209 protein-coding genes, 1 tRNA gene, 1 pseudogene, 1 riboswitch and 2 other annotated features (2 of these 214 cut by a window edge) are annotated in these 230,686 nt (G+C 37.3%); of the genes and pseudogenes, 43 read left to right on the plus strand and 168 right to left on the minus strand.

All coding sequences use genetic code 11. The features are described 5' to 3' along the window. The 21 genes from IGK03_RS10040 to IGK03_RS10140 all read right to left on the minus strand — a co-directional run. Positions 1-941 carry the 5' portion of an ATP-binding cassette domain-containing protein gene (locus IGK03_RS10040; RefSeq protein ID WP_025192006.1) on the minus strand. 445 nt of this gene lie to the left of the window's left edge, so 941 of the gene's 1,386 nt are visible here — the first part of the coding sequence; its start codon is at positions 939-941; its stop codon lies off the left edge, out of view. After that, on the minus strand, positions 925-2,064 hold the full coding sequence (gene glf, locus IGK03_RS10045; RefSeq protein WP_002359687.1) for a UDP-galactopyranose mutase: 1,140 nt from the start codon (positions 2,062-2,064) through the stop codon (positions 925-927). Before glf ends, IGK03_RS10040 begins: the two co-directional genes overlap by 17 nt. A gap of 58 nt (positions 2,065-2,122) precedes the next feature. Then, the gene (gene cpsH / locus IGK03_RS10050) at positions 2,123-2,521 is read right to left on the minus strand and encodes a lipoprotein CpsH (RefSeq protein WP_010776017.1); all 399 of its coding nucleotides are present in this window, start codon (positions 2,519-2,521) and stop codon (positions 2,123-2,125) included. Between the two features lie 17 nt (positions 2,522-2,538). Beyond that, positions 2,539-4,992 carry a UDP-N-acetylmuramate dehydrogenase gene (gene murB, locus IGK03_RS10055; RefSeq protein ID WP_002378569.1) on the minus strand — a complete coding sequence of 818 codons (2,454 nt, stop codon included), beginning with the start codon at positions 4,990-4,992 and terminating at the stop codon, positions 2,539-2,541. 26 nt (positions 4,993-5,018) lie between these two features. Beyond that, positions 5,019-5,870 carry a casular polysaccharide biosynthesis protein CpsF gene (gene cpsF / locus IGK03_RS10060; protein ID WP_010713189.1) on the minus strand — a complete coding sequence of 284 codons (852 nt, stop codon included), beginning with the start codon at positions 5,868-5,870 and terminating at the stop codon, positions 5,019-5,021. Positions 5,871-5,893: 23 nt separating this feature from the next. Then, on the minus strand, positions 5,894-8,404 hold the full coding sequence (locus tag IGK03_RS10065) for a glycosyltransferase family 2 protein (RefSeq protein WP_010713188.1): 2,511 nt from the start codon (positions 8,402-8,404) through the stop codon (positions 5,894-5,896). A gap of 69 nt (positions 8,405-8,473) precedes the next feature. Beyond that, positions 8,474-9,940, minus strand: coding sequence for a glycosyltransferase family A protein (locus tag IGK03_RS10070; protein WP_033625093.1), 1,467 nt, complete (start codon positions 9,938-9,940; stop codon positions 8,474-8,476). An 18-nt stretch (positions 9,941-9,958) separates the two neighbouring features. After that, complete coding sequence (locus tag IGK03_RS10075) at positions 9,959-11,128, minus strand: CDP-glycerol glycerophosphotransferase family protein (protein WP_033625094.1); 1,170 nt, start codon at positions 11,126-11,128, stop codon at positions 9,959-9,961. 472 nt (positions 11,129-11,600) lie between these two features. Next, positions 11,601-12,401: a phosphatidate cytidylyltransferase gene (locus IGK03_RS10080; RefSeq protein ID WP_002397120.1), complete on the minus strand. Its 801-nt coding sequence runs from the start codon at positions 12,399-12,401 to the stop codon at positions 11,601-11,603. Next, a complete protein-coding gene (locus IGK03_RS10085) occupies positions 12,398-13,213 on the minus strand; it encodes an isoprenyl transferase (protein ID WP_002356646.1) in 816 nt (271 codons plus the stop codon). Before IGK03_RS10085 ends, IGK03_RS10080 begins: the two co-directional genes overlap by 4 nt. A gap of 347 nt (positions 13,214-13,560) precedes the next feature. Further along, on the minus strand, positions 13,561-14,379 hold the full coding sequence (locus IGK03_RS10090; protein ID WP_016616121.1) for a MetQ/NlpA family ABC transporter substrate-binding protein: 819 nt from the start codon (positions 14,377-14,379) through the stop codon (positions 13,561-13,563). A 14-nt stretch (positions 14,380-14,393) separates the two neighbouring features. Continuing rightward, on the minus strand, positions 14,394-15,080 hold the full coding sequence (locus IGK03_RS10095; RefSeq protein WP_430602283.1) for a methionine ABC transporter permease: 687 nt from the start codon (positions 15,078-15,080) through the stop codon (positions 14,394-14,396). Next, the gene (locus tag IGK03_RS10100) at positions 15,073-16,110 is read right to left on the minus strand and encodes a methionine ABC transporter ATP-binding protein (protein WP_002356639.1); all 1,038 of its coding nucleotides are present in this window, start codon (positions 16,108-16,110) and stop codon (positions 15,073-15,075) included. The genes IGK03_RS10095 and IGK03_RS10100 overlap by 8 nt, the downstream gene beginning before the upstream one ends. A gap of 113 nt (positions 16,111-16,223) precedes the next feature. Then, positions 16,224-16,471 (minus strand) — a binding site (T-box leader). A gap of 53 nt (positions 16,472-16,524) precedes the next feature. Further along, positions 16,525-16,839, minus strand: a complete 315-nt coding sequence (locus IGK03_RS10105) for a glycine cleavage system protein H (RefSeq protein WP_080270567.1) — start codon at positions 16,837-16,839, stop codon at positions 16,525-16,527. A 5-nt stretch (positions 16,840-16,844) separates the two neighbouring features. Beyond that, on the minus strand, positions 16,845-17,204 hold the full coding sequence (locus IGK03_RS10110) for an arsenate reductase family protein (protein ID WP_002376650.1): 360 nt from the start codon (positions 17,202-17,204) through the stop codon (positions 16,845-16,847). A gap of 24 nt (positions 17,205-17,228) precedes the next feature. After that, a complete protein-coding gene (locus IGK03_RS10115) occupies positions 17,229-18,416 on the minus strand; it encodes an FtsW/RodA/SpoVE family cell cycle protein (RefSeq protein WP_002367107.1) in 1,188 nt (395 codons plus the stop codon). 243 nt (positions 18,417-18,659) lie between these two features. Next, entirely contained in the window at positions 18,660-20,096 is a 1,437-nt protein-coding gene (locus IGK03_RS10120; RefSeq protein ID WP_002356635.1) for a helix-turn-helix domain-containing protein, read from the minus strand. Continuing rightward, positions 20,097-20,798 carry a bacterial Ig-like domain-containing protein gene (locus IGK03_RS10125; protein ID WP_002356634.1) on the minus strand — a complete coding sequence of 234 codons (702 nt, stop codon included), beginning with the start codon at positions 20,796-20,798 and terminating at the stop codon, positions 20,097-20,099. Positions 20,799-20,996: 198 nt separating this feature from the next. Beyond that, on the minus strand, positions 20,997-25,733 hold the full coding sequence (locus tag IGK03_RS10130) for a bacterial Ig-like domain-containing protein (RefSeq protein WP_173962311.1): 4,737 nt from the start codon (positions 25,731-25,733) through the stop codon (positions 20,997-20,999). A 175-nt stretch (positions 25,734-25,908) separates the two neighbouring features. After that, the gene (locus IGK03_RS10135; protein ID WP_010713183.1) at positions 25,909-27,240 is read right to left on the minus strand and encodes a hypothetical protein; all 1,332 of its coding nucleotides are present in this window, start codon (positions 27,238-27,240) and stop codon (positions 25,909-25,911) included. A gap of 112 nt (positions 27,241-27,352) precedes the next feature. Continuing rightward, positions 27,353-27,904 carry a helix-turn-helix domain-containing protein gene (locus tag IGK03_RS10140; protein ID WP_002362234.1) on the minus strand — a complete coding sequence of 184 codons (552 nt, stop codon included), beginning with the start codon at positions 27,902-27,904 and terminating at the stop codon, positions 27,353-27,355. A gap of 213 nt (positions 27,905-28,117) precedes the next feature. Here IGK03_RS10140 and IGK03_RS10145 point away from each other — a divergent pair, with 213 nt between their 5' ends. Beyond that, positions 28,118-28,825, plus strand: a complete 708-nt coding sequence (locus IGK03_RS10145) for an AzlC family ABC transporter permease (RefSeq protein WP_002379698.1) — start codon at positions 28,118-28,120, stop codon at positions 28,823-28,825. Further along, the gene (locus IGK03_RS10150) at positions 28,812-29,138 is read left to right on the plus strand and encodes an AzlD domain-containing protein (RefSeq protein WP_002362235.1); all 327 of its coding nucleotides are present in this window, start codon (positions 28,812-28,814) and stop codon (positions 29,136-29,138) included. Before IGK03_RS10145 ends, IGK03_RS10150 begins: the two co-directional genes overlap by 14 nt. A gap of 49 nt (positions 29,139-29,187) precedes the next feature. Here the strand turns inward: IGK03_RS10150 and IGK03_RS10155 are convergent. Beyond that, a tRNA-Thr gene (locus IGK03_RS10155) sits at positions 29,188-29,260 on the minus strand. Between the two features lie 158 nt (positions 29,261-29,418). On the opposite strand from IGK03_RS10155, the gene IGK03_RS10160 reads away from it, so the two are divergent. Beyond that, on the plus strand, positions 29,419-29,655 hold the full coding sequence (locus IGK03_RS10160; protein WP_002381528.1) for a hypothetical protein: 237 nt from the start codon (positions 29,419-29,421) through the stop codon (positions 29,653-29,655). Positions 29,656-29,728: 73 nt separating this feature from the next. On the opposite strand, the gene IGK03_RS10165 is transcribed toward IGK03_RS10160, so the two are convergent. The 8 genes from IGK03_RS10165 to IGK03_RS10200 form a co-directional block, all read right to left on the minus strand. After that, positions 29,729-30,001, minus strand: coding sequence for a membrane protein (locus IGK03_RS10165; protein WP_002356625.1), 273 nt, complete (start codon positions 29,999-30,001; stop codon positions 29,729-29,731). 105 nt (positions 30,002-30,106) lie between these two features. After that, on the minus strand, positions 30,107-30,736 hold the full coding sequence (upp, locus tag IGK03_RS10170) for a uracil phosphoribosyltransferase (RefSeq protein ID WP_002356624.1): 630 nt from the start codon (positions 30,734-30,736) through the stop codon (positions 30,107-30,109). Positions 30,737-30,867: 131 nt separating this feature from the next. Next, entirely contained in the window at positions 30,868-32,106 is a 1,239-nt protein-coding gene (glyA, locus tag IGK03_RS10175) for a serine hydroxymethyltransferase (protein WP_002356623.1), read from the minus strand. 75 nt (positions 32,107-32,181) lie between these two features. Beyond that, positions 32,182-33,204 carry an L-threonylcarbamoyladenylate synthase gene (locus IGK03_RS10180; protein ID WP_016616765.1) on the minus strand — a complete coding sequence of 341 codons (1,023 nt, stop codon included), beginning with the start codon at positions 33,202-33,204 and terminating at the stop codon, positions 32,182-32,184. A gap of 43 nt (positions 33,205-33,247) precedes the next feature. Beyond that, positions 33,248-34,081: a peptide chain release factor N(5)-glutamine methyltransferase gene (gene prmC, locus IGK03_RS10185; protein ID WP_016616766.1), complete on the minus strand. Its 834-nt coding sequence runs from the start codon at positions 34,079-34,081 to the stop codon at positions 33,248-33,250. Beyond that, on the minus strand, positions 34,074-35,147 hold the full coding sequence (gene prfA / locus IGK03_RS10190) for a peptide chain release factor 1 (RefSeq protein ID WP_002356619.1): 1,074 nt from the start codon (positions 35,145-35,147) through the stop codon (positions 34,074-34,076). Before prfA ends, prmC begins: the two co-directional genes overlap by 8 nt. Positions 35,148-35,158: 11 nt before the next feature. Beyond that, positions 35,159-35,743: a thymidine kinase gene (locus IGK03_RS10195; RefSeq protein ID WP_002356618.1), complete on the minus strand. Its 585-nt coding sequence runs from the start codon at positions 35,741-35,743 to the stop codon at positions 35,159-35,161. 226 nt (positions 35,744-35,969) lie between these two features. After that, complete coding sequence (locus IGK03_RS10200; protein WP_002356617.1) at positions 35,970-37,487, minus strand: flavocytochrome c; 1,518 nt, start codon at positions 37,485-37,487, stop codon at positions 35,970-35,972. Positions 37,488-37,856: 369 nt separating this feature from the next. On the opposite strand from IGK03_RS10200, the gene IGK03_RS10205 reads away from it, so the two are divergent. Next, complete coding sequence (locus IGK03_RS10205) at positions 37,857-39,272, plus strand: Ktr system potassium uptake protein D (protein WP_002385738.1); 1,416 nt, start codon at positions 37,857-37,859, stop codon at positions 39,270-39,272. Positions 39,273-39,308: 36 nt separating this feature from the next. On the opposite strand, the gene nifJ is transcribed toward IGK03_RS10205, so the two are convergent. The 23 genes from nifJ to ssnA form a co-directional block, all read right to left on the minus strand. Further along, positions 39,309-42,842 (minus strand): pyruvate:ferredoxin (flavodoxin) oxidoreductase, encoded by a 3,534-nt coding sequence (gene nifJ, locus IGK03_RS10210; protein WP_202334887.1) that lies wholly within the window; start codon positions 42,840-42,842, stop codon positions 39,309-39,311. A gap of 20 nt (positions 42,843-42,862) precedes the next feature. Next, positions 42,863-44,281 (minus strand): NADPH-dependent glutamate synthase, encoded by a 1,419-nt coding sequence (gene gltA / locus IGK03_RS10215; RefSeq protein WP_010776028.1) that lies wholly within the window; start codon positions 44,279-44,281, stop codon positions 42,863-42,865. After that, positions 44,274-45,131: a sulfide/dihydroorotate dehydrogenase-like FAD/NAD-binding protein gene (locus IGK03_RS10220; protein WP_002365019.1), complete on the minus strand. Its 858-nt coding sequence runs from the start codon at positions 45,129-45,131 to the stop codon at positions 44,274-44,276. The genes gltA and IGK03_RS10220 overlap by 8 nt, the downstream gene beginning before the upstream one ends. A 37-nt stretch (positions 45,132-45,168) precedes the next feature. Next, positions 45,169-45,633: a flavodoxin gene (locus tag IGK03_RS10225; RefSeq protein WP_002382673.1), complete on the minus strand. Its 465-nt coding sequence runs from the start codon at positions 45,631-45,633 to the stop codon at positions 45,169-45,171. A gap of 236 nt (positions 45,634-45,869) precedes the next feature. After that, a complete protein-coding gene (yqeB, locus tag IGK03_RS10230) occupies positions 45,870-46,700 on the minus strand; it encodes a selenium-dependent molybdenum cofactor biosynthesis protein YqeB (protein ID WP_010707250.1) in 831 nt (276 codons plus the stop codon). Then, a complete protein-coding gene (yqeC, locus tag IGK03_RS10235; protein WP_002362599.1) occupies positions 46,664-47,419 on the minus strand; it encodes a selenium cofactor biosynthesis protein YqeC in 756 nt (251 codons plus the stop codon). The genes yqeB and yqeC overlap by 37 nt, the downstream gene beginning before the upstream one ends. Next, entirely contained in the window at positions 47,407-47,664 is a 258-nt protein-coding gene (locus IGK03_RS10240) for a DUF3343 domain-containing protein (protein WP_010707248.1), read from the minus strand. Before IGK03_RS10240 ends, yqeC begins: the two co-directional genes overlap by 13 nt. Positions 47,665-47,684: 20 nt before the next feature. Then, positions 47,685-48,272 carry a sulfurtransferase-like selenium metabolism protein YedF gene (gene yedF, locus IGK03_RS10245; RefSeq protein ID WP_002367122.1) on the minus strand — a complete coding sequence of 196 codons (588 nt, stop codon included), beginning with the start codon at positions 48,270-48,272 and terminating at the stop codon, positions 47,685-47,687. 15 nt (positions 48,273-48,287) lie between these two features. Continuing rightward, positions 48,288-49,310, minus strand: a complete 1,023-nt coding sequence (selD, locus tag IGK03_RS10250; RefSeq protein ID WP_104845277.1) for a selenide, water dikinase SelD — start codon at positions 49,308-49,310, stop codon at positions 48,288-48,290. A gap of 15 nt (positions 49,311-49,325) precedes the next feature. Further along, positions 49,326-50,474: a selenocysteine lyase SclA gene (gene sclA, locus IGK03_RS10255; protein ID WP_104845278.1), complete on the minus strand. Its 1,149-nt coding sequence runs from the start codon at positions 50,472-50,474 to the stop codon at positions 49,326-49,328. Positions 50,475-50,487: 13 nt separating this feature from the next. Continuing rightward, entirely contained in the window at positions 50,488-51,069 is a 582-nt protein-coding gene (gene mocA / locus IGK03_RS10260) for a molybdenum cofactor cytidylyltransferase (protein ID WP_002359652.1), read from the minus strand. Positions 51,070-51,082: 13 nt separating this feature from the next. Then, a complete protein-coding gene (gene xdh / locus IGK03_RS10265) occupies positions 51,083-53,656 on the minus strand; it encodes a selenium-dependent xanthine dehydrogenase (RefSeq protein ID WP_010707245.1) in 2,574 nt (857 codons plus the stop codon). A 120-nt stretch (positions 53,657-53,776) separates the two neighbouring features. Then, positions 53,777-54,784: an XdhC family protein gene (locus IGK03_RS10270; RefSeq protein ID WP_010713177.1), complete on the minus strand. Its 1,008-nt coding sequence runs from the start codon at positions 54,782-54,784 to the stop codon at positions 53,777-53,779. Continuing rightward, the gene (locus IGK03_RS10275) at positions 54,781-55,140 is read right to left on the minus strand and encodes a winged helix-turn-helix domain-containing protein (RefSeq protein WP_002356595.1); all 360 of its coding nucleotides are present in this window, start codon (positions 55,138-55,140) and stop codon (positions 54,781-54,783) included. The genes IGK03_RS10270 and IGK03_RS10275 overlap by 4 nt, the downstream gene beginning before the upstream one ends. 93 nt (positions 55,141-55,233) lie before the next feature. Beyond that, positions 55,234-56,553, minus strand: coding sequence for a nucleobase:cation symporter-2 family protein (locus IGK03_RS10280; protein WP_002381511.1), 1,320 nt, complete (start codon positions 56,551-56,553; stop codon positions 55,234-55,236). Between the two features lie 93 nt (positions 56,554-56,646). Beyond that, positions 56,647-57,027 carry a RidA family protein gene (locus tag IGK03_RS10285; RefSeq protein WP_002362244.1) on the minus strand — a complete coding sequence of 127 codons (381 nt, stop codon included), beginning with the start codon at positions 57,025-57,027 and terminating at the stop codon, positions 56,647-56,649. A 14-nt stretch (positions 57,028-57,041) separates the two neighbouring features. Beyond that, positions 57,042-57,986: a carbamate kinase gene (gene arcC / locus IGK03_RS10290; RefSeq protein WP_002362589.1), complete on the minus strand. Its 945-nt coding sequence runs from the start codon at positions 57,984-57,986 to the stop codon at positions 57,042-57,044. Between the two features lie 240 nt (positions 57,987-58,226). Further along, the gene (gene ygeW, locus IGK03_RS10295) at positions 58,227-59,420 is read right to left on the minus strand and encodes a knotted carbamoyltransferase YgeW (protein ID WP_002359643.1); all 1,194 of its coding nucleotides are present in this window, start codon (positions 59,418-59,420) and stop codon (positions 58,227-58,229) included. Positions 59,421-59,458: 38 nt separating this feature from the next. Then, positions 59,459-60,784, minus strand: coding sequence for a YgeY family selenium metabolism-linked hydrolase (locus IGK03_RS10300; protein WP_002362247.1), 1,326 nt, complete (start codon positions 60,782-60,784; stop codon positions 59,459-59,461). After that, positions 60,775-61,968, minus strand: coding sequence for a diaminopropionate ammonia-lyase (gene dpaL, locus IGK03_RS10305; protein ID WP_002356589.1), 1,194 nt, complete (start codon positions 61,966-61,968; stop codon positions 60,775-60,777). The genes IGK03_RS10300 and dpaL overlap by 10 nt, the downstream gene beginning before the upstream one ends. A 23-nt stretch (positions 61,969-61,991) precedes the next feature. Next, positions 61,992-63,365: a dihydropyrimidinase gene (gene hydA / locus IGK03_RS10310; RefSeq protein ID WP_016616770.1), complete on the minus strand. Its 1,374-nt coding sequence runs from the start codon at positions 63,363-63,365 to the stop codon at positions 61,992-61,994. A 29-nt stretch (positions 63,366-63,394) separates the two neighbouring features. Further along, positions 63,395-66,400 carry a putative selenate reductase subunit YgfK gene (gene ygfK, locus IGK03_RS10315; RefSeq protein WP_202334888.1) on the minus strand — a complete coding sequence of 1,002 codons (3,006 nt, stop codon included), beginning with the start codon at positions 66,398-66,400 and terminating at the stop codon, positions 63,395-63,397. Between the two features lie 30 nt (positions 66,401-66,430). Next, the gene (gene ssnA / locus IGK03_RS10320; RefSeq protein WP_430602290.1) at positions 66,431-67,765 is read right to left on the minus strand and encodes a putative aminohydrolase SsnA; all 1,335 of its coding nucleotides are present in this window, start codon (positions 67,763-67,765) and stop codon (positions 66,431-66,433) included. A 403-nt stretch (positions 67,766-68,168) separates the two neighbouring features. Here ssnA and IGK03_RS10325 point away from each other — a divergent pair, with 403 nt between their 5' ends. From IGK03_RS10325 to IGK03_RS10345, 5 genes are all read left to right on the plus strand, one after another. After that, the gene (locus IGK03_RS10325) at positions 68,169-68,807 is read left to right on the plus strand and encodes a helix-turn-helix transcriptional regulator (RefSeq protein ID WP_002381503.1); all 639 of its coding nucleotides are present in this window, start codon (positions 68,169-68,171) and stop codon (positions 68,805-68,807) included. 205 nt (positions 68,808-69,012) lie between these two features. Further along, the gene (locus IGK03_RS10330) at positions 69,013-70,365 is read left to right on the plus strand and encodes a Mur ligase family protein (RefSeq protein ID WP_002400918.1); all 1,353 of its coding nucleotides are present in this window, start codon (positions 69,013-69,015) and stop codon (positions 70,363-70,365) included. Beyond that, on the plus strand, positions 70,355-71,047 hold the full coding sequence (locus IGK03_RS10335; protein WP_002356583.1) for a type 1 glutamine amidotransferase: 693 nt from the start codon (positions 70,355-70,357) through the stop codon (positions 71,045-71,047). The genes IGK03_RS10330 and IGK03_RS10335 overlap by 11 nt, the downstream gene beginning before the upstream one ends. 114 nt (positions 71,048-71,161) lie before the next feature. Then, positions 71,162-71,206, plus strand: a riboswitch (PreQ1 riboswitch). Between the two features lie 77 nt (positions 71,207-71,283). After that, entirely contained in the window at positions 71,284-72,258 is a 975-nt protein-coding gene (locus IGK03_RS10340; RefSeq protein ID WP_049095655.1) for a nucleoside hydrolase, read from the plus strand. Positions 72,259-72,260: 2 nt separating this feature from the next. Further along, on the plus strand, positions 72,261-72,806 hold the full coding sequence (locus IGK03_RS10345) for an ECF transporter S component (protein WP_049095653.1): 546 nt from the start codon (positions 72,261-72,263) through the stop codon (positions 72,804-72,806). A gap of 54 nt (positions 72,807-72,860) precedes the next feature. On the opposite strand, the gene manA is transcribed toward IGK03_RS10345, so the two are convergent. From manA to licT, 10 genes are all read right to left on the minus strand, one after another. Beyond that, positions 72,861-73,832: a mannose-6-phosphate isomerase, class I gene (manA, locus tag IGK03_RS10350; protein WP_002356580.1), complete on the minus strand. Its 972-nt coding sequence runs from the start codon at positions 73,830-73,832 to the stop codon at positions 72,861-72,863. A gap of 41 nt (positions 73,833-73,873) precedes the next feature. Beyond that, a complete protein-coding gene (locus IGK03_RS10355) occupies positions 73,874-74,917 on the minus strand; it encodes a serine hydrolase domain-containing protein (RefSeq protein WP_010776036.1) in 1,044 nt (347 codons plus the stop codon). A 129-nt stretch (positions 74,918-75,046) separates the two neighbouring features. Beyond that, positions 75,047-75,916 (minus strand): VOC family protein, encoded by an 870-nt coding sequence (locus IGK03_RS10360; protein WP_002359617.1) that lies wholly within the window; start codon positions 75,914-75,916, stop codon positions 75,047-75,049. A 161-nt stretch (positions 75,917-76,077) separates the two neighbouring features. Then, entirely contained in the window at positions 76,078-77,946 is a 1,869-nt protein-coding gene (locus tag IGK03_RS10365) for an ABC transporter ATP-binding protein (protein WP_002356577.1), read from the minus strand. Continuing rightward, a complete protein-coding gene (locus tag IGK03_RS10370; RefSeq protein ID WP_002374237.1) occupies positions 77,943-79,670 on the minus strand; it encodes an ABC transporter ATP-binding protein in 1,728 nt (575 codons plus the stop codon). The genes IGK03_RS10365 and IGK03_RS10370 overlap by 4 nt, the downstream gene beginning before the upstream one ends. A gap of 20 nt (positions 79,671-79,690) precedes the next feature. Then, positions 79,691-80,368, minus strand: coding sequence for a TetR/AcrR family transcriptional regulator (locus IGK03_RS10375; protein WP_002367146.1), 678 nt, complete (start codon positions 80,366-80,368; stop codon positions 79,691-79,693). Positions 80,369-80,515: 147 nt separating this feature from the next. After that, positions 80,516-81,085 carry a guanylate kinase gene (locus IGK03_RS10380; RefSeq protein WP_002367148.1) on the minus strand — a complete coding sequence of 190 codons (570 nt, stop codon included), beginning with the start codon at positions 81,083-81,085 and terminating at the stop codon, positions 80,516-80,518. A gap of 181 nt (positions 81,086-81,266) precedes the next feature. Continuing rightward, complete coding sequence (locus tag IGK03_RS10385) at positions 81,267-82,712, minus strand: glycoside hydrolase family 1 protein (RefSeq protein WP_016618409.1); 1,446 nt, start codon at positions 82,710-82,712, stop codon at positions 81,267-81,269. 24 nt (positions 82,713-82,736) lie between these two features. Beyond that, a complete protein-coding gene (locus tag IGK03_RS10390; protein ID WP_202334889.1) occupies positions 82,737-84,617 on the minus strand; it encodes a beta-glucoside-specific PTS transporter subunit IIABC in 1,881 nt (626 codons plus the stop codon). A 161-nt stretch (positions 84,618-84,778) separates the two neighbouring features. Then, on the minus strand, positions 84,779-85,621 hold the full coding sequence (licT, locus tag IGK03_RS10395) for a BglG family transcription antiterminator LicT (protein ID WP_002359608.1): 843 nt from the start codon (positions 85,619-85,621) through the stop codon (positions 84,779-84,781). Positions 85,622-85,922: 301 nt separating this feature from the next. On the opposite strand from licT, the gene IGK03_RS10400 reads away from it, so the two are divergent. After that, positions 85,923-86,549: an FMN-dependent NADH-azoreductase gene (locus tag IGK03_RS10400; protein WP_002367152.1), complete on the plus strand. Its 627-nt coding sequence runs from the start codon at positions 85,923-85,925 to the stop codon at positions 86,547-86,549. A gap of 61 nt (positions 86,550-86,610) precedes the next feature. On the opposite strand, the gene IGK03_RS10405 is transcribed toward IGK03_RS10400, so the two are convergent. From IGK03_RS10405 to groES, 28 genes are all read right to left on the minus strand, one after another. Continuing rightward, positions 86,611-87,780, minus strand: coding sequence for an AI-2E family transporter (locus tag IGK03_RS10405; RefSeq protein ID WP_002381494.1), 1,170 nt, complete (start codon positions 87,778-87,780; stop codon positions 86,611-86,613). Between the two features lie 4 nt (positions 87,781-87,784). Then, positions 87,785-88,153 (minus strand): PTS glucitol/sorbitol transporter subunit IIA, encoded by a 369-nt coding sequence (locus IGK03_RS10410; RefSeq protein ID WP_002356567.1) that lies wholly within the window; start codon positions 88,151-88,153, stop codon positions 87,785-87,787. Positions 88,154-88,280: 127 nt separating this feature from the next. Further along, positions 88,281-88,457, minus strand: a complete 177-nt coding sequence (locus tag IGK03_RS10415; RefSeq protein ID WP_002356564.1) for a DNA-directed RNA polymerase subunit beta — start codon at positions 88,455-88,457, stop codon at positions 88,281-88,283. A gap of 13 nt (positions 88,458-88,470) precedes the next feature. Then, complete coding sequence (gene murA / locus IGK03_RS10420; protein WP_002356562.1) at positions 88,471-89,772, minus strand: UDP-N-acetylglucosamine 1-carboxyvinyltransferase; 1,302 nt, start codon at positions 89,770-89,772, stop codon at positions 88,471-88,473. A 102-nt stretch (positions 89,773-89,874) separates the two neighbouring features. Next, positions 89,875-90,111 carry a DUF1146 family protein gene (locus IGK03_RS10425; RefSeq protein ID WP_002356560.1) on the minus strand — a complete coding sequence of 79 codons (237 nt, stop codon included), beginning with the start codon at positions 90,109-90,111 and terminating at the stop codon, positions 89,875-89,877. 188 nt (positions 90,112-90,299) lie between these two features. Then, positions 90,300-90,719 (minus strand): F0F1 ATP synthase subunit epsilon, encoded by a 420-nt coding sequence (locus IGK03_RS10430; RefSeq protein ID WP_002356559.1) that lies wholly within the window; start codon positions 90,717-90,719, stop codon positions 90,300-90,302. 16 nt (positions 90,720-90,735) lie between these two features. After that, entirely contained in the window at positions 90,736-92,142 is a 1,407-nt protein-coding gene (gene atpD / locus IGK03_RS10435; RefSeq protein WP_002356558.1) for a F0F1 ATP synthase subunit beta, read from the minus strand. 73 nt (positions 92,143-92,215) lie between these two features. Then, the gene (locus IGK03_RS10440) at positions 92,216-93,124 is read right to left on the minus strand and encodes a F0F1 ATP synthase subunit gamma (RefSeq protein WP_002359606.1); all 909 of its coding nucleotides are present in this window, start codon (positions 93,122-93,124) and stop codon (positions 92,216-92,218) included. A gap of 15 nt (positions 93,125-93,139) precedes the next feature. Further along, positions 93,140-94,696: a F0F1 ATP synthase subunit alpha gene (gene atpA / locus IGK03_RS10445; RefSeq protein ID WP_002356555.1), complete on the minus strand. Its 1,557-nt coding sequence runs from the start codon at positions 94,694-94,696 to the stop codon at positions 93,140-93,142. Between the two features lie 28 nt (positions 94,697-94,724). After that, positions 94,725-95,267 (minus strand): ATP synthase F1 subunit delta, encoded by a 543-nt coding sequence (gene atpH / locus IGK03_RS10450; protein ID WP_002356554.1) that lies wholly within the window; start codon positions 95,265-95,267, stop codon positions 94,725-94,727. Then, positions 95,254-95,784, minus strand: a complete 531-nt coding sequence (gene atpF / locus IGK03_RS10455; protein ID WP_002365031.1) for a F0F1 ATP synthase subunit B — start codon at positions 95,782-95,784, stop codon at positions 95,254-95,256. The genes atpH and atpF overlap by 14 nt, the downstream gene beginning before the upstream one ends. Before the next feature lie 137 nt (positions 95,785-95,921). Then, on the minus strand, positions 95,922-96,143 hold the full coding sequence (atpE, locus tag IGK03_RS10460; protein ID WP_002356552.1) for an ATP synthase F0 subunit C: 222 nt from the start codon (positions 96,141-96,143) through the stop codon (positions 95,922-95,924). 48 nt (positions 96,144-96,191) lie between these two features. Then, entirely contained in the window at positions 96,192-96,911 is a 720-nt protein-coding gene (gene atpB / locus IGK03_RS10465; RefSeq protein ID WP_002356551.1) for a F0F1 ATP synthase subunit A, read from the minus strand. Positions 96,912-97,213: 302 nt separating this feature from the next. Further along, positions 97,214-97,678 carry an SsrA-binding protein SmpB gene (gene smpB / locus IGK03_RS10470; RefSeq protein WP_002356550.1) on the minus strand — a complete coding sequence of 155 codons (465 nt, stop codon included), beginning with the start codon at positions 97,676-97,678 and terminating at the stop codon, positions 97,214-97,216. 12 nt (positions 97,679-97,690) lie between these two features. Continuing rightward, positions 97,691-100,060: a ribonuclease R gene (gene rnr, locus IGK03_RS10475; protein ID WP_002356549.1), complete on the minus strand. Its 2,370-nt coding sequence runs from the start codon at positions 100,058-100,060 to the stop codon at positions 97,691-97,693. After that, positions 100,060-100,833: an alpha/beta hydrolase gene (locus IGK03_RS10480; protein ID WP_002384145.1), complete on the minus strand. Its 774-nt coding sequence runs from the start codon at positions 100,831-100,833 to the stop codon at positions 100,060-100,062. The genes rnr and IGK03_RS10480 overlap by 1 nt, the downstream gene beginning before the upstream one ends. Positions 100,834-100,978: 145 nt before the next feature. Next, entirely contained in the window at positions 100,979-101,215 is a 237-nt protein-coding gene (secG, locus tag IGK03_RS10485) for a preprotein translocase subunit SecG (RefSeq protein WP_002356546.1), read from the minus strand. A gap of 167 nt (positions 101,216-101,382) precedes the next feature. Then, on the minus strand, positions 101,383-101,658 hold the full coding sequence (locus IGK03_RS10490; RefSeq protein ID WP_002356545.1) for a GNAT family N-acetyltransferase: 276 nt from the start codon (positions 101,656-101,658) through the stop codon (positions 101,383-101,385). Continuing rightward, positions 101,648-101,932, minus strand: a complete 285-nt coding sequence (locus IGK03_RS10495; RefSeq protein ID WP_002356543.1) for a (4Fe-4S)-binding protein — start codon at positions 101,930-101,932, stop codon at positions 101,648-101,650. Before IGK03_RS10495 ends, IGK03_RS10490 begins: the two co-directional genes overlap by 11 nt. Before the next feature lie 91 nt (positions 101,933-102,023). After that, a complete protein-coding gene (locus tag IGK03_RS10500) occupies positions 102,024-103,853 on the minus strand; it encodes a heavy metal translocating P-type ATPase (RefSeq protein WP_025191376.1) in 1,830 nt (609 codons plus the stop codon). Positions 103,854-104,021: 168 nt separating this feature from the next. Continuing rightward, complete coding sequence (gene nadE, locus IGK03_RS10505) at positions 104,022-104,849, minus strand: ammonia-dependent NAD(+) synthetase (RefSeq protein ID WP_002356540.1); 828 nt, start codon at positions 104,847-104,849, stop codon at positions 104,022-104,024. A gap of 2 nt (positions 104,850-104,851) precedes the next feature. Further along, positions 104,852-106,336: a nicotinate phosphoribosyltransferase gene (locus IGK03_RS10510; protein ID WP_002374220.1), complete on the minus strand. Its 1,485-nt coding sequence runs from the start codon at positions 106,334-106,336 to the stop codon at positions 104,852-104,854. Positions 106,337-106,413: 77 nt separating this feature from the next. Next, positions 106,414-106,824 carry a GtrA family protein gene (locus IGK03_RS10515; protein WP_002367164.1) on the minus strand — a complete coding sequence of 137 codons (411 nt, stop codon included), beginning with the start codon at positions 106,822-106,824 and terminating at the stop codon, positions 106,414-106,416. A 218-nt stretch (positions 106,825-107,042) separates the two neighbouring features. After that, the gene (locus IGK03_RS10520; RefSeq protein WP_002374218.1) at positions 107,043-108,590 is read right to left on the minus strand and encodes a glucosaminidase domain-containing protein; all 1,548 of its coding nucleotides are present in this window, start codon (positions 108,588-108,590) and stop codon (positions 107,043-107,045) included. Positions 108,591-108,606: 16 nt separating this feature from the next. Continuing rightward, the gene (locus IGK03_RS10525; RefSeq protein ID WP_010776039.1) at positions 108,607-109,317 is read right to left on the minus strand and encodes a hypothetical protein; all 711 of its coding nucleotides are present in this window, start codon (positions 109,315-109,317) and stop codon (positions 108,607-108,609) included. 23 nt (positions 109,318-109,340) lie between these two features. Next, the gene (locus IGK03_RS10530) at positions 109,341-110,060 is read right to left on the minus strand and encodes a response regulator transcription factor (RefSeq protein WP_430602294.1); all 720 of its coding nucleotides are present in this window, start codon (positions 110,058-110,060) and stop codon (positions 109,341-109,343) included. A gap of 302 nt (positions 110,061-110,362) precedes the next feature. Beyond that, entirely contained in the window at positions 110,363-111,988 is a 1,626-nt protein-coding gene (gene groL, locus IGK03_RS10535) for a chaperonin GroEL (RefSeq protein ID WP_002362559.1), read from the minus strand. A gap of 57 nt (positions 111,989-112,045) precedes the next feature. Further along, the gene (gene groES / locus IGK03_RS10540; RefSeq protein WP_002356531.1) at positions 112,046-112,330 is read right to left on the minus strand and encodes a co-chaperone GroES; all 285 of its coding nucleotides are present in this window, start codon (positions 112,328-112,330) and stop codon (positions 112,046-112,048) included. Between the two features lie 232 nt (positions 112,331-112,562). Here groES and IGK03_RS10545 point away from each other — a divergent pair, with 232 nt between their 5' ends. After that, positions 112,563-112,739 (plus strand): hypothetical protein, encoded by a 177-nt coding sequence (locus IGK03_RS10545; protein ID WP_002356530.1) that lies wholly within the window; start codon positions 112,563-112,565, stop codon positions 112,737-112,739. Positions 112,740-112,757: 18 nt separating this feature from the next. Then, positions 112,758-113,411: a CPBP family intramembrane glutamic endopeptidase gene (locus IGK03_RS10550; protein WP_002356529.1), complete on the plus strand. Its 654-nt coding sequence runs from the start codon at positions 112,758-112,760 to the stop codon at positions 113,409-113,411. A gap of 42 nt (positions 113,412-113,453) precedes the next feature. Here IGK03_RS10550 and IGK03_RS10555 read toward each other — a convergent pair whose 3' ends face one another. Further along, positions 113,454-114,104, minus strand: a complete 651-nt coding sequence (locus tag IGK03_RS10555) for a redox-sensing transcriptional repressor Rex (protein ID WP_002356528.1) — start codon at positions 114,102-114,104, stop codon at positions 113,454-113,456. A 213-nt stretch (positions 114,105-114,317) separates the two neighbouring features. Between IGK03_RS10555 and IGK03_RS10560 the strand changes: the two genes are divergently transcribed. From IGK03_RS10560 to IGK03_RS10575, 4 genes are all read left to right on the plus strand, one after another. Next, on the plus strand, positions 114,318-116,264 hold the full coding sequence (locus IGK03_RS10560) for an ABC-F family ATP-binding cassette domain-containing protein (RefSeq protein WP_430602296.1): 1,947 nt from the start codon (positions 114,318-114,320) through the stop codon (positions 116,262-116,264). A gap of 14 nt (positions 116,265-116,278) precedes the next feature. Continuing rightward, a complete protein-coding gene (locus tag IGK03_RS10565; RefSeq protein ID WP_002356525.1) occupies positions 116,279-116,911 on the plus strand; it encodes a GntR family transcriptional regulator in 633 nt (210 codons plus the stop codon). A 200-nt stretch (positions 116,912-117,111) separates the two neighbouring features. Next, positions 117,112-118,302 (plus strand): quaternary amine ABC transporter ATP-binding protein, encoded by a 1,191-nt coding sequence (locus tag IGK03_RS10570; protein WP_002388977.1) that lies wholly within the window; start codon positions 117,112-117,114, stop codon positions 118,300-118,302. Next, positions 118,295-120,004, plus strand: coding sequence for an ABC transporter permease/substrate binding protein (locus tag IGK03_RS10575; RefSeq protein ID WP_010776044.1), 1,710 nt, complete (start codon positions 118,295-118,297; stop codon positions 120,002-120,004). Before IGK03_RS10570 ends, IGK03_RS10575 begins: the two co-directional genes overlap by 8 nt. A gap of 283 nt (positions 120,005-120,287) precedes the next feature. Here the strand turns inward: IGK03_RS10575 and IGK03_RS10580 are convergent, their stop codons facing one another. From IGK03_RS10580 to IGK03_RS10630, 11 genes are all read right to left on the minus strand, one after another. Beyond that, on the minus strand, positions 120,288-121,022 hold the full coding sequence (locus IGK03_RS10580) for a YcjF family protein (protein WP_002384134.1): 735 nt from the start codon (positions 121,020-121,022) through the stop codon (positions 120,288-120,290). Between the two features lie 119 nt (positions 121,023-121,141). Next, positions 121,142-122,044, minus strand: coding sequence for a diacylglycerol/lipid kinase family protein (locus IGK03_RS10585; protein ID WP_010713166.1), 903 nt, complete (start codon positions 122,042-122,044; stop codon positions 121,142-121,144). A 122-nt stretch (positions 122,045-122,166) separates the two neighbouring features. Beyond that, complete coding sequence (locus IGK03_RS10590; protein ID WP_002356518.1) at positions 122,167-123,180, minus strand: CdaR family transcriptional regulator; 1,014 nt, start codon at positions 123,178-123,180, stop codon at positions 122,167-122,169. Positions 123,181-123,321: 141 nt separating this feature from the next. Then, the gene (locus tag IGK03_RS10595; RefSeq protein WP_202334890.1) at positions 123,322-124,470 is read right to left on the minus strand and encodes a glycerate kinase; all 1,149 of its coding nucleotides are present in this window, start codon (positions 124,468-124,470) and stop codon (positions 123,322-123,324) included. Positions 124,471-124,491: 21 nt separating this feature from the next. After that, complete coding sequence (locus IGK03_RS10600; RefSeq protein WP_002359581.1) at positions 124,492-125,784, minus strand: GntP family permease; 1,293 nt, start codon at positions 125,782-125,784, stop codon at positions 124,492-124,494. A 108-nt stretch (positions 125,785-125,892) separates the two neighbouring features. Then, a complete protein-coding gene (locus IGK03_RS10605; protein ID WP_010713163.1) occupies positions 125,893-126,576 on the minus strand; it encodes a TVP38/TMEM64 family protein in 684 nt (227 codons plus the stop codon). 149 nt (positions 126,577-126,725) lie between these two features. Further along, positions 126,726-127,799 (minus strand): ABC transporter substrate-binding protein, encoded by a 1,074-nt coding sequence (locus tag IGK03_RS10610; RefSeq protein ID WP_010823906.1) that lies wholly within the window; start codon positions 127,797-127,799, stop codon positions 126,726-126,728. After that, the gene (locus tag IGK03_RS10615) at positions 127,796-128,632 is read right to left on the minus strand and encodes an ABC transporter permease (protein ID WP_002356512.1); all 837 of its coding nucleotides are present in this window, start codon (positions 128,630-128,632) and stop codon (positions 127,796-127,798) included. Before IGK03_RS10615 ends, IGK03_RS10610 begins: the two co-directional genes overlap by 4 nt. Next, positions 128,632-129,438, minus strand: coding sequence for an ABC transporter permease (locus tag IGK03_RS10620; RefSeq protein ID WP_002356510.1), 807 nt, complete (start codon positions 129,436-129,438; stop codon positions 128,632-128,634). Before IGK03_RS10620 ends, IGK03_RS10615 begins: the two co-directional genes overlap by 1 nt. An 18-nt stretch (positions 129,439-129,456) precedes the next feature. Then, a complete protein-coding gene (locus IGK03_RS10625) occupies positions 129,457-130,542 on the minus strand; it encodes an ABC transporter ATP-binding protein (protein ID WP_002356508.1) in 1,086 nt (361 codons plus the stop codon). Positions 130,543-130,570: 28 nt separating this feature from the next. Continuing rightward, the gene (locus tag IGK03_RS10630) at positions 130,571-131,113 is read right to left on the minus strand and encodes a helix-turn-helix domain-containing protein (protein ID WP_002356507.1); all 543 of its coding nucleotides are present in this window, start codon (positions 131,111-131,113) and stop codon (positions 130,571-130,573) included. Between the two features lie 263 nt (positions 131,114-131,376). Here IGK03_RS10630 and IGK03_RS10635 point away from each other — a divergent pair, with 263 nt between their 5' ends. The 4 genes from IGK03_RS10635 to IGK03_RS10650 are packed head-to-tail and all read left to right on the plus strand — an operon-like array spanning position 131,377 to position 134,348. Then, positions 131,377-132,369 carry a YhdH/YhfP family quinone oxidoreductase gene (locus IGK03_RS10635; protein WP_010707222.1) on the plus strand — a complete coding sequence of 331 codons (993 nt, stop codon included), beginning with the start codon at positions 131,377-131,379 and terminating at the stop codon, positions 132,367-132,369. A 15-nt stretch (positions 132,370-132,384) separates the two neighbouring features. Further along, positions 132,385-133,158, plus strand: coding sequence for a phosphopantothenate--cysteine ligase (coaB, locus tag IGK03_RS10640; RefSeq protein WP_002359575.1), 774 nt, complete (start codon positions 132,385-132,387; stop codon positions 133,156-133,158). Next, positions 133,155-133,709: a phosphopantothenoylcysteine decarboxylase gene (gene coaC / locus IGK03_RS10645; RefSeq protein WP_002359573.1), complete on the plus strand. Its 555-nt coding sequence runs from the start codon at positions 133,155-133,157 to the stop codon at positions 133,707-133,709. The genes coaB and coaC overlap by 4 nt, the downstream gene beginning before the upstream one ends. 3 nt (positions 133,710-133,712) lie before the next feature. After that, a complete protein-coding gene (locus IGK03_RS10650; protein WP_002356501.1) occupies positions 133,713-134,348 on the plus strand; it encodes an ECF transporter S component in 636 nt (211 codons plus the stop codon). Positions 134,349-134,403: 55 nt separating this feature from the next. Here the strand turns inward: IGK03_RS10650 and IGK03_RS10655 are convergent, their stop codons facing one another. After that, positions 134,404-135,609 (minus strand): aminoacyltransferase, encoded by a 1,206-nt coding sequence (locus IGK03_RS10655; RefSeq protein WP_010713161.1) that lies wholly within the window; start codon positions 135,607-135,609, stop codon positions 134,404-134,406. A 237-nt stretch (positions 135,610-135,846) separates the two neighbouring features. Continuing rightward, on the minus strand, positions 135,847-136,353 hold the full coding sequence (locus tag IGK03_RS10660) for a QueT transporter family protein (RefSeq protein WP_002356499.1): 507 nt from the start codon (positions 136,351-136,353) through the stop codon (positions 135,847-135,849). 262 nt (positions 136,354-136,615) lie between these two features. On the opposite strand from IGK03_RS10660, the gene IGK03_RS10665 reads away from it, so the two are divergent. Further along, on the plus strand, positions 136,616-137,575 hold the full coding sequence (locus tag IGK03_RS10665) for a diacylglycerol/lipid kinase family protein (protein WP_002356498.1): 960 nt from the start codon (positions 136,616-136,618) through the stop codon (positions 137,573-137,575). A 203-nt stretch (positions 137,576-137,778) separates the two neighbouring features. Here IGK03_RS10665 and recD2 read toward each other — a convergent pair whose 3' ends face one another. The 4 genes from recD2 to IGK03_RS10685 form a co-directional block, all read right to left on the minus strand. Next, positions 137,779-140,388, minus strand: coding sequence for an SF1B family DNA helicase RecD2 (gene recD2, locus IGK03_RS10670; RefSeq protein WP_016618425.1), 2,610 nt, complete (start codon positions 140,386-140,388; stop codon positions 137,779-137,781). A gap of 26 nt (positions 140,389-140,414) precedes the next feature. Beyond that, on the minus strand, positions 140,415-141,059 hold the full coding sequence (locus IGK03_RS10675; protein WP_002362550.1) for a histidine phosphatase family protein: 645 nt from the start codon (positions 141,057-141,059) through the stop codon (positions 140,415-140,417). A gap of 217 nt (positions 141,060-141,276) precedes the next feature. Beyond that, positions 141,277-141,783 carry a tRNA (uridine(34)/cytosine(34)/5-carboxymethylaminomethyluridine(34)-2'-O)-methyltransferase TrmL gene (gene trmL, locus IGK03_RS10680; RefSeq protein ID WP_002356493.1) on the minus strand — a complete coding sequence of 169 codons (507 nt, stop codon included), beginning with the start codon at positions 141,781-141,783 and terminating at the stop codon, positions 141,277-141,279. Positions 141,784-142,096: 313 nt separating this feature from the next. Continuing rightward, complete coding sequence (locus IGK03_RS10685) at positions 142,097-142,942, minus strand: methyltransferase domain-containing protein (protein WP_010707217.1); 846 nt, start codon at positions 142,940-142,942, stop codon at positions 142,097-142,099. Between the two features lie 129 nt (positions 142,943-143,071). Here IGK03_RS10685 and cutC point away from each other — a divergent pair, with 129 nt between their 5' ends. Further along, positions 143,072-143,701: a copper homeostasis protein CutC gene (gene cutC / locus IGK03_RS10690; RefSeq protein WP_002359565.1), complete on the plus strand. Its 630-nt coding sequence runs from the start codon at positions 143,072-143,074 to the stop codon at positions 143,699-143,701. 117 nt (positions 143,702-143,818) lie between these two features. Here the strand turns inward: cutC and mgtE are convergent, their stop codons facing one another. The 4 genes from mgtE to IGK03_RS10710 are packed head-to-tail and all read right to left on the minus strand — an operon-like array spanning position 143,819 to position 147,596. After that, positions 143,819-145,180, minus strand: coding sequence for a magnesium transporter (gene mgtE, locus IGK03_RS10695; RefSeq protein WP_002362548.1), 1,362 nt, complete (start codon positions 145,178-145,180; stop codon positions 143,819-143,821). A gap of 30 nt (positions 145,181-145,210) precedes the next feature. Next, entirely contained in the window at positions 145,211-146,104 is an 894-nt protein-coding gene (locus tag IGK03_RS10700; RefSeq protein ID WP_010713158.1) for an RluA family pseudouridine synthase, read from the minus strand. A 7-nt stretch (positions 146,105-146,111) separates the two neighbouring features. After that, positions 146,112-146,909, minus strand: coding sequence for an NAD kinase (locus IGK03_RS10705; protein WP_002356486.1), 798 nt, complete (start codon positions 146,907-146,909; stop codon positions 146,112-146,114). Between the two features lie 12 nt (positions 146,910-146,921). Further along, entirely contained in the window at positions 146,922-147,596 is a 675-nt protein-coding gene (locus IGK03_RS10710) for a GTP pyrophosphokinase (protein ID WP_002356484.1), read from the minus strand. A gap of 196 nt (positions 147,597-147,792) precedes the next feature. Here IGK03_RS10710 and IGK03_RS10715 point away from each other — a divergent pair, with 196 nt between their 5' ends. Both IGK03_RS10715 and IGK03_RS10720 read left to right on the plus strand, forming a co-directional pair. After that, complete coding sequence (locus tag IGK03_RS10715) at positions 147,793-148,371, plus strand: CYTH domain-containing protein (RefSeq protein ID WP_430602301.1); 579 nt, start codon at positions 147,793-147,795, stop codon at positions 148,369-148,371. A 63-nt stretch (positions 148,372-148,434) separates the two neighbouring features. Next, positions 148,435-149,094 (plus strand): ClpXP adapter SpxH family protein, encoded by a 660-nt coding sequence (locus IGK03_RS10720; RefSeq protein WP_002356482.1) that lies wholly within the window; start codon positions 148,435-148,437, stop codon positions 149,092-149,094. A 282-nt stretch (positions 149,095-149,376) separates the two neighbouring features. On the opposite strand, the gene IGK03_RS10725 is transcribed toward IGK03_RS10720, so the two are convergent. From IGK03_RS10725 to spxA, 5 genes and pseudogenes are all read right to left on the minus strand, one after another. Next, positions 149,377-150,096, minus strand: coding sequence for a helix-turn-helix transcriptional regulator (locus IGK03_RS10725; protein ID WP_010713157.1), 720 nt, complete (start codon positions 150,094-150,096; stop codon positions 149,377-149,379). A 190-nt stretch (positions 150,097-150,286) separates the two neighbouring features. Next, the gene (pepF, locus tag IGK03_RS10730) at positions 150,287-152,098 is read right to left on the minus strand and encodes an oligoendopeptidase F (protein ID WP_010707213.1); all 1,812 of its coding nucleotides are present in this window, start codon (positions 152,096-152,098) and stop codon (positions 150,287-150,289) included. 47 nt (positions 152,099-152,145) lie between these two features. Then, positions 152,146-153,324, minus strand: a pseudogene (locus IGK03_RS10735) (competence protein CoiA). Positions 153,325-153,414: 90 nt separating this feature from the next. After that, positions 153,415-154,077 carry an adaptor protein MecA gene (locus IGK03_RS10740; protein WP_002356478.1) on the minus strand — a complete coding sequence of 221 codons (663 nt, stop codon included), beginning with the start codon at positions 154,075-154,077 and terminating at the stop codon, positions 153,415-153,417. 342 nt (positions 154,078-154,419) lie between these two features. Next, positions 154,420-154,818 carry a transcriptional regulator SpxA gene (gene spxA / locus IGK03_RS10745; RefSeq protein ID WP_002356477.1) on the minus strand — a complete coding sequence of 133 codons (399 nt, stop codon included), beginning with the start codon at positions 154,816-154,818 and terminating at the stop codon, positions 154,420-154,422. Between the two features lie 359 nt (positions 154,819-155,177). On the opposite strand from spxA, the gene trpS reads away from it, so the two are divergent. After that, the gene (gene trpS / locus IGK03_RS10750) at positions 155,178-156,188 is read left to right on the plus strand and encodes a tryptophan--tRNA ligase (protein ID WP_080350074.1); all 1,011 of its coding nucleotides are present in this window, start codon (positions 155,178-155,180) and stop codon (positions 156,186-156,188) included. A gap of 42 nt (positions 156,189-156,230) precedes the next feature. Here the strand turns inward: trpS and IGK03_RS10755 are convergent, their stop codons facing one another. Next, positions 156,231-157,946 carry an ABC transporter ATP-binding protein gene (locus IGK03_RS10755; RefSeq protein WP_010776051.1) on the minus strand — a complete coding sequence of 572 codons (1,716 nt, stop codon included), beginning with the start codon at positions 157,944-157,946 and terminating at the stop codon, positions 156,231-156,233. Between the two features lie 327 nt (positions 157,947-158,273). Between IGK03_RS10755 and IGK03_RS10760 the strand changes: the two genes are divergently transcribed. Continuing rightward, positions 158,274-158,987: an HAD family hydrolase gene (locus IGK03_RS10760; RefSeq protein WP_002356474.1), complete on the plus strand. Its 714-nt coding sequence runs from the start codon at positions 158,274-158,276 to the stop codon at positions 158,985-158,987. A 37-nt stretch (positions 158,988-159,024) separates the two neighbouring features. Here IGK03_RS10760 and elrE read toward each other — a convergent pair whose 3' ends face one another. The 10 genes from elrE to IGK03_RS10810 form a co-directional block, all read right to left on the minus strand. Beyond that, positions 159,025-160,050, minus strand: a complete 1,026-nt coding sequence (gene elrE / locus IGK03_RS10765) for a transmembrane protein ElrE (RefSeq protein WP_002376547.1) — start codon at positions 160,048-160,050, stop codon at positions 159,025-159,027. A gap of 74 nt (positions 160,051-160,124) precedes the next feature. Next, positions 160,125-160,901 (minus strand): WxL domain-containing protein ElrD, encoded by a 777-nt coding sequence (elrD, locus tag IGK03_RS10770; protein WP_202334891.1) that lies wholly within the window; start codon positions 160,899-160,901, stop codon positions 160,125-160,127. A 39-nt stretch (positions 160,902-160,940) separates the two neighbouring features. Next, a complete protein-coding gene (gene elrC, locus IGK03_RS10775) occupies positions 160,941-161,723 on the minus strand; it encodes a WxL domain-containing protein ElrC (protein WP_202334892.1) in 783 nt (260 codons plus the stop codon). A gap of 1 nt (position 161,724) precedes the next feature. Beyond that, positions 161,725-162,093: an LPXTG anchor domain-containing protein ElrB gene (gene elrB, locus IGK03_RS10780; RefSeq protein ID WP_061101064.1), complete on the minus strand. Its 369-nt coding sequence runs from the start codon at positions 162,091-162,093 to the stop codon at positions 161,725-161,727. Positions 162,094-162,096: 3 nt separating this feature from the next. Further along, positions 162,097-164,268, minus strand: coding sequence for an enterococcal leucine-rich protein ElrA (elrA, locus tag IGK03_RS10785; RefSeq protein WP_202334893.1), 2,172 nt, complete (start codon positions 164,266-164,268; stop codon positions 162,097-162,099). 189 nt (positions 164,269-164,457) lie between these two features. Then, entirely contained in the window at positions 164,458-165,363 is a 906-nt protein-coding gene (gene elrR / locus IGK03_RS10790) for an Rgg family transcriptional regulator ElrR (protein ID WP_016618104.1), read from the minus strand. A gap of 67 nt (positions 165,364-165,430) precedes the next feature. Continuing rightward, a complete protein-coding gene (locus IGK03_RS10795; RefSeq protein ID WP_002356465.1) occupies positions 165,431-168,628 on the minus strand; it encodes a DEAD/DEAH box helicase in 3,198 nt (1,065 codons plus the stop codon). Positions 168,629-168,647: 19 nt separating this feature from the next. Beyond that, positions 168,648-171,785 (minus strand): SbcC/MukB-like Walker B domain-containing protein, encoded by a 3,138-nt coding sequence (locus IGK03_RS10800; RefSeq protein ID WP_430602305.1) that lies wholly within the window; start codon positions 171,783-171,785, stop codon positions 168,648-168,650. Between the two features lie 4 nt (positions 171,786-171,789). Next, positions 171,790-173,058 carry an exonuclease SbcCD subunit D gene (locus tag IGK03_RS10805; protein WP_181039203.1) on the minus strand — a complete coding sequence of 423 codons (1,269 nt, stop codon included), beginning with the start codon at positions 173,056-173,058 and terminating at the stop codon, positions 171,790-171,792. Between the two features lie 51 nt (positions 173,059-173,109). Then, positions 173,110-173,736 (minus strand): lysophospholipid acyltransferase family protein, encoded by a 627-nt coding sequence (locus IGK03_RS10810; protein WP_002356461.1) that lies wholly within the window; start codon positions 173,734-173,736, stop codon positions 173,110-173,112. A gap of 188 nt (positions 173,737-173,924) precedes the next feature. On the opposite strand from IGK03_RS10810, the gene IGK03_RS10815 reads away from it, so the two are divergent. Together IGK03_RS10815 and IGK03_RS10820 are read left to right on the plus strand one after the other, a co-directional pair. Beyond that, the gene (locus IGK03_RS10815) at positions 173,925-174,659 is read left to right on the plus strand and encodes a tRNA1(Val) (adenine(37)-N6)-methyltransferase (protein WP_010821789.1); all 735 of its coding nucleotides are present in this window, start codon (positions 173,925-173,927) and stop codon (positions 174,657-174,659) included. Further along, a complete protein-coding gene (locus IGK03_RS10820) occupies positions 174,649-174,915 on the plus strand; it encodes a GIY-YIG nuclease family protein (protein ID WP_002356455.1) in 267 nt (88 codons plus the stop codon). Before IGK03_RS10815 ends, IGK03_RS10820 begins: the two co-directional genes overlap by 11 nt. Before the next feature lie 66 nt (positions 174,916-174,981). Here IGK03_RS10820 and IGK03_RS10825 read toward each other — a convergent pair whose 3' ends face one another. From IGK03_RS10825 to IGK03_RS10835, 3 genes are read right to left on the minus strand one after another with little or no spacing between them, the layout of a single operon-like run. Next, on the minus strand, positions 174,982-175,677 hold the full coding sequence (locus IGK03_RS10825) for a 5'-methylthioadenosine/adenosylhomocysteine nucleosidase (RefSeq protein WP_010817572.1): 696 nt from the start codon (positions 175,675-175,677) through the stop codon (positions 174,982-174,984). A 15-nt stretch (positions 175,678-175,692) separates the two neighbouring features. Further along, positions 175,693-175,989, minus strand: coding sequence for a cell wall synthase accessory phosphoprotein MacP (gene macP / locus IGK03_RS10830; RefSeq protein WP_002356451.1), 297 nt, complete (start codon positions 175,987-175,989; stop codon positions 175,693-175,695). Beyond that, complete coding sequence (locus IGK03_RS10835) at positions 175,986-176,570, minus strand: NUDIX hydrolase (RefSeq protein ID WP_002356449.1); 585 nt, start codon at positions 176,568-176,570, stop codon at positions 175,986-175,988. The genes macP and IGK03_RS10835 overlap by 4 nt, the downstream gene beginning before the upstream one ends. A 402-nt stretch (positions 176,571-176,972) precedes the next feature. On the opposite strand from IGK03_RS10835, the gene IGK03_RS10840 reads away from it, so the two are divergent. The 4 genes from IGK03_RS10840 (at position 176,973) to IGK03_RS10855 (ending at position 180,385) form a co-directional block, all read left to right on the plus strand. Further along, on the plus strand, positions 176,973-177,653 hold the full coding sequence (locus tag IGK03_RS10840; protein ID WP_016634573.1) for a 5-bromo-4-chloroindolyl phosphate hydrolysis family protein: 681 nt from the start codon (positions 176,973-176,975) through the stop codon (positions 177,651-177,653). A 19-nt stretch (positions 177,654-177,672) separates the two neighbouring features. Beyond that, positions 177,673-178,860: a toxic anion resistance protein gene (locus IGK03_RS10845; protein WP_202334895.1), complete on the plus strand. Its 1,188-nt coding sequence runs from the start codon at positions 177,673-177,675 to the stop codon at positions 178,858-178,860. 162 nt (positions 178,861-179,022) lie between these two features. Continuing rightward, the gene (locus tag IGK03_RS10850) at positions 179,023-179,844 is read left to right on the plus strand and encodes an NUDIX domain-containing protein (RefSeq protein ID WP_002372290.1); all 822 of its coding nucleotides are present in this window, start codon (positions 179,023-179,025) and stop codon (positions 179,842-179,844) included. Between the two features lie 16 nt (positions 179,845-179,860). Next, entirely contained in the window at positions 179,861-180,385 is a 525-nt protein-coding gene (locus IGK03_RS10855; RefSeq protein ID WP_002356445.1) for a GNAT family N-acetyltransferase, read from the plus strand. Between the two features lie 44 nt (positions 180,386-180,429). Here the strand turns inward: IGK03_RS10855 and IGK03_RS10860 are convergent, their stop codons facing one another. The 4 genes from IGK03_RS10860 to recX all read right to left on the minus strand — a co-directional run bounded on the left by IGK03_RS10860 (position 180,430) and on the right by recX (position 184,332). Next, on the minus strand, positions 180,430-180,915 hold the full coding sequence (locus IGK03_RS10860) for a hypothetical protein (RefSeq protein WP_002356444.1): 486 nt from the start codon (positions 180,913-180,915) through the stop codon (positions 180,430-180,432). Between the two features lie 137 nt (positions 180,916-181,052). Next, positions 181,053-182,177 carry an LCP family protein gene (locus IGK03_RS10865; protein ID WP_033625435.1) on the minus strand — a complete coding sequence of 375 codons (1,125 nt, stop codon included), beginning with the start codon at positions 182,175-182,177 and terminating at the stop codon, positions 181,053-181,055. A 180-nt stretch (positions 182,178-182,357) separates the two neighbouring features. Further along, on the minus strand, positions 182,358-183,542 hold the full coding sequence (gene mutY / locus IGK03_RS10870; protein ID WP_016618101.1) for an A/G-specific adenine glycosylase: 1,185 nt from the start codon (positions 183,540-183,542) through the stop codon (positions 182,358-182,360). Continuing rightward, positions 183,532-184,332 carry a recombination regulator RecX gene (recX, locus tag IGK03_RS10875; RefSeq protein WP_010713146.1) on the minus strand — a complete coding sequence of 267 codons (801 nt, stop codon included), beginning with the start codon at positions 184,330-184,332 and terminating at the stop codon, positions 183,532-183,534. The genes mutY and recX overlap by 11 nt, the downstream gene beginning before the upstream one ends. A 131-nt stretch (positions 184,333-184,463) precedes the next feature. On the opposite strand from recX, the gene rlmD reads away from it, so the two are divergent. Beyond that, on the plus strand, positions 184,464-185,834 hold the full coding sequence (gene rlmD, locus IGK03_RS10880; RefSeq protein ID WP_002359466.1) for a 23S rRNA (uracil(1939)-C(5))-methyltransferase RlmD: 1,371 nt from the start codon (positions 184,464-184,466) through the stop codon (positions 185,832-185,834). A 421-nt stretch (positions 185,835-186,255) separates the two neighbouring features. Here rlmD and IGK03_RS10885 read toward each other — a convergent pair whose 3' ends face one another. From IGK03_RS10885 to IGK03_RS10895, 3 genes are all read right to left on the minus strand, one after another. Beyond that, positions 186,256-186,504 (minus strand): GlsB/YeaQ/YmgE family stress response membrane protein, encoded by a 249-nt coding sequence (locus tag IGK03_RS10885; protein WP_002356434.1) that lies wholly within the window; start codon positions 186,502-186,504, stop codon positions 186,256-186,258. Positions 186,505-186,684: 180 nt separating this feature from the next. After that, positions 186,685-189,807 carry a beta-galactosidase subunit alpha gene (gene ebgA, locus IGK03_RS10890; RefSeq protein WP_162782959.1) on the minus strand — a complete coding sequence of 1,041 codons (3,123 nt, stop codon included), beginning with the start codon at positions 189,805-189,807 and terminating at the stop codon, positions 186,685-186,687. Continuing rightward, on the minus strand, positions 189,740-191,239 hold the full coding sequence (locus IGK03_RS10895) for an amino acid permease (RefSeq protein WP_010713143.1): 1,500 nt from the start codon (positions 191,237-191,239) through the stop codon (positions 189,740-189,742). Before IGK03_RS10895 ends, ebgA begins: the two co-directional genes overlap by 68 nt. A gap of 148 nt (positions 191,240-191,387) precedes the next feature. On the opposite strand from IGK03_RS10895, the gene IGK03_RS10900 reads away from it, so the two are divergent. After that, the gene (locus IGK03_RS10900) at positions 191,388-192,218 is read left to right on the plus strand and encodes an AraC family transcriptional regulator (protein ID WP_002356429.1); all 831 of its coding nucleotides are present in this window, start codon (positions 191,388-191,390) and stop codon (positions 192,216-192,218) included. Between the two features lie 318 nt (positions 192,219-192,536). Further along, positions 192,537-193,409, plus strand: a complete 873-nt coding sequence (locus IGK03_RS10905) for an LPXTG cell wall anchor domain-containing protein (protein WP_179143011.1) — start codon at positions 192,537-192,539, stop codon at positions 193,407-193,409. A gap of 249 nt (positions 193,410-193,658) precedes the next feature. Here the strand turns inward: IGK03_RS10905 and rplL are convergent, their stop codons facing one another. The 5 genes from rplL to lsa(A) all read right to left on the minus strand — a co-directional run bounded on the left by rplL (position 193,659) and on the right by lsa(A) (position 197,755). Next, positions 193,659-194,027 (minus strand): 50S ribosomal protein L7/L12, encoded by a 369-nt coding sequence (gene rplL / locus IGK03_RS10910; RefSeq protein WP_002356427.1) that lies wholly within the window; start codon positions 194,025-194,027, stop codon positions 193,659-193,661. Between the two features lie 62 nt (positions 194,028-194,089). Continuing rightward, complete coding sequence (rplJ, locus tag IGK03_RS10915) at positions 194,090-194,590, minus strand: 50S ribosomal protein L10 (RefSeq protein ID WP_002356426.1); 501 nt, start codon at positions 194,588-194,590, stop codon at positions 194,090-194,092. Between the two features lie 130 nt (positions 194,591-194,720). Continuing rightward, positions 194,721-194,850, minus strand: a sequence feature (ribosomal protein L10 leader region). 62 nt (positions 194,851-194,912) lie between these two features. After that, entirely contained in the window at positions 194,913-195,602 is a 690-nt protein-coding gene (gene rplA, locus IGK03_RS10920; protein WP_002356425.1) for a 50S ribosomal protein L1, read from the minus strand. 111 nt (positions 195,603-195,713) lie between these two features. Further along, positions 195,714-196,136, minus strand: coding sequence for a 50S ribosomal protein L11 (rplK, locus tag IGK03_RS10925; RefSeq protein ID WP_002356424.1), 423 nt, complete (start codon positions 196,134-196,136; stop codon positions 195,714-195,716). 122 nt (positions 196,137-196,258) lie between these two features. After that, on the minus strand, positions 196,259-197,755 hold the full coding sequence (lsa(A), locus tag IGK03_RS10930) for an ABC-F type ribosomal protection protein Lsa(A) (protein WP_010713140.1): 1,497 nt from the start codon (positions 197,753-197,755) through the stop codon (positions 196,259-196,261). 375 nt (positions 197,756-198,130) lie between these two features. On the opposite strand from lsa(A), the gene sdaAB reads away from it, so the two are divergent. Together sdaAB and sdaAA are read left to right on the plus strand one after the other, a co-directional pair. Then, positions 198,131-198,799, plus strand: coding sequence for an L-serine ammonia-lyase, iron-sulfur-dependent subunit beta (gene sdaAB, locus IGK03_RS10935; protein WP_002414070.1), 669 nt, complete (start codon positions 198,131-198,133; stop codon positions 198,797-198,799). Between the two features lie 22 nt (positions 198,800-198,821). Beyond that, positions 198,822-199,694, plus strand: a complete 873-nt coding sequence (gene sdaAA, locus IGK03_RS10940; protein WP_002367199.1) for an L-serine ammonia-lyase, iron-sulfur-dependent, subunit alpha — start codon at positions 198,822-198,824, stop codon at positions 199,692-199,694. A 63-nt stretch (positions 199,695-199,757) separates the two neighbouring features. On the opposite strand, the gene IGK03_RS10945 is transcribed toward sdaAA, so the two are convergent. From IGK03_RS10945 to IGK03_RS10955, 3 genes are read right to left on the minus strand one after another with little or no spacing between them, the layout of a single operon-like run. Beyond that, positions 199,758-200,603 (minus strand): M55 family metallopeptidase, encoded by an 846-nt coding sequence (locus IGK03_RS10945; protein WP_016616642.1) that lies wholly within the window; start codon positions 200,601-200,603, stop codon positions 199,758-199,760. Next, positions 200,600-201,703, minus strand: a complete 1,104-nt coding sequence (locus IGK03_RS10950; protein ID WP_202334897.1) for a M42 family metallopeptidase — start codon at positions 201,701-201,703, stop codon at positions 200,600-200,602. Before IGK03_RS10950 ends, IGK03_RS10945 begins: the two co-directional genes overlap by 4 nt. Positions 201,704-201,716: 13 nt before the next feature. Continuing rightward, the gene (locus IGK03_RS10955; protein ID WP_070415714.1) at positions 201,717-203,345 is read right to left on the minus strand and encodes a peptide ABC transporter substrate-binding protein; all 1,629 of its coding nucleotides are present in this window, start codon (positions 203,343-203,345) and stop codon (positions 201,717-201,719) included. 76 nt (positions 203,346-203,421) lie between these two features. Here IGK03_RS10955 and IGK03_RS10960 point away from each other — a divergent pair, with 76 nt between their 5' ends. Next, a complete protein-coding gene (locus IGK03_RS10960) occupies positions 203,422-204,144 on the plus strand; it encodes a MurR/RpiR family transcriptional regulator (RefSeq protein WP_010823921.1) in 723 nt (240 codons plus the stop codon). A 92-nt stretch (positions 204,145-204,236) separates the two neighbouring features. On the opposite strand, the gene IGK03_RS10965 is transcribed toward IGK03_RS10960, so the two are convergent. The 4 genes from IGK03_RS10965 to rpmG form a co-directional block, all read right to left on the minus strand. Then, positions 204,237-205,124, minus strand: a complete 888-nt coding sequence (locus tag IGK03_RS10965) for an alpha/beta fold hydrolase (protein ID WP_202334899.1) — start codon at positions 205,122-205,124, stop codon at positions 204,237-204,239. A gap of 110 nt (positions 205,125-205,234) precedes the next feature. Then, complete coding sequence (gene nusG / locus IGK03_RS10970; RefSeq protein ID WP_002384070.1) at positions 205,235-205,780, minus strand: transcription termination/antitermination protein NusG; 546 nt, start codon at positions 205,778-205,780, stop codon at positions 205,235-205,237. Between the two features lie 124 nt (positions 205,781-205,904). Further along, entirely contained in the window at positions 205,905-206,075 is a 171-nt protein-coding gene (secE, locus tag IGK03_RS10975) for a preprotein translocase subunit SecE (protein ID WP_002356409.1), read from the minus strand. 20 nt (positions 206,076-206,095) lie between these two features. Continuing rightward, positions 206,096-206,248, minus strand: coding sequence for a 50S ribosomal protein L33 (rpmG, locus tag IGK03_RS10980; RefSeq protein ID WP_002356408.1), 153 nt, complete (start codon positions 206,246-206,248; stop codon positions 206,096-206,098). Positions 206,249-206,533: 285 nt separating this feature from the next. Here rpmG and cbpA point away from each other — a divergent pair, with 285 nt between their 5' ends. Continuing rightward, positions 206,534-207,172: a cyclic di-AMP binding protein CbpA gene (cbpA, locus tag IGK03_RS10985; protein WP_002365057.1), complete on the plus strand. Its 639-nt coding sequence runs from the start codon at positions 206,534-206,536 to the stop codon at positions 207,170-207,172. Between the two features lie 455 nt (positions 207,173-207,627). Here the strand turns inward: cbpA and IGK03_RS10990 are convergent, their stop codons facing one another. From IGK03_RS10990 to IGK03_RS11000, 3 genes are all read right to left on the minus strand, one after another. Next, positions 207,628-208,371 carry a hypothetical protein gene (locus IGK03_RS10990; RefSeq protein WP_010707187.1) on the minus strand — a complete coding sequence of 248 codons (744 nt, stop codon included), beginning with the start codon at positions 208,369-208,371 and terminating at the stop codon, positions 207,628-207,630. A 772-nt stretch (positions 208,372-209,143) separates the two neighbouring features. After that, positions 209,144-210,031, minus strand: coding sequence for a UDP-N-acetylmuramate dehydrogenase (murB, locus tag IGK03_RS10995; protein ID WP_002387193.1), 888 nt, complete (start codon positions 210,029-210,031; stop codon positions 209,144-209,146). An 86-nt stretch (positions 210,032-210,117) separates the two neighbouring features. Beyond that, on the minus strand, positions 210,118-211,032 hold the full coding sequence (locus IGK03_RS11000) for a Gfo/Idh/MocA family protein (protein ID WP_137685798.1): 915 nt from the start codon (positions 211,030-211,032) through the stop codon (positions 210,118-210,120). A 206-nt stretch (positions 211,033-211,238) separates the two neighbouring features. Between IGK03_RS11000 and IGK03_RS11005 the strand changes: the two genes are divergently transcribed. The 3 genes from IGK03_RS11005 (at position 211,239) to IGK03_RS11015 (ending at position 213,273) form a co-directional block, all read left to right on the plus strand. Next, positions 211,239-211,994, plus strand: coding sequence for an exodeoxyribonuclease III (locus IGK03_RS11005; RefSeq protein WP_010776059.1), 756 nt, complete (start codon positions 211,239-211,241; stop codon positions 211,992-211,994). 34 nt (positions 211,995-212,028) lie between these two features. After that, the gene (locus tag IGK03_RS11010) at positions 212,029-212,562 is read left to right on the plus strand and encodes a 3'-5' exonuclease (RefSeq protein WP_002356400.1); all 534 of its coding nucleotides are present in this window, start codon (positions 212,029-212,031) and stop codon (positions 212,560-212,562) included. A 120-nt stretch (positions 212,563-212,682) separates the two neighbouring features. Further along, positions 212,683-213,273 carry a hypothetical protein gene (locus IGK03_RS11015; protein WP_010707185.1) on the plus strand — a complete coding sequence of 197 codons (591 nt, stop codon included), beginning with the start codon at positions 212,683-212,685 and terminating at the stop codon, positions 213,271-213,273. A 100-nt stretch (positions 213,274-213,373) separates the two neighbouring features. Here IGK03_RS11015 and IGK03_RS11020 read toward each other — a convergent pair whose 3' ends face one another. The 14 genes from IGK03_RS11020 to IGK03_RS11085 all read right to left on the minus strand — a co-directional run bounded on the left by IGK03_RS11020 (position 213,374) and on the right by IGK03_RS11085 (position 228,776). Beyond that, complete coding sequence (locus IGK03_RS11020; protein WP_010713132.1) at positions 213,374-215,056, minus strand: FAD-dependent oxidoreductase; 1,683 nt, start codon at positions 215,054-215,056, stop codon at positions 213,374-213,376. A 96-nt stretch (positions 215,057-215,152) separates the two neighbouring features. Further along, positions 215,153-215,716: an alkyl hydroperoxide reductase subunit C gene (ahpC, locus tag IGK03_RS11025; RefSeq protein ID WP_002367212.1), complete on the minus strand. Its 564-nt coding sequence runs from the start codon at positions 215,714-215,716 to the stop codon at positions 215,153-215,155. Between the two features lie 240 nt (positions 215,717-215,956). Further along, positions 215,957-216,646, minus strand: coding sequence for an O-methyltransferase (locus tag IGK03_RS11030; RefSeq protein WP_002381418.1), 690 nt, complete (start codon positions 216,644-216,646; stop codon positions 215,957-215,959). Between the two features lie 613 nt (positions 216,647-217,259). Next, positions 217,260-218,264: a lipoate--protein ligase gene (locus IGK03_RS11035; RefSeq protein WP_002356394.1), complete on the minus strand. Its 1,005-nt coding sequence runs from the start codon at positions 218,262-218,264 to the stop codon at positions 217,260-217,262. Between the two features lie 32 nt (positions 218,265-218,296). Next, positions 218,297-219,037 (minus strand): MBL fold metallo-hydrolase, encoded by a 741-nt coding sequence (locus IGK03_RS11040; RefSeq protein WP_002356393.1) that lies wholly within the window; start codon positions 219,035-219,037, stop codon positions 218,297-218,299. Between the two features lie 145 nt (positions 219,038-219,182). After that, a complete protein-coding gene (locus tag IGK03_RS11045; protein WP_002362504.1) occupies positions 219,183-219,974 on the minus strand; it encodes a DUF975 family protein in 792 nt (263 codons plus the stop codon). Between the two features lie 20 nt (positions 219,975-219,994). Further along, a complete protein-coding gene (locus IGK03_RS11050) occupies positions 219,995-221,077 on the minus strand; it encodes a M42 family metallopeptidase (protein WP_002372326.1) in 1,083 nt (360 codons plus the stop codon). Between the two features lie 212 nt (positions 221,078-221,289). Further along, the gene (dltD, locus tag IGK03_RS11055; protein ID WP_002356390.1) at positions 221,290-222,564 is read right to left on the minus strand and encodes a D-alanyl-lipoteichoic acid biosynthesis protein DltD; all 1,275 of its coding nucleotides are present in this window, start codon (positions 222,562-222,564) and stop codon (positions 221,290-221,292) included. After that, positions 222,564-222,800 (minus strand): D-alanine--poly(phosphoribitol) ligase subunit DltC, encoded by a 237-nt coding sequence (gene dltC, locus IGK03_RS11060; RefSeq protein WP_002356389.1) that lies wholly within the window; start codon positions 222,798-222,800, stop codon positions 222,564-222,566. The genes dltD and dltC overlap by 1 nt, the downstream gene beginning before the upstream one ends. Positions 222,801-222,832: 32 nt before the next feature. Further along, entirely contained in the window at positions 222,833-224,038 is a 1,206-nt protein-coding gene (gene dltB / locus IGK03_RS11065) for a D-alanyl-lipoteichoic acid biosynthesis protein DltB (protein ID WP_002382500.1), read from the minus strand. Next, positions 224,035-225,555 (minus strand): D-alanine--poly(phosphoribitol) ligase subunit DltA, encoded by a 1,521-nt coding sequence (gene dltA, locus IGK03_RS11070; RefSeq protein ID WP_010713131.1) that lies wholly within the window; start codon positions 225,553-225,555, stop codon positions 224,035-224,037. Before dltA ends, dltB begins: the two co-directional genes overlap by 4 nt. A gap of 14 nt (positions 225,556-225,569) precedes the next feature. Next, positions 225,570-225,719, minus strand: a complete 150-nt coding sequence (locus tag IGK03_RS11075) for a teichoic acid D-Ala incorporation-associated protein DltX (protein ID WP_002356384.1) — start codon at positions 225,717-225,719, stop codon at positions 225,570-225,572. A 203-nt stretch (positions 225,720-225,922) separates the two neighbouring features. After that, on the minus strand, positions 225,923-228,019 hold the full coding sequence (locus tag IGK03_RS11080) for an ABC transporter permease (RefSeq protein ID WP_002384061.1): 2,097 nt from the start codon (positions 228,017-228,019) through the stop codon (positions 225,923-225,925). Beyond that, a complete protein-coding gene (locus tag IGK03_RS11085) occupies positions 228,009-228,776 on the minus strand; it encodes an ABC transporter ATP-binding protein (RefSeq protein ID WP_002356382.1) in 768 nt (255 codons plus the stop codon). The genes IGK03_RS11080 and IGK03_RS11085 overlap by 11 nt, the downstream gene beginning before the upstream one ends. A 406-nt stretch (positions 228,777-229,182) precedes the next feature. Between IGK03_RS11085 and nrdD the strand changes: the two genes are divergently transcribed. Next, positions 229,183-230,686 carry the 5' portion of an anaerobic ribonucleoside-triphosphate reductase gene (gene nrdD, locus IGK03_RS11090; RefSeq protein ID WP_002382497.1) on the plus strand. It continues 680 nt past the right edge of the window, so only the first 1,504 of its 2,184 coding nucleotides appear in the window; the start codon lies at positions 229,183-229,185; the stop codon falls past the right edge of the window.

Consider the following 230,686-nt stretch of genomic DNA (forward strand, 5'->3'; position numbering starts at 1 on the left):
TTATTTTTAGTAGTAAATTTTATGACTTCTTTAGTCGTCCGGCGACTGCCTACTTGTTGATTGGCTTTTTCAAGAATTGTTTCTTGAAGTTGTTCCAAAGAAAAATTTCTCTGTTTGGCCTTGCCATCTCTCTGATACGATTCTTTTTGCGGTTCAGTGAAATGATTATAACGGTGCAAGAAAGCACGATATTCCTTTAAAATATGCTTAGTTTCACCAAATGCACGTAGGTCACCATAATGCATCCAAGCGACACGATCACAAATTTGCTCTACTTGTTGAATAGAATGAGAGACGAAAAAGATAGTTTTGCCTTGCTCTTTAAATGCAAGCATTTTTTTTAAGCCTTTATTATAGAAGGTTTGATCTCCTACAGATAACGCTTCATCGATTACTAAAATATCTGGATTTTGATGAACCGCAATTGAAAAACCAAGCTTAGCACGCATACCGCTAGAATAAGTTTTAACAGGCTGGTCGATAAAAACGCCTAATTCTGAGAATTCAATAATATCATCGATTTTGGCATCAATTTCTTTATTCTTTTCCCCCAACATTAAACATTTCATTCGAATGTTTTCTCGTCCTGTTAAATTATTATTTAGTCCTGCACCAATCGAAATAATTGAAACTTCACCATTTATTTCAAGTTCTCCTGACGTTTGAGGAGTGATGCCTGAAATAATGTTTGATAAAGTGGATTTGCCTGAACCATTTAAACCAATAATACCAATTGTTTCTCCAGAATATACGTCGAGGCTAACACCTTTTAACGCCCAAAATGTGGGAACTTTGTTTTGAAAAATACTAAAAAGTGTCTTCAATTTGTCAATACGTGTTTGCGCTAAACTGTATTCTTTGGTAAGTAATTTTGTTCTAACTTTCAGTTCTTTTTCCATTTGTTCCTCCGAGTCTAACCGTTCACTAGTTGGCCATTTCACCAAATTCTTTAGCGACTGCTTTCAAAGCTGCTCCGAAAACTTGGTCCATATCATAGTATTGATAATTGGCTAAACGTCCACCAAAAATAACTTTTTCTTGAGCGTTTGCTTTTTCTTTGTATTTTCTAAACAAAAGTGAATTTTTCTCATCATTAACAGGATAATAGGCTTCTTTTGAACGATCCCAATCTTGTGGGTATTCTTTCGTCAAAATCGTTTTGTTTTCATCGGCCTGTTGATCAAAATGTCGCCATTCCATTATCCGTGTATAGGGGGTTTCCGCATCTGTGTAATTAATTACGGCATTGCCTTGTGCATTGTTTGAATCTACTGTTTCATTTTCAAAACGTACTGAACGATATTCTAATTCGCCATAAGAATAATCAAAGAATGCATCAATCATCCCTGTATAAACAATTTTTGGAAACTCTGATAAGTAAGTTTCTTTCTCTGCCAAAAAGTCTTTATTCAATTGAATATCAATTAATTCACTCTCTAACAATTTATCAAACATAGCTGTGTAACCGTCGACAGGTACGCCTTGATAGCGATGGTTAAAGTAATTATTATCAAAAGTAAAACGAGTTGGCAAACGGCGAATAATAAAACTTGGTAATTCCGTAGCCTTACGTCCCCACTGTTTTTCTGTATAGCCTTTAATTAATTTTTCATAGATGTCTGTTCCTATCAAACGAATCGCTTGTTCTTCTAAATTTTTTGGAGCTCCTTTAATTCCAGCTGCCTCCCGCTGTTCTGAAATTTTTGCTTGTGCTTCAGCTGGTGTTTTTACCCCCCACATTTGGTAGAACGTATTCATATTGAATGGTAGGTTGTAGAGCTCCCCTTTGTAATTAGCAACTACTTGATTGATGTAGCCATTGAATTCCGTCAATTGATTGACATAAGACCATACTTCTTTATTGTCAGTATGAAAAATATGGGCACCATAGTCATGGACATTAATCCCATTTTCTTTATGTGTATACATATTGCCACCAATATGAGCACGTTTCTCAATAACTAATACTTTTTTCCCTCGTTTAGCTGCTTCACAAGCAAACGTTGCCCCAAAAGGTCCCGAACCAACAATTAAATAGTCATAATTTTTCGTATTGTATTTCATTTACTAACTTCTCCTAACAAAGTTACTTTCAATTTATTTCAAACACCAAATGCATTATTTATTTCTTCACTAGAGTAGCCAATACTTTTTTTCCAACGCCTTCTTTTGTGTAAGAATATAAGTTGATTTTTTCGTTATCTTTTTCTATTTTATAAACTACAAGTGATTTCAAATTTTTTCCCTTTAAAATCACAATATTATCATTTGTAGTCGAAACATCATAAATACGTTTGCCATCCAATGTCCACACATTATCTTTAACAACTAATGTTTTCCAATCCCAATTAGCTGTTACTTGATACTCTCCATTTACAATCAAAGGTTGTTCTGAGTTAGTACTTTTGGAAATAGTTGTCTCTTGGTTTTCCGAATATTTTTTACCGATGTAATATCCTGACCAAAAACCACAACCGATACCAATTGCTAAAGACACAATTATCGTGATTATTTTCTTCATGTCACACACTCCTCTGTTTATTTAAAAGTTAAACTTGCTTCCCACATATTTGCACCTAAAATTCTCACTTCTGGTTTTAATAAAAATCCAGAAAATTCATAAACTTTTGCAATAATTAAATAAATTAATGCTTCATAGTCTTGAGCAGAGGCTTGTTCAACATTGATAAAGAAACCTGGATGTTTTTCAGATACTTTTACTCCGCCAATTCTAGTACCAACTAAGCCAGCTTGTTGAATTAATCGAGGCGCCCGTCCCCAAGTAAAAGTTGATCCATGATTTGGATGTGTTAGTGGGTGCATCCTTTCTCTAATTTCGACAGTTCCTACCATGTCATTTACCATGTTTTCTAAATTACCTTCTGAAATCTGTAATTTAGTTTCTAGAATAATCCACTCAGGATGATCCATAAATGAACTATAGCGATGACTAAATTGAACATCTTCTTTATTTAAAACTTTAATTTCTCCATTTTCATCTACAATCGTAGCTTCAAGAAACATACTATTAATATCCTTAACTGTCCCAGCATTCATATAAACTGCGCCACCAATGGTTCCTGGAATATTATCTGCCCATTCTAAACCGCATTTCAAGTGTTCTAGTAGATAATAAGATGTTTCAATTAAACTTGCACCTGCCGAAACTGTTAAAACATTCCCCGTAATTTTACGATAATTCAAGGCAGTCATATTTAAAGTAATCCCACGGATACCACCATCACGGACTAAAATATTTGAACCTTTACCGATAACAGTTAAAGGAATCTGATTATTTTTAGCATATTTTACAATTAAAGCAACTTCTTCTATCGTTTTTGGAAAAATTAAAAGGTCTGCTGGACCACCAACAAAATTCGAAGCATATTCTTTTAATTCACGACCTACAAATAACTCTAAATCTGGTAATTCTTCTAAAAGATCCTGTTTCCACGAACGAATTCTCTCATTTTGCACAATTTTCATAATTAATTGTTTTCTTGTTAAAAGATTCTCTGGAATTGCTAATGCTTTTTTTTCTGTGCCTTGTTTCGGTTTAGGCTTAGGTTTTTGTATCGGATGCAAATACATGACATGTTCGATTTTTTCATCTTTCACATATTTACCGACGATTCTAAAAGGACTGAACGTTTCCTTTCCCTTAAACTTTTCACGATTAAATCTTGTAGTGACTTCACGATGATTATTCATAAAAATTAGTTCTTTATCTGTTAGCTTCCAAAAGCTTTCATTAGGGTTAGAATTTTTTATCGTACCATTTGGCGATAAAACAATTGCTGCGGAAATCGGAACAGTTGTTTTAGCTCGATAAAAATCCAAAGGTTTATTGATAATATATCGTCTAAATTCATCATATACTTCGTCTTCATCTGGGCTAAATTTACTTGTCAACGCATCGGTTAACCACTTATCTGAAATCTCTTTTTCCCTGGCAATCTTTCCAGCGGTCTTTTGATAGTCAAGTGCTAAACTAATGTTTTTATTTTCTTCAATTTCTTGTTTTGTATTTTGCTCATAGACACGTCTAGTTTCGCCAAGCTCAAATAGGTTCATCAAGCTGTTAAAGCGATCAATTCCACGTTGTTCATTATAAAAAATTGAAAACGGTTTTTGGAAAATAGTCGCAAAAACAGTGCCATGAAACGAATCAGTAATAATATATTTTGCTTCTCGATAAACAGCTAAGAAATTTTCTGGTGTATCTTCAGAAACATATTCTACTGTATTAGGGAATGTTTTTTTCGCTAGTTCACGTCCTTTTAAAGGATTAGGCAAGACCACTAATTTCAGTCCCAATTTTTCTGCGATCGCTAGTGCTACACGAACTTTTTCCTTGTTAATATCCAAGAAAAAGACAGCCATATAATCTCCTGATTCTTGTCGTTTAAACGTAGCTTGATCAGCTAAAGAATCATATTCACTTCTTTCAACAAGATAGGTTGGATCCAAAGCCTGAATAACTTCTTCTTGAAAAATATCCTTCATAATTTGTACAGAAAAATCTTCTCTCATAGAAACATGATTAAACTGTGTAATATCTTTTTTGCGGTTTGCAACCCATTTGGGATCATATTTACTTGTATCTGCTTTTCCTAATGAAACAGAATAAGCAATTGTTTTATTACGAGGATAAACAAAATCTAAGAAATCATCATCGTCTACCCAACCATTCCACGGATTCCACATCTGATCAGAACCTAAAATAAAGGTATCTAGATTTTCTAAATCATTCAATGTCGGTAACGTTTCTTTTGTTAATTGCTCGGTATAGGGCATATTATTTTTCTTAAAAAAATTATACGCTAAAGGCATCCATGCTCGAAAGTTACTTCTGTTTTTATAACCTAGTGGTCCATCAATCATAACCGTCTCGTACCCTTTATTCTGTACATATTTGTTTAGAGCATAGTATGTTAAGATTGATCCATAATTTTGGTTATACCACCAGCCCATAATTGCTGCTTTTTTCATTTTTCCGCTCCTACTTTCTCTGTTACTTAATCAAATAAATAATTATTTATTAACGCTAATTGTAAATGAATACTTTCCATTATCGTAAGGCCGTGTATACCAATTGTATTTTCAGAATCAATCATTAATTCTAATTTTTTCAAGGTAAAACCATTAGATAAGGGGTAAATTTTCTCATACATTTTTTTATTTGCTTCAGAAGCAATCACCGTAATGTTTTCTAATTCATAGTTTGACTGTTCCATCTTATCTTTTATTCGGTTTGAAAAATCCATTTCTACGAAATCAAACATTAACTGACGATCTATTCTACCATCCGCGCTGTTTACCCAAGGCTCTCGATCAATTACTGGATCTACACTAACTGTTTTGTAATTACCTGTAATACCTAATAATAACGCTCCCGTTCCGCCTCTAGAATTTCCATAGAAGATTATATCTTGATGCTTCAGTCCAAATTCTGTTTTCTTTGCTTCAATTAAATCCAAAATTTCTTGCTCAAATAATGTGTAATAGGATCCTGACACAAAGCCAACATCAGCTATTCTAAGAATGATGGTATTTTTTCGAACAGATTGAGACAGGGTATTCCATTGTCTCAATCCAAAATATCTTTCTTTGGCGCCAGAGTGTCCCACTCCATCCGCAGGAACAAAAAGTACTACCATCTTCTTACTTAGTAATTCATTAAATTCTGGGATTTGGATACTATAATGAATATTTCCAAATTTTTCCAGACCAATAGACAAAGTATCTAGAGCAACAAAATTAAGTTGATCATTTAAAATTCCATCAACTGTATAACCTTGTAATGCTTTTACCTTTATCAATTCTTTCTCTTCAGGATGATTATCTAAAAAATTCCATAAATCGTTCATTTTTAATCTCCTTTAAAATCTTTCTATTTCAACAACCCTTTTGCTTTTTTAAGACTTTTTGATACAGCTTTTTTAATTGTTGTAGGTTCATTTCCTTCAATTTTATTGATAGGTGTTAATTCGTTACTGATGCTTGTCATTGTATCTTGGATATAGCCTTGGTTTTGTCGAACGACACTGAAATGCGTTTCCCCTTCTCGAGAAGTCAAAATTCGAACATTGTAATCAAATGCTGCATATTTTTGAGTATAGCCCGCCCAAATTGTAAAAACATTGTCTACGAAAGTATAATACATATTTTCTTGTAGTAAGGTATAGCCTTTTTCCCACTCGGCTTGTAAAACAATCGATTTTAAAGTAGTACCTTCTTTTTTAATTAATAAAGATACTAATAAACTATCATGAATTATTTTTGTATTGTCACCCATATAAACGAAATCAATCACTCCGCTGGCATTGCTTGTATCGTTATCTGCAATAATAATTGAAAACATTTCAATTGCCGTCCCATTCCCCTGGGTTTTCTCTTGTCCAAAAATTACTTTACCTCCACGCTCTTGAATATGAACATTCGGGATAATGAAGGTTTTTTTCATCCCAAAATCTTTATAAATATTTTGATATATTTCTAAATTGTATTGTAAAATATTTTGGATTCGAGTGATACGTTCTACTTGTTCTGGGTCATTAGAATATTTTTCTTTTTTCACTAAGTCTAGCCCTAATTGTTGGATATATTTCTCTTTTAATTCTTGATAGAAACGTTCTTTAAATGCTTGATCAACACGATTCATATCAAAAATAAACCAGTTTAATGTATTAATAATTTTTAAACGATATGCTTCAATCCGATTTGGAGCATGTTGTTTTAAGTACTCCAACATTTTGTCATGTAAATTGAACTCATCACGATAATTCATTCCGTACGTAGACATCAAACCATCTTGTCTAACAATTCGAGTCAGCAAATATTTGTTTAGCGCAACAATTTTTTCGGTACCTAATAATGCTGTATAAGTGAAATAAGCGTCTTCACCAACAAATTGTTCTAAGTTTACCAAGTTATTTTCTTTGATGTATTCTAATAAAAATAATTTGTCATATAAATAAGGAGTTACTTCATCCAATGAAATTTCTTCACCAGACATACGTCCGCCATTAGTTAGTAATGGATTGTGAACCACGTGCACTTCTCCATTTGGCAATTTTTCTTTCATACCAAATAAAAGAATATCTGTTGCACTATCATATGCACGATAATAAGCGTCTTGTAATAAATTCACTTCAAAATGATCATCTGCATCTAGAAATTGTAAATACCGGCCTCGTGCCATCGAAATGCCCACATTTCTTGCATGTCCAGGATTACTTTTGCCAATAGAAATCCCCATAATTCTCGGATCTTTTACTGCAAATTCGTTAATGATATCCATAGTATTATCCGTAGAACCGTTCTCTACCAAAATGATTTCAATTTCACGTAAAGACTGCCCACAAACAGTTTCTAATGTTTGTCTTAAATATTTGGATGCATTGTGAATCGGCATGACAACACTAACTTTATACAGATTTTTCAAGTAGTCCTCATAATAAGCTACTGGATCATTCGAAATTTGATAAAATTGTTTGATATATTCAAAATCGATATCATTCAGCTGGTCTATTTCTATAGCTTGTTTAAAATCTACTGCCACTTCTTGAATCACTTCATAAACCGACTCGTCACGTAAATGGGTTAATTTTTCAATCGCCCAAAAGTATTTTTCGAACATTTGCTTATAAAAATAACCTTTGTAACGTTCAAATTTATTTTGTTCAATTAAATTTGAACGAATTAGTTTAAATTGTTGAAACAAGAAAGGAACCTTTGTTGCCACATTATTTACTGTCGAATTCGGGTTGTCTTGTCTATAAAAATACAAACAATCTTTAATAAAAATAACATTCTGAGATGCTGAATTGATTTTCCAAAATAGACCAGTGTCCCCATAACTTTTAATTTCCTCATCCCAAGTTACGTTTTCTTTCTCAATCATACTTTTTTTATAAATGGCATTCCATGGATAAACTTGTACAATTAAATCCGTCGTTTTTAAGTCAATCAATTGATTGTATTTATCGGGATATTGCCATAATATATCTCGCTCAACCTCTTCTTCCGAAGAAAATTCAACCCAGTTACAACGGACAACATCTGCATGATGACTTTTAGCCGTATTGTATAAACGCTCATAGGCATGCAACGCTACATAATCGTCACTTTCAAATTCAGCAATATACTCACCTTTTGCTTCTGAAACACCCAAGTTAAAGGCTTTTCCAATTCCCCCATTTTTAACATTGAAAACGCGAAAACGTGGATCGTCTTGTGCAATTTCTTCAATAATTTTTTGACTATTATCAGTAGAGCCATCATTAATAATTAAAAATTCAATTTCTTTTAATGTTTGATCTTTCAAACTCATTAATGCCTCTTCTAAATAGGTTTCTACGTTATAGACGGGTACAATGACTGACACTTTCACATTTTCCATAAAACAAATTTCCCTCACTTATCATTTATAGTTGTATACTCAAAATATCCTGATTTAAACGGACAAAATTTAAGCAAAAAACTTACTAAAATCTTTAACCCCAATTTCTAAATAATTATCAAAAACTATCGTAAATCTACTTTCTTTATTTGAAAATTTTTCTGGCAACTCCACCTGGTAACTAGTTTCACTAATTTTTTTAAACGCCAGCCTCTGTCTTGTTTCAAAAGGATTTTTCAGCTCTTTTATTTCAAATCCTGTAATTTTTTGGTGTGTATACACATTTAAAGAAAGCGTATTGCCTTCACGTTGCGTTGCTTCTGCATAAGCATTCATGCGAACTGCTGGGAATCGTTTCAATAATCTGGGATAATAATAACTTCTCTCTGTTTTTGAAACATAACCAAAGCGATTGACTAACACCCAACGAATGGACTGACATTGAATAAACCAATACAAACCATCAATATCGTTAGTTTGTAAAAATGTCCAAATAATTTGGCGCACATCACTTCTAAAATACGGGCTAGGATCAAAATTTAATTCGCCTAAATACAGATCCATCTGTACTTTAAAGTCTTGTAATCGCTTTTTACTGAATGGATACCCAGTATCCCTCCGAATACAAAAGTCATAAATTAGCCATTCTAAACGGCGGGCTAACATCCGCTCTTTAGACAAATCATCTGGAAACTGTTGATTGATATAACTTAACGCACGCAACCAAGAAAGCATAAATGTCCGATTAATTGATTTGCTTAAACTTTCATTATCTGCATCTCGATTTAAATAAGTCGTTAACCTTTCCCCTTGTGTAATGGTTTTTGAAAATCGCATGGCTTCATAAAAGAACAGCACATCATCAGCCACCCGTTGATTAACAAAGTGTAAATTATTATTGTGTATCAGTGAAGTTCTTAACATGATAGCTTGCGGTCCTAACCAACCATAAAATTCAGCTGGCAATTCTTGGATAGACCGATTTTTAAATGACCCATCCACATAATACGGCTTACTTTTTAACATTAAGTGGCCATCCGTACTCTGTATTAGACCAGAAACAGCAAAATCATCGTGAGAGTCATCTAGTAGGTCTGATAAATATTTCAATGCATTTAAATCATACCAATCATCTGCATCTAAGAAGACACTATACTCACCACGTGCATTTACAATTCCTACGTTTCTTGGGCCGTGAGCACCTCCAGTGTTTTCAAGTAGCTGATAAATTTCAATATTCGGATATCTTTCAAGATATGGCTCTATTACTTTTAACGAATGATCTGTGGAACAATCATCAATAAACATCACTTGCAATTGCTCGATCCCAATGGTTTGTTGAACAAGAGAATCCATCATCTTTTTAAGATATGGTGCATTATTATAATTAGCAATAATGATTGAGACTTTAGGATTTTTTGATATTTTTTCTGAAGAGGACAGCTTAAATTGACTTAACTCCTTTTTCCACGTTTCAGTATCTAACATATATTGATACTCTTCATATTCTTTTTGGACTTCTTTTTGTTTTTCCAACCTACACCCTCCGGCTTTTTATCTCTTTAAAATTTCTGAAATCAGCTGTCTAGTGGCATCCTGATTTTCAAGGCAAAATTCACGAAAAAACTGCACATATAAACGTTGTTCCTGTTCCGTTTTAGAAAACAATACGTTTTTTACAGACGTTACTAGGCTATCCGTATCTGTCACAATTTTCCCAGGCAAAATTGCTGTTGGGTCAAAATAGAATCCCCTTGTACTATTTTGATACTTTTCCTTATCATACATAAAAAATAGCATCGGTTTTTTTGTTAATGCAAAATCAAACATAACCGATGAATAATCTGTAATTAATAAGTCAGCGATTAAATAAAGTTGATTGATATCTGGATAAGAAGAAACATCGATTACACGTGAACCAAATGCACTTATATCAAAACTTTCTGCAATTAAATAATGTAGTCGTGTAAGTATAACAACAGAAGAATCAATTGCTAAAAGTTGTTCAACTGGCAAATGGTTGGTAAAACGATAGGCTCCTTTTCGAATAGACTCATCATCACGCCACGTGGGGGCATAAAGAATAATTTTTTGATTGACTGAAAGGCCTAACTGATTGCGAACAGAAAAAGCTATTTTGTCCTTATTTTCACAAACTAACAAATCATTTCGCGGATATCCTACTTCTAATATTTCCCCTCCATAATGAAAGGCCTGTCGAAATACTCTCGTACTATATGCATTAGGTGAGATGAGATAATCCCAACGCTTTGCTTCTTGAATGACTTCTAGTTTATAGCTCTCTGTTTCATGGTCTGGCATTTTGACTGTTTCAATATCTAAGCCCAGTTTCTTTAGAGGGGTCCCATGCCACGTCTGTATATAGATTGTTGTTTGATTCTTATACATCCAAGCTGGCATCCGCGTGTTAAAAACCCAATACTGAGCTCTTGGCATCAACCATAGCCATCTCCAACTTAATCGTTTGACGAAAGGAACATTCTCTTCCACAAAAGGCATCTCATATCCTTTTTTGACTGCCCAAATACATTGATATTCAGGACAGTTATCTCTTATGTACTCAAAAATTGCACGTGGATTATCACTATACTGTTTTCCATGAAAACTTTCAAAAATAAATAACTTCTTTTTAGGTAGTTTACCTAAAAAGAAAAAACAAGCTTTTATGGCTTGATGTATACTATTCTCTAAAAATTTTTTCATTGAATTAATCCTTTACATTAGATTATCAAAAATATAATCCTAATCTATAACCTTGTATGAAGAACGCGTTCACAAATCTCTAAATTATCTTCTCTTTACTTGTTTAAATTTATGAATAACTCTCACCACGATTGAACAAGCTTATAAAATACATTATTTTGCTTTTCTTCTTTTAAGTATAAATTTATCTATGCTAAACGTCAATGGCTTTATTGAAATAAACATTCCAGTGTTATTCGATTGTTATAATTTAATTTTTAACAATCGAATAACACTGGAATGTTCAGATATTTAACATCCAATCACCTATTTAATTTTTTAGAAACTTTAGCCATCTTTATACAATTACTCTTATAAACTAAATAACTCACAAGGTACCTAAACTAACCCAATAAACAGCAAAAATCCAGAAGAGTCTCTCTTCTGGATTTTTGCTTATTTGACGATACTTTTTTAAATTTTGTTAATCAATTTAAAATAATCCACATAAGTGCATAATTGGGAAAACAAATAATAAACTATCAAAACGATCTAAAATACCACCATGTCCTGGCAAGATGTTACCAGAGTCTTTCACGCCATAATGACGTTTGATAGAAGATTCAACCAAATCACCGAATTGACCTACTATAGAAAATAGAACCGTCAATACAAGCATCACCGGCATCGGATAAGGAAATAGCCCTTTATTAGCTGTGAAAACTAAAAACAACGCTGCTACAACGACGGCTGATAAAATACCACCAAGTGCACCTTCTATTGTCTTGTTGGGTGAAACATCTGGCATCAATTTATGACGACCAAATCGGCGTCCAAATAGATATGCACCAATATCCGTTGCCCAGACAATGAATAAAGCAAATAACAAGACTTCAAAACCTGCGGAACGGGCACTAATAAAGTTCTGGAACCCCATCCCTACATATAAACTGACAATAACTGGAAAGCCAGCTTCTTCAATCGTATATGTATTTTTAGAAATTACCGAAGCACCTAACAACAACATTACAGTGACATAAAATAAAATGAAATTTGTTTGCATTTCCGGCAAAAAGTTTAACCATTTAATTGTTGGGATAACTAAAAAAACGGCCCCTAATGCTGATAAAATACCTTCAAAACTTAATAACGTTAATCCTTTCATACGGAATAACTCGTACACGCCGACTACTGCCAAAGCAACAGCGGCAATCTCAATTGCAAAACCACCATACCAGATAATTGGAATAAAGATGATTAATGCGACGATAGCTGTGATGACACGTTGTCTCACTGCGGATCGCTCCCTTCTGTTTCTGTAGTTTCTTTTAGACCTCCAAAACGACGATTACGATTTTGGAAAGAAGCAATCGCGGTTTCTAAAGTGTCCCCTGAAAAATCAGGCCATAATGCTTTTGTAAAAAACAACTCGCTATAAGCAATTTGCCATAGCAAGAAATTACTAATTCTCTCTTCCCCACTTGTTCGAATCAACAATTCTGGATCACGAAGTTCCGTGGGTAAAAAGCCAGTCATCAAGTGATCTGCGATCGTTTCTTCTGTAATCTCATCTGCCGTATATGTTTTTTCTGAAACCTCTGCAGCAATCTGTTTCATGGCAGTTAGTAGCTCCGCACGCGCCCCATAATTTAAAGCAAAGTTCAAAACCATGCCCGTATTGTCCTTGGTTTGCTCAATGGCCCGCTTAACAGCATCTTGCGTATGGCTTGGTAGAAACTCTTGGTAGCCCATTACATTGACTTTAACATTTTCCTTAATTAATTCAGGCACGAATGTATCAAAAAAATCAACAGGCAATTGCATTAAGAAATTGACTTCATCTGTTGGTCTCTTCCAATTTTCCGTTGAAAATGCATAAAGTGTTAAAACTTTAACACCTAAATGACTAGCATGCTTCGTTATTTTTTTGACCGTATCCATGCCTTCTTTATGTCCAGCAATTCTCGGCAGTCTTCGATTCTGTGCCCACCGGCCATTTCCGTCCATAATAATGGCAATGTGCTGCGGAATTTGGCCTTCTTTATCAAAGGCGTACTGGCTTGCTTCTTCTACATATTTATTTTTTTGCGGAAAAAAACGTAACATCTTTTTCCCTCCATTCCAAAAAATCTATCTTAATTATTATAACAATAACTAATGCAAATGCCTATGCATAGTCCCTGAATTTTCCTGATAATTAAGAAATTCCTTGTAACTTTATCATTTATGGTCCTTTTTTAAAAGAAAAAAACTTAGACTTGGCAGGTAAATCAACATGATGTATCTGCCTAGCCCTAAAATTTTAAATAAACAACGGGACAGGAGCAGCTTCTTCGGAAATAAGCTGAACGTCCTTGAGAGACAAAAAGCATCTTTCAGAACTTTCTTCTTATTTCTTGAAGCTTAACACGCCTGTCCCGACCTCAAGTTTTTATTCTATTGTCTTTTTCTTTTTATTCATTGACTGGAACAATGGCACCGTTCCATTTTTTCGTAATCCAATCTTGGACTTCTTTGCTACGTAACACTTTGACTAATTTTTTTACATTTTCGTTGTTTTCGTCTTCTTTACGAACCGCAATAATATTGGCATAAGGTGAACTTTCTTTTTCTAAAGCAATCGCATCTTTTTTCGGATTTAATCCTTGATCCACGGCAAAGTTTGAGTTAATTAAAACCGCAGCCCCTTCTTCATTGTCATAAAGAGTGGTCATGATTGCTGGATCACTTTCATGATTGAATTTCAACTTTTTAGTATTTTTATCAATATCATCGAAAGTAGCAGTTGTCCGGTCTACCCCTTCTTTCAGCGTGATTAAACCAGCATCTTCTAAAATCGTTAAAACACGTGGCCAATCTGAAACGGAAGAGCTAACGTAAATCGTTGAACCATCAGGAATTTCTTGTAACGATTTGTATTTTTTCGAGTAAAGCCCAACTGGTTCTAAATGAATCGCACCTGCATTCACAAAGTCATAATCATTTTCTTTAACCGCTTCATTAAAGAACGGCACATGTTGGAAATAGTTGGCATCGATATCACCACTTTCCAACGCCTTGTTAGGTAGCACGTAATCTGTATAAGTCGTCACTTCTAGTTTTACGCCTTCTTTTTCTAATAAAGGTTTTACATGTTCTAAAATCTCTGCATGTGGAACCGGTGAAGCCCCAACTTTCAAGACCGAGTCATCACTCTTTTTATTGCCGCAAGCCCCTAAAATTAAGACAGCTACTGCTACAGTAATTACTGACCATAATGTACGTTTTTTCATCTTATTCCCTCCATTTATCGTTTATCTATTTTTTTAGCGACTGTATCCCCAAGCCATTGAATCGCAAAGACAATAATTAAGATACAAATCGTTGCTACTAAGGTAACTGTATTTTGACCACGTTGGAAGCCATCTTGATACGCCAAACTTCCTAAACCACCCGCTCCAATAGCAGCTGCCATTGCAGTGTAGCCCACTAAAGAAATGGTTGTAACGGTTAAGCCAGAAACAAGTGCTGGCAGACTTTCTGGTAATAGAACTTTCCAAATTATTTGGAAACGATTGGCCCCCATTGCTTTGGCTGCTTCAATCACGCCTTTATCGACTTCACGAAAAGCAATTTCGACCATGCGAGCATAAAAAGGTGCTGCGGAAATAATCAATGCTGGTAAGGAGCCTTTGACACCAGACATACTCCCTAAAATAATTTTTGTAAAAGGAATTAACAGAACGATTAAGATAATAAACGGAATCGAACGGAAAATATTTACAAAAATGGCCACTATCCAATACAGTAATCGGCTCAAAATCCCTTTTCTGCCTGACGTTTCAAAAAGTAGTAGTCCTAAAATCAGCCCTAAAATGGCGACCACTATGATTGAAATCCCTGTCATATAGAGTGTTTCAATCGTTTTTTCTTGTAGTTTACTTATATCAATTTGGGAAAAATCAAAGAAACTTGCTAAGCCACGATTATTCATTTCCAATCACCTCTGTTTCTACACGAAGTTTACGTAATCCTTCAATGGCTGCTAGAATATTTTGCTCTTCGCCTAATAATTGAATATAAAGAGAACCCACTGCACCTTGCTTTGTTTGCTGAATGTTCCCTTGAATAATACTGACTTCTACTTGATATTCTTGGACAATATGCGAGATAATTGGCAATTTTGCTTGTTCGCCGTGGAAAAGTAGGCGAACAATTTTTCCATTCGGATATTGTTCCAACATTTCTTCAACAACCAGTTCCGTTTCTTCAATGTTTTTATCCGCTTCTTGTTGGATAAAGCGTTTCGCAATTTCTGTTTGAGGCTTTTTGAAAATATCGATTACTTTACCTTCTTCAACAATTTCACCATATTCCATCACGGCTACGCGATTACAAATTTTACGAATCACGTGCATTTCATGGGTAATTAATACAACCGTTAAATTTAATTCTTGGTTGATTTTTAGTAGTAATTCTAGCACTTCATCGGTTGTCTGCGGATCCAAAGCACTCGTTGCTTCATCACAAAGCAAAATGTCAGGATTGTTAGCTAAGGCACGGGCAATCCCCACTCGTTGCTTTTGCCCACCAGAGAGTTGACTTGGGTAGGCGGTTTCCCGTCCTTCTAAACCAACCAACTTGATTAACTCTTCTGCGCGGCTTTTCCGATTTTGTTTTGGAACACCAGCAATTTCCAATGGGAGCATGATATTTTCTAGGACCGTCCGTGACCATAATAAATTAAAATGTTGAAAGATCATCCCAATTTTTTTACGGAAGTTTCGTAGTTCTTTATTTGGCAACAATGCAATATCTTGTCCTTGAATTTCTACTTCACCTTCTGTAGGTGTTTCAAGTCCATTCAATAGGCGAACCAACGTACTTTTTCCTGCACCTGAATAGCCAATAATGCCATAAATATCACCTGATTCAACCGTTAAATCAATATCTTTTAAAGCCGTGACTTTACCCGCTTTACCGGAAAACTCTTTTTTTACATGACGTAATTCAATTAATGCCATTTTGTTCTCCTCTTCTTTCTGTTCTACTTTCTTATTTTGAAGGTTTCGCACTTTTTATGAAACGAATTTGCTTAATAAAAACAAAAAAACTTCCATCCTTTTGCTATTACAGCAAAAAGGACGAAAGTTTGTCATTTCGTGATACCACCTTAATTCGCTATTATTTCTCAATAATAACCTCATACGGTACTTGATTCTTCGCATACCGTTGGCTGTAACGGGCGCCCCGTAGTAAGTTCACTGCTTCGCTCACTTACTCTGCTCAAAGACCATCTTCCATCTTAAATCTGTTACCCATTCTCAGCAAACAGGGCTCTCTTCAAACGTCCTTAACATGTACTCTTCTTTTCAAAGCTTTCTTTTGATTAGATTGAGAAAATTATAGCAATAAACATTGACCTTGTCAACGTAAGACTAAAGATTTTCAAATTCTGTTGGTTCAACATCTGCTAAAACAGCAATCCAGGCATTTTCTTCATCTAATGCACTTGGCTCTTGATCAGCCGCTTCATTAATCGCAACTACCTTACCAGATAATGGACTACTGAATTCACTGACTGCTTTTTCTGCTTCTAATTCAATTAAAGAATCACCCTTAGCTAATGTTTGTCCGACTTTTGGAAATGTTGCAAAAGTAATCTTCCCTAACTCCTCTTGGGCTTCGGCAGTTAAACCAATTTTATAACCTGCTTCTGTTGGTAAGATCCATAATTGATCGATTTGTTTCATTTCACTCATTTTCCAAGCACTCCTTCGTAATCTGCTTCTTTAAAACCATTCGTTAGAAATGTATTGTCTTTTAAGAGAATTGGACGCTTAATCAACATGCCATCCGCAGCTAAACGCTGACTTGCTTCTTCAATAGAAAAACTGTCAACCAGATCTTTTAAACCTTGTTCTCTATATAAAACCCCACTTGTGTTAAAAAAACGACGAACAGGCAAGCCGGTTTCTTTCATCCATTTTGCTAGTTGTTCACTACTAGGCGGTGTTGTTTTAATATCAATTGCTTGGTATTTAACGCCTTGTTGGTCTAACCACGCTTTCGCTTTTTTACAAGTTGAGCATTTAGGATATTCATAAAGTGTGTACATTTCTACCCCTTCTTTCTTCTTTCTTTAACGGCCACTTCTGGTACGAACCGTTTCTTGTTGGTAACGCATGGACATAATTAAGCCCACCCCAATCATGTTACCTAAAATGGAAGAACCACCTTGACTAATAAACGGTAATGGAATCCCAGTTAATGGTAGTAAACCAATATTTGCTCCAATGTTTTCAAAAACATGGAACAAAATCATCATGATAATTCCTGTGGCAATGTAGGCATAGAATTCATTATTTGTATCAAAACAAACGCGAATCATGCGGTAGATTAAAATAAAATACAACAAAATAATGAAACAGCCACCAATAAAGCCAAAGTTTTCACCAACAACTGTAAAAATCATATCTGACTCACGAACAGGGACATACACATCACTCACGTTAAAGCCTTTTCCGAAAAGGCCCCCAGAACCAATTGCTGTTAATGCTAGCGCTGGTTGGAATGAGCGATCTGGATCTGTATGGAAAGGATTTAGCCATAAATCAATCCGATCAAATTGATAAGCTTTAATGCCAATTTTAGACAATAAGTCTCTTCCTGTTTCTGTTGTTACCAAGTAGATGGTTCCAGCTCCGACTAGAGCAGCTATGATAAAGGCGGGCACAATAATTTTCCAAGTAATGCCAGACATTAAGAAAACTCCCCCAAAAATGGCTAAGAAAACTAACATCGTCCCGAAGTCTTTTTGTAAAAGTACTAAAACAATTACCGGAATCGCCACTAATAGCATTTTAGCGATTAGCCAAAAGTCGCTTTTGAGTGTTCGGTCCACATATTTAACATTATGCATGGTCACTATATAGGCCAACATCAAAATAAACGCAATCTTCATCAATTCCGATGGTTGGAATGTGGTGCCACCAAAGCGAATCCAGTTTTTAGAACCTGTTTGCTCTGCTAGCACGGGATCATAGAATTTCAGTAGTAATCCCATTAATACTAATCCAAGTGCATAAAAAACGGGCGTTAACCGCCAGAGTAATTTTGAGCTAAAATGCATAATAATGACAATACTTAATCCTCCGACTAAATACCACAGTCCTTGTTTCATTAACAAGCTACCAATTTTAGGTTTGCTTGGATCATTGTAAAGCGCTACGTAAAGCGATAGCATACCAATTAGTGATAAAAGAAACACTGGTAATATCACGCCGTAATCAATTCGACTATCTAAATTTGTTTTCTCTTTTCTATTCATTCGTCATCCCTTTTCCTTTGTTCATACGTTTTTTATTATATCTTTCTCACAGAAGAAAAGAAAGGAATTCTACTATATTTGAGAAAAACTTTAGAGAATTGGTCCTTCACTAGCAATTTTTTCTTTTTCTTCAATCCTATTTTGCTTTTATTTAAAATTTTTTACATCAGTGATAATGAGAAAGTTTACTATAAACAGTCAGTAACAAAAAACAGTCGCAACTAAAACACGTTGCGACTGTTTTTATTCGCTTTTTCTTTGTTTCGTTTGTTGTAGCTCTTTATTAATTCGGACAATTTCGTTGCCAAAATTTTGCCAGTCACTGGCTCGCGGGGGCGCTAGCCAAATTAAACATTTTACTGAAAATAACGTTTTTGGTAAATAATCCGAAACTACTAAATCCGTATCTGGTCGAATCGCTGAATGAAAGTGAATGCTGAAAGATTCGAATATTTTGATTTGTTCTTTGATAAACTGAGTATATTTTTCTCCTTGCGTAAAATTCACATAAAGATTGATCGTGCTTTTTTCATTCCTTTGGTCATAAAGACGGGATAACACTAATAGCAAATCAAAAAATAAAGAAAGCTTACTAAACTCAAACGCCGAGCAATCCAACGCAAATAAAAACTGACGACAGCTATTAAAAACAATTGGGTAGCGTTCCTGAAAAAATTCTAAATCCATAATTCGTAAGGTGATATCGATGAACGGCGTAATAAAACGATGTTGATAAATAATCGGAACAATTTCTTGATAAAATTCTTCGTCCGAAATTGTAAACGGCATATAAGAAAAGAATAATGTTTTCGTAGCCGTAATTGCCTCATTGTGAGAACTCAGCAAATGTTCCGAAATAAGTTCACTTTGATAGACCGATAAATTGCCGATAATTCCTTGAATTTCTGCGTTTTTCTCTGCATGAGTCGCCTTCATCACTTCGTTGATCCAACTTTGAATTTCTTGATAAATCGAACTTTCTTCATCAAAAGCGAATGGATTTTCTTCTTGGGATAAAAAATAATTAGCTTTTCTCTGCGTTCGTTCTAACGCCACCAATACATAATGTTTAAATAAATGAAAATTAGTGATATTTTCATAAGAGCCTTTCAATTGAGCCAATAATTGGTTAACTGCGCGAAGATCTGTTTGATTATATAATTCTTCAGAATCTTTGTAAATTCGGTAATAAAGCATAGTAAAATATTGTCTAATCGCCATTTCATTGCCGCTAAGTTGTAAATTTTTGGATAACTTGATACCGTATTGACCTAATTCTTTCCGGATATGGTCAACAATTTTGTACACAACCGTTCGACTCATCCCGTGCTTTTCACCGTATTTTTTGATTGAGGTAAACTGATGAAAGAAAATCGTTTTTAATAGATTAAATTCTAACGAGTCTTTTAAATAATATTCTTCAATAATACTTGAAGAAATACGAAGGCTTTGAGATAACAAAATTTCATTATTTTTTTCACTGATTTCCATCTCATTAATCAGACCAAAGCGTTGCAAATCTGCATTGATTTCTGTTATGTTCCGTTCTAGCAAATAAGGAGAAATAGCTAATTGCTTACATAAACGATCTTTTCGTTCAGAAAATGAATATTGTTGCTCTAACTTTCTAATAATCGCTAATTTTAAATTTTCCCGATCATCTAATAACAAGAATTCCATTTAAACTCTCCTTGTTCCATACAAAAGTGAGCCTGACAGGAAGCTTAAAGTGGTGCCAAATTGAGAGGACCCACTTGCCGCTCCTCCAGTAATTTCCACTGGGGCTATCGTATCTATTTTTTTCAACAACTCATCATTTAACAGCACCTTTTTATTTACTCGTTCCTGTTCAATTTTATTTTTCTTTTTCTCCTGTTTTGTTTGTTGCTCCTTGTCCTGTCTCGAGGCAATAATTGGTCTTTCTGGGCCAATCATTGCTTGACTATAAGGAAGCTCTGCAAGCATATTCCCCTCTGCAGCAAAATTAGTAGGGTTGACATACACCTTCGCAATAGAAAGGTATGACTCGTAACGGAAGGTTACAAAATAAAGGCCTACTTTTTGAGTATTTACATTATTTTCTATAATTACATTTTCTAAATTTAAAGGGCGACCCTCTTTATCTTTTAGAAAAACGACATTGTCTAAGGGTGACCATGCTTGATTAACTCCTAAAAACGTGTCTTTTAATTTAAGTTCCGTTTGATTTTCTTTGACCGTAATGGTTGCTGTTTCAATTTTGCCATCCACTTCATAAGTCACGGTATATTTGCCTGGTGTTGTCGCTTCGTTTGCATAGCTATTCACTGAAGCAATCAACATTCCTGAAGAAAGAAATAAGGCTGTGCCGATACTACCATAATAAATAGTTCGCTGGTTCATCTCGTTTATTATTCCTCCAAACTATTTCATAAAAATAACTATCTTAACAGAAAAACCTGCTAATAGGTGTTCTTAAAATAAAAGTCACTTGTAAAACTTCCTATTTTCCAAGGAAACAGCTACCCTCATTCATGCACTTATTCATCTTTTAAGCGTGGAACAAAAGTTACTTTAAACTTTTGCCCCACGCTCATTTAATTATTTTCGTTTCTTCTTGATGACTATACCACTAATAATCACAATAAGTAACACAACAAGTCCTAGCACACGATATAGACCATTAGTTTGTTCTCCCGTTTTTGGATAACGTCCTTGCTTGTCAGGTTTCACAATATGTGTGACATACTGACTACGTTTTATCGTGGTTTGATTCGTTGAGGAACTAGTCTGGTTGTTCTCATTTTTATCTGGTAGTGGTGTAGGATTACGATCAATCACATGAACAGTTGCTACTGTCGTCAATTGACGAGGTGTTTCGTTTGAAAACATTGCGAAAAGTCGTGACTGCACAGCTGGTTTGGTTTCATTAACTGGCTCAGTGGTATAGGAAATCTGGTACTCTCCTGTTTTCTTTGTATCAACTCCCCCTTTTACTTGAACCTTATCAAAGGATATAGCATGACCGTCACGATCTGTCGCTGAAACGAAATTATCTTCTGGTTTCCACGAATCACCAACATAAATCGTTGTATCTTTAACCTCTAACTTAGATTGGTCGGGTTTGACAGTCACATTAGCTGTTTCTTCTTTACCTTCGTAACTGTAAATGATTGGGTAAATGCCCGCTTTGGTGTTATCAACTTGACCTGAAACAGTGATTTTTTCGAATGGGACATCTTGACCTGTTTTATCTGTTGCTGAAACAAAGTTCTCTTCTGGTTCCCATGAATCGCCGACATAAATCGTTGAATCTTTGACTTGTAAACGACTATCATCACGGACATGAACGATTGCTTTCGCTTCTTTTGTGCCATTTTTATAGACAATTTCATAATCGCCTATTTTATCAACATTCACTGTTCCCTGAACATCAATTTTTTCAAACGGAACGTCTTGACCTGTTTTATCTGTTGCTGAAACGAAATTATCTTCTGGTTTCCACGAATCACCAACATAAATCGTTGTATCTTTAACCTCTAACTTAGATTGGTCGGGTTTGACGGTCACATGGGCTGTTTCTTCTTTACCTTCGTAACTGTATACGATTGGATAAACGCCTGCTTTGCTAGTATCAACTTGACCTGAAACAGTGATTTTTTCGAAGGGGACATCTTGGCCTGTTTTATCTGTTGCTGAGATAAAGTTCTCTTCTGGTTCCCATGAATCGCCGACATAAATCGTTGAATCTTTGACTTGTAAACGACTATCATCACGAACATGAACGATTGCTTTCGCTTCTTTTGTGCCATTTTTATAGACAATTTCATAATCGCCTATTTTATCAACATTCACTGTTCCCTGAACGTCAATTTTTTCAAACGGGACATCTTGACCTGTTTTGTCTGTTGCTGAAACGAAATTATCTTCTGGTTTCCACGGATCACCAACATAAATCGTTGTATCTTTAACCTCTAACTTAGATTGGTCGGGTTTGACGGTCACATGGGCTGTTTCTTCTTTACCTTCGTAACTGTATACGATTGGATAAACGCCTGCTTTGGTGTTATCAACTTGACCTGAAACAGTGATTTTTTCGAAGGGAACGTCTTGACCTGTTTTATCTGTTGCTGAGATAAAGTTCTCTTCTGGTTTCCATGAATCGCCGACATAAATCGTTGAATCTTTGACTTGTAAACGACTGTGATCAATTGTTTTCGTTAATGGAATTTTTAGTTGATTGTCTCCTTTGACCAGCTTAATAGCTTTTCCTGTCAAATACTCTTCATCCACGGAATATTCCTGCGGTACATTCGTTACTCGCAAAGTATAATCACCTGTCATGATGGCATCAAAGGAGTATTGACCTTTTTCATCTGTTGTAAATTCGGTTGCTGTATGCGTGACATTATCAATTAGTTCAAAAGAAACTTTCGCAATTGCTTGGTTTTCATCCTCTACGTTATGCGTGTAGAATGTGGCAGTTGCTAAATAGACAATGCCTTCCGCATCACCTTCTGAGAATTTCAATGTGATTGGCGCAGTGGCGACTTTTTTCTTGCTAGCAGACATCTGGTTCAATGTTTCAGAGTCGATTGTTGTTTCTGTATAGATTTGGCCAGCGTTTGCAGAGACAGTATTGTATTCAATCGTAATGTTTTCTGTCAATGTATAGTCTTTAAAAATAATTTTCGCACCGTTTGTAGTCTTCTCTAATGAATAAGCATCTTCTGGCACGCCTTTCACGGTAATAGAATTCAAATCGATTTGAGCATTGGTTGTGCCTTTGGGTGTTAATTCAATCGTTGGATTTTTCACACGATGTGTTTTATTATCAATATTTTTTGTTGTTACTGTCGTTTTTGTTACATTTTTTAATGTTGGATTCGCCGCTTGTGTTGCACTCAAAATGTCTAACGCTTCATTTTGAACAGAAACCGTAGCAGACCCTTCATTATTATTCGATTGTGGTTCTTTAGCTGTCCCTGTTATAAAAAGAGTTGGCACGTCGATCCAGCCATTGGCATTTTTATACTCAATAATGTAACGTTTGTTGGTTTTTCCAAAATCAAACGTGTAACTATTGGTATTTTCGTCAAAAGTAATCGTTGGGTATCCAGGACTGTCTGGTGACATTGGTTTATCAAAATAATAGCCACGATCCCAGTATTGTGGATAAATTGAATCTACCTGATCGTTTGAAACATCATAAATGTCAAAAAGAACATCGGCGCCAGCTGGAATTTTTGTACGGACGCTTAGTGAGTCAAAAGAATCATTTCGTGCATTGACAAGGAATTGATTTTTACTACTTTGAAGTGTTCGTTCAGAACCACGCTTACTATTAGTAGTTACTGTCGTATCAACTGGAGTTAAACCTTCAGCACTCATTGTTATCGGTATCGTATCGACTGGGATACTTTTATCTTTTGGCAAACTATCGGGCACATAATTAAAACCAATTGGAATTTGGATTTCGTTGGTTATTGGCGTAGTGAACTTAATAACTGAACCATCTGACGTTGGCGTTACTGTATAATCCGTTCCTAACTTGTAATAAAAATAAATTTCTTTTGTAGCTCGCAATGAAAGATAATTAGGATGCTTTACTTTAATTTCTAAATTTTGAATCGGTGTCTCTTTGCTTCCCATAACTGAGACAGTTGTTCTTGATGAATAGGCACCATTTTGATCATAATTACCCCAAGCAGTTTCAGCATTCAAAGGATTAACAACACTAATTGGTTCAATATATTGATCAGATACTAATTGAATGGCTTTATTGGGACCAATTACAGGTGTACTTAATGATAGATTGATATCTTTCTTGTCAAAATCCATTGTTAAATCAGAAATATTTATTCTTAAATAGCTATCTTTTGTGGCCGTTAAAGTGAGCTTGCCACCTTCAGTTTTAATATCAAAATAGTCTTCCAATTTTACATTTTCATATAAAGGACCATACGCCGTAAATTTAGGATTCTTAATTTCTTGACCGTTTGTACTCTCTAATACGATTTGTTGACCCACTTTTGTTTCTGTTAATGTGCCATAAATTGTTACATAATATTTCCCTTTGCTTTGAAAACTGATATAGGACATACTACGCATTTCACGATCAGCAATTACTTTACTTGTTTGACTCGTCTTCGCAGTAAAATCGGTTGTTTGTTTAGTTCCTGTCGTACTTTTCAAAGAAATTGACCCAATTTTTGTGGTTGGATACTGCTGCGAATATAAGTAGTTATAGTCCGAAGCACTCTCTAAATAAATTGTCCGATTAATCGATAAGGAATAGGCTTTTTGTTGATTCATGTTTGGAACAGTTACAGCAATCCGCCCGAGTGAATTATCGCTTAATGTATAATCTTTGCCAGGTGTTAACAGGGCTTGCGTTTCTGGTAAAATTTGACCATTAATATCGACATCGTAACTGAAAACTTGAGGTTCCAAGTTATCTTGTTTTCCAAAGACAGCGCCTGGCGTCTCTGTTGTTAATAATTCTAATGTTTGATTGCCAGTTAACGTCCGGTCTAAATTATAAAAAATTTCGCCATCTAACCCTGTCGTTCTGGTTCGTTCGTTATATTGAATTGGTTCCACTTGTTCATATAAATCAAACGAGTAGGTTTTTTTATTTTTTCCTGGAGTTTCAATTTTGATTAATGGTTCCGCCTCTGTTGTTAGATAACTTTTTAGTTCTACTTTAAAGGAAGTATCTGAAACTCGTTGATTAAACGTAATACTTAATGTTTTGGTTGCCGCATCGACTGCCCAAGTTGCGCCAATGCCTGTCACTTCTCCGCTAACAGTTGAATAACCTAAATGTTCTGGTAATTGAACTGTATAAACTGATCCAGGTGCATAACCTGTGTTTCCAACAGCAAATTGGAACGTAGCGGTTACCGGTGTTGTATTTAATTCGCGGTGAACCTCTGTTTGGCTGTATTCTGTTCCACCAATCGGCGCAAGACTCATACTGTCAAGTAGTTCATCTGTAATTGGCGCTTGAACATCTGGTAGGGCTTTTTCATTAAGTGAGGTGTCCTTGTCCTCCGTTGTTTGTTGTTCAGATGGTGTAGCACCACTGGAAGCTGTTGTGCTCGCCTCTGTGGTTTGCGATTCAGTTGTTGCAGTTGGTTGATTCATTTCTGAAGTAGTCGTTGTTGCTAAAGGTAAAGATGGTGTTGAGTTCGATAACTCTGCCTCTTTTTTTGCTGTATCAGTGGTCTCTGTTTGTGCTTCTGTCGTTGTTACAGCATAGGCATTTACGGCAAACCCGAAATTTTGTGCGAGAAGTATACTCAACATCACAAAAGAAAAAGTTTTTTTCTTCATACTAATCCCCTTTCAATAAAATTCATATAACCTAATAATAGCTTGTTAAAAATGAAACAATTGATTAATTTTTTTTGAATCTTCGAAAAAAAAAAACAGCTTTTCATAAAAAAATACTTGGAAAATCAGCCACAATCACTGTTTTTCCAAGTATTTTTTTATGAATATTTGTAAATTATCGTTTCTTTTGGCGAAAAACGACCACGAAATAAACTGCAATAAACAATAACACTAAGAGCGAGTTACTATTTTTAATGAAAGTTAAAAATTGACTTGTTTGCATTGAAATGCCTTTGCCGCCAGTCAATTCTAATAAAAATTGTGTCGTGCCACCTTTGCCTACTACAGTGACTAACATAAGCGCCATCAAAATAAATTGATGGAATAAACTCCCTTTTGTTTGTGTTGTATATTTGATAAGGATGCGGCTATCTTTAGGCAAATCTGTCTCTTGATAATATCGCCTAGCTAAAAAGCTGTTCAATGTGCTTTTGAAAAAACTCAAGAGAAACAGGCCTAAAATAGTCCACGAGGTAAGAAGTAATATTCCCAAACTTCCCGCCAGACCAATCATTGGTATGTTGTTTGACCATTGTTTCGTTTTACTAGCTACAATCATTGCAAAAATCATCCCTAAAACATAAGGTAAATAGAGATAGATGCCCATATGAGCTCTGCCATAAACCCCTGCAACATAAATGGAACCAAATAAAAATAAATAGTTCCCGACAATCCCGTTAATCAAGGTCGCAAGATTCATTTCTAATGATACTTTATATGCGCCCCGTTTGCCATAATGACTAACGAAAAGGACAGCCACCACAAAGAAACAGCAGGCGCCAACAATCGCATAATCAAATTCCACCGCATTCGTTAATAAGCGACCACTTCTTAATAAAAGTAATAACACAAAAAAGATAACAAACAGAATTAATTCTTTTCGTGAAACTTCTGCTGATTCTTCTTCTAGCTCGTTTAATGAAACAGGATAGCTCTTGATTGCTACTAAAGCAACCAGAAAATAGAGCGCGTACACCAATAACGCCAGTCCAATCTCAGTCGCTTTAAAAAATAAAGCGCCAAATAAAACAGCGGTCAATAAGACTGTCGTTAAAAGATTGCTATGACTGATTTTTTGACCTTCTTCTTTTAAGAAAAAGCGAATTGATTGATTACTTGGTGGCAACAATGCCCCACTAAGTCCTAACAACATTCCTGAAATACTATAAAGCGGGAAAGAAAAAGCGCCGGCGATCCCAATTAAGGAGCCTGCCAAGCCTAACAATAGAGAAATCTTTAGTAGACCTAGACTAGTTAAAGACAAATTAATTCCTCGAACCAGAAAAATGCCTGTCATACGCAATGTATAAAATAAGACAAATGGTAAAATTGTTAAAAGGTTGTGTCCATCACTCAATTGAATGTAAAGTAAATAAGGCACAACAATAATCGTATTACTTAGTAAACTTAATGCTGTATTACCAAGACTTTCAATTTTTTTATTCATTTTGACCTCTTCTTTTATCTTTCATTTTCTATTATTTTTAGGGTAGCATTGTTTACTTTTTTTGTCCATAAAATAACAGATGTAGCAATTTCCTAATGTTTATTTTCCACTGTTACGTATAATAGTTAATGACGACAGCTTGGACTTTCTCTGTTCCATCATTTATATACGTGTGTACTTGATTAGCATCAAAATACATAGCGGCGTCTTTTGGAAGAAGGTATCTCTGACCGCCCACTTCAAGAGCTAATGCTCCTTGAATAACCATGACATATTCTGTCGAACGTTTTGAATGCCCAACAGCTTGATACTTTTTCCCTGGATCTAATTCAAACTGAAAGAGTTCAAAGTTTCTTTCCTGGTTGTCTGAGTAGTAATTAAAGACTCGATAGGAGTGATCTTCAGAATGTTGTGTTACCGTCTCAGTTTTTTTAACCACGGGATTTTCTTTAACATAGTCATCTTCTAATAAATACGTATATGGAACATTGAGTCCATTACTTATTTTCCAAATTGTATTTATGGTAGGATTGGTGGTTCCTTTTTCAATCTGCGAAAGCATCCCTTTACTCACTCCGGTTATCCCAGCTAGTTCATCTAACGTAAGTTTTTTTTCTTGTCTAATTTTTTTTAAATTATTGCCAATGATTGTATTAATCTCCAAAATAGTTGCTCCTTCTGTTTCTTTTTATTATCTAAAAGTTTAATATATTGAACAAAAGTATTCTTTATTGTATTATACAATATATATCTTAGTTGTTCAAAAGGAGTGGTTAATAATGAAAACGCTCATTCGCTCGTTGTGTCTTATTATCGAAGGTCTAGATTTTCATACACACGTGTTTAAATTTTATACAGAAAGAAGGAAAAAAAGAGAATGAACCACCAATTAGATGCACGCACTGGCATTCGTGAAGCCTTGCCAACGGTTTTTGGCTATATTGGTATTGGGATTGCTTTTGGTATCGTAGGACAAGCAGCAGGTTTTTCCCCTCTTATTGTTAGTGCGATGTCGTTTTTTATTTTTGCAGGATCTGCTCAGTTTGTAACGGTTAGTATGTTGACTGGTGGCAGCCCTATCTTATCTATTGTGTTAGCGACTTTCTTAGTAAATGCGCGTATGATTCTTATGGGAATGACCATTGCGCCTTACTTTAAAGCCGAATCTCTCGGTAAAAATCTCTGGTTGGGAACCTTACTGACGGATGAAAGTTTTGCACTAGGAATGAATAAATTAAACCATACCAAAGGACGTTTAAGTTTTGAGTGGTTTAATGCTGCCAATTTGATTTCCTATGCGACTTGGTTTTTTTCGACGATCATCGGTGCCTATCTAGGGCGCTTTATTGCAAACCCTCAAGCATTAGGTCTTGAGTTTGCGGTCGTGGCTATGTTCATTGGTTTACTCTATCTGCAGATAATTAGTGATCGTTCCATGAAAATCGCTTTACAACTCATCATGGTCCTGATTACTTTTGGGTTGATGTCTATTGGTCTAATTTTTATTCCCAGTAATTTAATTGTCTTAGTTGTCACGTTAATCGGTTGTGGAATAGGAGTGATGATAAAACATGCCTTCTTCTGAGTATCTCTTTTTAACAATTTTAGGCTGTACCGTTGCAACCTGGCTTTCAAGAATACTGCCATTTTTACTTTTAAAAAAAATCAGTCTGCCACAGAAATTATTAGAATATCTAAGTTTTGTTCCCATTGTGATTATGTCCGCCTTATGGTTTAGTAGCTTATTTGAACAAAGAATAGGGCATTTACCAAGCCTCAATCTTCCTTATTTATTCGCTTCATTTCCTACCATTTTAGCCGCAATACTTACTAAAAACTTATTGCTTATTGTACTGGTAGGCATTGCTTCATTTGCACTAATCCAAAATTTTATCTAAAAAAACAGACAGGCACTACCAGATGGTAGTGCCTGTCTGTTTTTTTAGATGCCAGCTGCAGGGATCGAACCTGTGACCTACGCGTTACGAGTGCGTTGCTCTACCAACTGAGCTAAGCTGGCCTGAAACAAATCTATTATAGGACTTTCTACTTTATTTGTAAAGTCTGTTTGTTATTTATTTATGCAAAATCTCTTTAAAATAAGCCAAATAGCGACTTTACAAACTTTTTTCTGAAAATGTGGTATAATAGAGATATCAAGAAAGGATGGTTTTTTGTATGTCAAATTTTAATGGTATGGTTACTCCTGTTGTTCCATCGGATGCTGGTAAGGATTTCGCCGTTGACACCCATGTTACTTTTCTTGTTCACGGACAGCCACAAACAGGCGTTGTTACGAAACAATTAAAAAATGCCGCTGTCGTCGAAATTGACGAAACGCAAAAAAACAATCACTTAATGGTGCACAGCAATGGTGTGATTGTTATTAATTACAAACAATTGAAAAAGATTTAATTCTTCAAGCGTGGGAAATTTCCCCCGCTCTTTTTTATGTACAGAATTGGAATACTTTCCAATTCGTCGGAAGCTATAATGCTGTAATAAACGCAAAAAAACCAAAAATAATTCCGGGAACATTAGCAAAAATAATGGACTTATCTCGTGTTTCTCCATCGTCTCCATATAACCCATGAATCGTCCAAAAAATACAATTAATCATTGCCACTAATGGTTGCGTCGGATTGCCTTTTTCCCCATGTAAATTTCCATAAATTTGTGGAATATATGAAACATACATCAAAACTGACATCACACTAGCAATCACAGCGATAGCGTGTAAGACTTTTTTATTCTTTTTCATAGCTACTCCTTTGTTTTTTTATTTTTTATTATACACCTAGAAAAGTTCTTTAAGCAAAAGAAAACCGTTAGTAACCATAATCGGTTATCTAACGGTTTTTTGTTATTATTTTGTTCCGAATAAACGGTCACCAGCATCCCCTAAACCAGGAACGATATAGCCGTCTTCGTTTAAGCGCTCATCTAAAGCTGCTGTATAAATATCTACATCTGGGTGCGCTTCTTGTAAAGCTTTCACACCTTCTGGAACGGCCACTAGACATACAAATTTAATGTTGCTAGCACCACGTTCTTTTAAGGAATCGATGGCCATAATTGCGGAACCACCTGTTGCTAGCATTGGGTCAACAACAAATAATTGACGACTTGCAATGTCTTCAGGTAATTTCACGAAGTATTCATGTGGTTGCAATGTTTCTTCATCACGGTAAAGTCCAACGTGTCCAACTTTCGCTGCTGGAATTAATTCTAAAATCCCATCAACCATGCCAATGCCGGCACGTAAAATAGGAATGATTGCTACTTTTTTCCCTGAAAGTGTTTTTTGTGTTGATTTACCCATCGGTGTTTCGATGACAACATCCTCTAAAGGCATATCCCGTGATACTTCATAAGCCATTAACATAGCAATTTCGTTGACAACTTCGCGGAAAACCTTTGTCCCACAGTTCTTTTCGCGAATCATTGTTAGTTTGTGTTGAATTAGCGGATGATCAATTACTTGAAATTTTCCCATATCTATTCTCCTTCATTATTTTATTCTTTCTTATTGTAAAACAAAAGAGCCTAGGACACAAGTTGAATTCCTTAAATCCTAAGCTCCGACTCTTATTTGTACAGAGAATCGCGCTTCAGCTATCCCTGATGTTAGTTATATAATGGATATTTTTTAGTTAGCGCTGCTACAGCTGCTTTGACTTCATCATGAACTGCTGTATTTTCTGGATCTTTTAAGACTTGAACGATTAATTTAGCAACTTCTACCGCATCTTCTTCTTTAAAACCACGTGAAGTAATCGCAGGCGTTCCAATACGGATACCACTTGTTTTAAATGGACTTAATTGTTCAAACGGAATTGAATTTTTATTGACAGTAATATTTACACTATCTAAAATAGCTTCTGCTTCTTTTCCATTTAAACCAAAACCTGTCACTTCAATCAGTAATAAGTGGTTGTCTGTTGCCCCACTAATTAAACGAGCTTCTGGCGCTTGATTGAAAACTTTCGTCATCGCTTGCGCATTTGCAATCACTTGCTGACTATATTCAGCAAAACTTGGATCCAAAGCTTCTTTAAAAGCTGCGGCTTTTCCGGCAATCACATGTTCCAACGGGCCACCTTGAATGCCTGGGAAAATACTACTATTTACTTTTTTCGCCAATTCTTCGCTATTTGTCAAAATTAAACCGCCACGAGGACCACGCAATGTTTTATGGGTCGTACTTGTTACGATATCAGCATACGGAACTGGATTTGGGTGCAACCCTGAAGCCACCAAGCCTGCAATATGCGCCATATCAACCATTAACTTGGCATCTACTTCATCAGCGATTTCACGGAAACGTTTGAAGTCAATCGTTCGTGAATACGCACTTGCGCCAGCAACAATTAATTTTGGACGATGTTCTCTTGCTAAAATTCGCACGACATCGTAATCGATTACTTCTGTTGAAGGATCCACTCCATAACTGACAAAATTATAGGTTTTTCCACTAAAGTTAACGGGCGAACCATGTGTTAAGTGACCACCAGCTGATAAATCCATCCCCAAAATGGTATCACCTGGTTCAACCAATGAAAGGTATGCCGCTGTATTGGCTTGAGAACCTGAATGGGCTTGTACATTCGCGAATTTTGCACCAAATAATTCTTTGGCACGATCAATAGCTAAATTTTCTACGATATCGATAAATTCACAACCACCATAGTACCGTTTGCCAGGGTAACCTTCTGCATATTTATTCGTTAAAATACTTCCTTGGGCAGCCATCACCGCTTTTGACACGACATTCTCAGATGCGATTAGTTCCAAGTTATTTTCTTGGCGCTCTTCTTCTCTTGCAATTGCATTCCATAAATCTGGGTCATACGTTTTGTAATCCATTCAAACAACACTCCATTTTGTTTTCTTTTGTCTGATTGTATCATACTTCTGTGTCAGCTTCGTTACAAATACCTCTTATTTTTCAAAAAATTTTTGATTAGCTGATTTTTTCAAGCGATTCATGTAAGCAGTGCCTAAACCAGTTTCTGCAAATCCTTGTGCAAAAATCGTGGTAGCTCCTTGCTCATCTAACGCTCTTAACCCTGCAAATAGTTCTTTTGTGGCATTTTCAACCGTTTCTGCACCATAAGAATAAACAAACGCATTTTCTGTATCTAGTTGTGCTGCCTGTTCATCACTTAAAAATAAGCCGATTTTTTCCTGTTGTTCTTTTGCTTGCTGAATCGCCGCTTGCCATTCTGCTGTTTGACCGCTTATAATCCAAACTTCCGCATCAGGAGAATAGTGTTTGTATTTCATCCCTGGCGCTTTGGGTGCTGCATTTTCGCTAATTAAATGTGTATCGATTTTCACTTGGGAAATAATGCTTTCCAACTGCTCTTTGGTAATTGCTCCTGGTCGTAAAATAACTGGCACACCATCTTCCGCCGTTAAATCTAAGACCGTTGACTCCACCCCAATCTGCGTTGGGCCATCATCTAATATGGCAGCAATTTTCCCCTGCAAATCATGATAAACATGCTCTGCAGATGTTGGACTAGGCTTGCCAGAAGTGTTCGCACTTGGTCCGACCAATGGAACATTGGCTTGTTCAATCAAAGCTAAGGTCGCTTGGTTATCTGGCATACGAAAAGCGACTGTCTCTAAACCACCTGTTACTGTTTTAGAAAATGTATCGCTAGGCACATTAAAAATTAAAGTTAATGGTCCCGGCCAAAAGGCAGACACCAATTTTGTAGCGACTTCTGGTAAGGTCGCCACGTATTTTTTGACCATCTCAACGTTGTTCACATGAACAATCAATGGATTATCACTGGGGCGGCCTTTTACTTGGTAAACTTTTTTTACTGCCGCTTCATTTAAGGCATCGGCACCTAAGCCATAAACAGTTTCTGTTGGAAAAGCCACTAGCTCGCCTGCTTGAATGGCTGCTGCTGCTTGGGCTATTTCTTGTTTGGTTAATTTTTTTGTTTCCATTGCAAATCGCTCCTTCTAGAAAAGTGGCGACGAAGAACCTTAGTTACTCGGCTATCGCGAGGCGATCGTTGCCAGATAAATCTTTTTCAATTTTAATTGTTTTTTGTGGATAGGCGGCGCTCAATAATTCTTGGAGGGTCGCGCCTTGTTGAAACCCTATTTCAAAATAAATTTTACCGTCTGCTTTAAGCATCGTTTGACTTTCATGAATTAATTGTTGGTATAAAGCCAAACCGTTATTTTCAGCGAATAAAGCGGTTTTAGGTTCATACGTTCGGACACTTGAATCCATTAAATGCCATTCTTGTTCACTAATATAGGGCGGATTAGAAATAAGCAGATCAATTTTTTCAGAAGCAACTGGCTGTAAGCCATTCCCATGATAAAATTCGATGCCAGCACCTAATGCTTGCGCGTTTTGTTTAGCGACAGTCAACGCTTTCTCTGAAAGATCAATGGCAATAACTCGCCAGTTGGGCCGTGCCAGTTTCAAGCTAATCGCAATGGCACCTGTCCCTGTTCCGACATCCACGACCGTCAAAGGAGTATCTGGATTGGCTTTTAAGCAACGCTCGACTAATTCTTCTGTTTCTGGTCTAGGAATCAAAGTATGTTCATTAACAATAAAGGAATGTCCATAAAATTCAGCTTGTCCTAGTAAATATTGTGCTGGGTAATCTGTCAATAATTGGGCTAAATCCGTTTTTAATTGTTCCTCTTCTTCTTTGGGCATTTCTTCTTGCATATGCAGGAGCCACTGCGTTTTATCCCAACCTTTACGTTCTAAAAAAACATAGTGAATAGCATAGCCTTCTTTGCCTTGCGCCTCTAAAAAAGAAGAAGCCCAGTTAAGGACTTCAAAGTAACGTTTAGCCATTTTGCATCTCTTCTAATTTCGATGTTTGATCATATAAGACTAATGCATCAATGATTTCATCTAATTTGCCAGCAAGAATCTGGTCTAGTTTTTGGATGGTTAAACCAATACGATGATCCGTTACTCGATTTTGTGGGAAGTTATACGTTCTGATTCGTTCTGAACGATCTCCAGTCCCCACCGCCGATTTACGGTTAGCATCATATTCACTTTGTGCTTCTTGTTGAATTTGGTCATACACACGAGCACGCAAAACTTTCATTGCTTTTTCACGGTTTTTTAGCTGTGAACGTTCATCTTGCATTGCGACTACGATTCCTGTTGGTAAATGGGTTAATCGAACAGCCGAAGCGGTTTTATTGACGTGCTGTCCACCAGCGCCACTTGCATGATAAATATCGACACGGATATCTTTATCAGCTAATTCGATTTCGACTTCTTCCGCTTCCGGCATAACTACAACGGTTGCTGTCGATGTATGAATCCGTCCTTGTGATTCTGTTGAAGGAACTCGTTGCACGCGGTGAGCGCCACTTTCATATTTTAATTTTGAAAAGACGTTATCTCCTGAAATCATCATAATTACTTCTTTATATCCACCGATTCCAGTGACGTTCGCTTCTAAAACTTCCGCTTTCCACCCTTGTGCTTCTGCATATTTTTGGTACATATTAAATAAGTCGCCAGCAAAAAGTGCGGCTTCATCGCCACCGGCTGCACCACGGATTTCCATGATGATATTTTTATCATCATTTGGGTCTTTTGGTAATAATAAAATTTTAATGCGGTCTTCTAACACTTCTTTTTCTTTTTTCAAATCAGAAAGTTCTTCTTTCGCCATTTCGGCCATTTCCGCATCTAAGTTTTCACTTAAAAGTTCTTCGGCATCGCTAATCCCTTCAACAACTTGTTTATATCGGCGATAAACCTCAACCGTCTCACGTGTATTAGCTTCTTCCTTCGATAATTCCATGAAACGTTTTGTATCGCTAATGACTGCTGGGTCACTTAATAATTCGCCCAATTCCTCATAGCGATCTTCAATAGATTGTAATTGATCGTACATAGTGTCTCTCCTTACTGTTCTTCATTCACTGTTTTTGGATGAAAATAATGTTTGCGACAAACAGGATAGTAGGCTTCATTCCCACCAATTTGGACTTGATCCCCTTCATAAACGGGTTTGCCATCAATATAGTGCAAGTTCATAGTTGCTTTTTTATGACAGAACCAGCAAATCGTTTTTAATTCTTCTAATTTGTCTGCATATAAAAGTAAATACTTTGAGCCTTCAAATAATTCATTTCTAAAATCATTCTTTAGCCCAAATGCCATTACTGGAATATCTAATTCGTCAACAATTCGTGCAAATTCAATGACATGATGCTTGTTTAAAAATTGACATTCATCGACTAATACGCAAAAAGGTTTGTAAGACAAATCATTAATCAAGTCAAAGACATTGGTTTCTTCAAAAATTGGAATAGCATCTCTGCGTAATCCGATGCGACTGGATACTTTCCCGACACCATCACGTGTATCTAGTCCACTGGTCATCAAAACAACTGGTTTGTCTTGTTCTTCGTAATTGTGTGCTACTTTTAAGATTTCAATGGTTTTACCACTATTCATTGCGCCATACTTGAAAAATAATTGAGCCATGTTCACTACACCTTTCCGTTAGTTCCTTACGTATTTTACTATATTTTCAGCAAAAAAGCAGTATTTTTAGCTAAAATGGTCGTGCATTTTTCTGAAAAAAACAGAATCTACGCCAAAGTCATTTTAGCAGAGCTGTTTATACTACAACTAATGATCCTGCTAGTATGCAATAAAAAAGCCCGAAATTGTAGTTATTTGACTACAATTTCAGACTTTTTAATGCTAGTTATTTTTGAGCAGAGGCAAATTCTGCTGATTGCGTACCTGCTTGACGACCATAAATGATAATATCGGCGATGGCATTGCCTCCGATACGGTTTTGACCATGTAAGCCACCTGTTAATTCACCAGCAGCATATAGACCTTTAATTGGTGTGCCATCTTCACGTAAAACTTCTGTTTTCGTGTTGATTTTCACGCCACCCATTGTGTGGTGAATCCCTGGTGCAATTTTAATTGCGTAGTAAGGGGCTGTGCTTAAGTCAGCTTCCATGCCAGTTGTCCGGCCAAATTGTTTGTCATCTTTGGCATTAACATCTTGGTTCCAAGTATCAATCGTTGCTTTCAATGTATCGGCAGGCATGCCAATTTTTTCAGCTAATTCTTCAATCGTTTCACCTTTTTCCACGAAACCTTTTTGATCATAGAAATCAATGGCTTTTGCACGGTCGCGAACGCCTTGGTCAAAGACTAAATAAGCTGATTTTTCTGGTAAGGCATTGATTGCTGCAGAAACTTTGTCACGTGTATCTAACTCATTAACAAAACGTTCTCCTTTTTGAGAAGCCAAGATTGCGCCTTCTCCACGAACTGCTTCACCAATTAAGAAAGCATCGCTTTGTTGAACAGTTGGGTGAATTTGAATTTCTTTCATATCCACTAACGCACCGCCAACTTTTTGAATCATTTGGATACCGTCACCTGTTGTGCCTTCTTGGTTCGTTGTAACATAGTTTTTCAATTCTGGTTTGTATTGTGTAATTAATTTTTCGTTGGCACCGAAACCACCTGTTGTGACAACGACTGCTTTTGCTTTAACTGTTTTTTCTTTATCATCTTTCATTTTCACTTTTACGCCATCAATTTGACCGTTTTCTTCAACTAAGTCTGTGACGTCAGCATCAACAAACAATGGAATTTTTTCTTCGCGAACGTTACGTACTAAACCGTCAACTAGATAGCCCCCAATTGCTGATCCGTCAGCAGGACGGTGTGTGCGTTTTTCGCTCATTCCACCTGTAATCGTTAAATTGCTCAATGTAATTCCTTTTGTATCTAACCAATCAATTGCTTCAGCTGAATGATCAACAAAATAACGTAGTAATTCTTGATCGTTGGTTCCTTTACCGCCTTTTAGTGTTTCTTCAAAGAATTTATCGTTGCTATCTTTAATGCCTTCTTTTTCTTGGAATTTTGTTTGTGAAGCATTCATTCCTGAAGACGATTTAATTGTATTCCCACCTGCAACAGGCATTTTTTCTAAAATAACTGGATTCATGCCAGCTTCTTTGGCTTGTAATGCAGCGGTCATCCCCGCACCACCTGAACCAACAATAACAACATCATAACTGTCTTTTAGTTCACTTGGATCTGTATAACCATTAGCAGAGGCACCAGATGTTGCTTCTGTTTTTTCAGAAGATGCTTTTGTTTTACCAGCAGCTTTTTCTTGATCGCTTGTACAACCTGTTGCTGCACCTAATAATAACCCTAGGGAAAGAACTCCCATTAACACTTTTTTCATTGTTTTCCCACCTTATAAACTATTGATTTCTACCAACACAATTTCTTATTTTTCATTTGAATAAAAATAACAGTTTGTTACATAAAGTGAACACATTCACATATCAACCGAAATAAAAAAGCTACCACTACTTTTTAAAGTTGTATCGTTAGACAAACTGACCAATTAGCAATAAGTTGTTTGGGGAACAACCTATTTTTCTATTCTTTCATAAAATATCATGTTCTCGCTTGTTTGTGGATGTTTTCCAATTATTTCTAACGAATTTCTTATTTTTATTTGTCATTTCAAGGATTTTCTGGCAGAATTATTCGTTTGAGGCGAAAAGTTTTGGTATACTTAGTTTAATTAGAATTGGGAGGTTATCTAGTGAACCATACACGTTTGCTGTGGCTGGCACAGCGAAAAAGCGATCGATTTATTCGCAAAAATTTTTCATCTATTCAAATCATCGTCGCTTATTACATATTAATGACGGTTATTTCTTATTTATTGTTTTGCCTCCCTATTTTCAGAGAACCTGACTCTCATGTTCCCTTTATTGATTTATTTTTCTTAGCAATCAGTACAGTCAGCGTTACTGGACTCACCACAGTCGATATTAATTCGGTTTTTAATGATCGTGGGATCGTCTTATTGGAGGTTCTTTTCCAAGTTGGTGGCTTAGGGATTATGATGATTTCAACGGTCTTTTTTATTTTATCAAAACGGCGAATCACATTAAAGCAACGTCAGTTAATTATGACTGACATGAATCAGCCGCGGCTGAGCGGAATTGTTCGACTGATCCGCACCACTTTTTTGATTTTAATTTGGTTCCAAGTAATCTTCGGCTCGCTCTTTTCGCTTTATTTTTATATAAGTGGTTATTATACAAACTGGCGAGATGCGATATTTTATGGATTTTATCAAGCTATTTCTGCAGTGACTAATTCAGGCTTTGATATTTCAGGTGATTCAATTATTCCTTTTGCTCATGATTATCTCTTTTTACTGGCAATTATGTTCTTAATTTTTATCGGCGGAATTGGATTTCCCGTTTTACTGGAAATTCATGAGTGGTTACATTTTAAGAAAAAGAACTTTCGTAAGAAGAAACGAGGCTTGCCTTTCCGCTTCTCATTGTTTAGTAAAATTGCTTTGCTAGCGTTTATTGTTCTGTTTATTGGTGGGACTATTTTGATTTACTTATTAGAAAAAGATCACCTATTTTTGACAATGAATGAAAGTGGCCGTTGGGTAAGTTCGATGTTTTATTCGATGACTACACGAAACGCTGGCCTCCAAATTAATGATTTAGGGGACTTCCAAATCACAACATTGATTATTTTTTCTGTGTTAATGTTTATTGGTTGTAGTCCTAGCTCTGTTGGTGGTGGTGTTCGAACAACGACTGTTGCGATTATTGGTTTGTATTTGTTAGCCTTTTTAAAAAGTGAAGATGATATTAGCGTCTTTAGCCGTAAAATAGATGACGATGATGTCAAAAAATCGATTGTCGTCTTCATGTTGTCTTTGATTATGTGCTTTTTCGCTGTCGTCTTTTTGTCAGCAACTGAAAATCTGCCCTTGATTTCAATCATTGTGGAAGTCGCTTCTGCCTTTGGGACAACCGGTCTTTCTTTGGGCATTACAGACGATTTAACAACAGTAGGTAAATTAATGATTGCCTTATTAATGTTTATTGGACGTATTGGTATGCTTTATACCTTAATGATTTTTGTACCAAAAGAAACACGTGACTTAGGCTACGAATACCCTTCAGAAAAAATTATTATTGGATAAAAAAACAAAGCCTCTCAATCAAGAGGCTTTGTTTTTTTATTTTTTCATATGTGTGGCTAGTTTGTTATAACTTTCAGAGCGTTCAATTGCATCTTCTTTAGTTTTATCAAGTAAATGTTCGACTACTTCTTGATTCTCTTTAATTGTATGCAACGCAGAGTAACGTGTTTGTTTTTCAAGGAAATCACGCATTTTGTCAAAATCTGTTTTCTTGTAGTCAATGACCATCGGATCTTTGCCTTTCTTAACTAACTCTGGATTATAGCGATAAAGTGGCCAATAGCCAGATTCAACGGCTTCTTTGGCTTGATCTAACGTCCGAACCATTCCACCTTTGACCCCGTGATTAATACATGGGGTATAACCAATGATAATTGATGGGCCTGGGTACCGCTCCGCTTCGTCAATTGCTTTAATCGTTTGCATTGAGTTTGCGCCTAAAGCCACTTGTGCAACATAGACATTCCCATAAGTGATTGCCATCATCCCTAAATCTTTTTTAGAGGTATGTTTCCCACCCGCTGAGAATTTGGCAATGGCTGAAGCTGGTGTAGCTTTAGATGTTTGTCCGCCTGTATTGGCATATACTTCGTTATCCATAACAAAAATATTAACATCTTCCCCACTGGCAAGAACATGATCAATGCCGCTAAACCCGATATCATAGGCCCAACCATCGCCGCCGACAATCCATTGACTCGTTTTCACTAGTAAATCTTTTTGTTCGTAAATTTTTGTTAAAAGTGGATCTTCATCGGCTTCTTCACTTAATGCCGCCGCTAGTTTGGTTGCTCGCTGTTGTGTTCCTTCCCCTTCAGCCATGTGTTCCAACCAATCATTTAACAAGGCTTGAAGTGAATCTGATCCGACGTTTTTAGCAAGACTTTCTTCAACCAGACTAGCTAAATGTTGCCGTTTCGTTCGATTGGCAATATACATACCATAACCATATTCCGCATTATCTTCAAACAGCGAATTACTCCAAGCTGGTCCTTGGCCACATTCGTTCGTTGTATAAGGCGTCACCGGTGACGAACCACCCCAAATTGATGAACAGCCTGTTGCGTTAGCAATCATCATTCGATCACCAAATAGTTGCGTCAACAACTTAATATAAGGTGTTTCGCCACAGCCTTCACAAGCACCTGAAAATTCCATCAATGGCTGGTTAAATTGGGAACCTTTAACAGAAAGTTTTTTGACTGGGTTGGCTTTTTGTTTAAGAGTCATCGCAAAGGCCCAATTCATTGCTTGCTCTTTCTGAGTTTCATAAGGTTTCATTAAAATCGCCTTGTCTTTCACAGGGCAAGCCTGAACACAAAGACCACAACCTGTACAGTCTTCTAAAGAAACTTGGATACGATACATCAACCCATCTGTGCCACGCATTTCGCGCATGGCAAAACCTGCAGGTGCTTCTTTCAGTTCTTCTTCATCCGCTAAAAACGGTCGAATAGCCGCATGCGGACAAACAAAGGCACATTCATTACACATCGTACACTTATCCATTTGCCACTCAGGTACTTCTAACGCAATGCCACGTTTTTCATAAGCCGCAGTGCCCATAGGAATGGCACCGCCCTTCATTCCGTTTTCAATCAAATCTGAAACGGTCAGCTGATCCCCTTCTTGATGATTGATTGGTTCTAAAATATTTGTCACAAAAGCTGGAGCTTCCGACTCTTGATTTTCTGGTTCTAAAACAATGGTTGCCCAATCTTCTGGAACTACGATTTCTTGCAGCGATTCAAAGGTAGCATCAATCGCTTGGTAATTTTTTTCAACAATTTCCATTGATTTTTTTCCATAAGTCTTTTTCACTTCTTCTTTAAGTAACGGTAAATATTGCTCTTTCGTTAAAATATCTGTTACTTCAAAAAAGGCAGTAGACATCACTGTATTGATCCGACGGCCTAAGCCTACTTTGCGAGCTAACTCAACCGCATTGATAATATAAAATTTGATTTGGTGCTCCCCAATATATTTTTTCAACTTAGCCGGTAATAAACGATGAACCTTTTCTTGATCCCAAATAGTATTCAGTAAAAACGTTCCGCCATCTTTTAAACCTTTTAACAGGTCGTATTTATGCAAATAGGAAGCATTATGACAAGCGATGAAATCTGCTTGTTCAATTAAATACGTGGAAGTAATTGGCTCTTTACCAAAACGCAGATGCGAAACGGTTAAACCGCCTGATTTTTTAGAATCATAACTAAAGTAAGCTTGTGCATAAAGGTCGGTATGATCTCCGATAATTTTAATCGCTTGCTTGTTTGCTCCCACAGTTCCGTCAGAACCAAAGCCCCAAAATTTTGCTTGGAAAGTAGTATCTGGCGTTAAATCTAAAGTAGGTTCTTCTGGCAATGATTGATAGGTTACATCATCAACGATCCCTACCGTAAAACGTTGTTTTAATTCTTTAAATGGCAATAACAAATGATCATAGATCGCTTTAATTTGATTAGGCGCTACGTCTTTAGAACCTAACCCATAACGTCCACCAATCACAATTGGGCGATTTTCATGTTGATAGAGAGCGCTTTGAACATCTAGCAATAATGGTTCCCCTTCGGCTCCTGATTCTTTTGTTCGATCTAAAACCGCAACCTTTTCTACTGTAGCTGGTAATTTTTCAAGAAGGTTTTCGGTAGGAAATGGACGATATAAATGAATATTGATAAAACCAACTTTGCGTCCTTGTTGATTGAGATAGTCGACTGTTTGTTTGATTACTGGCGAAGCCGACCCCATTGAAATAATGACTTCTGTTGCATCTTCAACCCCGTAATAATCGGTTAAATCATACGTTGTTCCACGAAGATTGTTAATTTTTTTCATGTATTTTTGAACAATTTTTGGCATTTCTTCGTAATTTTTATTGACTGTTTCTCTTTGTTGAAAATGAATGTCAGGATTTTGAGCGGTCCCTGAAACAGTGGGATGATTAGGATTCATGCCTCCCATTCTAAAACGAGTTACAGCTTCCTGATTCACCATTTCTTTCAGGTCATCATAATCAATCACTTCGATTTTTTGTAGTTCATGGCTCGTTCTAAAACCATCAAAAAAGTTTACAAAAGGTAAACTACCTTCTAAGCTAGCTAAATGAGCAACTGCCGACAAATCCATCACTTCTTGAACACTCGATTCTGCTAACATACAAAAACCTGTTTGGCGGGTAGCCATCACATCGCCATGATCACCAAAAATACTCAACGCACTTGTCGTTACTGCCCGAGCCGCCACGTGGAACACAGAAGGTAGCAATTCTCCTGCGATTTTATACATATTGGGAATCATCAACAGTAAACCTTGTGAAGCAGTATAAGTAGTGGTTAACGCACCTGTTTTTAACGAACCATGAACTACTCCCGCTGCCCCAGCTTCTGATTGCATTTCAATAACTTGAACTTTTTGACCATAAATATTTTTTAAACCACTTTCCGCCCATTCATCTACCAACTCAGCCATTGTTGAACTTGGTGTGATAGGATAAATAGCGGCAACTTCTGTAAACGCATATGAAATATAAGCCGCTGCGGTGTTTCCATCCATTGTTTTTTTCATTTTTTCACCTTTTATCTTTCCTAAACATTGCTTGTGACTGTTGTTTTTTGTGTTTTGACATACTGATCAATTGCATTAGCTGCGATTTTCCCAGCGCCCATCGCTAAAATAACGGTGGCAGCACCTGTGACTATATCGCCCCCAGCAAAAACGCCAGGTATTGATGTTGCTCCTGTTTTAGGATCAGCTTGAATGTAACCCCATTGGTTTAGTTCTATTTCTGGATATGTTGATAACAAGACGCGATTTGCCCCTTGGCCAATTGCCTCGATTACTGCATCAGCAGGAATGGTAAACGTGCTGTCTGGAACCGGTTCTGGCCGTCGTCTTCCAGACGCATCTGGTTCACCTAAAACCATTTTGACACATTCAACACCGGCTAGATTTCCTTGTTGGTCATCTAAATAAGCAATTGGATTCGTTAACCAATAATAGTTAATTCCTTCTTCAAGGGAATGGTGGTATTCTTCAATTCTTGCTGGTAATTCTTCTAACGAACGACGATACACAATGTTCACATTTTCAGCGCCTAATCGTTTGGCTGAACGAGCGGCATCCATTGCAACATTCCCGCCGCCAATCACAACAACATTTTTAGCACGTTTAATCGGTGTATCATATTCTGGAAACTCATAGCTATGCATTAAATTGATTCGTGTTAAAAATTCACTAGAAGAATAAACCCCATTTAAACTAGTTCCTGGGATTCCCATAAAGTTTGGTGCCCCTGCACCAACCGATAGATAACAGGCATCAAACTCTGACATTATTTCTTCCATCGTAATCGTTTTACCTACTACCACATTGGTTTCTATTGTTACACCTAAGGCTTCAATACTCGCAATTTCTTGTTTAACAATTTTTTTCGGTAATCGAAATTCAGGTATGCCATAGGTTAATACGCCACCAGCTTCATGAAGCGCTTCAAAAATAATTACTTCGTAGCCGAGCTTTGCCAAATCCCCCGCAACTGTTAACCCAGAAGGACCAGAACCGACCACTGCGATTTTCCCTTTTGTTGGTTCCGCTGTTTTCTTAGGAAACTTGTGATTTTCTAATGCCCAATCGGCAACTAAACGTTCTAATTTGCCAATTGCCACTGGTTCAAAGTTTTTGGCTTTCCCTAATTTACAAACTTGTTCACATTGTTTCTCTTGCGGACAAACGCGTCCACAAATAGCAGGTAAATTCGTATATTTACTTAAAATATCGGCTGCTTGTTCCATGTTTCCTTCACGAATAGCTAAAATAAATCCAGGAATATCAATCATCACGGGGCATTTAGCAATACAAGGTGCATTTTTACATTGTAAACAGCGAATCGCTTCTTCTTGCCCTTCTGCTAATGTATAGCCTAAGCAAACCTCTTCAAAATTATTCTTTCTGATAGTAGGTGCTTGTTCCGCAATCGGTGTTTTTATACGACTTTTTCTAGCCATTTTTCTCCACCTGCTCTTTCAAACGATCTGTAAAGCAAACTGCTTCTTCTTCCTGATATTGCTTCATTCGATTAATGAATTCATCCCAATTTACTTCATTGCCTTTAAACTCAGGTCCATCAACACAGGCAAATTTCATGGTGCCATCAACAGTGACCCGACAACCGCCACACATACCTGTTCCGTCAATCATAATAGGATTCAAGGAAACATAAATTGGTAATTGATGTTTTTCAGCTGTCAAGGTACAAAATTTCATCATGATGCTGGGCCCAATCGCCCAACTGCACGCTACAGATTCACGTGCAATAACTTCTTCCATCGCTTCTGTTACTAAGCCCTTTTTACCTAATGAACCATCATCCGTTGTAATGATTAGTTCATCCGAATAACGACGGCATTCTTCTTGTAACAGAACTAACTCAGCTGTGCGTGCCCCCAAAATCGTAATCACTCGGTTGCCTGCTTCTTTTAAAGCCTTGATAATTGGATAAATAGCCGCGATGCCAACCCCGCCACCGACAACCATCACCGTTCCATATTGCTTCACTTCTGTGGGCATACCTAAAGGTCCAGTGATATCTAACAAAGAGTCGGAAGTTTTAAGTTGGGAAAGTGCAGCTGTTGTCTTACCGATTACTTGGAAAATAATTCGAATACTGCCTGCTTGTGGATTTGTCTCCGCAATCGTTAAAGGGATCCGCTCTCCTTTTTCGTCAATTCTTAAAATAACAAACTGTCCAGCCTGGGCATGTGTCGCTATTCTTGGCGCTTCCAGCCAAAAATCAAATGTATTACTAGATAATTGAGTCGACTGAAGAATATTAAACATTGAAATACCTACCTTCATCATTCCTTTTCATTCTGACTCCTACTTTCTTAAACCTTTAGGCAACGCTATCAGATAAAGTTGTGGCAACACTTTTAACAAATGTTTTTAGCATTTCGATGTCTTCTTCTTCTGCATTGTTTTCAATTTCAACTGTTTCAGCTACTTTTTTAGCACCAGCTTTTTCAAAAGCTCCTACAAAATCATGCGCTGATTTACAGAAAAATTCACCATATTCACGATCACCGGAACCAACAACGCCAAATGGCTTACCTGCTAAATCCTTTTCAGTTAATTCATCAAAGAAATCTTCAAATTCAAAAGGCAGTTCCCCATCACCATAAGTATACGTTGCGATAATACAAGCATCTGCATCATCAAAGAAGTCTACATCAACTTCTGAACATTCTTCACGTTCTACTTCAACTCCAGCTTCTTGAAACTGTTCTTCCAAAATCTCGGAAATTTCTTCTGTGTTTCCAGTCATACTTGCATAAACAATTTTTACTAGTGCCATCTTCATTCATTTCCTTTCTTTTTTCCTAAATATTTCAATGCATTCAAATGCAATTGTAACCCCTTACATTAATTACTAAAAAAATAACTTTTACAAATGATTTTATTCACAAATTAATCTAACTAAGTATGTACTCTTCCCCTTTCGAGATAGAGTATTTTTTACTACGTCTTTACTATACCACATTCCAAACCGTTTTAACAATATTTTTAAGGTAAAAAAAATATTATTTAGGTTCTTTTTTATAAAACATTTTTCCTTCTTCCAATCATAAAAATTGCTTCTAAAACCGCTCCCCCTAATGCACGAGCTTTGTCGGAGATCGTCAAGCAATCGACTTTCTCAACTGGTCGAGGATCTACATCTGCACACTTCAACCCTTGACAGCATATTACCTTTTCTGAAATCAATCCTCTCAAAGTCCCTGTCAAAGGCGAATAAACTGGAACCTGATCGATTAAAAATAATGCTTCCCCTTTCAACACGAGATCCCCGATGTTTTTAAGGTGGATAACTTGTCCTGAAGCAGGGGCATGGACAACTCGTTCCGCACTTTTTCCGCCAATTTCACCTGGAATACCTGTATTAGGTAAAGCTGTTCCTTCAAAGTATAAACGTCCCAACCTATGTCCACGCATTGTCTCAATCACAACATCGACATCTTGCGGTGCTGAAAAGCCTGGTCCTAAAGCAATCGTAATCGGTGCCATTCCTCGATGCGTACCTAAATTTTTCTTAGCCAAAATCGCATCGATAACAATCAGTGGTTTCAATTGTTGAATAGCACTTGCTGTTTGATCGACAAAAACAGGCAGCTTATTTTGCTGCCAACATTTCGCGCAATCCTTTAATGAAGTAATTCGAACAGCAACCAAATCTTCCACTCTTTGTTCTTTCTGGAAAATAGCATCACAAACTGAAACAGTCCGCCGAATGGCCAGAGGACATTCTGTTTCTAATACTAGTATTTTAAAGCCAACGTGCCATAATTTTTGGATAACACCTGTCGCTAGATCGCCCCCTCCGCGAACAATCACTAATTTTTCTTGGATGTTTTGACTGATTTCTCCCATAAAATAAGTCCTTTCTCTAATTCCATATTGCAAGCAATAATTTTGTCTAATTTTTCAAAACAGCTTTTGGGTAACTGAAGACAGACATTCATCGCTTGAACGAACTCTCTTCGCGTATGGGTTTGATTTAAACACAAAATTCGTTTGCCTTGGCTCTCTTTAAACAATCCTTTTGGATGAGCAATGAGTTGAGCTAACAATGTTTCTGTGATTGGTTCTTGTTGTTGCGCATCGGTTAATTCCAAAAAAAGCGGCAACCGATGAATGGTCGTTTCATCTATCTTTTGACCAATCACAGAAATCGGAAGCACACCAATTGTGGTGGTTGTTTCTTTTAATATCACGGGTTCATAAGAGGACCAGCCTTTCAAAGGTCGTTGTTTGGATCCATCCGCTTCTAAAAAAACTTTCGTGAAGTGCTGAAACAATGTTTGAAACGAGGTCATTGCAGGCATCGTTAGTTTTGTTTGGTTGTTGATAGCGGTTCCTGCTAAAGTGATTCCGCAGATATTCGGCGTTATTTTTTCAAAATGGTTTGTATAAAAATAATCATACAATTGACGTTGGGGAAACCCAATTTTTGTAGTTGTACTAACCAGAACAGCTTCCTTTCGATATGTTTTTGCTAGCGCCCACATTAAGCTTGTTTTCCCACCACTACCAACAATCGACACAATCTCCTTTCCTTGTAAATCAAAACACTTTTTTAAGGACTCCACAGTTGGTACCTCCTTTCCCCAAGGTCATTTTTCACAGAAAAAATAGAGGCTACGCGTACTTTTGCTTCTTCTAAAAAACATACACTGTGAGTTATTTCCGCTTCATTAATGAGTAAACCGATCCCACAACCATCCGTCAATGATGGTGGCAAAGTAAAGGCGCGAACAGCCACCTTTCTTACCAACAGTACTTGTTCCGCCTGAACAGCATAATGTGTATTCGGAAAGGTTAGCAAATACTCCATCTTTTCACCTTCTTTTTTTGTTAAAGCGTAATTACTTTAGCCGCTTGATTCATTGTTTCAACAATTTCGTACATATTAGTAATAGAGCCGATAGCTAAGGTGTCTGTTAAATGATAAAAATCTAAACAGGCCCCACACGTTTGAATCGTAGTTCCCTTCTCCGCTAATTGTTGCAAATCAGCTAAGGTGTTCGCTGCTTGATTCGTTAAAAACGCCCCTCGATTAAAGAATAATAGCTGTGTAGGAACAGTTTCTGCTTCCGATAAAGATTGAAGATAACTTTTCATTAATAGTCGTCCTAGCTGCTCGTCTCCAGTACCTAATTGATCAGAGCCAATCGTAATTACTAAATCTGTTGCTGACTGACTTGTTTGTTGCGTCGCTTCTTCAGGTACCGTAATTTTGACAGAGAAAACCGTGGCTTCTATCTGCTTCGCAGTCAAAGTGGCCTGTTTTTTAGCAGCTAATTTTTTCAAATTTTCAACAGCTACTTCGTTATCGACTAAAACCTCGATAGTGCCTCCAGCTAAACCTAACTCCGCCAAAGCTTTTTTTGTTTCAATCACAGGTATTGGGCAAGGTTTCCCCAATGCATCTACTAATTTCATATTTGGCCCTTCTCTCTATAAAAGTACTACTGCTTGTTGTTCTTTTGGCAGAACCTCGCCAATAATTTTGGCAACAGGGTCCTCTTTTTGAATAGCTGCTAAACAGGCTGCCGCTTCGTCAGCAGCGACACTAATTAACAGTCCGCCAGATGTTTGTGGATCAAACAAAAGTTCTTGCATTTCCATAGAAATTTTTGAATAATCGATTGTCGTTCCGATTGTTTGGCGGTTTCTTTGCCCAGCTGCAGTGACTAAACATTCTGCGGCGTAGGCCAACGCTCCTGTAATGGTTGGTAATGCTTCTGTATCAATCAGTAATGTTACCTGATTATCAGCCATTTCTTTCGCATGAATTAATAGACCAAACCCAGTCACGTCAGTACAAGCATGTACTGCGTAGGATCGAGCATTCGCAGCGGCATATTTATTTAAACGTTCCATCGAATATTGTGCGATTTTTTGTTCCGTCTGCTTCGCCAATTGCCCCCGAACAGCCGCTTGAATAATTCCTACACCTAATGCTTTAGTTAAAATCAAGACATCCCCCACCTGTGGCGTATTATTATGCCACAAATTTTCTGGATGAACTTCTCCAGTTACCGCTAAGCCATACTTGGGTTCATGGTCATAAATCGAATGGCCTCCCGCCAGTAAAGCGCCCGCTTCCTTTAATTTTAAGCTGCCACCCAAGAGCATTTGTTCCAACCATTCTTTTGACATCTTTTGTGGAAAACAAACAAGATTTAACGCATAAAGGACTGTTCCGCCCATGGCATAGACATCACTTAAAGCATTAGCGACCGCAATTTTTCCAAATGATAACGGATCATTGACCATTGGTGAAAAAAAATCTACCGTTGAAATCAAAGCTTTTTCAGGCGTTATTTGGTAAACCGCGGCGTCGTCGGCATGTTCAAATCCGACGAGTAGCCGCTCATTTGCCGGTGTTTCGGGTAAGTGTTGCAACAATTGATTCAGTACACGGGATTCAATTTTTGCCCCGCAGCCACCTGATGTACATTGTGATAAAAAATCCATGCTGTCCGCTCCTTCTCAAATTAGTAGTTCTTGTAAAGCGTGAATTGTCCAAGTAATTTCTTCAGGCGTTGTCTGCCAGCCAAAGCTAAAACGTAAGGTGCCAGTTGCTAAAGTCCCAGCTGTTTCATGGGCTAATGGTGCACAATGCAAACCTGCGCGCGTCATAATGCCATATTGTTCTGCTAGTTGCTGTGCCACCACTGTTTCTTCCTGATTCCACAGTGTGATAGAAACAACAGGGACAGTTTGTGCCACGTCCTTGGTTCCTAAAATTGTGACAGGTAACCCTGATAAACCATTAAAAAAATTCTGCATTAAGGTTCGTTCGTGCTTTTGAATCGCTGCTAAACCAATTTTATTCAACTCTTTAATAGAACTATTTAAGCTTAAAATACCTAAACTGTTTAACGTACCAGCTTCAAATTTATCTGGTAAAAAAGAGGGTTGATCAAAGGAATTAGAATGGCTACCAGTGCCGCCCGTTATCAGTGGATTAACCGCTTCAGCCCCTCGCTCACTAAAAGCTAACCCACCAATACCTGCTAATCCATATAAGCTTTTATGTCCAGTAAAGGCTAACACATCAATAGCCATCTGGGTCATTTTTATTGGTAAAAATCCCGCCGTTTGAGCCGCATCCAAAACAGTTAATAATCCTTTCTGTTGGGCCCATTGAAAACATTCTTCAATGGGTAAAATGGTGCCTAAGACATTGGATGCGTGTGTCATCACCAAGGCTTTTGTATTCGTTCGCCAGGCTCGCTGAATATCTTCTACATTTAACAGGCCAGTTTTTTGACAAGCAACATACGTCACTGAAATGCCTCGTTCTTTCTCAAGCAAGTGAAGAGGTCTGGCTACTGCATGATGTTCTAACATGGTCGTAATTACATGGTCGCCAGGTTGTAAAATCCCTGCTAATGCAAGATTTAAGGAGGTTGTTGCGTTATTCGTAAACGTAATCTGAGCCGCACTGGGTGCCTGAAAAAAGTCTGCTAACAATTGACGTGTCTCTAAAAGAGGAAGCCCCTCTCTAAGCAAAGGGGCATTTCTTCCGTAATTCATGAACTGATTTTCTGCTAAATAGGCAGTCAAAGCCTCAATGGTTGCTGGAAATTTTTTATAGGAAGTCGCTGCATAATTTAAATAAACCAAGTCCTTCATACATTTTTCCTCTCTAACTATTGGTTTCTTGAATTAATTTTCTGTACTCTTCTGGCGTGTCGATATCTTTTAAACGGCCAGGAGTCGCTATTCTCAACATCTGAACTGCTTCTGGAAAGCGTTCATAAATCATGCGTCCGCCTGTTTCACCAGTCAATGTTAATAGTTCTTGTCGAAATTGATTACCGAATAATACTGGACTACTAGGACAACCATCTTTTTGTAATGGCACTACAATTTTATTTCTCTGACATTTATCTAACACGGGTTGTAGCATTTTAGGTGTTAACAATGGTTGATCACTAGGTAAGTATAAATAGCCAGCTCCCCGAGCTTGCTCGGTTCCTAAACGAATACTGCTACTTTGTCCTTCTTGCCATTGATGATTGAGAATCAACTGAATGTTCTTAGGTAAAGGAAACGCTGGCTGATTCTCAGGCGAAACAACTAAAATCCGTTCTAATACGTCTAATTGATTCACTAAGGTTAACGTGTGCTCTAAAAATGTTTTTCCTTGATATTTTAAGAACAATTTATTTTGGCCCATCCGTTGTGAATTGCCCGATGCTAGAATAATGACACTAACGAGTGACATGAGTTGTCTCCTTTTATCTTTTTTTCTTTTGATAAGGGGTATTTTCTAAAGGCAGACTTGGTCGGAGCTGACCATCCAAGGCAAAATATGCGCCTGCTAAAGCTGGTGCGGTAGGGATCGTTGCTAACTCACCTACGCCTTTAATTCCATAGGCTAAACCTTCGTGAAGATTGTCAGCATGAACCAAAATTGTTTCGATTGGTGGTACTTGAGTGGCGTTCACTAATCCTAGCGTTGCATATTTTGCTTTAACATAGCCTTCTTCTAAGGCAAATTTTTCAGTTAAAGCATACCCCATGCCCATTGCAATCCCACCTTCAATTTGACCTTCAGCAGCTCGTGGATTCACCACTTGCCCCATATCATACGCAGCCACAAATTTAGCTACTTTTCCTTTGTCATCTAGAATAGCTACTTCAGCAGCATAACCATAACCAGCATGACTAACTGGACTTTTTTTATCATTAATTAATGGATCCGTTTTCGCTGAATATTCCCCATAAAATTCTTCGCCTTCCAAATCACTTAAAGCACGTCCCATATCAAGCTCATACCGTAATTGCATTGCCGCTCTTCTAGTTGCTTCTCCTGTGAAGAGTGACTGCCTCGAAGCCGTTGTTGTTCCTGAATTCGGCGTTCTTCTCGTATCAGGTGCTTCCGCAACAATCATTTCTGGTGGTAAATTTAATGTTTCACAGGCAATTTGCGTCGTAACGGTTGCCATCCCTTGACCGATACAAGCAGCACTTGTGCGGACATGTATTTTTCCTTCTTCAACAGAAATAATACAACGCCCTGTATCAGGTAGCCCCACACCCACGCCACTATTTTTAAAGAAACTAGAAATTCCAGCAACTTCCGCTTGTTCATAGACGTCTTTAACCGCTAACAAGGCTTCTTTTAACGCCGCATTTTTCGAGACCAATTGTCCATTCGGTAAAGTATCTCCTGGGGCGACGGCATTTTTAAAGCGTATTTCCCATGGTGATAGTCCGACTTTTTCTGCTAACAAGTTTAAATTACTTTCAATTGCAAAAGCCGTTTGGCAAACACCAAATCCGCGAAATGCACCTGCTGGCGGATTATTAGTATATACAGCAAACCCTTCCACATCAATCGTTTGATACTTATAGGGACCTGCCGCATGTGTACAAGCCCGTTGCAATACTGGTCCTCCTAAAGAAGCATAGGCCCCAGTATCCGCATAAATCACTGCTTTCATTGCAGTTAAATTACCTTCTTCATCACAGCCAGTCGTAAAGTCCATTTCCATGCCATGGCGTTTGGGATGAACCATCAAACTTTCTTCACGGCTTAGCAGTACTTTTACTGGTTTCTTCAATAACCAAGCGGCTAAGGATGCATGATGCTGAACACTCATGTCTTCTTTTCCACCAAAACCACCACCAACAAGTTTTGATTGAACATGAATTTTTTCCTTGTCCAGTCCTAACATCCGAGCCACTTCCCGTTGTTCATCATAGATACTTTGACCCGCACTAAAGAGCAAAATGCCCTCACCTTCAGGCTGTGCAATCGCACACTCGGGTTCCATAAAGGCATGTTCGTTAATTGGTACGGAATAATGTTCTGTCACTATAAACGCAGAATTTGCTAATACTTCCTCTGCATTGCCACGTACCAAGTGTTCATGAGACAAGATATTGCCCTTTTCATGAATAGCTGGTGCACCTTCTGCTAAAGCAGCTTCACAAGAAGTAAGCGGTATCATTTCTTCGTAATCAACTTCCACTAAATTTTTTATCTCTGGTAAGGTTTCTTTTCTTTTTGAAACAACGAGTGCCACTGCATCCCCAACGTACCGTGTTATTTCTCCTTCTGGAATCATTACATCCCAATCGGAAATAAATTCTAAATGACCAATTTTATTATTTCCTGGAACGTCTTTAGCTGTGAACACAGCCACACAGTCAGGATGCGCCAACGCTTGGGTACTATCGATTGATAGAACTTTTGCACGAGGATAGGCACTCCGCAAAGCAGATGCATGAAGCATTCCTTCTATGTCAATGTCATCTACATAAATCCCTGTGCCTAATGTTTTCTCTACTGCATCGACCCGTTGGAAGTCTTCCCCTAATTTACCATTTGAATGTTCTTCCGGAATGCTCGTTTCTTCACAAAACATTTTAGCAGCTAACTGAATGGCTTCTATTATTTTCACATATCCTGTACAACGACAAATGTTTCCTCGTATAGCTTTTTGAATGTCTTCTTTTGTGGGTTCGGGTTTCTTGTTCAATAATCCTTGTGCCGAAATAACCATCCCAGGGATGCAATACCCGCACTGAACTGCACCCGTTTTTGCAAACGCATAGGCATAAACATCTTTTTGCCGTTGGCTTAAACCTTCGATTGTCGTGACTTCTTTACCAGCTAATTTTTCTAGAGTAAACAAACACGCTTTGGAAGCCTTTCCATTTACTAGCACCGTACATGCGCCGCAAGAGCCTTGGTTACAACCATCTTTTGTTCCAGTTAGGCCCAGATCCTCCCGCAAAAAGTCCATTAATTTTTTGTTTGTTTCACAGGTTTCACTTTGACCATTTACAATAATTGAATACATTTCTTGCACCTCGATTTCTGATATAGTTTAGTGTTCAATCACCTAGATTATACCACAAATCTTCGTTCTAAAAATTATTTTTTAGCAAAAAAACTTTTTTATTTAACTCAAAAGTCCTCATTATTGATAGCGCTGTTGAATTAATTCTCCCGCGATGCTAATCGCTAACTCTTCTGGTGTTTCGGCTGCAATGTCTAAGCCAATTGGCATGAAAATTCTTTCAATTTCAGTCATTGTATAACCGACCTCTTTTAACCGTCGAACTTGTGAAGCAATTTTGTGTTTGCTCCCCATCACACCAATATATTTGGCTGGTGTTTCCAATAACTGTTTGGCAACGATGAAATCAAAATTGTGTCCTCTGGTAATTACTATACCATAATCGTCCGCCGTTATTTCAATAAACGCAGCTAAATTTTCTAAAGGAATAACCCGTAGTTCCTCAGCTTGTGGAAAAGCTTGTGCCGTCAAAAATTCTGGACGATCGTCCACTACAACGCAATAAAACGATAAATAGTTTAAAATAGGTACCAATGCGCGTGCGACATGACCACTTCCAAAAATATACACTTTCCCTACTTGGAGGATCGCTTCTGTTAAAAAAGTGATTTCCTCTTTTTGCTCACAATAGATACCTTTAGGTAGCAAACTTAATTCCCCCTCCCAAGAAGTGGAACCAATCAATTTGCCTGTTTCACTATAAAAGGATACTTTTCCTAAATTGTTTTGATCTAGTTCAGTCATTAACCAACCTTGTTGATTATTTTGAAAATGCGTTTCTATGGACTCACACAACTCTTTTAAAAATGGCGTTTCCCATGAAAGATAATGGAAAAAAATCGTGACATTTCCGCCACAGACCATGCCTAAATCAGCAATATTATTCGGGGCTAAAATAAATTGACGTTGTGCATTTTCTTTCTCAATAAGTAGCTTTTTTGCCACTTGTTCAGCCTGAAATTCAACCGCGCCACCACCAACAGTTCCGGCTATTCTACCTTCGGCGGAAACCAGCATTCTAGCCCCTTGACTTCGTGGTGTAGATCCTGAACTTGTACCAATCGTTAATAACATCGTGTCTTGCTTTTCCAATATTGCCTGTTTCAAACGCTGAAATACTTCTCTCATTTCAGTTCCTCCGATACTACATCCTGTTCTTTAAATATTTCTTCAAAGCATGCCTCTACCTGTTGATACACTTTTTTCTCAAATAAAAGATATTGATCAATCAACTCTTTTCCTTGATCCGTAACAATTGACCCGCCACCATTACAACCACCAACACTTTTGATAATTAATGGAAAAGATAGCTCTTCTTCAGCTACCCGCACAATCCGCCATGCCTTATTATAAGACATTTTCATCTCTTTTGCCGCTAAGTTTAGTGACCCAGTTTGCTGAATTTTTTGTAAAACTTCGACAACGCCAGGACCAAAAAAGTTCCGATCTGTTTTTAATTTTAAGTTTAAGGAATACGTAAACATCTTCTCCTCCTTTATTCGTTCATTTTTTTATAGATAACGTAAGGGAAAAAGGATACGAAAGCTTACTCACTTTCGTATCAAAAAAAGCAATCTTCACTCAAGTGCTACGCGCTTTTTTGGTTTTAAAATGACATTTAAAAGGACTGCTACCAAAGTGGTTAAGATAACTTCCGAATTACCGAAAATCGTTGTTACCCAAGTTGGAAAACCAGCTAAGCTTCCAGTAGACAATGTGACACCAATTCCAAATGCTAGAGCTGTTCCGACAACCCCAGTATTTCGAGGAGTCATTTCCTGCGAAGCAATCATCCGAATACCTGTCATAGAAATAGAAGCAAAAACTGAAATCGTTGCGCCACCAATTACCGCGTAAGGAATTGTAGTTAATAATGCAGCTACTTTCGGAACAAAACCAGCAATTAATAATATAACTGAAGCGAAAACCAGAACATACTTATTAATCACTTTTGTTACCGTAACCAGACCAACATTTTGTCCAAAAGTTGCCACTGGGATTGATCCAAATAAACTGCCAATAAAGTTAGTGAATCCACTCCCCATAATTCCGCCAGATAATTCTTCATCCGTTGCATCTCGATCCATTGCTCCAACCGTTGTTGCTGTAAATTGACCGATGGCTTGAACAGCATCAACAATAAACATCACCACAAGCGTAAAGATTGGTACCAGTTGAAAATCCAGTCCAAAATGAAACGGGGTAATTACCTGAACGATTTTAGCATTTTGAACTGGCTCAAAACTAACCATCCCTAAAGCTAAAGAAATCAAATAGCCAATAACCATTCCGTTTAAAATTGCTGATAACTTCAAAAATCCTTTTGCAAAATAATTGAAGTAAAAGACAATCGCAAAGGTTAATAATGCAACTAACCAATTCCGGGCTGAACCAAAATCAGCACTACCAGCTCCTCCTGCCATATACTTAATCGCAACTGGAAACAGGGATAGTCCAATACTTAAAATAACCGTTCCCGTTACTAAAGGCGGAAACAACACACGGATTTTTTTAATGAACAAACCAACAATAATAACAAGAACACTGCCAACTAATTGGGAACCAAAAATTGCTGCAATCCCAAAATCAGCTCCGATGGCCATCAAAATCGGTACATACGCAAAACTTGCCCCCATCATAACTGGTAACCGTGAACCCACTTTTCCAAAAATAGGGAAAAGTTGAATTAACGTTGCAACTGCTGAAAAAATCAATGATGTTTGAATCAAAATAGTCGTATCACTAGGACTTAATTGGCAAACTTTGGCAATCATAATTCCCGGTGTGACAATCCCTACTACTGCTGCGACAACGTGTTGCAATCCCATCGGAATTGCTTCAGAAATTGATAGTTTCGCATCATATTCAAATAATGCTTGCTCTTTTTTTTCATTCATAGGATCGTTTCCTTCTTCTTTTTATTCTAAAAGGATTGTTCCCCTTAATCAGTAAAGAATGCAATCCTTTTTCCCTCAGAAACATCTTAAAAATTATCCTTTGACAGCAACTGCTTCAATTTCAAATAAACCATCTTTTGGCAACTTGGCTACTTCTACACAAGAACGTGCAGGCAAAACTTCTGAAAAGTAATTCCCATAGATTTCGTTAATTTTGCTAAAATCAGACATATGTTGTAAAAACACCGTTGTTTTCACAACATTATCATAGGTCATCTCGACCTCTTTTAAAATCGAACCTAAATTGATAAAAGCTTGTTTTGCTTGTTCTTCCACTGTAGTCTTCATTTCGCCCGATTGCGGATCTAATCCTAGTTGTCCAGAAATGTACAACGTATTTCCCGCTAAGACAGAATGTGAATAAGGCCCTACAGCAGCTGGTGCCTGTGCAGAATTAATCATTTTGTTTGTCATCGTTTTCCTCCATTCTATGATTCTTTATTTTCAATTAAAGTCCCTGTTTTTCCAGATAATCCTTCTTTGGCTTTTTCTAATAACGTAATCAATGTTTTTCGACCTGGCTTAGATTCAGCAAACTTAATCGCTGCTTCAACTTTTGGTAACATTGAACCTGGAGCAAACTGACCTTCTTGCGCATATTGTTTCATTTTTTCTGTTGAAACATTCCCTAAGGCTTCTTGATTTTCTTTACCAAAATTAATACAAACTTTTTCAACTGCTGTTAAAATCACGAGCAGATCAGCATCCACTTGTTCAGCCAGTCGTTCACTACAAAAATCTTTGTCGATGACTGCATTGACACCTTTTAGTCGGTTCCCTTCTTGAATGACTGGGATGCCACCACCGCCGCCAGCAATGACTGTTTGGCCAGCATCAACCAATGTTTGAATCGTGAGAAGTTCGACAATATTTTTGGGTTTAGGAGAAGCGACGACTTGGCGATAACCACGGCCAGCATCTTCCATCACTTGTATATTTTTTTCTTTGACTAATTGTTCTGCTTCTTCTTTTGTCATGAAGCGGCCAATTGGTTTCGTTGGTTTTTTGAACGCCGGATCATTTTCATCCACGACCACTTGAGTGACTATGGTGGTGACGGCTTTACTTATATTTCGCTGACGCAACTCTTCTTGTAGCGCATTCTCTAAATCATAGCCAATGTAACTTTGACTCATGGCTACGCACATGGATAACGGAACAACTGGATATTGTGGATTATTAAAGGAAAATTCTTCCATAGCTAATTGAATCATCCCCACTTGAGGACCATTGCCATGAGATAAAATAACTTCATATCCTGCTTCAATCAAATCTGCAATCGCTTTGGAGGTCTGTTTTACGGCAGTCATCTGCTCCGTCAAATTATTTCCTAAAGCATTGCCACCTAAAGCTACTACGACGCGTTTGCCCATTGCTTCACCTCATTTTCTGTTTTATAAAAAGGACGATGCTTTTTCTTTTTCACAACGAGTTTTCGTATTAACTGTCTGTTGTCGTTGCATGAAGTCAACGCACATGACTAAGCGTTCTTGACTCGAGACAATCACACATTCATGAATAGACTTGGGAAGGTCTTATTTGTTCATGTTGAAGAGGCAACTTCTAATGATTCATTGTGTAAAGAAAAAGCATCTGTCTTCATGCCAAATTCATTATTTTACTTCTCTTGGTGTCGCTTTATCCGCTAAGTCTGTTAAGGTTTTTTGCGGATTTTTTACTTTACTTAAGAAAATCATAGCCGCAATAACATACGGTTTGTAGCTAGCTTCTTTGTAAAGTTCGACCCGATAACGATCGAAAACAGAAGCTTCCACTTCACCTTCTTCACAACTTACACCAGTAATATCAGCTGGTAGACAATGCATATACAAAGCTTTGCCGTCTTTCGTTGTTTTCATCAATTCTTCTGTACATTCCCAATCTTTGTGCTTTTTATTTTGAGAAAGTAATTCTTGTTCTAATTGATCAATTCCTGCTTGGTCACCATTGCCATATAATTCAGTTCGCTTTTCCATTGCCGCAAAAGGTGCCCAGCTTTTCGGATAAACAACATCCGCATCTTTGAATGCTTCTGCCATACTATTCGTTTTAGTAAAGTTTCCACCAAATTCTGCCGCATTTTTCTTCGCAACTTCTTCTACTTCTGGCATAATTTCATAACCTTCTGGATGTGCTAAGACGACATCCATTCCTAAACGGGTCATTAGACCAACAATTCCTTGAGGAACAGATAATGGTTTTCCATAAGATGGTGAATACGCCCAAGTCATGGCAACTTTTTTCCCTTTCAGGTTTTCAATGCCACCAAATTCATGAATTAAATGCAACGCATCCGCCATTGCTTGCGTCGGATGGTCAATATCACATTGTAAATTCACTAACGTTGGGCGTTGTTCTAATACCCCATCTTTATATCCTTCTTGGACAGATTCTGATACTTCGTGCATGTAAGCATTGCCTTTACCAATGTACATGTCATCACGAATACCAATGATATCAGCCATAAAAGAAATCATGTTTGCTGTCTCACGAACAGTTTCTCCGTGAGAAATTTGACTTTTTCCTTCGTCTAAATCTTGAACTTCTAAGCCCAAAAGATTACACGCTGAAGCGAAACTAAAACGTGTTCTTGTAGAGTTGTCGCGGAATAAAGAAATCCCCAAGCCACTATCAAAGATTTTAGTTGAAATATTATTTTCTCTTAAATAGCGTAATGTATCGGCAACTGTGAAAACAGCTTCTAATTCATCTCTTGTTTTTTCCCAAGTTAGGAAAAAGTCATTTTCGTACATTTTTTCAAATTCTAATTTATCTAATTTCTCAATATATTCTTTAAACGTTTCCATTCCATCTGCTCCTTTTTTCTTGTCTAATAATCCTTTACTTAACCACAATAGACCGTTGGTAATGCCGCATAAACGGCTGCACAACGAACCAAATCATCTTTCCAAGTTTTTTCATTTGGTGCATGTGCTTGTGCTTCCGCCCCTGGCCCGAAACCAATACAAGGAATACCATTACGTCCCATAATTGAAACGCCATTTGTTGAGAAGGTCCACTTATCTAACAATGGGCGTTCTTCACGCATTTCCACTGTTTCTACAGAGCCTTTCCGTGTTTCTCCATAGAGATTTTTGTGCGTTTCCATCAAGGCTTTTGTTACATCATGATTTTCTGGAATTACCCACGTTGGGAAATAACATTCAATTTCATAAGTTAAATCAGTATAAGAAGGACGATCATAGTTGTACATTGAAACCGTCACATCATCTCCATATTTTTTAACAGCTGGTAAATTGCGAATTTCTTCTAAACAACTTTCCCAAGTTTCTCCAGCAGTCATTCGACGGTCTAGTGAAACGGTACAGCCATCCGCAACAGCACACCGACTTGGTGAAGAATGGAAAATTTGCGAAACAGTCACCGTACCACGACCTAAGAAACGGGCTTCTTGCCACTCTGGATTGTACTTAGGATCTAACATACGAACTAAACCACGAATCGCTGTGCTTTCTGTATCTCCATTGTTGTTTAAGGCACGAACATCTTGTAAGATATCCGCCATTTTGTAAATGGCATTATCTCCACGTTCTGGAGCTGAGCCATGACACGAAACGCCTTTGACATCAACTTTAATTTCCATTCGGCCTCGTTGACCACGATAAATCCCACCATCTGTTGGCTCTGTTGAAACAACAAATTCTGGACGGATACCGTCTTCTTTGATAATGTACTGCCAACATAAGCCGTCACAGTCTTCTTCTTGGACAGTAACTGTTACTAAAGCAGTATATTTTTCTGATAATAGACCTAAATCTTTCATGATTTTAGCGCCATAAATAGCCGAAACAATCCCACCTTCTTGGTCAGATGTACCGCGACCACCGATCTCAGTTTCTGTTTCATAACCATCGTAAGGATCAAATTTCCAGTTACTCATTTCACCAATTCCGACAGTATCCATGTGCCCATCAAAAGCAATTAATTTTTCACCAGACCCCATATAACCAAGTAAATTTCCTTGAGGATCAATGTCAATTTTATCGAAACCTAATTTTTCCATTTCGGCTTTTGCTCGCGCAATTTTGTTGCCTTCTTCTGCACTTTCTCCTGGAATTTTGACAAGGTCTCTTAAAAATTTGACCATATCTTCTCTGTAACCTTCTGCTGCTGCATTTACTGCATTAAAATCCATTCCTTTTACCTCCATAAAATTTTTTTATAATTGTCTGGATCAGTGTCCCCTTCGGTAGAAAACATTAAAACGTTTGACGTCTCATCCAGTTGCAATGCCTCACGTAATTCTTGATAGTCGGGATCTTGCATCACTGTAGCTACTAAGCCCATTGCTACTGCCCCAGATTCGCCTGATACAACTTGCGGATCCCCTTTTAATGGCGCGCCCAACATACGCATTCCTTTTTCAGAAACCCAATCTGGTGCTGAAACAAAGAAGGATGTATGATTTTTTAGAATATCAAAAGAAATCGTATTAGGTTCTCCACATGCTAGGCCAGCCATAATTGTCTGTAAATCACCATCGACAAAGCGAATTTCTCCGTCTTTTTTAATTGCTGATTGATATAAACAGTCAGCCGCCTGTGCCTCAACTACGACCATAATCGGTGGGTTTTCTGGAAAAGCATTAGCAAAATAACCAATCACCGCCCCAGCTAAACTGCCGACACCAGCTTGAACAAAAACATGACTAGGTCGTTCAGAGCCAAATTTTCTTAATTGTTGAGAGGCTTCTAACGCCATCGTTCCATATCCTTGCATAATCCAAGTTGGAATTTTTTCATATCCGTCCCAAGCGGTGTCTTGAACCATGACACCGTTTTCAGTTTCTTCGGCCATTTTATTAGCCATTCGCACACATTCATCGTAATTAACTTCTTCGATTGTGACGGTTGCGCCTTCTTTTTCAATATTTTCTTTTCTCGTCTGTGTTGAACCCTTTGGCATGAGTACAACTGATTTTTGACCTAATTTATTCGCAGCCCAAGCGACTCCTCGTCCATGGTTGCCATCAGTTGCTGTAAAAAACGTAGCTTGTCCAAAAGCTGATCGTAATTGATCAGAAGTTAATTCATCATATGTTAGTTCCGAAACATCTTTCTTTAATTTTTCGGCAATATAGTTAGCCATGGCAAACGAACCACCTAAGACTTTAAAAGCATTTAAACCAAAGCGATAAGATTCATCTTTAACAAAGAAATCATTTAACCCCAGATACGCGGCCATATGATTCAATTCTGCTAATGGTGTTTCTGAATACTGTGGAAAACTTTTGTGAAAAGCCAAAGCTTTCTCAATTTTTTCTTTAGACATCAGTGGTAAGTACTTATCCTCCGTCTTCGGCATTTCATTTGCTGTCCATTTAATTTTTTCCAAAAATACTTCTCCTCCTTCTATTTTTAAGTTGCTTTACGAAAAACAAATTTTCCTTGATTTGCCAAGATGACTTGCCCAGCTTCAGCAACTTTTTGACCTCTTAAATAAACCATTCGAGCCTGTCCTTGTGTTTCAAATCCTTCATACGGCGTATAATCGACATTTTGTAACTGCGTTCTCGCAGCAATCACGCCGGTTGTTCTAGGATCCCAAACAACTAAATCGGCATCACTGCCTTCTTGCACCACACCTTTTTGTGGATACATCGAGAATTGTTTAGCAATATTTTCAGAAAGCAGAGCAACCATTTTTTCCAAGGTGATTCGGCCCTTCGCCACACCTTCCGTGTAAATTAATTCTGGTCTCGTTTCAACACCTGGCATCCCATTGGGAATTTTACTAAAATCATCTTCGCCAACTGTTTTTTGTCCGTGAAAATTAAAACTGCAGTGATCTGTCGATATTGTATTGATTGCCCCCTCTTTAATCCCTTGCCACAAAGCCTGTTGATCCTCTCGTTTGCGTAGTGGCGGTGAGCAGACATATTTTGCTGCTTCAAAATTAGGCGCATCATACAAGTGATCATCTAGTAAAAGATATTGAGGGCAAGTTTCTACATAGACTGATTGTCCTCTTTGACGAGCCCGTTCCACCGCTTCTAATGATCGTTTTGTGCTTAAATGCACAATGTTAACCGGCAAATCAGCCATTTCCGCTATCATCAAATATCTTGCTACCGCTTCTGCTTCAACAGCCGCCGGTCTTGATAACGGATGATAGTGCGGGGTTAGCTTTCCTTGAGAAACATATGATTGGATTAATTCATCTACTAAATCACCATTTTCACAATGAACGCCTAACATTCCATTAACTTTTTTTATTTCTTTCATCGCTTCAAAAATTTCCGCATCTGTGGTCCGCAAGTTATCATAAGCCATATACATTTTGAAGGAAGTAATACCTGCAGCAATCATTTCCTGAATTTCAGCAGCTATCGTTGGGTTCCATTCGATCATGGACATATGGTAAGTATAATCACATGAACTCTTGCCTTCAGCCAATTGATTCCAAGTAGCTAAACAGTCTTTCAATGAGCCACCTTTATTAGGTGTAGCCATATCAATAACCGTAGTCGTACCTTTGGCCACCGCCGCTTGGCTGCCAGTAGTAAAGTTATCCGCCGTACTTAACGAACCTTTGCCATTATTTAATTCCAGATGCGTGTGCGCATCAATAAAGCCTGGTAATACATAACACCCCGTAACATCCTCAATCTGAGAATTTTCTACTGGTAAATTTGCCCCCATCTCTACAATTTGCTCGCCGTCAATTCGAATATCCAATTGACGACGATTATATGCAGATACGACGGTTCCACCTTTGAGCAGAATAGACATTTATTTATCCCCCAGTCGTAAATTTCCTTTTATGCTTGCATACAATAAGCATATTCTTCAATCATAGTTACCATTAATGCAATTAAATCTTCTGGTACATCTAATCCTTGATCTGTTAATTGAATTGTTGACACCGTTCCCCATAGACGCAGTAAACAAATTTTATCCACAGGATTTTGAACATAGAAACCTGAATTAGTACTGTCATAAAAATCAGCTTCACTGTTAAATAAGGTAAATTTGTCTTTGTAAGGGGCACTTGCATAAGGGCAAAATGTTTCACAGTTGCCACATTCGTTACACATCCGATCAACATGGACAATTTGTGGTTTTCCTTCGACGTACACAACAATATTTGCTCGGTTTGGACAGACATCCATACAAGATTCACAAATTGTGGAGCATTCTAAGCAACGACTAGCTTGACTACAAGACATCTCGTCTGTCACAAGGATACCTCGTTTGTTTCTAACAAATGCAACATCACTATTTAAATTATCTTTTTCATAGTGATGATTGTGGACAAGACAAATATTATTGGCCGCTTTGGTTGCATCAGCGATTGCTTCAACAATTGTAGCTGGTCCTAAATTAGCGTCACCAATGACATAGACGCCTGGTATATTTGTTTCCAATGTTTCTTGATTTGAAACGACTTTCCCATAGTTGTCCGTGTGAATGCCTAATGCTTGGTAAAATTCTGTATCTACTTTTTCACCAACAGCGGCAATCACTGTATCAGCAGAAATATCAATCATTTCTCCTGTACCAACTGGACGACGGCGTCCAGAAGCATCTCGTTCACCTAGGACCATTTTTTCACAAGTTAATTGTTGATTTTCATGTTTAATTGGCGAAAGTAATTCTAAAAAGTCAACACCATCTTCTAAGGCTAAATAAAGTTCTTCTTCATCTGCTGGCATATTGCGTTTATTCCGACGATAAACCACTGAGACTTTTTTAACACCAGGTAATGTTGTGGCTGCACGAGCACAGTCCATGGCTGTATTTCCGCCACCAACGACGACAATCTGTTCTCCGTAAGGATTAATCGTTGGATTTTCTCGGTTTGCTTTTAAAAATTCTAACGAGTTCAATGCTCGACCAGATTCTAAACGAAGGACCCCATGTTTCCATGCACCAATGGCATAAATAACATTCGTATAGCCTTGGTTTTTCAATTCCGCCAATGATGGCGCCTCTTGTCCTGTACGGAATTCGGCTCCCATAAATTCCGCTAACTGAACGTCTTTTTGAACAGATTCCATAGAAATTCGAAATTCTGGTACAATCTGGCTACAAACGCCCCCAATTGTCTCGGATTTTTCAAACACAGTAACAGGCATACCTTCACGTGCTAATAAATACCCAGCAGAGATCCCTGCAGGGCCTCCACCCACAACAGCTGTTTTAGGTGCATTTTCTTTTGGCTGTGGCTTTTCTAGTGTCGTCAATAATTCATCATAAGCATGTTCAGCTGCTTCTAACTTCACTTCCCGAATATGAATAGATTCTTCATAAAATTGACGTGTACATTTAGTCATACAAGGATGTGCACAAATGGTTCCAGTAATAAAAGGCAACGGATTTTTATCGACAATTACTTGCAAGGCCTTTAAATAATTGCCTTCACTTACATAACGAAGGTAAGCAGGAATATCCTGATTGATTGGACAACCACCGTCACTTCGACAAGGAGCGATATAACAATCTGTTAGTGGAACTGTTTTTCTTAGTTTGGTACTTTCTGGTAATTTAATTGATTTTTGGTAACGTGCTTGTGTTTTAGCTTTCTCAACAACTTGAGCTAATTTATCCAAGTTGACATGAACCATCTGAGGATATTCTGCTGCGCCCAATACATTAGCAACTTGATTCATTCGTTGATAGCCACCGGGTTTCAACAGAGTCGTTGCCATAGTGATTGGCCAAATCCCAGCATCAAATATTTCTTTACTATTGAAAATATCTGCACCGCCAGAATAAGAAATTTGTAGTTTCCCATCAAATGCTTCTGATAATTTTTGTGCCAATGAAATACTAAGAGGAAATAGCGAACGTCCTGACATGTACATTTCATCACCAGGTAATTCATTTGCTGCAATCGTTACCGGGAAAGTGTTCGTAATTTTAACTCCGAAGCTTAGATTTTTACTATTGGCTAATAATTGCAGACGTTGTAACATCGGTACTGCTTCTTCAAATTGTAAATCTTCTTTAAAATGGTGATCGTCAAAAACCATATAATCAAACCCTAGCTCATCCATCGTTTGACGCGCATATTCATAACCTAACATGGTTGGATTACATTTAATAAAGGAATGGAGCCCTTTTTCACTTAATAAATAGGCCGCAATTCGTTCAATTTCGTCTGATGGACAACCGTGTAAAGTCGACAGCGTAATAGAATGACAGACTTTAGGACTAATTGCTTCGATATATAAGTCATCTACTTTTTTAAAATAAGATAGATATTTTTTGGCAGCTGCTTGGCATTCCGCCCAAATCGGCGTTCCTTCTGCGTTCTGCATTTCGTTAATATAACGATCAATTTTTGGTGATTGAATCCCTGCCAAATCATAGCCAACACTCATGTTAAAAATGAAACCATTCGGGTCACCTAGCTCAAACTCTTTACTCAGTAACTTCAAAACAAACCATGCTTTGACGTATTCATCATAAGCTTGGGGAACGCGCAATTCTGTGGACCACTCAACGTTGTAACATTCATCCGCTGCTGCGATACATGGTTTACTCACTGGTAAATCTTCTCCATCCAGTATCTGGACTGTCTTAACTTCAAAAAAACGAGAACCTGTTAAATAGGCCGCAATAATATTTTGTGCTAATTGTGTATGAGGACCTGCTGCTGGACCACAAGGGGTTTCCATTTTTTCTCCAAATAACGAAATCGTTTTTGTAGGATCCGCATGATAAAATTTACGAATGCCAAAAATTGTGCCATCTTGTTGATACTCACTAAAAATCCAATTTAATAAAGCCTCAATTGAGATGGGATGCATAATATCACTCATTAACGTCACTCCTTTTATTTATAATGAAAGCTATTGATTTACTCGTTTCCAGAAAGATTGTGCTTGCGTTTGCGCATCATGCCAAACTTTCTCTTCATCAATTCCTTGAACTTCACGATTACGCATCCGAATTTCTCCATTAATCACCGTGTCAGTGACCATCCCACCATTCATACCGAATAAAATGTGCATGTTATAATTCTCTTTTGTCATTGGTGTCGGGCCATGATAATCAACAATAATGACGTCTGCTGCTGCATTAGGTTCTAAAACGCCTAGCTTTGTTTTAAAATAGCGATTAGCCATTTGCGGATTATTATCAAACAGCATTGTGGGAATTTCTGCCCAAGCCGCATTTGGATCAGCTAAATGATGTTTGTGGATAACATTTCCTACCTTATAAGATTCCGTCACATCATTCGTATAACCATCTGTGCCAAGACCCATCAAAATACCATACTCATTAAACATGCGCATTGCAAGTGGGCAACCGACCGCATTCCCCATATTCGACTCTGGATTCGTGACCACCATTGTGTCTGTATCTCTTAGTAATTCCATCTCATGAGGTCCAATATGGATGCAATGGCCTGCCATTGTCTGTTTTCCTAAAATTCCTAAATCAAATAATCGGTTCACAATCGGCTTCCCATATTTTTTCAAAGAATCATGAACATCGGCTAAATCCTCTGCAATATGAATATGATAACCAATCCCATCTGGCGTATTGGCTGCACATAATTCTAAAGAAGCATCTGATAAAGTAAAGGCTGCATGCATACCCATCATCGCTTTTTGCATATCATCATTTCTTAAGGAACTGGCTTTAATAAAGGCGGCATTTTCTTGAACTGCTTCCCGCATTTTCTGCTCACCATCGCGATCAGAAACTTCATAACAAAGGCAGGTCCGAATCCCTAACTCGTCCGCTGCATTAGATAATTGGGTTAAACTCCCTGTAATTTCTCCGTAACTAGCATGATGATCAAAGACAGTTGTAACACCGTTGCGAATACTATCTAAATAAGCAACCTTACCACTTTGATAAGTGTCTTCTAATGTCAAGGCACGATCAATTCGCCACCATTGATCTACCAAAATATCCATGAAATTTTTAGGATGATAATTCGTTAAACTTAACCCACGTGCAAAGGTACTATAAATATGATTGTGCATGTTAATAAAGCCTGGCATAATCACTCCACCTTTAGCATCAATAAATGTCGCTTCTGGATAAGCTTGTTTTAATTCTTCTGTCGTTCCGACTTGTTTCACAACTTGACCATCAATCGCCACACACCCATTTTCAAAAAAATGATTCTGCGCATCCCGAGTGATTAAACGCCCATTTCCAATTAATAACATGTATTCTCCTCCTATTTTTCAACCTATTCCCCACAAGTGGCAAACGCTTACAAATCAATCGCTCAATCATTCACGAATATAGCTTGATTAGCTTTGCTAATCTACATTCCTTACGAAAAGCATTTGAAGCGCTTGCATTTTTTTACTAACGAACTCATTAACTTAATTAAAGTATATCACCTTACCTTAAAAAAAACAATGCTACCTAAAAAATATTTTTTAGAATTTTGACAGCCGTTATCTTGTATTATTATTTTTATCATGCTATCATTATTTTTCAGAACAGGTAGTATGCGACATTAAAGGATTTAGCCCTGCCTATTCCATTTAAAAATATTATGTTAAATTTGACACAATCTTATAAAAACTGTTTGTGCCAGGCACATTAGAAAGGAGCTTATTTATGTTATCCGACGAAAAACTTACTTTTTTAACACAAATTGCTAAAGGTTTAGCTGGTCAATTTGGGGAAAACTGCGAAGTCGTTATCCACCAAATCAATGAAGACAATATTAACAATTCTATTGTTTCCATTGAAAATGGTCATGTCTCTTCTCGTCATCTGGGCGATGGACCTTCTCAAGTAGTCTTAGAAGCCTTAAAAAAAGACCCTAGTGAGTTGAATGATCATATTAACTATCTGACCCGCACCCATGATGGTCGTATTTTAAAATCTAGTACAATGTATTTTAAAGATGAGAATGGTCAACTCGATGGTATTTTTGCTATTAACTACGACATCACTACATTGATTGCTGCAGAGTCGAACTTAAAATCTTTGATTTCCACTGCAGAACCTGAAGAAGATAAAGACCCTGATTACATTCCTCAGGATGTTAATGAGTTGTTAGACGATTTAATTCACGAATCAGTCAAATTAGTTGGCAAGCCGGTCCCATTAATGACGAAGGACGATAAAATCAAGTGTATTCAATTTTTAAATAATAAAGGCGCCTTCTTAGTCACTAAATCTGGGGACAAAGTTTCTAACTTCTTCAATATTTCTAAATATACGCTATACAGTTATATTGATGCGAAATAAAAATGGAAATCGATGGACGATTTGTTGTTAAGACAAGTCGTCTATTCTCTTTTTTCCTTCACTATTCTACTTTTTCTAAAAGACTTTTTAAATAATAGTAAGAAAAAGTAAAAGGAATTAATTTTTTATTTTAGTTATGGTATGATAGATTGAGTTTAATTTAAAATAACGAAAAATTAAAGATATAGAAATTGGGGGACAACAAATGGGGATTCGAAGTCATTTAGCAATTGCTGCAGGAAAAACTTCGCAATGGGTTTTACAAACATTTTTTAAAGGCGGCAGTAGCTACCCAGGGAAATTAGCCCTAAAAATCGATCCTAAAATTTTAGATACATTGGCAAAAGACTATGAAATTGTCGTAGTCACTGGAACGAACGGCAAAACATTGACAACTGCTTTAACTGTTAACATTTTACGCCAAGAATTTGATGAGGTATTAACAAATCCAACGGGTGCTAACATGGAGCAAGGAATTGTCTCTACTTTTTTAAATGCCAAGGCGAAAAAAGGACAAAAGAAATTTGCGGTGTTAGAAATTGATGAAGCAAGTTTAAGCCGTGTCACTAAATATATTCAACCAAAATTATTTGTTTTTACGAATATTTTCCGCGACCAAATGGATCGCTATGGTGAAATTTATACGACGTATCGCTTAATTATGGAAGGCGCCGCTGCTGCTCCTGAAGCAACTATTTTGTGCAATGGTGATTCGCCAATTTTTAATTCAAAAGAAACTGTAAATCCTCGCAAATACTATGGATTTAATCATTTACCACCGAAAGAGCAATTGGCTCATTACAATACAGATGGGGTTTTATGTCCAAAATGTAATCATATTCTTCATTATAAAATGATTACGTATGCTAATTTAGGTGATTACTATTGTCCAAATTGTGGCTTCAAACGGCCTGAGTTGGATGTGCAGTTAACGGAGATGGTCCGGATGGATAATACATCTGCTGATTTTGTGATTGATGGCGAAGAATACGGCATTGCTGTTGGTGGGATGTATAATGTTTATAATGCGCTAGCGGCCACAGCGGTAGCAGAATATTATCAGGTGGCACCAGATAAAATCCGAGCAGGCTTAGCTTATGATGAAAAAGTTTTTGGGCGTCAAGAAACTATTAAAGTTGGCGATAAAGAATGTACGTTAGTTTTAGTAAAAAATCCCGTTGGTTTAAATCAGGTCATTGATATGATGGGCTTAGCCCCTTACTCTTTCTCGCTGGTTTCATTATTAAATGCCAATTATGCAGATGGAATTGATGTCAGTTGGATTTGGGATGGTAATCATGAAGCCTTTGCTGATATGGACATTCCAAAAGTAATTGCTGGTGGTGATCGCCATGAAGATATGGCCTTGCGTTTAAAAGTTGCGGGTATTCCTGAAGAAAAATTACTAGAAATTCCTGATTTGGAGCAAGTAATTTCAGAAATTAAAACGTTGCCGACAGATTATGTCTATATTTTGGCAACCTATACTGCTGTTTTGCAATTAAGAAAATCATTAACAGCCCAAGGGTATATTCAAGGGGGAATGAATGGTGTCTAAAGAATTAGTCGTTTGTCATTTATATGGCAACTTATTAAATACTTACGGAGATAACGGAAATTTATTGATGCTTAAATATTTAACCGAAAAAATGGGCGTTACCTTCCGATCAGAAATTATCAGTATCTACGAACCGTTTGATCCCGAAAAATATGATTTAGTCTTTGTTGGTGGCGGTCAAGACTTCGAGCAATTGATCATCTCAGAAGACATTCAGAATAAAAAAGAAGCTTTGACTTCTTATATTGAAAATGACGGCGTCTTGTTAGCTATCTGTGGTGGTTATCAACTTCTAGGACATTACTATGTCGGCGCACAAGGCGAAAAAATTAAAGGAATCGGTGCATTAGATCATTACACTTTGAGCCAAGACAACAATCGTTTCATTGGTGATATCGAAATTTATAATGAAGAATTTGATGAAACGTATTATGGTTTTGAGAATCATAACGGCATGACTTTTTTAGGCGAAGGTGAACGACCTTTAGGAACAGTCAAACAAGGCAAAGGCAATAACGGTCAAGATAATGGCGAAGGCGTTGTCTATAAAAATGTGTTTGGCTCCTACTTCCACGGTCCAATCTTAGCACGCAACAAAAATCTAGGGATTCGGTTAATTCGGACCGCTTTAGAGAAAAAATATGGTGAACCGATCGCTATTCCTGAAACGCTTTATAAATAAAAGAAGAATCTAGTTCCTACATATAGGGCTAGATTCTTTTTCATTTCTCCGACAACTATTTACATCTTTACAAAATATAGTAAGATAAAGAGGTGCATTTAAAATCGAGAATTTCTCGGACTGGTTCGGAAACTTCCCAGAATAAAAAACTAAGTATCTCTCAATACTAACTCAAGTCATAGCTTTTTTAACAAGAGTTATCATTTGCAGTTAACGAAAAAGGAGGATTGGAAAAAATGCAAAAAGTAATTATTGATTGTGATCCCGGAATTGATGACACGCTTGCTCTCTTGTATGCACTTGCTTCACCAGAGCTAGATGTCCAAGCGATTACAGTTGTTTGTGGAAATGTCCCTGTGGAAATTGGCGTGGGAAATGTTTTTAAATGTTTAGAAAAAGTTAATCGCTTAGATATTCCTGTCTACCAAGGGGCTGCTAGCCCTTTAAAACGGCCATTTGTTAGTGCACAAGATACACATGGCATGGATGGTTTAGGTGAAACATATTTCCCCAGAACTAGCAAAATCCAAGCACAAGCGCTTTCCGCTGCTGACTATTTAGCACAAACCTTTCAACAAGCCACCGATTGTTCAATCATTGCCCTTGGTCCTTTAACAAACATTGCGTTGGCTTTAAAAAAAGAACCTCTTCTGGGGCGAAATCTTCAACGTTTTGTCTCAATGGGTGGTACCTTTAAAAGCCACGGCAATTGCTCTCCTGTTGCAGAATTTAATTATTGGTGTGATCCTGATGCAGCAGCTTGGGTTTTTGAGGAATTAGGTGCAAAAATCGAGATGGTCGGCTTAGATGTCACACGAGAAATTGTTTTTACACCAACAATTCTCAACTATTGTCAACGACTCAACCCCAAAATGGGGAATTACCTCGCTGAGATTACTCAATTTTATTTTGATTTTCATTGGAAATATGAACGTATTTTAGGGTGTGTTATCAACGATCCCTTAGCGGTTGCTTATTTTATTTATCCTACGCTCTGCCAAGGCTTTTCCAGTTACGGACAAATTGTTCCTGACGGCATTGCTATGGGGCAATCAATGATCGATCAGTATCATTTCCAGCAGCAACCAGCTAATTGTCATGTCTTGACTACGGTTGATAGTCAACAGTTTTTCGTGAAGTTTCTATCCATTCTTTTAAATGTACAAATAGATGAGATCGAAAGAGATTTCAAAAATTTAAGGATGGGATAACCATGAAAAAAATAACACCACGAATCATTACAATTATCGCTTTTAGTGTTGCTTTAAATTACCTCGGCAGTACCATTGCGTTACTCCTTCGTTTACCAATTTATCTTGATAGCGTGGGAACTATTTTTACAGGTGCGTTATTAGGCCCACTCTTTGGTGCACTGACAGGTATTTTAACAAGTCTATTAACTGGATTGACAACGGATATCTTTTCTCTGTATTATTCACCTGTCCAACTCTGCACAGGAATTTTAGCAGGTTTGCTCCTTCATCAGCAGTTAAAAGTAACCAAATTACCATTTAAAACGTTATGGTTAACGATACCAGGAACAGTGATTTCTTCCTTAATCACAGTTTGTTTATTTGGTGGAATTACTTCTGCTGGCTCCAGCATAATTGTCCAATTTTTATATGGTTTAGGCTTCAATCAGTTAGCAAGCGTCCTGTTGGTTCAATTGATAACAGATTACGGGGATCGTTTGCTATCAGTCATCATCGTCACAGCTGCTATCGCTGTCTTACCTAAACGTTCCTTTATAACAAAATAAACTGTTTTAATGCTAAAAAAGAGGAAATCATCTGTTGATGATCTCCTCTTTTTTTTAGCGACTGCCAGGTTCTGAAGCTATAATCGTTAGATCACCTTCAAAACGCCAGCTCGGAATATCTGTCGGAAAGATAAAGCTATCGCCTTTTTTCAAATCAAAAGTAGCCACATCTGCTTTTGCAGCATCTTCTGTAATCAATCGACCCACACCTTCAATAACTGTTGCTAATGTATAAGGTGCTTGTTTTTTAACTTTTAGAATCCCACTGACACGCCACTCATAAACATTAAAGAAATCTGTTTTTACATAAGTAACAATGCTTGATTGTCCTTGATTTTCTTGTTGAATAGAGAGGTCAGGATCCTTTGCCGGAACGGTTGTCACATCAATGGATTGTTGAATATGCAATTCCCGGGTCTTTCCTTGATCATCTGTTCGATCATAATCATAAACCCGATACGTAGTATCACTGCTTTGTTGCGTTTCTAAAATTAAAATACCCGAGCCGATGGCATGAATAGTGCCGCTTGGTACATAATAAAAATCGCCTTTTTTCACTGGTACTTTTCTTAAAAGATCGTCCCAACGACCTTCTTCAATCATTTCAGCTAGTTCTTCTTTTGTTTTCGCGTGATGTCCATAAATGATTTCAGCGCCAGGTTCTGCATCAATAATGTACCAACATTCAGTTTTGCCTAGCTCGCCTTCATGTTTTTGACCATATGCATCATCAGGATGAACTTGCACGGATAAATCATCTTCAGCATCTAAAATTTTTGTTAATAATGGAAAGACAGCGCCACCTGCATGGCCGAATAACTCTTGATGGTCTGCCCACAATTCATCTAATTTTTTTCCTTTAAATTCGCCATTTAAAACAGTACTAACGCCATGTGGATGTGCACTGATGGCCCAATCTTCACCAATTTTATCGCTCGGTAAATCGAAACCAAATAGCGTGTGTAGACGATTGCCGCCCCAAATTTTTTCTTGAAAAACAGGTTGTAAAAATAATGGTTCTTGCATTGACTGTGACCTCCCAAATTGAATTCGCTCTCATTATATCACTAAAAACTAGTCATTTCATCTGAAACTGATGATTTCTCTTTTAAATAGGTTGCCAACAACTGATCTCTTTCTTCGATATAAGTATTCCGGTGGTCCTCTGGATGGACTCGATTAGATAAAAAGATAAACGCTGATTGTTTTTGCACATCAATTAGCAAAAAAGTGCCTGTATAGCCTGTATGGAATAATAATGGCCGTTGCGTAGCTACATCATATTTAAAATCCCAGCCTAGAGAACGTGGTTTATCTGCAGCTGGCACTTGGTTAACTAGTAACAAATCAATTGTCTCTTTTTTCAAGAATTGGTGATTGTGATAACTGCCTCGATTTAAATACATTCGAACAAATTTTGTTAAATCATAGACATTGCTAAACAAGCCAGCATTCCCTGCATGTTCCCGTAAAACAAATGCCTTAGGATCATGGGTTGTACCTCGAATCAACCCTCTTTGTTCATGTAATTCTGTTGGCACACAGTTTAAAAGATTCTTTGGTAGAAACGTACTTTCGTTCATCCCTAAAGGAAGCAATACTCGCTCAGATAAAATTTCTATCATTGATTGCTGGAACATTTCTTCTAACATAAAGCCTAATAAAATAGTCCCTGCATCTGTATAAACAACTTTTTTACCTATCGCTTTGCCTGCGTGAAATGAATGATTGTAGGCGTCTTTTAATTCTTGGGCATTCATCTGATCACGATTAGGAATATAGCCTTGTAAATCTGCCGTATGTGTCAACAAATGCCGGATTGTAATATTAGAATCTTGAAAAGAGGGATAATAAGTTTGTAATGATTGATCTAGAATAATTTTTCCTTCTTCCACTAATTGCAAAATAACGGTGGTGGTGCCGACTACTTTGGTTAAAGAAGCCACATCAAACAGCATGGCCGAGGTTAATTGTTCTTTGGTGGGTTTTATTTGTGCGAGTCCCCAACAATTGCTCTCCTCTTTTTCACCTTCAATGAAACAAAAACTAGCCCCCGAAAAAACACCTTTTTTCATCATTTTTTGAATTTTCCACTTTGTTTTTTCGTACATTTTTTCACCTTCTATTTTTAATATTAAAGGAAAAGTCTAGAATAAGTCCCGAACAAAAGTAGCGTTAAACTTTTATTCCGACTTTATTCCAGACTTGCTAAAACAAGCTTATTTTGTCTGTCTAAGCGTTTATTTTAAGACAAACCACCATTCCAAGCCAATTGGATCAAACACAGTAACAATCGCTTTTTTCTGGTCAATAAAGAACTCTTGATTTTTTGCCGTTAATTGTTGCTCCATTGCTAAAATATGTTCTTGATCAGAGAGCTTAATGGTAAAGAAATCTAAACCTAAGTGTGGATCAGGTAATTGATCCACTTCACTTGTTTCAGGTTTTTGGAATCCAATAGTTGCTTTGCCATCTTCTAAAACAAATTGATCTTTTTCATTGCGTTTTAAACCCAGAACTTCCTCATAGTATGCTTTTATTTCTTTTTGATTGTTTGTTTTTAATTGCACATGCGCTAAATATGACCCAGCGGCTAACCCTTGATGTGGCTCTAAGTCCTCACTGATAAGATCTTTAAGCACAATTGGTTGCTTTTCAGAAGTCGAATTTGCTGTTGCTTCATCGTGAAAAATCTCAAATTGATTGCCTTCAAGATCAGTAATGAACATGCTTTGTCGTGTGCCAATTTGGAAACTTTCATCAATTGGGTAGTCTTGCTCAAGCACTCGTTGAGCAATTTGTAAAAATTCTTTTTCCGTAGGAACTTTAATTGAAAAATAAGCCATTTGCTTTTCTTCATTATGAAAATCTTCGGCTTTTCTAGTTTCTTCTAAAATTAATAATTGCGTTCCTGCTTCACGTGTACCCCAGATAGACAGGTTATTTTCTTCTGACTTTAAAACAAAACCCATTACTTTTTTATAAAAGTCGACCATTTCGCCAACTTTTTTCGCACGAATGGCAATTGTTTTTAATGTCGCAGCTTTTTCTAATTGAAATTCAGTCATTTTTTCTGTTACCTCCATTTTCTTCTCTCCCATTTTATACATCTCTTGCTATTTCATCAAGTAATATCCTGTTTTTCTCAAAAGAAAATAGAAATTTTTCAATTTCGCCAACTTTTTGTCAAAAAAATAAGGCTTCAGGAACCAGTCTTTACGACTATGGTTCCTGAAGCCTCATCATGAATTACTATTTTTTGCTTCGCCTTTTAGGCTACTTCTTCTGAAAACTGACTGTTATATAAATCAGCATAAAAACCGTTTTTCGCCATTAATTCATCGTGGGTTCCTGTTTCCACAATTGAACCTTCTGCCATAACGATAATCGTATCAGCATCACGGATAGTCGACAAGCGATGAGCAACTACAAAGCTGGTCCGATTTTCCAATAAACGATTCATTGCTGCTTGAATCAGTATTTCTGTTCGAGTGTCCACACTTGAGGTGGCTTCATCCAAAATTAAAACGTCTGGATTTGCTAAGAATGCTCGAGCAATTGTAATTAATTGTCGTTGACCTTGAGAAATATTGCTGGCTTCTTCATTTAAAATCGTTTGGTAGCCTTCTGGTAATTTTCTGACAAAATCATCCACATGGGCTGCTTTCGCCGCACGGATCACTTCTTCTTCGCTCGCTTGGTCATTACCATAATGAATATTGTCATAGATACTTCCAGTGAACAACCAAGTATCTTGAAGAACCATTGAGAAGTGTGCTCGCAACTCTTCGCGAGATAAATCGCGCGTATCTACGCCATCATATTTGATGCTGCCGCTACTAATATCATAGAAGCGTTCCAATAAGTTAATTAGGGTTGTTTTTCCAGCACCTGTTGGGCCCACGATTGCGACCATTTCCCCAGGTTTAACATTTAAATTGAAATCTTTCATTAATAATTTCTCTGGTGAATAGCCAAAAGCAACATGTTCAAAAGAAACACGATAAGGACTATCTGTTTCCACTGGTACGCCAGAAGGTTCATCCACCATTTCTTCTTCATCTAATACTTCAAAGACACGTTCTGCCGAAGCCACCGTAGCTTGGATTGTATTCATTAAATTAGCGATTTGAGTAATCGGTTGTGAAAATTGATTGGTATATTGAAGAAATGCTTGGACATCCCCTAAATCCATCATACCATTCGCTACTTTTACGCCACCAAGGACTGCAACAAACACGTAGCCTAGATTTTTGATAAAGTTCATTAAAGGCATAATGATCGCTGAAATAAATTGTGCTTTGCGACCAGCATGATATAATTTTTCATTTTCTTTTTCAAATACTTCTTGATCACTTTCTTCGTGGTTGAAACTTTTTACTACTACGTGACCACCGTAGGTTTCTTCGACTTGGTTATTCAATAATCCTAAGCTTTTTTGTTGAGCCGCAAAATGTTTTTGCGAGCGAGGTGCCACAACCATCACAACAATTAAACTTAATGGCACTGTTGCTAAAGCAATTAGTGTTAACTGCCAGCTAATGGTCAGCATCATCCAAAGTACACCCACAAATGTCACGATACTGGTAATTAATTGGGTTAAGTTTTGTTGTAAAGTACTCGCAATATTATCCATGTCGTTAATTGCCCGTGACATAATGTCCCCATTACTATGAGTATCATAATAGGAAATTGGAACTTTGTTCATTTTCGCTTCTAATTCTTGACGTAATTCATAAACTGTTCGCTGTGAAACACGTGTCATAATTACTTGCTGCAAGAAATTAAAGACAGCAGAAATAAGGTACATGGCAATAACAATTAATAAAATTTGACCGATTTTGTCAAAATCAATTGGAAAAGAAGTTATTTTTAAGCCTTGTTTCATTTCAGCAGCGCCTTTCATGACGCCTTTAAAAATTTCAGTTGTTGCCTGTCCTAATACTTTTGGTGTTTGAATTTGGAAAACGACGGCTGCGATTGCTAATACTAAGACAGCAATAATTGACAGCATTCGTTTAGACATGTACCGAAATAAACGTTTCACTGTTTTCCAGAAATTTTTTGGTTTTGGCCCTTTTGCGCCAATGTTACGTCCTGGTCCCCCGCCCATTGGTCCGCCTTTTGGTCGACTACTCATGCAAGGTCCTCCTCTCTCAATTGAGAATGTACAATTTCTTGATACGTTTGGTTATTCGCTAATAACTCTTCATGCGTTCCTTTACCAACTAATTTCCCTTCGTCTAATACTAAAATTGTCGATGCTTCCATAACCGTACTTACACGTTGGGCTACTAAAACGACAATTGCATCCGTCATCTGCTCTTTTAAGGCTTTTCTTAAATTAGCATCTGTTTTGAAATCCAATGCAGAAAAGGAATCATCAAAAACATAGACATCTGCTGGTTTTACTAAAGCACGAGCAATAGCCAACCGCTGGCGTTGTCCGCCAGAAAAATTACCGCCGCCTTGTTCGACATGACTATCCAAACCTTCTGCCAATTCTGAAACAAACGCCTTCGCCTGCGCGATTTCTAAGGCTTGCCAAATTTCTTCATCGGTCGCATTTGGGGCGCCGTATTGCATATTTTCACGAATCGTTCCTGTAAATAAAACAGCCTTTTGCGGTACAAAGCCAATCATTTCTCGTAAATTATGCTGTGACGTTTCTTTAATGTTTTTACCATTTAGCAAAATTTTGCCAGATTCAACATCATAAAAACGTGGTAAAAGATTAACCAGCGTTGTTTTCCCAGAACCTGTCCCACCAATAATTGCGACCGTCTCCCCAGATTTTGCTGAAAAATCTATATCTTCCAGTGCTAAGTTTTCAGCATGCTGGTAACGATAATTAACATGTTCAAACGCCAATGTTGCTTTGTCGCCTTTTAGAGAGAGTAGTTCTGGATTGGGTACATCTTTGATTTCTGAATCAGTATTTAGCACCTCATTAATCCGATCAGCAGAAGCTTGCGCCCGCGGTACCATGACAAAAATCATGGATAGCATCATGAAACTCATCAGAATTTGCATGGCATAAGTCATAAAGGCGATTAAGTTCCCTACTTCTAGTTGCATTTCCGCAATATAATGACCGCCAAACCAGGTGATTGCAATATTGGTACCACTCATAATGAGTGTCATTAAAGGAATCATCAAAGCGACAATCGTATTCACTTTAATCGCCGTTTGTGTATAATCCTTATTGGCTTCATCAAAACGTTGTTCTTCATAGTTTGCTTTGCCAAAGGCCCGAATCACACGAACCCCTGTCAGTCCTTCACGAAAAACTAAATTTAAACGGTCTGTTTTCTTTTGCATGCTTTTAAATAACGGAACCGCTAAAAACATGATACCACCCACTAAAACAGCCATAATTGGTAAAACATATAGAAAAATTTTCGTTAATTGTGGGTCCTTGTTATACGCCATAAAACTTGCACCAATTAACGTTAAAGGTGCGTTAATCATTAAACGTAAAAACATTTGCATAACCATTTGAATCTGATTGACATCATTGGTTGTTCGTGTAATTAGCGAAGCTGTCCCAAATTTGTCAAATTCATTATTAGAAAAATTTTCAACTTTTCGATAAATATCAGTCCGTAATTTTTTACCTAAACTTTGTGATTCTTTGGTGGCAAAAAAGGTATTTCCAATAGAAGCGACAATGCTAATCAAAGAAAAGCCTAACATGACAACTCCTGTACTCCAAATATAGTTAATATCTCCTTTAGCGACACCGTCATTAATGATATTAGATGTTAATGTGGGCAGATATAAATCTGCGATAATTTGCACGATCATAAATAAAACCGCTGCAAAGACCGACCATAACGACATCCGTTTGACTAGTTTAATCAACTAACTTCTCCTCCTTTTTGCTACTTATAAGCGCCATTTTTCAACCAATTTAATTTCATTTTTAATTGTTTGACTGCTTCAGTTGAATCATAGGCAGTATTTTCTCTTTGTTGACGATACCCATCAACAATTGTTGAGAAAACGGCATGCATCGCCGTCTGCATGAACCATGTGAATTCTTTTGGCGTTTCAATGGTTAATTTCGAACGATCAATTATTTGATAAAGATGTTCTGCATAGGCAGCATGGCCTTTTCTTCCTCTATGCTTATGACAGTGCTGTTTCCTATTTTTTTCCTCTTCTCCAGTCGCTAAATTATCCGTCACCCGACGTGAAGCACGATAATCCATGTTGACAAATAAATTCCGATAGAAAGAAGCATTCTCTCCCGTTAGCACTTCGACAATCATTTTGGAGAAATAGACATCCATGGCTTCGATTAAATCACCATTTTCTGCAATAATTTGTTTCTCTAAATCTCGTTCACTATTTTTTCTTAATGTCGCAAAGTAATAAAAATACAAATCTTCTTTGTTCTCAAAATATTGATAAAAGCTACCGCGAGGAATTTCCGCTAATTTAACAATATTTGCAATTGACGCTTCTTGTAAAGAATGGCGTGAAAATTCAATTTGCGCAGCATCTAATAAGCGTTGTTGCTTTTCTTCTGGCAAATGAAAAAACGTATTCGTAGGCATATTTGTGTTCCTCCCTTTTATGACACATTGTCATATGACACCATGTCATTATAGCACTCTCTATTCAGAATGCAAGTTTTTTACAAAAAAAATCAAGCACCTAGCAAGACAAAATTGATGTTAGATTCTGTCTCACCAGTTGCTTGATTAATAATAGTGTTTGATGCATTCTTGTAACAAGCCAGCGACCTCTTTTATAGGTCCATTGGCATCTATTCGTTGATAATTAGGATATTGTTCCAATTGGTTTTTGATAAGAATTTCTTGATCATAAAGGTTTAAACGTTCTTCAATAATTTTAGGATCAGATTCTCGTTGCTTTAAACGTTGATAAATATTTTCTTTTGAAACGTCAAAAAAAACTGGAATGACGGACTCGCCAAAACGCTCAAAGACCGCTTGAAAGCCTGGAAAAGTTAACGCATTATAGGCTGGATGCTCTTTCGTTGTTTCAACGATGGCAGCTACACCGACACCGTAATAGTTTCCATGGTAAAAATCATACTCCACTAACTGATTGGTTTCAATCAAGGTTTGAAAACTTGCTTTTGTTTCAAAATAGTAATCCACACCATCCACTTCATCCAACCGTTTTTTCCTCGTAGTATGCGAGATAACTTTATAGTTTTTCGGAAAAACCTTACTTGTAATTGCGGTCTTGCCAGAACCACTAGGACCCATAATAACAAAAAATGGATGTTGTAATTGCTTAATCATTAGAAACGCTCCTCTCAGTTGTTTCTATTATAACGTATTGTGCACTATTTTGAAAAATTGACAAAAAAGAGCTTGGGCCAAAAATCACTTTGGATTTTTGGCCCAAGCTTAAAAATTAATAAACGGCGGGAACAGAAGCAACAACCTGCTACGCTTATCTTGTTTTGTTTAATTACAATAACTAGTCTAAGTTTTGTCCATTAGTTTCGATAACTTGTTTGTACCAATTAAACGATTTTTTTTCATAACGGTTTTTAGTACCATTTCCTTCATCGTCTAAATCAACGTAAATAAACCCATACCGTTTACTCATTTCACCTGTGGAAGCACTGACTAAATCGATACAGCCCCACGGCGTATAGCCCATTAAATCGACGCCGTCTGCAACTGCTTCTGCCATTGCTTCAATATGACGACGTAAATAATCAATCCGATAGTCGTCTGCCACATAGAAATTTTCGTCTACTTTATCAATTGCACCTAAGCCGTTTTCCACAATAAATAAAGGTTTTTGATAACGATTATATAATTCATTTAGGGCAATTCGTAAGCCTTCGGGATCAATTTGCCAACCCCATTCACTTGCTTCTAAGAAGGGATTTTTAACGCCGCCTAAAAGATTCCCATTTGCTGTATCGTTGGTAGTGCCAGTAACATCGACAGCAGTCGACATATAATAACTAAAGCCAATGTAATCCACTGGGTATTCTTTTAATAATTCTAAATCTCCTTCTTCAATAATTAAGTCTTTCACAGCATATTTTTGATACATGCGTTCTGCGTATGCTGGATATTCACCACGAACTTGAACATCTGTACAATAATAATTAAACTCTTGGTTTTCAATCATTGTAGCAACTTGATTGACTGGATTCGAATCAATGCCATACGTTGTTGCATAAATAATCATACATCCAATTTTTAATTCTGGATTTAATTCATGGCCAATTTTTACAGCTTTACTACTTGCAACAAATTGATTATGCCAGGCTTGGAAAATGTTTTGATAATCATTGGCTCCATTGCTTTTCACCAATCCTTGACTAAGTGCTGGGAAATGAAAAGCTGAATTAATTTCATTGAATGTCATCCAATAGTTAACTTTTTGGTGGTAACGTGTTAAAACAGTTTCCGCAAAACGTTCATAAAAGTCAACTAATTGACGATTTTTCCACCCGCCGTATTCTTTCGCTAAATGCAGTGGCATTTCATAATGAGAAATCGTAATTACTGGTTCAATGTTATAGCTTAAACATTCATCGATAACCGCATCATAAAATTTCAAGCCGGCTTCATTCGGTTGTGTTTCATCTCCTTGTGGAAAAATACGCGACCACGCAATTGAAAAGCGATAACATTTAAAGCCCATTTTAGCAAACAACGCAATGTCCTCTTTAAAGCGATCATAGTGATCAATTCCTGTATGATTAGGGTAGCGATATTTCGTTTCGTCAATCGTCCAATCAAACGCTTCATCTCCTAAAATAGCGAAACGTTGTTTTCCTCCAGGCATCGCATCTGCCACAGATAACCCTTTACCATCGGCTAAGTAAGCCCCTTCTAATTGATTGGCTGCGGTCGCACCGCCCCATAAAAATCCTTTTGGAAATTTTGTCGTTGTTGTCATACTTGTTCCTCCTCCAATTGTCTTTTATTTAATAATGGCTAAAAAGTCTTCACCATGTAACACGTCTGTTTGGTTCATATCCAAAACATCTAAATAATCATTCGTATTCGTTACCACAATCGGTGTAACTACTGGATAACCAGCTTCTTTAATGGCAGCAATATCAAAAGTAACCAGCAAATCTCCTTTTTTAACAGAATCACCTTGTTTCACTGATAATTCAAAGCCTTTACCATCTAATTCGACCGTATCCATGCCAATATGCATTAATAATTCAACGCCCTCTGTTGTCGTCAAGCCAACAGCATGTCCTGTCGGAAATAATGTGGTGATTTCACCATCTGCGGGTGCATATAGTTTGCCTTCAGTCGGCTCAATTGCAACACCTTTTCCTAAAGCACCTGACGCAAAAACAGGGTCTTGTACTTTTTCTAGCGGTAAAATTTCACCTTGAAGTGGACTTACTAAAATAATTTTGTCTTCTTGATTCGTTTTTACAGGTGCCACCATCTTATCAGTTTCTGTTTTTTCAGTTGCTATTTCTGGATTAGGTTGATCTTCAAAACGTAAGACAAACGTTAAGACAAACGCAATGATAAAGGCAATTCCGGCACCAATTGCACCAGTAATCATCGGTGCAGTATCTTTTGTCTCTGCAGGAATAAAGCCAGGCAAGCTCAACATACTAACCAAGCCAAACGTAAAGTTTTTCACGTGATTCATAGCCACAAATGCTCCACCGATACCGCCACCAATACAAGCTGCAATAAATGGTTTTTTCAATGGTAAAGTCACGCCATATACAGTTGGTTCAGTAATTCCAAAAATAGTCGTAATACTTGAAGACAAAGCCAAACCTTTTAATTTCACATTTTTTGTTAGGAAAAAGACAGCTAAAGCAGCCCCGCCTTGTGCAATAACGGCTGGTAATAACATTGGTACCATCGTATCGCCACCTTGTGTTAAGTTTAACATCATAATTGGTACAAAGCCCCAATGCATACCAAACATTACCAAGACTTGCCACAACGAACCCATTAATAACCCTGCGATAATTGGACTAAAAGCGTAAATTGCGTTGTATCCTTGTCCCAACCAATCGCCGATGACCGTCCCGATAGGACCAATAGCTAAGAAGGTAACAGGTGCCATAATAAGGAAAACAGCTAACGGAACGCAGATAATTTGTAGAAAACTCGGAATTACTTTTTTGAAGAAACGTTCTACATAACTTTGTGCAAAAACAGCCAAAATAATTGGTAAAACCGAAGAAGTATAGCCACTTGGCCCAATAATCACTGGAAGACCAACAAAGCTAATTGTTTTGCCTGCTAAAGCAGTAATGCTGGGATGAACTAAGGCCATCGCCAAAGCAACCGCTAAAAAGGGATTAGTATTGAATTTTTTAGCAGCCGTAAACGCTAACATAATTGGTAAGAAAGTAAATAAGCCATCTGCAATCGAAAAGAGAACAAGATATACGCCTGAAGTGTCAGCTAACCAGCCCATAGTTACAGCTAATGTTAAGAAGCCTTTTAGAACCCCAGCGCCGGCCATTGCACCTAAAAACGGTGTAAAAATAGAAGAAATAATATCAATTAAACGGTTAAAAATATTTCCGCCACTTTCTTTTTCTCTATTATCAGAATCATTACCTAGTCCACTGTTGGCCATCAAATCCTTATAGACATCACTAACGTGACTGCCAATAACCACTTGATATTGTCCTGCACTTTGAACTACCTGAATAACATCTGGGTCAGCATTCAATGCAGCTGTATCTGCTTTATTTTCATCTTTTAATTTAAAACGTAAGCGCGTAGCACAGTGAACAACACTATTAACGTTGCCTTCGCCCCCAACAGCTTTTAACACACGTGCTGCAATTTCTTGATTTTTACTCATCTCTAGATCCTCATTTCCATTAATTTTTAATATCAAAAAAACCTACATTGAAAAAGAGCCAGATCCTTCTCTTCACAGCTGCGCAGTCTGCGAAAATCATTATCGGTTTTTCAATCTAGGTTTTGCCTGCATTATCAGTAACAATCCGCGATTATTGGTTGTTATGCTTTTTTATCATTGACCACTCTTTGGATATGAATGGTTAAATAAATCATTTCCGCTTGATCAATTGGTCGATCATAGCTTTTTAATAAATACTCATTAATACGTTGGACCGCTTGAAACGCCTTAGGATACTTTCCTTGGACCAATGCAAAAAGAAATTCGTCCTCCTCATCATGCGCTTCTTGTTTTAAATAACGTTGCGCAAAATATTGAAGATGTGTAACAATTCGTTGATAGTTCAATGAATCTTCATCAAACACCTGTCCAAAGTAGCGACTAATAATCGTTAAAATATCACGAACCATCTTGGTTGCTTCCATGGTAACTTCCATATTGCCATTTCCTTGTTCAGCATTCACAATATGAAAAGCAATGAAGCCCGCTTCATTTTCTGAAAATTGAACCCCTAGCTTTTCAGCAATAATCGCTAATGCTTGCTTTGCGATTTCAAATTCTTTAGGATAAAATTTACGTGTTTCGAATACAAGAGGATTCGGAATATCAATTCCTTCTTTGGCTCGAAGTAACGCATAGTGAATATGATCCGTTAAAGTTAAATAAATATTTGATGAAAGCTCAATCGCTAGCGTTGTTTCTGCTAAATCAACGATTTGTTTGACGACTTCTACTTCTTTGGTGGGGACGTCTTCAAACAGCTGCTGGAATTGTCCTGCCATAGCGGAGTCCTTTAACACGAATTCCTTTTCAACATAATCTGGATTGATCGTGTCTCCAATCTTCTTTTGAAAGGCTAAGCCGCGTCCCATATAAACAATTTCTTCGCCTTGCTCATTTCTTGAAAGCACGACATTATTATTTAAAACTTTTTCAATCCTCATGATGAATGCAACCTCACTTTTTTATAAAAAAAGCCCAGAATCCCTCCACTGATTGTGTTAATGGAAGACTCTGGTTTTGCCTGCAAAGCAGTAACAATCCTTATTTACAAAGTAATAATAGCATGCTTTTTTTTAATATGCAAGCCTTTCCAAAAAAATATTTTTATTTATTTTTTACTCTGTTGATCCATTTAAAAAAAAAGTTTACTAAAAGTAAAAAAAAGACTTGCTTTCTCTTACTTTTTATTAGTAAAATAGAGATGTTGAATTTTTAAACTATTTATTTTAAGGAGATTACACAATGTCAAAATTATTAGTTGTTAAAGCACATCCATTAACAAAAGAAGAATCACGCTCAGTTCGTGCGTTAGAAACATTTTTAGCTTCATACCGTGAAACAAATCCATCAGACGAAATCGAAATTTTAGATGTTTATGCACCAGAAACAAACATGCCGGAAATCGATGAAGAATTATTATCTGCTTGGGGTGCACTTCGCGCTGGCGCAGCGTTTGAAACATTAAGCGAAAACCAACAACAAAAAGTGGCTCGTTTTAATGAATTAACTGATCAATTTTTATCTGCAGACAAAGTAGTAATTGCTAATCCAATGTGGAACTTAAACGTACCGACACGCTTAAAAGCTTGGGTAGATACAATCAACGTTGCTGGAAAAACATTCCAATATACTGCAGAAGGACCAAAACCTCTAACAAGTGGTAAAAAAGCCTTACACATCCAATCAAATGGCGGCTTCTACGAAGGAAAAGATTTTGCTTCTCAATACATTAAAGCGATTCTAAACTTTATTGGTGTTGATCAAGTCGACGGATTATTCATCGAAGGAATCGATCATTTCCCTGATCGTGCGGAAGAACTTTTAAATACTGCCATGACCAAAGCAACTGAATACGGTAAAACATTCTAAATTTTCCGAGTGATTTACAGCAAAAAGAGACAAGCAGTTCATTCACTGCTTGTCTCTTTTGTTACGTAGATTCTTGTTGATCTGGCTTATCTTCATCATACAAACCGGAAACAATTTGGTACCACTCAAAAATGTGTGTAATTATCACCTTAGCTGCGGCATAAACAGGAATTCCTAAAATCACCCCGACAATCCCAAATAGTTTACCAGACGTTAATAAAACAACCAAAATGGTGACTGGATGAATGGATAACTGACTGCCTAGGACAAGTGGTGAAATAAACCGACCTTCGACCGTTTGCTCAATGGCAAAAACAATCAAGACTTTAATTAACAAGGCTGGCCCACTGACAATTCCTAAAAAGACTGCTGGAATCATTGCTAAAAATGACCCTAAATAAGGGATTAAATTTAAAAAGCCTGCTGCAATACCTAAAGTGACTGCATAATCTAAGCCAATGACAGAAAAACCAATCATAAACATAATTGCCACTGCGAAAGCGACAGTTAACTGTCCTCTAATATAAGAAGAGACTTGATCATTGACTTCTGCAAGAACTTTTAAGGTTGGTTTACGCATCTTCACTGGTAAAAACTTCATTAAATATGGCGCTAAGTTTTTGCCATCTTTCAGTAAATAAAATAGAATAAACGGCATCGTAATGATGGCGACAAAGATCGTAGCCACCGCCCCAAAGAAATTACCAATTCCTTGTACTGTGAACGTTGAGACGTTTTTAATGATGGTACCTAACGAACTGACAACTTTATCGCCTGCCGCTTCAAGTTGTTCTCTAAATTGCGCGAAAAGTGGATCACTTAATATTTCCTGCGATTTTTGATCAATTGTATCAATATATTGAGGAAAATGATTCACAAAGCTGACAGATTGCTCACGAATTTTAGGAACGATTACAATACCACCCCAAATGAGTAGTGCCACAATTAAAATAAATAGGCCGATAATACTCCAGACACGTGAGATTTGTTTTTTCTCTAAATAATCGACAATTGGATTTAATAAATAATATAAAATCCCCGCCATAATTACTGGTAAGCCGACAACGCCGAAAAACTGCCAGACGGGCTTAAATAAATAAGAAACTTTCGTAAAAGTTAGAATAATTAACAGCACCAATAAGACAATCAGTAAGGCTGTTACTACTTGATTATTTAAAAACCAACGCCAAAACCAAGACAGGCGTTTATCAGTCGTTTGTTTTTTATCCATTGATTCACGCTCCATTTACTAAATAATCAATTGTTGTTCCAATAGTTATCTTTGGTAACTGATGGGGCGTTAAATAAACACCATTTCGGATAACATCATCCTCATCGGTTGGTGCATCAGCAAAGATTAAAGTGCTGTGAGCGATACTCTGCAAGTTACTATTGGCAAAAGAACCCACTTTTGTGATTGTATAGTTTGTATCGCCAATTTTCAGATGATCTCCTTCTGCCAAGGTAACTTGGTCTTTTTCTGGGAATGATTGAATAACTGCATGTTGCTTCAAGGTATCGGTAGCAGTTTCTCCAAAAAGAATAATCATTTTTTCTGAATCATCGATTGCATGTTTGCCTATTTCTGTTACGGTTGCTTGCATCTTCCATCCCACTCCTTCATTATCTTACTTCTATTATTATAGCATAGAATAAAATAGATATTCAGGAAAAAGAAAAGGCGGTGAACAATCGTCAATTGACTTTTGTTCACCGCCTTAAAATAAGTTTTTATTTAAAGAAGTTCATAATATGAGTCCAAATTTTTTCATCAAAGACATCCATTGGATTCCCATTTCCAATCAAACCATAACCAATCATTGTTCCCACAACAAATAAGATAATGACTAACGAAATGACCACTAGAATTTTCAATAATGTTACTAAAATATAACGAAATGAACTCATACGTTTGACTCCTTTAGATTACTGTCGTTGCTTGTTTTTCTTCAATTTTTTCATCATTGACACGTTCAACGTTCGCGCCTAATTTTTGAAGTTTTTTATGGAACTCATAATAGCCACGATCTAAATATTTCAAATTAGAGACACGTGTAATGCCATTTGCACGTAACCCTACTAAAATCAATGCGGCAGCTGCCCGTAAATCAGTGGCTTCCACTGCTGCTCCTTGTAACTCGTTGCCACCATTAATAACGGCAATGTTGCCGTCAATTTTTAAGTCAGCGTTCATTCGACGCATTTCCTCTAAGTGTTGGTAACGATTTTCAAAGACTGTTTCTGTCACGATGCTTGTTCCTTCAGCAAACATTTGGATCGCTGTCATTTGTGCTTGCATGTCTGTTGGGAAACCAGGATGCGGCATTGTCTTAACATCTGTTGGTTTTAGATGTTTTGGTCCAATTACACGGATGCCGTTTTCTTCTTCTTCAATGATTGCACCCATTTCAGTTAATTTAGAAATTAGCGGACGATTATGTTCAGAAATTGCTTCTTCAATTAAAACATTTCCCTCAGTCATTGCTGCAGCTACCATGAACGTACCTGCTTCAATTCGATCTTGAACGATTGAATGCTCTACGGCATGTAATTTATCGACGCCTTCGATACGCATCGTTTCTGTTCCAGCACCGATAACATTGGCCCCCATTTTGTTTAAAATGTTTGCTAAGTCAACGATTTCAGGTTCACGAGCGACGTTTTCAATGATGGTTGTTCCTTTCGCACGAACAGCAGCCATCATAATGTTTTGCGTAGCGCCGACACTTGGGAAGTCTAAGTAAATAGTGTTACCGATTAGTTCATCCGCAATTGCTTCAATATAACCATTTTTTTGGATGATTTTTGCACCTAATGCTTGGAAGCCTTTTAAGTGTAAATCAATTGGTCGTTTCCCAATGGCACAGCCACCTGGCATTGCCACTTTGGCATGGCCATTACGAGCCAATAAAGGTCCCATTACAACGATAGAAGCACGCATTTTACTAACGTACTCATAGTTTGCTTCGATCCCTAAAGGTTGTGTTGCGTCTATTGTTACTTCATTCGCGTCTTCATCAAAATCAATGGCTACATTCAAATGCTTAATTACTTGATTCATTGTAAATACATCAGATAAAATTGGTACATTTTTTAAAGTAGTAACGCCTTCTTCAGCTAAAAGAGTAGCTGCTAAAATTGGTAAAACAGCGTTTTTGGCGCCTTCAATTTTTACAGTTCCTTCTAATTTTGTATTACCACCATGAACAATAATTTGTTCCATTTTGTTCCCCCCAAAAAAATGAGAATAGGTATTCCTATTCAAAATCTTTACTATTATACCATTATTCAACTAAAAATTGTACCTTTTTTTATTTTTCAATTTTTAAGGAAAATACACAATGAAAAGATTTCGACAAAGCGCAATCAATTCTAAAGCAAACGAGCTAACTGTGTATCCGATAGCGATGGCGAAAAATACCATCAACATTCTAATTTGCGGTGTAAATTGGGTTTTGAAAAATTGCTCAATACGCAATGATTGCAACGCCCAAAAACTTATGTAAATGAACATAAGATGACTAACGATTCGAACAATAGCATCTACTCCATAGTATTGCATAAGGAGCCTCCTTTTTTCTAACGTAGGAACATTTTATCACAAAATAATAAAAACCGATAATTAATCCACTTGAAATGCCAAAATTTGACACTATTTATTAAAAAATACGAAGAAATAGAGTTTAAGGCACCTGACTCAATAGCAAGCGCCTTAAACTCTACAAAAGTGACTGAATCCTTCAGCCTTTTTTACCCATGTTTCGATACGTTGATCCGGTTGATTGCACGATGCAAAGCAACAGTCGCACGACGTAGTTGATCGCGGTCGTCTTTTGCTTTGGCTTCTTCAATTAAACGTTCTGCTCGTTGTTTTGCTCGTTCAGCACGAGGTACATCGATATCTCGTTCACGTTCAGCACTATCGGCAATAATAGAAACGACATTATCACGGACTTCCATGATACCACCATTTACAGCTACCCAGTCAACATGTGTATCTGAATCGGTCCGTTTGATGCGGACTTCATCAATCGCTAGCGGAACGATGATTGGCGCATGTTTTGGTAAAATACCAATTTCACCATCTGTTGTTTTCGCCACAACGATTTTTGCATGGTGGTCATAAACTAGACCATTCGGCGTTACTACATTCACAGTAAGACTATCCATTGTGTTTGCCGCCTTTCTAGTAGTTTAATTGTTTCGCTTTTTCGATGGCATCTTCAATTTTACCGACACTACGGAAGGCTTCTTCTGGCAGATTATCATGTTTACCTTCAAGAATTTCTTTAAAGCCACGAACTGTTTCCGCAACTGGTACATAAGAACCAGGTTGACCTGTAAATTGTTCAGCAACGTTAAAGTTTTGAGATAAGAAGAATTGAACACGGCGTGCGCGACCAACAAGTACTTTTTCGTCATCTGATAATTCGTCCATCCCTAAAATAGCGATGATATCTTGTAATTCACGGTAACGTTGTAAAATATGTTGCACTTCGGTAGCCACTTCGTAGTGTTCTTCTCCAACAATTTCAGGAGCCAAGGCACTAGAAGATGAAGCTAACGGATCTACCGCTGGATAAATCCCTTGTTCGGTTAATTTACGTTCCAAGTTAGTTGTTGCATCCAAATGGGCAAACGCTGTTGCTGGCGCTGGATCGGTATAGTCATCGGCTGGAACATAGATTGCTTGAATAGAGGTAATTGATCCTTTTTTCGTTGAAGTAATCCGTTCTTGTAATTGTCCCATTTCAGTCGCTAAGGTTGGTTGGTAACCAACGGCTGACGGCATCCGACCTAAAAGGGCAGAAACTTCTGAACCGGCTTGGGTGAAACGGAAAATGTTATCAATAAATAATAGCACGTCTTGTCCTTCCACATCACGGAAATATTCAGCAATCGTTAACCCAGTTAAGGCCACACGCATCCGTGCACCTGGTGGTTCGTTCATTTGACCAAAAACCATGGCTGTTTTTTCAATAACGCCTGAATCTTTCATTTCATAGTACAGGTCGTTCCCTTCACGTGTCCGTTCACCAACACCAGTAAAGACGGAAATCCCTCCATGTTCTTGGGCAATATTATGAATTAATTCTTGAATTAAGACGGTTTTACCAACACCGGCACCACCGAAAAGTCCGACTTTACCACCTTTTAGATAAGGTGCTAATAAGTCAATAACTTTAATCCCTGTTTCTAAAATTTCATTACTGGTACTTAATTCATCAAATGCTGGCGCTTTTTTATGAATCCCACTACGTTCAGCATCTGCAGGGAATGGCGCTTCTAAGTCAATTGTGTCTCCTAAAACGTTAAACACACGACCCAATGTATCTTTACCAACAGGAACTGAAATTGATTTTCCTGTATCGATAACTTCCATTCCACGTTGTAAACCATCTGTCGATTCCATGGCGATAGAACGAATCACTCCATCACCTAGTTCTAAAGCGACTTCAAGTACTACTTTTTGTTTTGCTTCGCCATTTTTATAAACGACTAAAGCGTTGTTAATATCGGGTAAGGATTGATCTAATGAAAATTCCACGTCAACAACGGGACCGATTACTTGAACAATCTTTCCTGAACTCATAATTTCTTTCCTCCAGTCTTCATAAAGTCACACGCTTTGAACGTTTTTATACACGTTCAAACGTAAGACTAGATTATTCTAGTGCAGCTGCACCAGCAACAATTTCTGTAATTTCTTGGGTAATCGCCCCTTGACGAGCACGGTTATAAGAAATTGTTAAATCGCTAATAATATTTTGCGCATTGTCAGTGGCTGTTTTCATGGCGGTCATCCCAGCAGCATGTTCTGCTGTTTTCGCATCAATGATCGCCCCATAAATTAAGCTTTCTGCATATTGTGGTAATAATTGATCCAAGATTGCTTCAGGTGAAGGCTCTAAAAGATATTCTTGTTCGTAAGAGGTCGCCTCTGATGGATCTAAATCAGTAATTGGCAACATTTTTTCCACACGAAACTGACTCGTTAGTGAGTTAACGTGGTGATTATAACAAACATACAATTCATCAAACACTTCGTTTTGGTACATAGTCGTTGCCGTTGTCACAATCTTACGGACTTCTTCAAACGTTGGTTGATCCGTTAAGCCTCTTAGCTCATAGGAAACATCGATTCCGCGTGCTTTAAAGAAATCCGCCCCTGTACCACCAATGGCGATTAAGGCATATTCTTTATTAGAATCATGGTCTTCTTGAATCATACTCATGGTTTGTTTTAAGATTGAGCTATTGTAGCCACCAACTAACCCTTTGTCAGAAGTGATAACGATATAGCCTGTTTTTTTGACAGGTCGTTGTGCTAACATCACATGATAGTTCCCTTCACTAAGAGAAGATTGTTCTGTTTCACGTAATTCACTTAACTGAGCAGCTACTAAATGCGTAACGACACTACGAATTTTTGAAGAATATTCTTGAAAGCTTTTAGAGGCGCCTTCTGACTTTGTCAATTTGGCTGCAGAAACCATTTGCATCGCTTTAGTAATTTGGCTTGTCTTTTTTGTTGATGCAATGCGTTGTTTGATTTCATTTAATGAAGCACCCAATGTTGCTCACCTCTCTTATGCGTTATCGATTTTTTCTAAAGCTTCTTTGGCTGAATCTCCGCTGTTGTTTGCCGCTGCAAACATTTCAGAAAACTCTGTAATCGCTGCATCTAATGCATCAGTATCTGGTAAGTCTTTCGTTGTACGAATGGTTTCCAATAAGTCTGCATGTTTGCCATCAAAATAATCGAATAAATCTTGTTCAAAGTGTAAAATTTTATCTACGCTCACGCTATCTAAAAAGCCGTGTGTTAACGCATATAAAATTAAGACTTGTTTTTCTACAGGCAGTGGCGCATGTAGTTTTTGTTTTAAAATTTCTACCGTACGACGACCACGGTTTAATTTAGCTTGTGTTGCCGCATCTAAATCAGAGCCAAATTGTGTAAAGGCTTCTAACTCACGGTAACTAGCTAAGTCTAAACGAAGCGTTCCGGCAACTTTTTTCATTGCTTTGATTTGCGCTGATCCTCCGACCCGAGAAACAGATAACCCAGCATCAACGGCTGGACGAGTGCCTGCATAGAACAGGTCGCTTTCTAAGAAAATTTGTCCATCAGTGATTGAAATAACGTTTGTTGGAATATAAGCAGAAATATCGCCTGCTTGTGTTTCAACGAATGGTAAGGCTGTCATTGAACCGCCACCTAATTCATCACTTAATTTAGCTGCACGTTCTAATAAACGTGAGTGTAAATAGAAGACATCCCCTGGATAAGCTTCACGACCTGGTGGACGGCGTAATAGTAGAGAAAGTTCACGATAAGCCACGGCTTGTTTTGATAAGTCATCAAAAATAATTAAGACATGTTTGCCGTTATACATGAATTCTTCACCCATTGCAGTTCCTGCATATGGTGCAATGTAAAGTAATGGTGCTGGTTGTGAAGCCCCTGCAGTCACAACGATTGTATAATCTAAGGCACCAAATTTACGAAGTGTTTCTACTTGGTTACGAACAGTAGATTCTTTTTGACCAATCGCTACATAAATACAAATTACATCTTGTCCTTTTTGGTTAATAATTGTATCAATTGCAATGGATGTTTTCCCTGTTTTACGGTCTCCAATAACCAATTCCCGTTGTCCACGACCAATTGGTACGAGGGCATCAATGGCTTTTAAGCCAGTTTGCATTGGTTCAGCAACAGATTGACGTTGCATAACACCGGGAGCTGTTGCTTCCACAGGACGTGTTTTGTCTGTTTTAATTTCGCCTAAACCATCTAATGGTTGACCTAATGGATTAACAACACGGCCAATCAAAGCTTCCCCAACGGGTACTTCCATGATTTTGCCTGTGCGTTGTACTTTATCTCCTTCACGAATGGTTTCAAAATCGCCAAGGATAATAATCCCTACATCATTTGTTTCTAAGTTTTGTGCCATTCCGTATGAACCGTTTGAAAACTCAACAAGTTCTCCACTCATGGCATTTTCTAAACCGTGGGCGCGGGCAATTCCGTCACCGACGTAAGTGACTGTTCCAACTTCTTCAACAGCAAGCTGTTGTTGATAGTTTTCGATTTGTTCTTTAATCAAGGCACTGATTTCTTCTGCTTTGATAGCCATTCAATTCACCTCTTTGTAGTCCTAAAGATTATTTTAATAACTTCTGCTGCATATGTTCTAATTGTTTGCGGATGCTGCCATCGATTACTTGATGGTTTGCTTCAATAACCACTCCGCCAACAATTGACGGGTCAATTAAATTGACTAAATGCGCTTGTTCATACCCTAATAATTGGGCAGCTTTTTCTTCCATTGCTTGATGTTGTTCTTTTGATAAAGGAATGGCTGTTGTCACTGAACCCAAAATTAGTCCTTGGTGCTCATCATAACGTCGTTCATATTCATCAATCATCAAGAGCAGATCATACATGCGACGATATTCGTAAACCACTCGCAAAAAGTTTTGCATCATTTCACTAAAACCTGTTACTAGTTTTTCCATGATGCTGTCTTTTTCATAAGGTTCTAAGCGATCATCACTTAAAATATCGCCAATACCAGGTACTTGGTGATAGACTTCGCGAAGCGTCAATAATTCTTGATAAATTGCTTCAGCTTGGTTCTTTTCAACTGCCAACTCAAACAAAGCCTTGCCGTAGCGTTTACCAACTGTATATTTATCTAGTTTCATTTGCTTTACCTAAACTTTCAATATAAGAATCAATCAATGCTTCATGTGCATCTGGTGTTAATTCTTTATTTAAAATTTTGGCTGCAATTTGAAGAGAAAGATCTGCCACTTCATTTTTTACTGAAGACAATGCTTCTTCACGTTCTTGAGAAATATCTGTCCGAGCTTTTTCGCGTAGGCGAGTAACTTCCGCAGTTGTTTCTTTTAATGTTTTTTGGCGAGTCTGTTCTCCACTTTCTTTCGCGTTTTTAATAATTTCAGCTGCTTCTGATCTGGAAGAAAGTAATTGTTGTTGACGTTCTTTTTCCATTTTCGCTGCTGCTACGCGAGATTGTTCTGCAGAGTCTAAATCGTTGGCAATTTTTTCTTCACGTTGTGTCAAAATATCTACGATTGCTCCCCATGCATATTTCTTTAATAAGAGCATCAAGATTAAAAATGCACCACTGACAACAATCATCGTGCCTAGTGTGGTACTAGGAGCCGTTTCACCGACTACCAATGTAGTAAGTAGCATGAAGTCTCAACTTCCTTTCCTGCAAAAATCGATTTAGCTTCTTCAACTGCTTTATCACCAGCTATTGAAAAGGCTAAAGATAGAAGAAAGCAGTGACGGTCCCGATAATAATCAGCGTCCTGCCTCCATTTTATTGCTTATCTGAATAAAAGTAATAAAGAAACAACGACACCTAAAATTGGCACAGCTTCAATTAAAGCGACCCCGATAAACATTGTTGTTCTTAATTGACCAGACATTTCTGGTTGACGAGTCATTGACTCGATTGTTTTTGAAATAACTTGTCCGTTACCGATAGCGGCTCCGATAGCTGAACCGAAAATTGCAATTGCTGCTGCGATAAAATTTAATCCTTCCATTGTGTAAAATCCTCCTAAAAGATAATTTTTGTCCTTCGTATTTCTTGATTATTCTTCTGTTTCAATTTTGTGTGACATATAAACCATTGAAAGTGTCACAAAGATAAACGCTTGGATACATCCAATAAAGATTGAGAATGCTACCCAAATCATTTCTAGCGGAATCGCTAGTGGGATAACCCATAATCCGACGCTTGCTACGGTTCCAGCAATTAAGCCCAATAGAACTTCGCCGGCAAAAATGTTTCCGTACAAACGCAAGCCTAATGTTAATAGATTCGTGAATTCTTCCATTAATTTTACCGGTAGTAAGAAACCAACGGGTCTTAAATAACTATTAACTAGATAGCCTTTAAAACCAAAGCGTTTCATACCAAAGAAGTGTGTTAAGACAATCATCATCATCGCTAACGTTAAGGTTACGATTGGATCGGCGGTTGGACTTTTCCAAACGCTGAGATCGTCGCCCACAACGATTTTTGTAACGAGACCCAAGATGTTTGAAACAAGCACAAACATGAAAAGGGTAAACGCCATTAAATGAAAATTGCTCACTTCTTTACGAGGTAAATTGTCTGTAATGATTCCACGAATAAAATCTACTAACCATTCGATGACCGTTTGTTTGCCTTTAGGTCGTAGCTTCATATTTCTCGTACAAGCATAGACAAAGGCGAAAACAATGATACACGTCAACAGCACCATCAAAACAATGGTTCCATCAAACCAAATTGGTCCGATATTGAAGAGTAATTTCTTCTCTTCCAAATCAATTCACCTCTTTTCCAACAATCTTTCAGAAGTTTCATCCTACTCCTGAGTGATAATCCCTGGCAAAGCTATCGTACCACCACTTGTTGATAATTTACAAATAGTTTACTTTTAAAATTTCATGTGTTGAAAATTGGTTGGAAAACCTTTTCCATAAACCAATCTAATGCAGGGTGGTACTGCTTTCCGAAGCGATTAAAAAATGAATCATTTACATTCATTTACTCAACACTTACCAGATTTTACACCTAATCCGAAGAAAGGCAAGCAAATATGCGAAAAAGAATAAATTTACATTTTTAACGTCGGTTATTTTTTAATGTTCGGCTGATTTGTCGGTCAACTTCCTTACGTTTCAAGTCTTCACGCTTGTCGTACTGCTTTTTCCCTTTAGCTAAACCAATCAAAACTTTGGCATAGCCGTCTTTAATATAGACCTTCAAAGGTACTAATGTGATACCTGTATTTTTGGTTTCGCCGATTAACTTATTAATTTGTTTTTTGTGTAATAATAATTTTCTGGTACGTAATGGGTCATGATTAAAAATATTGCCCTGTTCATATGGACTAATATGAACATTATACAAAAAGGCTTCTCCGTTTCGAATTCGTGCAAAACCATCTTTTAAATTGATACGACCATTTCGAATAGATTTGATTTCTGTTCCTTGTAAAACAAGCCCAGCTTCAACCGTATCGATAATTGAATAATCATGTCTAGCTTTGCGGTTTTGTGCGATTAATTTTCCTTCCCCTTTTGGCATAAGCGACCTCCTCTACTTCTTCTTTTTCCCTTTTTTATTTTTTTGTTTCATTGCTTCTTTATAAAAAGGTTGTTTTTTGCCTTTGCCTTTTTTCTTATTTTTCTTTTTCTTACCATCAAATGATTCATCTTTTTTATTTCTTCGTTGATTATTTGACCGAGTTGAAGAATTGGCTTTACCTTTTTTACGTCCTTTTGGTCCTTCGACTGGCGCGACTTCCTCAGCTGAAATCAATTCAAAATCAACTTCTCTTGTTTCTGGATCAGCTTTTTCAACACGGATTTGAACTTTCTGACCAATTTTCAAAGTCATTCCCGTCCGTTCACCAACTAACGCCATATGATTTTCAATAAAGTGGAAATAATCTTGTTTTAAGTTGTTCACGTGAATTAAGCCTTCTATTGTATTAGGCAGTTCCACAAAGATACCAAATTTTGTGACTGAGCTGATAATCCCGTCATACGTTTCTCCCACTTTATCTACCATAAATTCGGCTTTCTTCATGGCGTCCACTTCACGCTCTGCATCAACTGCGCGACGTTCCATACTTGAACTATGATTGGCAATTTCTGGTAATGCTTCGTTCCATTTTTCTTGATTTTTTTCAGATTGATCTTGGCTATAGCTGCGAATCAAACGATGCACAATTAAATCTGGATAACGACGTATTGGTGAAGTAAAATGCGTATAATATTCAGCAGCCAACCCATAGTGTCCGTAGTTGTCTTCTGAGTATTTCGCTTGTTGCATACTTCTTAGCAACATCGTATTGATAACCACTTCTTCCGGCTTATTTTCAACTTGCTCTAAAACTTTTTGTAAATCTTTTGGTGAAATGTTTTCTTTTGTTCCTTTAACAAGAATGCCAAGTACTGCAGCAAAGTCAAAGAAACGTTGCATTTTTTCTTCTTTTGGTTGTTCATGAATCCGATAAATAAATGGCAGTTTTAAGTCATGATAATGACGTGCCACAGTTTCATTCGCTGCCAACATAAAGGATTCAATTAATCGTTCACCCACGCCACGCGTGCGTAAAAGAATATCTTGGGGATGACCATTTTCATCAACTAGGACTTTGGCTTCACGATCTTCAAAAGAAATCGCACCACGGCGCATACGCATCTCTTCTAATATATGGTGCAGCTCGCCCATCTCTTTAAACATGGGAACTAGCTCTTTGTAGCGTTCTAACGTTTCAGGTTTTTGCTCTTCTAAAATTTCATTGACTGCTGTATAGGTCATTCGCTCCGTTGTTTGGATTACACTTTGGAAAATTTCATGCGAAATAACTTCTCCTTCTGGTGTAATTTCCATCTCACAACTCATGGTTAAACGTGGAACATGTGGGTTTAGCGAACAAATCCCATTTGATAATCGCTGCGGAATCATTGGCACAACTCGGTCTGTCAAATAGACACTTGTGCCACGTTCATACGCTTCCATATCCAATTGGCTTCCTTCAGTTACATAATAAGAAACATCTGCAATATGCACCCCTAAAAAGAAATTACCATTTGCTAACTTTTGTACCGTTACTGCATCATCTAAATCTTTCGCATCTTCTCCATCAATCGTCACAATCAACTGATCACGTAAATCCCGACGACCGACTAAATCGCTTTCTGCAATAGTTTCTGGTACTTGGTCCGCTTCAGCCAAAACTTCATCAGGAAATGCTGTGGGAATTCCATGAGCCACCACGATTGATAAAATATCCATTCCTGGATCATTTTTATGACCAATCACTTGTTTGACTAGTCCTTCCATACTTGTTGGATATTCTTGATCTGGATAATAGGTAATTTCAGCAATGACAATGCTACCATCTACTGGCTTAATCCCTTCAGGTGCAATTGATACAGTATACTGATTCAATTTCTTATCTTTGGGAATCATGTAGCCATACAGTCCCATTTCTGCCATTTCTTCTTCACTATATGCCACAAATTCTCCGACAACTTGGCTCACTGCTCGCTCTTTAATTTCTTTGACTTTACCTTCTGCGCCGCGATCTGAAAAAGGATCCGCATGTTGGATCACGTCGATTAAAACCGTGTCCCCATCCATTGCAAAGTTCGTTGCCTCTTTCGGAATGTAAACATCTGGTTCTTCAGGATCGATGGTTACAAAACCAAAGCCTCGTTCATTTGCACGAAACGTTCCTTCTATTAATAAGTCTTTCATTGGTAACAGGACTTTGCCTTTTTTGTTGAAACTAACTGACTTTTCTCGTTCCATTTGTGCAATGGTTTGCACTAAAATTTTAAAATCTGAACTTTTTTCTAAATTCAAGCCTTGTGCAATTTCTTCCATTGAAAAGCTTTTCTTTTTTTGGCTTTCCATGAAATGTAAAATTTGCTCTTTAATTGTTTGTTTTGTCATTATTTCTCCTCATTCCAAGGTAGTGTTGCTAAAAATTGCACCACATCTTGCTCTAATTGTTTGTGTTCTCCACTCACCGTAATGACATGTCCGCTGTTTGGGTACCATTGTAAGGTCACACGTGCTTGTGTTAGCGCTTGGGCCGTTTGATAGACGCCCATTGGCTCAATCATTTCATCTTTGCCAGCTTGCGCTAAGAAAAGAGGTGCGTGGATTTTGTTTAGTTTGTCAGCCGTCTGACTAGCAATCGTTTCAATCGCTCCTAATTGTTGTTTGACTCGTTGCTCAATCGATTGCAACCGGCTTTGTTGTTCCTCTGCAGGAACTTCTGCGATTTTCATCACATTTTCTGCGTATAATACAAAATTTTCTGGGACTTTATTTTCGACAGGGTAGATCGGTGAACAGAAAAATCCACCACCAATTAATCCTGTTAATTGTTCCGTTAATGCATGCATACTGAAAATCCCGCCCATTGATAAACCAAAAATAGCAATTTCTTGGTAACCTCTTTCTCTCAAAAAAGCGACTGCTTCTTGTGTATCTTGCCACCATTGTTCCGTTGTTTGATCTAAAATATCTTCAGGAACTAGCGTGCCATGTCCTGAAAAATTAGGCGAATAGACAGTATAATTTTCTTTTTCTAAACGTCTGCTTAACATCCGTACATCATTACTGCTGCCAGAATAAGCGTGTAATAAAAGGACCGCCCGTTTTCCTTTTTCTGAAAATAACGGCTTCGGTAAATTGATTTTTTTTGCCACTTCGCTCACCTCAGCTTCATTCTATCATATTCTCAAAAGAAAACCTTCCGAAATGATAAGTTTCAAAGACTTTTTCAGAAAGAAAAAGAACAGAAAAATAAGTGTCCGCACTCATCTCTCTGTTCTAAACTTGTCATTTTAAAAGATTACGTACTTATTTTGAAGATAAGAACGCCAAAACAAATAATAAAATCATCCAAATTGCGCCAAGAACTGCTGTTGAGCGTTGCATAACAGCTTCAAAACCGCGCGCTTTTTGCTTCCCAAATAATTTATCTGCACCGCCAGTGAAGGCACTTGCTGCACTGTTTTGTTTGCTTGGTTGCATCATAACAGTAATGACGATTAAAACAGATAAGATGATGACCAACGTTAAGATTAGATTATACATGCGTTAATTCTCCTTTTTATACAAATATGCGAAATTCATCTACTTTAATGTAGCATATTTTATCTGTAAACACCAGTGAAATTTAATGTCTTTCCCTATTTGTCTCTAATAGCAACAGCCGCAAGTAGGAATCAGATTTCTACTTGCGGCTGTTGCTAGTTTCTTCTTTATTTTCTCAATACGTCTCCGTATTCAGGTTTAGTATCAAATTCTTTTTTGGCAAATGGACATAGCGGAATAATTTTTTTATGCTCTTTTCTCGCTTTTTCAACACCGGCTAAAACAAGTTTTTCAGCTAATTTTTGTCCACGATAAGTTGGATCAACAAACGTATGATCAATAATCATCATGCTTTCGCCAGCATCTGACCAAGTCATTTCACCAATTTCTTGGTTTTCATCGTTATATAGAGCAAAACGATTGTTTTCTTCTTTAATTTGCATATTCGTTCCCTGCTTTCCGAATATATTTTAGAGCGCCACTTGGACATGAATCAACTACAATCATGTCATTTTCAACACTTCCGTTATCTGGAATAATCCATGGTTTCCGACCAACTTCAAAGACTTCTGGATTTCCGCGAACACAATTACCAATATGTTCACAAATATCTTTATTATAAAAGATATCAATTCCTTCCCCCGTATATTTACGGTAGCCTTCTTTTAATAGTTGTTCTTCCGTGACTGGTTGCCCATCTATTTGGTTTCCTTTCATTGCACAATCTCTCCCCTGTAACTTATTAATATTAAAAACGTACCTTTATTTTACCACTAAGCTGGACATTCAGGCAATTAATTGTTCCACCTTACTTGCCAATTCGACGAGCACGCAAAGCAGATAAGATTGACACAGTGTCCACGACTTCTTGTAGCATAGCCCCGATTAGCGCCGGAATGATCCCGGTACTAGCAATTAGCATTAGTAAAACGCAGATAAAAATTCCGATTAATACAGATTGTTTGGCAATTTTCATGGTATCTTGGGCAATTTCGACCGCTTGGCTGACTTTACTTAAGTCATCTTTTAAAATAACAACGTCAGCAGTTTCACTAGCCGCAGTAGCTCCATGAGCGCCCATAGCAATACCTACGTCTGCAGCAGCAAGCGAAGGTGCATCATTTACACCATCTCCTACCATGATGACTGGATGGTTTTCTTTGGGCAATTCTTTTAGAATAGTTAATTTATCTTGTGGTAAACATTCCCCATGTACTTCGGTAATTCCTACTTCTGCAGCAATCGTTTCTGCGACGGATTCTTGATCCCCCGTCAGCATTAAAATTCGTTGAAGATGTAATTGGTGTAATTTTTCCATAGTCTCTTTTGCTTCTGGGCGTACAGTGTCTGTAAAAGTAATTCGGCCTAAATATGTGCCATTACGTGAAATATGAATAGTCGTTTTATCAATTTTTTCAGTTGCTTGAGACTCTTGTGTCACAAAATTCTTTTTACCTACCCGTATCTCAGCACCATCCACAAATGCCTTCACGCCAGCACCAGAAACTTCCGCTAGATCTGTAATATTTTTTAATGGGACATCTTGCTTTCTGGCATAAGCAACAATTGATCTAGCTAAAATATGACTTGATTCTTGTTCCACGCTTGCTGCCAATCCCACTAATTCAGCAGCAGTTATTCCAGCATTGATTGGTTGGACTTGATCAACAGAAAGTTGTCCTTGCGTAATCGTGCCTGTTTTATCAAACGCAATCGTTTTTGCAGAAGCTAATTTTTCGACCATCGTTCCCGATTTAATAACGACCCCATGACGACTTGAACGACCCATCCCTGCCACTAAAGCAATTGGGGCAGATAGAATTAAAGGACACGGCGAAGCAACAACTAAGACTTCCGCAAAACGTGTCGGACTTTTTGAAACAAACCAAGCAACACCTGCAATTAAGTAGGCAACTAGTGTAAAAGGTACCGCATAGCGGTCTGCTAAACGTACAAAATGAGCTGGACGTGCCGCAGATTCTTTCACTAAGTTCACAATCGTTTGATATTGACTGTCGGCTACAGTTTTTTCAGCAACCATTTTCAAAGAGCCATCACCATTCACGGAACCCGACATTAATTCATCACCAGGATTTTTTTCAATTGGTTTTGATTCTCCTGTTAATGAAGATTCATCGACTGTTGATGTCCCGGTTTTTACCAAGCCATCAACTGGAACTAGTTCCCCTGGTTTTACTACTAATTCATCGCCAACATTGATTTCCTCAACAGAAACATCTTCTAAATTTTCGCCATTCAAGCGATGAGCTTTTTGTGGCGAGTTATCCAATAATGACTTCAGCTCTTGGTTAGCTTTTCCAGCGGCATAGTCTTCTAATGAATCACCACCAGTCAACATAATTAAAATCATCAAACTGGCCCAGTATTCTCCCACAGCTAAGGTTGCAACGATAGCGGTAATCGCTAAAATATCGACACCATATTTTCCTTCACGTAAGGTTTGAATCATTTCCCAGAACATCATTAACGCCATTACAGAACCTGTTATTAAAATAATGCCATACGCCCAATTCGGCTGATGTAAAATAAATTCAAATAATAATGCCAAAACTCCTGTTATAATTGTAATCCCCAATTTTGTTACATGCTTCATCTCTTTTTCTCTCCTATCATTCACTTTACATTATTGAGCGTACCTTTTCTGTTTTGAAAAAGAAAGTGAAAACGCCTAAATGAAAACGACTTTCATTATCATAGGATAGTTGCTGTAGCAACGTTTACTTTCTGAAAAGTAGTTATGTAAAAAAAACACAGACCATCGTTCATTCGCCGATGGTCTGTGTTTTTATTTCCAAAAATCATCAAAAATTGTAATGGGTAAATGCCGTTTGTGTTGTCCTTTTTTATACCAGTTTTCAATTGTTTGTTGATCTGTTTCCGAGACTTTTTTGCCTTCCAAATAGTCATCAATGGCATCATACGTGACACCTAAGGCAACTTCATCTGCAACTAACGGTTTGTCATCTTCTAGATCAGCTGTTGGTATTTTTAGATACAAGGCTTCTGGTGCCCCAAGTTCTTTCAGCAAAGCTTTTCCTTGGCGCTTATTTAAACGAAATAACGGTAAAATATCCGCTCCGCCATCGCCATATTTGGTGAAGAAAGCTGTCACATTTTCGGCTGCGTGGTCTGTGCCAATTACTGCGCCAGCATTTTCGCCAGCTACTGCATATTGTGTAATCATACGTTGACGTGCTTTCATGTTCCCTTTATTAAAATCGCTAATTTGAACGCCAGCGTTTTCTAGCGAACCAACCATTGCATCCACTGCTGGTTTAATATCCACTCGTAAAGAAACATCTGGCTGAATAAAGGCTAGCGCGGCTTGTGCATCAGCTTCATCTGCTTGCTCACCGTAGGGAAGGCGAATCGCAATAAATTGATACGACATATCTCCTGTTTCTTCGCGCATTTCAGTCATCGCTAATTGTGCTAAGCGCCCAGCTAATGTTGAATCTTGTCCGCCACTAATTCCCAAGACAAAGGTTTTTAAAAAAGGATGTTTAGTTAAATAAGCTTTCAGAAAATCAATACTTTTACGAACTTCTTCTTTTGGATCAATTGTCGGTAAAACACCTAACTCTTGAATGATTTTTTCTTGAAGTGTTGTCATTTCTAGGCCTCCTTATTCACCGTTTCCGTTAAATGTTTAACGTCTTTACGCACTTTTTCCAATAAATTCATTTTGTGGTTCCAACAATCTGTTGAAAGGTCCACTGGATATTTCTGCGGATTCAAATCCCGCTTGTATTCTTCCCAAAGTGAATCTAAATTTTCTTTTGCATATTGTTTAATTTCATCTAAAGTTGGTAATTCATACACACGTTTTCCTTCAATGAAAATATCTTGGAGTACTGGCCGTGCTTCAAAATCACGGACATACTTATTAATAAAGGTATGAACGGGATGGAACATATAAATTTCTTCTTCTTGGCGAGGATCTTCATTCCAAAGTGTCACATAGTCTCCTTCTGACTTTTTATCAGATTTACGTGTAATACGCCAAACTTGTTTTTTTCCTGGTGTTGTCACTTTTTCAGCATTGCTAGATAGTTTAATGGTATCTTTCATTTGGCCATCTTCACCTTCAATTGAAACTAATTTAAACACCGCTCCTAAAGCCGGTTGATCATAGGCCGTAATCAGCTTGGTACCCACGCCCCATACATCAATTTTTGATTTTTGCATTTTTAGATTCAAAATCGTATTTTCATCTAAATCGTTCGATGCATAAATTTTTGCTTCAGTAAAGCCAGCTTCGTCCAGTTGTTCACGAACTCGTTTAGAAATATAAGCCATATCGCCACTATCAATCCGCACCCCTAGGAAATTAATTTTATCCCCCATTTCTCGAGCTACTCGAATTGCGCTTGGCACTCCCGCTTTCAAAGTATCATACGTATCAACAAGGAAAACACAATCCCGATGTGTTTTGGCATACGCCATGAATGCTTCATAATCATTTCCATACGACTGAACCAACGAATGGGCGTGAGTCCCACTAACCGGAATACCAAAAATTTTACCAGCACGAACATTACTTGTCGCGTCCGCCCCACCAATATAGGCGGCTCTTGTGCCCCAAATGGCAGCGTCTAATTCTTGTGCTCGGCGTGTTCCAAATTCCAATAAAGGATCATCGCCAATCACGGATTTAATTCGAGCCGCTTTTGTCGCAATTAATGTTTGGAAATTCACCATATTTAGCAAGGCAGTTTCTACCAATTGACATTGTGCCAAAGGACCTTCAATTTGAATTAACGGTTCGTTATTAAAAACCAAATCCCCTTCTAAAGCAGAGCGTACAGTACATTTAAATTCAAAATTTGCTAAATACGTCAAGAAATCTTCTGGATATTCTTCAACTTCTCGGAGATATGCAATATCAGATTCTGTGAACGTTAAATTTTCGAGATAATTGACTAAACGTTCTAAACCTGCAAAAATTGCGTAGCCATGATTAAAGGGCATCTCTCTAAAGTAACATTCAAAAACAGCATGTAAATCTGCTCTCCCTAATTCCCAGTATGTTTGCATCATATTGATTTGATACATATCTGTATGCAATGTCAAACTATCATCTGCATATGTATAGTCCATCGTTTTCTACCTCTATTCTTTGTATTAAAAACTTGTTTATATTATAACAAAAAAATTTTTTTTAGCCTAAAATCTGCTTAGACCTCTTTTTCTTTAAAAATGAAAAATTTACTGAAGAAATAATTTAAAATCACTACTACAACTTGTGTAATCATTTTCGCCCAAAACGATGAAAAATGAATACCATCAATTAGGAGAATCATTAAACCCATATCAGCCACAAAAGATAAAATTCGGTACCAATAAAATAAGCCCATTTCTTTAAAAAAACCAGCTATGCTTTCATGCTTACTTGCGAATACCCAATATTTATTCGTGAAAAAGGCAAATAGAACAGATAAAAACCAACTAATTGCGTTACTTATCTTGTAATCCAGCCCTAACACGTTTTGACAAACAAAAAACACAACTAAGTTGACGACCGTCGTTGCACCACCAAAAAATAAATAAGCCAGTACTTCTCGGTATTTACGAAATAATTCTTTCAATTTTCACGCATCCTTTCAACTAATCATTTTATCAAACTTCGGCAAGAAAACCTATCTATTTTGTGTAAAGACACAATTCTCTTGCTAATTTTACTATTTATTAAGGTATTTATGAAAAACATAGTAAGAGAAGAGGAGAAGTTCATCCATGGATGAACTTCTCCTCTTCTCTTCGTCTAATAATATATGACTCCATCAACCAATAAGTTAAATCAGCATTAGTCCTTTAGCTTAGGAAGTGCTATCGTTTGTCCTTCGGTTAATACAGAATACGTTAAGTCATTTGCCTGCTTGAGTGCGGTTAAGGAATAGCCCGTTTTTTTAGCAATTTTTGCGAGTGTCTCTCCTCTTTTTACTTCATAATACTCAGTAGACTCTGTTTTTGAGTCATTCGCTGTACCATTTGATTGCTCTGCTGTTTCCAAAGCATTAGTCACCGATTTACTGATTATTAGTGATTGAAGTAACGCTTGTTCTTTCGGTTCTAGAGAAGTCGCCGCTGTATGCTGAGGAATCGTGATTTTTTGGCCAATATAAAACATTTCTTGAGTCTTTGAATTTTGTTTTAAAATGGCTGTTGCTGACACACCAAACGTCTGGCTAATGGTGGCGAGAGAATCTCCTTTGCTTACTTCATAGATGACTGCTTCTTTTTTTAGCTGTTCTTTGACTGCTTCCTTATCAAACGAAGGTTTCTTTTCTTCTGCCAAATTAGTCACTACTGGTTTCTTCTTTTCTTGATCGTATTCAGTTAATTGATAGGTTTCAATCAACGCGTTTAATTTTTTATCGTAATATGTATCCGTTGCATAACGACCTGTCAAAAATTTTGTTGCCTGCTGATAATTCGTCGTGTTTGCTTTCAAAACGCCGTGATAAAACGTCGGATTCCCCGCCAGCCCATTGATGATTAATTTACTATAGTCTGTTAATGACTCTTTATAGGAAGGATACTGACGAAAATCGGCATGAATGGTGGTCATCTTCCCTTTACCATCATCTTCTTGTGTGGGAAAGCTGACACTTTGACCTTGATAAGCGCCTTTAATGCCAAACAAATTATAATTTGGCGGCGCCGCTAACGCACTATTACCCGAGCCACTCTCTAAAATAGCTTGAGCTATCATGACAGAAGCGTATAGATCATGCCGCTGACCAATAACTCGTGCTTCTTCACCGATTTTTCTAATAAACTCAGAAGTAGAAGCATTCTCTTGAACAACAAAATTTGCCTCGGCTTGTTGTTGAATTCCTGCTTGCTTTTCCTTTTCTTGACTATTGTCTATCTCTGAATGTACCAACGGCTCTTTGGTCTTTTCAGTTAATGTAGAATTTTGTGGTTCCTGATTATGAGGTGACTTCTCAGTGAGCGCTTTACGCTCTTCAGATACTGGTTGCTCATTTTGTAACGATTCGGTTGGTTTAGTACTAGCAATTGGCTTTTCTTGTGGCGGTAAACTATTTTCAGATTCTGAAGGTTCCACATTATTTTCCTGATGGTCACTGCTGTCATCTTGTATTGAACTTTCTTGTTGTTCAGACGAACTTATTACTGTTTCGTTCAGCGTTGAAGAAGTAAGAGTTCCTTGGTCTTGATTGACTTGGTCCGCTCTTTTTTCTTCCAGCACTAGCTGTCGGTTTTCGTGACTCGTTTCGGTCTCCTCTTGAGCGATTAATGGTTCCGAATTGTAGTAACTGGCGCCAGCATAAGTCCCTAAGACTCCAAGACATACCAACTTCAAATATCTTGCCTTTCTTTTTTTCATCGCATTTCTCCTTCATTTACCTCTTTATTTCTGCTAATAATTGCTCTATCTGTTGGTACATTCCTGTTGATTCATTCTTGATGGTTAGCATTTGTTCACAATAAGCTTGGTACTCTCTTGCCACTTGCTTCATGCGTGTTAAAGTTGCTAAACGTTGTTCCATCTCTTCATGAACTGTTGCAACTTGTTGGTTAGCTTGGGCAATTGTTTCTTTTGCTTGACGTTTGGCTTCTAATAAGACTTCGCCAATTTCTTTTTGAGAAAGCGTAACGGCTGTGTCTAAGTTCTCTTCGCTAGTCTGTTTCTGTTGTATCTTTGCTTCAGACAATTGTTTCTGTAAAGAAGTGATAGTTGCTTCTTTATCACTTAACGTTTCTTTAACATCTTTAAGTTGAACATCTTTTTCGACTACTTGTTTTTGTAATGCTTCCACTTCATTGGTTTGCATTAATAATTGCTCCGTTAGTTTTTTTATGGATTGCTGATATAGTTGATTTTCTTCTTCTAGTTTTTCAGCAAAAGAAAATGACTCTTCTGACAGTTCAGTCGGCACTTGTTGCTGGACCTGTTTTACTTTTGCGGCTTGCTCTTTTGCATAAACGACCTCGTCATCAAAGATTGCTTCCTCTGTTACCTTTGGTTGTGCTTTCCCCGATTGTTCATTTTCGAAATCCGGCATCTTCTCATACTCCTCATCTTCATTGTTTTTAGTCAAAAATTGCCACATTTGTTTCTCCTCCTTCGTACCTTTTACACCGTTAACATATAGCCTTTTGAGCGAATTGTTTTGATATATTGTGGTTTGTTCACATCTTGTTCAATTTTTTTACGCAAATGGAAAATCACATTAGCGACACGATATTTTCGTTCATTCGCAGTATCTTTCCAGACATTTTTGTAGAGTTCTTCATATGTAATTGTTTGTCCTGCGTGTTTGTATAAATACTCTATTGTGAAAAATTCCAATTTTGTTAAAAGAATTTCTTCTCCACTTCCCAAGCAAACACTTAAGTTTGGCGCAATTAAATACAATTTCTCAGAAAGATTCTTAGTAACTGTATGTTCCTCGTTTGCACTAACTAATTTAGGATAAAAACGTCTTTTTACACGTTGCAATAAATTACTCACGCTTAACACGCATTCTTGGCGATCATAAGAATGATCAAAAACGCCATCTGCGCCTAATTGTAAATAAATAATTCGATTGACTTTACTAATTGCTTCTGTCCGAGAAAATAACCAAATTGGCAAGTCTGACTGCTTGCGAATTGTCATTAATAACTCACAACAAGTATTTACTTGCTGGTGGTCAGTAACTTCAATCACTAATCCATCAATATGGTGCAAATGAAGAAGTATATTTGTTCCTTGGATGATCTGACATTCTACTTGATTACTAACAAACCAATTTTGACAGTATTCTTTTGTTTCAATTGTCAAAGGAACGACACCAATTGTATATTTTTCCATTTTTCCACCTCAATCTTCCTAATATTCCCCTTCAAAATATAATAATTTTTATTTATATTCTATTAATAAATAAAAATTACCAACTACTAGTTTTCAAAAAATGATTGTTATTACTAAATTTTATCGAATAAAAACAAGGCTGTCTAGCTAAAACGAGGCCTTTAAATTATCATCTTTTTTGTTAAATGAGTAAATATTTGAGAAAACACTACAAGTAAAGATATTATTTAGATTATTTATTCTTTATGTAAAAAAAAGCTTACGATTTTTCAATCGTAAGCTTTTAGAATACTTTTTTATTTTTACATCATACCGCCCATGCCCATTGATGGATCCATCATAGGAGCTGGTGCAGCTGGTTCTGGTTTGTCTGCAACAACTGCTTCGGTTGTTAATAATAAAGCTGACACAGAAGCTGCATTTTGTAAGGCAGAACGAGTTACTTTTGTTGGGTCAACAATACCGGCTTCAACCATGTTTACCCATTCACCGTTAGCTGCATTGAATCCGATACCTAAGTCAACATTTTTTAGTTTGTCAACAATCACTGATCCTTCATAACCAGCATTTTCAGCGATTTGACGGATTGGTTCTTCTAATGCACGAACGACAATCTTGATCCCTGTTGCCACATCGCCTTCAGCTTCTAGCGCAGCGACTTTACCAATTACATTGACCAGTGCGGTACCACCACCAGAAACCATGCCTTCTTCTACAGCGGCACGTGTTGCGTTTAACGCATCTTCAATTCGTAATTTTAATTCTTTTAATTCTGTTTCAGTTGCAGCACCGACTTTAACGACAGCAACCCCGCCAGCTAATTTAGCTAAACGTTCTTGTAATTTTTCACGATCAAAATCAGACGTTGTTTCGCCGATTTGGTTTTTAATTAAATGAACGCGGGCATCAATGGCTTCTTTTGAACCAGCACCTTCAACAATTGTTGTGTTATCTTTGTCGACAACTACTTTGCTAGCATTTCCTAAGTTTTCAATGGTTGTGTCTTTTAACTCTAACCCTAAGTCGTCAGTGATTACTGTACCACCTGTTAAAATAGCAATATCTTCAAGCATCGCTTTGCGGCGGTCACCAAATCCTGGCGCTTTTACTGCGACAACATTAAATGTACCACGGATTTTGTTCAATACTAATGTTGGTAGAGCTTCTCCATCAACATCATCCGCAATGATCAATAGTGGACGGCTTTGTTGTAGAATTTGTTCTAATAAAGGTAAGATATCTTGAATATTTGAGATTTTTTTGTCGGTAATTAAGATATATGGATTTTCTAAAACAGCTTCCATTTTATCGTTGTCAGTAACCATGTATTGAGATAAATAACCGCGGTCGAATTGCATTCCTTCAACCACATCTAATTCTGTTTCAATCCCTTTTGATTCTTCAATGGTAATTACGCCGTCGTTACCAACTTTTTCCATTGCATCAGCAATTAATTGGCCGACTTTTTCAGAACCTGATGAAACAGCAGCGACTTGTGCAATCGCTTCTTTTGAATCAACTACAGATGAAATATTGTGTAATTCTTCTACTGCTGTTTTTGTTGCTAATTCAATCCCACGACGAATACCTAATGGGTTAGCTCCAGCAGTTACGTTTTTTAAGCCTTCACGAACAATGGCTTGTGTCAAAACAGTCGCTGTTGTTGTTCCGTCACCAGCAATATCATTCGTTTTAGAAGCAACTTCTGAAACTAATTTTGCGCCCATGTTTTCAAAATGATCTTCTAATTCAATTTCCTTAGCAATTGTTACTCCATCGTTAGTAATCAATGGTGAACCAAATGATTTTTCTAAAACAACGTTACGACCTTTAGGGCCTAATGTCACTTTCACTGTATCTGCTAATACATCTACTCCGCGTAGCATTGCTGCACGTGCATCTTCTGCAAATTTAATCTCTTTTGCCATGATTTCTTCACCTCATAATTTTTTTCTTCTATTATATTATTCTGTAAAAGTTGTTTATTATTCAACAGTGGCAATAATGTCTTTGGCTGATACAATTAAGTATTCTACGCCTTCGTATTTCACTTCTGTTCCTGAATATTTTTCAAACATTACTGTGTCACCAATTTTTACTTCCATCGGAACTTTTGTGCCATTTTCAAGCACACGACCTTCACCTACTGCGATAACTTCACCTGTTTGTGGTTTTTCTTTTGCAACGGATGCAAGAACAATTCCTCCAACAGTTTTTTCTTCTTCTTTCGCGACTCTAATTACGACGCGATCGCCTAATGGTTTTAACACAATAAATCCCTCCAAATAAAAAGTTTTCGCTTATTTTAGCACTCGATACATAAGAGTGCTAACTCACACTATTTATAATACTCATTTCACTCTAAAAATGCAAGTCTTTTCTCTCTTTTTCTTGTCAATTATAAGATACGCATTTTTTATTGCGTATTCTTTTTTCATGGAATGTTTTTCCAATCCTTTAATTCATGGTAAAATAAATTGACTACGATTGGAGGCGAATAAAATGAAACAACGTTTACTTACAGCACTAATAGCAACCTTCGTTTATTTTGTGATAGCGAATTTAGGAAATCTTGTTTTCAGTGTCACAGAAGGAATTGTTTCGACACTTTGGGAATCTCTTTTCTTTTTCTTATTCGTTTTTCTTTTATTAGGATATCGCAATAATCGTAAAAAATAATTATAGAAAGGATTAACCATGACCTTAAGAAAATCAAGTTTATTTATTTTAGTCACATACATTATCGCTTTTTTCGGGCCGTTACTTTTTTCGGGTATTTCCCCCAATGCAGCGATTAATGTGACAACTGCTCTCTACATTATTGGCGCCCTTGTAATGATTGGCATCTTTTTAAAAACAACAGAACCTTCTCCTTTAGAGGAAACAGCAACCTTGAAATCACCTATTTTTATTTTTTTACTAGGTGTTAGTGGGATTTTCATTGCCATGCTGATTCAAGGGGTTACTTTTGCCATTGAAGTAGCCATCACAGGAGAACAAGCTACTTCTCAAAATACGCAAGCTATTGTAGCGGTGATTTTGGCAAATCCTTTATTTATTTTGGCAACTACTATCGGTGGTCCGATTATGGAAGAATTCGTCTTTCGTTATGCATTTATCCATTTAATCCAGCCTTTTACAAATTTCTGGATTGCGGCTACTGTTAGTTCGGCGATTTTTTCACTCGCACATGCCGATGGTCACTTTTTTGTTTATTTCTTTATGGGATTTTTCTTTGCTCTTTTGTACAAGCAAACTGGAAAAATTTGGACCTCAATTATTGCCCATTGCGGCATGAATACGATTGTGATTATTGTTCAATTACTTTTGCATAATGGTGCAATTCAATAAGAAAAGGGCCTTCGTCTAAACGACTAGGCCCTTTTCTTTTGCTTATTCTTCTTCGTCAATCAATTCGTTGTCATGATGTAAGAAATAAATTAATGTTTGTAATTCGTTGGTTAAGTCAACATTTTGAATTAATACTTCAGGTGGCGCTACTAAACGCGCAGCCGTAAAGTTTAGAATTCCTTTAACCCCTGCTTCGGCAAGTTTGTTCACAACTTCTTGCGCTTTGCGAGCTGGAATAGTTAAAATAGCTACTTCGATTTGTTGAACACGGATTTGTTCCATCATATCTTCCATTGGATAAACCGGAATACCGTCAACAATGCGTCCCACAATATCTTCATTCACATCAAATGCGCAACTTACACGAATACTGTTGCTTTGATGGAATTTGTACTTTAATAAAGCACTTCCTAAATTACCAACCCCGATTAATGCGACATTGGTTAACTCATCTTCATTCAATGTTTTTGCAAAAAAGTTCATTAAGTTTTCAACATCATAGCCGTACCCACGTTTACCTAATTCACCAAAATATGAAAAGTCACGACGAATAGTCGCACTGTCTACTTGTACCGCTTCACTTAATTCAGTTGATGAGACTTTATTTTTTCCTGTATCATGTAACATTCTTAAGTAGCGATAATATAAAGGAAGGCGTCGCGCCGTTGCTTTTGGAATAACTTGATCTTTCACAATTGGACCTCCAATACTTTCACTTAAATCTTATCCATTAACATAATAGCAGTTTTTCACAATAAAAAGCAATTCTATGGCTCAAAAATAGCATTTTTCTTCAAAAGTTTGTGATAAAAGGTATAAACCTTCACAAAGCATTTTTTGATACGTGCTATTTTAGCAGATTTTATGCTACACTAAGGGCAATGAATTTAGAAATGAGGACTACTGATGATTTTATTACAAGCAAATCAAGTTGCCCGGCATTTTGGCTCGGAAACATTGTTTGAAAACATACATTTAGAAATTGCAACAAAAAGTCGGATTGCCTTAGTTGGTCGTAATGGTGCTGGAAAATCGACTTTTTTAAAAATCATTGCAGGCATTGATGCTCCCGATAGCGGAACCATTACCAAAAATAAAACTGCTACGTTAGGTTATTTAGCTCAAAATACCGGCTTAGAATCAGATAAAACCGTTTGGGAAGAAATGACAAAAGCCTTTGCTGACATCCTAGAAATGGAACAGCGTATGCGAGAATTAGAAACCAAAATTAGTGAAATGGAGCCAACCACTTCCGTTTATGAAGGAATTTTAAAAGAGTACGATCAATTGCAACATACATTTTCTGAAAAAAATGGCTACGGCTATGAAAATGAAATTCGCTCAGTCCTTCACGGCTTTGGCTTTGATGAATCCTTTTACACGAAAGATATTCAAACCTTATCTGGTGGTCAAAAAACCCGGCTTGCATTAGCGAGAATGCTTTTACAAAAACCAGACATTTTAATTCTGGATGAGCCTACAAACCACTTAGATATCGAGACGCTTTCTTGGCTGGAATCTTATTTGCCAAGTTATGCCGGCGCCCTATTGATTGTTTCCCACGATCGTTATTTTTTAGATAAGGTAGTTAATGAGGTTTATGAACTGAGTCGCAAAAAAATGACTCACTACAAAGGAAACTATTCCAAATACTTGGAGTTAAAAGCAGAACAATTAGCCAGTGAATGGAAAGCGTATGAAAAGCAACAAGAAGAGATCAATAAGTTAGAAGATTTCGTTGCCAAAAATCTGGTTCGTGCATCTACAACGAAACGTGCGCAAAGTCGCCGAAAAGTATTAGAAAAAATGGATCGTTTAGACCGACCTCAAGGAGATGAAAAATCGGCGCATTTTCTTTTCGATAGTGAAAAAGTCTCGGGAAATGTTGTTTTACAAGTCGAAGATGCCGCCATTGGTTACGACCAAGAACATGTTTTATCCGAACCTATTCACTTGGATATTCGTCGCAAAGAAGCCATTGCCTTAGTCGGACCGAACGGAATTGGTAAATCCACTCTCTTGAAATCAATTATTGACCGCATTCCTTTCATTAAAGGAAGTAAAACTTTTGGCACCAATGTTTCTGTAGGTTACTATGACCAAGAGCAAGCCAATTTACATGGCAATAAAACGGTCTTAGCGGAATTATGGGATGAACACCCAACCACACCTGAAAAAGAGATTCGAAGTATTTTAGGCGGCTTTCTCTTCAGTGGAGATGATGTTGAAAAAACGATTCCTTTATTAAGCGGTGGTGAAAAAGCACGTGTGGCATTAGCAAAACTAGCGATGGATCGTGACAATTTCTTGATTCTCGATGAGCCAACCAACCACTTGGATATCGATAATAAAGAAGTTTTAGAAAATGCGCTGATTGATTATGAAGGAACCATCCTCTTCGTTTCCCATGACCGTTACTTTATCAATCGAATTGCAACAAAAGTTGTTGAGCTTTCTGAAAAAGGCAGCAAACTTTATTTAGGCGACTATGATTATTATTTAGAAAAGAAACAAGAGGAAGAAGAAATCGCTGCCCTCTTAGCTAATGAAGAAGCGGCGAAAAAACCCGAACCAGTTACAGCCAAAAATACCTTTTATCAAAACAAGGAGCAACAAAAATTACTCCGTACTTTGCAAAGAAAAATAACACAAGTCGAAGAAAATCTTGCTCAGTTAGATACGACAATTGCACAATTAGAAGCACAAATGAGTCAACCAGACATTCTAGAAAATCATGTTGAATTGCTGGCTTTAAACCAACAATTAGATGACGCTCGTCAGCAACAAGATGAACTACTTGAGCAATGGGAAAATTTCAGTTTAGAATTAGAAGAAATGGAAAATAACAATTAACGGAGGGATTCACTATGGCTTCCAAAAAAATCAGTTTAACGAAGCCCAAATATCAACAAATCGCCGTTGATGTTGCGGAAAAAATTGCAGAAGGCAAATTACATGTTGGAGATAAAATCCATGCCCGTTCCACCCTAGCTAACCAATACCAAGTGTCGCCAGAAACAGCTCGCAAAGCCATTATCGTTTTAGTCGATTTAGAAATCGTTAAAGCCAAACACGGCAGCGGCTTCTATGTGGCATCAAAAGAAAAAGCGCAAGACTTTGTGACACAATATCAAGACGTTCAAACGATTGCTGAAATTAAAGAAGAATTGCTAGATAGCGTAGCGAAACAAAAAGAAGAACTTACTCATTTTTCTAGCATTCTAGATACTCTTGTTGAACAAACAAAGCGTTTTGATTCTTTCAATCCAATGAATCCTTATTCATTGGTTTTAACAGAAGAAGCTGCTTATCTTGAGGCGACGATTAGCGAAATGAATTTTTGGCAAAACACTTCGGCAACGATTATCGCCATCAAACACAAAGAAGAGCTTCTGGTCTCACCTGGTCCATATGCAAAGATTTCGTTGAACGACACACTTTATTTTGTTGGACATGACGAATCAACCTTACAACGTGTCCAAAATTTCTTTTATCCTTAAACAAAAAAGTGACTACTTATCTTGCGGTAAATAGTCACTTTTTTTATTTATTATTTCTATTTTTCATAAAAAACCACTATAAAACCTAGTTAAAATACTGTTTTTCTTCATTTTCAGAAAGATTTTCATCTAATTTGACAAAGTGACAACTTTATAGTAGTCTGATGTAGTCACTTTTTTTATTGAGGAGGAACAATGATTTGCCAAAAGTAAAAGTAAATCACCTTACCAAAATCTTTGGTAAGAAAACCAAACCGGCACTTGAAATGATTCGTGCCAACAAAAGCAAAACAGAAATTTTAGAAAAAACGGGTGCCACAGTCGGTGTTTATGATGTAAATTTCGAAGTTGAAGAAGGCGAAATTTTCGTTATTATGGGGTTATCAGGAAGTGGGAAATCAACATTAATTCGTTTATTAAATCGTTTGATTGAACCAACTTCAGGAAATATTTATATTGATGGACAAGATATTTCTTCTTTAGATAAAGAAGGATTACGTGAAGTACGTCGAAATAAAATGAGCATGGTTTTCCAAAACTTTGGTCTTTTCCCCCATCGAACTATCTTAGAAAATACGGAATATGGTTTAGAAATTCGTGGTGTTCCTAAAGAAGAACGCCAAGCAAAAGCTGAAAAAGCCTTAGAAAATTCTAGCTTAATTGCTTTTAAAGACCAATTACCAAGTCAATTATCTGGTGGGATGCAACAACGTGTCGGCCTTGCTCGTGCCTTGGCTAACGATCCAGAAATTTTATTAATGGACGAAGCGTTCTCTGCTCTTGATCCGTTAATTCGTCGTGAAATGCAAGACGAACTATTAGATTTACAAGAAAATGTCAAAAAAACCATTATCTTTATCACACATGATTTGAATGAAGCTTTACGAATCGGCGACCGGATCGCCTTGATGAAAGATGGTCAAATTATGCAAATTGGGACTGGAGAAGAAATTTTAACCAACCCAGCCAACGAATATGTGCGAACCTTCGTGGAAGATGTGGATCGTTCAAAAGTCTTAACTGCCCAGAATATTATGGTACCTGCTTTAACTACTAACATTGAAATTGATGGCCCAACTGTTGCTTTAAAACGGATGCGTCAAGAAGAAGTGAGTATGTTACTTGCCGTGGATAAAAAACGCCAACTAAAAGGCGTTGTACGCGCAGAAAAAGCTTTAGAAGCGCGTAAAAATGGGACTTCTCTTGTAGAATGTGTGGATCCAGAAATTCAAACAATCGACAAAGATATGTTAGTGAATGATATTTTCCCACTGATTTATGATGCACAAACGCCTCTTGCTGTGACTGATAACGGCAAACTATTAGGCGTGGTCATCCGTGGTAGCGTACTTGAAGCACTTGCAGAAACAGAGGTGAACGAACATGAATAAGTATCAATTACCTGTCGCGTCTTGGGTTGAAAGTTTTACTGATTGGTTAACTTCAACATTTGCTGGATTATTCAGCTTTTTACAAACAATTGGTCAAAGTGTAATGGACAACATTACTGCCTTACTAACAGCCGTACCACCACTTGTGCTGATTGTGCTATTAACGATTGCTGCTTTCTTTATTTCTAATAAAAAAATTGGCTTAAGTTTATTCACATTTATCGGCTTAATGTTTATCTATAACCAAAACTTATGGAACGATTTAATGAGTACCGTTACGTTAGTTTTACTTTCTAGTGTTATTTCCATTATCATTGGTGTGCCACTAGGGATTTTAATGGCGAAAAGCGAAAAAGCCAAGAGTATTATTACACCGATTTTGGACTTCATGCAAACAATGCCTGGTTTCGTTTACTTGATTCCAGCCGTTGCATTCTTCGGAATTGGTATGGTTCCTGGGGTCTTCGCCTCTGTTATCTTCGCTTTACCACCAACCGTGCGCTTTACGAATTTAGGAATTCGACAAGTACCAAATGAACTTGTTGAAGCAGCTGATTCTTACGGTAGTACTGGCTGGCAAAAATTATTCAAATTAGAATTACCTTTAGCCAAAAACACGATTATGGCTGGTGTTAACCAAACAACCATGTTAGCCCTATCAATGGTAGTTATTGCTTCAATGATTGGTGCGCCTGGACTAGGACGTGGCGTCCTTTCTGCTTTACAACGTGCGCAAGTCGGGAACGGTTTCGTAAATGGTGTGGCTTTAGTTATTTTAGCGATTATCATTGACCGTTTTACTCAACATTTAAATAATAAAAAAGCAGCCCCTAAAGCATCTGGTGCCACCTCTAAAAAGAAAAAATATGGGATTATTGCAGCGGTTGTTGTAATTGTTGCTGGCTTAGTTGGTGCTTCAATTTTTACAACAACAAATGATAAGCAAATTTCCCTTTCTTATGTGGAATGGGATACCGAAGTAGCCTCCACACATGTGGTTGCCGAAGTCTTAAAAGATATGGGATATGATGTTAAAACGACTCCTTTAGATAACGCAATTATGTGGGAATCTGTAGCTAAAGGTGAAACAGATGCCATGGTTGGTGCGTGGCTGCCAGGAACTCACGCAGAGCAATATAAACAATATAAAGATAAATTAGACGACCTTGGTGAAAACCTTAAAGGCGCGAAGCTAGGAATTGTCGTCCCTTCTTATATGGATGTTGATTCTATCGAAGATTTATCTGATCAAGCTGGGAAAAAGATTACTGGAATTGAACCTGGGGCTGGTGTTGTTGCAGCAGCAGAGAAAACTAAAGAAGCTTATCCTAATTTGAAAGATTGGTCTGTTGAAACTTCTTCATCAGGTGCCATGACTGTCGCCTTAGGACAAGCAATTAAAAACAACGAAGACATCGTTATTACTGGCTGGTCTCCTCACTGGATGTTTGCAAAATATGATTTAAAATATTTAGCTGATCCAAAAGGCACTATGGGCGGTGAAGAAGCGATTCACACAATGGCTCGCCAAGGCCTAAAAGAAGATCAACCAGAAGCTTACAAAGTGTTAGATAATTTCCATTGGACAACTAAGGATATGGAATCTGTCATGTTAGAAATTAACGAAGGCAAAGACCCACAAGAAGCTGCACGTGATTGGGTTGATTCACATAAAGACCAAGTAGCAGAATGGAAAAAATAATTCTTAACAAATGACTTCCCCATCTATTAAAAGAGGGCGTTGAACAAATTGTTCAACGCCCTCTTTTTTCGCCAAAAAAACCACTCAGTTGGGTAGACTGAGTGGAAAGGAGTTATTTTTACTTGAGGAGTAAAAATGAAAAGTGTTTATGTTGGGTGTTTTGTTGGTATGCTTATATATTAACGAGAACCTGTGAATAATTTGTGACGAAAACCTTGGAAATTTGCTACGAATTACTTAAAAAAGTTTAAATGTGTCTCACCCTAGTTAATCGATACAGTGATTATTTCTTTTTAGCATTTTGGATGGCTTTAAATAATGTTGAAAATTGTCCTTTGAAAGACATCACATCATCAAAGATATCAACACCATCGTTTAACATTTTGACGGTCACCCAGCCAAGCGCTTCCGTAATTGCTACCGCAACTGAAGCATTGACCATGCCACCAGTCACAGTTCCGACAACAGGAATCACTTTTAGAATATTCCCGACTGCGCTCTTACCTAAACTAACCACTACTAATTCTTTGGTTAAACTTTTCCCTAAGCTTTCAGACCAAGACTGACCAAAAATTTTATGCAGCCGTGACATCATAGTTAATTGAACAGGTACCAGTAAAAAAGCATCCGAAAATGGAATTGGCGAAAACCCAATAATTGCTGCTGACAATGCAGCAAAATGAATCGTTTGATGACTTTTCTTTTTCACGTCAGGTGAAACACCAGCCAAAAATTCATCAAATACTTTGTCGAGTTGTGTTTGACTGTTCGTCACTAATTGTTCTGCTTTACCTTTAGAAGTTGCGAAAGCATTCATTATGGCCGTAGACGTTTTTTGTGGAAATTTTTTCAAGACATCTTGAAAAAAAGAACGAAATTCTGGGTCTTCGATTTCTTCATTCAATTGCTTAGTTTCTTGTTCTGCTAATTCTTGTTTTTCAATCTCTTCAAAAAGTTCTTGTTTCTTTTTGTTTTTATGTTTTTTTCTTCTCATCTCATTAACTCCCTTATCTATCAATATGTAGAAACAAAGTATAGCATAGCCCCTGATTGATTCTCTTTTAGATGATTTGAAAAGCCAGAACTTATCTGTTTTTTAAACAAATAGAAATGTTCCAGCTTTTCTCAAAAAATCAGCTATTTTGTTTGTTCTTCACCGCAATAGACCGTCAAGTGTTTAGGCAAAATTTCCAGCGTAATTGGCAAAGCAGCTCCTTCATCACCATCCACATTAGTGGTTAATTCTTCTTGGTTTTCTAAGGAGATTGTTCCTTCTTTAAAGGTTAGGTAAACTAAATTATCAGTGGACTGGTCGACGCCTTTTAACAAATCTGGGACTGCTTTTACTGCATCCCACAATGATTGATCTTTTAAATAAACTAAATGAAGTTTGCCATCATCCACTTGGGCCTCTGGTAATAATGTTTCAAACCCACCGATTGAATTCGTTAAGCCAACTAAAACGGTACTACTTTCAATGGTTTGTTCTTTTTGATCCAAGCTTAAATGAAAAGGATACGTTTGAGCATTCGCTAAATGTTTGGCACCTGAAATAAAATAAGCGAGTTTTCCTAACTTCGTTTTTTGTTCAACATCCACGTCGTTAATTGACTCTGGAATCGTCCCAATTGCAACGACATTCATAAAGTAGTCGTCATTGATTTTCCCCACGTCTAAAGCACTGGTTTTTTCTAAATCTAATTGTTGAATCGCTTCTTCAGGGTCCATCGGTAAATTCAAGGCTCGCGCTAAATCGTTCACCGTTCCTAAAGGAAAAAAGCCAAATTTTGGGCGATAAGCTTGTTCTGCCAACCCGCTAATTCCTTCATTAACGGTTCCATCTCCCCCCATTACGAAAACACTGTCAAAGTGACTTTCCGCAGCTTCACGGGCAAATTGTTCTGCATCGCCGCCTTTTTCTGTTTGTTTCACTACAACTTCATCAAATAACTGCTTTAATTTTTCTTCTGCTAACGTTTCAAATTCTTTGGCTTTTTCACCACCAGAACTGGGGTTAACAATTAAAACTGCTTTTTTCACTGGCACCACTCCTCATTGATATCTAAATCGTTTGATTCCTTACAATTATTATAAAAGATATTTTTGATTCTGGCGAAAAATATGCTGACACTTGCTTAACAAACAAGCATTCCTGCTCCTCACTACTTTTCAAAACGTTCTTTAAAGCAATAGGCAAAATAATAGAACAATTTCCAAAAATCTTGCCAAACTTTTGGATCCATCCCCGTCAATTCATGAATTCGTTTCAAACGGTAATTCAATGTATTTCGATGGATATGTAATACTTGTGAGGTTTCATTGATGTTTAAATTATGATTGGCGAAAAAAATAACGGTTTCATAGTATTCATCATAAATCGTCTGGATGGTTTCAAAAAAATCCAATTCAATATGAAAAGGAAAATTAAAAATTCCTTGAATGAAAAAATCTTCTGCTTGGTAAAACTTAGCCTTTTCTAATTGGAGAAATGATAGAAGTAAATACGTGTTTTGTGCCTCTTGGACCATTTGTTGAATCGTGGCTTTTTCCGAACTTATTACAAGGTATTCTGTTACTGGCTTTGTTATCTGAGGTGGTTCAGAAGTAATCACCAGATAACAATTTTCCCATTCAAATATTTCATGGCCAGGATAATAACTGGATAATAAGCGCTTGTCCTTGGTCAGTACACAATGATTCTGGTCATCTAATTGAAGGTTATATAGTTCCAACGCTTCAAGTTTTAAGGCTTCTGAGTAAGCAGAATCAACATGCATTAAGTGCTGGATAAACTGATTTTTTTGTTTTTTCTTTTTTTCGCGTTCTTGTTGTGTATTTAATTCTTCTGTCAGTAAAAGAACAATCGAGCGCACAAGCTTGGTAAATTTGCGCACCTCGTCTGGTTCTCCTGAAATGCCTACGACACCTAAAATGTGATCATTCAAAATAATCGGTTCATTGGTGCCTTTTTTCTCTAAAGAAGTATCTTTATAAATTTCAATATTTTTCCGTTCATTGATGGCTCTTTCTGCGCCACGATGGCGCTCCCCAATTCGAGCAGAATCTCCACTCGCAATAATTTTTCCTCGTTCATCCATAATATTGATGTTATAAGGAATATCTGCCATCAACTTTTCAACAATTTTATTTGCTTGGATTTTGTCTAATTTTAACATTGCTATCGCCAACTTTCTAAAAAGCGAGTAGCGTTTGGGACATAAGCCGCAATGACTTATGTCCCAAACGCTTAATTCTTCAGATCAACGACTGAACATTTTTATTTCAGCTTTCATTACTGATGATACCATGGTTAGTTCTTAGTCACAAGGCACCAGCTGTAATGTACGAGCAATATTTTCAACGGTTCTTTCTAAGTTAACTGGTCCATTTTTCAATGCTGCTTCCAACGGTTCGGCTTTGGCCAAAATTCCAAAAATAGCCGTCATCCCTTCTTCATAGAGGACATCCACATCTTTGCCGATATAGCCAGCACAAGCGAAAACCGGTTTTTGATACTTCTTGGCCAAACGCGAAACGCCATAAGGGGCTTTGCCGAATTTTGTTTGAAAATCCATACCGCCTTCACCAGTAAAGACATAATCAGCAGCTTTTATTTTTTCTTCTAATTGATTCACTTCTACGACAATATCAATCCCTGGGCGTAACTGAGCTTTTGTGAATGCTAGTAACCCTGCACCCAAACCACCAGCGGCTCCTGCGCCTGGCATCATCTCAACATCAATGCCGATCTCTTTTTTGATGACCGCTGCATAATGGGCTAAGTTTTTATCTAATTGAGCCACCATTTCTTCTGTCGCACCTTTTTGCGGGCCAAAGACATGAGACGCCCCTGTTGGCCCTGTTAGTGGGTTATTCACATCACTTGCTACTAGAACTTCGGTAGCAAAAATACGTTGATCAAACTGTGTTAAATCGATCTGCGCCAGTTTATCTAATGCACCACCGCCACGTGTCAATTCTTGCCCTTCCTTGTCTAACAAACGCGCACCAAGTGCCTGAATCATACCTGCACCCCCATCATTTGTCACGCTACCACCAATGCCGATAATGATTTTTTTTGCCCCATGATTGAGCGCATGTTGAATCATTTCTCCTGTACCATAAGTAGAAGTGATCAAGGGATTACGTTCTACTGCTTTGACCAATTCAATTCCGTTGGCTTTCGCCATTTCAATAACCACCGTTTCTTGGTCACCTAATAAGCCGTAATAGGTTTCAACGATTTGATCAGGAAGCGGTCCTGCCACACGCACTGGTACTCTTGTGCCTCCTGTTGCATCCACTAAGGAATCCACCGTTCCTTCCCCGCCGTCTGCCATCGGGACGTGTTGAATGTCTGCATCTTTAAATACAGCTAAAATCCCTTTTTCCATTGCCAGACAGGCTTCTTTTGCACTCATACTTTCTTTAAATGAGTCTGGAGCCAAAACAAATTTTTTCGTCATCTTTTCGCGCCTACTTTCCAACTAGTTTAAAATAAAGCCATATAAAATGGTTGCAACAATCGTCATTACCCCACCGACACACATTTCATAAGGAATCACTCGAATTCTTTCTTTAATCGTCATATTCATACTTTGTGCCGTAATATGGAAATAATTGCCTTGAGGAACACTATCAATCACAGTCGCCCCAGTATGCACCATGACTGCTGCTGAAAGTGAAGATGTGCCCATATCTAAAATCGCTGGTCCAAAAGAACCTGTCGCTAAAATAACCGCTGTGGATGTTGAACCAACTGCTAAGCCCATTAAAATACCAGAAATCGGTGCCAAGAAGGTTCCAGAAATTCCCATAACAGAAATTAAGTGGACAATTTGTGTTGATAAATCAGAAACAGAAATTAATCCAGCAATTGCACCTGCACCAATTAAAATTAAAACGGTATCGGTTACTCTCTTCAAGCCAGAAGACGCATAAAAGGCCAGTTGTTTTGTTTGCCCAATCGCAATTGTCCCAACAACTGAGGCGAACGGCAAAATATACAGAGCATCAATATTCAAACTTTTGATGAAAGAAATATTTAAAACGGCGCCAATCGGATTAAGTAATAATAAGACAATCGCTAACACTGGCGCGATCAACGCCTTTTTCAAAGGTAATAATTCTTTTGTTTGTTCCTCTACAAGATCCGTTTCTTTGACCATTGATCCTTTACTTCTCATGATATTTGCAAGAACAACAGCCGTAATTAAGCCAAATACGGCTGGAATAAAACCAGCAATCATAACGTCACTTAAAGGTAAATCAAAGCCGTTCGCCGCTGCAATAGTATTTGGATTAGGCGAAATAATATTGCCCGCTTTGCCGCCACCTGATAAGGCAATCAATAATGATAACTTACTGATACCCGTACTTTTCCCAACAGATAGAGCAATCGGGGCAACAATCAACACTGCAACAGGAATGAATACGCCCACTGCTGTAATTACCATTGTGGATAATGCCAAAGATAAAATAGCTTTTTTCTCGCCAAGCTTTTGTACAATGGCGTTGGCAATTGATTCTGCCGCACCCGATTCCATCATCACACCCGCCAACATACCGGCTGCTAAGACACGGATTGCGGTTCCCATAATACTTTGTGTTCCGTTTAATAGAACAGCGACTGTATCTGACAGGGAAGCGCCTCCAATAAGACAACCAACAATTGCACCAAAAAACAAGGAATACACAGGATTAAATTTTTTCAAAATTAATACTATCGCTACAACTAATCCTAAAATTGCAGCAACCCAAGATATTGTAATATCTGGCATTCAAAATCAGCTCCTTAAATTGTTTACGCTTTCATTTTATCAAAGTCCTTTCTTTTTAAAATTGTAAATTTAACAGGATTTATTGTTCAAATGCACAAAAAACTGTTCTTAAAGAACAGTTTTTTGAAATCTTTTTCTATCTTTCTCAATAATGACCACCAAGCCAACGAACAAAAGAACACTCACAATTAACAATACTGCCGTTTTATTATATCCATGAAATAGTGCTTCGCCTCCACATGCGTAAAGTATTGAGGAAGGAATTACACCAATGAATATAGCGGCTATTAAATTTTTTAATGGCAACTGCATAGTATCCGCAGCAAAATTAATCACAGAAGAAGGAATAATTGGAATCATGTAGCCCACCATAATCCCAATTTTTGGATGCTTCATCCGTCGAATGGACTGGACCCAATGATTGGTCTCCGTTTTTCTATCTAAAAATTTTATATGATGCATCAAAAAGATTGCAACCAAATTTCCCATACTATTCCCTAAAACGTTAATGAGTGTGCCGCTGAAGGGACCAAAACTCAATCCTGCAATCACACCAATTACCGAGGTTGGAATCCCTGGTACTGCACACATGATCGCGGTCAAAAAAACTAACAACAGCGCTGCTGAAAAACCATGTGAACGAATTCGCTCTAATAATTGTGTCTTACTGGCTTTAGGATTCAAAAATAATTGAATATCTGTTTGATATTCTAGATACAAACGGTAACCTACCAGTAGGATTAAAATAAGCCCGCTACTGATTAGTAGTATTCGGATTGTTTTCCTTTTCATTTTCTTTGCTCCTTTTATGCTTTATACAAAGTGTAGCACAGGATTCTTTGTGCCTCAATTAGAAGCTTGTATGAATAAAAGCCGCCCCTAAAAGTTAGACTAAAAATCTAACTTTTAGGGGCGGCTCGAAAGTTACGAAGGTACTTTTTTTATTTCCGATACATCTTAAACTCCAAGAACAGATCGTTATAAATTCCTAAGTATTCTTGACCTAAGTCTTGGTAAACTTCTAAATGTTTGATGGTTTCATCATCTGGATAAAATTGTTTATCTTCGGCAACTTCTTTTGGTAATAGTTTTTTAGCTTCTTTATTTGGTGTGGAATAACCAATATATTCTGCGTTTTGTGCTGCATTTTCTGGTCGTAACATAAAGTTCATAAATGCATAGGCACCCTCTTTATTTTTGGCTGTCTTAGGCATCACAATGTTATCAAACCAGAGATTAGAGCCTTCACTGGGAATCACATAATGTAGATGTTCATTGTTTTCTAGCATTTCAGCAGCTTCACCAGAGAAAGTTACAGCAACTGCACTTTCTTCATTAGCCATGTACATTTTGATTTCATCGGCAACAATTGCTTTGACATTGTTCGTTAATCGGTTTAACTTATCGGTAGCCTGACGTAATTGTTGGTCGTTTTTACTGTTTAACGAATAGCCTAAACTGTTCAAAGATAATCCTAACACTTCGCGAGCGCCATCAATCAGCATGACATTATTTTTTAATTCCGGGCGCCATAAATCATCCCAATGTTGGATCTGACGGCCGTCAATAAATTTATCATTATAAATAATCCCCAACGTGCCCCAGAAGTACGGAACGGAAAACTTATTTTTGGGATCAAAGGATTGATCTAAAAAGCGTGCATCAATGTTTTCTAAGCCTTTTAATTTGCTGTGATCAAGTGGTAAAAGCATCTTCGCTTTCATCATTTTTTGAATCATATATTCAGAAGGAATGGCAATATCATAAGCTGTGCCACCTTGCTGAATTTTTGTATACATGGCTTCATTAGAATCAAAGGTTTCGTAATTGACTTTATAGCCTGTTTCTTTTTCAAATTTCTTAATCAAGGTCGGATCTATATAGTCCCCCCAATTGTAAATGGTTAAGGTATCTGCTCCTGCCATGCCACTTGCTTTCTCCAATTGGCGCACGCCAAAAAACAAGATGACAATAATAGCGATAATTCCAATAAAAAGTGACTGTAATTTTTTCATTTTAACTTGGCCACCTCACTTTGTTCCCGACGCATTTTCTTTAAACGTTTTGGCGTATTGTCTTTACTGATAAAGTAATAACCGACAACTAGAATCATTGAGAATAGGAACACTAACGCACTTAAGGCATTGATTTCTAAACTAATTCCCTGACGTGCTCGTGAATAAATTTCAACAGATAATGTTGAAAAACCATTGCCTGTCACAAAGAATGTTACGGCAAAATCGTCCAACGAATAAGTAAAGGCCATAAAGTAGCCAGCAATAATTCCTGGCGCTAAAAAAGGCAAAATAATATTTTTAATCACTTGAACATTATTGGCCCCTAAATCTCGTGCCGCATCTACCATGGAATCATTCATCTCTTGTAGTTTTGGTAAAACCATTAAAACAACAATTGGAATACTAAAGGCAATATGCGACAATAACACACTTGTAAAACCTAAACTGATAAACCCTACTGCCGTGAAGAAAATTAAGAAACTGGCTCCAATAATAACATCTGGTGAAACGAGTAAAATGTTATTAAAGCTAAGCAATGTGTTCCGGTTTTTACGACGTTTTGTATAATAAATCCCCATCGCACCAAATGTTCCAATGATGGTTGCTATTAAAGCCGATAAGAAAGCTAGCAAAAACGTATTCAGAACAATGGTTAACAAACGTGTGTCTTCAAAAACGTTCCGATAATTATCTAACGTAAAACCAGTAAACTGATTCATCGTTTGCGTGTCGTTAAACGAATAAAAAATCAAATAAAAGATTGGTGCGTACAGTAGCGCAAAGACAACGAATAAATACACATAAGACCATTTAAACTTTTTCTTTTGCATTATTTGCCACGCCCTTTCTTCTTCTCACCCGTCAGCAACATCACAATAAACATGGCAACAATTAAAATCACACCAATTGTTGAACCCATGCCCCAGTTTTGCGTTACTAAGAAGTGTTCCTCAATCGCCGTTCCCAACGTAATCACCCGATTGCCGCCAATTAAACGCGTTAACATAAAGAGCGAGAGCGAAGGAATAAAGACAGCTTGAACGCCACTTTTCACACCGTTTAGGGAGAGAGGAAAAATGACACGGCGGAATGTTTCCGCACTGCTAGCTCCTAAGTCCCGACTAGCACTAATCAATGAAGGATTCATCTCTTCTAAGGCATTAAAAATCGGCATAATCATAAATGGAATTTCTATATACGTTGCGACAAATAAAAAACTAAAATCTGTAAACAGAATCTGGTGCGTGCCCAAACCCATAAAACTCATAAACTGATTGATACTCCCATGAATACTGAAAATCCCAATAAAGGCATAAGCTTTTAATAATAAATTCACCCACGTTGGTAAAATAACAAGCATTAACCACAACTGTTTGTGCTTGAGCTTTGTCAAAAAATAAGCCGTAGGATAACTTACCAATAACGTAAAAATGGTAATCAGAAAAGCATACCACACTGAATTAATGGTCATACTTAAATACGTTCCTGATGTAAAATACGTTTGGTAATTCGCCAAAGTAAACTGGCCATTCATATCGAAAAATGATTGATAAATAATCATTAGCACTGGCGCAATGACGAATAAAAGTAACCACATTACATAGGGAATCGAATAAATTCGACGCATTGTTTTCATTTTATTTTCCCCTTTCGTTTACTCGTCGTAACTTTCTAAACGGGCATCAAAGTCTTCTTCTGATTCATTGAAGCGCATCACGTGAATATCTTCTGGCTCAAAAGAGAGACCTACTTGAGCACCTTCTTTGGCTTTTCGAGTGGAATGCACCATCCATTCGTTTCCTTGTTCATCAAAACAAATAATTTCATAATGAACGCCGCGGAATAACTGCGTGTCCACCGTTACGGTTAGCTTGCCTTTTTCAAGCGTGGTAATCGTTAAGTCTTCTGGACGTAAAACGACTTCTACAGGTTCATTTTTCCGCATGCCGCCATCGACACATTCAAACTTTTTGCCCACAAATGAAACTAAATTATCTTCCAGCATCACGCCATCCACAATATTACTTTCCCCCACAAAGTCAGCAACAAAGTGATTAATCGGTTCATCATAAATATCGACTGGTGTGCCACTTTGCACGATATGACCTTTATTCATGACAAAAATTTCATCACTCATCGCTAATGCTTCTTCTTGATCATGGGTCACAAAAATAAAAGTAATCCCTAAACGTTGTTGTAAATCACGTAGTTCATATTGCATCGCTGTGCGTAATTTCAAATCTAAAGCGGATAACGGTTCATCTAAAAGCAATACTTTTGGCTCATTGACAATCGCTCGTGCAATTGCGACCCGCTGACGCTGGCCCCCAGACATTTCACTAATTTCACGTGTTTCGTAGCCCGGTAATTGAACCAAACGTAATGCCTCTTTCACTTTTTTTTCAATTTCTGCTTTGGATAGTTTTTTGATTTTTAAACCAAACGCAACATTATCAAAAACATTCATGTGAGGAAACAAAGCATAATCCTGAAACACGGTATTGACTTGGCGTTTATTGGCAGGTACATCATTTATTCTTTTACCATCAAAATAAACATCGCCAGAAGTCACGTCATTGAATCCCGCAATAATACGCAAAATCGTTGTTTTGCCACATCCTGAAGGTCCTAATAAGGTATAAAATTTTCCTTCTTCAATTTCAAAGCTGACATTTTTTAATACTGGTTCATCGTCAAATTGTTTGACAACATTTTCAAATGAAATCACATGGTTTCTCACTGGATAAACTCCTCCGTTTCGTCCTTCTTTATAAATACGATTCTGTCGCCACAATTAACGCACGACTTTTTCCTCGACCATTGTTGCTAATTTGGTGAGGTTCTGTTGCTTGGTAATACATGGTTTGACCTTTTTTAGCAATATACGTGGCTTCCCCTAATGTCAAACGAATGGAGCCATCAATCACATAAATAAATGTTTCTGATAGAGAAGGTTCAAACGTTTTGTATTCGCCATTTTTATCAAAAGTAATAATGACAGGTTCCATTTCTTTTTCATTTGAGGCTGGAATTAACCATTTTAGTTCATAGCCATGTTCTTCATCATAATAGAGGGTACTTTCTTCTTCATTGTAGACAATTTTCTGTTCAAGCGGTTGCTGACTAAAAAACTGCTCTGGCGTCACGCCTAGTACTTCTAAAATTGAGAAAAATGTTTCCATTGATGGTGAGCTTAAATCCCGCTCCAATTGGGAAATATAGCCTTTGGATAAATCCGTTCTTTCGCCTAATTCTTCTTGTGTTAAATTTTTCTGAATGCGTAAATTTCTCAACTTCTCACCAATTTCCATGGCACACCTCGTTTCTATTTTCAGCTAATCTTTTCAACAAAAGTTTTGTAATACTAAACTTACAGTTTAGTTTTACCTTTTTTAGTATACGAACTTTTTGAAAAATTTCAACCATTTTTCTTTATTTTTCTAGTCTAATTGTCACACAATCTTTCTTTTCTGTATAACTTACTGTTTATAAGAAGAAAAATGATACGAAAAAATCAGAATATGATAAAATAAGACGAGTTGCTTTTTTACATAATTGGAAGGAGAGTTTTTATATGAATTCATTTCAAGCATTTACGTTAAGAGAACAAGATACATCTGTTATTGGTCAACTAGAAACCATTACTTTAGACGATTTATCAGAAGGCACTGTAGTAATCAAAGCAGCCTACTCCTCAGTTAACTTTAAAGACTCTTTAGCTTCAAAAAAAGACGGCGGTGTGATTCGCAATTATCCAATGATTCCAGGAATTGATGTCAGTGGCACTGTTGTCACATCGGAAGATCCTCGTTTCAAAGAAGGCGATAAAGTGATCGTAACAGGCTATCAATTAGGGGTTAGTCATACTGGTGGTTATTCTGAATATGTGCGTGTTCCTGGCGATTGGGTAGTTCCACTTCCTGAAAAAATGAGTCTCAAAGAAGCAATGATTTTCGGAACTGCTGGCTTTACGGCCGGATTATCTGTCACAGCTTTAGAAGACGATGGCTTACGCGACGACAAAGAAGCCCCCATCGTTGTAACTGGTGCGACAGGCGGTGTTGCGACATTGTCTATTGCGATGTTGCATCAATTAGGCTACACTTCAATCACTGCATTAACTAGAAAGCCAGATTCTTTTGAGCTTTTAAAAGAGTTAGGTGTTAGTGAATGCTTATTAGTAGAAGATTTCTTAGCAACTCCTGTTAAAGCATTGATGAAACAGCGTTTTGCTTTTGCAATTGATACCACTGGTGGGGAAATTACTTCTGCTGTTTTACCACAACTTCGTTATGATGGCCGTTCAGCCATTTGTGGCCGCGCTGCTGGAATTACATTAGAGACAACCGTTTTACCCTTTATTTTACGGGGCGTTCATTTATTGGGCATTGATTCGGTTAATGTTGGTATGGACAAACGAAAAATAGTCTGGCAACGTCTTGCCACTGATTTAGACATCACTGAAAAAGCTGTGTATCAAGAGATTACTTTAGAAGAACTTCCCCCTGTTTTTGAAGCATTACAAGCAGGCCAACATATTGGACGGACCATTGTCCGAATTTCTTAAGGAGGCGTTTTGATTATGGATGTTTTAGTTACTGCTGGCGGAACGTCAGAACCGATTGATAATGTTCGTTCGATTACCAATCATTCTTCTGGCGGACTAGGAAAAGCAATTGCTGAAAGTTTTTTAGCTGCGGGACACACCGTAACCTACGTAACAACCAAACATGCATTACGTCCAACCCAACAATTGGACTTATCAATTAAAGAAATAGAAACAACGGTTGAATTAGCCACTACGTTAGAACAACTCTTTGCTGAAAAGCAATTTGATGCGATTGTTCACGCAATGGCAGTCAGTGATTTTACGACGGAAACCGCGCAAACGGAAGAACAATTTATTGATTCTTTTGCGCAACAATTAAGCGAACAAACATTGCCAAAGACCAAAGAAGCCTTGGTAACTATCGTTCAAAACACATTGAATCAGATTGCTGATATTCCTCAAACAGCAACAAAAATTTCATCTGATACGGACCGATTATTAATTTTTCTAAAGAAAAATCCTAAAGTCATCCAAATGATTCGTGACAAGCAACCCCAAACTGTTTTAGTGGGCTTTAAATTACTTGTCGACGTTTCACAAGAAGAACTCGTCCAGGTTGCACAAGCCGCTTTGGTTAAAAATCGGTGTGACTTTGTCTTAGCCAATGACTTGATGAACGTTCATGAAACAGAACACGAAGGATTATTAATTAACGAAACGGGCATTGTCCAAGAAGCTTGTTCAAAACAAGGGATTGGTTCAATGATCGTTAAAAATGTTGAAAAGAAATGGAGAGAACAACAATGAAAACTATTTTATTAGGCGTCTCTGGCAGCATTTCTGCATATAAAGCAGCAGATATTACAAGTCAACTAGCTAAGCTTGGCTACAATGTGGAAATTTTAATGACTAAAAGCAGCACAGCGTTCATCACTCCGCTGACCTTACAATCACTTTCTAAGAATCCAGTGCATACGGATGTCATGATGGAAATTGATCCCAGTAAAATTAATCACATTGAGTTAGCTAAAAAAGCGGATTTATTTTTAGTAGCACCTGCTTCGGCCAATACAATTGGGAAATTAGCCCATGGGATTGCCGACGACTTATTATCAACAGTTGCTTTGGCGCTTTATCCTGAAACACCAAAAATTATTGCGCCCGCGATGAATACGTATATGTACCAAAACCCCATTGTCCAACGAAATATTGGCATTTTAAAAGAAGTCGGCTATCAAGAAATAATCCCACGTGAAGCTCTATTAGCTTGTGGTGATTATGGTCGTGGCGCACTTGCCACTGTTGAAGATATCCTTCAAACAGTGATGAAAATTTTAGCATCTGATAACAAGGAGTAATTTATGAATAACACGAAAAAATTTACGTTAACAGCCATGTTCTTAGCTATCTTACTTTTACTGGCTTTAACCCCGCTAGGATTTATCACATTAGGTCCTTTAAATTCGACCACGATGCATATTCCTGTAATTATTGGTTCCATTGTTTTAGGGCCAAAAATCGGTAGTATGTTGGGCGGCACGTTTGGGATCATTAGCTTAATTAAAAATACGACAGCACCAACACCTTTGTCGTTTGTTTTTTCTCCATTTATTCCCGTGATCGGTACCGATCACGGTAGTTGGAAGGCTCTTTTAATTGTGCTCATTCCGCGGATTTTAATTGGGGTCGTTCCTTATTTCGCTTACAAATGGCTAAATAAATTAACGAAGGAAAAAGCGCAACCTGTCTCCTTATTTGTGGCTGGTGTTTTAGGCTCAGCAACGAATACCATTTTAGTCATGAACATGATTTATTTTCTTTTTAATTCAGCTTATGCTGAAATTATTGGTAAAGCTGGAACTGCTGTTTACCTAGCTATTATTGCGACGATTTTCAGTTCTGGTGTGCCAGAAGCTCTTGTTGCTGGTGTAGCTGCTTCAGCAATTGCTAGCGTTTTGCTTCGCTTAATGAAACGAAATGCAACGCAAAAACTATAGAAAAAAACACAGGGACTAAAAATCAAGTTTGATTTTTAGTTCATGTGTTTTTTATTTATTTTTTTTGTTTTCGTAATTTATAGGCATATTCACTGGCTTTAAATAATAATTTATTAACCGGTAAATCGAATTCCCCAATAAATTCATTAATCGTTGGGTTGAAGTTCGCTTTAAACTTAATTAATCCATCATTTAAACTACCTTCTAAGCCGCCCATATTACAGCTTTCGCAGCCACGGTTAAAACATTCTTGAATGGCATCTCGCCAAGTCACATAAGTTGGCATGTAGCGTTTATAACGATCATCTAAGCCAGCATAAAGGATTTCACTTGTTGGACCAAATGTCACAGCCAAGGCGCCAGCAACCGTGACGATTTCACCAGCTTCTGCGATATTTTCTTCTAATTCTTTTAGTTCCCGAGTCAAGGAAGCATCTAATTCTTCTAAATTATGGCGCTTTTTCACTTGATTTTCTTTCAAATTACTCAAGTCTTTTTGATTTTTGTCATAGCGTTGTTGCGTGCTATCTAAGCGTTCCTTTAAATTGACTTGCGCCAGCATAATAAAGGAGTCTTCTGGGTAAATGTTCAACAGCTTCTTAAAGTAATCACTATTCCGCAAAGAAATATGTTGGCGTTCCATGGTTGATTGAATGACTTTTTCAAATTCATCAACAAAGTCAACATGCCCTTGCTGCACAACTACCCCTTTTTTTTCAGCTGTTTTAATCATTTTCTTGGTACTTTTTGACAATTGTTCCTCACTAAAATCTTCACGATAAATATTCGCTTGGAAGCGGGGCTGGATGGTGGCCCCCATATCCATTGTCAGTCCTTGATATTTGGCCCCTGCTTTTTTCAAGGTCTCAATAATAGCTGTCGCTTCAGCATGCGGTTGATGTTCTTCTCCCAAATGGAAATCTTGATAGTGAACCGCAGGATCCATTTTTATAAATAAAGCTCGTTTTTTCTTGCCAAATTTTTTCAATTCAGCCATAAAGTAGTTGACCAAACGTTCATTTGTATAGTCCATTACTGGACCTCTTGGTGTATATAACATCGTAAAACCGGCTGGTAATGGTTTGATTAAAACTAAACTTGATGCAACTAATGTATCCTTTTCATAAACCCCAACAATTTCAGAACCCCAGTTATCCTTGACTTTTGCCCATGAAGATGACTGTAGTAAATTACATAATGGGTGATTTTTAACAAATGTATCGTGTACTTCTGCCGGAATACCGATTTTAAATGTGTACATGTTCAAACTCCTCTGCTGTGACTTTCCAATAGTCCGTTTATCTTACACTATCATAGTGTATTCCAACAGACTAGTAAAGTTTTACATGAAAATTTTTAGAAAAAATGTAGATCTTATTCTTTATGTAAAAAAGACGAGGTAGAAACAGTTCATTCTACCACTTAGTTCACTAATAGCAACGACACTTTTCTTCACTGCCATTCAAAGGATGAATCATTTCTATCCACATCTTTTCAATTAAATACGTGTTTCAAATTTTAATGACTTGTTGATAAAATACATGATTGGTGCTGAAATCGTCATAATAATCGCTTCACTTAATGCTAACCAACCATAAGTTGTCCAAAATGCTTGACCGCCACTTGGTACTAGCATAAAGGCAATAAAAAACATACTTACAGTAAAAAATAGACTATTTAGACACATTCTAACAGGAATACTTGGTACCTTTTTTTGTAAAAAAGCTGTTAAGCTCAACGCAAATAATGTTTGCGCTCCACCAAACAGAGCATCCATTACACCGAAACCAAAAAATAAGTTAAAAAAGATAACGCCGCCTAAAACACCCCACATCAATTTGCGATTGAAAACGACTAGGTGATTCAAACTTTCTGAAATTCTAAATTGAATCATACCAGAAGAAACTGGCCGAACCAATAAAGAGAGGACAATATATAAGCCCATAATGATACCATTGGCTAAGACTGTTCTTAGCTTTCGATTGGCTTGAAACGAATTTTGCATACTTTTTCCTTCTTTCTCCGAGTTTTTTTACAAGGGATGGTTGATGAACCTTGGTTACAATTGCAACAGTTCACATTCTAATATGGAAAGTCAAAATAGTCAATGAAAGCCCTGTTTTACTTTGCACTTATTTGCAGTTTTCACCTCTCATGCATTGTTTCGTGCCTTTTTCTAGTCATTTTTTACTTTTTTAAGCAATCTTTATTCGCAGAAGTTCCTCCCTCTGGTATAATGGACAATAGCGATTCAAAGGAGGAGCTCAATGAACATTCACTACTATCTTATTATCAACGAGCAAGCAAGTAGCGGCAATGGCCGAAAAGTCGCTAGAAAAGTGATTCAACAACTCAAGCAACAAGAACTTAAATATACGGCTCTTTACACTGATTACGCTGGACATGAAAAAGAATTGACGAAGGAACTTGCAGAAACAACTTTACTTCCTTGGTCTGAAGACTTAGACGTTTCAACTTTTCCAATCCTAGTCGTGCTAGGCGGCGATGGCACACTACATAATGTCATTAATTCATTACTTCCATATGATTCAGCTATTCCTTTAAGCTATATTCCATGCGGCTCTGGAAATGATTTTGCACGAGGGGTGGGATTATCAAGGAATATTGATAAAGCATTGCATCAAATCCTGCGCACCAGACGACCAAAAGAAATTCAAACGATTCATTATGTAGAAGCCAACCAAGAAGAAATCGGCTTAGCCACCAATAATGTTGGCTTAGGGTTAGATGCGGCAATCGTGGAAAAAACCAACGAATCGTCATCAAAAAAAGCCTTAAATAAATTTAAGCTTGGCTCGCTTTCCTATATTTCTTCAATCATTCATGTCTTTTTTAAACAAAAAGGCTTTCCAATTTTAGTTGAAATGAATGGTAAACAATACACATTTAATCGTGCTTTCCTATGTACGGTCACAAATCATCCTTATTTTGGCGGGGGCGTATCAATTATGCCGACGGCCAATCCTCGCAAAGCAGTCGTGGACTTAGTTGTCGTGGAACGAATCAATATTTTTAAAATTTTGTGGCTTATTTTCCTATTGCTTCGCCAAAAACAAGGGAAATCTAAGCATTTTCATCATTTTCAATCAAGCAAAATTCGAATTGTTTCGACGATTCCACAAACCATTCACGCAGATGGCGAGATTTTAGGCAAACGAAGTATTGATATGGTTTATACCACACAAAAACGTTTGTTTTGGTTTTAACTGAGTCCCTTAAGGTTGAAAAAGAGCCTGGGACAAAAATCACTTTGGATTTTTGTCCCAGGCTTAAAAATTGATAAACGGCGGGAACAGAAGCAACTCCTTCGGAAATAAGCCGAAATTCTCCAAAAATTATAGAACAATTTTCGGAAATTTCTTCTTATTTCTCGGAGTTAAACGCTTCTGTCCCGACCTCTTTCCTCTTCTCACATAAATTGATAAGGCGTCGTATCCTTCATTCCAATCATTGGATCAACAGCATTTGTTTGAATAATTTCGACTGTTAGTCGTGGTTCTTTTGGTAATGGTTCTTCGACAACTTTTGTCGCTTTCTTTGCTGTTTCTGGGGTTGACTCTTCCCCTTCATCAGCAAATAGTGAAACTTCTTGTACCGTTGTGTCAACTAATTGCTCGTCTGTTTCTTTTATCTGATCGGCTTTCGTTGATTGCTGTTCATTTTCATAAGAGACAGCTTTTGTTTCTTTTTCAGTAAATGGATGGTCTGCCGTTAAACCTTCTTCATAGGCTTCTAACTGAGTTCTAGTCGTTAAGGTCATTTGTTCTGCGTTCACGATTCGTTCTTTTAGCATCGTCATACGACTAGCCGATTCGTTTTTGACACATGTTTCAAAAGCAGAAACCTCACCTAATAGAATTAATAATTCTTTACTACGTGTCACTGCTGTATACAGCAAATTTCGTTGCAGCATTCGGCTATACTGATGAACCATTGGCAGTAACACCATGCGGAATTCACTACCTTGCGCTTTATGAATCGAACAACAATAGGATAACGTAATTTTATTCCATTCATTTCTTTTATACGTTACTTCATTATTATCAAACTGTAAAACCAACTCGTCCACTTTGTCCTCTGAGTCTTTGGCTAAAGTAATTCCGACGATTTCTCCCATATCTCCATTGAACACATTTAATTCTGGCGTATTGACTAGTTGCAAAACTTTGTCCCCAATCCGATAGACGGTGTCATTCCATTTGACTTCTTTTTTCTTACCATCATTTGGATTGAAGATTTCTTGCATCATCTTATTCAAGGCATCAATGCCGGCTGCGCCACGATACATTGGCGCTAAAACTTGGATATCTTGTGGCGTAAACCCTTTTGCTTTTGCCTTTGTGACGATTTGTCGAATGTATTCTTCGATATGACCAATATCACTTGCAAAGAACGAGCGATCCTTTTGATTTTTTTGAAAATCAGCAGGCAACTTTCCTTCTTTAATTTCATGGGCAAGAGGAATAATACTTGAACCGTCTCCTTGACGATAAATTTCGTTTAACTCACATTTGGGAATTTCGTTAATTTGCAATAAGTCATGTAAGACTTGACCTGGACCGACAGACGGTAGCTGATCCTTATCACCAACAAAAATCACTTGCATGTTTGTCGGAATAGCTTTTAATAACGTATTGGCTAACCAAGTATCCACCATTGACATTTCATCTACAATTAGCAAACCGCCTTCTAATTCTTTGGCGGTTAAACTCGGATTTTTTTCACGACCTGTCAAGCCTAACAAACGGTGGATGGTACTTGCAGGTAAACCTGTCGTTTCGTTCATACGTTTCGCTGCTCGCCCAGTTGGCGCCGCTAGCAAGATTGGAAACATCTCCTGCGTGTAGTCTTTGAGATCTAATGAAAGACCATTTAGTTCCGCAAACAACGAGACAATCCCATTAATAACAGTTGTTTTCCCTGTTCCGGGCCCTCCAGTTAAAATAAATAACGGCGATTTAATCGCTTCTTCAATCGCTGCTTGTTGCGAGTCGCCATACTGAATATTTAAACGTTTCTCAATCATTCGGATACTTTTTTGGACTTCTTCTTCCTCGTAATGAATTTCTTTTTTACGAGAAAGTAAACGTTGAATCGAAGTACCAATGCCCCATTCAGAAAAATAGAGACTGTTCTCAAAAAGTTTAGTCTCTTCTTGTTGGATTTTTCCATGTTCGACTAACGTAATGATTTCATTGGCCACTTGATCAGGTGAGATTTCCACTGGGCGACTTGCTTCCAAGGTCCGAATCGCTTCTTCTAACAAAACATCTGCTTGAACATACGTATTGCCTGAGCGAATGGAGTGTTCAAACACTTCATGTAAAATCGCTGCCCGAATTCGAACAGCAGAATCCGCCTGAATGCCGATTTGTTCAGCAATATTGTCCGCTCGTTTAAATCCGACTCCCTCAATATCTTCAACTAACTGATAAGGATTTTCTTGAATCACAGAAAGGGTTTCTTCTTGATAGGTTTGATAAATTGAAAAAGCTAACTGACTACCGAAGCCGTATCGATTTAGTCCCACAATCACTTGCTCCATCCCGTGATTCAAGCGAATTGTTTCGACGATTACTTGACGTTTTTTTTCATTTAAAACAGTAACTTCTTCCAAAACACTCGGGTCATCAATAATTCGGTCAATCGCACTTTCCCCTAATACTTCAACAATTTTTTCAGCAGTTCGTTTACCAATGCCAGGAAATTTGTCACTTGATAAATAGTTAACCACCCCACTAGCCGAAGTCGGTCTTTCTTGCTGATAACTATCCACCTGAAACTGTCTGCCATAACGAGGATGGTCCACAAAATGACCAAAGAAACGATAGGGTTCCTCTTCTTGAACTTGGCCAAAACTACCAGTTACTACAATTTCTTTTTCTAAATAATCTGTATTTGTATCGGTCACATTTACAAGAACGACTTTATAAAAATTACTGGGATTTTCAAAAAAGATTGCTTGTACAGTCCCAACAATAAAGGCTTTTTCTTCGTCCTCACCAAAAAGTGTTACCACTACAAGCCCTCCTTTCTGTTGTGTGCTTATTGTGCTTTTTCTTTAGCTAAAAAAGACGTATCATTCCATAACGTTAAGTCGTACGGCATGTTCCTTGATGCCTCTTTGGTTTCAAGGATTGAAAGGCTATTGTTTAACAGCCCGCCCATTGTCCGTAATTCTGATAATGGTTTACCAGCCATCGCTTGGATTGCCGCCGTCAGCGCTGCTCCGTGTCCGACAAATAGAACTGGACCTTCGTGCTGCTTCGCCGCTTCAGCAACTGTTTCTGAAATCCGTTGAATCGCTTGCTCGATTGGTTCACCATCAAAAATTGTTGGATCATACAAATCTAAACGATGCCGTAAATGATCTAATTCTTCTCCATAAAAATTACGCATTTCTTCAATATATTGTCCTTCTAGACGACCTAAACCTAATTCTTTTAAAGTATCTGTATAAACAATTTCAACTGGATGAGTCAATTCTTGTTGAATTCCCCGCGCAGTATTTTTGGCACGTAATAGCGGACTAGAATAAATTTTTTCAAACGGAATATCTTGTAAATATTGGCCTAATTGTTTAATTTCGTCATAACTAGTTGGTAATAACGGCGAATCTCCTGTCATTCCTTGAAATCGTTTCTGTTGATTCCATTCAGTTTTTCCATGTCGTGTAAAATATAATTTCATGTAACTTCTCCAAACTTCTTTATCTCTTCATATGTCTTTCTAGTTTATCACTTCCCTGCGAAAATATCCATGGAAGTTTCTAGTAATCCAAGCAAAATAAGCCTAGAACAAAAATCTAAATTGTTTTTTGTTCTAGGCTCGGAAATTGGGCAACAGTAAAAATAAAACCACTTTCTTCTGACATTTTTGAAAAAAAGCGCTACTGTCTTAACTTTTTTTAATCCAATTTATCATTTTCATAATGATGCGTCAGTTCTAAGTTCGGAAAATTTTGCTGACGTAAGGCTTCATAAACAATTAGTGCGGCAGTGTTAGAAAGATTCAATGAGCGCACATGTTCATCATTCATAGGAATTCGGATACACTTTTCTTCGTTTTCTCGCATAAACGTTTCTGGTAAGCCTGTTGTTTCTTTTCCAAAAAGGAAATAATGGTCCTCGCCATCATTATAATTGACCTCGCTGTATGTTTGGTGAGCAAATTTGGTTACTAAATGCAAGTGTTTGCCTGCCACATGGGCTAAAAAGGCAGCCAAATCTTTATGATACGTAATATTTACATCATTCCAATAATCTAATCCGGCACGTTTTAAGTGTTTATCATCTGTTGAAAATCCTAAAGGTTCAATTAAATGCAACGGTGTATTCGTCGCTGCACATGTCCGTGCAATATTTCCAGTATTTGCTGGAATTTGTGGTTCAAATAAAACAATATGGTTCGTCAACTATCTTCAGCTCCTCAAATATCAATCGTGTTCATTTTAGCATAAATTCAAAATAAATAGCGCCCACAATACTTATTTTCAAAAAAAAAACCGCATGACGCGATGATGTCAGGCGGCAGCTGTTCTAACCAATAAAAAAAACGTACCGTCTCGGTGTCTAGCACGGCGAGTCGTTACGTTAGTGAAGGTCTCTTCACTAACTTTTATCAGAACAGGACCCTGATAAAAACCAATGAAAAAACAACTTGTAAGTAATATAACACCAATGTCACTTTATTGCAAGACTTTTTTAGGATTTTCTTCACAAAAAAGTCTATCTTTTACGACCTACTAACAAGCGGACGTCAATCGTGATTTTTTCCAATGGTCGCTGTTGTAGCTCGGCTTTAACTTTTTGAGAAACTTGCCACTCTAATGGCGACATTTCTAATAAATCCAACCGTCTTTCCTCGGGAATGTCAAAGCAATAAGTTATTCGTTCATCTACTTCCACAGCTAATTCCTCGGCAAAACGTTGGACTACTTTTTGATTGGAATAACTTTGTTTCTTTTCGTCATTGGGATAAAAAGCCGCTCGTAATTCCTTTAAATAATTCTCTTCAGGAATAATTTTAATCACAGTCCCGTCAGCTTTTAGTACTCGCCGAAATTCTTGATAATGTGAAGGAGAAAAAATATTCAAAATCGTATCAAGCCCTTGATCCGCAAATGGCAAATTCGTTAAATCCGCCACACACCAAAACGCATCAATTGGCTGATTACTTGCTAAATAGATTCCTTCCTTTGATAAATCAAACCCGATTTTCAGTCCAGATAAGCCTGCTTGACTTAACTCAGCTAGAAAACTCCCTTCACCACAACCAACATCGACTACTGTTTTATTTTGAGGAAGATAGTGCATAATTTTGTTTAAAACAGGCGCGTACATGCCACTTTGAATCATTTTTCCTCGAGAAGTAAACATTTTTTTATTATATTCTGTCTGAACGCCATGATTTAGAAAGTATAACGTGCCTTTCTTGGATAAATCAAATTGATGCCTCTGTTGACAAATCAGACCAACCCCTTCTACATGCATTGGTTGATGACAAGTTGGACAGCGAAATACAGCTGCTTCTTTTTTCAATAATTGTTGTGCTCGTTCAATTTTCTTTAACATTTAAAACTCCTTACGTTCATCAAATGAACATTTTCTCTTATAAAAAGTTGCACTCTTTTTTTCAGGGCTATGGTAGTAAGCAGAATTATGGTACAATGCCTGTGAAGAAAAAGCAAGGAGCGATAAGAAATGATTAAAGAATTCTGTGCCGAAAATTTCACTAAGATTCCCCAAGCCATTCAAAAAGGTGCGAATCGCATCGAATTATGCGATAACTTAGCCGTGGGTGGAACGACGCCAAGTACTGGTGTTATTGAAGAAGTCTTAGCATACGCTGGCGAACATTCTGTACCAGTGATGACAATCATTCGTCCTCGTGGCGGCAATTTTGTCTATAATGATATTGAATTAAAAATTATGCATACCGATTTAATCGAAGCAAAGAAATTAGGAACCGACGGCATTGTTATTGGCTGTTTAACTGAGGATGGTTGGTTAGATGAAGAAGCTTTGGACTTATTCATTGAAACAGCTGAAGGCTTGCAAATCACTTTTCATATGGCTTTTGATGCCTTGTCGAAAGAAAACCAATTTAAGGCGATCGACTGGTTAGCTGAGCGTGGTGTGACGCGTATTTTAACTCATGGCGGGCCAGCTGGTACCCCTATCGAAGACAACTTTGATCATTTAAAAGAATTAATTGCCTACGCAGATCAACGGATTCTTATTTTACCAGGTGGCGGTATTTCCACAGAAAACGTTCAAACTGTGATGGACACTTTAAAAGTCACAGAAGTCCATGGCACAAAAATTGTTTAATTTCTTGTATCTAAAAAAGTGAGGTAGCCGTCGTATTAACGGCTATCTCACTTTTTTGATTTCAAGCAAACCAACGAATCCTTTTACCTCAGTCTCATGATAAATAAGTGCAATTTTTTAAACAAAATAACGCATAAACATGCTGGCAATATTGAAATAAATTAATACACTGGTTAAATCACTTAAGGTAGTAATAAACGGGCCACTGGCAACTGCGGGATCAAACCCTAATTTATCCATTAACATCGGGATTAAACTCCCTGCTAAATTCGCCACAGTAATTGCACAGAGCATTGCCATCCCAATCACAAATCCAAGCGGAAGATTATGTTGCCACACGCCAACCACAATCATAATGGTTAAACCTGTCACAGCCCCCGTCACTAGTCCCGTGAGCACTTCACTTAAGATTAAGCGACCAAAATTACTATCCTTTTCATCTTTCATAGCCAAACGGCGTACCGCGACCGCCAATGATTGTGTTCCGGCATTGCCGGCTGTTCCGGTAATTAAAGAAATAAAAACGGCTAAAATACTCGCTTCGCTAACTAACGACTCATAATTACTGATTAACGAGGCCGTAGACATCCCTAAAAACAGCAGCGTAATTAACCAAGGTAATCGTTTAGAAGCGGCTTTTAAAGGGTTCTCACTAACTTCTTCAACGTCGACCCCGGCTAAACCAGAGTAGTCGCTAGCGGCTTCATCATCGATAACATCAATAATATCATCAACTGTTACAATCCCCAACAAATGATCATCATAATCTGTAACTGGCACAGCTAAGAAGTCATAGTCACGAATTGTTTGCGCGACATCTTCTTGGTCATCGCCAACATGAACTGAAATAACCCGTTCATTCAAAATATCAGCAATCAAGGTATCATCATCATTAACAATTAAATCCCGCAACGAAATAACGCCGACTAAATGATTTTCTTGGTCGACTACGTAAACGTAATAGATTGTTTCCGCCATGTCCGCTTGATTCTTTAAGACGTACATCGCAGAACGCACTGTTTGATTCGCCACAATCGAAACAAATTCGGTGGTCATAATCGCCCCAGCAGTTTCATCTTCGTAATGAAGTAACTCTTTAATTTCGCCTGCTTCTTCACTACTTAACAAACTAAGATATTTCGCCTTTTGACTTTTATCTAACATATTTAGTAAATCCACTGCATTATCGGTATACATCTCAGCTAACATATCTGCTGCATAACTTGGGCGCATTTCAGCTAAATAATCTTTCATATTCTCATTATCTTCTTCGATAACATCAAACATATCCGCTAGTTCTTTCGGAGATAGGTAATTGTATAAATGTTGTCGGTCTTTTTCATCTAACGATTGGTAAAATTGTCCTTGTTCATAAATGTGTAACGCTAAAAATAGCTCACGAAATTCGTTCATTTGTTGATTTTTTAGCGTTTCTAAAAGAAGGGCAAATTGCTCTTCCATTTCTTGGCCTTCATTCATCTTACACTTTCCCCTCCTGCCTCTTTATTATTATAACGTATCATCTACACTTTTCATATCCTCCGCTAGTGGGGAAATCAGATGAACCGTTTCTTTGGTAAAAGGATGAGTAAAAATTAGTTCCATGCAATGCAACGCTTGCCGCTCAATTCCTTGATCCATCTTTCCATGATACATCTCATCCCCTAACAATGAACAGCCAATTGCTTCAAAATGTACCCGAATTTGATGTGTTCGTCCTGTATGGAGCTGAATGCGCACAGCTGCTGCTTGGGCTCCTCTTTTTGCGAGCCAATATTCTGTACTAGCAAATTGACCTGTTTCGATAACTTGGCGTTTTAATAAAGAGGACAAGTCGCGCCCAATTGGCTTTTCAATCAATTGATGCTCGTTTAACTGCTCAATCGCTCCACCAACAAGGGCATAATAAATTTTTGTCACCTTTTTTTCTCGTAATTCTTGGTCAATTAAAGCATGAGCAAAGCCGTGTTTCGCAAATAACATCAGCCCAGAAGTATCTCGATCTAAACGAGTCACGACATGAATAACTTGATTCACGTAATTTTGACGCTTGTAATAGCCCTTAACACGATTCGCCATCGTTCCTGAAGGATGATACTGAGCAGGTATCGAGGCAATGCCAGCGGGCTTATTAACTACTAAAAAATGATCATCTTCAAACACAATTTCAATCGGTTCATCATCTGTTAATAATGTCTCATGTTCCGCTTCATCTGGAATCGTCATTTTAACGACATCGCCAGTTTGTAAAGGATAGATGGCATTTTGAGCGGTCCCATTCACTTGAATTTTACCACCCTGAAATTTCACCTTAGCTAATAACCCTTTTGAAACGCCTTGTTCCTTTAAAAAATATTTCACTTGTTGTGTTGTTTCTTTGTCATATGTCCATTGAAATTCCATCGTTTAATTAATCCTCACCAATAAAGGCATCTTTCACTCGATGCCAAAAATGCATGTGCCGATAAGAGGCAAAATGAATCCGTTCGTCTGCAATTCGATAGCAGACGGAAGCGATATTTTCTTGATAAATATCTAATTGGTCCACCGTGACAAAATAATCATCACTTTCCTGTAATTTAATCTCCAGCCACTCCGTATGTGCGATTACAATCGGTGACCCCAATGTTCGAAAGACACGATTGTTTAAGGAGGCGATTTCGGTTAACTGAAACGCATTAATGCTAGGATGCAAAACAGCCCCACCAATACTTTTATTATACGCAGTAGAGCCGGTTGGGGTCGAAATCGACAACCCATCACCACGAAATCGTTCAAACAGTTCGTCTTTAATAAACACATCGCCCACCATCGTCCGGTTTCCTCGTTTAATTGTTGATTCATTTAATGCTAAAAAATGTTTATCTGGTTTCCCATCTCTAAACCGAATCCGCACATCTAATAATGGATAACTCGTACTTTTTTCACGATGAATACACAAACTCTCAACTAGTTCTTTTAATTCATAATCACGCCAATCTGTATAGAAACCCAAGTGTCCGGTATGTACACCTAAGAAACTTACTTCGTTTAACAGATGATTAAATCGATGAAAAGCGGAAAGAAGCGTACCATCTCCGCCGACTGAAATCACAAGTTCAGGTTGACGATTGTCTATTTGAATTTGGTTTTGCTCTAATAGTGTTGTCAGTTGTTTTGTGACTTGTTTCGATTTTTCTTCCGAGTTATGAACAATCGCCACTTTCATAAGCAGACTCCTTTACTGATTTTCTGGTGTTTCGTTTTTAATTTGCTTATAGTATTCGTTTTCTAGCAATCCACGGCCATGAGAGAAGTAATGTTGTGCTTCTTGAATTTCTTCACGAATAGATGACATTTCTTCATCTAATAAATAGGCTGCCTCTGCCGCTCGCTGAAGGCGTTCTTTCATTTCTTCAGGAAAGACACCTTGATATTTATAATTCAAAGAATGTTCAATCGTTGCCCAAAAATTCATGGAGAGTGTCCGAATTTGGATTTCGGCCAAAATAATCTTTTCCCCGGTGACTAATTGCACAGGGTATTCCACCACCACATGGTACGAACGATAACCACTTTCTTTTTTATTTTCAATGTAGTCCCGTTCTTCCACAATTTTTAAGTCTTTACGATTTCTTAAAAGTGCGACTACCTGGTAAATGTCTTCCACAAATTGGCACATAATCCGCAAACCAGCAATGTCTTGCATTTCTTCTTCAATCCGATTTAAAGGAATATGCCGAATAGCCGTCTTGGTCAAAATACTATCTACTGGTTTCACACGTCCTGTAACGAATTCAATTGGTATGTGTTTATCTTGCTCCCGAAATTGTTTACGAATACCTCGTAGTTTTACTTTTAATTCGCTGACCGCCTGTTCATATGGCGCTAAAAACAGCTCCCACTCTCGTTCCATGGTAGATCCCTCAATTTCCTTGAATTTCATTCACTGATTATTTTACCACAGTCCTTCCTAAAATAGGGTGTTATTCGCTATTTGATTTCCAAACGCCTTTCATTAGAAAAAATTTTCACAGAGAAGACCACTTTTCTTGACGGAAACCTATATAATATGTGAAAATTGGAGTGATTTAAGAAAGAGAGAGAACCCCATGAGTGAGCACTTAGAAATTGAATTTAAAACATTAGTTAGTCCGCAAGATTTCAAACGATTAATCGACCATTTTGCTATTCAAAAAACGGAGTTTTTTACGCAAACAAATCATTATTTTGATACGGACGATTTTCAATTAAAAGCACAACGAATGGGCTTAAGAATTCGCGTATTAGCAGATCGTGGTGAGTTAACCTTAAAAGTTCCTGCGCCAGAAGGATTATTAGAAATCAATGACCCTTTATCGCTTGAGACGGCGAACCACTTTATCAAAAGGAATCACCTCCCTACTGAGGGGGCTGTGGCGAAGAAATTACAAGAATTAGGTATTGAAATCGCCTCGATCCATTTAATTGGTTCATTAAAAACAGCACGTGCAGAAAAACAAATTCCTCAAGGACTACTTGCGTTAGACGAAAGTTGGTATAACCAACAGCACGATTTTGAATTAGAGTTAGAAGTTACTGAAGCTGAAAGCGGCAAGCAAGCGTTTCAAACATTAATGGCTGATTTGAACATTCCCATTACGCTTGCACCTAACAAGATTCAACGCATGATGCGGACCACTGCCCCTTAGTATTCGAAGCACTGACGTTCTGGCACCTGTATTTGAAAAAGCATGGCATTGGAGGAAGTATGAATGGTTGAAATTTATTTGTTCGTCAATCCTTTAGGCGGCGTCTGTTTAGAAATTGAAAAAGAAATTATACAATTGTCTGTTAACGACAAGAAAAAAATACAATTGCGCTTTATTCCTTTATTAAACATGAAAACGATCAATGAATTTTTGAGTCGTCAACATATTCCGATTAATGACATTAAACGACGGAATCGAATTTTTGAAGATTTATACTCAGCCGCTCTTGACTATAAAGCAGCACAGTTACAAGGCCGAAAAAAAGGCCGACAATTGTTGATTGGCTTACAAAAAGCAGTAGCTGAAGACGGTCTAGCTTACTCTCCTGAGTTATCAGAAGAACTACTTCTAGCGGCCGGCGGGGATATTGATATGTATCGTAAAGACCGACAATCCGATTTTGTCAAAGAATCTTTCCAAACCGACCAAAAAGTTGCTCGAGAAATGGGGATTAAACAACATCCTACCGCAGTCGTTTACAACTATACTTGCGAGAATGATTTCGGCATTTTAGTCGAAAATTTTGAAAACATGGATGAAATTAAACAACTGTGTCGTGTCCATCCACATAACGAACCGTTGCTGGACCAAGGTGACGCAACCTTTGAATTTAAACGCCGCTCCAATTATCATTTTCCAAATGGACATTTACATTTATTATAAAAAAGAAGGACCAGTTGACTGGCCCTTCTTTTACTATTTTCACCATGTTCTATAATAATAGATAAAGTCTAATACTGCTACATTTGATGATTTGTTCTTATAAAAGACAGCTATGGAATGGGGCCATGTATATATTATGTACTCTTAAATATTAACACCGAAATTTGTATCGACCACCAATATCTATTTCAGTTCATCGACTAACCTCTTGGAACGCTATCAGACAATACTCGCCGATATTAACTCAAAAAATCGAGGAAATTTTATTCGGTTTAACACAAGCTAATTTATTTCTTCCCATTTATTTTTAGTCTGCTTATATAATATGGTTAGTTCTTTTTTATCCTTATCTAAATTTTTATTTATTAATTCCTGAATCTCATAAGAAAATTTATTTCTTTGATTTACATTGTCAAAGATGAATTCTTTATCAAAAGATAACTCTAACCCATTTAATGCTCCTGTTGTCCAGTAAATTTTTATATTCGAATCATCACCGCTATAATACATATTAAACTTTTCGTTTTCAGAGATATACGAACTCATTAATTCCAATTCTTCTGGAATTGTAAACAGATTATAATTATCAATTTTAACCACATGATATTGAATGTTATCTTCTATTAAATTATAAGTTTGACCATTTTGATTCCATTCTTTGACACCGCTATACAAATTATTCAGACGAAGTTGTAAAATAGTAAAATATCCACCTATACATAGTACTATAATTAATAATATTAAAAATAATTTTTTGTACTTCTGTCCCTCTCTAATATCTTTCGAAAGTTTCTCCACCATCGTATTGTCCTCCTTCAATAATCGATCCAAGGTCATTTCATAAAGATTACTTAGTTCAATTAAACAATCAATATTAGGATATGATTTATTATTCTCCCAGTTAGAAATTGTTTGCCTAGTAACGTATAATTTCTCAGCAACCTCTGATTGTGTCAATCCTAATTCATTTCTTCTCATTTTTAATGAATTCCCTATGTTCAAAAAAAAACCTCCTTTTATTACTCTAAAGATAATAGAAGCTTGATATAAAAGAAAGCAAAGAATCTTTGCTTTCTTTTATATAACAGCAACAATCTATTTAATTATATAACTAAACCTGGTTTTACACAGATATATTTACTATTCTGTATAAAACCAGGTTTATATTTTATGTTTACTAAGAAGTTACGACTTATAATTTTTCAACCAAAGCTTCTAATTCCGTTAAACGTTCTTCAAAAACTTTCATTGCATCTTCGATATACGCGGCTTGTGTCATATCCACGCCCGCTTTTTTCATCACTTCAATTGGGAAGTCACTACTTCCTGCTTTCAAGTAGTTAAGGTAGTTCTCTAAAGCTCCCTCTTCTCCAGCTAAAATATGTTTAGACAATGCCGAAGCGGCTGAGAAGCCAGTTGCATATTGATAAACATAGTAATTGTAATAAAAATGTGGAATTCTCGCCCATTCGTAACTGATTTCTTCGTCTCTAACTACTTCTGGTCCATAATATTTAGCATTGAGCTCGCCATAATACTCACTCAAATATTCACTCGTTAATGGCGTGCCTTTAGCATCTTCCGTGTGAATAAAATGTTCAAATTCCGCAAATTGCGTTTGACGGAAAATGGTTCCCTTAAAGCCGTCTAAATAGTGATTTAAGACATACGCACGTACTTTAGGATCTGTTTCTGTTTGTAATAAATATTCTGTTAAAATATTTTCATTTGTGGTTGAAGCAATCTCAGCTAAGAAAATTGAATAGTCGCCATAAACATACGGCTGATTATTTCTTGTATAGTAACTATGAACACTATGGCCCATCTCATGGACTAATGTAAATAGTTGATCCAAACTATCATGCCAATTCATTAAAATGTATGGGGCTGTATCATAAGCTCCTGAAGAATATGCGCCGCTTCGTTTTCCTTGATTTTCAATCACATCAATCCAACGACTTGAAAAAGCTTCTTTGACAATAGATAGATAGTCTTCACCTAGTGGTTTTAAAGCCTCAATTGCTTTTTCTTTTGCTTCTTCATAGCTGTAACGAATTGGTGCTTCACCTAGCAAAGGCGCATACAAGTCGTACATGTGTAATTCTTCTACGTTTAATAATTTTTTTCTTAATTTTACATAACGATGTAGCAAAGGTAAATGTTTATTTACTACAGCTACTAATGTTTCGTGAACACTTTCAGGAATATGATTACTTGCTAAAGAGGCTGCCCGAGCAGAATCATAATTTCTAATTTTTGCTTTATAGTTATGTGTTTTAACATGTGCACCTAAAGTTGAGGCTAATGTATTTCTAAATTGTTTGTATACTTTGTACAACCCTTTAAATGCTGCTTCACGAACAGATGGATCGACACTTTCCATTAATTGACCATAAACGCCATGAGAAAGTTGAATTGTTTCGCCTTCAGCATTTTGCACAGTTGGAAATTCTAAGTCTGCATTATTTAAAATTGAAAATGTATTACTTGAGGCACCAAAAATTTCACTAGCCCCCGCCAGTAAAGCTTCTTGTTCCATCGATAAAACATGGGGACGTTCATCTAAAATATTTTGAATATAGTGACGATAAACAGCTAATTTCGGCTGCTCTTCAAAATATCCCCAAATTTTTTCATCACTTAATGTTAAGACTTCTGGATCAAACCAAGAAACAGCTTCACTAACTTGTGCATATAAAGAACTAGCTCTGGCATATAAAGCTTGGTAAGCTGTATTTGTAGTGTCTTGATCATTTTTTAAATGAGAATAGACATATAATGTTTCCACTTTTCGATAGACATCTAAAACGTATTCTAACGCAGCTAGAAAAGCTTCTGCACCATTCCCTAAGGTACCTTTAAATGATTCTGCTTGATTTAGCTCTTCTGTCAACTGATTATACGCAACATCAAAAGCAGCATCATCTTTAAAAATTTTGGTTAAATCCCAAGTCAATGGAGTTGGAACTTCATCACGTGTTGGTAATTGTTTAATTTCGCTCATAGTTTACTCTCCTTTAAGAAACGTTTTACTCATTATACTATCATAATTTAACACGTGTGACTAAAAAAATGTTGTTTTTTCACTTTTTTTAGCCAATGAATGAGCTTTTCAGGATCTTCTCTTAGGAAAATACTAGTTATTAGGTACTTATTGTTTACTTTAATTAACACATAACATTCTTGTAACCAGCTCAATAATCTATTCCCCACGATTTTAAAAAGCTTTTTTAAGCCAATATTCGGCAGTGGCTGCCAAACAAAGTTCCCTTCTTCCAAAAAAATAGCTTCCAAGATACGCCATAGTTCCTGTTTGGTCACTAAACGCTCTTCTTCGGTTTTTAGTGCTTCCCAAACAAGCATTTTTAAATGAATATCTTCTTCAGAAGAAGGTAATAGCTTCAATCCAGGATAGTAAAACCAAGGAGGTAACTGGAGAAGGTGACAACCTTTCGTATATAAAAAGCTCTGTGTTCTAAGCAACTGAGCATTTCTGTAACCAAGTTGTTGCGTCAATTTTTGATAATAATCATGCATCAATTAACCAGTGTGCCGTCTATTTGGCAGTAAATTTAAATTAGCGGTCGGTAGTCGGAAGATTTCTAGTAATTTTTTTTCGTAAAAATCCCATGATTGTTTTCTTCTATAAAATTGTTGACATTGACTCTCTTCAATATGACAAAGTAATTCTATTCGTTCTTGCTTCTTATTGGCCGTCCATAAATAAAATCCCAAGGACTCCGAAAAGTAAAGGAATTGTTTCGTTAATTGCGTGAGCTTGTCTTTAGGCACTAATCGTTCACCTAAAATCCAAACAACTTGATAGCCATGAGCTTGATAAGTCTCCGTCCGTTCCACCAAACGTTTAATTGGCAATGGACTACATTGAATTTCAATGGCTATCTTGCCAATGAGTAAATCTGGGCGTTGCTTCAAGGTGGGTAAGTATGCCTCAACTTGAAAGGACAGCTTTTCGCGTAAACACTTTTCCGCAAAAAGCTGCTTCAAGCGGAGGTGTTCTTCTGTTTCAGCTTCTGCTTCGTACCAACAACTATTCTTTTTACGATGAGCAAAATGGGGTATTTTAATGGGGCCTGCCTTCAAAATGACCGATTGATAACACATTGGACACACAAAAGCTTGTTCGCTTCGTATCTGTGTTAATTCATCAATCGAGCAATCGATTAAAGAAAATAATTCTTGGTTGTCTGCCGTTAAAGCTGTTAACATGATTTTCACCTCTCATAAATAAACTACGCAAAGTTTCTTAATTTTCATCAAAAAAAAAAAGCAAAAACTCGAAAGTTTTTGCTTTTTTGCTTAATCATTAAAGTAATAACGTGTTAATTCCAGCGCACTGCGTTCCATAATACAAGTGCCATATTCGACTAAAGTATCCTGAGTGACAGTTGTTTTATGAGCGAATTCTAAAATCTGTGCAATTTCATTGTCAACATTTGTTTTTTCTAATTCATCGGTTAAGAACAAAACTTGTAAGTAATAACGATCGTTGTACGTGTATAAGTTAGTCAAAACAGATTGCATGAAGACTTCTTTGGATAATTGGATCATCGCTTCAAAATTATCTAATTCAAAGATTACATTTCTGTTTGTTTCATCTGTGGCTTCCATCTCATCAAGTTCATCGGCGGCTGCTTTGTCTGCTTCAATTTGTTTGCGAATCAATTCGCTAACATCTGCATTGACTTCGCTCAGACCTTCTAAGGAAGACAAGTCGTCCATAGCGACATTTTTACTAATAAACAGTTCTAAGCCATCATTTTTAGGCAAGACTTGGAAAGTGACTGCTTCACTACCTTGGAATTCATCTTCGACATCAACTTCTTCTAAAATACTATAAAAGAAATTTTCAACATCTTTGTGGTTTCCTAGTAAGTCAAGAAAAGTAATCCCTCTATCCGCCAGGTCTTCGTTGCCAATTAACACACGAATCGTATTTTCATTAATATGTTCCATTTCCATAGCGCTACACCTCTCTTTGCTTCAATCAGGAAACTTCTTACGTTCATTGTAGCGAAAACTACACAAAAGTAAAGTGGAAAGTCTGTAAATCCTCGAAAACTAGCGAACGTTTTATAAACTTTGAACTTTTTTAACGATTGGTTTTTCGCTCCTTCTACCTCTTCATCTTAACGCAGTCTCTCCAAAAAAGATACTATTTTTCCTTGACCACGTTCTGCCAAATCAAATGAATACAAGTTCTAAATATGTATTAAAAAGCCAGAGATAAAAATCCCTGGCCCTAAATTCATATGAATCGTTCTTTATTAAAATTAACAAATAAAGAACAAAATTTTATATTTTTTATAAACCTGCCATTAATTGTGCTTGGCGCAATTCCAGTTGTCGAACATCTCTTGGTAAGAATCGGCGAATTTCATCTTCGTTAAAACCGACTTGTAATCTTTTCTCATCAATCATAATTGGCCGACGCAACAATCCAGGGTTTTCTTGAACCAACTCTAATAAATCTTGAAGTGGAAGCTCGTCCAAATCCATATTTAATTTTTGGAAAACTTTAGAGCGAGTAGAGATAATCTCTTCTGTTCCATCTTCTGTCATGATTAAAATTGCTTTTAATTCCTCAATATTTAAAGGTTCAGAAAAAATATTTCTTTCTTTAAAAGGAATTTCGTGCTCTTGCAACCAGGCTCTAGCCTTACGACATGACGTGCAACTTGGGGAAGTATAAAGTGTCAACATTGTGCATCACTCCTTTTCGCGAATCATCGCGTTTCTGAAACAGGGAACTGTACTGTTCCTCTATTTAAAACCAGTATACCTAATTTCTAATAAAAATACTAGGGGTTTTTAAACATTTTTTATTAACTTTGTTTATTTTTCCTTCATTACATCCGTGTAAAATTAGGGTTAATTTTTATGAAATTTTATGGATATTCGTTATGATTCTGTAAAAAAGTAATACAGTTTTCTATTTTTATGGTTGCTGTTATAATTTACTTCTCTTGGTGATTTTTCAAGAAGTTCCCATGTATTTTTTTCTAATAAAATGTATAATAGAACTATTCACTATCTTAAGTCTAAAGTCAGGTGGTTATTTAATGAAAACAATTTTTTCTGGTATTCAGCCCAGTGGTACTCCGACAATCGGAAATTACATTGGTGCAATGAAACAATTTATCGAATTACAAAATGAATACAATTGTTATTTTTGTATTGTGGATGAACATGCCATTACCGTTCCCCAAGAACCGCAAAAGCTACGCCAACAAATTCGTAGTTTAGCAGCTCTTTACCTAGCGGTTGGTTTAGACCCACAAAAAGCAACAATTTTCATACAGTCTGAAGTGAGTGCGCATGCAGAAGCTGGTTGGATCATTCAGTGCAATACTTCTATTGGTGAGTTAGAGCGAATGACACAATTTAAAGATAAATCGCAAAAAAATGGTCGTGCTGGCGTAAGCGCTGGTCTTTTAACATACCCTCCATTAATGGTTGGTGATATCGTGTTGTACAACGCTGACTTAGTGCCAGTCGGAGATGATCAAAAACAACATTTAGAATTAACACGTGATTTTGTGGAACGCTTCAATAAACGTTATGCCCAAAAAAATCAAGAAATTTTAACGATGCCTGAAGTAAAAATCGCTGAGCAAGGTAGTCGAATTATGAGCTTACAGGAACCAACGAAAAAGATGAGTAAGTCTGATACAAATGTGAAGGGCTTTATTTCAATGCTTGATGAGCCAGCAGTGATTCGCAAAAAAATCCGCTCTGCTGTAACTGATTCAACTGGTGTAATTGAATATAATAAAGAAGAAAAGCCTGGTATTACTAACTTACTAAATATTTATTCTGCTGCGACAGGTCAAACTGTTGAGGAACTTGTTCAAGCATACGAAGGCAAAGGCTATGGAGACTTCAAAGCAGATTTAGCAGAAGCAATAGTTGCCTTATTAGAACCTATTCAAGTGCGCTACCAAGAGCTTCTAGCTTCAGAAGAATTAGATATGATTTTAGATGAGGGTGCAGAAAACGCTCGCCAGGTAGCCAACAAAACACTTCAACGAATGAAAAATGCTGTTGGTTTGGGAAGAAAAGTTCGGCGCTAACTAAACATAATAAAAACCTGCGAAGTTTTATTCGCGGGTTTTTTATGTTCTAAATTGAGCATCGTACAAGCGACGATAGTGGCCTCTTTGCGCGTACAAAGTTTCATGTGTTCCATCTTCTAAAATTCCTTGGTCACTCACTACGATTATTCGATCAGCATGTTTAATCGTTGCCAGTCTGTGGGCAATAATTAATGTTGTTCGCCCGTCAGCTAACGAGTTTAATGACTCTTGAATCACTTGCTCTGTTTCTGTATCTAATGCAGAAGTCGCTTCATCTAGAATTAAAATCGGCGGGTTCTTCAAGAACATTCGCGCAATTGCCACTCGCTGCTTTTGACCGCCCGATAATTTCACGCCACGTTCGCCAATAATTGTGTCCAAGCCATCTGGCATTAGCTGAATTACATGTTCTAAATGTGCTAATTTCACCGCTTGTTGAATGTCTATTTCTGTAGCATTTAAATTCCCATAAGCAATATTTTCTCGTAATGTTCCAGGGAATAAAAACACATCTTGTTGAACAATTCCAATTTGCTTACGTAATGAAGCCAAGGTCATTTGCTGGATATTTCTACCGTCAATCGTAATTTCACCACTACTGACTTCATAAAAACGAGGCAACAGATTGCACAAGGTCGTTTTTCCTGAACCACTTTGGCCAACGAAAGCAACGGTTTCACCAGGTTGAATTTTTAAATTGATATGGTCTAAAACTTTTGTGCCATCTTCATAAGCAAATGAAACATCTTTATAGGCAATCGTTCCTTCTAAATGCGAAACAGCAACAGCTCCTGGCAAATCTTTGATGGACGGTTGTTTGTCCATTTCTTCCGTAAAACGTTTAAAACCAGCAAATCCTTTGGGATAACTTTCAATCATATTGTTGACTTTTTCAATCGGCCGAATAAAAATATTGGCTAATAAAATAAATCCTACAAACTGACCTTCTGTAATTTCTCCTTTAATTGTATAATACGCACCAAAAATTAATGAAAATAAATTTATCAGACGAATTAATAAGTAATTATAGGCGGAACTGACACCCATCACCTTATAAAAATATAATTTCGATTTTCGATACATTTGATTTAAATAATTAAACTGTTCTCGTTCAAATGGTTCATTTGCAAAAGATTGCGTGACACGTATCCCACTTACTGACGCTTCAATCCCAGCATTAAATTCACCTAAATTATCGTAAATATCCGTATTCGCTTTTGTCATTTTTTTATTAAAATAGCCTAGCGCAATCGTGATAAATGGCAATAAAATAAACGTAGCGATGGCTAATTTCACGTGAATGGTTAACATTAATAAAAAAGAACCTGCTAACGTCATAATCGTAATAAAGACGTCTTCTGGACCATGATGCGCCACTTCCGAAATTTCAAAAAGATCAGTGGTCAAACGGCTCATTAATTTCCCTGTTTTTTGATTATCATAATACTCAAACGGTTGTGTTTGAAGATGTTGATATAATTCTTCACGCATATCTGTTTCAATATTCACGCCTAACATATGACCAAAATAAACCACAATAAATTGTAAAAACGTATTGATTATATAAAATGCAAATAAGCCCGCACTAGCTAATGCAATGAGGCGAAAATCTCCTTTTGGCATAATCTTATCAATTACTTGGTTGACTGCTACTGGAAAAGCCAACTCTAACAGCCCCGCAAAAACGGCACACCCAAAATCCAAAATAAATAATCGACGATAAGGTCGATAATACCCAAAAAAACGCTTTAACATAACTCCCTAACTCTCCCCCTTCATTCTCATTCATTATACGGAAAAAGACTGTCTCTTGCAAAATTCTAACTTCTATCAGAACACGTGTTATTTAAGTAACTTTGACTCAAAATCATTTTCACAAACTTTTCATTATCAGAATATTTTTTCATTTATCGTTTCCATTTTTTCGGTAAAAATAACTATAATTGTCTTTTCCCGCAAGGCTTTGATTTCTGCGAAAAACCTTGAAATACAGTGAAAAATACTCTATTTATTTGTGAAAATATCAGCTACAATATAACATATGAAAAGTTTTGTAAAAAAGTTAAGAGGTGCACTTGTTAAATGAGAACCATTGTTTTTGATGTTGATGACACGCTGTACGATCAGCAACAACCCTTTCGAAATGCGATGACTAAAATTTTCCCGAACGTTGCGACAGAGGATATGCATGAATTGTATCTTCGTTTTAGACACCACAGCGATGAAACGTTTCCGAAAGTTTTAGCCAATGAATGGTCCCTAGATTTCATGCGGTTTTTCCGGATGAATGAAACATTAAAGGATCTAAACTATCCAGGAATTTCACAAGAAGAAGGAAAAATTTTCCAACAAGTTTATGAAGAAGAATTGGATAATATTACGATGCATCCAGAAGTTACTAAGCTTCTTGATACTTTACAAGAAAAGGAAATTCCGATGGGGATTATTACAAATGGTCCAACAGACCATCAATTTAAAAAAGTTAAACAATTGAATCTTGAAAAATGGGTTCCAAGCCAAAATATCATTATTTCTCAAAGTACGGGTTTTCAAAAACCTGAAAAGGAAATTTTTGATTTAGCCTGTAATCAATTTTGTATGGAACCTGAACATACTTTATATGTTGGTGATAGTTATGACAATGATATTGTAGGCGCACGTAATGGTGGCTGGCATTCTCTTTGGTTTAACCACCGCTCTCGTGAACTACCAAGTTGCCAACCTGCATCACACCTTGCAGAAGTCACTTGTTTCACCGAACTTTGTCCGACTGTGGAGAAATTATTTAATCTTTAAAAAAAAAGCCGCTCTTCAAATTGAAGAGCGGCTTTTTTTATTTATTTTTTTGTTTTTTCAGACGTAAAATGATGAACAGGCAGATTATCAGTAAAAGGATCAATAAACCGATTAAGAGATAAATAAGTTTAGATTCCGTTTTTTTGACGGTTACATCTTTCTCATTAAATGTTTTTGCTTCCTCTTTTGAAATCGTAAATTCTTTCGTAAATTGCCATTTTTTTCCTGAGCCTTCCACAGTCATTGCCAATACATACGTCCCAGCTTCCATTTCATTTTCTTCATAAGGAATAGGGAAATTAAAAATTGAATTGGGCGCCATTTGCATATCTTCTTGTTCTTTCTCTAAAATAACGTTATTTGTTTTCTTATTTTTAACATTTGCCGTTACTTTCATTGATTGAAGATAGGCTGCTTCATGGTTTAACAGTGTTGCAGAAATAACACTGCGCGCATTTCTTTGCGTCGGTTCAACTTTCTCTAAAGACAATTCTGGTTGTACAACTGTTTCATTTTCTCGAAGTAAAACAGCTACTGTATAGGCATAGCGATTTTCAATTGCTAAGCCGTTTGTATTTTCTTTTTGCTTGTCTTTCGTTTCATCGACTTTTTCACTAAACGTGATCCCGCCCGCTAGTTGCCCTGAAAACTCTTCTTTAGGCATCTTCACTCGTAATTCAACTACTTTTTCACTTTTAGCAGGCAATTCAACACTCTCACCGCCGTCTTTCAGTTGAATGATTTCTGATAAATCTGCTGGTGCAGATTTATCTAATGCTGTCAACGACTCACCATATTCAATCACTCCGTTGCTGTTTGTTGTGGCCGACTTCACACTAACATCAATCACTAAATTTTCATCTGTACTATTGGCCGCTCGAACTTTCAAAATTTGTTCTTGGTCTGGTTTCATCATTAAATCAAAATATGTTTTTGTTTTATCTATTTGGTTTTCTGGAATTTCTGTTTCAACACTAAATCGTAATTCTGCTGCTGAGGTTTCAATCCCAAAAGCAAAGAAATAAAAACTTAGGATCATCAGAATAAAATATCTATTTTTCATTTCGCTCTACACTCCATTTCTATGTAAAGGAGAAAGGCTGAGTTCCCCTCTTCCTTTCTCCAAAAAGGTTCTTTTTATACTGGCGTATTAGCTAATGTCCAAGTAATTGTTGTTTTGTAGGCATCATTTAATTTAACTGATTTACCTGGCACTTTTAATTGAACATCTTTCATTACTTGACGGCCGTCAACTTCAGCAATTGAACTAGCATTGCCGTATAAGTATGACCATTTCCCAGCACCTTGATCTGTTGCGGCTACCATCACGTTATGACTTTCACCAACTGTACCAAAAGTTACGCTCGCTAAACTTGTTGGTGCAGCGCTTTGTCCTGCTGTCACAGCTGAAGCATTTTGAAAGACAATTTCAGTTCCTTCAAGTGTCTGACTTTTTGTAGCAGAAGTAAATGCAGAATTTTGTTTTGCAGATAAAGTCCAGCCTTCTAAAGTTCCACGATTATCTGTAATTTGAACAAATAATGGACCCGTTTTTTCAACATTATTTTTATCTTTTAAAACTTGTGCTGATGCAAAATAGATTTCATCTTTTGTGCTGATGATATTTTCACCAAAGTTTAAACTTGAAGCATAATCCAAGGTTAAGGGACCTGTAGAACCTTCATCAACTGGTTTATCAGGATTTACTGGGTCGATAGGTGTCACAGGATCTTTGCCGTCTTTGTCTTCTGGATCCACTACAGGATTTTTGCTGTTGGGATCTTTTTCATCTGGTGCTTTAAATTTTACAATAGCATCTGTGTCGCGATTAGCCACTTCCTCTGCTTGAACTGGTAGTGTTCCTACCGCGATGGTTGCTAAAATTAAGCTGCTTGCGATGATCATTTTTTTCATGTTAGTGCTCCTTCTCTTCTATTGCTATAGTTTCAATAATTATACGCTTGGTAAATCAGCGATTGTCCATGTTAAAACAGTTTTGTATTGAACAGCATCTTTTGGTGTTGCTCCTGGTACAGTTAATGTGATCGCTGTATTTTTATCTACGCTTTCACCGTCAACTTCCACTTTTTCAATCCCACCGAACGCACTAATCCAAGTTCCAGAACCTTGACCTTCAGCGGCAGACATCACATTTGATGAATCGCCAGCTACTAAAGTTACTTCATGCGCAGTTGGTGTGACTGCTTTGGAATTTGACACTGCTTTATTTTGACTTAATTTAATTTCTGAACCGTCTAAAACTTTATTTAATGTTTCTTTTGTCGCTGTTAATTGTGTTTCTTGTTTAACTGTTAAGGCCCAACCGGCATTCGTTCCGCGTTTGTCGGAAATTTGTACATAATTTGGTTTAGGATTAGTCAAATCAGGACCAGAACCGTCTGCCAAGAAAAAGTATTGTGGATTTGCATAATATTTTTCATCTTTATTTGAAATTTTATTTTTGCCAAAGTCTAAACTAGAAGCATAATCGATACTTAGTGGACCAGTTGTTCCTTCATTTGGCTTATTACCAGTGTCTGGTGTCGTTGGGTCAAAGGGTTCAACAGGTTTTTCGGTATCTGGATTCACTGGATCGACTGGTTTGTTGATAGAGGCATCCGGTGTAAATTCAACGATAGCATTTGATTCATAGTTTTTTTCTTCTGCATTCACTTCTGGTGCAATAGCCACGCCTAAAGTGATAGCTGGGATTGTTGCTAAGATAATTTTTTTCATTTTATTGTTCCTTCTTTCTTTTTTTTAAAATAAAACTAGCCAAAAAGATGACTATTATTCCGAGATAATTAAACATTTGTTGCTGTTTAGTACCAGTTCGAGGTAAGAAGCCTGAGCCTTTTTGATCAACCGTTTTACTTGTTGAATGCTTCAATGATTCTCCACTCACTGCTGGTATTGCTTCCGACTGCTTGGGGAAACGCTGTGGTATCTTACCATCTGGTTTTTCTTTGTTGGCTGGTGGCTCATACTCGCCATAAAAAGAAACTTCCGCATTTGTCGGATAGGCATTTGTTTCAGCAAATACATCAACTGATGAAATCAATCCTAATAGCAATACGCCGCTAACTATTTTTTTGATAAGACTCACCCCCTATTTTGCACTGCCATCAGGTACGTCCATCAAGTGCCAAGTTAGTTTTGCTTCGTATTCTTCTGCTTTGGCCGTCCCTCCAGGAACAGATAATAACAACTCTTGGTCATTTTCTTTCCATTGATCAGAAATATTTGTTTCTTGGTGTCCATTGACTTGGTTGTGAACAAGAATCGATTGGCCTTCTGGAATGTCCTGTAAGCGATGGTTGGTTCTAAATTTTAAAATATTCGGCAACGTAGCACCTGATTCAGATTTGAAATCAGAAGTAACGGTTAGTGCAAGCGACCAATTATTCCCCGTTTGACGAGTATCCCGTATCACTAATGGTTGATCCATGGAAACAATTGGATATTGGGTCGTGCTACTAGCGATTTGCAGCTCATTCCCAAAGGAAATCGCTGTGGGTACCGTTTTGAACCTGACAGAGCCAACCACAGTGACTGTTAGCGCTAATTCATCAATCTTGTAGCCTTTATCATAGACTTCCACGACCAACTGCTGTTTTCCATAAGTTAGTTCTGGTAATAACAAGGCTTTTTCCTTAAATGTTTTAGAATTAGTGGTTGTTTCATCTGCTAATTTCTGGATTTCTTGGCCCTCTTTTTTGACAATAAATTGTAATCTATTCCCAGCATCGACATCTTGCCAATAAAAAGGTAGGGCTGTTTTTTGAAAGTCATCGATATCGATTGTTTTTTCCAACGACTTTTCTATACGCTCTTTTGACCAAGATAGTTTCGTTTCACTTAAGAAAACTTCTTTGACAGGTTGGACGACTGTTCCAGAAAAGTTCCCTAAGTATGCTTTATCTGTTGATTCCCAGATATAAGAAACGCCTTCATGAGCTTTGGGTAAATTCCATTCAAACAGTCCTTTTGTGGCATCGTAACTTCCATAAGGGCTAATCGTCAGCGGTGGAAATAGTTGACCATCACGAGATACCACCTTATTTTTTAATTGCAGTGGTTTCCCAGCAATATAATCGACAGAAGATAAGATAATCATTTGATTAGATACATCTAGCCCTGTAATGGCCGTTAAGCCTTTTAACGGACTGATATCTGAAATTTGATTTTCTCCCACATCTAAAACTGTTAGATTGAGTGTTTTCTCTAACGGTGCCAAGGAAGAAATTTGATTGTTTCTTGCATACAGTACACGCAGATTAGGAACAGTGCTTAAAGCTTCCAGACTAGCAATCGTTTGATTCATAATACTCAACTCTTCTAGACGTGGCTTATTCGCCAAGGGCGCAATTGTTTTTAATTGATTATTTTCCACATAAAGACGGAGTAGGTTATTTGCTTCCGTAAGCCCATCTAAAGTAGCAATCTGATTATTGGCAGCCCAAATGGTTTCTAAATTACGAAGAGAACGAAGCGGGTCGAAGGAAGTCACTCGATTATTCGGCGTGATTTTTGACGGATGATCTGTCGTATTTTGGATACTTAAATTTTTTAAAGCAGCCATTCCTTCAAGTCCATTTAATGTCGTTAATTGATTGTTCTCAACATACAAGCCTTCTAAATTAATTAATCCTGCTTGACCTAACGGACTAAGATCAGCTATTTTATTGTTTCTCATATATAAAAAACGTAATAGCTTAAATTCACCTTTAGCAAAAGGACTCAAATCTGTTACATTGAGTGAATCTTGAAAAGATAATTCTTCTAAGTTTCTTAGGTATTGAACTCCTTCCACATTAGAAACAACGACATTTTCTAAAATAACTTTATTCAGTTTATCCAATTCTGCTTGGGTGACAGTATTAGAGGTCCGAGATTTGCTTAACTGTTTTCTGATATTTTCCGCAAAGGCTGGATCAGGAAATAGTGTACTGATAGGCGTCGCTTTATCTAAGACAGCACCTGCGTATAATTGGGGCATCATCAGTTGTGCTTCCGTTATCGCTAGTGCTTCATTTGGCGGCTCTTCACTTGTTTCAACAGTCGTTAACTCTTCTGATTGGGGAATCTCCGAACTACTGGTTGCTGAATTTTGCTCTTCTGCCGATGAAGTTTCTGGAATCTTTTCTTCTGAAACAGATGAAACATTTTCTTCACTGGAGGATGCGATTGTTTCGGTCGTTTCGGCGAAAGTTGTTACAGGAAGTAGCAAACTATTAGCCAAAAGTAAGGCACTAACTGCGGAGATGCACATTTTTTTCATAAACTTCACCTCCTGATATTTCCTTAATTATAGTGAATATCAACTGAAAATGGGTTCAATTACGACAAACTGTCCAAATTAATTTGTATAGACAAGACAAAGAGCGCCAAATAGGGTTTTCTACCCCTATTTGGCGCTCTTTGTCGCTAAACACAACCAGAATTTATTATGACAAATTCTCAATTATGCCTAATTTTCTTTTATTTCTTTTAAACTATCCTCTATTTTTTCCAATTGCCCAGCAAAAAATTCTTGTTTGGCTTTTGGTAAAAACAATGTGATAGATAAGAGGATTTGTTCTTTAAAGATTGACCAATCTGCGAATATTTCTTCATTGGTTAAAATCATTTCTATTTTTTCTGCTATTTTTTTCCAGAGGATCATTCGCCAGTTATTTTCACCCACTTCATATTCTTTAAACATGCCTAATACATGAAGAATATGGGGAACATTTTGGCTGACAATCGCCGCAAATAAAAAATCAATAATTACTTGCTCGATAATTTCTAGCGAGCGAATATCAATAATTTCCCGCTCATTGACAGATTGTAGCACACGAAAAAGTAACGAAGTTGGAAACGGCTGCAAGCCAACGTTTTTTTGTAATGCTAAAAATTTCAAATTAAAAATAGTATACACATCGGCATTAATTAATCGTTCCAGAATCTGATTTTCTAATGCAATAATTTCCTCTTTTGTCACAACCGTTTGAGGGTTAAAAAGATATTCCAACGCCAACATCGAATACATTACTTCTTGCTTTCCTAAAGCAAAAGACGATTTATCATAATACGCTCGATAATCTGCAACGATTCGACTACTTTCTTGAAAATTTTTACTAAAGATTGCTTGATTAAACTGCTCCTTAGCTAAAACTGTTTTGGACATTGGCGTTAATTTTTCTGTCATTTCCATCGGCGAAATAGACAAGATTTCGACAATAATGGCTAAATCCGAAATACGCAATTCACTATTTCCTTGGACAAAGCGTTGATAACTTCGACTAGAAACACCATTTTCATCAAAGACACGCAGAGGAATATTTTTTCCTTTACGAATCCGTTCAATTTCTTCACCTAGCGGCCGATATTCCATATATTCTTTTTGTTTCAAACGAATTACTCCATTTCTCTTTAAATAAGATAGCAACTAAGTTGAACGGCTATTCTCCAATGCTTAAAATTGTGCGAATATCTTCTTCCGTCATTTTCGCTAATTGCTCTTCATTTCCTTGAATCACTTTTTGGAACAGCTCGCGTTTCTCTTGCTGTAAGGAATTCATTTTTTCTTCAACCGTTCCTTCTGCAATCATCCGCCACACTTCAACAACTTTTTTTTGTCCCATGCGGTGTGCCCGACCAGCCGCTTGTTCTTCGACTGCGGGATTCCACCATAAATCGTATAAAATAACTGTATCTGCACCAGTTAAATTTAGTCCGGTTCCCCCTGCTTTCAATGAAATTAAGAAGACATCTTTTTCTCCTTCATTGAAAGCATTCGCCATCGTTAACCGATCTTGAGGCTTCGTACTTCCTCGTAAATAAAACGTCTCTAAGCCTAATTCATTCAATTCTTTTTCTAAGATAGAAAGCATGCTTGTGAACTGAGAAAATAATAGGACACGACGATTGTTTTCTTTGGCAGCCACTAAAAAGTCTTTGACTTGTTCCACTTTGCCAGAACCTCCCGTGTAATCCTCAATAAACAAACGCGGATCGCAACAGATTTGTCGTAAACGGGTCAAGCCTGCTAAAATACTCATGCGATTTTTCTTGAAGGTCGCCTGATCCATTTGACTGACATCTGCTTGCATTTGTTTTAGATAGGCCAAATAAACCGTTTTTTGTTCTTCTGTTAAGACACTGTACATATTATTTTCAATTTTTTCTGGTAAGTCTGCGAGCACCGTTTTCTTGTCTCGTCGTAAAATGAATGGTTGAATCATTTTGGCAATTTCTTCCGGCTTAATTTCTCGAAAGGCTTTTTTGCCTGGGAACAATCCCGGTAAGATCATTTGGAAAATTGACCACAGTTCATCTAAATTATTTTCAATTGGTGTGCCACTTAATGCAAAACGTTGTGGTACTTTTAAACTTTTTAAGGCTTGCGCCGTTTTAGTCCCACTATTTTTAACCATTTGGGCCTCATCTAGAATCAAATAGCCGACACGCATTTCCTGATAAAGCTGAACATCTTGTCGCATACTTGCATAAGAAGTAATCAGAATATCTTCGGTGCTATTTTGTAAAAGCGCTGCTCGTTCTTGGCGATTGCCAGAAACCACTTGAACATTTAAGGTTGGCGCAAAACGTTTGACTTCGGCTAACCAGTTATAGGTTAAACTTGCAGGTGCGACAATCAAAGCTGTCCCTTTCAAGCGCTCTTCTTCTTTTTCCGAAAGTAAATAGGTAATGGTTTGCAGTGTCTTCCCTAAACCCATTTCATCAGCTAAAATACCGCCAAATTGATAATGGCTAAGCATTTTCAGCCATTTATAACCTGTTTCTTGGTAATGGCGTAACGTTGCTTGTAAGGATTTGGGGACTTGCGCTTCAAAGTTTTCTGGATGCGTTAAATCCGTGACCATTTTTTTAAAGGAATCTGAAAAATGTGCCCGCTCGTTGTCTTCTAATAAACTTTCGATCATGAGGCCTTGGTTTTTGGGCACATGAATGACATTGTCTTCTTGATGCATATTTTTTCGCAGCTTCGTTAAAATTGCACTTGTATGGAAAAATTCCTCTGAATCAAAAGCAAGAATTTCACCACTTTTTAACGTATAAAAAGCATCATTACGTAGTAGACTAGTCAATACTGCATCGATTTCGGTTTCATCAATGCCAGTGACATCAAACCGAATATCTAACCAAGAATCCCCTTCCGCAACTTCAATCGTTGGTTGATGATGCTGGGCATCTAAATACAATTCCCGTAATTTCCGTCCCATCCGAACTTCTCCTAATTGACGGAAAGCTGGAACTTCGGCTTTAAAGAAATAATACAAGGACTCTCCAGCAGGTAAGACTTTTTCAAAGCCTGTGGTTGTTTGCTGATAGGCAAACTGTTGAAATTGCTGCTTAATTGCTGTTTCTTTTGCTTTATCTCGAACGATTTCTTGATTAACTTCAGGTAATTGAGCATATTTCGGGTTTGTCGAGAAAATGACTTCTCCATAGTGATAGTCAATCCGAGCGTTAATCCGACCTTTAATTTTCTTAAAAATAAAGACTGCTTTTAAAGGATGATGGACGACTAATTCTTCAACTGATTCTTCAACAGACACTCGACCAATTTTTTCCAATAATGGTAACACTTCACTAAATAAATCAGAGACTGTTTCTTTTTCATAAATAATTGACGGCTCTTCCAAGCGTTTCATTAATTGAAGTAACGTGGTGTAGATGGCTTCCTGCTCTTCTGTTAGTAAATAAACCGTTTGATCCGCAATCGCCCAGTGATAGTGGGCTAGAAACGTTGTAATAGGATTCTGAATAGTTAATTTGAAGCTTTGTTCCTCGGTTTTTTGCACTGTAAACGTAAGTGGCAAACTGGTTTCTTTGAACGTTAGATAGCGATACTTATGAGTTTGATTGGTCAATATAAACTGACCCGTTCGATTCATTTTTTCAACTAACGATTGACTGCGATCAATTGGTAATAATAGATAACGTTTGTCGATTTTCCCTTTAACTTGAATACCGTTTGCACCTAATAATTGGCTGGTATGATAAATTGCCGCAAGTTCTGTTAAAATTTCTTGAATCTCCATTGAAAAAGAATCATGTAGCAAAGTAAATTGGTGTTGCTTATTCACCATAAAGGTCATTTCTTTTTCATATGCTTGTAAAAAATCACCAATATTTTTCACAATATATGTTTTAGGTTTGGTGCCTTCCAAACCAATTTTTAAAGAAAGACCAATCGTTGATAATTCTGGATAGTAATTATTCGTTTCGATCACATCTAAATGAAATTCTAAACGTAAAGGCTGCAAGGGAACTTCGGCAGAAGCTTTGCTTAATTTGGCAAAGCCTTTGGTAAACATTTCAGCTGTTGATCGATTTGTTTTCTCAAAACTGACTGTTTGATTCGCTTGAATAATTCTTGACACGCCTCGTTGTTTCAGTGCCAGTTCAACTGCCACTGTATGCTTGCAATAGCCATGTTCCATCCAATATTGACATTCACAAACATCTTGTTCTTTGGCGGTACCATCCAATTCAACAAGATAAAGTTCTTCCCCTAAAACCTCAGACAACCAGATCCTTTTTTCTGGATTTTGAACGATAGATAAGACCCGGCCTTCTTGCATATATTCGCGTCCTTGTTCAACGATTCGCTCTGGAATACTCCATTTCATTGACTCACCTCCTCTTCTACTAAGCTAGCTGATAGTGAACGGTACTTTGACCATTCCCATTGCTTTTTATTTGTAATTGTTGTGGAATTCGTGCTTTTAATTCGCCAATATGACTAATAATCCCAATCATGCGGCCTTCATTTTCAATCGTTTCTAACGCCTCCATTGCCATTTCCAATGCTTCTTCATCTAAGGAACCAAAGCCTTCATCAATAAACAACGCATCAATTAAGACTCCGCCGGCTTGTTCTTGAATCACTTCTGCTAAAGAAAGTGCCAAAGCTAACGCTGCTATAAAACTTTCTCCGCCTGATAACGTGTGAGCGCTGCGTACCGTCCCTGAATTGTCATCATAAATATTGATTTCTAGCCCCGTTTGATTCCGATAACTGCCTGCTTCGTGATTCAATTCAAATTGATAACGACTATTGGTCAGGCGGTCTAAACGCTGATTAGCGACTGTCAGCACTCTTTCTAAATACGTTTGTAACATATACCGTTCAAAACTAATTTTTTTAGGATTATTGCCATTCACCGTATCTGCCAATTGTTGTAGTGCAGCAACTTCCGCAAACTTGTCTTCAATTGTTGTTCTTTGCGCATTAATTTCTTGAACCAACTGTTGGTTGTTCAGCATTTTTTCATGCAGTTGATAGTATTTTTTTTCTTGTTCTTCAATTTGTTGTGTTATTTGTTCAATTTCTGTGGTGATTAAAGATAATTCTGGGAACGTATCACTAGATAATTTTTTCTCAATTTCAGTGAGTTGGATAGTCAGTTGGGTTTGCTCTTGTTCAAATAAAGCAATTTGTTCTTGCTGACTTTCTAGTGTCGGTACTTCTTTCAACCACTCCGTCAATTGGTCCTCTGTCACGCCTTGTTCCGTTAAAACTTCCTTTAACTGACTCTCAAGTTGCGCGACTGTTTGTTGAAGTGTTTGTTGTTCTTTCTCCAAATGAGTCAACGTACTTTCAAGGATCATTTCTTCTTTCTTCAAGGTTTCTCCTTGTGTCGTCACGTTTTCTTTTTGACGTTCAAATGCAGAGAGTTCTTCTTGAAGCAAAGATTGTTGTTTGGTCATTTCTTCGTATGTGACGGTTGCATCCAATAATTGGCTAGCAATCATTTGCTGCTGGATAGTGATTCTTTCCAGACTTTGTTGCATTGTTTCTACTTGTTGTCGGAGCACTTCAAAGCGTTGGGAATTTTCAGCTACTTGTTCTTCTAGTTCCACCAGACGGTCCTTTTCGACTGAAATTTCCATTAGTTTTTGCGCTATTTGTTGTTTTTCTTTAGCTAATTGCGACTCAACTTCCGCAATTTCTGCAGGTGTTACTTGTGAAAAAGTTAGTCCTGTTAACGGCAACTGCAAGTCAGCAAACTGCGCTGCTAATTGTTCTTGTTCCTCAGTATACGCAGCTTCCTGTTCTTGTAGTTGGCTTTCTTTCTGTTGCTTTTCCGCCCCTAATGCAGAGAGCGTTTCAGTAAATCGTTGAACCGTTTTTTCAACTTCCGTTAATTCCCGTTCCGCTTGATCAATCTCTTCTAAAGAAACTTCTTGATGAGTTTGTTGCTTTGGATGTTCTAAAGAGCCACAAACTGGGCAAGGTTCCCCCTCTTCAAGTAACAAGCTTAATCGTTGGATTTGTAAAGAGGCCCATTGACTTTTCTTTGTCTGCAACTTCGCTTCTTCGGCGCTTTTTTGTTGCTGTTCAACTGCAAACCGTTGTGTCAACTCGTGCAATTTCACTTGGTTTTGACTAATTTTTTGCCAAGCTTTTTGATTTTTTTGCCAACGTTCTACAAAATTTTGCCAATGATCTGCTACACTAGAACATTCAAAATTTGCTTTTTCAAGTGTTCCTTCTTGTTCAATAAATTGTTTGGCTGTCGCCACTTTATCCGCTAATGTTGTTTTTTCCTGTTGGCAAGATTCATACTCTTTTTGAATGGCTTGATAATTGGCTTGTTCTGCTATTTGTCGTTGGGCTAACTGTTCATATTCTTGGTATTGTGGTAATTGACGTTGAATCGTTTGAAGACGTTCTTGTTTTTCAGCAATCAATGGTTGTTGTTCTTCCAACTCACTCATGATTACTTGCCAATCTGTCAATGCTTGTTGCGTTTCCATAAGAGCTTGTTGTTTGGACTTTGTTTCTTGCTCTTTTTGTTGTTTTTCGCTTCGTTTTTCAAAGACTTTTTCAGCTAAAGATTGCTGTTTTTGGCTCCATTTTAATTGCTGAATCTGTTTCTTTAGCCGCTCAATGACGGTTTCCTGTTCAGCTTGTTTTGCTTTCTTTTCCAGTAATTCTTCTTTTTGCTGTTGCAAGTTTTGTCGTTCTTCAATAGCATAACGAACTTGCTCTTTTGCTTGTTTGGCTTGTTTTAAGGTTGTAATTTGTTCTCTTTCAACTAATAGTTGTTGCTGAGCCTCTTGTTGTTGGCTTTCTAATAATTGAAGTTTTTCAAAAAGTGTCATTGTCGGTTCAGGTTCTTCTGACCAATGCAACTGTTCTGTTTTCAGTTCAATTTTTTGCTGGGTTTCTTGAATCTCTTGATTGGCAATTTTTAAGCGTTCTTTTAAATTTTCGCTGAACAACTGATACAATTCTGTTCCGAATAAATTACGCAAAACCTTTTCTTTTTCATCACTTTTAGCAATTAAAAAAGTCCGAAACTCTCCTTGTGGTAACAATACAATTTGAGCAAATTGATTGGCATTCAAATGCAATAATTCTTGAATGAGTTCGTCCACTTCACGTCTTTTAGAATAGGCTCGTAGTTCTTTCCCTTGAGCATCTTTGACAATTAAAGAAATTTTGGCACTTTGTTTACGGACTCCTGTGCCACGTTTTTTAAAAAGTTCTTGTTCGGGAAGGCGGTTCAGTTCATAGAGATACTCGTTATGTTTAAAAAGCAAAGTAACTTCAGTGGCTTCTGAGGGGTCAGCAAATGTGGAACGCATTTCTTTGCCTAATCGTAATTTCCCAGAACTTTCACCAAACAAAGCATAGCTCATTCCATCAAAAATCGTTGTTTTCCCAGACCCTGTTTTTCCACTAATTAGAAAAAGTGAAGAATCTTCAAACTTCGTAAAATCAATGGTTTCATTAATATACGGTCCGAAGTTTTTCAATGTTAAAGATAATGGTTTCATCCTGTTACTTCCCTCTTTCTAATTGATTAAGTGTACTCAGTTCTTCTTGGACCCATTGTGCTTGTTGTTCTGTCAAGGCCTCTCCTGTCACATCGTAAAAAAAGTCATGCAGATGTTCTTCTGGTGAACGTTGTTCTATTTGTACCACTTTTTTCTGATTTCCGTTGCTTGTTTCTCGACCATTCAAACGTTCCAACCCAATAATTTTGGGGTAAATTTTTCGCAATTGATTCATCATGTTGGGAATGATCGCTCGGTCGGTTAATTGGACATGTAAATAATTTTCCCGATTCACTTCTTGATAAAAAGCGGGATCCGTTAACTGCTGAAACGAGCCCGTCAATTGTTGAATGTCTCGCAATGGTTTCAAAGCACGGAATTGAAAATGAACTTCAGTTTCTGTTTCAACAAGCCAAACACCCTTTTCTTGTGTCATTTCTGATAAAGAAAATTTTACAGGCGAGCCACTGTATCGAGCATTAGGTGCCTGCAACGCATTTTTTCCATGTAAGTGGCCCAACGCGACGTAATCAAAAGGCTCTAACAAAGCCGTCGGAACAACATCCAAACCACCCACTGTTAATTTTGTTTCAGAATCAGTTTTTTCACTGCCAGCGACAAAAAAATGACTAACTAACACCTGTTTTTTGTTGGGAAGAAAAGATTCCTGCATTTTCGCGACAACTTTTTCCATCGCCGCCTGAATCGTTCGAATCGTTTCATCTTCAAAATATAAGCGAGCCGCAATCGGTTCAAAATAAGGCAACAAATAAAATTGGGTATTGTCGATTTCAATTGGTTGAAAGGCTTGTTCTAAACGCGTATTCAAATGAAATTGCGTTTGGTTAAACCAAGGGCCTCCTGTTTCTAAACGAGTGCTGCTATCATGGTTTCCCGAAATAGCTAACACGGGGAAATGCTCTTTGAGATTCATTTGAATCATCATTTCATTAAAAATCTCGACTGCTTCAACTGCTGGAACAGAGCGATCATACAAATCTCCAGCGATCACAACAGCATCCACTTGCTCTTCTTTCGCAATTGCTAAGATTTGTTTAAAGGCTTCCCTTTGTTCTGCCAATAAATCAAAACCATGTAATTTTTTGCCAATATGCCAATCTGCTGTATGTAAAAATTTCATTTTTTCACCGCCTAAAAAAGTCCTTCTTATTATTATAACAAATTTCTGGTATTTTTTAAGAAAATCGGACAGAAGAATTAGATTTTTAACAAACTTTTTTCTTAACGCAAGAAAAAAGACAGGGAGCATCATCTTTTGACGAGACTACCTGCCAGTAACATTTCTATTCTGTAGCGGTTTGTTTTATTCTTTCTCCGTTGATTCATATTTAAAAGTTGGATCAATTTCTTTATCTAACTGATCAAATGCTTCTTGCATCCGACGTTCCACTTCAGCTAAACCGTCTTTATCCATTTTTTTAATATCGCTAATATCGATTGGCTCCCCAAAACGAACCGTTACTTTTTTACGTTTAAACAACTCTTTTAAAGTTAACGGACCTTGATAAACAGATGGCACGATAGGTACTCGCCCCATTTTGGCAATCAAGGCTACCCCACCTTTTAATTCTGAGGAATGACGCGTGCCACTAGGGAACATAATCAAACTTAAATCAGAATTTTTTAAAATTTTGACAGGTGTTTTAATCGCGCTGGGACCGGGCTTCTCACGATCCACCGGAAACGCATTCGCATGTTTTAAAATGAAACGTAAAACAGGATTTTTAAACAACTCTTTTTTTGCCATAAAACTAAACTTCTTAGGACTGCCAGCAACAGCTAAATACAGCGGTTCCCACCATGTTCGATGCGGCGCAACTAAGACATAGTTTTGGTCTTTTGGTAATTTTTCTTTATTTTCATAATGTGCATTTCCATTAATCACAAATAAAATGACGCGAACCACGCCACGCATAAATGTAAAAAACATAATTTTCTTCCTTTCTTCTCTCCGCTTTCTAGTATGCCGAAAGCTCTACCTTTTGACAAGCTTTTTTTACGTCTATCAATCAGAGAAATAACATGTCCCTATTAATCTAGGGAACAGATTTTGTCATACGGGTTTAAAAGTAGTATAATACATGAACAATCAGATGAAAAGTTGGAGGTTCTTAATCTATGTTATTATCCGGCGAACGGATTGATCAATTATATGCGGATGATATTCAAATTATTCAAAGCAAAGAAGTCTTTTCTTTTTCCATTGATGCAGTCTTATTGGCTAATTTTCCGCAACTACCAAAAAAAGGCAAGATTGTCGATTTGTGTGCTGGCAATGGCGCGGTCGGCCTCTTCGTTAGTCGGAAAACAGCTGCAATGATCGACCAAATCGAATTACAACCTCGTTTGGCAGATATGGGTCAACGAAGTATTCTATTAAATAAATTGGAAAAACAAGTAACGATGTATGAACGTGATTTAAAACAAGCGACAGAAGTCATCAAAAAAGATTCTGTTGATTTAGTACTATGTAATCCCCCATACTTTAAAGAACGACCAACTAGCCAAAAAAATCCAAACCCGCATTTAGCGATTGCCCGTCATGAAATTCACACGTCTCTTCAAGAAGTGGTCACTGTGTCGGCGGATTTATTAAAAACAAATGGTCGCCTCGCAATGGTTCATCGTCCTGATCGTTTCCTTGATATTTTACATGCCATGGAAAACGCCAATATTGCGCCGAAAAAAGCTCGGTTTGTTTATCCGAAGCCAGGCAAAGAAGCCAATGTTTTACTAATTGAAGGTATTAAGCAAGGTAAAAAAGACGGTTTTCGTGTGTTACCACCTCTTTTTACATACAATGAGAAGAACGAATACGAAGCAGAAATGAAGGCTATGCTGTATGGAGAATAAGAAATCCCATTATTTTTATGTTTTACTTTGCCAAGATGGTTCCTTTTACGGTGGCTATACAACTGAGCCAGAACGTCGATTAACCGAACATAATAGCGGAACTGGTGCAAAATATACTCGATTAGCCAAACGACGGCCAGTCAAAATGATTCATACAGAGAAATTTGAAACACGTAGCGCGGCCACCAAAGCCGAAGCCGCCTTTAAAAAATTAACGCGCAAACAAAAAGAACAGTATTTAAAAACCTTTCATTAAATGACAACAAGCAAAAAGAAACAGCCATCATTTCATTGATGAAATGATGGCTGTTTCTTTCTCTTTTTAAACTAAGTTCTCGACAAATTGAATAACCATTTCGGCTGATTTTTTCCCAGCTTCATCGATGAATTCGTCAAAGCTTTGAGTTGCTTCGCCATCTGCTGTATCACTCATTGCCCGTACAACTAAGAATGGAATATTGAACTGTGAAGCCGCTTGGCCAATTGCTGCGCCTTCCATTTCACAAGCTAAGGCTTCAGGAAACTCTTTCTTAATTTTGGCGATTTTCTCAGCGCTATCCACAAAAGTATCTCCAGTAACAATCAATCCTTTACGAATAGCTAAACCAGTTTTTTCAGCAGCTTTCGCAATTTCCATCCGCAAGTATTCACTTGTTTCAAAATACAAAGGCACACCACCAGGCAATTGTCCATAGGCATAACCAAAACCAGTGACATCAACATCAAAGTAAGCTAATTTGTCTGCAATGACTAAATCGCCAACTTTTAGTCCTTCACCGATACCACCAGCAGAACCGGTATTAATCACCATATTTACGCCATATTGATGAATCAATAAAGTCGTGGTCACAGCTGAGGCCACTTTACCAATTCCTGAACGAACCACAATCACCTCGTGTCTTCCTAACGAACCAGAAACAAATAAAGCGCCTGCTCGTTCCCATGACATCGTGTCTGTCAATTTTTCTTTTAGAATTTTGACCTCTTGATCCATTGCTCCAATAATTCCAATTTTCATAGTGATTCCTCTTTTCTATAAATTCAAAACGATATATGCCACAACGGCTAATAAAATCGCTACAATAATAATTGCCTTGTTTAACCAAGTACTCCGTTCTCGACGCTTCGAGTATTCTCCTACTCGTGACTTGTTGATCGGTTTTTGTTTTTTCTTTTCTTTACGATAAAACGTCGAAATTTCTTTTTCTTTTCGCTTATACGCTTTTTCCGCCAGTTTCTGCTCTTCTTGCTGACGACGTTCCGCTTCTTTTTCTTCTGCTTCTCTGCGTTTGCGAAGCTCTGTCCGAGTGACTAACGGACCTTTGCTCATTGCGTGTCCTCCTTAAACTGTCTCTGCAGTAAATACAATTCCCAGTATTGTATAGCAAAAAGTGTTTTGGCATCACAAATCGTGCCTTTTGCCACCTCTGCTTTGGCTTCAGCTATTGTTAGCTCGTAAAGTTCCAAGATTTCATCTTCATCTTGAGGACGCGGATTTTCGACTTTCTGCAAATCCGTTGCCAAATAGAGAGCCAATTTTTCATTAGCAAATCCTGGTGACAGATACATTGAATTTATGTAGGTGAGCTGACCTGCACGATACCCAGTTTCTTCTTCCAATTCCCGCATAGCCGTCGTTTCCAGTTGATTTTCTTCTCCAGGATCAATTTTTCCCGCCGGAATTTCTAAAATTACTTGTTCCAAGGGTTTTCTAAATTGTTTAACTAAGACGATTTTTCCTTCTGCGGTTAACGGAATCATAGCTACTGCGCCTGAATGAAAAACCAATTCGCGTTTAGCAGTGCCGCCTGTCGGTAAAGCCACGTCATCCAAAAAAACATCAATAATCTTTCCTTTAAAAATTTCTCGACGTTGAAGTGTTTTTTCTTCGAAGTCCTCATAATTTAACATATCTTTCACCAACCTTTCTTGTTTATCATACCCTAAAATGATAAAAATCGCACCCCTTCTTCTCTAGTTAAACCCTTTTCAAAGAAAAAAATTTATTGCTTTAGAAAAAAATTACATTTTCGAAAAAAAATAGACATAAAAAATTCACAACTTCCTTGTATTATTTAAGCATACCAACAAACAACCCTAACAAAACACTTTTTCATTTTTAACTCCTTTCCCGTCCTACCCCCAATTAGGACGGGTCTTTTTTTGCGTTTTATACTTTTTTTCTTAGGATTTCACTAAATCATAAAATACATCTTCCGCTGTATGTCTTTTCTCTCACAGAGTATGCTAAAATAACTATTGTAACGAGAGCTGACTCTTTCGAGGATTAGATAGATAGGAGGAACTATATAAATGAACAAATTAAATACAAAATTACTGATTGGCTATATTCTTTTAGGAGCCTTAATCATTGCTGTCGCTAGAGAATATGGCTTCTTCGCTTTTGTGATTCTGGTAGGCTTTTTAGTATTCGTTCTCTATCAAAAAAAGAAAAATGCCGCCGACAAGAGCGATCAAATGCCTTACTTAACAAAAGATAAAGAAGCTCATTATCGTGAGTTGGGGTTATCTCCACAAGAAATTGATTTTTTCAGAAGTACAATGAGCACAGCCAAAAAACAAATCATACAATTACAAGAAAACATGAATCGTTCAACTAAATTACGGGCGATTGACTTACGTAATGATACAACGAAGGTTTCTAAAGCTCTGTTTAAAGAGTTAGTGAAAGAACCTAAAAAGTTACACTTAGCCAATCACTTTCTCTATACACATTTACCAAATATCGTTGACTTAACAAGTAAGCATTTAGAAATCGAACAACATGAAGTTAAAAACAAACAAACGTATGAAAAATTAGAAGAAAGCGCACAAATCATTGACCAATTGTCAAAATTAGTTAAAAATGATTATGAGGAAATCGTTTCCGATGACTTAGACGATTTAGATGTCGAAATGTCGATCGCTAAAAGCAGCTTGTCGCAAAAAGCTGCAACTGAGGAATCACCTCAAGTAAACGAAGACCAGCAATAATCATTAGGGAGGAAAAAAAATGACTGAGCAACAACCCAAAGAAACAACATCTGTAACCAATACATTGGACGATTTATTAAGTAATCCATTTTCATCAATGGATGAACTAACACCAACGCAACAAAATGAACTATCTGAGTTAAAAGAACAGCAAGCAGCTCCTCGTTTAATTGATAAATTACCACAAGAACGTCAAGCCCAAGCAAAAGAGTTAGCTTCAATAATTGACGTCCAAGATTCACAAGCAGTAATTACCTATGGTTCAAATGCCCAAATCAAACTCGGCGAATTTTCGCAAGCGATGTTAAACCACGTTCAAGCACAAGACATTGGTCCTGTTGGTGATTCACTGACCGATCTAATGTTTCGTTTAAATGAAGCCAATCCCAATGAATTACGTGCTGGCGAAGGCAACTTTATTCAAAAAATGTTAGGTAAAGTCAAACAATCCGTTTACGAAATTACCGCCAAATATCAAAAAATTGGTGCGCAAATTGACAAAATTGCTGTCAAATTAACCCATGAAAAAGATGGTCTTTTAAAAGATAATGCCATGTTAGATCAATTGTATCAAAAAAATAAAGATTATTTTGATGCCTTAAACATCTATATTGCCGCTGGGGAATTAAAAGCAGAAGAACTACGGACGCAAATTATCCCTGAAGCCATGAAAAAAGCGGAAGAATCTGGGGATCAAATGGATGTCCAAATTGTTAATGATTATAACCAATTCCTAGACCGTTTAGAAAAAAGAACCCATGATTTACGCTTGGCTCGTCAAATTACGATTCAACAAGCCCCACAAATTCGTTTAATCCAAAATACTAACCAAGCTTTGGCTGAGAAAATTCAATCATCGGTGAATACAGCGATTCCGTTATGGAAAAACCAAGTAGTCATCGCCTTGACCTTACTCCGTCAAAAAGATGCTGTGACTGCTCAACGTCAAGTCTCTGAAACCACCAATGACTTACTGAAGAAAAATTCAGAAATGCTAAAAATTTCTGCAATTGAAACAGCAAAAGAAAACGAACGTGGCCTAGTCGATATTGAAACATTACAAAAAACACAAAATGATTTAATTGAAACTATCCAAGAAACATTACGTATTCAACAAGAAGGAAAAGAAAAACGCCAAGCTGCCGAAATCGAACTTGGCCATATGGAAGAAGATTTGAAAAATAAATTATTAGAATTAACACAATAAACAACGTTTAGAACAAACTTCTTATAGTACAAGCCTGGGACAAAAATCCAAAGTGATTTTTGTCCCAGGCTTGCTTTTCTTTTTACGCTTGAATATTGTATTTCAGCCACTTAATGATACAATAAAAGAAAACCATGTTTCTTTTTGAAAGGAGGAGCAATTGTGCCACAATTTGCTTCTAAAGCCGAAGAAAAAAATTATTATGAACGCCAAGCTAGCTTAGAAGAGTTTTTAACTTGGTATCATCAACAAGAATTACCTGAATATGAAAAACCCTCTTTAACCGTTGATATGGTTCTTCTTTGTTACAACAAGGAAGCTGATCAATTAAAAGTCTTACTGATTCAACGTAAAGGTCACCCCTTTAGAAACTCATGGGCGCTTCCTGGCGGTTTTGTTAATCGTAACGAATCTACTGAAGATAGTGTTTTAAGAGAAACAAAAGAGGAAACTGGTGTGGTGATTTCTCAAGAAAATATTGAACAATTACACAGCTTTAGTCGCCCAGATCGTGATCCTCGTGGCTGGGTCGTGACAGTCAGCTATTTAGCCTTTATTGGTGAAGAACCTTTAATTGCTGGCGACGATGCCAAAGAAGTCCACTGGTTCAATCTTGAACGGCATGGTCAACATATCACGTTATCTCATGAAGATGTGGAAATTACTTTAGACTTGAAAACAGCGGCCTCTCTTGGTAAAGATACATTAGCCTTCGACCATAGTGAAATTATAATTAAGGCGTTTAATCGTGTTGTTGATAAAATGGAACATGAACCGCAAGTGCTTCAAGTCTTAGGAAAAGATTTCACCATTACGGAAGCCCGTAAAGTTTTTGCGAAGTTCCTCGGCGTTGATTATCGCAGCATTGACCATTCAAATTTTAAAAAAGCCATGACACAATATTTTGAAGAGTTAGGTGAACGTCCCGTTGGCATTGGCCGCCCTTCAAAAATTTACCAATTGAAAACAACAACAGGTTTCTAAGAGGAGGGAATATTTTTTGACTGTTTACTTAAGAAAAGCAGAACCTTCTGATTTGCCTGACATCCTTGCTATCATTGAAGATGGACGCCGCACCTTACAAAAAAGTGGCATTCCCCAATGGCAAAACGGCGATGGCCCGAATCAAGAAATTTTAGCAAAAGATATCGACCAGCAAACTTGCTATATTTTAATGGTTGAGGATACCTTGGCAGGCGTTGGTGTTTTATGTTCGGAGATTGATCCTGCTTATGAAGCGATTTTTAATGGTTCTTGGCAACCTCATTCTCAAACTACGTATACGGCAATTCATCGTGTTGCTTTAAAAAGTTCCTTTCAAGGTCAAGGACTGGCTTTGGTGCTTTTGCGCTCACTGGTTACAGCCGCTCGTTTGCAAGGTGCTACTGATATTCGAATCGATACACATCCACAAAATCTCGCTATGCAGCACCTGATTAAAAAAGCTGGCTTTGTTTATCAAGGTGACGTGATTTTAGATGTTAACGATGGCGAACGTTATGCTTATCAGATGATATTGAAATAAAAAAGTTAGGGATAACTGCCAGATTGACAGCTATCCCTAACTTTTTACATCTTATGAACACTATGAGCGCTTTGAATGCCCTCACAGGCTTCTTTACAAGCTTGATTAATTAATAAATAAGAGGATTCTTTTTGGCGGATTCCTAATTGATATTTCAATTCATCTGTCACTTGGCAAGATTCACTTAATGCCTCTAACCAGAAAAATACTCCTTCTTTATACGTATCTAATCCTTCTAGCAAGATTTTCGTTGCTTCTTTATCATAATACGGCTCTAAATTTTTACGAAACATCATTTCTTCTGTAAAAAAACGATTCACATTATTTCGGCAAAACATATAAGTGTCACGGCCTCTCCGATGTGCAGCCTGATTACAACCGTATTCTTGAACTTCTTTAGAGATGGCTTTGAAAATTTCGTTGTATACTTCAATTCTTTGCATAATTGACAAAATGGTATCTGTATAACTAAACATAACTCCTTGCTCCCTTCCCCTTCTAAGTAACAAAAATTTGCTTGTTACTTTCATTATAAAGGGAATGTTGGGTTTATATCAAATGATACGCTGTTTCCTTGCTAAAATCCTTCGTTTTTTCCTTAGAAGAATAATAAGTAAGCGGATTATTTAATCTGTTATGTTCGGATTTTCTACACTTGGAAAATAAATTATTTTATAAAGCCATTTTCCGTTTTAACTGATGGCAACGGGCCAGTCTGTGTATTGCCAGGAACACCAATATACGTATTGCCGTTGATGGAAGTCATTTCGTTTTCCTCAGCTGCTTCATCTTGAACGGTATAATCACTTTGATATAAAAATTCACCGTTCGTATGGAAGACATAGCCGTCTTGATCTCGTTCATCTGGCTTTTCTAAATTTAAAGACACACGTAATTGATGACGGACATTTTCAATACTATCTGGATATAGTTCAACCATACTGCGCCCTTCATTACTAAAAGTGCGCCAGTCAAAAGAAAGCTGTTGTTTATCATAATTGGTCCAAGTCAAACCTTCTTTGACTAAATGAGTCAATTCATTGGAATCCACATCAGTTTGAATGTTTCCATTTAACGAATCAATAATGTCCATTATTTTCATGATTGATTGACCAGATTTCAACTTGTCTTCAACTGCTTGAATAATTTCTTGTTGTCGGAATCCACGCATAATATCGTTATCGCTATGTCTTTCACGGGCATAAGATAAAGCTTTCGTACCATCTAAATGCTGTTTCCCTGCATCAAAATGAATGGATCCTGGCCCGTCTTTGGTAACACCATCAAACGCCTGCTTGACATTGATATCTATGCCACCAACCGCATCAATTAACTTAATAAAAGATAAAAAGTTAAACACAACGTAATGATTGATTGGAATATTCAATAATTTCTCAACGGTGTTAACAGAAGCTGTTGGTCCATCGTAGGTATAGGCAGCTTCAATTCGCTGCATCCCTTGGTAATTTTTCGCATCAATTTGAACAAAACTATCCCGTGGCAAACTTAAATAGGTTATTTTCTTCGTCTTGTTATTCACGGTAATCACCATCATAGCATCAGTCCTAGTTGTGCCTAATTTCCGTTCAATTGTATTGTCTAGACCCATGACCAAAAACGATTGACTATCTTTATTTTGCGCTTCAGTATAATCATTTTTTATGGGGACATAGCCTTTATCAATCGTTTTCTTTAAATAGCTACCCGCTACAGCAAAGTATGCTGAGCCGACTGTGACAAAAAACAAAATGATGACTAAACTAATTAAGCTGATTTTTCGCTTCCTACTCATTGGCTGTACTTCCTCTCTCTTGAAAAGTCTCCACCATCATTACTACTCCTCTAAGCAGACAAGAGACAAGTCTATCTTACCAGTCCCCTTCAAAACTAAACATAGCAGAATTTATATAGGGGTATAACCTAGAGGAAACAAAAAAGAGGGGCTTGTTTGTTTAAAAGCCTCTCTTTTTTGTTATTTATTTTTGTGTTCTTTTTTGAACAATTCCACCATTTTTTGCTGTGGTTTTGGAAAAACATACTCTGAAAATTGTTGTGCTGCCACCCATCGCTGCGACTCTAGTGTGGCTAATTCGCCTGTATTTCGGCCATAAAAGACTAAGATATGCCATTTTAAATGACTGAAAATATGAACGACTTCGCCTAAGGCACGTTTTTGCCAGACAACTGTTTCATAGTCAGCAAAAACATTGACAGGTTCTTCAGCGACCAAAGGCTCTGTTACAGGCTCTAACTCTAAAGTTAATTGTTTTTCCGTTTCTGCTGGTTGCGCCAGTTTTTGCAATTGTTGAAATTGTTTTTTGCTAATTTCTTCAATCGGAAACAGCCACATATTGGCTAACAAACCGGTTTCAGGGCGTTGTTCTAATAAAAATTCTTGCTTTTTATTTTCAATAATAGTGCCGACATAATACACATCTTTCGGCTTAACTTTTTTTGATTTGACTGGATAAGCGGTCATTTTATCTGCCTGATAGGCCGCACAATATTGCTGAAGCGGACAACTTTCACACTTAGGGGAAGTTGGGGTGCAGACGGCTGAGCCTAGATCCATTAAAGCTTGATTAAAATCCCCTGGACGCTCACGATCGATGATTTTAAGCATCGCCGCTTCAAATACTTTACGACTACTCGCTTTTGCAATATCTGCATCAATTTCAAATAAACGGCTCACTACCCGCATGACGTTACCGTCAATTGCTGGTTCGGGGAGATTAAAGGCAATACTGCCAATCGCACCAGCCGTATAGGGGCCGATTCCTTTTAAACTCCGAATATCTTCGATTGTGTCAGGCATTTTCCCACCAAATTCTGAAACAATCTGTTGCGCTGCCACTTTTAAATTACGCGCTCGTGAATAGTAACCTAACCCTTCCCAAGCTTTCAACAACTTATCATCTGGCGCTTCCGCTAAATCTTGAATCGTCGGAAACCATTCCATAAATCGATAAAAATAATCAATGACTGTATCTACGCGAGTTTGTTGTAGCATAATTTCAGAAATCCAAATACGATATGCATCTGTATTCGCTCGCCAAGGTAAATTGCGTTTTTCTCGTTCATACCAAGCTAAAAAATCTTCCTGGAATGAACTAACTTTTTCGGGACTCCACGCCTCCCAAGGCTCTTTATTCGTCATGTTCTACTTCCTTTTCGCTAATAAATTGCTGAATCAAATCATAGTCAAACCCTTTTTGGAATAAGCTTTGTTTGACTTTTTGGACTTTTTTAGAAAAATCAAATCGCTGATTGGCACGCCATAAACGTTCGCCTTCCTTGTTTAACGCTTGTTGTTCTTGTTCTTCGTCCTTTTCAAAAGCTAAAGATTCCAAGGCTAGATCAATGATTTCATTTGTAAAGCCCTTTTGCATCAGATGCAGACGCGTTTTCTGTAGTGCATCTTTAAAACTTTTAGTTCGATAGCGTTTCATGGCCTTTTCTGCAGTTGCTATGGCAACATTAAGCTGTTCATCTAACGTATAAAAGGTCAAGCCATGCTGAATATCTTCTTCACTAATGCCTTTTTGCTTTAATTGTTGTGCCACATTTCGTGGTCCCTTATCACTGGTTCGCATAGCTGTCCGTACGTAACTTTCACTAAAAATTGCATCATCCAACAACCGCAGCTCTTCTAAACGTTGAACGATTTTTACTCGATCTTCAGGTACAATTTCTTTCTCTTTTAAATAAGTAAAAATTTCTTTCTTTGAACGTAATTGATAGCTTAAGTAATTCATCGCCATTTGTAACCCGACATCATAAGAACTAGCTTTTTTTATTTCTTCTATTAAAGTATCTGATAACTCTTGGCCTTTTAGCAGACGCTGCCGTACTAAAATATCTTCCGAGACACGCAGTTTTTCGCCTGAAGATAGCCAAAGTAGATAAAATTCACCTTTATCTTTACTAATTCGTGTGATTGTTGTCATCTTATTCTCCTGCCCCTCTAAATCAGAACATATATTCTACTATACCATAGAATCCTTGGAAGCCAAATAAATAAAAATGTGCTAAAATGGGAGGAAGTGAAAAATGTGAGATGACTAAAGGATGAAAGAATATGACCCAACAACTAGTAAAAAAAGGCCAACAAATTTCTTTAAAAATTAAACGATTAGGAATTAATGGCGAAGGTATCGGCTATTATAAAAAATTAATTATTTTCGTTCCTGGGGCGCTACCGAAAGAAGAAGTGACTGCCACGATCACAAATGTTACACCCAAATTTGCTGAAGGAACCCTTCAATCTGTCAAAAAAGCTGCTAAAGATCGCGTGGTCCCTCCTTGTCCTGTCTATGAAACATGTGGCGGCTGCCAACTACAACATTTAGCCTACAAAGCACAATTAGACTTTAAAAAAGATTTATTAAAGCAGGCGCTTAACAAATTTAAACCAGCCAATTATCAAAACTATGAACTACGAAAAACAATTGGGATGGAGAATCCTTGGAATTATCGAAATAAAGCCCAATTCCAATTACGCCAAATCGATGGCCAAGTAGAAGCTGGTCTCTATCAAGCTGATTCACATCAATTAGTACCGATTGATAACTGTTTGGTCCAACAGCCTGCGACAACCAAGGTGATGAATACATTAGTTGATTTATTGAATGACTTTCAATTACCAATTTATGATGAACGTAAAAATAGTGGTATCTTTCGAACATTAATGGTTCGAGTGGGCATCCAAACTGGCGAAGTCCAAGTAGTGTTCATTACACAATCGCAGAAATTTCCACAAAAAGAAAAAATGGTTCGCGCAATTAATGAACAATTACCAGAAGTTGTTTCTATTATGCAAAATGTCCAAAATAAAAAAACCTCTCTAGTAATGGGTGATGATACCCTTCACTTATGGGGCAAAGAAAGCATTGAAGAACACATTAACGACGTTGTCTTTGATTTATCGCCGCGAGCATTTTTCCAATTGAATCCAGAACAAACGGAAGTTTTATATAATGAAGGAATCAAGGCCTTAGATTTACAACCAAATGAAACTGTTGTTGATGCTTATTGTGGCGTCGGGACCATTGGCTTAAGTTTAGCGAAACAAGCGCATCAAGTTCGTGGTATGGATACCATTCCCGCCGCAATTGACGATGCTAGATTCAATGCAAAACGACTTGGTGTTACGAACACACATTATGCTGTTGGAACAGCTGAAGACTTATTACCTAAATGGTTCAAAGAAGGCTTTAAACCTGATGCCATTGTAGTTGATCCCCCACGGACTGGTTTGGATCGTAAATTATTAACGGCCCTTTTGAAACAACCACCTAAGAAAATGGTGTATATTTCTTGTAATGTATCCACGTTAGCACGTGATTTAGTTCAATTAGCCAAAGTATATCAAGTAGACTATTTACAATCTGTTGATATGTTTCCACAAACCGCTCGTTGTGAAGTTGTCGTAAAATTAACGAGAAAATAAAAAAAGGAGCGTGGGACAAAAATCACTTTGGATTTTTGCTCCACGCTCAAAAACTGATAAACGGCGGGAACAGAACCAACACTACGCGTTGCTCCGATCTCAACAACTTCTAAGAGCTAAAGCTCTAAGAGTTGAAGGTCCTTCGGAAATAAGCCGAAATTGTTGAGAATCACGAAGAACGTAGTGATTCGATGATGAACAATACCTACTTGGTCTCCAAAAATTAAAAAGCACCGGGTAGGTATCATGCAACATCAACTCGTTCCTCGTTGTGTTTTATGATAATTTTCGGAAATTTCTTCTTATTGCTGAGAAACACTATTTGCAAAGCAAATAGATGTTAAACAGTACCTACTTGGTTCTCGGAGCTAAACGGTTCTGTCCCGACCTCCTTTAACTAATTAAACAATTATTTACTTAATTAGCTATTTTTTCGTCCGAAGAAGAATGAAACCACAGCAACTAAAATTACTGCCCCAATAATTGATGGCACAATTGCCATACCTGCTACGTGAGGACCCCAGCTACCTAAGATTTTTTCTCCGATAAATGAACCAACTAAACCGGCAACGATATTCGCAATCCAACCCATTGATTGACCTTTGCTTGTAAGCGCGCCAGCGATAGCACCGATAACAGCACCAACGATTAAAACCCATAAAGTATGCATAAAATAATTCCTCCTAAATGCTTTATCTAGCGAATAATTCGCTATGTTACTATTATGGACTACTTTTATTAGATAACAAAATAGTTTGCTTGTTTCCATGAAAAAAAAGCAATAATTTCTGATAATTTCATTAAAAAAACTCAGAACAGGAGACCGAAGTGCACTGTTCTGAGCTTTTATTTAAGAAATTGTTGGTCGTTTTACTCGTTCATGTGCGACATCCGCTGCTTGAATCTCTTTATTATTAAAAGGTGTTAAGCGGAATGCCAATTGGAATTCTTCAAACGTAGTCCGGTATTTTTCTAATTGCCACTGGCCACAAGAGTAGCTACCTAGGGCGTTTTGTTTGTAATCGATATTTAAAACAACATACTCACTTTCTTGTAATTCATTGGTATGCTTAGCAACATCTAGCGCTTGTTCTTCAAAATAAGAAACACTAAAATTATATGAATCAGCCGCTGTTGCTACTACCCCTTGGCCACGATCATCCGTGAATGCGGACCATTTAGTCGCCATGTGGTTACCATTGGCTTGTGGAACAACATAATTAGTGAACATTTCCGCTACTGTAGCATCATAAACGCCAAGTAAACCAGCTTCTTGTGAATCTACATAGTTTTCTCTCGGCCCTTTACCGAAATATTTTACTTCTGATAGAGACTTGTCTAAATGGAGAGTCACACCCAAACGTGGTAACATATCTGGCGCATTTTCAATTTTACCAGCAGGACTACCTTTTAAATCGAAGAAAATTTCGCCATTTGGTGCAATTAAATACTGATAGGTACATTGATAATGCCAAGCACTGTTAGTCGTTCCGTTAATTGTTTTTACGATGACTTGGATAAAATCATCAACTTTTTTCCACTCAAAAGAACGGACAATTTCATGCTCTAAATGTAAGAAATATTTCTTCTTCATTTCATCAATAATTTCCATATCATTACTGATCGGTGCCCGCCAAAATGTAAATTTCGGCCCTTTATGCAATAATTTTTTACCATCTCGTGTCACATTCGTTAAGGCACCCTTCACTTTATCAAAATTAATTGAAAAGTTTGGTCCTTCAATGTATAAATGAGGGCCAATTTCCTTTGCCATTAGCGAGCCAACTGGTGTGATCTCAATCCCTGGTGTTGCAATTGGCAATTCAAACTGTGCGGTAGCTAATTCATGACCAGCAGATGCATAGGCAGTCGTTTCTTTCAATTGATATGAAAGAGTTAAATAATAGGCGGCTCCTGCCTTTTTAGGAAAATCTAAATGATAAGGTAAGTGCAGTCTTCCTTCTTCTCTAGCAGCAATTGCTGGCACTGCTACTGTCCCTGATTGAATCACTGTTTGATCTTCAGTAATTGTATAAACCAGCTTAAAGATAGCCAAGTTTTCAAAGTCAAACCGACTCAATAATGAGAATTCACCTGACAGAACGTCAATAGCGCTAGTTGTAATGGGTTCAATGACTTTTTTGTATTCATACAAGCTAGGAGATGGCGTACGGTCAGGCATCAACATCCCATCAATACAAAAATCTTTGTTACTTGGATCATCGCCGAAATCGCCGCCATAACGATAATAAACTTCACCGTTATCTGTTACAGATTCAATGCCATGGTCAAACCATTCCCAAATAAAGCCACCTTGTAATTTATCATGAGCATAAAATAGCTCTTGGTATTCTTTTAAATTCCCAGGGCCATTCCCCATCGCATGACAATATTCACATAAAATATGCGGTTTTTTTGAATTTTCAATAATCGTATTCATCAGTAATTCTCTAGTTGGGTGTTCCAACCAAGTATACATTGTAGAATAGACATCCGTGACCTCTGCCTCAAAATCACCTTCATAATGAACCAAACGTGTTGGATCCATTTCTTTGGCAATACGGGCCATTTCAATAAAGTTATGACCAAACGCAGATTCATTTCCTAACGACCAAAAGAGAATTGATGGATGGTTTTTATCCCGTTGAATCATCCGTACCATCCGAGAAACATAAGCCGTTTCCCATTCTGGATCGTTACTAATCCAATCATATTCTCCAGTTAATTCAAAGCCGTGACATTCCAAATCAGTTTCATCAATCACATACATTCCATATTCATCGCATAAATCATAGAAATAAGCAGATGCTGGATAATGACTGGTTCGAATGGCATTAATATTAAATTGTTTCATTAAACGAATATCTTTTTCAATTTCTTCACGACTAACCACTCGACCATTTTTCGGATTATAATCATGACGATTCATTCCTTTTAGTTTAATGGCCACACCATTGACTAAGAAAGTCTCACCAGATACATGAATATTTCTGAAACCAACTTTTTGCGGAATAACTTCGACGACTTCCCCTTCAGAAAAAACAGTAATAAATAGTTGATACAAGTATGGTTTTTCAGCTGACCAAGCAGTGACAGACGGTAAACTTGCTGAAAATTCAACCGTACCTTGATTTCCTGCGACAGTCTCTTTAAGAACCGTTTTTCCCTGCTGATCCATCAACTCCAATTGAACTTGTTGTCCTTTGTCTTGCCAAAATTTACCCGTAATTGCCAAGTGGCCATTTTGATACGAATCATCTAAATCGGAAATAATAAAGAAATCTTCCAGCCCATTTTCTGGTACACCGAGTAATTCAACATCACGAAAAATACCACTTAACCACCACATATCTTGATCCTCTAAATACGTACCATCTGACCATTGATAGACTCGCACCGTTAAATCATTTTTTTCACCAATTTTAGCGTAAGGCGTAATGTCAAATTCTGCTTCATTTCGTGCACCTTTACTGTAGCCAACTTCATGGCCGTTCACCCAAACATGATAAGCTGAATCTACGCCACAAAAACGTAAAATGATTTTTTTATCGTAAAATGTTTCATCTATAGCAAATGTTCGTTTGTAAATACCTGTTGGGTTTTCTGTTGGTACATACGGCGGATTAATGGGAAAATTGTACCATAAATCAGAGTAATGCATTTTGCCATATCCTTGGACTTGCCAATTTCCAGGAACAGTGATTTGATCCATTTGGCTTGTATCAAAATCCGTCGCAAAAAAGTTTTCTGGGCTGTATTCTGGCGCTTCTAAAAAAAGAAAATGCCAGCGTCCATTTAAATTTTTGTATGCTTGTGTATATTTATTTTCATTTAGTAAGGCTGTTTCTTTCGAGGGAAAGCTCGAAAAGTGTGCTCGTCCAGGCAACCGATTAATACTATCTACTTTATAATTTTCCCAAGTCTTCATAATCCATTTCTCCTTTACCAACTTCATTTTTTTCTTTTGTTTCATATCGTTTCCAACAAATCCAAGCAAAGCCCATAAAGACAATTAACCCAATGATGTTATACGCCAACATGCCCAGTGGACTAGCGGTTCCTTTCGGTAACGTGCCATTGATTTCTTCCATGATTAATTTTGGATCTGGCACAGTTGACATAAAGAATACAAAGATAAAAATGGCTAATAAGAAAATCCCCGCAATTAAGCCAAAGGTTCGATTACCAAAGCGGAAACTTCTCGGCATTGTTTCTTTTTTCCAACGAAGCCCAATATAGGCGATTAACAAGAACAAGACAGGCACTAATGACGTAGAAGCTGTCATATTAATTAACGTTTCTAAAAAGCTATCCATATTTCCAATTCCTAGTGCTGGAATGGCAACTAAAATCGTCACAATAATTCCTTGAACTAACAAAGCATTGGTTGGATTTCCCTCTTCGTTCGTTTTCACTAGCCACTTACCGAAGACCCCATCAGGAATTTCTGAGAAAAATACTTTAACTGGTGCTGCCGTCCACAGAGCCAAAGAACCAAGACTTCCGACAAATAAGATAATTCCTACTAAGCGCACCATCATTGCTTCGGGAATATGGAAATACGTACCTAAAATTTTAAAGATATCAAAAATACCATTTGAAAAATTTCCTTTTAAGACGTCCGTTGGCACTACCAAACCTACAGCAACGGCACCAAGAATATACATGATACCGACCGCAATCGTTGCACCAATCATCGTGCGGACAAACGTTTTATTGCCGCCTTTAACATCCTTAATATATACACCGATACTTTCACCACCGCCAACAGCTTGTAAAATCCACGCCATCGTCATGAAAAAAGTCCAATTAAAAGTTGGCATAATTGACGTCGTGGTAAACTCTTGTGCTGGCTCATTGCCAAAACCAAACACGACGACAAAGGCTAAAACCACAAAAGCTACGCCCATAAATAAACGAGCACCACCCGCTAAGCTAGTCACTTTCGAAATCCACGAAACCCCTTTAATACAAACCCATGTCATTAACCAAAATAACAGGATAGAAATCACTGCAATTATTTTAGTACTATGGTTTCCTTGAAAAACGTTTTGACCTAAAAAAGCGTATGAACCATAAATCAATGTATTCGGTAGTAATGAACAGAAGAAAAACAAGTTGACAAAGAAATATGACCAAGCGCCTAAAAATGCCCATTTAGGTCCTAACACAGATTCCAACCAACTGTGAACACCTGATTCATTTTCAGAATTAGCAGAAGCAAATTCTGCAATCATTAGAATAAATGGTAAAAAGTAAAAAATAGAGCCGAATAAATAGCCTGGAATAGTTGCTAGGCCAATCTGAATACTGTTGTTAACAATGCTGGGAAAGGCAAAAACCGCTGAAAAAGTCATGAGCATCAATGCGACAGAACCTAATCGTTCCCGTGAATGTGTTGCCATTTTACTACATCCTCTCTTTATCAAATTAATTAGTACTCACACATTGTAAAACGCTTACAGTTTTTTAAAAATAAAAAATGTTGCCTATTTCTTGTAAAGATGTTGACTTTTAGAAAGCCTTTACATACTCTTATAAAGAGGTGATAGCATGCAAAATGTTTTTACAAATAATGTCAGCATCCTGATTAATGATCAACCTATTAGCCAAGAATTTCATCTTTATGAAGCTGGCTATGAAAAATGCCGTCCGACAAAACCAACTGAGTTTGCCCCTATTAATTATTGGGTTTTGCATTATTGTAGCGATGGTGAAGGCTATTTTTCAACACCCTTTATGGAAAAACAACACATTACCGCTGGTGATTTGTTTATGATTCCAGCCAATTGTCGCAATATTTATTATCCTAATCGGCAAAATCCTTGGACCTATCATTGGGTCGGTTTTGTTGGAGATCTTTCGTCTCAGTATTTAGAAAAAATAGGTCTGACTACCGAAAATTGTATTTTAAAAGGAACTGTTGATAAGAAATTAGAAAGTTTATTTAAAAATATTTACCAAGAAGCGAAGAAACATAATCATTTTGGCAGTTTAAGTGAAAGCTTTCAATTGTTGAATTATCTAGAGCATCATTCCGTTACACAGCACGAAAATCAAAGCCAACAATTATTTAACCAAATTAAAATGGCTATTCACGAAAATTTTTCAAACAATCTTTCAATTAGTCAATTAGCTTCTGAGTATAACATTGATCGTAGCTATTTATTTAAGCTGTTTCAGCGTTATGAACAAACAAATCCTAGTATCTATGTACAAAACTTAAAATTGCAAAAAGCCTGTTCTCTGTTAAGAAAAAGTTCCTTAACCATCACGGAAATCAGTTTTGAAGCAGGTTTTTCTTCACCTTCTTATTTTTCAAAATTTTTCTTCCAGAAAAAAGAGATGACACCTCGACAATATCGTCAACAGTTTTTGACTTAAAATAAATTGTCATTATTCTTAAATCTGTATTTTTATCCTTTTAAAAGATTGACAAGTTTTCGTTATGCAGCATACTTGTCAATCTTTTATATAATGACTAATTTACTCGAAACTACCATTAAGCGAATACAGTACTTCTATAACCAACACCTTTGAAATATTTTGACACTAATGTAGTGCTCTCTATGGATCGTTTTTTTGATAGATTAACAGTTTAAAATTTATATTTTTTATCACCTAGTATATATTCTTAAGCTTTTCTTAATATTTAATTGTTACAAAAATATTTCAAAAATGTTACAATAGGTAACGAAAGGAATGATTAAAATGAAAAAAATGTTTTTAGGACTCTTTTGTTTTGTTTCGATTACCACACTATCAGTTTCTAATGTATGGGCAGAAGATTCGGCTAATGAAGCTTCTGTGGAAAAGTCAACAGTTACTTCTTTAACTCAAGAAACTTCAGCAACAACAATTAATGCTTCAACTGATTCAACAGCACTTACAGCTGAAAGCGAGGAACTTCCATCGCTTCGTCAAACACTTCTTAATTACGTAGGTATGTATGGTTTAACAGAAACCTTGATAAATCGTTTATCTGATGACGAACTGGACTACGCAAAAAAAGTTTCGTTTCATTTTGTAAACCAAGACGTCAGTGGAACAGCGAGAATGATTACTAAATTATATGGTGAGAAACCTATACCGGAGGACTCCTACTCTACAGATTACTCAACATTAACGATTGATGACTTAAAAAATTATTTACCTCAAATTCGACTTTCGTTAATTTATGTATATGATTTAAATAGTGATGTTGTAAATAATTTAAGCGATCAAACACTCATCGATTTAATTAATCAAGTCAAGGTAGACTACGCTAACCAAAATTATCCATCTGATGTTCGTGGCGATTATGGTTTAGCATCAATGGCAGATAAAATAAAAGCAAACGATTATACGTCAATTAATCAAAGTGCTGAAAGTGTTTCTTCGGATACTACTAATACAGAATCTACATTACAAACAACTACAAGCAGTTCGAAGAAAGCTACTACATCAAGTTCAACCGAGCACAAAAAGGGGATATTTCCCAGTACTGGCGAAAAAAAATCAGTTTTATTTACCATCATTGGAATCATCTTACTATCTTTAGTTAGTATATTCATTATAAAAAATAAAAAGAAATAGACCTACTATTCAATCATTATTTAAATAATTTGCTTTTTATCAAATAATATTGATAACGAGAACTTATAGAAATTATCAAATCCAGAGGTTAAGATCCTCTGGATTTTCTCTTTAGCTATGAATGCTTATCTTTATTAAACAAAAAGATTATTTTGACAATCAATTCACTAACTTTACCACCATTTAAAAGCTTAATAAAAAAGAACCCTTGTAACACAAGGGTTCTCGAACATTCAAAAGTTGAATGAATTATTTTACTGTTACTGAAGCGCCAACTTCTTCTAAAGCAGCTTTTAAAGCTTCTGCTTCTTCTTTAGAAACAGCTTCTTTAACTGGTGCAGGAGCGCCATCAACTACAGCTTTAGCTTCTTTCAAGCCTAAGCCAGTTGCTTCACGAACTGCTTTGATAACTTTAACTTTTTGATCGCCAGCTGCTGTTAATTCAACAGTGAATTCAGTTTGTTCTTCTGCTGCTCCACCTGCTGCTGGTCCAGCTACTGCTACAGGAGCTGCTGCTGATACGTCAAATTTTTCTTCGATAGCTTTAACTAATTCGCTTAGTTCTAAGATAGTTGCTGTTTCTAACTCAGCAACGATGTTTTCAATGTTTAATGCCATTTTGAATTTCCTCCATTTAAATTAAAATTGTTTGTTTTTTATTTGTTTGAATTAGACTGCAATTAAGCAACTTCTTCGTTTTTCTCTGCCACTGCTTTGACAGCGTAAGCCACGTTGCGGACTGGCGCTTGTAATACAGATAATAGCATAGATAGTAAACCTTCGCGGTTTGGTAGTTTTGCCAACGCAGTAATTTGTTCCACTGAAGAAACTTTTCCTTCGATGACGCCACCTTTGATTTCTAATGCTTTTGCATCTTTAGCAAATTCGTCGATGATTTTAGCTGGTGCTACTACATCGTCGTTGCTGAATGCGACAGCAGTTGGGCCTGTAAAGACTTCGTCTAAGCCGTCTAAACCAACTTTTTTAGCTGCACGAGAAAGGATTGAGTTTTTGATGACTTTCATTTCTACGCCTGCATCACGTAATTGTTTACGTAAGTTAGTGACTTCTTCAACTGTTAAACCACGGTAGTCCACGATTACAACTGATGCTGCTGATTCAAATTTCTCAGCGGCTGCTTGAACTAGGGTTTCTTTTTTAGCGATTGCTGCTTCACTCATTTATTTCACCTCCTGATTTTGATGGTGGAGTTGGACTTGGTTTACGTTATGTAAAGTAGAAGAATCAAATGAAACTTCGCTCACTTCGTTCGCCAAGTATTGTTTTACATCGGCTTTTTTTCAAAAAGTCGTGTAAAACAACAAAACTCCATGCCACCGTAGACATAGAGGGACCGAATTGTATATAACTCAACAATTGTCCTCGGTAGGAAATTAAGACTTGCGTCACCTACTGTCTTCGGTACAGTTAATTATTAACCTCACTCACTTTACCATAGGGTAAGTGAGTGAGTCAAGAATTTTTTAATTATTTTCTTTCAAATTAGAAAGAAGCTTGGTCAACGTGGATTCCAGGTCCAAATGTTGTTGTTACTGAAATGTTTTTGATGTATTGACCTTTAGCAGTTGATGGTTTAGCTTTCAATAATACGTCGTTAATTGTGTTGAAGTTTTCAACCAATTTTTCGTTATCAAATGAAACTTTACCGATTGGTACGTGGATGTTACCAGCTTTGTCAACGCGGTAAGTTACTTTACCAGCTTTAACTTCTTCAACAGCTTTTGTAACGTCCATTGTTACAGTACCAGTTTTAGGGTTTGGCATTAAACCTTTTGGTCCTAAGACACGGCCTAATTTACCAACTGTAGCCATCATGTCAGGAGTCGCAACAACTACGTCAAAGTCGAACCATCCACCTTGGATTTTTGCAACCATGTCGTCGTCGCCTACGAAATCTGCACCAGCAGCTTCAGCTTCTTTAGCTTTTTCGCCTTTAGCGAATACTAAAACAGTTTGTGTTTTACCAGTTCCGTTTGGAAGCACAACTGCTCCACGGATTTGTTGGTCTGCTTTTTTAGGGTCAACGTTCAATTTGTAAGCAACTTCAACTGTTGCGTCAAATTTCGCGATGTTTGTATCTTTTGCTAAAGCTACTGCTTCTTCAACTGAGTAAGCTTTTGTAGCATCAACTTTTTTCAATGCTTCTTGCATTTTTTTGCTCTTTTTAGCCATTTTGTTTCCTCCTTGATTGTGGTTATAACGGTTGTACCTCCCACGTCTTTCATATCTTTAAATATGAAACGAACTGAGAAGCTACTTCTTTGAGTAAGTGTGGAATAAAAATTATTCTACGATGATACCCATGCTTCGTGCAGTTCCTGCAACCATGCGCATTGCTGCTTCAACGTCAGCGGCGTTTAGGTCTGCCATTTTAAGTTCAGCGATTTCTTTCACTTGATCGCTTGAAACTGTTGCAACTTTAGTTTTGTTTGGTTCACCTGAACCTTTTTCGATTTTTGCAGCTTTTTTCAATAAGACTGCAGCAGGTGGTGTTTTAGTAATGAATGTAAATGAACGATCTTCATATACAGAGATTACTACTGGAATAATCAAGCCTGCTTGGTCAGCTGTACGAGCATTGAATTCTTTAGTGAATCCCATGATGTTGATACCTGCTTGACCTAACGCTGGACCTACTGGTGGAGCTGGTGTTGCTTTCCCCGCAGGAATTTGTAATTTAACGATTTTTTCTACTTTTTTAGCCACGAAAATACCTCCTTAAGTTCTCGTGCGTGGTTAATGGGGTTGAGATTTCCCCTCCCACTCAACGTACATTTAAAACATACCCTATTACTATACAGGATTCCCTTTACTTTTTCAAGATGTTTTTATGATTTCAAGACAATTTTTTTATCCGTTATTTTCTTCATGAAATGCGCATCATGCTCAATCACTAGCATTGCAGGCTTCACAGATAAGATTAGCGCTTCTAATTGTTGATGATTAAACACATCCAAGTAATTAAGGGGTTCATCCCAAATATAAAGCTCTGCTGATTGAGACAATGATTTGGCTACTTCGACTTTTTTCCGTTGCCCCATACTCATTTGTTCAATTCGATTAGTGAAAACGGCACGCTCCATCCCAAGTTTTCGTAAGTTATTTAAAAATTGAGTGTAATCTAACTGATTTTTCTCTGCAAATTCGGATAAAGTTCCTTGATTGTCTTCATAATCTTGGCGCACATAAGAAATGGTTAATTGGTGAGCCAAAGTGGCTTCGCCTTCTGAATCCCCAGAAAAATTATCCAATAAATACTGAATTAAGCTCGATTTTCCTGAGCCATTTTTTCCTGTTATTCCGACAATTTCTCCCGCGTTTATTGAAAAAGAAATTGGCGCAAACAGCCAATTTTTCTCGTAGCCTAGACGAAGCTCTTCCACCGTCAATAATGTTTTGTGATGCGTTGGCTGATAATCCATTGACAAAGAATCAATATACTCAAGATCTTTTAATAGTTTTTCTTTTTCTGCTAATTGTGTTTCGGCGCGTTGTTGAATATGTTTCGAGCGCTTCATTACGCGCGCTGCCCGGGCACCAATGGCTCCTGTATCAAAAATCGCCCCGCTCCCTTTTTCCTTAGCGTTGCCGTACTTATCACCTTCACGGTTCATCGACCATTCCGCTTTTTTACGAGCGGTTTCTTTCAAGCGATTGACTTCTTTTTTGATTTTTTCATTTTCTGCCAGTTCAAAAGCATCTCTTAATTTTTTTTGCTCTTCATAAATAGAAAAATCCCCTTGGTACAGTGTCAATTGACTTTTTTCAATCGCCAAAATATGATCAACCACTTCATCAACAAATGCCCGATCGTGGCTGACTAAAATAAATCCATGTTTCTTTTTCTTCAAATATTCAGCCACTTGTTGTCTGCCAGCTAGATCTAAATGATTTGTTGGCTCGTCAATTAAAGGAAAGGCATTTTCTTCAATAAAAAGAAGACCTAATAAAACTTTCGTCTTTTCGCCGCCTGATAAAGAAGAAAAGGGCCGCCATAAAACTTCAGGATCAACGTTTAAAAGCGTTAATTCTCGTTCTAATTCCCACTGTTCAAAAGAAGTCACCTCTTGTAAGACATAATAAGTGAGCTGTTGTTCTTCTGCAACTGTTTGTGGAAAATAGACGAAATCGACTTGATGAAGAATCTCTCCTTGGTAATCCAACTGCTTTTGTAACAATCTTAATAAGGTTGTTTTCCCACGGCCATTGCGGCCAATCAATCCTAATTTCCAATTGGTATCCATCGTGATATTTGCCTGATCAAAAAGCAACGCTTCTTGATTATCATAGGCAAAAGATAGTTGTTTTAGTTCAATTTTCGACATAAATATACCTCCATAAAGCAAAATTGATGCAGCTTTACGGAAATCAGCGGCATCAATCCAAGGTATACAAAAAGACCCGTGGCTGAATTCTTTAAGCTAATTTCCGAAAATCCGCACACTCCACCCGTTATAATCAGGCAAAGTTATACAGTTTCTCTAAAAAATTAACTTAAATTTTCAACGCACGAATCCCTCTTTTCGTCTTTTATTATCTAGAATTTAGCATCTCTTCACTGATTTGTCAACGAAGGCCCCTTGCTTTCATTCTGATAAAAATTTAAATTATTCGCTAAAACACAAGCGATTGCCTAGTTCCCCGCCATTTTTTGTGTTAGACTTCCAATGAAAACATATTCTAATGAAGAAGGTGCTGAAATGGAAGAGTTACGCTTTAATAGTGTTTTTGATATTATCGGACCTGTTATGATTGGTCCAAGCAGTTCTCATACAGCTGGAGCGGCAAGAATTGGAAAAGTGGTTCGGAGTATTTTTGGACAGCAACCTGATAGCGTTGACATTTATTTATATGAGTCTTTTGCTAAAACTTATCGTGGTCACGGAACAGATATCGCCTTAGTTGGCGGCCTTTTAGGTATGGAACCAGATGATGAGCAACTAGCCAATTCTTTGGAAATTGCTTATGAACAAGGAATGGAAGTTTGTTTTATTCCTAAAAGTGAAAAAGCAGACCACCCTAATTCCGTTAAAATTGTGGTTTCTTCTGGCGACCGAAAACTATCTGTGACAGGAATTTCAATTGGTGGTGGAAACATTCAAATTTCTGAATTAAATGGCTTCAAATTGTCTTTAAGTATGGGCACGCCAACATTTATCGTTGTCCATCAAGATGTTCCTGGCATGATTGCTAAGGTGACCAACATCCTTTCAGCTAGCGATATCAATATTAGTACAATGACCGTTACCCGAGAATCTAAAGGGGAAAAAGCGATTATGATTATTGAAGTTGATCAAGCCGAAGTCGGTGACATTGTCATGCAATTAGCTGAAATCCCTCATATATATAGCGTCAACTATTTTGACTAAATGAACGTAAAGGAGTAATACGATGTTTTATTCAATTGAAGATTTGGTAGCTCAAGCGAAAGAGTACCCTTCTGTGAGCGAATTAATGATTGCAACAGAAATGGCTCATGGCGGGTATTCTCGTGAACGAATTATTGAAACAATGGAAAAAAATCTAGCCGTTATGAAACAATCTGTCGCTGAAGGAATCGCTGGTGTTACCTCAGTAACAGGGCTAACTGGTGGCGATGCAACCCGCTTAAATGATTACATACATTCAGGTAACTTTTTAAGCGGTGAGACCATTTTACAAGCCGTGCGAAATGCGATTGCTGTTAATGAAGTTAATGCAAAAATGGGCTTGATTTGTGCTACACCAACCGCAGGCAGTGCCGGAGTAGTTTCTGGCGTCTTGTTGGCAGTTATTGATCGCTTAAAGTTAACGCATCAGCAACAATTGGATTTTCTATTTACCGCTGGGGCTTTTGGCTTAGTGATTGCCAACAATGCCTCAATCAGCGGTGCCGAAGGTGGTTGTCAAGCTGAAGTCGGTTCTGCTAGTGCAATGGCGAGCGCCGCTTTAGTTGCGGCTTCTGGCGGTACGCCTGATCAATCTGCTCAAGCTGTGGCCATTACGATAAAAAATATGATGGGCCTCATTTGTGATCCTGTTGCAGGACTTGTTGAAGTCCCTTGCGTGAAGCGAAATGCATTAGGTTCTTCTCAAGCCTTCATCTCAGCTGATATGGCTTTAGCGGGGATTCGAAGTGTCATTCCGCCAGATGAAGTCATCCACGCAATGTACCAAGTGGGACGCCAAATGCCACAAATTTTCAAGGAAACCGCTGAAGGCGGTCTTGCGGTGACACCAACTGCACAACGTTTAAGCAAAGAAATTCTAGAGAAACAAAAATAGAAATAACTATAGCAAGAAGCTTACAGAAAAAAACGTCCATTCGTTTTTCCGTAAGCTTCTTCTTTAATAACTTGTTCCGCCTAAACCAACCACAGCGACAATTCCATTCATGACATCTTTCATCGTTTCACCTACAAATGAAACAGTTCTACCATCAATGCGTTTAATCATTGGTAACATTTCAATACGATCTGCTTGTGCTGTCGTCACGCATTGCAATTTTACAGTTGCTGGTGTTTGCAAGGTATATCGGGGTAATTCAGACAACGAAAAGGAAGTTAACACCTGACTTGTAGTTGCTACGATAGCTTCCCGAACTTGTTGCATGGGTCTATTTTTGATTGCATAACGTCCCAGAGATTCTTTGGTGGAAACAAAGGGAACTTCGGGCATCATTTTTTCTTGAAAAAGTTGTTCCTCTAAGCCTGATTCACCGATAATTAAACCAACAGGGACACCTAATTCGCTAGCGTAAGCTGCATTAATTGTCGTTTCATTCATCGCTAAGTCGTTTATTTTTAAATCATAAGCAACACTAGCGCTATACCCATGATCCATATTCCCTTTTTGTTTGCCAATACCGGCATGATAACCTAAGAAAAAGACCACATCATAGCTACTATCCAAGCCACTCATCATATAATCCATGCGAGGAAAGCCGCTCACTAAGGAAATTCGTTCATCCATTTCTGCCAAGCGCGCATAAGCTAAATTCAATCCACGGCTATGCGAATCGGCAATAGTAATTTCTGTAATTTGTTCATTTTTGGCACTCTTTTGAATCCCTTCAATCAACCAAGCCACATGTTGGTGATATAATTCTCGAAATAAAACGGTGTCTTCTTTTTCCATATCAAATGTCGCAATACCTGCTAATCCTTCAATATCGCATGATACATAAATCTTCATTTGTTCCACTCCTTTGACAATGGCTGAACCAGTGCTTGAATTTTGTCAGCATCTAAATTTTTGATTAATTGAATGACTAATTCTTTCGCCGCTTGGTAATCTTGAAAATCTACATAGCAATGGGGTGTGTGAGCGTAACGGACAGGAATTCCTACAACAATCGTCGGGGCTCCTTGAACTTGTGTAATCGCCATGCCATTGGTTCCACCACCACTTCGAACAGAAACTTGAACAGGAATTTTGTGTATTTTAGCAATCTCTAGTGCATACTCTTGAAATTCCGGATTCGTAATCATAGAAACATCAAAATAACGTAACATCGGTCCTTTTCCCATTGCTGATTGAATCATCTCTGGCGTTTCTGCCGTATCATCAGCCGGGCAGCCTTCGAAAACAATAGCTAAATCAGGATTGACTTGCTTTGCGGCAATAAGTGCTCCTCTTTCGCCAACTTCTTCTTGTGCAGTTACTGTCGCAACTAACTTGAATGGAAGCGTCTCTTCTTTCAACTCCTCCATGACATCCACTAAGCAAGCACAGCCAATGCGACAATCAAAAGCTTTTCCTAAAAAAAGATCTGTCTGTTCGTTGTAACAGCACGTCACATCTGGAATGACCGGTGCACCAAGATCGATTTTGTACGTTTCAATTACTTCTTCTTTTGAGGTAGCACCAATGTCGATCGTCAAATCAGCAATGGTTAATGGCCGCTGACGTTCCTCTGGTGTCATAAAATGAGGGGGCCGACTAGTAACTACGCCTGGCAGATAGGTACCTTCCCGGTTACGAATCCGAACTTTTTGTGCAGAAATCGTATTTGGGACCCAGCCACCTAACGGAAGAAAACGCAACAAGCCGTTTTCTTTAATTGCTTGAATCATAAAACCCACTTCGTCACTATGAGCATCAAAAAGCACAACTGGACCTTCACTTAGATTATTTTTCTTCTCAAGATATAAATTTTTAATGGCATCTAGCCGTTGAATAGTAAAATCCGCAGTTGCGTGTTGAAGGATTCTAACGACTTCTGTTTCAAAGCCTGAAACACCATTAGCATTTGAAAGTTCCTGAATTAATTGAACAGCTTGACTTTGTTTCATTTTTTCCCAACCTTTACTTATCACTGATAGAGACTGATTTGTAATAGCCTGAACCTAATGGACCATAGACTAAATTTTGGACAGAATCGGCCACTAAGCGTGCTTCTGTTAATTGATAAAGAGGAACTAGGGGGGCTTCTTCCGCAACCAATTGATCCGCTTTTTGTAATGTTTTCCAACGTTCTTCATATTTATTTGCATAAGTTACGTTTGCTTCTTGAAGCAACTGATCAAAGGTCTTATTAGACCATTTACCAAAATTATTGGAATTTTTTGATTGCAATAAGTTTAAGAAATCGATTGGATCAGCATATACTGGCGTCCAGCCACCAACCACAATGTCGAAATCTCCGCTGCGACTTTTTTCTAAACGATTATTAAAAGGAACTGGCGAAACATTGACTGTTAAATTTTCTAAATTATCTGCTAAAGCTCCTTGAACATACTCACTGATTTTTTTTGCATTTTCTGTATCCGAACTTAAAATGGTTAGCTCCGCTTTTTCAATTCCTAATTCTTTTTTAGCTGTTTGCCATAACTCTTTCGCTTTTTCTGGTTCACTAGGATTTAAATCTCCTAATTCCTCTGCAAAATCTTTTTGCGTTTCTTGATTAGTGAAACCTGTTGGCACGAAGCCAAGTGCTTTTTTTGAGCCATCATTTAAAACATTTTTAGCTAAACGTTCAGAATTTAATGATAATGCTATTGCTCGACGTGCATTCTTATTTGCCAAAAGATCTTTTTGCGTATTTAATTGGATATAATACGTTCCAGGAATTTCACGAATTTTCAAAGCTGCATTGCCTTGTTCTTGTGCAACAATTTCTCCAGAAATTTTTACAACATCTAATTCTTTCCCTTCGAAAAGATTTTTCCCAGTATTGACTTCTTTAACTACTTGGACATCCACCTTATCTAGCGAAACATTCGCTTGATCCCAATAATTTTTATTCTTCACATAGGACCAAGTATTATTCGTGCCATCCCAACCTTCTAATGTGAAGGCGCCATTGTAAAGTGTTGACTCAGCTGATGTACCATAGTTTTTGCCCGTTTTTTCGACAAATGCTTCATTTAAAGGATAAAAAGCTGGCACCGCCAATAATTGTTGAAAATAACTCATAGGATAGCTTAGCTCTACTTCCAAGGTATGGTCATCAATGGCTGTTACCCCTAACTCTTCTTTAGATTTGCCACCGTCAACAATAGCACGATAATTTTTTAGCCCTTCAAAATAATACGCTTGCGGGGAAGCTGTTTTTGGGTCCACTGTGCGCTTCCAAGAATATTCAAAATCATTGGCTGTGATTGGCTCGCCGTTACTCCATTTTGCATCTTTTCGAATCGTAAAAGTATAGATTAAACCATCATTGGAGGGCTGTACTTTTTCAGTTGCCAATGCTGGTTTAGCTTCTCCTTTTTCGTCAAAGGAGAAAAGTCCCTCCCCTACTTGGCTCATTACATCTGCTGCGGTATTATCCATTGCCAACGACACGTCTGCCGTTGATAATTCCGAATCAATCCCGACCCGTAATACCTGTTGTTCTTGCTTTTTGGTTTCTTTCCCAACACTTCCACAGCCCGAGAGAAGTAGAACCATGATTGCTGCCAAAGACAGCCTTTGCTTTGTTGCCCTTTTCATAAAAACACCTCATTTTTTATTTTTTGATACCTTTTTCCCACAAAATTATTTATAATCTGATAAAGGAGGTTTGCTCATGAACTTAGATTACTTAAAAGAAACGTATCATTTAACAAAAACAGAAAGTCAGATTTTGTATTATTTGGATCAACAAAGTACGAACGCGGCCGATTTGAGTATTCGAGAAGTTGCCAAACACTGCTTTTCTTCGCCTAGTTCCATCATTCGTTTAGCCAAAAAATTAAATTTATCAGGTTATAATGAACTTATTTACAAATTAAAAGAAGCCCATTTTTCTCAGCCAATCCCTTTTGAAACAGCACCTTCATTTGAAACAACCAACGAGTTTTGTCGACTGCTTGCCAAACACAAGAGTCATTTATTTGTTATTTTAGGTCATGACTTTTCACGACATTTGGCGGCTTACATTAGTGAAGTTTTCAATTTTCATGGCATCCCCAGTATCACAACAGCCCATACTCATTCGATAAATAGTCAAAATAATCAGAATTTTCTTTTTATCATCCTTTCACATTCTGGTGAAGAAAAATACTTAAAAGAAACAGCTCTGCTTGCGAAAGAGAAAAAACATCCTATCATTTCTTTTGTTGGTGCCAAAAATTCAACTCTTGGTCGACTGGCAGATCTCGTTTTTTCAACTGACTCTTACAGCCCGTTTTCAACAAGTGTCGCTCAGCCACAAATGTTTTTTGGCCAAACATTAATCACCTTTGAAGCCTTGATTTGTGCTTATTTAAATCATGAGGATCCCATTCCAATATCTCCTAAAAATAAATAATTTTATTTATTATAGCTGAAAAAAGCTATTTCGCTAGCCAAAGTATAGAAAAAGGCACATGTTCCATTTTTTATGGAACATGTGCCTTTTTACTATTTTTTACTCGGCCATAGAAATTCGATTAGCAATTGATCTACTTCAGGATTTTCATGTAATTGACTATGTTGTGCATTTTCTCCTTTAATAATCTGGCTAGTGACTTGAGTTCCTCGCTGTCTTAGCAAGGCGTTGACTGCTAAGGCACTAGATAACGGCACCGTTCCATCACTTAAATCTGTTGCACTTAATTGACCACCAATTAATAAAATGGGCAGTTTTTCTGGAACAACATTAATCATCTCTTGATAATCCAAATAGCGGCTACTTTTTTCTGTGGGGCCGTTTTCTAGTTCCGTTTCGATGGTTTGCTGTTGACTCGTATCAATAAAATCATTGAAAGGTGCTCCAATGCTGACGAATTTTTTAATTTTAGGTAACGATGCGTCTTGCCCATAGGTTCCTAAATAACGTAAGCCACTAACACCGCCCATAGAGTGCCCGACAATATTGGCTTTGTTCACTTGATAATTTTTTTGTAAATAGAGTAATGTGTTTTTTATCCATTCTGTTTGATTCCATTCATTGTTTTTATTATCTTCAAATAGAACTTGAACACTGGGATTCGTCGCTTTGCCACTTAAAGCTCCTCGCTCTTTAACCACGGTCCCATCAGGTTTAACGAGTAGCACTAATTCTTGAGTTGTGGCACCTTGTTTCTCCAAGCGATGCAGTAACGAGCCAAACGAATTTTTAGTTCCCGCGTAACCATGAAAAAAAAGTGTTGGTGTTGTTGTGCGGTTTAACTCAACAGTTGCTTCTTTTGTGGCGGCTTGATTGTCATTCTTCGTGGTTGCCTCAATTTGGCAAGCACTTAATAATAGAACAAGACCCATTAGCAAAGAAAAATAACGATATTTTTGGGCATGTTTCATTTTTTTCATTCCTTTCTGCGATGAACTAAAAAAGGGCTTGGAAAAGAAGTCAGTTGACTGCTTTTCCAGACCCTACAATCTGTATCAATCAGCTGAACAATAGTTTGTCAGCTTGTTTATTAATCAATGTTATCGACTTGTTCAAAGTCTAATTCTGTACTTGTTTCACGACCAAACATATCGATGTTTACTTTTAATTTTTGTTTTTCTTCATCGATTTCTGTCACAACACCTTCAAGACCAGAAAAGGCACCTTCGATAATTTTCACTGTATCGCCTAGCGCTACTTCTAAGTCTGATTGACGGGTGCTCATGCCAATTGAACGTAAAATGTGATTAATTTCTTCTTGTAATAAAGGAGCGGGTTTACTACCGGCACCATGTGAGCCTACAAAACCAGTTACGCCTGGCGTGTTACGAACAATATACCAAGAATCATCGGTCATAATCATTTCCACTAACACATAACCAGGGAAAGTTTTATGAACGATTTCTTTTTCTTTACCATTTTTGACTTCTTTTTCTGTTTCTTCTGGTACAACGACACGAAAAATATAATCGCCCATCCCCATGCTTTGTGCACGTGATTCAATGTTTGCTTTTACTTTATTTTCATAGCCTGAATAGGTGTGCAATACGTACCAATTTCTTTCAAAAGTTTCCATTACTGATTCGGCTCCTTTAAATGTTTTAGTTTATTTTTTTCGAGCAAATAAAAAAAGCTCAGTTTCCCGAAGCTTTTTCTCGAATACTATTATAGCACCCCTCGTCGGGAAATACTAGAATTAATTATTTTAAAATCCAGCCAAATGCCGTTTGGATAACAGTATCCATGATAAAGAACAATGCTGCAAATAAAATAGATGTTTCAATTACAACTAATGTATCTTTACGCAATTGTTTTTTTGTTGGCCAAGTTACTTGCTTCATCTCATCAGCAACGCTGCGGAAAAATTTCATGTTGATACCCTCCTCTAAATCTATTTCGTTTCTTTATGTAACGTGTATTGATTACAATATTTACAGAATTTATTGATTTCTAAGCGTTCGCCACGTTTACCTTCACTAACGGATTTAGAATAGTTGCGAGAGCCACAAACGGAACAAGCAAGAGCTGCTTTCTTTGTTGCCATGTTCTTCGACCTCCTCTATTCACAAATTTACTTCTTAACAGTACCATTATTCGAAAAAGTTGTCAAAGTTTAATTTACTTTTTAAAGAAGCGCTGTACCGATTCTTACGTAATTTTTTACCATTATCGCGAATACGTGCTTGATTTCTTTTATAAAATATCTGATTTTTCTTTATTTTCTATTTATTTTAACAAAATTGCTTTTATTCTGAGGTCTCAGCTATTGTTTTCTGCTAAGTTATGATATGATAAATTTATTAAAAATGAACCCTTAGGAGGCCTGTTTATGTTATTAAAATCTGTAGTTATTAAAAAAGATAATTTAACAACAGTCAATGAATCTTGTACTCTAGAAGAAGCTCTTTCTATTTTAGAAGACTCAGGTTACCGTTGTGTCCCAATTTTAGACGAATCTGGAAAAATTTTCCGAGGAAATATCTATAAAATGCATATTTACCGCCATAAAGCAAACGGTGGTGATATGAGTTTACCTGTTACCTATTTGTTAAAAAATGCCACAAAATTTATTTATGTCAACACTTCATTTTTCAAGGTATTTTTTACTATTAAAGAACTACCTTACATTGCTGTTTTAGATGAAAATAATTATTTTTACGGCATTTTAACACACAGCACCTTATTAAATATTTTAGCGCAATCTTGGAATGTAAAACAAGGGAGCTACGTTTTAACAATTGCTTCAGTTGGTCAACAAGGCGACTTAGCAGCCATTTCAAAAATCATTGCCAAATATAGCAGCATCGCCAGCTGTATTACATTGGATGTTGATAGTGAAGAATTTGTTCGTCGCACACTTATTACTTTACCAGCCGGCACAACTGCCGAAACGTGTACAGCCATTGTAGAACATTTAGAGCGGAAAAACTTTAAAGTTGTAGAATTGGAAAATTTAGAAGACGAGTAAAAGAGATGACTCACTTATCTTGATACAAATAAAAAGAAATGGAACAGATGACAATACACAATCTGCTCCATTTCTTTTTACGTTTGTTTTTTAATATATTTTTGGGAAAAAATTAGTATCAGTATGCCGAACAGCACTATAAAATAGTTTGCTACCGAAATCTTTAACAAAGGTACATTTAGATAATCTACTATTTTTTTAGGAACATACATCAACAGAAAAGTTGTTAGCCAAAAGAACATCCTATTACTCTTTTTATTGGCGTAATACGCACTCATAAAAGATATACCAAAAATGATGCCAAAAAAAGTTGTATAAAAAGTGATTTCTGATTCTTTTTTAACAGCTAACTGAACAACTCCTAGAATAACCATCACTATAAATAGAATTAGTAATGTGTAATTAATCCAATAAAAAAACAATCGTTGCATTTAATCACTTCTTTTCCTAAAAATTTAAAAAGTACGATGCTGATAACCAATCAAAGGGGCACCTTTGTAACGATAAACTCCTCGCTTATAGAGCGCTACCCAACCATTTCCATTACTATCAAAAACTTTTGCCAACCTTTCTCCAGCAGAAATTCCACGAGCACCCATATATCCGAAAACGAAATCAGCAGCAGCTCTCGAAATTCTAAAAAGAGAAGCAAAGTAACCTATCCAAGAACCTAATCCCATATCAACAATTGTTGCAAAAACATTTCTACCTACTGCCAAATGTGTATAAGTCCACGGACCATTATAGATTCTTTGCAAAGGATTATAATCTTGTATTTTTTCTTTTTCACTATCAAAACTACCAATAATTGGTGACGTCTCTGTTTCAACCTGGTACGTTCCATCTTCTAATAAAATGCTTTTTTGTACAATAATATTTTCTCCTGTATTAACGACTGATATAGTTTGATTATTTTCGGTATCATTAATTTTTGTAGCCAGAACAACGTCTTCTTCCCCAATAACTGTTTTAACTTCTTCGCCGGAACCTGTATCTTCATACGAGCTTATATTAATAACCTCCGTACTCTTTTCAACAAAAGTATCGAAAACAGGAGCTGATTCATTTGAAGAAAAAGTTTCTCCTTCAGTAATTCCATCGCTGCTTACACTTGAAGTATCCTCTGCCAGAACTGTTACACTAGGAACTATTACCGTGCCAAATAAAATCAGGGTTGCTAAACAAATCAATTTTTTCATAATAAACATCTTCTTCTATCAATCTTATATATACAACAAGTATATAAGTTCATTGTATCACATTCATTTTAAAAAAATAAGTTTTTTCTCGTTATTATCAAATCAAAAACCAATTGTTTTATCCCTTAAAACAAATAATCTTTATTTAATAAGTATAATTTTCTATCGAATATTTAGAGCGCAAAAACTTTAAAGTTGTTGAATTAGAAAACTTAATAGTAACCTAAAAAAGAAGTAATGGTCTGTGCAGTAGGAAACAGACCTGAAAAACATCTGTCAATCAGCTTGTTATATTTAGCTCTTGGTATCTCACTCCAAAATAAATTGTTTATCGCATATAGTAGGTACGTCTTATGATGAACTTACTTTGGAAATCATTCGAGAAGCAACAATCCAAATCGTTCCAATTGTGCGGGTATTATTATTGGCGATTTACTTAGGACTTTTGCTACCTTTTCAATCCCATAATTATCTCCATTCACAAGAACACTTTTAAAAATCAAAAGAGCCTGGGACAAAAATCACTGTGGATTTTTGCTCCAGGCTCAAAACCTGATAAACGACGGGAACAGAACCAACACTATGCGTTGCTCCGATTTCAACAACTTCTAAGGTGTTGAAATCGACATACGTCTAGCCTTCAAAAGAGCTACAGCTCTAAGAGTTGTGATGTTTAACTGTGAGACATGAACAGATGACATCATCGTACCTACTTGGTTCTTGGAGTTAAACACTTCTGTCCCGTCCTCTTTGGGCAACTAATGAAGTACTTCTAGACTTCTTCACCAATAATTCGAACTTCTGTTTGCAATTCAACATCAAATTTTTCTTTAATCACTTCTTGGATATGTGCAATTAATTCCACATAATCTGTTGCGGTTGCATGATCGATGTTAACAATAAATCCCGCATGCTTTTCGGAAATTTGAGCACCGCCCCATTTTAAGCCTTGTAAGCCAGCGTCTTGGATTAATTTTCCTGTAAAATGACCAACAGGGCGTTTAAAGACACTGCCACAAGAGGGATACTCTAGCGGTTGCTTCAGTTCACGAAGTTCCGTTAATTCATCCATTTGGGCTTTAATTTCTGCATGGTTTCCTTTTTCTAAAGCAAACGTTGCTTGCAAGACAATACAATGTAATTCTTGAATTTCACTATGACGATAACGGAAATTCAGGTCTTCTTTCGTCATTGTTTGGATAGTTCCATCTGCCAACAGCACTTCTGCAGACTGGAAAACATCTTTAATTTCCCCGCCGTATGCTCCAGCATTCATATAAACAGCACCACCGACACTTCCTGGAATGCCACAAGCAAATTCAAAACCAGTTAAATCAGCTGCTAAGGCTTCGTAGGTTGTATCAATCAGCTTGGCACCAGCATCCACAATCATGGTGGTACCGGCTACTTTGATTTCTTTCATTTCTGTTAGCATAATCACGACATCGCGAATACCGCCATCACGAACAATCAAGTTGCTAGCATTGCCTAATACTAACCATGAAAGTCCTTGTTCTCGGCAATACGCCACAATCTCTTCGACTTCTTTTTTTGTTTTGGGTAAGGCCAACACATCAGCTGGGCCGCCTGTTTTGGTAAAGGTTACGTTTTTTAATGGTTCATCTACTAATAAAGTAATTTCGTTTAATGTTTCTAACATAGCTTTAGTGTTCACGAAAGTTAGTCCTTTCTTTTCAAAATATCTGTCTTATTCTAGCATGATAGAAAGAAAGTTGCTAGTCCTCTTTAAAGAACATGCCGTTGTTGTTGGCGTAGCATTTCTTCACATAACGCATGACTTTCATAGACTTTTTCTTGCTTTAACTCTTGCTCTTGCGGTTTTTGAATGGCCTGAATGAAAGCAGTAACCATTTGGTAAAAACCTCTTTTTTCCAATGTCGGCGTCCAATCCCCCATCTCTTTTACTTGGTATTCTTCTTCTGTTTGGATGGTCAAATGCGTTAAATTTTCCAAGCGATAAGTACCTGTGGGGCTGGTGACTTCAAAAGTTTCTGTATTGGCCCCAGAGTGTAAATCCATGGAACAAACAATCGTTGTCTGTTCGGTTTCTAATTGTAAAATTGCTCGTTTTAAATGACCGTTTTCTTCCACTAATTTTGACTGCACCACGTGGAGCGGTCCTTCCGCTAAATAAACTGCGGTATCAACGACATGTAAAAATAAATCATACATCATAAAACTTGTTTCTCTCGTTGTATTGATGCGGTTCTTTTTAATAAAAATTGTTTGTTTTTCAGGAATATTTTTCAATACTTCCGTATAAGGGGCAAAACGACGATTGAAGCCAACCATCAGGCGCAGATTTTTTGCTGCTGCTAATGCTTGTAATTCTTTGACTTCAGCAAGCTCTTCACTTAAAGGTTTGTCCACAAAGACGTGAATACCAGCCTGTAATAATTGGCGAACAACTGCGCCATGCACTTTTGTGGCTACATGGACAAAACAAGCATCAATCTTTGCTTCAATCAATTCTTCTATGGTCCCAACGGTTTCTGTAAAGCCATACTGATTAGCGATTTTTTGTCGTGTTTCTGGGTTTCTAGTTGCTAATACAAACTCTGCCAAGTGGCGGCATTCACTATAAGTTGGCAAATACGCTTTTTGTGCAATGTTTCCTAAACCAATGACTCCAATTTTCATTCGTTTGTCCTCATTTCTGCTCTTTTTACTATTTTATCATAGACTACTTCTTTCCAAAAATCAGTCATTTTCTCTTTTTCTTTTCAAGTATTTAAAACTTCTTTAAAAAGTATTAGAATAGAAGAAAGCACCAAGCGACCTTTTCTTTGGTTCTGGTTTGCACTGAAACGAGCAAAAGCGTTTCTTATTTGAAAGGAGTTTCAACAATGAAATGTATTTCTTGGAATGTCAACGGCTTACGAGCGGTTGTTAAAAAGAATTTTATGGATGTTTTTAATGAATTAGATGCAGATTTTTTCTGTTTACAAGAAACAAAATTACAAGCTGGGCAAATTGATTTAGAACTTCCTGGCTATCATCAGTATTGGAATTACGCCGAAAAAAAAGGCTATTCTGGCACAGCAATTTTCGCTAAAGAAGAAGCGTTAAGTGTTCGCTATGGCTTAGGTATCGAGACTCACGATCAAGAAGGCCGCGTGATCACTTTAGAATATCCAGAATTTTTCATGGTCACTTGCTACACACCAAACTCACAAGCTGAACTAAAGCGTTTAGCTTATCGAATGACATGGGAAGATGCGTTTCGTGCCTATTTAAACGAATTAAATCAAGAAAAACCCGTAATTCTTTGTGGTGATTTAAACGTAGCTCATCAAAAGATTGATTTAAAAAATTGGAAAACCAATCAAAAAAATGCGGGATTCACGTCTGAAGAACGGCAAAAATTTACTGAGTTGTTAGACAGTGGCTTCACTGATACATTCCGTTATTTTTATCCAGAAGCTGAAGGCATTTACTCATGGTGGAGTTATCGCTTTAACGCACGAAAAAATAACGCAGGTTGGCGGATTGACTATTTCGTTGTGTCAGAATCCTTGAATGAACGTTTAGTCAGTGCTAAAATCCATACAGATATTCTTGGTAGTGATCATTGTCCAGTGGAAGTTGTACTTGATTTTTAAGTGTTACTCAACGCGTTGAAAGGAGTTTTTTTTAATGAACTTTTACGCTTTTGACTTTGAAACAGCTAGTTATGATAAACATAGTGCCTGTTCCATTGCAATTGTTAAAGTAGAAAATAGTCGGATTGTGGATGAATTTTACACGTTAATCAAACCAGAAACACCTTTTTTCTGGCGAAATACGCAAATTCACGGCATTCATGAATCAGATGTTGTCAATGCGCCCAAATTCCCTGAAGTATGGCAACAAATTCAGCATTGTTTTCAACCAAATCGGTTAGTGGTCGCTCACAATGCAAGTTTCGATTGTAGTGTTTTGGCTGGCTGTTTAGATTACTATGGCTTAGAACAACCTAATTACCTTTCTTTATGTACAGTCAAAACGAGTCGCAAACTGTTTCCTGAATTTCCTAATCATAAATTAAATACCGTTTGTGAAAACCTCAATATCACTTTAAATAATCATCATGATGCTTTAGAAGATAGCCGAGCTTGTGCCGAAATTCTTTTACAGCAAGAACAACGATTTGGGGTTGAACCTTTAAAAAAATTAGTATTGGTGAAATAATCCAGTTCTTGTTTCCAGCGAAGGCGTTATCTCTTTCAGTGGCTAGTTGGCAGGAGATAACGTCTTTTCTTTTACATAACTTTTCCGCTAAAACAAAAATTTTTCAGAAAGGACGCGATGATGTATTCGATTCTTTACTTATTCACAGACTCTCTCAAAAATGCGTGGCGCTCAAAAAACCAATTTAGTACGTTGATTCTTATCTTTATTATTAGTTTTCTGACTTTTTCTGCTCTATTATTGACTTTGTTGTTTTCTCGATGGCTTTCACAAATGATTCTTCTTGATAATTATGCAGTGATTCCTCCCTTGAAAATTTTCAGAGGTTTGGCTGGAATCAGCGCTGGAACACTCTTTTTCTTCCTGATTAGTTATATTTGCCGAACTTTCTTCCTAACTTTTTTAGAGCAAAAAAACGACTTACTGATCTTAGCTCTTTTAGGTACGACAAAATTACAAATTTTAATTAGCTATGCCTTACACCCCCTCTATTATTTGATTTTTGTTTTGCCTTTAGCTGCTTTTCTAGCTAATAAGCTCATTCAACAGTTTATCCATGATTTTTTCAGCGAGGTACCTGGTTTAATGCATATCGATAGCTACATGCAAGATGTCTTTTTACCACTAACAGGAAGCCTGTTGTTCATTTGCTGTTGTGTCTTTTTAATTCTTTTTAGGAAACTCAATCGCTTAATCAAAAAAGGTACTTGACTAACTATGCGAAAAAAGTGAGAAATACGTCATCTCGACGTATTTCTCACTTTTTTGAATGACTTAGGTTCTTTAGGCTAATTACTTTTTTCCGCCTCTTTTAAGCCAAGGCTTCAATAATTTCGGTCATTGTTTTTGAACCAAAAATCATTTGTTCGCCATCAATCAGCATTGCTGGAACGCTCATAATTTTCTTTTCTTTTTTCAACTCTGGAAACAGACTAATGTCCACCATTTCTGCTTCCACATGAGGATTAATTGATGCAATATGTTGGCAAGCGGCCACGACATCGGGACAGAAATGACATGTTAGTGAAACAAAAATTTCTATTTTTCTTTTTGGCAATGCAAGTATGTTCTTTTGCAGACTTGCTTCTAACGGCTGCCCCTCGCTGCCGACATTATAAACCGCCAAAACCAACGAGTTTACTTCATGGCCACTAGGAATACCACTAAATTTAATTCCTGTATAGTTTCCTGCCGTATCTAAGAGCACAACGCTAGGCATTTTTTCAATCCCATACAGCAATTCTTTGGCTGGCTCAGTATCTTTCAAAATCGTTTCTAAAGTAATCTTCTGATCCAGACTTGCAAATTCTGTTAAGAATGACTGAAGTTCCAATGATTTTTCATCACTTGCATCCAAAAACTGAAGCAATGTCACTTTTTTGGTTAGTTTAGCGAAAATACCGCTTAATTGTTGGCGCATACTTTCTGGGAACCACTGATGCTTACCAGTAACTTTCGCTGGCTGTTTTTCTTTTGGTTGCTGACTGTTTGTTTCAGGGGCAGATTGATTAGCTAATCGTTCAGTCATTCGCTTCGTTACAATCGGTTGGCCCGCCTGTGTTTTTTGTTCTGTCACGTAACGTTGCGCATGAGTGGCGGCAATTGCACCGTCTGCAACCGCCGTCACAATTTGACGTAATTCTTTTATTCGTAAATCTCCTGCTGCATAAACTCCGGGAATATTGGTTTCCATATTTTCAGTTGTTGGCACATACCCACGGTCTAAGGCAATTTTCCCTTCAAAAATTTCTGTACTTGGTTTATTTCCAGCAAAAACAAACAGACCAAATGTACTGTCTTTTGGCGCTTCATAAACCGTTTCTTCTCCCGTCTGGTTATTGACAAACACAGCTTTCCGGACAAAATCATCTCCCGTAATTTCTTTCACTTCTGTGTTATAAACAATCTTAATTTTCGGGTGATTTTTGGCCGCCTCCGCAGTTAATTTTGCACATGTAAAATCGGGTTCTCGGATAATCATCGTTACTGATTTACCGTAACGTGTCAAATAAACGGCCTCTTCCGCTGCTGCATAACCGCCACCAATCACAAAAATATCTAGGCCTTGGAAAAACTCCCCATCACAAGTAGAACAATAGGCCACGCCGCGTCCTGTAAATTCACTTTCACCAGGGAAACCAATTTTACGAGCAGAGGCCCCTGTCGCAATCAATACTGCATATGCTTGATAGGTTTGACTCGCTGATTGAACAGTTTTTATCGTTTGACTAAAATCAACATCAATAATCTCGTCGTTTGTAAAAGCTACACCGAAGTCTTGTGCTTGAATGCGCATTTCTTCCATTAGTTCTGGACCTGTTGTGTGACGAATCGCTGGATAGTTCACAATTTCAGAAGTCGTCGTTACCTGTCCGCCAATTTTGTCTTTTTCAATAATTAAGGTATCCATCATTGCGCGACCTGCATAGATACCTGCAGATAAAGCAGCTGATCCGCCACCAATAATAATCAAATCGTAGATTTCTTCTGTCACTTGCTTCTCCTCTTTCTTCTGTGTTTCAGAAAAAGAGCTGAACAAAACATTTTCTCTGTTTTATCCAACTCTTTGACCTCTATTTACAAAGCGAATTTAAATTTTACCAACTAAATCTAAGCTTGGTGCAATTGTTTCTTCTCCTGGTTGCCAATTGGCTGGACAAACTTTATCACCATGTTCTGCTACAAATTGAGAAGCTTCTAATTTACGAACAAGTTCTTCAGCATTACGACCAATACCCATGTCGTTGATTTCATAAGATTTGATGTCCCCTTCTGGACTCACAATAAATGAAGCACGGTAAGCCATTCCAGAAGCTTCATCTAAAACGCCAAAGAAACGAGCAAGTTGACCGTTGGGATCGGCTAACATTGGATATTTAATTTTTCCAATCGTTTCTGTAGCGTCAGCCCATGCTTTATGCACATAATGACTATCTTCTGAAACAGAGTAAACCTCACAATTTAATTCCTGTAAATGCGCATAATGCTCTTGCATATCCCCTAATTCCGTAGGACACACGAAAGAAAAATCAGCTGGATAAAAGAAGAAAATACTCCATTTTCCTAAAATATCTTCTGTTGATACTCGTGTAAATTCACCATCGTGATAGGCATCACATTCAAAGTCAAAAAGTTTTTGATTAATTAAATTCATTGTCGTTCCTCCTCTGTTTTTTTACTCTTTAAGGATAACAGTTTATAATTATTCCGTCAATAGAATAATTATAAACAAACAAGGTTTTATTAACGCATAATACTGTCCTATTGAGAATTTTATGATTATCATTCTCAATTAGAAATAGTGAGATAACTTTTTAAATAACATAAAAAAGAAAGCGAATCATTAAAAGAACTTGCTTTTTAATGATTCGCTTTCTTTTTGTGAAGACATTCTTTAACTATCTAAAATAATCGTTTCTTTCTCTTTGGTAATTAAAATAACTCCATCACCAAGAGGAACTAAAGTAGAAGTTAAATCAGGATGCGCCATGACTACATCTAAAAATTGGTTTAATTTACGATGAATCGCTCGATTTTTTTTCGGTACTTCCTCAGCAGGGTCTAAAATTGTCCCAGCTTGAAATACATCATCCACCATTAAAACGCCGCCAACTGGCAGCAACCGTAAACATTCAGGTAAAAATTCAATGTATTTTGATTTGGCACTATCCATAAAAATAAAGTCATAAGGTCCTTCCAACGTTGGTAGAATCTCAGCTGCTTGTCCTTCTAAAAGAGTGACCTTTTCTTCTAAGTCTAGGCGTTGGTAGGTTTTCTTCGCTTTTTTTATCATTACGTCAAAACGATCAATCGTGGTCACGTGACCATCTTCACCAACAAATTGGGCCATCAAGCTTGAAGAAAAACCAATTGCTGCCCCGATTTCTAAAATATTTTTAGGCTTTAGTTGTCCTAGCAAAAATTGTAGAAAAACTACTGTTTCGTGCGGAATAATCGGCACCCCTGCTTCATTGGCTTCCGCCTCCACTGCACCTAATTCTCCGGGAAGTTTCTTTTGTTTTGTACGCATATACTCAACCAATTCTGGTTTAACGACTGGTCGATGCATCATTTCGTTTCTCATCACTTTCGCTCCTTTTCGTCCCTTTATTATACGAAGTCCTTGTTCCTCTGTAAAGGATTGAAATAGGATTCTTAGTATTTGTTTGAAAATAACATGCACATTCTTAACTTCCTAGCTAAGTGCGGATTACTTCTTGTAAGCACATTTTTTCTTTGTTTCTGCTATTTTTTATTAAGTTTTATTCAGAAAACGTCAAAAAGTAGCCCTCAAGAACATACCTATTGATTTTTTCTCGTTATTTCTTATAAAAATACTTCTACATATGTTAATATTTTCCCTTAAATCACTATTAATTCTTGCTATTTCAAGCCCCAAAACAAGCCTATAACCTTGCCAAAATAAGAAACGTCAAATTTTACTACTTTGTCTGTAAAAATTTGATATCACAAAAGAAAGGAAATCTTGTATACTCTTTACAGATAGTGATTTATAGTGAAGCACATAACCAAATTCCCGGACTTGACTTGGTTCAAGTACATATGCAGGCGAGCTATTTGATAGCTCCCTGATAAAAATCGTTTCGACGATTTTGCACATAGCACTACCTTTCTAAAAGCTAAAAATTATTTTTAGCTAGAAAAAAGACAACCGTTTGAAACGGCTGTCTTTTTTTTTAATAAATTAACCCAAGCAAATCTTCTTTTTCGATATTGCCAAAGTATTTTTTAACGTCAATTTGATCAATGGCTTCTTCTAAAGAAGCTTTATCATATTTCACGCCGGTTAAAATATCTTCAACATCTTTAATTTCACCAAGCCCAAAGAAGTCCCCAAAGATTTTAATTTCTTGAATGGCACCATCCGCCACGTTCATTTTCATTTCAATTGAACCAATTGGAAAACGATGGCGACGTTCTAAGTTAAATGCAGGTGATTTACCATAATTCCAATCCCAATTGCGATAGTATTGCTCTGAAATTTTGTTAATAGCCGCCCAGTCTTGATCAGTTAATTCATACGTTTTAACTTGGTCGATCGAATCTACGCCGAAAATTTTCAAAAGAATTTCTTGGCGGAATTCTTCCGTTGTCATCTCTTGTTTATCTTCAGATAAAAATGGTTTAATGTTTGTTACCCGTGAACGAACAGACTTGATACCTTTAGATTCGATTTTATCTTTCCGTACTTTCAATGTATTTACAACTTCATCAATATCACTATCAAACATTAAGGTTCCATGTGCAAACATGCGGCCGTTGGTAGCGTACATCGCATTTCCTGAAAACTTCATATCATTAATCACTAGGTCATTGCGCCCTTTTAATTCGGCACCTTCAACGCCTAAGTCGTGCAATGCTTGAATAATTGGTTGGGTAACTTTCGCAAAATCACGGAAAGAGTTGCCGTCATCTGGCATAATAAAACTAAAATTCAAATTACCATGATCATGATAAACGGCGCCGCCGCCACTTAAGCGACGAACAACATGAATGCCGTGCTCATCTACATATTCTTTGTTAATTTCTTCAATTGTATTTTGGTTACGGCCAATAATGATTGACGGCTCGTTAATGTAAAATAAAAGAATGGGCTCATCTAAAGGCATTTCTGTTAACAAATATGTTTCAATTGCTAAGTTCACTCGTGGGTCATTATTTTCATTCGGTACAAAAATCACAATCGGTTCTCTCCCTTGGTATAGTTACTTTTTTAAATCTCAACTGTTAAATCTGGTTGGGCTAATGTCACTGGAATTTCCGTTCCAGCATAGTTTTGCGCTTCTTCACGTAGTTGTTCCAATGACCCATGTTGTGGTAAATGGGTCAACATCAATTGTTTGACTTGTGCGGCTTTGGCAATTTCACCCGCTTCTCTTGACGTAAAATGTGCATGATGTCGTTCATTACCTTCAAATAAGTACGTATCCGCTAAGAATAAATCGGCGTCTTTTGCAAAGTCTTCAAAACTTGCTAAGTAACCAGAGTCTCCTGTAAAGACAAAGACTTTGCCAGTCGCTTTTTCAACAATCCGCATCGCGTAACAAGTGACAGGATGAATCGTTTCCATGAAAGTAATTAAAAATGGTCCTACTGCCAACTCTTCTGCTTCAAAATACTCTTTCCCTTCGGAAACGTTAGGAAGCGTTAGTTCTTTGAAATGCATTTGATCTTGTGTATGGCCATATATTGGCAAAATAGGTGTCGGTTCCAGCGTTGGATAAAGCTGACGATAATATTGTAAAACACCTAAATCTGCGATATGGTCATGATGGTAATGCGACAGAATGACAGCATCTAATTTCAATGGATCTAGATAGTTTTCTAAACGCACTAATGTCGTACTGCCTGCATCAATAAGCAAATGAAAGCCTTCAGATTCTAACAAATAGGAACTCGTTCCTTCTCCTTTGTATGGATAAGCACCTAAACAGCCTAAGACAGTCAATTTCATGTGTGGACAACCTCCTTCAATACGATACTTCCATGTTACCATAAAATAACGGAAAAACGAGGTTAAAACGCTTAAATTTTCACAAAAAGACCAAAGAAAAAACCTGAACCCTTTGTCGAGATAACGAAGGATTCAAGCTTCTATTTTATTCTTCGGCTAAACCTTTTTCTTCTAAGGCAGTTTGATAAAAACTAGCTAACGCTACATAGTTATAAGGAATCACCCATAATAGACCGATACCAATAGCTAAAAAGCCCACAATATACCAACCAATAAAAGAAAATTGTAAACATAAATATTGCCAAAAACGATTTTTCATTAAATATAACGCCTGTTTCAACGCCATCATAATTGGCAGTTCTGGATTATCAAAACGTAGCCACACAGCAAATTGAAAAACGCCACTCACAAATAAACCAATTAAAAAGATCAAGATAGTGGCAACACCAAACGCTAGGAAAAAGGAAAAATCATTTAAGAAAAAGGTCTGAATTTCCTCTGGTGTAACTGTATTAAACATCAATTTGAAATACAAGGTTGTCCCTGCCCCAAATAAAATTGGTAACAAAAATAACAAACCAATTACACGTTCAAGTACTTTTTGAAGTAGGTTGACCACAAATAGCGGACCATAATATTTTCCTTGAAAAACACTCATTAAAATATTGACCCGCACCTTTTCACCACGCAACACCTTCAAGGCTGCGTAATATAGCGCATAACTTAACGCGAATAAAACAAAAATTTGCAGTAATACTGCGGCAAAACTACTTTGAAAAACTTGATTTTCACCAGAAAATAAATTTTGCACAATCGATGTTAAGAAGCTCTGTAAAACCACTCCTAAGAAAGTTAACCAAGCCATGATCCCCCATTGCCCATCAAGAGCTCTGCGAGCATTGGCACGATGTTGCGAATTTGTTACTAAACTTTTCATTCATTCCATCCTTTCTGAAACTAATAACTAGTCAATTTAGCGACTGTTTCTTTATCTAGACGTTTCACCACTTCTGTGACTAATTTGACTGTGTTGAAATAATCATCTTCATGAATAACTGAGGTATGTGAATGCAGATATCTAACAGGCACCGTGATGGCTAATGATGGAATCCCGTTGCGCGTTAAATGCATGCGGCCAGCATCCGTACCTCCCCCTGTAATCACTGTATATTGGAAGGGAATGTTATTTTCTTCCGCCACTTGAATAACAAAATCACGTAATTTTTTATGCGGAATCATTGATGCATCATAAATCAAAATTTGTGGCCCTTCACCTAAAATAGAGTCGGCTTCTTTAGGTGTCATTCCTGGTGTGTCACCAGCTGTTCCTGTGTCTAAAGCAAACGCTATGTCTGGATTCACAAGATGCGTACTTGTTTGCGCACCGCGTAGCCCGACTTCTTCTTGCACATCACTGCCTGCAAATAAAATATTGGGGTGCCCTTCTGTCGCTAAATTTTCTAAAACTTTTAATGAAACGGCCGTACCAATTCGGTTATCCCACGCTTTTGCCAATAAAAATTTTGTATCATTCATGCGACGATAGTCAATATATGGTGTCACCATATCCCCTGGATGAATCCCCCATTCTGCAACTTGTTGATCGCTACTTGCACCAATATCAATAAACATATCTGCAATCTCATAGGGTTTGTTACGAACTTCCGCTGTTAACACATGCGGTGGTTTAGACCCAATGACACCATGGTAAACCTTACCAGTCGTGGTTTTAATCTGAACTTGTTGGGCCAACATCACTTGCCCCCACCAACCACCAACAGTTTGAAATTTTAAAAAGCCTTTTTCTGTGATTTGGGTAACCATGAAACCGACTTCATCCATATGCCCAGAAATGTAGACTTTTGGTCCTTCTTTATCACCAACATTTTTTGCAATAATACTGCCAAGGCCATCATATAAAAATTTATCCGCATACGGTGCTGCATACTTTTTAAATAACGAACGTACTTCGTCTTCATTCCCAGCAATCCCTTTAGCACTTGTTAAATCAATTAACATTTTTTCTTCTTTTGCATCCATAAAAATAACTCCCCTCAAAAACCAATTTTATCCATTATACCACGAACTAAAAAAATACTTACAAAAAATAAATTGAGCAACGTTCTCCACTAAAAATAAACGAAAAAACAGCCTGCACGCTCGTTATTCAACGGCAGGTACAGGCTATTTTCATTGTTACGAAGCGTTTCTAGTCCGCTTCAGATAATTGGTACTTGATCCATCTTGCCTTCTTAAAATTGAGGTAAGACCAATGGATTTTGTTGTTGCCAATCTGTCTGATAAAAACGATCATCAATTTGATACGCTAACTTTTTAGACGCAGGTTGTTTCATAAATTCATCTACTTGACGATCAACAGCGAGCCAACCACGCCAACCTAAATGAATCGTGTCCGCCATAAAGTAGCGTTCATTACTACATGTTGAGAAGTCAGCAATGTTAGTAAACCCTTGCTCTTGAAGTTGATATTTCAGCTTGCGTGCTACTTGTTGCAACATATCTTGTGACAAGCCCGTATAGTCCGACCAACGTTTGTTAACAGGTGGGATTACAAATAAAACATCGACATTTTTTTCTGCTAACTGTTCTAACGCAGCTTGGAAATCACCATATTCTGGAGAAAAACGGTAATCCCATTTCTTTTGTGAATGAGCTAATTTCGGTAAAACTGGTTTAATCCGTTGGCGATAAAAACCGTTACTAATTTCAAATTTATTATTATTAATGGCTTTTGCCGCAATTTTTCCAGCTAGCTGATCTAATTCATTAAAATTATACGTAGCGGGTAATTGTTTCATATCTTTTTCAACAATTGGTTCTCTGCTAACCATGCCAATTTGGCTAAACAATTCATCTTCACGATTCAAGAAACGGAGATTCATTATAAAATAATCTCGTTGAGAGCGTTGGGGAAGTTGCCCTGCCTGCAGATTTGCCAAGGTTTCCATTAAGACTTTGTCTTTTTGAACAACTGGAAATTTGGTCAAACGTTGTGCTAGATATTGGTCACCGCTGGTTAATTCGGTTAAATTAGCTAACCATTGATAGGTTTGTAATTGTGAATAGTGTGCACCAAAACTATCATTAGGTACACCCTTTTTGACAAACCATTGCGGAGATAAAATAAAGACCGCTTTCTTATTGGCAATCGCATCGCCCATCGAATGAATGACCATTGCTTGGGTTAATGACTGTGTGCCCGCTTCTCCTAGTAAAAACGGTCGGTAGTTCCGTTGATACTTTTCAGAGAGCACACTAGGGTGGAAAGCACTAAATCGACTTAATTCAGAAGAGCCAAAAAAAGGAACATATTTACCAGAAGCCACTGCTTTGTTTTTAATCACATTGCCTTTTAAAACGTTCGGTGCCATTGACGTTGATGCTTCCTTCAACGTTTTTTCGGAAGTTAAATTGATTCTGAACGGTGCAAAAAAGAACACTGCAACCAAGACCGCTGAACAAAGCACTGGACCTAAGATTCTGATTAGTCGTTTTTTTCTAGACATTATTGTAAAGCTTCCACTTGTTGAATGATTTGTTTTGGTGTTCCCCATACTTCACGGTCAAAGTCTGATACAGGAACTTGGATTCCTAATTGTCCTTCAATTTCTACTAATAATTGAACCGTTGCTAAAGAGTCCAATAATCCTTCTTCAAATAATTGAATGTCTTGATTGTTCACAACTTCGTCTGTTCCTGTAATATCTTCTAAAATGTTTAATACTGTTTCTTGAATGTTCATTGTAAATTGCCCCTTTATATTTTTATTTTTGTTTATTTAAACCATAGTTTGTCTAAAAATCCTGAGAAAATCAGGAAGCTGACACAAACCGCTTGGAAAGTTAAAAAGACTGCAAATGCATGTGTAAATTTGTTTGATGGTATCTTGTCTTTATGTTTTTTCTTAAAACGTAGCCAAGCATCTGTTACACAAATTAGTGTTGCATGGTAGAGCCCATAAGCGATGTAGAACCACGTTAATCCATGCCAAATGCCCATGATTAAGAACAACGCAAAGTAACCAATATTAGAAGTCACAATCCGACTCTTAAAGACTTTCTTTTTCATTAAGAAAAACATTAAGCGCATGTAAATGTAATCACGGAACCAAAAAGATAAGGTCATGTGCCAACGATTCCAGAATTCTTTAATATTCCAACTTAGGAACGGTTTGTTAAAGTTCATTGGTGTATCATAGCCCATTAAATAACTTGTGCCAACGGCCAGTAAACTATAGCCTGCGAAATCAAAGAATAGATACAAACTGTAATTATACATATAGCCGACTGTCCACCAAGATAAACCACCTTGTGCCAAGGCCATTTTTTCCACATGTGGTAAAAAGACACCACCAAGATAATGACTGATAATAAACTTATATAAAAATCCTAGAAATAAATAAAAAATTCCTTTTTCTAAAAAGTCTAAATATTTCTCCGCACTCGGCGGGTTTTTCAAATCTTTTTCAAAGCGCCGATAACGATCGATGGGTCCTGAAGAAATAGTCGGGAAAAACAAGAGAAACTGAATGTAACGAAACGGATGATATTCTTTCATTACGCCATCCCGTAAATCCATGACCACTTGGACCGCTTTAAAGGTTAAATAAGAAATCCCTAAAAAGCCAAGTAAGGTTGTTTTGCCTGTCATGAAGGGAGAAACTTTCACCCAAACAAGCGGTAATATAGCTAAAAAGACAGCCAGATAAAAGACCCAACCTGCATTTTTATTTTTTCGATAAGCCGCATAGCCCCACGTTAGTAACGTTTGATAAATAACATATACAATCAGAGCGACTCCTTGTTGCCAAAATTCGCCACCAAAACTGATATATAGAAAGACCAGTGTCACGAGCGTTTGATACCAAGGCCAACGTGTCCCTTTAATGGCTAAAGTTAAAATCATCGGCAACAAGGCCGCAATTAGCAGAACAAAGTAATACGGTGCATTATAGGGAATCATATGAGGAAAATTCATCATGTGGCATTCACCTCATTCATCAACCCTTTCCGATCAATTTTGCCATTACTTGTCAAAGGTAATTGTTCAACATATACAAATTTTTGCGGAATCATATAGTCCATTGTCAACGTGGCTAATTCTTGTTTAATTGCCTTAGTTAATTGAAAATCACTTGAAAATTCATGTGCTTGCGGAACGACATAGGCAATTAATTGTTGGACTTTATTTCCTTGATATTTCGGCACAACGACTGCTTGTTTCACGTAGGAAACATTCGTTAAGTGATGATCCACTTCTTCTAACTCAATGCGGTAGCCATGCAATTTAATTTGAAAATCTAAGCGTCCCTCATACTGCAATAGGTTATCGACTAACTTTCCAGCATCGCCTGTGCGATAAGCTGGTACGCCATCTAATTGGAAAAAAGCTTCAGCTGTTTTCGCAGGATTATTTAGATAGCCTTTGGAAACACTTGGTCCAGCAATGACGATTTCACCAATTTCACCTGCAGGTAATTTTGACATGCCTTCCATAATATAAATTTGCGTATCCTCTTTCACATACCCGATTGGTAAACGTTGGACACTTTTTAAAACTTCTTGAGTGATTTCAATGGCACTAATCGCTACAGTCGCTTCTGTCGGCCCATACGTATTATAAATATGCGCAGTTGGGAAACGAGCGGCTAATTTTTCAGCCGTTGGTTTTGGTAATTCTTCTCCACAGAATAAAAACGTGCGCAGTGCTGGTAAATGTTCACCATCAAAGCTTGGTTCCATTAGACACAATTCAATAAAGGACGGTGTTGAAACCCAGACGTCGATTGTTAATTGTGGCAAACGCGTAAATAATTGTTTAAAATCGTTAATGATTTCATTGGGTAACGGAGTTAATGAGCCACCTAACGCCAATGCGGGATAAATAGACATCACCGATAAATCAAACGAATAAGGTGCCTGTGCTAAAAAGCGGGCCCCTTCTTCTAAACCAAAATCTTGCAACAACCAATTCGTAAAGCTAACTAAATTATCATGGCTGATTTGCACACCCTTTGGTACGCCAGTTGTCCCTGAAGTGAAAATGATATAGTAATTACTTGCTCCTGTGACAGGCGTCAACGCAGGCGCATATCGGGGTGCATGCATCATCATTTCTGTTAATTCTTCCGCCGTAATTACTGGCACTTCGGTGGCTAATTCAGGCCATTCATGCACAGCAATCACTGCGGTTGGTTTGGCTACGTTTAGAATTAGTTCAATGCGTTCTTTTGGTGTATGTGCATCAATGGGGATATAGCTAAAACCAGCTTTCGATGCGCCTAAAAAACTCACAATCATTTCAAAATCTAATTCTCCGTATACGACAATCGCTGACTTGTCCGTTTTCAGCTCAGCTAAATAAGCGGCTAGATTGTCTGACTTTTCTTTTAACTCTCCATACGTAGAGACTTTTTCTTCGGTTAAATAAACAGGACGTTGGGGTTCTTTACGTGCCCATTCATCAATCGTTTGAATCATATTAATTACTTTTTCCATGTATAGCCGCCTCCTTAAAACTCGTTATAAATGAAGGTTCCTCCATTGATATTCTTGTAATGATAAAGATAAATTAATGCAATGACAATGAAAGAATAAAATAACGTTTTACCGATGAATTTAAGACTTTCGTTATTGAGAATTTTCTGAAAAGTTGTTTTCATTATCATTCACCTCCTAAGGTTAATCGCTATCCATTATTTTATGCTATATTTCAGCAAAGTCCATTGAAATTTCTTACAATTTAATAAAAAAACTAACAATTTCGTCACTTCTTAAATTTTCATGATTTTCATAAAGGGAACTCTCATAATTTTTTCGCATAAAGAAACTGTAAAAACCGCTTCACAACGGCTTTTACAGTTTTTTAAAAATGGATGTGTCGAATCATCCGCGCATAAATGGCAGACGTTAAAATATAAAAAATTAGATAAACAATTATTAAGATTCCACAAGAAAGATATACTAACAAATATCCTGGACTCTTAATAAATTGGCTTAACAAATAAATGGCAAAGGTGGTATGCAAAATCCCAATGACCATCGGCGGAAAGAAAATCAAACTATTCTGTCGATAAATTTGCTTAGTTATCGCTTTACTAGAAACACCCATCCGTTTTAAAGTCACGTAATCTTGACGCTCACTTACAGCTGAAAACAGTTGTCGTAACATCAAAATACTGCCCGTAATAAACAACGCTAAAATTGCCACAAACATGGAGACATATAAAGTCAAGCCGTTAATTTTTCGTTCATAGCGTAAAGAGGCGTAGCGATCATTCATATTTAGCCGCCAAGTTTCTGTGACATCATCTTGCGTATTCTTTACCTCTTCGTTAGGCATTTGTTTGGCAAAACCACTCAACTGCTGGTTATTTTTTTCATACTTATACAAAATTGGCGCTTGCCATTCTGTGGCAATCTGTTTATTTACGGCTTCATAAAGTTTTTCACGGCTTTTCGTGTCAACATTTACGGCGTTAATCTGATACTGAATGGAATTTTTTGTCACTTTCTGATAAAGGGCATCGGAAACGACAATCGTTGGTAAGGAATATTGCAATAAAAAATTGCCTAGATAGTTAGGCAGCACTTGTTGCAGTTGTGCCTTCTCTCCTTCAACAAATTGCAGTTTCGATTCATAACGAGACATACCACTTAAAATATTGGTAAAGCTATCCATATAGATAACACTTTGGTCATTTTTTAAATGTAAATCGTTTAAATAAGGATTAATTTTTTGATAGTTGCGGTAATTTGAGAAGGATAAAACATTAACTGCTTCAATCGTTTCTTGTTCCTCTTGCGCTTGACCAATTCGCAAACTTCGTTCAATTCCAGTAATTTTATAAGAAAGTGTCACTTCATTTTTTATTTTGGTGTCCTTCGCTTCATCGAGAACTTTCTTCAATTTAGGATAGCTTTCCTGTGAAACTAAAAAGTCCACGGGGCCATCACTGTTGACCGTGTGCATACTAATCGTATACACAAAAACCATCACGCCAATCCCACTCAAGGCTGTCGCAATTAACAAGGTCAAACCAGTGAGTGTTTTGCTACTTTTAAATAAGTAGCGTTTGGCATTGCCTAAAGTAATCATGCGTAAATCTTGGTAATACCATTTTTTTCTATGATTAAATAAGCGAATGATAAAATACATGGTATAACGGAAAAATAAATAAGTTCCCACCACACAGAGACCCAAAATGATAAAAGGCGTCAATGTAATAATCATTGGAATCGAGATATCCAATGAATCATTTAATTGTTTATACACAATACCTGTCGCTAAATTCCGAAAATCAAACGCAATAAAATAACCAGCCAGTAAACAAATAGGTCCTAAAATACCTAGAAACTGCCGCCGTTTCGTTAAACGACTATAATTAATTTGACCAATTTTTTCTTGGTGCATAAGCTGCGACAATGGATAACGATAAATCATCCAAATACTTCTTAAGCAGACAATCAAAATCATAAATGCAAAAGCTACACCGGTTTCAATAACGGAACGCCAAGAAATATAGAAGAAACTGGGGACTTCTAAAAACATAACTTTGGCTAAAATCATTGAAAACAACTTGGTGAAAATCACTCCTAAAATAATTCCATTAATTAGTGAAACAAAGCCTAAAACTAAATTTTCTACTAAAAAAATTAGTGAAACTTGGCTCTTTCTCAAGCCAATTAATCGATACAAGCCAATTTCTTGGCTACGTTTTCCTATAAAAAAACGATTTGCTGCCAACATAAAGCCCAAAATAATAATGGTGACTAAGGTACTACCGAGTCCTAAAGATCGCTTAATTTCGATATCACGGCCTGCACCTGCGACAAGAGGCTGGTTGTAAGCAATCGCACGGAAACAATAATAAACGACCGCTGCAAAAGTCATACTAATGTAATAAACCAGATAATTAGGTACATGAGCTTTTAAATTTTTTAATGATAGTTTAAAAATCATTTGCGCGCCCGCCTCCACCAATCGTTGCTTGCATATCTATCACACGATTAAAAAATTCCTTACGTGATCCTTGACGAACAACTTCTGAGAAAATCGCACCGTCTTTAATGAACAAGATGCGATTGCAAAAACTGGCCGTGTACGGGTCATGTGTCACCATCAAAATTGTGGCATCATCATGTAGATTAATTTCAGCTAAATATTTCAACAATTCTGTTGCTGATTTTGAATCCAGCGAGCCAGTTGGTTCATCTGCAAAAATAATTTTAGGGTTCGTAATCAAAGCACGAGCAGCTGCTACTCGTTGTTTTTGTCCCACAGAAATCTCTGGTGGATAAGCAGATAAAAGCTCCTGAATCCCCAAAATCGAAGTCACATGTAACAAACGTTTATCCATTTCTTCTAATGAAACTTTTTCTACAGCTAAAGGCAACAGAATATTGTCCTTCACATTTAACGTATCAATTAGGTTAAACGATTGAAAAATAAACCCCATTTCGTTTCTTCGAAAATCACTTAACTGATTATCTCGCATTTTTAAAATATCTTGTCCGGCGATGCGCACGATTCCTGCGGTTGGCAAAATAATCGAGGATAAGACATTCAACAGTGTCGATTTCCCAGCACCACTGGGACCCATAATCCCCACAAATTCGCCTTCATCAACGGTAAACGAAATATTATCTAATACTTCTGTTTTATTATTTAAACGACCATATGTCTTGCTGACATGGTTTACTTCTACAATTTTTTTCATTTTTCTCGCTCCAACGTTTTGTTATTACTCTTATTTTACCAAGAAAAAATCTGAATGAACATCGTTTTATCTTACAATATCGTTCGGTAGTCAAAGAATAATTGGCATTTCGTGAATAAATCCGCAAACAATTATTATTTAATAATTGTTATTTTTTAGTGTTGCTTTTAGCAATTTGGCAAAAAAATCTTTGCTGTTTTTTAATTTGGACAAAGAATTTTTTTCACGCAAAAAAATTTGCTCAATCCTTTTCTTCATTTGTTTTCATATTTTTTTCAAAACAGTGCAAGCACAATATATAGTGTTTGTCTAGTGATATTTTACTAAAAATACGCAATATATCGATTGAATTTAGCCGACCTTTGTATTAGGATAGTTACTAACGAGATATAAGGAGCTGGATAAAATGATGAAGATTACTGATGAAAAAGCCGAGGATGTTAATCTCTCAACAATTAAAGTCGTCAAACGGGATGGTCGTTTAGTGACTTTCGATGATCAAAAAATATACGATGCTTTGATCAAAGCTGAACAAAAAATACATGACCAAGTCACTCCTTTGACACATCAAAAAGTCCAATCGATTGTTGCCGATGTCAATCGAGAAATTGCCGAACGTTTTACCAATAACGTAAAAATTTATGAAATTCAAAATATTGTGGAACATACTCTGCTATCCAACAACGAATATGCCTTAGCCGAAGAATACATTCATTACAGAACCCAACGTGATTTTGAGCGTAGTAAAGCGACTGATATTAATGTATCTATCGGCAAATTAATTAATAAAGATCAGACTGTCGTGAACGAAAATGCCAACAAAGACAGTGACGTTTTTAATACGCAACGTGATCTAACCGCTGGGATTGTTGGAAAATCAATTGGTTTAAAGATGTTGCCTTCACACGTGGCTAATGCCCATCAAAAAGGCGACATTCATTACCACGATTTAGATTATCATCCATATACGCCCATGACAAACTGCTGTTTAATTGATTTTAAAGGCATGCTAAACAATGGCTTTAAAATTGGGAACGCTGATGTCGAATCACCAAAATCAATTCAAACGGCCACTGCACAAATTTCTCAAATTATTGCCAATGTAGCTTCCAGTCAATATGGTGGTTGCTCTGCCGATCGGATTGATGAATTATTAGCGCCTTTTGCGGAACGTAATTATGAAAAACATTTAGCAGATGCGCAAGAATGGATTGAAGGAGAAGAACGCCAAAAAGCATTCGCTCAGAAGAAAACGAAAAAAGATATTTTTGATGCCATGCAAAGTCTTGAGTATGAAATTAATACCTTATTTACTTCCAATGGACAAACCCCTTTTACTTCTCTGGGATTTGGTTTAGGTACCAACTGGTTTGAGCGAGAAATTCAACGGGCGATTTTACAAATCCGAATTAATGGTTTAGGGATTGAAAAACGAACAGCTATTTTCCCAAAACTAATTTTCACAATTAAACGAGGCGTCAATGCGCAACCTACTGATCCAAACTACGATATTAAACAGCTGGCACTGGAATGCGCAACGAAACGCATGTATCCTGATGTTTTAAACTATGATAAAATCGTTGAACTAACAGGTAGTTTTAAGGTACCAATGGGCTGTCGTTCCTTTTTACAAGGCTGGAAAGACGAACAAGGTGAAGAAGTAAATGTTGGCCGAATGAATTTAGGCGTTGTGACCTTGAACTTACCAAGAATCGCTTTAGAAGCGCAAGGAAGTCAAGAAAAGTTCTGGCAAATTTTAAATGAACGTTTAGCGATCGTTAAAGATGCTTTGGTTTATCGGGTTGAACGTGTTAAAGAAGCTAAACCAGCGAATGCACCGATTTTATACATGTATGGTGCATTTGGAAAACGTTTAGCTACACAGGATGCCGTAGATGAACTGTTTAAAA

It is taken from the genome of Enterococcus sp. DIV2453a, from assembly GCF_050533535.1.
In the GTDB taxonomy this organism is placed as follows: Bacteria; Bacillota; Bacilli; order Lactobacillales; family Enterococcaceae; genus Enterococcus; species Enterococcus faecalis.

Bases quoted from the DNA above. Each gene is read 5' to 3' on its own strand.
- ygfK (WP_202334888.1), bottom strand. From the start codon at position 66,400: ATGAGTGATATTATGCATCCCATCTCAATTGAGGCTTTATTAAATTGG.
- IGK03_RS10600 (WP_002359581.1), bottom strand. From the start codon at position 125,784: ATGCCAGATATTACAATATCTTGGGTTGCTGCAATTTTAGGATTAGTT.
- IGK03_RS10415 (WP_002356564.1), bottom strand. From the start codon at position 88,457: ATGAGTTCATTTCGTTATATTTTAGTAACATTATTGAAAATTCTAGTG.
- rnr (WP_002356549.1), bottom strand. From the start codon at position 100,060: ATGACAAAACAAACAATTAAAGAGCAAATTTTACATTTCATGGAAAGC.
- IGK03_RS10135 (WP_010713183.1), bottom strand. From the start codon at position 27,240: ATGAATAAAAAAATTGAAAGTCTTGGTAATACAGCATTAAGTTTACTA.
- IGK03_RS10595 (WP_202334890.1), bottom strand. From the start codon at position 124,470: ATGACGAAAAAATTTGTTTTGGCTCCAGACTCATTTAAAGAAAGTATG.
- IGK03_RS10490 (WP_002356545.1), bottom strand. From the start codon at position 101,658: ATGCAAATTAAAGAAGAAAACAATCGTTTTGCTCTATATAACGATGAA.
- ahpC (WP_002367212.1), bottom strand. From the start codon at position 215,716: ATGAATTTAATTAATCAAAAACTTTTTGACTTTGAATGTGATGCCTAT.
- IGK03_RS10565 (WP_002356525.1), top strand. From the start codon at position 116,279: ATGGCTTCCAAAAAAATCAGTTTAACGAAGCCCAAATATCAACAAATC.
- recX (WP_010713146.1), bottom strand. From the start codon at position 184,332: ATGACAACAATCACACGAATTAGTAAAGATAAAGGTGAATTTTATCTA.
- IGK03_RS10685 (WP_010707217.1), bottom strand. From the start codon at position 142,942: ATGTTAAAGAAAATTGAACGAGCACAACAATTATTGAAAAAAGAAGCA.
- IGK03_RS10125 (WP_002356634.1), bottom strand. From the start codon at position 20,798: ATGAACCAGCGAACTATTTATTATGGTAGTATCGGCACAGCCTTATTT.
- IGK03_RS10965 (WP_202334899.1), bottom strand. From the start codon at position 205,124: ATGAAAAAAATGAAACATGCCCAAAAATATCGTTATTTTTCTTTGCTA.
- IGK03_RS10375 (WP_002367146.1), bottom strand. From the start codon at position 80,368: ATGCCTACGAATACGTTTTTTCATTTGCCAGAAGAAAAGCAACAACGC.
- IGK03_RS11045 (WP_002362504.1), bottom strand. From the start codon at position 219,974: ATGAAAAGTTTAGTAACAAATTCGCAACATCGTGCCAATGCTCGCAGA.
- IGK03_RS10815 (WP_010821789.1), top strand. From the start codon at position 173,925: ATGTTATTATCCGGCGAACGGATTGATCAATTATATGCGGATGATATT.
- pepF (WP_010707213.1), bottom strand. From the start codon at position 152,098: ATGAGCGAAATTAAACAATTACCAACACGTGATGAAGTTCCAACTCCA.
- IGK03_RS10660 (WP_002356499.1), bottom strand. From the start codon at position 136,353: ATGCAAAATTCGTTTCAAGCCAATCGAAAGCTAAGAACAGTCTTAGCC.
- IGK03_RS10115 (WP_002367107.1), bottom strand. From the start codon at position 18,416: ATGAATAGAAAAGAGAAAACAAATTTAGATAGTCGAATTGATTACGGC.
- ygeW (WP_002359643.1), bottom strand. From the start codon at position 59,420: ATGGAAACGTTTAAAGAATATATTGAGAAATTAGATAAATTAGAATTT.
- sdaAA (WP_002367199.1), top strand. From the start codon at position 198,822: ATGTTTTATTCAATTGAAGATTTGGTAGCTCAAGCGAAAGAGTACCCT.
- IGK03_RS10825 (WP_010817572.1), bottom strand. From the start codon at position 175,677: ATGAAAATTGGAATTATTGGAGCAATGGATCAAGAGGTCAAAATTCTA.
- IGK03_RS10300 (WP_002362247.1), bottom strand. From the start codon at position 60,784: ATGGAGGTAAAAGGAATGGATTTTAATGCAGTAAATGCAGCAGCAGAA.
- IGK03_RS10805 (WP_181039203.1), bottom strand. From the start codon at position 173,058: ATGATGCTCCCTGTCTTTTTTCTTGCGTTAAGAAAAAAGTTTGTTAAA.
- trpS (WP_080350074.1), top strand. From the start codon at position 155,178: ATGAAAACAATTTTTTCTGGTATTCAGCCCAGTGGTACTCCGACAATC.
- IGK03_RS10105 (WP_080270567.1), bottom strand. From the start codon at position 16,839: ATGAAACAAATCGATCAATTATGGATCTTACCAACAGAAGCAGGTTAT.
- IGK03_RS10180 (WP_016616765.1), bottom strand. From the start codon at position 33,204: ATGGAAACAAAAAAATTAACCAAACAAGAAATAGCCCAAGCAGCAGCA.
- murB (WP_002378569.1), bottom strand. From the start codon at position 4,992: ATGAAAAAAGCAGCAATTATGGGCTGGTGGTATAACCAAAATTATGGA.
- IGK03_RS10865 (WP_033625435.1), bottom strand. From the start codon at position 182,177: ATGAGTAGGAAGCGAAAAATCAGCTTAATTAGTTTAGTCATCATTTTG.
- mutY (WP_016618101.1), bottom strand. From the start codon at position 183,542: ATGACGAATAAAGAGCCTTGGGAGGCGTGGAGTCCCGAAAAAGTTAGT.
- IGK03_RS10120 (WP_002356635.1), bottom strand. From the start codon at position 20,096: ATGGAATTCTTGTTATTAGATGATCGGGAAAATTTAAAATTAGCGATT.
- elrA (WP_202334893.1), bottom strand. From the start codon at position 164,268: ATGAAAAAAATGTGCATCTCCGCAGTTAGTGCCTTACTTTTGGCTAAT.
- IGK03_RS10760 (WP_002356474.1), top strand. From the start codon at position 158,274: ATGAGAACCATTGTTTTTGATGTTGATGACACGCTGTACGATCAGCAA.
- arcC (WP_002362589.1), bottom strand. From the start codon at position 57,986: ATGGGCAAACGCGTCGTAGTAGCTTTAGGTGGCAATGCTTTAGGAAAT.
- dltC (WP_002356389.1), bottom strand. From the start codon at position 222,800: ATGAACATTCAAGAAACAGTATTAAACATTTTAGAAGATATTACAGGA.
- IGK03_RS10860 (WP_002356444.1), bottom strand. From the start codon at position 180,915: ATGAAAGTAACAAGCAAATTTTTGTTACTTAGAAGGGGAAGGGAGCAA.
- IGK03_RS10340 (WP_049095655.1), top strand. From the start codon at position 71,284: ATGCAAAAAGTAATTATTGATTGTGATCCCGGAATTGATGACACGCTT.
- atpE (WP_002356552.1), bottom strand. From the start codon at position 96,143: ATGGAAGGATTAAATTTTATCGCAGCAGCAATTGCAATTTTCGGTTCA.
- cpsH (WP_010776017.1), bottom strand. From the start codon at position 2,521: ATGAAGAAAATAATCACGATAATTGTGTCTTTAGCAATTGGTATCGGT.
- glyA (WP_002356623.1), bottom strand. From the start codon at position 32,106: ATGGATTACAAAACGTATGACCCAGATTTATGGAATGCAATTGCAAGA.
- IGK03_RS10275 (WP_002356595.1), bottom strand. From the start codon at position 55,140: ATGTTTACGTATTCCTTAAACTTAAAATTAAAAACAGATCGGAACTTT.
- elrC (WP_202334892.1), bottom strand. From the start codon at position 161,723: ATGAAAAAAATTATCTTAGCAACAATCCCAGCTATCACTTTAGGCGTG.
- IGK03_RS10810 (WP_002356461.1), bottom strand. From the start codon at position 173,736: ATGTTTTTTACATTTATGCGTGGCGTGGTTCGCGTCATTTTATTTGTG.
- IGK03_RS11040 (WP_002356393.1), bottom strand. From the start codon at position 219,037: ATGAAATTGACTGTCTTAGGCTGTTTAGGTGCTTATCCATACAAAGGA.
- IGK03_RS11015 (WP_010707185.1), top strand. From the start codon at position 212,683: ATGTATTCGATTCTTTACTTATTCACAGACTCTCTCAAAAATGCGTGG.
- IGK03_RS10090 (WP_016616121.1), bottom strand. From the start codon at position 14,379: ATGAAAAAACGTACATTATGGTCAGTAATTACTGTAGCAGTAGCTGTC.
- coaC (WP_002359573.1), top strand. From the start codon at position 133,155: ATGAAAACTATTTTATTAGGCGTCTCTGGCAGCATTTCTGCATATAAA.
- IGK03_RS10740 (WP_002356478.1), bottom strand. From the start codon at position 154,077: ATGGAAATGGAACATATTAATGAAAATACGATTCGTGTGTTAATTGGC.
- secE (WP_002356409.1), bottom strand. From the start codon at position 206,075: ATGAAATTTTTCCGCAGCGTTGCTGATGAGATGAAGCAAGTAACTTGG.
- IGK03_RS10525 (WP_010776039.1), bottom strand. From the start codon at position 109,317: ATGTGGCAATTTTTGACTAAAAACAATGAAGATGAGGAGTATGAGAAG.
- IGK03_RS11000 (WP_137685798.1), bottom strand. From the start codon at position 211,032: ATGAAAATTGGAGTCATTGGTTTAGGAAACATTGCACAAAAAGCGTAT.
- groL (WP_002362559.1), bottom strand. From the start codon at position 111,988: ATGGCAAAAGAGATTAAATTTGCAGAAGATGCACGTGCAGCAATGCTA.
- IGK03_RS10410 (WP_002356567.1), bottom strand. From the start codon at position 88,153: ATGCAAGCAACCGTAACAGAAATAGGCAAACATGCAATCGATGATTCA.
- rpmG (WP_002356408.1), bottom strand. From the start codon at position 206,248: ATGGCAACAAAGAAAGCAGCTCTTGCTTGTTCCGTTTGTGGCTCTCGC.
- IGK03_RS10240 (WP_010707248.1), bottom strand. From the start codon at position 47,664: ATGGAGTATTTGCTAACCTTTCCGAATACACATTATGCTGTTCAGGCG.
- IGK03_RS10700 (WP_010713158.1), bottom strand. From the start codon at position 146,104: ATGGAATTTCAATGGACATATGACAAAGAAACAACACAACAAGTGAAA.
- IGK03_RS10655 (WP_010713161.1), bottom strand. From the start codon at position 135,609: ATGTACACATTTAAAATCGGTATTCCGGCAGAAGTACACGATACATTT.
- IGK03_RS10270 (WP_010713177.1), bottom strand. From the start codon at position 54,784: ATGAGAGAAGTATTTCAGCGTTTGAAACAGGCAATATTGGAAAAGCAA.
- nusG (WP_002384070.1), bottom strand. From the start codon at position 205,780: ATGGAAACTTTTGAAAGAAATTGGTACGTATTGCACACCTATTCAGGC.
- IGK03_RS10945 (WP_016616642.1), bottom strand. From the start codon at position 200,603: ATGAAGATTTATGTATCATGCGATATTGAAGGATTAGCAGGTATTGCG.
- cutC (WP_002359565.1), top strand. From the start codon at position 143,072: ATGATTAAAGAATTCTGTGCCGAAAATTTCACTAAGATTCCCCAAGCC.
- secG (WP_002356546.1), bottom strand. From the start codon at position 101,215: ATGTATAATCTAATCTTAACGTTGGTCATCATCTTATCTGTTTTAATC.
- IGK03_RS11075 (WP_002356384.1), bottom strand. From the start codon at position 225,719: ATGAAAACAACTTTTCAGAAAATTCTCAATAACGAAAGTCTTAAATTC.
- murB (WP_002387193.1), bottom strand. From the start codon at position 210,031: ATGTTAGAAACATTAAACGAAATTACTTTATTAGTAGATGAACCATTA.
- IGK03_RS10200 (WP_002356617.1), bottom strand. From the start codon at position 37,487: ATGAAAAAAGTGTTAATGGGAGTTCTTTCCCTAGGGTTATTATTAGGT.
- spxA (WP_002356477.1), bottom strand. From the start codon at position 154,818: ATGTTGACACTTTATACTTCCCCAAGTTGCACGTCATGTCGTAAGGCT.
- atpD (WP_002356558.1), bottom strand. From the start codon at position 92,142: ATGAGTTCAGGAAAGATTGTTCAAGTAATCGGTCCCGTTGTTGACGTG.
- IGK03_RS10390 (WP_202334889.1), bottom strand. From the start codon at position 84,617: ATGAGTAAAAATCAAGAAATTGCAGCACGTGTGTTAAAAGCTGTTGGG.
- xdh (WP_010707245.1), bottom strand. From the start codon at position 53,656: ATGTATTCAATTATTGTAAATGGTCAAAGTGAAACCTGTGAAACAAAC.
- IGK03_RS10905 (WP_179143011.1), top strand. From the start codon at position 192,537: ATGATTAAAATGAAAAAAATGTTTTTAGGACTCTTTTGTTTTGTTTCG.
- prmC (WP_016616766.1), bottom strand. From the start codon at position 34,081: ATGGCTAAACGTTACTTTGAAGTCCTTAACTGGGCTTCTTCTTTTTTA.
- IGK03_RS10110 (WP_002376650.1), bottom strand. From the start codon at position 17,204: ATGTACACACTTTATGAATATCCTAAATGCTCAACTTGTAAAAAAGCG.
- IGK03_RS11085 (WP_002356382.1), bottom strand. From the start codon at position 228,776: ATGAAAAAAATTGTAGAAGTAAACCATGTCAGCAAGACATATGGTCGT.
- IGK03_RS10520 (WP_002374218.1), bottom strand. From the start codon at position 108,590: ATGAAAAAAAGAAAGGCAAGATATTTGAAGTTGGTATGTCTTGGAGTC.
- gltA (WP_010776028.1), bottom strand. From the start codon at position 44,281: ATGGCTAGAAAAAGTCGTATAAAAACACCGATTGCGGAACAAGCACCT.
- IGK03_RS10820 (WP_002356455.1), top strand. From the start codon at position 174,649: ATGGAGAATAAGAAATCCCATTATTTTTATGTTTTACTTTGCCAAGAT.
- IGK03_RS10895 (WP_010713143.1), bottom strand. From the start codon at position 191,239: ATGGCAACACATTCACGGGAACGATTAGGTTCTGTCGCATTGATGCTC.
- IGK03_RS10615 (WP_002356512.1), bottom strand. From the start codon at position 128,632: ATGCAAAAGAAAAAGTTTAAATGGTCTTATGTGTATTTATTCGTTGTC.
- IGK03_RS10400 (WP_002367152.1), top strand. From the start codon at position 85,923: ATGTCAAAATTATTAGTTGTTAAAGCACATCCATTAACAAAAGAAGAA.
- IGK03_RS10755 (WP_010776051.1), bottom strand. From the start codon at position 157,946: ATGTTAAAGCGTTTTTTTGGGTATTATCGACCTTATCGTCGATTATTT.
- rplJ (WP_002356426.1), bottom strand. From the start codon at position 194,590: ATGAGTGAAGCAGCAATCGCTAAAAAAGAAACCCTAGTTCAAGCAGCC.
- rlmD (WP_002359466.1), top strand. From the start codon at position 184,464: ATGACCCAACAACTAGTAAAAAAAGGCCAACAAATTTCTTTAAAAATT.
- IGK03_RS10405 (WP_002381494.1), bottom strand. From the start codon at position 87,780: ATGGATAAAAAACAAACGACTGATAAACGCCTGTCTTGGTTTTGGCGT.
- selD (WP_104845277.1), bottom strand. From the start codon at position 49,310: ATGGATTTTTTATCACAATGTACATCAGGTGGCTGCGGGGCAAAAATT.
- smpB (WP_002356550.1), bottom strand. From the start codon at position 97,678: ATGCCAAAAGGGGAAGGAAAATTAATCGCACAAAACCGCAAAGCTAGA.
- cbpA (WP_002365057.1), top strand. From the start codon at position 206,534: ATGTTATTAAAATCTGTAGTTATTAAAAAAGATAATTTAACAACAGTC.
- IGK03_RS10710 (WP_002356484.1), bottom strand. From the start codon at position 147,596: ATGGAACGAGAGTGGGAGCTGTTTTTAGCGCCATATGAACAGGCGGTC.
- IGK03_RS10075 (WP_033625094.1), bottom strand. From the start codon at position 11,128: ATGAAAAAATTTTTAGAGAATAGTATACATCAAGCCATAAAAGCTTGT.
- IGK03_RS10705 (WP_002356486.1), bottom strand. From the start codon at position 146,909: ATGAAAGTGGCGATTGTTCATAACTCGGAAGAAAAATCGAAACAAGTC.
- IGK03_RS10380 (WP_002367148.1), bottom strand. From the start codon at position 81,085: ATGATTAAGCAATTACAACATCCATTTTTTGTTATTATGGGTCCTAGT.
- atpA (WP_002356555.1), bottom strand. From the start codon at position 94,696: ATGGCTATCAAAGCAGAAGAAATCAGTGCCTTGATTAAAGAACAAATC.
- IGK03_RS10795 (WP_002356465.1), bottom strand. From the start codon at position 168,628: ATGAAATGGAGTATTCCAGAGCGAATCGTTGAACAAGGACGCGAATAT.
- IGK03_RS10610 (WP_010823906.1), bottom strand. From the start codon at position 127,799: ATGAAAAAATTACAGTCACTTTTTATTGGAATTATCGCTATTATTGTC.
- coaB (WP_002359575.1), top strand. From the start codon at position 132,385: ATGGATGTTTTAGTTACTGCTGGCGGAACGTCAGAACCGATTGATAAT.
- rplA (WP_002356425.1), bottom strand. From the start codon at position 195,602: ATGGCTAAAAAGAGCAAAAAAATGCAAGAAGCATTGAAAAAAGTTGAT.
- IGK03_RS10325 (WP_002381503.1), top strand. From the start codon at position 68,169: ATGTTATCCGACGAAAAACTTACTTTTTTAACACAAATTGCTAAAGGT.
- ebgA (WP_162782959.1), bottom strand. From the start codon at position 189,807: ATGAAACAAAAGAAAAAAATGAAGTTGGTAAAGGAGAAATGGATTATG.
- IGK03_RS10065 (WP_010713188.1), bottom strand. From the start codon at position 8,404: ATGGAAAATGTGAAAGTGTCAGTCATTGTACCCGTCTATAACGTAGAA.
- IGK03_RS10620 (WP_002356510.1), bottom strand. From the start codon at position 129,438: ATGAAAACAATGCGTCGAATTTATTCGATTCCCTATGTAATGTGGTTA.
- prfA (WP_002356619.1), bottom strand. From the start codon at position 35,147: ATGTACGATCAATTACAATCTATTGAAGATCGCTATGAGGAATTGGGC.
- IGK03_RS10840 (WP_016634573.1), top strand. From the start codon at position 176,973: ATGAACAAATTAAATACAAAATTACTGATTGGCTATATTCTTTTAGGA.
- IGK03_RS11080 (WP_002384061.1), bottom strand. From the start codon at position 228,019: ATGATTTTTAAACTATCATTAAAAAATTTAAAAGCTCATGTACCTAAT.
- IGK03_RS10220 (WP_002365019.1), bottom strand. From the start codon at position 45,131: ATGAAGGTAGGTATTTCAATGTTTAATATTCTTCAGTCGACTCAATTA.
- IGK03_RS10950 (WP_202334897.1), bottom strand. From the start codon at position 201,703: ATGAAACAAAGTCAAGCTGTTCAATTAATTCAGGAACTTTCAAATGCT.
- IGK03_RS10355 (WP_010776036.1), bottom strand. From the start codon at position 74,917: ATGTACGAAAAAACAAAGTGGAAAATTCAAAAAATGATGAAAAAAGGT.
- IGK03_RS10165 (WP_002356625.1), bottom strand. From the start codon at position 30,001: ATGAAAAAGAATAAAAAAGTCTTACACGCTATCGCTGTGATTGCTAGT.
- IGK03_RS11030 (WP_002381418.1), bottom strand. From the start codon at position 216,646: ATGAGAAACGAAATGATGCATCGACCAGTCGTTAAACCAGAATTGGTT.
- atpH (WP_002356554.1), bottom strand. From the start codon at position 95,267: ATGAAACTAGATAAATATACAGTTGGTAAACGCTACGGCAAGGCTTTG.
- mgtE (WP_002362548.1), bottom strand. From the start codon at position 145,180: ATGAATGAAGGCCAAGAAATGGAAGAGCAATTTGCCCTTCTTTTAGAA.
- upp (WP_002356624.1), bottom strand. From the start codon at position 30,736: ATGGGAAAATTTCAAGTAATTGATCATCCGCTAATTCAACACAAACTA.
- glf (WP_002359687.1), bottom strand. From the start codon at position 2,064: ATGAAATACAATACGAAAAATTATGACTATTTAATTGTTGGTTCGGGA.
- IGK03_RS10635 (WP_010707222.1), top strand. From the start codon at position 131,377: ATGAATTCATTTCAAGCATTTACGTTAAGAGAACAAGATACATCTGTT.
- IGK03_RS10385 (WP_016618409.1), bottom strand. From the start codon at position 82,712: ATGACAACAACGACAAAATTTCCAAAAGGATTTTTATGGGGCGGTGCG.
- elrE (WP_002376547.1), bottom strand. From the start codon at position 160,050: ATGAAAAATAGATATTTTATTCTGATGATCCTAAGTTTTTATTTCTTT.
- IGK03_RS10665 (WP_002356498.1), top strand. From the start codon at position 136,616: ATGAACATTCACTACTATCTTATTATCAACGAGCAAGCAAGTAGCGGC.
- elrR (WP_016618104.1), bottom strand. From the start codon at position 165,363: ATGGAATATCGGCCGCTAGGTGAAGAAATTGAACGGATTCGTAAAGGA.
- IGK03_RS10545 (WP_002356530.1), top strand. From the start codon at position 112,563: ATGAAACAACGTTTACTTACAGCACTAATAGCAACCTTCGTTTATTTT.
- manA (WP_002356580.1), bottom strand. From the start codon at position 73,832: ATGCAAGAACCATTATTTTTACAACCTGTTTTTCAAGAAAAAATTTGG.
- IGK03_RS10150 (WP_002362235.1), top strand. From the start codon at position 28,812: ATGCCTTCTTCTGAGTATCTCTTTTTAACAATTTTAGGCTGTACCGTT.
- murA (WP_002356562.1), bottom strand. From the start codon at position 89,772: ATGGAACAAATTATTGTTCATGGTGGTAATACAAAATTAGAAGGAACT.
- IGK03_RS10885 (WP_002356434.1), bottom strand. From the start codon at position 186,504: ATGCATACTTTATGGGTTTTAATCGTTGGTGCTGTTATCGGTGCTATC.
- IGK03_RS10845 (WP_202334895.1), top strand. From the start codon at position 177,673: ATGACTGAGCAACAACCCAAAGAAACAACATCTGTAACCAATACATTG.
- IGK03_RS10960 (WP_010823921.1), top strand. From the start codon at position 203,422: ATGAACTTAGATTACTTAAAAGAAACGTATCATTTAACAAAAACAGAA.
- mocA (WP_002359652.1), bottom strand. From the start codon at position 51,069: ATGTCACTCGTTAGTGTCATTATTCTAGCATCGGGCAATTCACAACGG.
- IGK03_RS10335 (WP_002356583.1), top strand. From the start codon at position 70,355: ATGGTGTCTAAAGAATTAGTCGTTTGTCATTTATATGGCAACTTATTA.
- IGK03_RS10425 (WP_002356560.1), bottom strand. From the start codon at position 90,111: ATGCAATACTATGGAGTAGATGCTATTGTTCGAATCGTTAGTCATCTT.
- nadE (WP_002356540.1), bottom strand. From the start codon at position 104,849: ATGACAACACTTCAAGAAAAAATCATTCAAGAGTTAGGTGTTTTACCG.
- IGK03_RS11050 (WP_002372326.1), bottom strand. From the start codon at position 221,077: ATGGATGCAAAAGAAGAAAAAATGTTAATTGATTTAACAAGTGCTAAA.
- hydA (WP_016616770.1), bottom strand. From the start codon at position 63,365: ATGTCTATTCTGCTCAAAGGTGGAACCGTCGTATCTGCATATAATCGT.
- sdaAB (WP_002414070.1), top strand. From the start codon at position 198,131: ATGGAAGAGTTACGCTTTAATAGTGTTTTTGATATTATCGGACCTGTT.
- IGK03_RS10560 (WP_430602296.1), top strand. From the start codon at position 114,318: ATGATTTTATTACAAGCAAATCAAGTTGCCCGGCATTTTGGCTCGGAA.
- atpF (WP_002365031.1), bottom strand. From the start codon at position 95,784: ATGCTACTTACTACATTGGTAGTCGGTGAAACGGCTCCTAGTACCACA.
- IGK03_RS10510 (WP_002374220.1), bottom strand. From the start codon at position 106,336: ATGGACTATACATATGCAGATGATAGTTTGACATTGCATACAGATATG.
- elrD (WP_202334891.1), bottom strand. From the start codon at position 160,901: ATGAAAAAAATGATCATCGCAAGCAGCTTAATTTTAGCAACCATCGCG.
- IGK03_RS10650 (WP_002356501.1), top strand. From the start codon at position 133,713: ATGAATAACACGAAAAAATTTACGTTAACAGCCATGTTCTTAGCTATC.
- IGK03_RS10330 (WP_002400918.1), top strand. From the start codon at position 69,013: ATGGGGATTCGAAGTCATTTAGCAATTGCTGCAGGAAAAACTTCGCAA.
- IGK03_RS10720 (WP_002356482.1), top strand. From the start codon at position 148,435: ATGGTTGAAATTTATTTGTTCGTCAATCCTTTAGGCGGCGTCTGTTTA.
- IGK03_RS10365 (WP_002356577.1), bottom strand. From the start codon at position 77,946: ATGAGTAGTCGACCAAAAGGCGGACCAATGGGCGGGGGACCAGGACGT.
- nifJ (WP_202334887.1), bottom strand. From the start codon at position 42,842: ATGAAAAAAACAATGGATGGAAACACCGCAGCGGCTTATATTTCATAT.
- IGK03_RS11005 (WP_010776059.1), top strand. From the start codon at position 211,239: ATGAAATGTATTTCTTGGAATGTCAACGGCTTACGAGCGGTTGTTAAA.
- sclA (WP_104845278.1), bottom strand. From the start codon at position 50,474: ATGAAGGACTTGGTTTATTTAAATTATGCAGCGACTTCCTATAAAAAA.
- IGK03_RS10085 (WP_002356646.1), bottom strand. From the start codon at position 13,213: ATGTTACGTTTTTTTCCGCAAAAAAATAAATATGTAGAAGAAGCAAGC.
- dltB (WP_002382500.1), bottom strand. From the start codon at position 224,038: ATGATGAATTTTCCTCATATGATTCCCTATAATGCACCGTATTACTTT.
- IGK03_RS10575 (WP_010776044.1), top strand. From the start codon at position 118,295: ATGAATAAGTATCAATTACCTGTCGCGTCTTGGGTTGAAAGTTTTACT.
- IGK03_RS10900 (WP_002356429.1), top strand. From the start codon at position 191,388: ATGCAAAATGTTTTTACAAATAATGTCAGCATCCTGATTAATGATCAA.
- IGK03_RS10800 (WP_430602305.1), bottom strand. From the start codon at position 171,785: ATGAAACCATTATCTTTAACATTGAAAAACTTCGGACCGTATATTAAT.
- IGK03_RS10130 (WP_173962311.1), bottom strand. From the start codon at position 25,733: ATGAAGAAAAAAACTTTTTCTTTTGTGATGTTGAGTATACTTCTCGCA.
- IGK03_RS10430 (WP_002356559.1), bottom strand. From the start codon at position 90,719: ATGGATAGTCTTACTGTGAATGTAGTAACGCCGAATGGTCTAGTTTAT.
- yedF (WP_002367122.1), bottom strand. From the start codon at position 48,272: ATGAAATTAGTAGATGCATTGGGGAAACCTTGCCCAATACCTGTGATT.
- IGK03_RS10715 (WP_430602301.1), top strand. From the start codon at position 147,793: ATGAGTGAGCACTTAGAAATTGAATTTAAAACATTAGTTAGTCCGCAA.
- IGK03_RS10835 (WP_002356449.1), bottom strand. From the start codon at position 176,570: ATGTTAAATTATGAGGACTTCGAAGAAAAAACACTTCAACGTCGAGAA.
- IGK03_RS10095 (WP_430602283.1), bottom strand. From the start codon at position 15,080: ATGAATAATCGTGGCTTAGCAAGTTTCTTTGATTTTTCCCAAATTGAT.
- IGK03_RS10990 (WP_010707187.1), bottom strand. From the start codon at position 208,371: ATGAAAAAATTGATTTGTTTAGCAACCCTGATTTTATTTGGCACGGTA.
- cpsF (WP_010713189.1), bottom strand. From the start codon at position 5,870: ATGAACGATTTATGGAATTTTTTAGATAATCATCCTGAAGAGAAAGAA.
- IGK03_RS10630 (WP_002356507.1), bottom strand. From the start codon at position 131,113: ATGGAAATTGGTGAGAAGTTGAGAAATTTACGCATTCAGAAAAATTTA.
- macP (WP_002356451.1), bottom strand. From the start codon at position 175,989: ATGAGCAAAGGTCCGTTAGTCACTCGGACAGAGCTTCGCAAACGCAGA.
- dltD (WP_002356390.1), bottom strand. From the start codon at position 222,564: ATGTCTAGAAAAAAACGACTAATCAGAATCTTAGGTCCAGTGCTTTGT.
- IGK03_RS10530 (WP_430602294.1), bottom strand. From the start codon at position 110,060: ATGGAAAAATATACAATTGGTGTCGTTCCTTTGACAATTGAAACAAAA.
- yqeB (WP_010707250.1), bottom strand. From the start codon at position 46,700: ATGGGAGAAATCAGTCAAAACATCCAAGAAAAATTAGTGATTGTTCGC.
- IGK03_RS10100 (WP_002356639.1), bottom strand. From the start codon at position 16,110: ATGGCATTAATTGAATTACGTCATGTAAAAAAAGAGTTTTCCGGTAAA.
- IGK03_RS10675 (WP_002362550.1), bottom strand. From the start codon at position 141,059: ATGAAATTATATTTTACACGACATGGAAAAACTGAATGGAATCAACAG.
- IGK03_RS10225 (WP_002382673.1), bottom strand. From the start codon at position 45,633: ATGAAGATGGCACTAGTAAAAATTGTTTATGCAAGTATGACTGGAAAC.
- licT (WP_002359608.1), bottom strand. From the start codon at position 85,621: ATGAGGATTGAAAAAGTTTTAAATAATAATGTCGTGCTTTCAAGAAAT.
- IGK03_RS10145 (WP_002379698.1), top strand. From the start codon at position 28,118: ATGAACCACCAATTAGATGCACGCACTGGCATTCGTGAAGCCTTGCCA.
- IGK03_RS10285 (WP_002362244.1), bottom strand. From the start codon at position 57,027: ATGACAAACAAAATGATTAATTCTGCACAGGCACCAGCTGCTGTAGGG.
- IGK03_RS10195 (WP_002356618.1), bottom strand. From the start codon at position 35,743: ATGGCTCAATTATTTTTCAAGTATGGCGCAATGAATAGTGGTAAAACC.
- IGK03_RS10955 (WP_070415714.1), bottom strand. From the start codon at position 203,345: ATGAAAAGGGCAACAAAGCAAAGGCTGTCTTTGGCAGCAATCATGGTT.
- IGK03_RS10550 (WP_002356529.1), top strand. From the start codon at position 112,758: ATGACCTTAAGAAAATCAAGTTTATTTATTTTAGTCACATACATTATC.
- IGK03_RS10495 (WP_002356543.1), bottom strand. From the start codon at position 101,932: ATGAAAGGAAACCAAATAGATGGGCAACCAGTCACGGAAGAACAACTA.
- ssnA (WP_430602290.1), bottom strand. From the start codon at position 67,765: ATGTTATTAATTGGAAATGGGCGTTTAATCACTCGGGATGCGCAGAAT.
- IGK03_RS10590 (WP_002356518.1), bottom strand. From the start codon at position 123,180: ATGTTAAAATTAGACAAAATCCAAGCAAATAAAATTGTTGAAAAGTTG.
- IGK03_RS10280 (WP_002381511.1), bottom strand. From the start codon at position 56,553: ATGAATGAAAAAAAAGAGCAAGCATTATTTGAATATGATGCGAAACTA.
- IGK03_RS10605 (WP_010713163.1), bottom strand. From the start codon at position 126,576: ATGAAAAGGAAAACAATCCGAATACTACTAATCAGTAGCGGGCTTATT.
- dltA (WP_010713131.1), bottom strand. From the start codon at position 225,555: ATGGAAAAAGTAATTAATATGATTCAAACGATTGATGAATGGGCACGT.
- IGK03_RS11010 (WP_002356400.1), top strand. From the start codon at position 212,029: ATGAACTTTTACGCTTTTGACTTTGAAACAGCTAGTTATGATAAACAT.
- IGK03_RS10360 (WP_002359617.1), bottom strand. From the start codon at position 75,916: ATGTATAAAATGGGAGAGAAGAAAATGGAGGTAACAGAAAAAATGACT.
- IGK03_RS10345 (WP_049095653.1), top strand. From the start codon at position 72,261: ATGAAAAAAATAACACCACGAATCATTACAATTATCGCTTTTAGTGTT.
- rplL (WP_002356427.1), bottom strand. From the start codon at position 194,027: ATGGCATTAAACATTGAAAACATCGTTGCTGAGTTAGAAACAGCAACT.
- IGK03_RS10160 (WP_002381528.1), top strand. From the start codon at position 29,419: ATGTCAAATTTTAATGGTATGGTTACTCCTGTTGTTCCATCGGATGCT.